The sequence below is a fragment of the Arcticibacterium sp. SM2516 genome (assembly GCF_057914865.1).
Genome location: NZ_CP195290.1, coordinates 4,324,379 through 4,555,064, shown reverse-complemented (window position 1 = coordinate 4,555,064; position 230,686 = coordinate 4,324,379). Strand labels below are relative to the sequence as shown.

At 38.2% G+C, this 230,686-nt stretch carries 208 protein-coding genes, 1 tRNA gene and 1 riboswitch (2 of these 210 cut by a window edge); of the genes, 122 read left to right on the top strand and 87 right to left on the bottom strand.

The window, feature by feature from the left end; genetic code table 11:
- Nucleotides 1-496 carry the start of a SusC/RagA family TonB-linked outer membrane protein gene (locus ACSBFT_RS18855; protein WP_489602013.1) on the bottom strand. 2,636 nt of this gene lie to the left of the window's left edge, so 496 of the gene's 3,132 nt are visible here — the first part of the coding sequence; the start codon lies at nt 494-496; its stop codon lies off the left edge, out of view.
- 392 nt (nt 497-888) lie between these two features.
- Here ACSBFT_RS18855 and ACSBFT_RS18850 point away from each other — a divergent pair, with 392 nt between their 5' ends.
- Both ACSBFT_RS18850 and ACSBFT_RS18845 read left to right on the top strand, forming a co-directional pair.
- Nucleotides 889-1,515 (top strand): hypothetical protein, encoded by a 627-nt coding sequence (locus tag ACSBFT_RS18850; RefSeq protein WP_489602012.1) that lies wholly within the window; start codon nt 889-891, stop codon nt 1,513-1,515.
- Between the two features lie 137 nt (nt 1,516-1,652).
- Entirely contained in the window at nt 1,653-3,272 is a 1,620-nt protein-coding gene (locus tag ACSBFT_RS18845; RefSeq protein WP_489602011.1) for an ABC-F family ATP-binding cassette domain-containing protein, read from the top strand.
- A 111-nt stretch (nt 3,273-3,383) separates the two neighbouring features.
- Here ACSBFT_RS18845 and ACSBFT_RS18840 read toward each other — a convergent pair whose 3' ends face one another.
- Entirely contained in the window at nt 3,384-4,355 is a 972-nt protein-coding gene (locus tag ACSBFT_RS18840; protein WP_463046411.1) for a polyprenyl synthetase family protein, read from the bottom strand.
- Nucleotides 4,356-5,693, bottom strand: a complete 1,338-nt coding sequence (locus tag ACSBFT_RS18835; protein WP_489602010.1) for an APC family permease — start codon at nt 5,691-5,693, stop codon at nt 4,356-4,358.
- Nucleotides 5,694-5,738: 45 nt separating this feature from the next.
- Here ACSBFT_RS18835 and crcB point away from each other — a divergent pair, with 45 nt between their 5' ends.
- Nucleotides 5,739-6,101 carry a fluoride efflux transporter CrcB gene (gene crcB / locus ACSBFT_RS18830; RefSeq protein WP_489602009.1) on the top strand — a complete coding sequence of 121 codons (363 nt, stop codon included), beginning with the start codon at nt 5,739-5,741 and terminating at the stop codon, nt 6,099-6,101.
- A 61-nt stretch (nt 6,102-6,162) separates the two neighbouring features.
- Here the strand turns inward: crcB and ACSBFT_RS18825 are convergent, their stop codons facing one another.
- A complete protein-coding gene (locus ACSBFT_RS18825; RefSeq protein WP_489602008.1) occupies nt 6,163-8,391 on the bottom strand; it encodes a TonB-dependent receptor in 2,229 nt (742 codons plus the stop codon).
- Between the two features lie 97 nt (nt 8,392-8,488).
- Nucleotides 8,489-8,588, bottom strand: a riboswitch (TPP riboswitch).
- A gap of 115 nt (nt 8,589-8,703) precedes the next feature.
- Between ACSBFT_RS18825 and ACSBFT_RS18820 the strand changes: the two genes are divergently transcribed.
- From ACSBFT_RS18820 to ACSBFT_RS18810, 3 genes are read left to right on the top strand one after another with little or no spacing between them, the layout of a single operon-like run.
- On the top strand, nt 8,704-9,000 hold the full coding sequence (locus tag ACSBFT_RS18820; RefSeq protein ID WP_463046404.1) for a hypothetical protein: 297 nt from the start codon (nt 8,704-8,706) through the stop codon (nt 8,998-9,000).
- 2 nt (nt 9,001-9,002) lie between these two features.
- Nucleotides 9,003-9,353, top strand: a complete 351-nt coding sequence (locus tag ACSBFT_RS18815) for a guanyl-specific ribonuclease (protein WP_489602007.1) — start codon at nt 9,003-9,005, stop codon at nt 9,351-9,353.
- 51 nt (nt 9,354-9,404) lie between these two features.
- Nucleotides 9,405-9,854, top strand: coding sequence for a barstar family protein (locus ACSBFT_RS18810; protein WP_463046402.1), 450 nt, complete (start codon nt 9,405-9,407; stop codon nt 9,852-9,854).
- A gap of 62 nt (nt 9,855-9,916) precedes the next feature.
- Here the strand turns inward: ACSBFT_RS18810 and ACSBFT_RS18805 are convergent, their stop codons facing one another.
- Nucleotides 9,917-10,441, bottom strand: coding sequence for a DUF2911 domain-containing protein (locus ACSBFT_RS18805; protein ID WP_463046401.1), 525 nt, complete (start codon nt 10,439-10,441; stop codon nt 9,917-9,919).
- Between the two features lie 131 nt (nt 10,442-10,572).
- Here ACSBFT_RS18805 and mutL point away from each other — a divergent pair, with 131 nt between their 5' ends.
- The 11 genes from mutL to ACSBFT_RS18750 all read left to right on the top strand — a co-directional run bounded on the left by mutL (nt 10,573) and on the right by ACSBFT_RS18750 (nt 26,104).
- Nucleotides 10,573-12,420, top strand: coding sequence for a DNA mismatch repair endonuclease MutL (gene mutL, locus ACSBFT_RS18800; RefSeq protein ID WP_489602006.1), 1,848 nt, complete (start codon nt 10,573-10,575; stop codon nt 12,418-12,420).
- Between the two features lie 14 nt (nt 12,421-12,434).
- Nucleotides 12,435-13,106: a rhomboid family intramembrane serine protease gene (locus ACSBFT_RS18795; RefSeq protein WP_463046400.1), complete on the top strand. Its 672-nt coding sequence runs from the start codon at nt 12,435-12,437 to the stop codon at nt 13,104-13,106.
- A gap of 21 nt (nt 13,107-13,127) precedes the next feature.
- Nucleotides 13,128-14,039, top strand: a complete 912-nt coding sequence (locus tag ACSBFT_RS18790) for a rhomboid family intramembrane serine protease (RefSeq protein WP_463046399.1) — start codon at nt 13,128-13,130, stop codon at nt 14,037-14,039.
- 99 nt (nt 14,040-14,138) lie between these two features.
- Nucleotides 14,139-16,070, top strand: coding sequence for a 1-deoxy-D-xylulose-5-phosphate synthase (gene dxs, locus ACSBFT_RS18785; RefSeq protein WP_463046398.1), 1,932 nt, complete (start codon nt 14,139-14,141; stop codon nt 16,068-16,070).
- A 6-nt stretch (nt 16,071-16,076) separates the two neighbouring features.
- Complete coding sequence (locus ACSBFT_RS18780) at nt 16,077-16,871, top strand: AAA family ATPase (protein ID WP_489602005.1); 795 nt, start codon at nt 16,077-16,079, stop codon at nt 16,869-16,871.
- 287 nt (nt 16,872-17,158) lie between these two features.
- Nucleotides 17,159-18,478 carry an aspartate aminotransferase family protein gene (locus tag ACSBFT_RS18775; RefSeq protein WP_489602004.1) on the top strand — a complete coding sequence of 440 codons (1,320 nt, stop codon included), beginning with the start codon at nt 17,159-17,161 and terminating at the stop codon, nt 18,476-18,478.
- A gap of 53 nt (nt 18,479-18,531) precedes the next feature.
- Nucleotides 18,532-19,404, top strand: coding sequence for a carbon-nitrogen hydrolase family protein (locus ACSBFT_RS18770; RefSeq protein ID WP_489602003.1), 873 nt, complete (start codon nt 18,532-18,534; stop codon nt 19,402-19,404).
- 71 nt (nt 19,405-19,475) lie between these two features.
- Complete coding sequence (locus ACSBFT_RS18765) at nt 19,476-22,196, top strand: aminotransferase class I/II-fold pyridoxal phosphate-dependent enzyme (protein WP_489602002.1); 2,721 nt, start codon at nt 19,476-19,478, stop codon at nt 22,194-22,196.
- A gap of 25 nt (nt 22,197-22,221) precedes the next feature.
- Nucleotides 22,222-23,715, top strand: coding sequence for a biotin carboxylase (locus tag ACSBFT_RS18760; RefSeq protein ID WP_489602001.1), 1,494 nt, complete (start codon nt 22,222-22,224; stop codon nt 23,713-23,715).
- Nucleotides 23,716-23,717: 2 nt separating this feature from the next.
- Nucleotides 23,718-24,695 (top strand): C45 family autoproteolytic acyltransferase/hydrolase, encoded by a 978-nt coding sequence (locus ACSBFT_RS18755; RefSeq protein ID WP_489602000.1) that lies wholly within the window; start codon nt 23,718-23,720, stop codon nt 24,693-24,695.
- A 53-nt stretch (nt 24,696-24,748) separates the two neighbouring features.
- The gene (locus tag ACSBFT_RS18750; protein WP_489601999.1) at nt 24,749-26,104 is read left to right on the top strand and encodes an NAD-dependent succinate-semialdehyde dehydrogenase; all 1,356 of its coding nucleotides are present in this window, start codon (nt 24,749-24,751) and stop codon (nt 26,102-26,104) included.
- 73 nt (nt 26,105-26,177) lie between these two features.
- On the opposite strand, the gene ACSBFT_RS18745 is transcribed toward ACSBFT_RS18750, so the two are convergent.
- Nucleotides 26,178-27,407 carry an MFS transporter gene (locus tag ACSBFT_RS18745; protein ID WP_489601998.1) on the bottom strand — a complete coding sequence of 410 codons (1,230 nt, stop codon included), beginning with the start codon at nt 27,405-27,407 and terminating at the stop codon, nt 26,178-26,180.
- Between the two features lie 345 nt (nt 27,408-27,752).
- Between ACSBFT_RS18745 and ACSBFT_RS18740 the strand changes: the two genes are divergently transcribed.
- Together ACSBFT_RS18740 and ACSBFT_RS18735 are read left to right on the top strand one after the other, a co-directional pair.
- Nucleotides 27,753-28,355, top strand: coding sequence for a porin family protein (locus tag ACSBFT_RS18740; protein WP_489601997.1), 603 nt, complete (start codon nt 27,753-27,755; stop codon nt 28,353-28,355).
- Between the two features lie 175 nt (nt 28,356-28,530).
- The gene (locus ACSBFT_RS18735) at nt 28,531-30,120 is read left to right on the top strand and encodes a purple acid phosphatase family protein (protein WP_489601996.1); all 1,590 of its coding nucleotides are present in this window, start codon (nt 28,531-28,533) and stop codon (nt 30,118-30,120) included.
- A gap of 69 nt (nt 30,121-30,189) precedes the next feature.
- On the opposite strand, the gene ACSBFT_RS18730 is transcribed toward ACSBFT_RS18735, so the two are convergent.
- From ACSBFT_RS18730 to ACSBFT_RS18715, 4 genes are all read right to left on the bottom strand, one after another.
- Nucleotides 30,190-30,528, bottom strand: coding sequence for a zinc ribbon domain-containing protein YjdM (locus ACSBFT_RS18730; protein ID WP_489601995.1), 339 nt, complete (start codon nt 30,526-30,528; stop codon nt 30,190-30,192).
- A 134-nt stretch (nt 30,529-30,662) separates the two neighbouring features.
- On the bottom strand, nt 30,663-33,629 hold the full coding sequence (gene secDF, locus ACSBFT_RS18725) for a protein translocase subunit SecDF (RefSeq protein WP_489601994.1): 2,967 nt from the start codon (nt 33,627-33,629) through the stop codon (nt 30,663-30,665).
- Nucleotides 33,630-33,773: 144 nt separating this feature from the next.
- Complete coding sequence (locus ACSBFT_RS18720) at nt 33,774-34,130, bottom strand: hypothetical protein (protein ID WP_463046384.1); 357 nt, start codon at nt 34,128-34,130, stop codon at nt 33,774-33,776.
- Between the two features lie 93 nt (nt 34,131-34,223).
- Nucleotides 34,224-34,727, bottom strand: coding sequence for a hypothetical protein (locus ACSBFT_RS18715; protein WP_489601993.1), 504 nt, complete (start codon nt 34,725-34,727; stop codon nt 34,224-34,226).
- On the opposite strand from ACSBFT_RS18715, the gene ACSBFT_RS18710 reads away from it, so the two are divergent.
- Nucleotides 34,726-35,856, top strand: a complete 1,131-nt coding sequence (locus ACSBFT_RS18710) for a serine hydrolase (RefSeq protein ID WP_489601992.1) — start codon at nt 34,726-34,728, stop codon at nt 35,854-35,856. The two genes, ACSBFT_RS18715 and ACSBFT_RS18710, sit on opposite strands and share 2 nt — an antisense overlap.
- On the opposite strand, the gene ACSBFT_RS18705 is transcribed toward ACSBFT_RS18710, so the two are convergent.
- Nucleotides 35,849-36,916, bottom strand: a complete 1,068-nt coding sequence (locus ACSBFT_RS18705) for a mannose-1-phosphate guanylyltransferase (RefSeq protein WP_463046381.1) — start codon at nt 36,914-36,916, stop codon at nt 35,849-35,851. The two genes, ACSBFT_RS18710 and ACSBFT_RS18705, sit on opposite strands and share 8 nt — an antisense overlap.
- Nucleotides 36,906-37,976, bottom strand: coding sequence for a DUF3089 domain-containing protein (locus ACSBFT_RS18700; RefSeq protein ID WP_489601991.1), 1,071 nt, complete (start codon nt 37,974-37,976; stop codon nt 36,906-36,908). Before ACSBFT_RS18700 ends, ACSBFT_RS18705 begins: the two co-directional genes overlap by 11 nt.
- 91 nt (nt 37,977-38,067) lie before the next feature.
- Between ACSBFT_RS18700 and ACSBFT_RS18695 the strand changes: the two genes are divergently transcribed.
- The 4 genes from ACSBFT_RS18695 (at nt 38,068) to ACSBFT_RS18680 (ending at nt 46,614) form a co-directional block, all read left to right on the top strand.
- Nucleotides 38,068-41,187, top strand: a complete 3,120-nt coding sequence (locus tag ACSBFT_RS18695) for a TonB-dependent receptor (protein WP_463046379.1) — start codon at nt 38,068-38,070, stop codon at nt 41,185-41,187.
- A 180-nt stretch (nt 41,188-41,367) separates the two neighbouring features.
- Nucleotides 41,368-43,584, top strand: coding sequence for an NADP-dependent isocitrate dehydrogenase (locus ACSBFT_RS18690; protein WP_489601990.1), 2,217 nt, complete (start codon nt 41,368-41,370; stop codon nt 43,582-43,584).
- Between the two features lie 99 nt (nt 43,585-43,683).
- Entirely contained in the window at nt 43,684-45,573 is a 1,890-nt protein-coding gene (locus tag ACSBFT_RS18685; protein ID WP_489601989.1) for a T9SS type A sorting domain-containing protein, read from the top strand.
- 48 nt (nt 45,574-45,621) lie between these two features.
- Nucleotides 45,622-46,614, top strand: coding sequence for a Gfo/Idh/MocA family protein (locus tag ACSBFT_RS18680; RefSeq protein ID WP_489601988.1), 993 nt, complete (start codon nt 45,622-45,624; stop codon nt 46,612-46,614).
- A gap of 6 nt (nt 46,615-46,620) precedes the next feature.
- Here the strand turns inward: ACSBFT_RS18680 and ACSBFT_RS18675 are convergent, their stop codons facing one another.
- On the bottom strand, nt 46,621-47,355 hold the full coding sequence (locus tag ACSBFT_RS18675; protein WP_463046375.1) for a polyprenol monophosphomannose synthase: 735 nt from the start codon (nt 47,353-47,355) through the stop codon (nt 46,621-46,623).
- Between the two features lie 8 nt (nt 47,356-47,363).
- On the bottom strand, nt 47,364-47,747 hold the full coding sequence (locus ACSBFT_RS18670; protein ID WP_489601987.1) for a DUF4296 domain-containing protein: 384 nt from the start codon (nt 47,745-47,747) through the stop codon (nt 47,364-47,366).
- A gap of 163 nt (nt 47,748-47,910) precedes the next feature.
- On the opposite strand from ACSBFT_RS18670, the gene ACSBFT_RS18665 reads away from it, so the two are divergent.
- From ACSBFT_RS18665 to ACSBFT_RS18645, 5 genes are all read left to right on the top strand, one after another.
- The gene (locus tag ACSBFT_RS18665; RefSeq protein ID WP_489601986.1) at nt 47,911-48,771 is read left to right on the top strand and encodes a DUF58 domain-containing protein; all 861 of its coding nucleotides are present in this window, start codon (nt 47,911-47,913) and stop codon (nt 48,769-48,771) included.
- A complete protein-coding gene (locus ACSBFT_RS18660) occupies nt 48,768-49,676 on the top strand; it encodes a hypothetical protein (RefSeq protein WP_463046372.1) in 909 nt (302 codons plus the stop codon). The genes ACSBFT_RS18665 and ACSBFT_RS18660 overlap by 4 nt, the downstream gene beginning before the upstream one ends.
- Nucleotides 49,677-49,687: 11 nt before the next feature.
- Entirely contained in the window at nt 49,688-50,323 is a 636-nt protein-coding gene (locus ACSBFT_RS18655; protein WP_489601985.1) for a NeuD/PglB/VioB family sugar acetyltransferase, read from the top strand.
- A 162-nt stretch (nt 50,324-50,485) separates the two neighbouring features.
- Nucleotides 50,486-53,938 carry a pyruvate carboxylase gene (locus ACSBFT_RS18650; RefSeq protein WP_463046370.1) on the top strand — a complete coding sequence of 1,151 codons (3,453 nt, stop codon included), beginning with the start codon at nt 50,486-50,488 and terminating at the stop codon, nt 53,936-53,938.
- Between the two features lie 130 nt (nt 53,939-54,068).
- Nucleotides 54,069-55,607 carry a SulP family inorganic anion transporter gene (locus tag ACSBFT_RS18645; RefSeq protein ID WP_463046369.1) on the top strand — a complete coding sequence of 513 codons (1,539 nt, stop codon included), beginning with the start codon at nt 54,069-54,071 and terminating at the stop codon, nt 55,605-55,607.
- A 270-nt stretch (nt 55,608-55,877) separates the two neighbouring features.
- On the opposite strand, the gene ACSBFT_RS18640 is transcribed toward ACSBFT_RS18645, so the two are convergent.
- Nucleotides 55,878-56,825 carry an N-acetylornithine carbamoyltransferase gene (locus tag ACSBFT_RS18640; protein WP_489601984.1) on the bottom strand — a complete coding sequence of 316 codons (948 nt, stop codon included), beginning with the start codon at nt 56,823-56,825 and terminating at the stop codon, nt 55,878-55,880.
- Between the two features lie 186 nt (nt 56,826-57,011).
- A complete protein-coding gene (locus ACSBFT_RS18635; RefSeq protein WP_489601983.1) occupies nt 57,012-57,773 on the bottom strand; it encodes a hypothetical protein in 762 nt (253 codons plus the stop codon).
- A gap of 110 nt (nt 57,774-57,883) precedes the next feature.
- Between ACSBFT_RS18635 and ACSBFT_RS18630 the strand changes: the two genes are divergently transcribed.
- Nucleotides 57,884-58,702, top strand: coding sequence for a ZIP family metal transporter (locus ACSBFT_RS18630; RefSeq protein ID WP_463046366.1), 819 nt, complete (start codon nt 57,884-57,886; stop codon nt 58,700-58,702).
- 1 nt (nt 58,703) lies between these two features.
- On the opposite strand, the gene rimK is transcribed toward ACSBFT_RS18630, so the two are convergent.
- Nucleotides 58,704-59,579, bottom strand: coding sequence for a 30S ribosomal protein S6--L-glutamate ligase (gene rimK / locus ACSBFT_RS18625; protein WP_463046365.1), 876 nt, complete (start codon nt 59,577-59,579; stop codon nt 58,704-58,706).
- Nucleotides 59,576-59,983 carry an ATP-dependent zinc protease family protein gene (locus tag ACSBFT_RS18620; RefSeq protein ID WP_489601982.1) on the bottom strand — a complete coding sequence of 136 codons (408 nt, stop codon included), beginning with the start codon at nt 59,981-59,983 and terminating at the stop codon, nt 59,576-59,578. Before ACSBFT_RS18620 ends, rimK begins: the two co-directional genes overlap by 4 nt.
- A gap of 164 nt (nt 59,984-60,147) precedes the next feature.
- On the opposite strand from ACSBFT_RS18620, the gene ACSBFT_RS18615 reads away from it, so the two are divergent.
- Nucleotides 60,148-61,239: a Gfo/Idh/MocA family protein gene (locus ACSBFT_RS18615; protein WP_489601981.1), complete on the top strand. Its 1,092-nt coding sequence runs from the start codon at nt 60,148-60,150 to the stop codon at nt 61,237-61,239.
- 71 nt (nt 61,240-61,310) lie between these two features.
- Nucleotides 61,311-61,505, top strand: a complete 195-nt coding sequence (locus ACSBFT_RS18610) for a YqaE/Pmp3 family membrane protein (RefSeq protein ID WP_463046362.1) — start codon at nt 61,311-61,313, stop codon at nt 61,503-61,505.
- Here ACSBFT_RS18610 and ACSBFT_RS18605 read toward each other — a convergent pair.
- From ACSBFT_RS18605 to ACSBFT_RS18595, 3 genes are all read right to left on the bottom strand, one after another.
- Nucleotides 61,502-62,329 carry a hypothetical protein gene (locus ACSBFT_RS18605; RefSeq protein WP_489601980.1) on the bottom strand — a complete coding sequence of 276 codons (828 nt, stop codon included), beginning with the start codon at nt 62,327-62,329 and terminating at the stop codon, nt 61,502-61,504. The genes ACSBFT_RS18610 and ACSBFT_RS18605 overlap by 4 nt on opposite strands.
- A 113-nt stretch (nt 62,330-62,442) precedes the next feature.
- The gene (mazG, locus tag ACSBFT_RS18600; protein WP_489601979.1) at nt 62,443-63,267 is read right to left on the bottom strand and encodes a nucleoside triphosphate pyrophosphohydrolase; all 825 of its coding nucleotides are present in this window, start codon (nt 63,265-63,267) and stop codon (nt 62,443-62,445) included.
- Nucleotides 63,268-63,350: 83 nt separating this feature from the next.
- Nucleotides 63,351-64,022, bottom strand: a complete 672-nt coding sequence (locus ACSBFT_RS18595; RefSeq protein WP_463046359.1) for a thioredoxin family protein — start codon at nt 64,020-64,022, stop codon at nt 63,351-63,353.
- Nucleotides 64,023-64,294: 272 nt separating this feature from the next.
- Here ACSBFT_RS18595 and ACSBFT_RS18590 point away from each other — a divergent pair, with 272 nt between their 5' ends.
- Nucleotides 64,295-65,791, top strand: a complete 1,497-nt coding sequence (locus ACSBFT_RS18590; RefSeq protein ID WP_489601978.1) for a zinc-binding dehydrogenase — start codon at nt 64,295-64,297, stop codon at nt 65,789-65,791.
- Nucleotides 65,792-65,814: 23 nt separating this feature from the next.
- A complete protein-coding gene (locus tag ACSBFT_RS18585) occupies nt 65,815-66,525 on the top strand; it encodes a 2-phosphosulfolactate phosphatase (RefSeq protein WP_489601977.1) in 711 nt (236 codons plus the stop codon).
- Here the strand turns inward: ACSBFT_RS18585 and ACSBFT_RS18580 are convergent.
- Nucleotides 66,522-67,367 (bottom strand): AraC family transcriptional regulator, encoded by an 846-nt coding sequence (locus tag ACSBFT_RS18580; protein ID WP_463046356.1) that lies wholly within the window; start codon nt 67,365-67,367, stop codon nt 66,522-66,524. The two genes, ACSBFT_RS18585 and ACSBFT_RS18580, sit on opposite strands and share 4 nt — an antisense overlap.
- A gap of 26 nt (nt 67,368-67,393) precedes the next feature.
- Nucleotides 67,394-68,338 carry a glycosyltransferase family 2 protein gene (locus ACSBFT_RS18575; protein WP_463046355.1) on the bottom strand — a complete coding sequence of 315 codons (945 nt, stop codon included), beginning with the start codon at nt 68,336-68,338 and terminating at the stop codon, nt 67,394-67,396.
- 192 nt (nt 68,339-68,530) lie between these two features.
- On the opposite strand from ACSBFT_RS18575, the gene ACSBFT_RS18570 reads away from it, so the two are divergent.
- A complete protein-coding gene (locus ACSBFT_RS18570) occupies nt 68,531-68,842 on the top strand; it encodes a DUF6787 family protein (RefSeq protein WP_463046354.1) in 312 nt (103 codons plus the stop codon).
- 87 nt (nt 68,843-68,929) lie between these two features.
- On the opposite strand, the gene ACSBFT_RS18565 is transcribed toward ACSBFT_RS18570, so the two are convergent.
- The 3 genes from ACSBFT_RS18565 to ACSBFT_RS18555 form a co-directional block, all read right to left on the bottom strand.
- Entirely contained in the window at nt 68,930-69,292 is a 363-nt protein-coding gene (locus ACSBFT_RS18565; protein WP_463046353.1) for a helix-turn-helix domain-containing protein, read from the bottom strand.
- A gap of 1 nt (nt 69,293) precedes the next feature.
- Nucleotides 69,294-69,596, bottom strand: coding sequence for a type II toxin-antitoxin system HigB family toxin (locus ACSBFT_RS18560; RefSeq protein ID WP_463046352.1), 303 nt, complete (start codon nt 69,594-69,596; stop codon nt 69,294-69,296).
- 119 nt (nt 69,597-69,715) lie between these two features.
- Nucleotides 69,716-71,833 carry an outer membrane protein assembly factor BamB family protein gene (locus ACSBFT_RS18555; RefSeq protein WP_489601976.1) on the bottom strand — a complete coding sequence of 706 codons (2,118 nt, stop codon included), beginning with the start codon at nt 71,831-71,833 and terminating at the stop codon, nt 69,716-69,718.
- Nucleotides 71,834-72,097: 264 nt separating this feature from the next.
- On the opposite strand from ACSBFT_RS18555, the gene ACSBFT_RS18550 reads away from it, so the two are divergent.
- The 5 genes from ACSBFT_RS18550 to ACSBFT_RS18530 are packed head-to-tail and all read left to right on the top strand — an operon-like array spanning nt 72,098 to nt 78,074.
- On the top strand, nt 72,098-74,470 hold the full coding sequence (locus ACSBFT_RS18550) for a hypothetical protein (RefSeq protein ID WP_489601975.1): 2,373 nt from the start codon (nt 72,098-72,100) through the stop codon (nt 74,468-74,470).
- A 42-nt stretch (nt 74,471-74,512) separates the two neighbouring features.
- Complete coding sequence (locus ACSBFT_RS18545; RefSeq protein WP_489601974.1) at nt 74,513-75,703, top strand: glycosyltransferase; 1,191 nt, start codon at nt 74,513-74,515, stop codon at nt 75,701-75,703.
- Nucleotides 75,693-76,481: an FkbM family methyltransferase gene (locus ACSBFT_RS18540; protein WP_463046348.1), complete on the top strand. Its 789-nt coding sequence runs from the start codon at nt 75,693-75,695 to the stop codon at nt 76,479-76,481. Before ACSBFT_RS18545 ends, ACSBFT_RS18540 begins: the two co-directional genes overlap by 11 nt.
- Nucleotides 76,471-77,289: an O-fucosyltransferase family protein gene (locus ACSBFT_RS18535; RefSeq protein WP_463046347.1), complete on the top strand. Its 819-nt coding sequence runs from the start codon at nt 76,471-76,473 to the stop codon at nt 77,287-77,289. The genes ACSBFT_RS18540 and ACSBFT_RS18535 overlap by 11 nt, the downstream gene beginning before the upstream one ends.
- Entirely contained in the window at nt 77,286-78,074 is a 789-nt protein-coding gene (locus ACSBFT_RS18530) for a DUF268 domain-containing protein (RefSeq protein WP_489601973.1), read from the top strand. Before ACSBFT_RS18535 ends, ACSBFT_RS18530 begins: the two co-directional genes overlap by 4 nt.
- Here ACSBFT_RS18530 and ACSBFT_RS18525 read toward each other — a convergent pair.
- Nucleotides 78,069-79,556, bottom strand: coding sequence for a lipopolysaccharide biosynthesis protein (locus ACSBFT_RS18525; RefSeq protein ID WP_489601972.1), 1,488 nt, complete (start codon nt 79,554-79,556; stop codon nt 78,069-78,071). The two genes, ACSBFT_RS18530 and ACSBFT_RS18525, sit on opposite strands and share 6 nt — an antisense overlap.
- Nucleotides 79,557-79,735: 179 nt before the next feature.
- On the opposite strand from ACSBFT_RS18525, the gene ACSBFT_RS18520 reads away from it, so the two are divergent.
- From ACSBFT_RS18520 to ACSBFT_RS18485, 8 genes are all read left to right on the top strand, one after another.
- The gene (locus tag ACSBFT_RS18520; protein WP_489601971.1) at nt 79,736-80,596 is read left to right on the top strand and encodes a nucleotide-diphospho-sugar transferase; all 861 of its coding nucleotides are present in this window, start codon (nt 79,736-79,738) and stop codon (nt 80,594-80,596) included.
- On the top strand, nt 80,593-81,630 hold the full coding sequence (locus ACSBFT_RS18515; RefSeq protein ID WP_489601970.1) for a polysaccharide pyruvyl transferase family protein: 1,038 nt from the start codon (nt 80,593-80,595) through the stop codon (nt 81,628-81,630). The genes ACSBFT_RS18520 and ACSBFT_RS18515 overlap by 4 nt, the downstream gene beginning before the upstream one ends.
- Nucleotides 81,614-82,615, top strand: a complete 1,002-nt coding sequence (locus ACSBFT_RS18510; protein ID WP_489601969.1) for a nitroreductase family protein — start codon at nt 81,614-81,616, stop codon at nt 82,613-82,615. The genes ACSBFT_RS18515 and ACSBFT_RS18510 overlap by 17 nt, the downstream gene beginning before the upstream one ends.
- Nucleotides 82,616-82,658: 43 nt before the next feature.
- Nucleotides 82,659-83,246, top strand: a complete 588-nt coding sequence (locus tag ACSBFT_RS18505; protein WP_489601968.1) for a hypothetical protein — start codon at nt 82,659-82,661, stop codon at nt 83,244-83,246.
- 96 nt (nt 83,247-83,342) lie between these two features.
- The gene (lpdA, locus tag ACSBFT_RS18500) at nt 83,343-84,734 is read left to right on the top strand and encodes a dihydrolipoyl dehydrogenase (protein ID WP_463046342.1); all 1,392 of its coding nucleotides are present in this window, start codon (nt 83,343-83,345) and stop codon (nt 84,732-84,734) included.
- Nucleotides 84,735-84,823: 89 nt separating this feature from the next.
- Complete coding sequence (locus ACSBFT_RS18495) at nt 84,824-86,767, top strand: hypothetical protein (protein WP_489601967.1); 1,944 nt, start codon at nt 84,824-84,826, stop codon at nt 86,765-86,767.
- Between the two features lies 1 nt (nt 86,768).
- On the top strand, nt 86,769-88,073 hold the full coding sequence (locus ACSBFT_RS18490) for a DEAD/DEAH box helicase (RefSeq protein ID WP_489601966.1): 1,305 nt from the start codon (nt 86,769-86,771) through the stop codon (nt 88,071-88,073).
- 109 nt (nt 88,074-88,182) lie between these two features.
- Entirely contained in the window at nt 88,183-89,007 is an 825-nt protein-coding gene (locus ACSBFT_RS18485; protein WP_463046339.1) for a tetratricopeptide repeat protein, read from the top strand.
- A 3-nt stretch (nt 89,008-89,010) separates the two neighbouring features.
- Here ACSBFT_RS18485 and nudK read toward each other — a convergent pair whose 3' ends face one another.
- Complete coding sequence (nudK, locus tag ACSBFT_RS18480; RefSeq protein ID WP_489601965.1) at nt 89,011-89,592, bottom strand: GDP-mannose pyrophosphatase NudK; 582 nt, start codon at nt 89,590-89,592, stop codon at nt 89,011-89,013.
- Nucleotides 89,593-89,645: 53 nt separating this feature from the next.
- Between nudK and ACSBFT_RS18475 the strand changes: the two genes are divergently transcribed.
- Nucleotides 89,646-90,332, top strand: a complete 687-nt coding sequence (locus tag ACSBFT_RS18475; protein WP_489601964.1) for a DeoR/GlpR family DNA-binding transcription regulator — start codon at nt 89,646-89,648, stop codon at nt 90,330-90,332.
- Nucleotides 90,333-90,485: 153 nt separating this feature from the next.
- Here the strand turns inward: ACSBFT_RS18475 and ACSBFT_RS18470 are convergent, their stop codons facing one another.
- The 5 genes from ACSBFT_RS18470 to ACSBFT_RS18450 form a co-directional block, all read right to left on the bottom strand.
- The gene (locus tag ACSBFT_RS18470; protein ID WP_489601963.1) at nt 90,486-90,863 is read right to left on the bottom strand and encodes a hypothetical protein; all 378 of its coding nucleotides are present in this window, start codon (nt 90,861-90,863) and stop codon (nt 90,486-90,488) included.
- Between the two features lie 136 nt (nt 90,864-90,999).
- A complete protein-coding gene (locus ACSBFT_RS18465; RefSeq protein WP_463046335.1) occupies nt 91,000-91,626 on the bottom strand; it encodes a response regulator in 627 nt (208 codons plus the stop codon).
- A 2-nt stretch (nt 91,627-91,628) separates the two neighbouring features.
- Nucleotides 91,629-93,305 (bottom strand): ATP-binding protein, encoded by a 1,677-nt coding sequence (locus tag ACSBFT_RS18460; protein WP_489601962.1) that lies wholly within the window; start codon nt 93,303-93,305, stop codon nt 91,629-91,631.
- 33 nt (nt 93,306-93,338) lie between these two features.
- Nucleotides 93,339-95,069 carry a M3 family oligoendopeptidase gene (locus ACSBFT_RS18455; RefSeq protein ID WP_489601961.1) on the bottom strand — a complete coding sequence of 577 codons (1,731 nt, stop codon included), beginning with the start codon at nt 95,067-95,069 and terminating at the stop codon, nt 93,339-93,341.
- Between the two features lie 352 nt (nt 95,070-95,421).
- The gene (locus ACSBFT_RS18450; protein ID WP_463046332.1) at nt 95,422-97,395 is read right to left on the bottom strand and encodes a YgiQ family radical SAM protein; all 1,974 of its coding nucleotides are present in this window, start codon (nt 97,393-97,395) and stop codon (nt 95,422-95,424) included.
- Nucleotides 97,396-97,738: 343 nt separating this feature from the next.
- Here ACSBFT_RS18450 and ACSBFT_RS18445 point away from each other — a divergent pair, with 343 nt between their 5' ends.
- From ACSBFT_RS18445 to ACSBFT_RS18430, 4 genes are all read left to right on the top strand, one after another.
- Nucleotides 97,739-98,899, top strand: a complete 1,161-nt coding sequence (locus ACSBFT_RS18445; protein WP_489601960.1) for a PQQ-dependent sugar dehydrogenase — start codon at nt 97,739-97,741, stop codon at nt 98,897-98,899.
- A gap of 70 nt (nt 98,900-98,969) precedes the next feature.
- The gene (locus ACSBFT_RS18440) at nt 98,970-101,402 is read left to right on the top strand and encodes a DUF5686 and carboxypeptidase regulatory-like domain-containing protein (protein ID WP_489601959.1); all 2,433 of its coding nucleotides are present in this window, start codon (nt 98,970-98,972) and stop codon (nt 101,400-101,402) included.
- 73 nt (nt 101,403-101,475) lie between these two features.
- Entirely contained in the window at nt 101,476-102,627 is a 1,152-nt protein-coding gene (locus ACSBFT_RS18435) for a 1-deoxy-D-xylulose-5-phosphate reductoisomerase (RefSeq protein WP_463046329.1), read from the top strand.
- Between the two features lie 39 nt (nt 102,628-102,666).
- Complete coding sequence (locus tag ACSBFT_RS18430) at nt 102,667-103,392, top strand: RluA family pseudouridine synthase (RefSeq protein WP_463046328.1); 726 nt, start codon at nt 102,667-102,669, stop codon at nt 103,390-103,392.
- A gap of 49 nt (nt 103,393-103,441) precedes the next feature.
- Here ACSBFT_RS18430 and ACSBFT_RS18425 read toward each other — a convergent pair whose 3' ends face one another.
- Both ACSBFT_RS18425 and nagB read right to left on the bottom strand, forming a co-directional pair.
- Nucleotides 103,442-103,609 carry a hypothetical protein gene (locus ACSBFT_RS18425; protein WP_463046327.1) on the bottom strand — a complete coding sequence of 56 codons (168 nt, stop codon included), beginning with the start codon at nt 103,607-103,609 and terminating at the stop codon, nt 103,442-103,444.
- Between the two features lie 153 nt (nt 103,610-103,762).
- Nucleotides 103,763-105,685, bottom strand: coding sequence for a glucosamine-6-phosphate deaminase (gene nagB / locus ACSBFT_RS18420; RefSeq protein ID WP_463046326.1), 1,923 nt, complete (start codon nt 105,683-105,685; stop codon nt 103,763-103,765).
- Nucleotides 105,686-105,906: 221 nt separating this feature from the next.
- Here nagB and ACSBFT_RS18415 point away from each other — a divergent pair, with 221 nt between their 5' ends.
- From ACSBFT_RS18415 to ACSBFT_RS18400, 4 genes are all read left to right on the top strand, one after another.
- Nucleotides 105,907-108,270 (top strand): TonB-dependent receptor, encoded by a 2,364-nt coding sequence (locus ACSBFT_RS18415; protein ID WP_489601958.1) that lies wholly within the window; start codon nt 105,907-105,909, stop codon nt 108,268-108,270.
- 4 nt (nt 108,271-108,274) lie between these two features.
- Complete coding sequence (locus tag ACSBFT_RS18410) at nt 108,275-109,180, top strand: DUF4249 domain-containing protein (RefSeq protein ID WP_489601957.1); 906 nt, start codon at nt 108,275-108,277, stop codon at nt 109,178-109,180.
- A gap of 35 nt (nt 109,181-109,215) precedes the next feature.
- Nucleotides 109,216-110,058, top strand: coding sequence for a 1,4-dihydroxy-2-naphthoyl-CoA synthase (locus ACSBFT_RS18405; protein WP_489601956.1), 843 nt, complete (start codon nt 109,216-109,218; stop codon nt 110,056-110,058).
- A gap of 157 nt (nt 110,059-110,215) precedes the next feature.
- The gene (locus tag ACSBFT_RS18400) at nt 110,216-110,668 is read left to right on the top strand and encodes a cold-shock protein (protein ID WP_463046322.1); all 453 of its coding nucleotides are present in this window, start codon (nt 110,216-110,218) and stop codon (nt 110,666-110,668) included.
- 497 nt (nt 110,669-111,165) lie between these two features.
- Here ACSBFT_RS18400 and dnaN read toward each other — a convergent pair whose 3' ends face one another.
- The gene (gene dnaN / locus ACSBFT_RS18395; protein ID WP_463046321.1) at nt 111,166-112,290 is read right to left on the bottom strand and encodes a DNA polymerase III subunit beta; all 1,125 of its coding nucleotides are present in this window, start codon (nt 112,288-112,290) and stop codon (nt 111,166-111,168) included.
- A 97-nt stretch (nt 112,291-112,387) separates the two neighbouring features.
- A complete protein-coding gene (gene gldG / locus ACSBFT_RS18390; protein ID WP_489601955.1) occupies nt 112,388-114,046 on the bottom strand; it encodes a gliding motility-associated ABC transporter substrate-binding protein GldG in 1,659 nt (552 codons plus the stop codon).
- Nucleotides 114,047-114,106: 60 nt separating this feature from the next.
- Here gldG and ACSBFT_RS18385 point away from each other — a divergent pair, with 60 nt between their 5' ends.
- Together ACSBFT_RS18385 and ACSBFT_RS18380 are read left to right on the top strand one after the other, a co-directional pair.
- Nucleotides 114,107-114,604 (top strand): cupin domain-containing protein, encoded by a 498-nt coding sequence (locus tag ACSBFT_RS18385; protein WP_489601954.1) that lies wholly within the window; start codon nt 114,107-114,109, stop codon nt 114,602-114,604.
- Between the two features lie 27 nt (nt 114,605-114,631).
- On the top strand, nt 114,632-115,099 hold the full coding sequence (locus ACSBFT_RS18380; RefSeq protein WP_489601953.1) for a DUF4293 domain-containing protein: 468 nt from the start codon (nt 114,632-114,634) through the stop codon (nt 115,097-115,099).
- Between the two features lie 31 nt (nt 115,100-115,130).
- On the opposite strand, the gene ACSBFT_RS18375 is transcribed toward ACSBFT_RS18380, so the two are convergent.
- From ACSBFT_RS18375 to ACSBFT_RS18365, 3 genes are read right to left on the bottom strand one after another with little or no spacing between them, the layout of a single operon-like run.
- Nucleotides 115,131-115,715 (bottom strand): non-canonical purine NTP diphosphatase, encoded by a 585-nt coding sequence (locus ACSBFT_RS18375; protein ID WP_489601952.1) that lies wholly within the window; start codon nt 115,713-115,715, stop codon nt 115,131-115,133.
- 11 nt (nt 115,716-115,726) lie between these two features.
- On the bottom strand, nt 115,727-116,800 hold the full coding sequence (prfA, locus tag ACSBFT_RS18370) for a peptide chain release factor 1 (protein ID WP_463046316.1): 1,074 nt from the start codon (nt 116,798-116,800) through the stop codon (nt 115,727-115,729).
- A 36-nt stretch (nt 116,801-116,836) separates the two neighbouring features.
- Nucleotides 116,837-117,502 (bottom strand): nitroreductase family protein, encoded by a 666-nt coding sequence (locus tag ACSBFT_RS18365; RefSeq protein ID WP_489601951.1) that lies wholly within the window; start codon nt 117,500-117,502, stop codon nt 116,837-116,839.
- 168 nt (nt 117,503-117,670) lie between these two features.
- Here ACSBFT_RS18365 and ACSBFT_RS18360 point away from each other — a divergent pair, with 168 nt between their 5' ends.
- The 3 genes from ACSBFT_RS18360 (at nt 117,671) to ACSBFT_RS18350 (ending at nt 119,859) form a co-directional block, all read left to right on the top strand.
- A complete protein-coding gene (locus tag ACSBFT_RS18360) occupies nt 117,671-118,147 on the top strand; it encodes a hypothetical protein (RefSeq protein WP_463046314.1) in 477 nt (158 codons plus the stop codon).
- 120 nt (nt 118,148-118,267) lie between these two features.
- Nucleotides 118,268-118,759 carry a cyclic pyranopterin monophosphate synthase MoaC gene (moaC, locus tag ACSBFT_RS18355; RefSeq protein WP_489601950.1) on the top strand — a complete coding sequence of 164 codons (492 nt, stop codon included), beginning with the start codon at nt 118,268-118,270 and terminating at the stop codon, nt 118,757-118,759.
- A 2-nt stretch (nt 118,760-118,761) separates the two neighbouring features.
- Complete coding sequence (locus ACSBFT_RS18350; RefSeq protein WP_489601949.1) at nt 118,762-119,859, top strand: NTP transferase domain-containing protein; 1,098 nt, start codon at nt 118,762-118,764, stop codon at nt 119,857-119,859.
- Nucleotides 119,860-120,027: 168 nt separating this feature from the next.
- Here ACSBFT_RS18350 and ACSBFT_RS18345 read toward each other — a convergent pair whose 3' ends face one another.
- Together ACSBFT_RS18345 and ACSBFT_RS18340 are read right to left on the bottom strand one after the other, a co-directional pair.
- Nucleotides 120,028-120,462 carry a molybdenum cofactor biosynthesis protein MoaE gene (locus ACSBFT_RS18345; RefSeq protein WP_489601948.1) on the bottom strand — a complete coding sequence of 145 codons (435 nt, stop codon included), beginning with the start codon at nt 120,460-120,462 and terminating at the stop codon, nt 120,028-120,030.
- Nucleotides 120,463-120,470: 8 nt separating this feature from the next.
- Entirely contained in the window at nt 120,471-120,713 is a 243-nt protein-coding gene (locus ACSBFT_RS18340; RefSeq protein ID WP_489601947.1) for a MoaD/ThiS family protein, read from the bottom strand.
- Between the two features lie 123 nt (nt 120,714-120,836).
- On the opposite strand from ACSBFT_RS18340, the gene ACSBFT_RS18335 reads away from it, so the two are divergent.
- Together ACSBFT_RS18335 and ACSBFT_RS18330 are read left to right on the top strand one after the other, a co-directional pair.
- Nucleotides 120,837-121,925 (top strand): XdhC family protein, encoded by a 1,089-nt coding sequence (locus ACSBFT_RS18335; RefSeq protein WP_489601946.1) that lies wholly within the window; start codon nt 120,837-120,839, stop codon nt 121,923-121,925.
- Nucleotides 121,925-123,115: a molybdopterin molybdotransferase MoeA gene (locus ACSBFT_RS18330; protein WP_489601945.1), complete on the top strand. Its 1,191-nt coding sequence runs from the start codon at nt 121,925-121,927 to the stop codon at nt 123,113-123,115. The genes ACSBFT_RS18335 and ACSBFT_RS18330 overlap by 1 nt, the downstream gene beginning before the upstream one ends.
- Here ACSBFT_RS18330 and ACSBFT_RS18325 read toward each other — a convergent pair.
- Both ACSBFT_RS18325 and recF read right to left on the bottom strand, forming a co-directional pair.
- On the bottom strand, nt 123,112-123,672 hold the full coding sequence (locus ACSBFT_RS18325; RefSeq protein ID WP_489601944.1) for a YqgE/AlgH family protein: 561 nt from the start codon (nt 123,670-123,672) through the stop codon (nt 123,112-123,114). The two genes, ACSBFT_RS18330 and ACSBFT_RS18325, sit on opposite strands and share 4 nt — an antisense overlap.
- A gap of 16 nt (nt 123,673-123,688) precedes the next feature.
- Complete coding sequence (gene recF / locus ACSBFT_RS18320; protein ID WP_489601943.1) at nt 123,689-124,765, bottom strand: DNA replication/repair protein RecF; 1,077 nt, start codon at nt 124,763-124,765, stop codon at nt 123,689-123,691.
- 254 nt (nt 124,766-125,019) lie between these two features.
- Here recF and pdhA point away from each other — a divergent pair, with 254 nt between their 5' ends.
- The 9 genes from pdhA to ACSBFT_RS18275 all read left to right on the top strand — a co-directional run bounded on the left by pdhA (nt 125,020) and on the right by ACSBFT_RS18275 (nt 133,954).
- Complete coding sequence (gene pdhA / locus ACSBFT_RS18315; protein ID WP_463046305.1) at nt 125,020-126,039, top strand: pyruvate dehydrogenase (acetyl-transferring) E1 component subunit alpha; 1,020 nt, start codon at nt 125,020-125,022, stop codon at nt 126,037-126,039.
- A gap of 158 nt (nt 126,040-126,197) precedes the next feature.
- Nucleotides 126,198-126,899 (top strand): tetratricopeptide repeat protein, encoded by a 702-nt coding sequence (locus ACSBFT_RS18310; RefSeq protein WP_463046304.1) that lies wholly within the window; start codon nt 126,198-126,200, stop codon nt 126,897-126,899.
- Between the two features lie 74 nt (nt 126,900-126,973).
- Entirely contained in the window at nt 126,974-127,453 is a 480-nt protein-coding gene (gene ribH, locus ACSBFT_RS18305; protein ID WP_489601942.1) for a 6,7-dimethyl-8-ribityllumazine synthase, read from the top strand.
- 40 nt (nt 127,454-127,493) lie between these two features.
- Nucleotides 127,494-127,763, top strand: a complete 270-nt coding sequence (locus ACSBFT_RS18300) for a four helix bundle protein (protein WP_489601941.1) — start codon at nt 127,494-127,496, stop codon at nt 127,761-127,763.
- Nucleotides 127,764-127,910: 147 nt separating this feature from the next.
- Nucleotides 127,911-129,242 carry an aspartate kinase gene (locus ACSBFT_RS18295; RefSeq protein ID WP_463046301.1) on the top strand — a complete coding sequence of 444 codons (1,332 nt, stop codon included), beginning with the start codon at nt 127,911-127,913 and terminating at the stop codon, nt 129,240-129,242.
- The gene (locus tag ACSBFT_RS18290; RefSeq protein ID WP_463046300.1) at nt 129,242-129,679 is read left to right on the top strand and encodes a DinB family protein; all 438 of its coding nucleotides are present in this window, start codon (nt 129,242-129,244) and stop codon (nt 129,677-129,679) included. The genes ACSBFT_RS18295 and ACSBFT_RS18290 overlap by 1 nt, the downstream gene beginning before the upstream one ends.
- Before the next feature lie 2 nt (nt 129,680-129,681).
- Entirely contained in the window at nt 129,682-130,953 is a 1,272-nt protein-coding gene (gene serS / locus ACSBFT_RS18285; protein WP_489601940.1) for a serine--tRNA ligase, read from the top strand.
- A 3-nt stretch (nt 130,954-130,956) separates the two neighbouring features.
- On the top strand, nt 130,957-131,538 hold the full coding sequence (locus ACSBFT_RS18280; protein ID WP_489601939.1) for a 5-formyltetrahydrofolate cyclo-ligase: 582 nt from the start codon (nt 130,957-130,959) through the stop codon (nt 131,536-131,538).
- Nucleotides 131,539-131,560: 22 nt separating this feature from the next.
- On the top strand, nt 131,561-133,954 hold the full coding sequence (locus ACSBFT_RS18275; RefSeq protein ID WP_489601938.1) for an RCC1 domain-containing protein: 2,394 nt from the start codon (nt 131,561-131,563) through the stop codon (nt 133,952-133,954).
- Nucleotides 133,955-134,293: 339 nt separating this feature from the next.
- On the opposite strand, the gene ACSBFT_RS18270 is transcribed toward ACSBFT_RS18275, so the two are convergent.
- Nucleotides 134,294-136,471 carry a M12 family metallo-peptidase gene (locus ACSBFT_RS18270; RefSeq protein WP_489601937.1) on the bottom strand — a complete coding sequence of 726 codons (2,178 nt, stop codon included), beginning with the start codon at nt 136,469-136,471 and terminating at the stop codon, nt 134,294-134,296.
- 345 nt (nt 136,472-136,816) lie between these two features.
- On the opposite strand from ACSBFT_RS18270, the gene ACSBFT_RS18265 reads away from it, so the two are divergent.
- The 3 genes from ACSBFT_RS18265 to ACSBFT_RS18255 all read left to right on the top strand — a co-directional run bounded on the left by ACSBFT_RS18265 (nt 136,817) and on the right by ACSBFT_RS18255 (nt 140,276).
- Nucleotides 136,817-137,809 carry an aspartate-semialdehyde dehydrogenase gene (locus ACSBFT_RS18265; RefSeq protein WP_463046293.1) on the top strand — a complete coding sequence of 331 codons (993 nt, stop codon included), beginning with the start codon at nt 136,817-136,819 and terminating at the stop codon, nt 137,807-137,809.
- Nucleotides 137,810-137,980: 171 nt separating this feature from the next.
- The gene (locus ACSBFT_RS18260; protein WP_489601935.1) at nt 137,981-138,865 is read left to right on the top strand and encodes a DMT family transporter; all 885 of its coding nucleotides are present in this window, start codon (nt 137,981-137,983) and stop codon (nt 138,863-138,865) included.
- A gap of 280 nt (nt 138,866-139,145) precedes the next feature.
- The gene (locus ACSBFT_RS18255) at nt 139,146-140,276 is read left to right on the top strand and encodes a hypothetical protein (RefSeq protein ID WP_489601934.1); all 1,131 of its coding nucleotides are present in this window, start codon (nt 139,146-139,148) and stop codon (nt 140,274-140,276) included.
- Nucleotides 140,277-140,369: 93 nt separating this feature from the next.
- On the opposite strand, the gene ACSBFT_RS18250 is transcribed toward ACSBFT_RS18255, so the two are convergent.
- The 4 genes from ACSBFT_RS18250 to ACSBFT_RS18235 form a co-directional block, all read right to left on the bottom strand.
- Entirely contained in the window at nt 140,370-141,137 is a 768-nt protein-coding gene (locus tag ACSBFT_RS18250) for a ThuA domain-containing protein (RefSeq protein ID WP_463046290.1), read from the bottom strand.
- 96 nt (nt 141,138-141,233) lie between these two features.
- Nucleotides 141,234-142,334: an ADP-ribosylglycohydrolase family protein gene (locus tag ACSBFT_RS18245; protein ID WP_463046289.1), complete on the bottom strand. Its 1,101-nt coding sequence runs from the start codon at nt 142,332-142,334 to the stop codon at nt 141,234-141,236.
- A gap of 13 nt (nt 142,335-142,347) precedes the next feature.
- On the bottom strand, nt 142,348-143,319 hold the full coding sequence (locus tag ACSBFT_RS18240) for a phosphotransferase (protein ID WP_489601933.1): 972 nt from the start codon (nt 143,317-143,319) through the stop codon (nt 142,348-142,350).
- Nucleotides 143,320-143,766, bottom strand: coding sequence for an NUDIX domain-containing protein (locus tag ACSBFT_RS18235; protein WP_463046287.1), 447 nt, complete (start codon nt 143,764-143,766; stop codon nt 143,320-143,322).
- 156 nt (nt 143,767-143,922) lie between these two features.
- Between ACSBFT_RS18235 and ACSBFT_RS18230 the strand changes: the two genes are divergently transcribed.
- The 4 genes from ACSBFT_RS18230 (at nt 143,923) to ACSBFT_RS18215 (ending at nt 148,749) form a co-directional block, all read left to right on the top strand.
- Entirely contained in the window at nt 143,923-145,161 is a 1,239-nt protein-coding gene (locus ACSBFT_RS18230; RefSeq protein WP_489601931.1) for a DUF6807 domain-containing protein, read from the top strand.
- Nucleotides 145,158-146,537, top strand: coding sequence for a Gfo/Idh/MocA family protein (locus ACSBFT_RS18225; RefSeq protein WP_489601929.1), 1,380 nt, complete (start codon nt 145,158-145,160; stop codon nt 146,535-146,537). The genes ACSBFT_RS18230 and ACSBFT_RS18225 overlap by 4 nt, the downstream gene beginning before the upstream one ends.
- Before the next feature lie 77 nt (nt 146,538-146,614).
- Nucleotides 146,615-147,979 carry a putative oxidoreductase C-terminal domain-containing protein gene (locus tag ACSBFT_RS18220; protein ID WP_489601927.1) on the top strand — a complete coding sequence of 455 codons (1,365 nt, stop codon included), beginning with the start codon at nt 146,615-146,617 and terminating at the stop codon, nt 147,977-147,979.
- Nucleotides 147,980-148,002: 23 nt separating this feature from the next.
- A complete protein-coding gene (locus ACSBFT_RS18215) occupies nt 148,003-148,749 on the top strand; it encodes a cupin domain-containing protein (protein WP_489601925.1) in 747 nt (248 codons plus the stop codon).
- A gap of 94 nt (nt 148,750-148,843) precedes the next feature.
- On the opposite strand, the gene ACSBFT_RS18210 is transcribed toward ACSBFT_RS18215, so the two are convergent.
- From ACSBFT_RS18210 to ACSBFT_RS18155, 12 genes are all read right to left on the bottom strand, one after another.
- The gene (locus ACSBFT_RS18210) at nt 148,844-150,466 is read right to left on the bottom strand and encodes a dipeptidyl-peptidase 3 family protein (RefSeq protein ID WP_489601923.1); all 1,623 of its coding nucleotides are present in this window, start codon (nt 150,464-150,466) and stop codon (nt 148,844-148,846) included.
- A 407-nt stretch (nt 150,467-150,873) separates the two neighbouring features.
- Nucleotides 150,874-151,041 carry a GIY-YIG nuclease family protein gene (locus ACSBFT_RS18205; protein ID WP_489601921.1) on the bottom strand — a complete coding sequence of 56 codons (168 nt, stop codon included), beginning with the start codon at nt 151,039-151,041 and terminating at the stop codon, nt 150,874-150,876.
- Nucleotides 151,042-151,138: 97 nt separating this feature from the next.
- Nucleotides 151,139-151,420, bottom strand: coding sequence for a GIY-YIG nuclease family protein (locus tag ACSBFT_RS18200; RefSeq protein WP_489601915.1), 282 nt, complete (start codon nt 151,418-151,420; stop codon nt 151,139-151,141).
- A 97-nt stretch (nt 151,421-151,517) separates the two neighbouring features.
- Complete coding sequence (locus tag ACSBFT_RS18195) at nt 151,518-151,799, bottom strand: GIY-YIG nuclease family protein (protein ID WP_489601915.1); 282 nt, start codon at nt 151,797-151,799, stop codon at nt 151,518-151,520.
- Nucleotides 151,800-152,010: 211 nt separating this feature from the next.
- Nucleotides 152,011-152,178, bottom strand: coding sequence for a GIY-YIG nuclease family protein (locus ACSBFT_RS18190; RefSeq protein WP_489601921.1), 168 nt, complete (start codon nt 152,176-152,178; stop codon nt 152,011-152,013).
- Nucleotides 152,179-152,389: 211 nt separating this feature from the next.
- Nucleotides 152,390-152,557, bottom strand: a complete 168-nt coding sequence (locus ACSBFT_RS18185) for a GIY-YIG nuclease family protein (RefSeq protein WP_489601921.1) — start codon at nt 152,555-152,557, stop codon at nt 152,390-152,392.
- Between the two features lie 97 nt (nt 152,558-152,654).
- Nucleotides 152,655-152,936 (bottom strand): GIY-YIG nuclease family protein, encoded by a 282-nt coding sequence (locus ACSBFT_RS18180; protein WP_489601919.1) that lies wholly within the window; start codon nt 152,934-152,936, stop codon nt 152,655-152,657.
- A 97-nt stretch (nt 152,937-153,033) separates the two neighbouring features.
- Nucleotides 153,034-153,315: a GIY-YIG nuclease family protein gene (locus ACSBFT_RS18175; protein ID WP_489601917.1), complete on the bottom strand. Its 282-nt coding sequence runs from the start codon at nt 153,313-153,315 to the stop codon at nt 153,034-153,036.
- Nucleotides 153,316-153,412: 97 nt separating this feature from the next.
- Nucleotides 153,413-153,694, bottom strand: coding sequence for a GIY-YIG nuclease family protein (locus ACSBFT_RS18170; RefSeq protein ID WP_489601915.1), 282 nt, complete (start codon nt 153,692-153,694; stop codon nt 153,413-153,415).
- A 97-nt stretch (nt 153,695-153,791) separates the two neighbouring features.
- Nucleotides 153,792-154,073: a GIY-YIG nuclease family protein gene (locus ACSBFT_RS18165; protein WP_489601913.1), complete on the bottom strand. Its 282-nt coding sequence runs from the start codon at nt 154,071-154,073 to the stop codon at nt 153,792-153,794.
- A gap of 97 nt (nt 154,074-154,170) precedes the next feature.
- Nucleotides 154,171-154,452 (bottom strand): GIY-YIG nuclease family protein, encoded by a 282-nt coding sequence (locus tag ACSBFT_RS18160; protein ID WP_489601911.1) that lies wholly within the window; start codon nt 154,450-154,452, stop codon nt 154,171-154,173.
- Between the two features lie 54 nt (nt 154,453-154,506).
- Nucleotides 154,507-154,579, bottom strand: a tRNA-Phe gene (locus ACSBFT_RS18155).
- 184 nt (nt 154,580-154,763) lie between these two features.
- Between ACSBFT_RS18155 and ACSBFT_RS18150 the strand changes: the two genes are divergently transcribed.
- From ACSBFT_RS18150 to ACSBFT_RS18135, 4 genes are all read left to right on the top strand, one after another.
- Nucleotides 154,764-156,095 carry a 4Fe-4S dicluster domain-containing protein gene (locus ACSBFT_RS18150; RefSeq protein WP_489601909.1) on the top strand — a complete coding sequence of 444 codons (1,332 nt, stop codon included), beginning with the start codon at nt 154,764-154,766 and terminating at the stop codon, nt 156,093-156,095.
- 69 nt (nt 156,096-156,164) lie between these two features.
- Nucleotides 156,165-157,346 carry an anhydro-N-acetylmuramic acid kinase gene (locus ACSBFT_RS18145; protein WP_489601907.1) on the top strand — a complete coding sequence of 394 codons (1,182 nt, stop codon included), beginning with the start codon at nt 156,165-156,167 and terminating at the stop codon, nt 157,344-157,346.
- 50 nt (nt 157,347-157,396) lie between these two features.
- Nucleotides 157,397-158,953: a DUF1800 family protein gene (locus ACSBFT_RS18140; RefSeq protein WP_489601905.1), complete on the top strand. Its 1,557-nt coding sequence runs from the start codon at nt 157,397-157,399 to the stop codon at nt 158,951-158,953.
- A gap of 1 nt (nt 158,954) precedes the next feature.
- Complete coding sequence (locus tag ACSBFT_RS18135; protein WP_463045115.1) at nt 158,955-160,592, top strand: DUF1501 domain-containing protein; 1,638 nt, start codon at nt 158,955-158,957, stop codon at nt 160,590-160,592.
- A 3-nt stretch (nt 160,593-160,595) separates the two neighbouring features.
- On the opposite strand, the gene msrA is transcribed toward ACSBFT_RS18135, so the two are convergent.
- On the bottom strand, nt 160,596-161,144 hold the full coding sequence (gene msrA / locus ACSBFT_RS18130) for a peptide-methionine (S)-S-oxide reductase MsrA (protein WP_489601903.1): 549 nt from the start codon (nt 161,142-161,144) through the stop codon (nt 160,596-160,598).
- Between the two features lie 247 nt (nt 161,145-161,391).
- Between msrA and ACSBFT_RS18125 the strand changes: the two genes are divergently transcribed.
- The 3 genes from ACSBFT_RS18125 to gldJ all read left to right on the top strand — a co-directional run bounded on the left by ACSBFT_RS18125 (nt 161,392) and on the right by gldJ (nt 167,042).
- Complete coding sequence (locus ACSBFT_RS18125) at nt 161,392-162,279, top strand: PPK2 family polyphosphate kinase (RefSeq protein WP_463045117.1); 888 nt, start codon at nt 161,392-161,394, stop codon at nt 162,277-162,279.
- Nucleotides 162,280-162,362: 83 nt separating this feature from the next.
- Nucleotides 162,363-165,725 (top strand): transcription-repair coupling factor, encoded by a 3,363-nt coding sequence (gene mfd / locus ACSBFT_RS18120; protein WP_489601900.1) that lies wholly within the window; start codon nt 162,363-162,365, stop codon nt 165,723-165,725.
- 60 nt (nt 165,726-165,785) lie between these two features.
- Nucleotides 165,786-167,042: a gliding motility lipoprotein GldJ gene (gene gldJ, locus ACSBFT_RS18115; RefSeq protein ID WP_463045119.1), complete on the top strand. Its 1,257-nt coding sequence runs from the start codon at nt 165,786-165,788 to the stop codon at nt 167,040-167,042.
- A 61-nt stretch (nt 167,043-167,103) separates the two neighbouring features.
- Here the strand turns inward: gldJ and ACSBFT_RS18110 are convergent, their stop codons facing one another.
- Nucleotides 167,104-167,790 (bottom strand): ComF family protein, encoded by a 687-nt coding sequence (locus tag ACSBFT_RS18110; protein WP_489601898.1) that lies wholly within the window; start codon nt 167,788-167,790, stop codon nt 167,104-167,106.
- A gap of 11 nt (nt 167,791-167,801) precedes the next feature.
- Here ACSBFT_RS18110 and ACSBFT_RS18105 point away from each other — a divergent pair, with 11 nt between their 5' ends.
- The 9 genes from ACSBFT_RS18105 (at nt 167,802) to ACSBFT_RS18065 (ending at nt 181,435) form a co-directional block, all read left to right on the top strand.
- Nucleotides 167,802-168,167, top strand: coding sequence for a hypothetical protein (locus ACSBFT_RS18105; RefSeq protein WP_463045121.1), 366 nt, complete (start codon nt 167,802-167,804; stop codon nt 168,165-168,167).
- 9 nt (nt 168,168-168,176) lie between these two features.
- Nucleotides 168,177-168,941: an exodeoxyribonuclease III gene (locus tag ACSBFT_RS18100; RefSeq protein WP_489601897.1), complete on the top strand. Its 765-nt coding sequence runs from the start codon at nt 168,177-168,179 to the stop codon at nt 168,939-168,941.
- A gap of 10 nt (nt 168,942-168,951) precedes the next feature.
- On the top strand, nt 168,952-172,251 hold the full coding sequence (locus ACSBFT_RS18095; protein WP_489601895.1) for a DUF4175 family protein: 3,300 nt from the start codon (nt 168,952-168,954) through the stop codon (nt 172,249-172,251).
- 125 nt (nt 172,252-172,376) lie between these two features.
- Entirely contained in the window at nt 172,377-174,239 is a 1,863-nt protein-coding gene (gene mnmG, locus ACSBFT_RS18090) for a tRNA uridine-5-carboxymethylaminomethyl(34) synthesis enzyme MnmG (RefSeq protein ID WP_489601893.1), read from the top strand.
- A 2-nt stretch (nt 174,240-174,241) separates the two neighbouring features.
- Nucleotides 174,242-175,831, top strand: a complete 1,590-nt coding sequence (locus ACSBFT_RS18085) for an Ig-like domain-containing domain (protein WP_489601891.1) — start codon at nt 174,242-174,244, stop codon at nt 175,829-175,831.
- A gap of 430 nt (nt 175,832-176,261) precedes the next feature.
- Nucleotides 176,262-178,028: a tetratricopeptide repeat protein gene (locus ACSBFT_RS18080; protein WP_489601890.1), complete on the top strand. Its 1,767-nt coding sequence runs from the start codon at nt 176,262-176,264 to the stop codon at nt 178,026-178,028.
- A 124-nt stretch (nt 178,029-178,152) separates the two neighbouring features.
- The gene (locus ACSBFT_RS18075; protein WP_489601888.1) at nt 178,153-179,271 is read left to right on the top strand and encodes an MORN repeat-containing protein; all 1,119 of its coding nucleotides are present in this window, start codon (nt 178,153-178,155) and stop codon (nt 179,269-179,271) included.
- 130 nt (nt 179,272-179,401) lie between these two features.
- The gene (gene accD / locus ACSBFT_RS18070; RefSeq protein ID WP_463045128.1) at nt 179,402-180,247 is read left to right on the top strand and encodes an acetyl-CoA carboxylase, carboxyltransferase subunit beta; all 846 of its coding nucleotides are present in this window, start codon (nt 179,402-179,404) and stop codon (nt 180,245-180,247) included.
- 405 nt (nt 180,248-180,652) lie between these two features.
- Complete coding sequence (locus ACSBFT_RS18065) at nt 180,653-181,435, top strand: PIG-L deacetylase family protein (protein ID WP_489601886.1); 783 nt, start codon at nt 180,653-180,655, stop codon at nt 181,433-181,435.
- A 38-nt stretch (nt 181,436-181,473) separates the two neighbouring features.
- Here ACSBFT_RS18065 and ACSBFT_RS18060 read toward each other — a convergent pair whose 3' ends face one another.
- From ACSBFT_RS18060 to leuC, 7 genes are all read right to left on the bottom strand, one after another.
- Entirely contained in the window at nt 181,474-182,055 is a 582-nt protein-coding gene (locus ACSBFT_RS18060; protein ID WP_489601884.1) for a hypothetical protein, read from the bottom strand.
- Nucleotides 182,056-182,190: 135 nt separating this feature from the next.
- Nucleotides 182,191-182,484, bottom strand: a complete 294-nt coding sequence (locus tag ACSBFT_RS18055; RefSeq protein WP_489601882.1) for a PKD domain-containing protein — start codon at nt 182,482-182,484, stop codon at nt 182,191-182,193.
- A gap of 306 nt (nt 182,485-182,790) precedes the next feature.
- Entirely contained in the window at nt 182,791-183,852 is a 1,062-nt protein-coding gene (gene leuB / locus ACSBFT_RS18050) for a 3-isopropylmalate dehydrogenase (protein ID WP_463045131.1), read from the bottom strand.
- A 115-nt stretch (nt 183,853-183,967) separates the two neighbouring features.
- Nucleotides 183,968-185,461 carry an alpha-isopropylmalate synthase regulatory domain-containing protein gene (locus tag ACSBFT_RS18045; protein WP_463045132.1) on the bottom strand — a complete coding sequence of 498 codons (1,494 nt, stop codon included), beginning with the start codon at nt 185,459-185,461 and terminating at the stop codon, nt 183,968-183,970.
- Between the two features lie 78 nt (nt 185,462-185,539).
- The gene (leuD, locus tag ACSBFT_RS18040) at nt 185,540-186,136 is read right to left on the bottom strand and encodes a 3-isopropylmalate dehydratase small subunit (protein ID WP_489601879.1); all 597 of its coding nucleotides are present in this window, start codon (nt 186,134-186,136) and stop codon (nt 185,540-185,542) included.
- 59 nt (nt 186,137-186,195) lie between these two features.
- Complete coding sequence (locus ACSBFT_RS18035; protein WP_489601877.1) at nt 186,196-186,519, bottom strand: four helix bundle protein; 324 nt, start codon at nt 186,517-186,519, stop codon at nt 186,196-186,198.
- Nucleotides 186,520-186,574: 55 nt separating this feature from the next.
- Entirely contained in the window at nt 186,575-187,972 is a 1,398-nt protein-coding gene (gene leuC / locus ACSBFT_RS18030; RefSeq protein WP_463045135.1) for a 3-isopropylmalate dehydratase large subunit, read from the bottom strand.
- 284 nt (nt 187,973-188,256) lie between these two features.
- Between leuC and ACSBFT_RS18025 the strand changes: the two genes are divergently transcribed.
- The 5 genes from ACSBFT_RS18025 to ACSBFT_RS18005 all read left to right on the top strand — a co-directional run bounded on the left by ACSBFT_RS18025 (nt 188,257) and on the right by ACSBFT_RS18005 (nt 191,621).
- Nucleotides 188,257-188,637, top strand: coding sequence for a DUF983 domain-containing protein (locus ACSBFT_RS18025; protein ID WP_463045136.1), 381 nt, complete (start codon nt 188,257-188,259; stop codon nt 188,635-188,637).
- Nucleotides 188,638-188,687: 50 nt separating this feature from the next.
- The gene (trxA, locus tag ACSBFT_RS18020; RefSeq protein ID WP_463045137.1) at nt 188,688-188,987 is read left to right on the top strand and encodes a thioredoxin; all 300 of its coding nucleotides are present in this window, start codon (nt 188,688-188,690) and stop codon (nt 188,985-188,987) included.
- Nucleotides 188,988-189,066: 79 nt separating this feature from the next.
- Nucleotides 189,067-190,038 (top strand): DUF6807 domain-containing protein, encoded by a 972-nt coding sequence (locus tag ACSBFT_RS18015; RefSeq protein ID WP_489601875.1) that lies wholly within the window; start codon nt 189,067-189,069, stop codon nt 190,036-190,038.
- Between the two features lie 47 nt (nt 190,039-190,085).
- Complete coding sequence (locus tag ACSBFT_RS18010; protein WP_489601873.1) at nt 190,086-190,856, top strand: TerC family protein; 771 nt, start codon at nt 190,086-190,088, stop codon at nt 190,854-190,856.
- A 9-nt stretch (nt 190,857-190,865) separates the two neighbouring features.
- Nucleotides 190,866-191,621, top strand: a complete 756-nt coding sequence (locus ACSBFT_RS18005) for a lysophospholipid acyltransferase family protein (protein WP_489601871.1) — start codon at nt 190,866-190,868, stop codon at nt 191,619-191,621.
- Between the two features lie 5 nt (nt 191,622-191,626).
- Here the strand turns inward: ACSBFT_RS18005 and ACSBFT_RS18000 are convergent, their stop codons facing one another.
- Nucleotides 191,627-192,130, bottom strand: coding sequence for a YdeI/OmpD-associated family protein (locus ACSBFT_RS18000; RefSeq protein ID WP_489601869.1), 504 nt, complete (start codon nt 192,128-192,130; stop codon nt 191,627-191,629).
- Nucleotides 192,131-192,222: 92 nt separating this feature from the next.
- On the opposite strand from ACSBFT_RS18000, the gene ACSBFT_RS17995 reads away from it, so the two are divergent.
- From ACSBFT_RS17995 to ACSBFT_RS17980, 4 genes are all read left to right on the top strand, one after another.
- Complete coding sequence (locus ACSBFT_RS17995; protein WP_489601867.1) at nt 192,223-193,347, top strand: glycoside hydrolase family 26 protein; 1,125 nt, start codon at nt 192,223-192,225, stop codon at nt 193,345-193,347.
- A 125-nt stretch (nt 193,348-193,472) separates the two neighbouring features.
- The gene (locus ACSBFT_RS17990; protein ID WP_489601865.1) at nt 193,473-193,997 is read left to right on the top strand and encodes a gluconate 2-dehydrogenase subunit 3 family protein; all 525 of its coding nucleotides are present in this window, start codon (nt 193,473-193,475) and stop codon (nt 193,995-193,997) included.
- A 42-nt stretch (nt 193,998-194,039) separates the two neighbouring features.
- The gene (locus ACSBFT_RS17985) at nt 194,040-195,743 is read left to right on the top strand and encodes a GMC oxidoreductase (protein ID WP_489601862.1); all 1,704 of its coding nucleotides are present in this window, start codon (nt 194,040-194,042) and stop codon (nt 195,741-195,743) included.
- Between the two features lie 36 nt (nt 195,744-195,779).
- On the top strand, nt 195,780-196,682 hold the full coding sequence (locus ACSBFT_RS17980; protein ID WP_489601861.1) for a sugar phosphate isomerase/epimerase family protein: 903 nt from the start codon (nt 195,780-195,782) through the stop codon (nt 196,680-196,682).
- A gap of 58 nt (nt 196,683-196,740) precedes the next feature.
- Here the strand turns inward: ACSBFT_RS17980 and ACSBFT_RS17975 are convergent, their stop codons facing one another.
- A complete protein-coding gene (locus tag ACSBFT_RS17975; RefSeq protein ID WP_489601859.1) occupies nt 196,741-197,166 on the bottom strand; it encodes a YybH family protein in 426 nt (141 codons plus the stop codon).
- Between the two features lie 134 nt (nt 197,167-197,300).
- Between ACSBFT_RS17975 and ACSBFT_RS17970 the strand changes: the two genes are divergently transcribed.
- Both ACSBFT_RS17970 and ACSBFT_RS17965 read left to right on the top strand, forming a co-directional pair.
- Nucleotides 197,301-198,221 (top strand): 2OG-Fe(II) oxygenase, encoded by a 921-nt coding sequence (locus ACSBFT_RS17970; protein ID WP_489601857.1) that lies wholly within the window; start codon nt 197,301-197,303, stop codon nt 198,219-198,221.
- Between the two features lie 5 nt (nt 198,222-198,226).
- On the top strand, nt 198,227-199,306 hold the full coding sequence (locus ACSBFT_RS17965) for a glycosyltransferase WbsX family protein (protein ID WP_489601855.1): 1,080 nt from the start codon (nt 198,227-198,229) through the stop codon (nt 199,304-199,306).
- On the opposite strand, the gene ACSBFT_RS17960 is transcribed toward ACSBFT_RS17965, so the two are convergent.
- The gene (locus ACSBFT_RS17960; protein ID WP_463045149.1) at nt 199,303-199,947 is read right to left on the bottom strand and encodes a TVP38/TMEM64 family protein; all 645 of its coding nucleotides are present in this window, start codon (nt 199,945-199,947) and stop codon (nt 199,303-199,305) included. The two genes, ACSBFT_RS17965 and ACSBFT_RS17960, sit on opposite strands and share 4 nt — an antisense overlap.
- 40 nt (nt 199,948-199,987) lie before the next feature.
- Nucleotides 199,988-200,926, bottom strand: a complete 939-nt coding sequence (gene fcl / locus ACSBFT_RS17955; RefSeq protein WP_463045150.1) for a GDP-L-fucose synthase — start codon at nt 200,924-200,926, stop codon at nt 199,988-199,990.
- Between the two features lie 98 nt (nt 200,927-201,024).
- On the opposite strand from fcl, the gene ACSBFT_RS17950 reads away from it, so the two are divergent.
- A complete protein-coding gene (locus ACSBFT_RS17950) occupies nt 201,025-202,014 on the top strand; it encodes a toxin-antitoxin system YwqK family antitoxin (RefSeq protein WP_463045151.1) in 990 nt (329 codons plus the stop codon).
- 124 nt (nt 202,015-202,138) lie between these two features.
- Here ACSBFT_RS17950 and ACSBFT_RS17945 read toward each other — a convergent pair whose 3' ends face one another.
- Nucleotides 202,139-202,270 carry a hypothetical protein gene (locus ACSBFT_RS17945; protein WP_489601853.1) on the bottom strand — a complete coding sequence of 44 codons (132 nt, stop codon included), beginning with the start codon at nt 202,268-202,270 and terminating at the stop codon, nt 202,139-202,141.
- Between the two features lie 39 nt (nt 202,271-202,309).
- A complete protein-coding gene (gene rnr / locus ACSBFT_RS17940) occupies nt 202,310-204,643 on the bottom strand; it encodes a ribonuclease R (RefSeq protein ID WP_489601851.1) in 2,334 nt (777 codons plus the stop codon).
- Nucleotides 204,644-204,807: 164 nt separating this feature from the next.
- Between rnr and ACSBFT_RS17935 the strand changes: the two genes are divergently transcribed.
- Nucleotides 204,808-205,863: a 2Fe-2S iron-sulfur cluster-binding protein gene (locus ACSBFT_RS17935; protein ID WP_489601849.1), complete on the top strand. Its 1,056-nt coding sequence runs from the start codon at nt 204,808-204,810 to the stop codon at nt 205,861-205,863.
- Between the two features lie 46 nt (nt 205,864-205,909).
- On the opposite strand, the gene ACSBFT_RS17930 is transcribed toward ACSBFT_RS17935, so the two are convergent.
- Complete coding sequence (locus ACSBFT_RS17930; RefSeq protein ID WP_489601848.1) at nt 205,910-206,641, bottom strand: outer membrane beta-barrel protein; 732 nt, start codon at nt 206,639-206,641, stop codon at nt 205,910-205,912.
- A gap of 208 nt (nt 206,642-206,849) precedes the next feature.
- Between ACSBFT_RS17930 and ACSBFT_RS17925 the strand changes: the two genes are divergently transcribed.
- Nucleotides 206,850-207,341 (top strand): DUF4136 domain-containing protein, encoded by a 492-nt coding sequence (locus ACSBFT_RS17925; protein WP_489601846.1) that lies wholly within the window; start codon nt 206,850-206,852, stop codon nt 207,339-207,341.
- A gap of 6 nt (nt 207,342-207,347) precedes the next feature.
- Here the strand turns inward: ACSBFT_RS17925 and ACSBFT_RS17920 are convergent, their stop codons facing one another.
- From ACSBFT_RS17920 to ACSBFT_RS17900, 5 genes are all read right to left on the bottom strand, one after another.
- Nucleotides 207,348-208,256, bottom strand: coding sequence for an ROK family protein (locus ACSBFT_RS17920; protein WP_489601844.1), 909 nt, complete (start codon nt 208,254-208,256; stop codon nt 207,348-207,350).
- A 124-nt stretch (nt 208,257-208,380) separates the two neighbouring features.
- Nucleotides 208,381-208,977 carry a ribosome biogenesis GTP-binding protein YihA/YsxC gene (gene yihA / locus ACSBFT_RS17915; RefSeq protein WP_463045158.1) on the bottom strand — a complete coding sequence of 199 codons (597 nt, stop codon included), beginning with the start codon at nt 208,975-208,977 and terminating at the stop codon, nt 208,381-208,383.
- The gene (locus ACSBFT_RS17910; RefSeq protein ID WP_463045159.1) at nt 208,977-209,390 is read right to left on the bottom strand and encodes a Fur family transcriptional regulator; all 414 of its coding nucleotides are present in this window, start codon (nt 209,388-209,390) and stop codon (nt 208,977-208,979) included. Before ACSBFT_RS17910 ends, yihA begins: the two co-directional genes overlap by 1 nt.
- A gap of 16 nt (nt 209,391-209,406) precedes the next feature.
- Nucleotides 209,407-211,218 (bottom strand): ABC transporter ATP-binding protein, encoded by a 1,812-nt coding sequence (locus tag ACSBFT_RS17905; RefSeq protein WP_463045160.1) that lies wholly within the window; start codon nt 211,216-211,218, stop codon nt 209,407-209,409.
- A gap of 3 nt (nt 211,219-211,221) precedes the next feature.
- Nucleotides 211,222-212,193 carry a gliding motility protein GldB-related protein gene (locus tag ACSBFT_RS17900; protein WP_463045161.1) on the bottom strand — a complete coding sequence of 324 codons (972 nt, stop codon included), beginning with the start codon at nt 212,191-212,193 and terminating at the stop codon, nt 211,222-211,224.
- Between the two features lie 157 nt (nt 212,194-212,350).
- Between ACSBFT_RS17900 and ACSBFT_RS17895 the strand changes: the two genes are divergently transcribed.
- The 6 genes from ACSBFT_RS17895 to ACSBFT_RS17870 are packed head-to-tail and all read left to right on the top strand — an operon-like array spanning nt 212,351 to nt 219,243.
- Complete coding sequence (locus ACSBFT_RS17895; protein ID WP_463045162.1) at nt 212,351-212,977, top strand: TetR/AcrR family transcriptional regulator; 627 nt, start codon at nt 212,351-212,353, stop codon at nt 212,975-212,977.
- Nucleotides 212,978-212,994: 17 nt separating this feature from the next.
- A complete protein-coding gene (locus tag ACSBFT_RS17890; RefSeq protein WP_489601841.1) occupies nt 212,995-213,345 on the top strand; it encodes a DUF4260 domain-containing protein in 351 nt (116 codons plus the stop codon).
- An 8-nt stretch (nt 213,346-213,353) separates the two neighbouring features.
- Nucleotides 213,354-213,788 carry a PaaI family thioesterase gene (locus ACSBFT_RS17885; protein ID WP_489601839.1) on the top strand — a complete coding sequence of 145 codons (435 nt, stop codon included), beginning with the start codon at nt 213,354-213,356 and terminating at the stop codon, nt 213,786-213,788.
- Nucleotides 213,785-215,128, top strand: coding sequence for a TolC family protein (locus ACSBFT_RS17880; protein ID WP_489601838.1), 1,344 nt, complete (start codon nt 213,785-213,787; stop codon nt 215,126-215,128). Before ACSBFT_RS17885 ends, ACSBFT_RS17880 begins: the two co-directional genes overlap by 4 nt.
- 26 nt (nt 215,129-215,154) lie before the next feature.
- A complete protein-coding gene (locus tag ACSBFT_RS17875; RefSeq protein ID WP_463045166.1) occupies nt 215,155-216,192 on the top strand; it encodes an efflux RND transporter periplasmic adaptor subunit in 1,038 nt (345 codons plus the stop codon).
- A 9-nt stretch (nt 216,193-216,201) separates the two neighbouring features.
- Nucleotides 216,202-219,243, top strand: a complete 3,042-nt coding sequence (locus ACSBFT_RS17870) for an efflux RND transporter permease subunit (protein ID WP_489601836.1) — start codon at nt 216,202-216,204, stop codon at nt 219,241-219,243.
- Nucleotides 219,244-219,257: 14 nt separating this feature from the next.
- Here the strand turns inward: ACSBFT_RS17870 and ACSBFT_RS17865 are convergent, their stop codons facing one another.
- The gene (locus tag ACSBFT_RS17865; protein ID WP_489601834.1) at nt 219,258-220,055 is read right to left on the bottom strand and encodes an alpha/beta hydrolase; all 798 of its coding nucleotides are present in this window, start codon (nt 220,053-220,055) and stop codon (nt 219,258-219,260) included.
- Nucleotides 220,056-220,068: 13 nt separating this feature from the next.
- The gene (locus ACSBFT_RS17860) at nt 220,069-220,923 is read right to left on the bottom strand and encodes an alpha/beta hydrolase (protein ID WP_463045169.1); all 855 of its coding nucleotides are present in this window, start codon (nt 220,921-220,923) and stop codon (nt 220,069-220,071) included.
- A gap of 147 nt (nt 220,924-221,070) precedes the next feature.
- Between ACSBFT_RS17860 and ACSBFT_RS17855 the strand changes: the two genes are divergently transcribed.
- From ACSBFT_RS17855 to ACSBFT_RS17835, 5 genes are all read left to right on the top strand, one after another.
- Complete coding sequence (locus tag ACSBFT_RS17855; RefSeq protein WP_489601832.1) at nt 221,071-222,528, top strand: ATP-binding cassette domain-containing protein; 1,458 nt, start codon at nt 221,071-221,073, stop codon at nt 222,526-222,528.
- A 49-nt stretch (nt 222,529-222,577) separates the two neighbouring features.
- Nucleotides 222,578-223,678 carry a glycine cleavage system aminomethyltransferase GcvT gene (gene gcvT, locus ACSBFT_RS17850; RefSeq protein WP_489601831.1) on the top strand — a complete coding sequence of 367 codons (1,101 nt, stop codon included), beginning with the start codon at nt 222,578-222,580 and terminating at the stop codon, nt 223,676-223,678.
- 4 nt (nt 223,679-223,682) lie between these two features.
- Nucleotides 223,683-224,417 (top strand): beta-ketoacyl-ACP reductase, encoded by a 735-nt coding sequence (locus ACSBFT_RS17845; protein ID WP_489604851.1) that lies wholly within the window; start codon nt 223,683-223,685, stop codon nt 224,415-224,417.
- A 106-nt stretch (nt 224,418-224,523) separates the two neighbouring features.
- Nucleotides 224,524-225,663 carry an acyl-CoA dehydrogenase gene (locus ACSBFT_RS17840; protein ID WP_489604850.1) on the top strand — a complete coding sequence of 380 codons (1,140 nt, stop codon included), beginning with the start codon at nt 224,524-224,526 and terminating at the stop codon, nt 225,661-225,663.
- A 298-nt stretch (nt 225,664-225,961) separates the two neighbouring features.
- Nucleotides 225,962-226,885 (top strand): helix-turn-helix domain-containing protein, encoded by a 924-nt coding sequence (locus tag ACSBFT_RS17835; protein WP_463045172.1) that lies wholly within the window; start codon nt 225,962-225,964, stop codon nt 226,883-226,885.
- An 81-nt stretch (nt 226,886-226,966) separates the two neighbouring features.
- Here the strand turns inward: ACSBFT_RS17835 and ACSBFT_RS17830 are convergent, their stop codons facing one another.
- Complete coding sequence (locus tag ACSBFT_RS17830; RefSeq protein WP_463045173.1) at nt 226,967-227,386, bottom strand: hypothetical protein; 420 nt, start codon at nt 227,384-227,386, stop codon at nt 226,967-226,969.
- Between the two features lie 81 nt (nt 227,387-227,467).
- Between ACSBFT_RS17830 and ACSBFT_RS17825 the strand changes: the two genes are divergently transcribed.
- Nucleotides 227,468-228,028, top strand: a complete 561-nt coding sequence (locus tag ACSBFT_RS17825; RefSeq protein WP_489601829.1) for a hypothetical protein — start codon at nt 227,468-227,470, stop codon at nt 228,026-228,028.
- A 21-nt stretch (nt 228,029-228,049) separates the two neighbouring features.
- On the opposite strand, the gene ACSBFT_RS17820 is transcribed toward ACSBFT_RS17825, so the two are convergent.
- Complete coding sequence (locus ACSBFT_RS17820) at nt 228,050-230,089, bottom strand: penicillin acylase family protein (protein ID WP_489601827.1); 2,040 nt, start codon at nt 230,087-230,089, stop codon at nt 228,050-228,052.
- Nucleotides 230,090-230,206: 117 nt separating this feature from the next.
- Nucleotides 230,207-230,686 carry the 3' portion of a purine-cytosine permease family protein gene (locus tag ACSBFT_RS17815; protein WP_463045176.1) on the bottom strand. It continues 912 nt past the right edge of the window, so 480 of the gene's 1,392 nt are visible here — the last part of the coding sequence; its start codon lies off the right edge, out of view; the stop codon is at nt 230,207-230,209.

Here is a 230,686-nt window from a genome sequence, read left to right as displayed (position 1 = left end):
TCACCTGCACTCCAGGAAGTCTACCATCCAACATTTCTACAACATTAGATTTTGGCAAAGACTTGATATCGTCGGGGTCAATAGAAGCTACGGCCGCCGTAATGTTTCTTCTACGCTCCGTTCCATAACCAATCACCACCATTTCTTCTAGGGCCGTAGTGTTAGGCACTAATTGTACTTTGATGTCCGATTGGTTCCCTACCAGTACCTCCTGGTTAAAATAACCTACAAAAGAGAAAACCAAAACGGCATTCTCGTTTTGAACATTTAAGGAAAATGCACCGTCTCCATCAGAAATAGTTCCGATAGCAGAACCCTTTATCACAATAGATACTCCTGGAAGAGGTGAACCCGTTTCGTCGTTTACTGTTCCCATAACTTGGCGAACATTCTCATTAATCGATGTGCTTGCAAATGAGTTTTGTTGAATAAACAAAGAACTCAAAAACAAAAAACCAACGATGTATTTCAATTTCAAATAATAGTTTTTTAGCATAAGTTTAAATGTAGTATAAGTGATCGGTTTGAAGCCGCAAAAGAACGAATCTCATGTTACGTCTTTGTTGACTCTAGGTTAAGCAATGGTTAAGTTTTGCCCGAAAACTGCTGCATTCTAAGAATGCTCCTATCCTATCATTTTATAGTAACAAATGCCCCTTTTTTGCCTCAAAAGTACTTTTGGTGATTTTGGCCGAGCTCTTTCTTACCCTGCCAAATTAGAAATATACGACATAAATGCACTTCGATATCATCACGTCCTCAATGGTTTAAAACAGAAAATACATGCTTCTTAAATCCATTTAACAGGGCTCAAAATATGCTTAAATAGTATCAGTTTTCTAAAAGCACAAAAAGTCCTAATTTTGATTTTCATATCCATATATACACATGTTAAGAGATTTCATCAAGGACTGTTTTCATTTACTTCCAGAGCATATTCAACATGCCTTCAGAAAAAGGCAGTTCGATAGTTGGGCCAGAAATAGTCAGCCAATACCGCCACCGCAAGTGGTAAAGCTTTTCAAAATTCATGAGCTCCAGAAAGCATACCATTGCGATACTTTCATAGAGACAGGGACTTATAAAGGAGATATGGTTTTTGCCCTAAAGAGTTATTTCAAAAACCTCATTAGCGTGGAGCTGTCTCCCCTATATTATAAAAAGGCGGTTAATAAATTTAAAAACGAAACAAACGTCCACTTGCATTTTGGTGATAGTGGAGAACTGATGCCAGAGATAATTGCCAAACTGAAAGGTGTAGCTCTTTTTTGGCTGGATGGACATTTTTCTTCTGGAGAAACTGCCCAAGGAGAAAAAGATTGTCCCATTTTTGGAGAACTTAGAGCCATTTTCCGCTCACCGTTTAATCATGTATTATTAATAGATGACGCAAGATATTTTAATGGCACAAACGACTACCCAACTGTTCCAGAATTAAGCGATTTCATTGAAAAACATAAGCCCGGAAGTTTCTTTGAAAACAAGCATGATTTAATTACGGTCATTATCAAATAGTTAAGTCACTTGGCTTATTTAAATTGTTCTATTTCAAGGCTAAATTGAATTAGATTCACAGGAAAAATATAAGGCTTCACTTTGCCATCAAAAAACCTTACCTTTGCAGCCGATTTCAGCAGAATAATAATACAGTTATGTTAACAGTTTCTAATATTTCTCTTCAGTTTGGTAAAAGGGTACTTTTTGACAATGTCAATCTTAAGTTTGTCCCTGGTAACGTATATGGCCTAATAGGTGCTAATGGAGCAGGTAAGTCTACTTTCGTAAAGATTCTTTCCGGCGAAATTGATGCTACCTCAGGTTCATTTAGCTTAGACCCGGGAGAAAGGATGTCGGTTTTGAGTCAGAATCAAAATGCTTTTGATGAGTATCCTGTTTTAGAAACTGTCATGCGTGGCAACGAACGTCTTATAGAGGTGATGCATGAGAAAGATGCCATCTATATGAAGGAAGATTTCACAGAAGATGACGGAAACCGTGCAGCCGACTTAGAGGCAGAATTCGCTGAAATGAATGGTTGGGAAGCCGAATCAGACGCCGCTTCTTTACTTTCAGGTCTTGGTGTAAAAGAGCAGTATCACCATACATTGATGGCCGATTTGAATTTATCTGAAAAGGTGAAAGTTCTTTTGGCTCAAGCACTTTTTGGTAATCCTGATGTTCTCTTATTAGATGAGCCTACCAACAACTTGGACATTGAGTCTATCTTATGGCTTGAGAACTTCTTGATGAACTTCAAGAACACCGTAATAGTGGTTTCTCACGATAGACACTTTTTAGATAACGTTTGTACTTACATCGCCGATTTAGATTTCAAGAAAATCAATCTTTACGGTGGTAACTATACCTTCTGGTATGAGTCTAGCCAATTAGCTGCACGTCAGCGTACCGACCAGAACAAAAAAGCAGAAGAGAAAAAGAAAGAGTTGGAAGACTTTATTCGTCGTTTCTCTGCCAACGTAGCCAAGTCAAAGCAGGCCACGGCTCGTCAGAAAATGATTGACAAACTAGACATCACGGCCATTCAGCCATCTTCTAGAAGATACCCTTATATTGGTTTTAAACCAGAAAGAGAAGTGGGAGATCAGATGCTAATGGTGGAAGACTTAAGCTTCAAAAACGACGAAGGCGAGTATCTTTTCAAAGACCTTTCTTTCCAAGTAATGAAAAAAGACAAGATTGCTTTCTTAAGCAAAGACGGTCTAGCTGTTTCTGCCTTTTTTGACATCTTGATGGGTAAGAAACAACCGACTTCTGGTTCATTCAAATGGGGTGTAACCATTACGAAAGACTACCTGCCTAACGACAATACCGAGTATTTCTCAGATCCAGACTTGAACTTGGTAGACTGGCTTCGTCAGTACTCTGAAGATAAAGACGAGACTTTTGTAAGAAGTTTCTTAGGAAGAATGCTTTTTGCAGGGGAAGAAGCCTTGAAAAAATGTACGGTTCTTTCTGGAGGAGAAAAGCAGCGTTGTATGTTCTCAAAAATGATGCTTTCTAACTCGAACGTTTTATTATTTGACGAACCTACCAACCACCTTGACTTGGAGTCTATTCAGGCTTTGAACAAAGGAATGGAAGAGTATGATAGCAATATCCTTTTCACTTGCCATGATCATCAATTAACACACTCGGTAGCCAATAGGGTTATAGAGTTGACGCCAAGTGGCTGTTTAGATAAATTAATGAGCTTTGACGAATATCTTACAGATGCCACAGTTAAGAAACAAAGAGCTGAGCTTTACGCTTAGAAATTACAACAATTCCAATATGAATCAAAAAGCCCTGCCTTCGGTGGGGCTTTTTATGTGGTTTGATAAATCTGTAAATGTTATTAGAACGCGTCCTGATTTAATAAATCCCTACCTATCCCTAGCCAATAAATACTCCCCAAACTCCCTAAGGGTAGTCTTTCTTTCTTCTGCTACAGGGAAACCATCTATGCCGTCAAAGCCCTTTTTGAAATAGGCATTCATTTCTGCTTCTGCCAATTCTTGTATGCCTAGCTTATCATATATGGCGGTAACGGCAGCTACCTTCTTCTCTGATTTAAAAACTTTCTTCGTCAGCCAATCCTTTAGTTCTGCTTCCTCTGGCTTGCCAATACTTTTTTCTATGGCCTTTAGCATGAGCCACGTTTTCTTATTCTCAATAATATCTCCTCCTACTTGCTTGCCAAACTTCTCGGGGTCGCCATACACGTCTAGCATATCGTCTTTGAGCTGAAAGCCTAATCCAAAATTCTCTCCAATTTCAAATAGTTGGTTGGTAATTACGACATCTTGATTTGCCGCCAAACCTCCCAACTCTAATGCAAAACCTAACAAAACTGAGGTTTTCAAACGAATCATCTCTATGTATTCTTCTTCGGTCACATCGTCACGAGTCGCAAAATTCATATCATACTGCTGACCTTCACAAACCTCGGCTGCAGTTCTATTAAACCTTTTTAAAACCGTTTTCAGTCGAGCATCTGGCACCTCTGATAATAGCTCATACGCTGCCACCAACATCACATCTCCCGAAAGAATAGCCACATCTCTATTCCATTTTTCATGAACCGTAGGCTGGCCTCTCCTAATAGGAGCCTCATCCATAATATCGTCATGCATGAGCGTGAAATTATGAAAAACCTCTACCGCCAGTGCTGGCTTAGTGGCTATTTGCCAGTCTTCCTTGAAAAGGTTATACGCCATCAGCGTTAAGGCCGGACGAAGTCTTTTTCCTCCCAAATTCATCAAGTAAGAAATGGGTTCGTAAAGCTCTTTAGGCTTTTCGCCGTAGGATAAAAGAGCAACTTCGGATTGAATATGAGCAAGGAATTTATTTAACATTTAAGACTTGTTCTTAACTTTTATAAAACGATAAACAGGGTAAGTTAACGCCAAAACAATGACCGCGTATAGGCTATTTTGACTGTCGCTATATACAGCTCCCACCAAAAAAGCGATAGATAAAATAAGCATTAACCAGGGCAAGAAAGGATATAACGGCACTTTATAAGGTCTAGGTAAATTGGGTTCTTTTTTGCGAAGCATCAATAAAGAGGCAAAACCCATAGCATAGGCAAAAACAAAATAAAATGTAGCTATATCTAATAATCTACTTGAGGTTTCTTTGCCAATAAAAATCAACATGACAGAAAGTGAGCAAGTCAATAACAGAGCAAATGCCGGAGAACCACCTTTATTTACGATTTGGGCACCTTTGAAAAAGAGTCCATCTCTAGACATGGAGTATAACGTTCTAGGCGTCATCATCACTTGAGTATTCATAATTCCCATGATAGACACCAAAAGGAAGATCGTAATAACCTTACCCGACTTTTCTCCAAAAATATGAGCCATGGCATCTGCTGCGGCTAATTTAGAAACCTGCAACTCCTCCATAGGTAAAACATACAAAATGGCCAGATTTACCAACAGATAAATCACAATAATACTTATCACTCCAGAAATCATGGCCTTGGGCAAATTCTTGGAAGCATCGGTATTTTCCTCGGTAAAATATGCAGCGGTGTGCCAGCCATCAAAAGTATAGAATATACCCTGCAATGCCGCAATAATCCCTATGAGTAGCGAACCTTCAGTCAACCTTCTGATTCCGCCTGAACTTAACTGCCCCGAATTTTCGCTTCCGTATGAAAAACAAACGAGCACAAAAGCAAGAAGACCTAGCCCCTTAATAACCGACATTATTTCTTGAGAACGACCACCAACGGCTGTACCAACCAAGTGAAAACCAGTAAGAATTACTAAAAAAACAATAGCGATGACAACAACATATGATTCAAGGAAAGGAAAAATAAGAGTCAGATATTCTGAGATAGTATAAGCACCAAATCCCAAAGAAGCAACCGTACCAAGCCAGCTGGTAATGCCCGTTAGAAAACCTAAATAATCTCCAAATGCACGCTGAGCGTACACATACCAAGAACCGGCTTTGGGAACAGAAACACCTAGCTCAATAGCACATAAGACGCCCAAGAAGGCATACAAGCTGACCGCTATCCATACCCCCATAATCAAAACAGGGTCTCCTAATTCGGCAGCTATCGTTCCTGGAGTTCGTAAAATACCTGTGCCGATGGTCCCACCTACGGTCACAGCAATACCAAAACCCACGCCGAGGATTTTTAGCAGTTCGTTTTGTTTAGAGCCTTTGTTTGTCAAAATTTGGAATGGTGTATCTTTGATGACAAATATCGTATAAAAACATTGGCGAAAACACTCCTTTATATCTTTTTGGGCGGAGGCTTTGGAAGCATCGCTCGATATCTCATTGGCAAATTCAGTATAAACACTTTCGGAACGAACTTTCCATACGGCACCATTTTAGCCAATATTTTAGCCAGTCTCATTTTAGGATACTTGGCCGCCAAGTCTTTTCAGTCGGAACACATCTGGAAACCCATGCTGGCCATAGGCTTTTGCGGCGGCTTTAGCACCTTTTCTACTTTTAGCTTTGAGACATTTAAAATGCTTCAAAACGCCGAATATGGCAGTGCCATGATGAATGTAGGGCTTAATATGGTGGTTTGTCTGGTAGCTATTTGGGCAGGAATGATGCTTTCAAACTAAAAAAAGGCATGTAGTTTAAATCTACACGCCTTCTTAAATGAAAATATGATATACCTTTCTCTTAGAACCTCACCTTCAAAGCCGCCAAGAAATTAGTTCCGGCCTGTGGATAAACAAAGTTTTCTGTTATTAAGCCATAATATAAATAGCTGTAAGTATAACCGTTAGATGAATACGCCGTATTGAACAAGTTATTGACCAGCAAACTCACTGTCAAATTCTTCAAACCCTTTGGCTTTAAGCTGTAATTAATTCTTAAATCATTAACGAAAAAGGCGTCCAAAGACCTTTCCTCGTTAGCGGTGTTATCCAAATATTGTTTCCCTACATATTTTGGCAATAATGCCAACTCTAATCCATCTAGAGGGGTAAAGCTCAAGCTACCTCCGGCAATCATATTTGGAGAAAAAGCAATGTCTGTGTCTTTAAACTCATTAAGAGCATCTGGCGTTTCGCCGTCGTAGCTAGGAATAAACTCTGTAAAAGACTTCACCTTATTACTACTTACTGTGGCATTGGCACTTAACAAAAACTTACTTCCCAATTGCTGTGCTACTTGTAGTTCCAAACCTGCTCTATAGCTATCTGGCACATTAATTCTTATGGCTTCACCTACATTATTGATAGCACCCGTTAGCACCAATTGGTCTTTATAAGACATGAAATAACCGTTGGCTTGAAACTGGGTATTTTTCGCCAAAAATCTATAGCCCAGCTCTATGTCTTGAAGGTTTTCAGCATTTGGCTTCGCTCTAGAAGAAAAGGTGGCATCCACGATATCTTGCCTGCTTGGCTCTTTATTACCCACCGCATAAGAAACGTACGCAGAGTTTGCTTTATCTATAGCTAGATTAAAACCCAATTTTGGATTAAAGAAACTATAATTATCGTCTGTTTTTAAACTTTGAAGAATTTCTGTGGTTCCGTCAATTTCAACACCGACATTTCTGTATTGTACATCTAAATAAGCATTAAAGCTTTCGGTGAACTGATAAAAACCCTTTCCATAAATATTGAAATCGGTCTTGATACCTGTGTTGTCATACCACCGTTGTCTGATATTTCCATTAGATGCGTATTGAGCCCAAACAACCTCCCCATAGTGGTCTCCGTCATATTTGTTCAGTCCACCGCCAAAAGAACCTGTCAATTTACCAGCACCTTCATAGTCTAAAGACCATACGCCTCCATAAAAATGATTGTTCAACCACTTCCTTTGAATCAAATCAGTTTCTTCTATCACTTCTGCTCCTACTGTTACGTTTTCTAGACCATAATCTGCAAAGGCCCTACCATCTTTATATTGCTCATAATAACCTCTTCCATACGTATAATGCAAGGTCGGGTTGAAACGCCAGTTATTGCCCAATTTAAATGATGTCACCAATTGATAATGGTCTTGCTGATAATTATCTACTTCGTTTTCGTACTGATACCAGTTGTATCTTCTACCTCCAGCCAATAGTTCGTTTTTAAAAGCGTCGTCGTAGTAATTTCTATCAATAAAGTCTTGAAACCCTTTCTCGTCACCCTCTGCTAAGCTTTGTGGAATACCATACCACGACTGGTAGGTCTTTTCCTTTCCAGAAAAAACATTGAATCTGATGAAATTCTGTTTGTCGTAAAATCCGCCAGAGACATAGAAAGACTTTAGGTCTGAAGAAGCCCTATCTACAAAGCCATCTGACGCTATTCTAGAAAGACGTGCATCCAACACAAAATGATTATTCATCATACCTGTGGATGCCATGACGTTCGTTTTTACGGTATTAAAAGAACCTAAAGAGGTGTTTATTTCAGCAAAAGGCTCCTGAGAATATTTTAAAGTACTCACATTAATACTAGCTCCAAAAGCTCCTGCACCGTTTGTGGAAGTACCCACGCCTCTTTGTAGCTGTATACTGCTTACAGATGAGCCGAAATCTGGCATATTTACCCAAAACACGCCTTGAGATTCAGAATCATTATAAGGAATGCCGTTTATGGTAACGTTCACTCTGGTGGCATCAGAGCCTCTTACTCTAATACCCGTATAACCTACCCCTGCCCCTGCGTCTGAAGTAACTACAACGGAAGGCATTTGATTGAGTAAAAAAGGAATATCCTGTCCTAGGTTTTGCTTCGCAATCGCAGCTTCACCAAGCGTGCTGTAAGCCATCCCTGTCTTTTGGCTGGCCCTTGTCGCCTTTACTACCACTTCACTTAAATCAAGCGTATCTGACTGAGCAAAAGCTAATTGTAAGGAGCAAAAAAGAAAAATTAATACGGAAGTTTGGACTACTTTTTTCAAGTTTCTACTTATTTGTACAGAGGCAAATAAGGGGTAAAAATCACCTATGATTGGTTCATTTAAATGTCCATAGACAGAGAACTTTCGGCTGAACAGCAGAAAGCTGGGCTCAAATCCCTTCGTCGGTACTAGCCGCATCAGGTTCTATGGGTATAATCTCAGCCTTTTCAAATAAAAAGGCACCCCTTTTGATAATTATCTCATAAAGGTAAACGGATTCCGAATCGTTTACGTTAATTTGTTAGTAAATTAATAGTAATTGGCACGCAAATTGTACAATTCTTTTAATTCGTTTAATTTAAACAAGAACCTATGGCTCAGTTCATGGTAGAGTTTGACCTTCCAATTCCGTTTCCACCTAGTTTCGTGGCTAAAATACCTATGCAAAAAATAATGGTAGACGAGCTCATGGAAGACGGCAGAATAGCTTCGTATGCTCTTTCTATAGACAGGGGAAGATTTTGGGCAATCATTAATGCAGAAAGTGACTTTGGTGTTTTAGATGTTATTAATGAATTTCCGTTGATTGAACAGATGCCTTACGTTATTACAGAACTTATGTTTAACCATGCTGGGGCTATCCACGTGCCCGGCTTCTCCTTAAATTAGGGATGCTTCGTTCATTTATTTTCATAACCCTATTTTCCTTTAGCTTTTTATCCTGTAGGTTTACAGACAATCAAAAAGAAACGGTTCCTAAGGCTGCTTATGAAACTTGGGATTATATCCAAAAAAACGATAAAGCTCCAAAGGGATATGTAGGCGGCAGACGTTTTGGCAATTATGAACAACTATTACCCAAAAAGACCGCAGACCAAAAAACATTAAGATACCGTGAGTGGGATATTTACCCTAAAAAGAAGGGGCAAAATAGAGGAGCCGAAAGACTAGTGACCAGTTCTGACGGAAATGCCTACTATACTGCGGATCACTATGTTAGTTTTACTAAATTAGAGCCTTAATTTTCTTATTTTTATAAACAATCTAAACATGAAATCTCTTTTGTTTCACTAATGAACAACCTTTTTATCACTGAAAGTCCCGAGGAATTGACTGACTATTCCTTAATAACTGTAGATGCTAAATTATGTAAGTCAATGGCTCAGTTTTATGAGACCCTAGGCGAAAAGCTACACTTCCCCGATTATTTTGAAGCCAACATGGACTCTCTAGATGAGGTCCTAAATGACCTCTCATGGATAGAAGATGAGCGTATTGTAATTTACTTCAAAAACTCCTCTGAGTTTTTAATCAATGAACGTAACGAAAAAAATGTCAAATCACTTTTAGACCTTTTTGATGTTACTTGTGAAGACTGGAAATATATGGACGTCGAAGCAGAAGAAGAAGGCTTGGTAGCTGACTCTGAAGAGGAAGAAGACTATTTTATTCCTAAAAAAGAACTTTTAATTGGATTTTCTAAGAGTGAGAGAATGGAGGATTATTTAGCAGAAATTAATTAATACCCATAAAAAAGACCTCATCTCTAAACTAGAAATGAGGTCTTTCTTTTTCCGTGAAACTTTTAGTCTATCGGTACTTCTATCAAAGTTTTATCCCAATTAATGCTCATCACAACGCCAGCAGAATCTACATCTGCAAAGCTAATCTTTAGTAATTCCGTAGTCTCTGTGGTTTGAATTGCGGGCACTTCTACTTTTAATACATCGCCTTCTTCATCATAACTCGTTCCCCACTGACCGGTCTGTGAGTTAAAAATCACACTCCAATCTCCCTCTCTAGGAATAGTCCACAATGAATATTCTCCTGCAGCCAAAGACTTTCCAGCTATTTTAACGTCTTTATTAAATTTAATTATGGTGGCTTCATTAGCTCCCGTTCTCCAAACCTTGTCAAATGGAACGAGCTCTCCAAAAATAACCCTCCCTTTTACAGCAGGCTGGCAATAGGTTACCGAAACCGTCAATTCTCCAGAAGTCATCTCGGCCGTATCTGTTGGGCTATGGCTCTTAGTCCAATTCTTAAACACAACATACAATACTGCCAAAACAACAAATACGAGTAGGGTAATTTTTATAAATTTCTTCATAAGCTAAAGTTTTAGGTATATTTTAGTGAACACCTTATCAACATCTTTATTGTTGAAAAAATTCAAACTCCATTCAATCGGATTTGCATAATGGAATAGTCACCTTTGTAGGGCACATTATTCTACTTTCTATGGACATTATACATCTTCTATCTGACGCCATCGCAAATCAAATTGCCGCTGGTGAAGTGGTACAAAGACCCGCTTCAGCAGTAAAGGAGCTCATGGAAAACGCCATAGATGCTAGAGCTACAGAGATTAAGCTTATTATCAAAGATTCTGGAAAGACATTAGTTCAAGTAGTTGATAATGGCAAAGGCATGTCTGTCACAGACTGTAGAATGAGCTTTGAACGGCACGCCACCTCTAAAATAAGCAAATCGGAAGACCTTTTTGCCATCAGAACAATGGGTTTTAGAGGAGAGGCACTGGCGTCGATAGCAGCAGTGGCCCAAGTAGAGGTAAAAACCAAACGAGAGGAAGACGAGCTGGGCACACACCTCATTATAGAAGGGTCGGAAGTAAAAAGCCAAGAACCTATTTCTACGCCAACTGGAACAAGTTTCATTGTTAAAAACCTTTTCTATAACATTCCTGCTAGACGCAAATTCTTAAAGTCTAACCCAGTGGAAATGAAACATATTCTGGATGAATTTCAAAGAATCTCTTTGGCAAACCCAGAGGTTGGATTTGAACTCTATCATAATGACATCGAAGTTTATAAACTACCTTCTGCCAAACTTTCTAAAAGAATTGTTGACCTTTTTGGGAAAAGCTATCGCGAACAGCTGGCTGCATGTGAAGAAAACACACCATATGTAAATATACAAGGCTATGTTGGTAAACCAGAATCGGCAAAAAAATCGAGGGGAGACCAATACTTCTTTATCAATAATAGATTTATCAAAAGCCCCTATTTACACCATGCCGTCACCATGGCCTTTGAGGGTACTATTCCAGAAAAGCATTATCCTTTCTATGTGCTTAACATCTCTATAGACCCATCTAACGTAGATATTAACATTCATCCTCAGAAAACTGAAATTAAATTTGACGATGAAAAAGCCGTCTATAGTATTCTGCGTTCGGCCGTAAGGCAAGCCATAGGTGTTTACAATTTAACGCCAACCATTGACTTTGAATCGGATATTAATTTTGGCAACCTTACCAATCATCAAATGCCAGAAAAGCCACCTTCCGCATTTGAAAGGGCCGGCTCTTCTATTTCGAACTTTGAACAATCCAGAAGGTCATTTGACGGCCAAAAACCTGAAAATAAAGATTGGCGTAAGCTATATGAGGGTTTAGAAAGTGCCGCCAATTTTTCTACCTCAGAAGAGGTGGTATCTATGGGCTCCAAAGTAAACGCTGGATTAGAAAGTAAATTAAAACCTGATTTAGATGAAGTAGACGCCATTCAAATTCACTTGAAGTACATCGCTTTACAAGTCAAAAGCGGTATGCTGCTCATCGACCAAAAAGCGGCGTGGGAGCGTATTTTGTTCGAGAAATTTGAGAAAAATTTGGCGAACAAATCTGGGGCTTCGCAGCAGCTGCTATTTCAAAAAACGCTGAACCTTAGACCAGAGGAATTTGAGCTGGCCCTCACGCTTAAAAGCGAAATACATGCCCTGGGTTTTGGCTTTGAGGTCTTTGGTACCAGCAGTCTTATTCTCAACGGAATTCCGATGGAAACGACCGACGATGAAGGCTCTGCTCTTTTACAAGATTTACTCAAGGAATCTATAGAACATGACACGGAACTTAAGCTTGATAAAACTAAAAATCTAGCCAAAACACTGGCCAAAAGAACCGCTGGCAGGAACCTAAAAAAAATGGACAAAAAAGAAATAAATGTGCTTATAAATCGTCTTTTTGAAACATCTATGCCATCTTACACCCCAGATGGGCAAAAAATAATGAATGTCATTACACTAGAGCGACTAAGCGAACTCATTTCTAGCTCTGATGGTTTTTAAAAAAAGAAAAATATATGTTTGATAGAATTACACCGATAGTAAAACAGCTACTCATAATTAACATAGTTGTATTTATTATATCAAATCTGGCGGAGCAGTTTTTTTACTCCAACTTCGCTTTTTTTAACCCCATACTTCCAAACAACGAACAGCTTTTCAATCCAAACTTCAAACCTTGGCAGGTATTGACCTATATGTTTATGCATGGTGGTCTTGGTCACCTGTTCAGTAACATGTTTGGTCTTTTTATTTTTGGGTCTACACTTGAAACATTCATGGGCTCCAAGAAATTTTTAATCTACTACCTCATTACAGGAATAGGAGCGGCGGTTTTAAATTCCATGCTAAACACATACGAAATGTCTCAATTATTGGCTAACTCAGAGCCCTACTGGAGACAAGCCGTAACACCGATGGTTGGGGCCTCTGGTGCCATATTCGGAATCCTTGTGGCCTTCGGCGTACTCTTCCCAAATGTGGAATTAATGCTTTTATTTTTCCCAGTGCCTATTAAAGCAAAATATTTTGTAATTTTATATGGTCTCTACGAACTATATGCCGGTACTGCCGGACTTCAGCAGGGAGTGGCTCACTTTGCCCATATCGGTGGATTGATTACAGGTTTAGTCCTGTTGAAACTTTTCGGATTCGATGAAAAGGAAGGGCAAAATTTTCGTAGGTGGTAATAAAGCGATTTATGACAAGAAATGGGAAGCATCAAGGATGATATAAGACAAGCTTTTGGCAAAGGAAACAGCTCCAGTGTACAGCTTATACTGATAAATCTGTTCGTGTTTGTGGCTTACTTCGCAGTAAAGCTTATCCTGTCTATGTCCGATGAAACCAGTGGTATTGTCGCTACTATTGACCAAAACATTTACTTAAATGCCAATCTCCCTGAGTTAGTTCTTCACCCTTGGAGTCTTTTTACATTTGGTTTTGTAAACGGTTCGTTTTTCAGTTTCTTATTTAATTGTATTGCACTTTATTGGTTTGGCTTTTTAATTCAAGACTTTCTGGGAAATAGAAAGCTTATCAATATCTATTTGTTAGGCTATATTTTTGCTGGAATTTCATACATAAGCATTTTTAACCTCGTAGGCATGACAAAGGCTTCCGTAAACATGGCTCCATTAGCCTCAGGTGCCACCGCCGCCGTTTACGCCGTAATGTTTGCCACCATCACACTCATCCCCGACTATGAACTGTTCTTGTTCCGAAGGCTCAGTATTAAAATAAAATATCTGGCGGTTATCTTCTTAATTTTCTCTTTTATAAACCCCGCCAATGGCTTCATGAATTTAGGAGGAGCTTTTTTGGGCTACCTTTATATTAAACTACTAAGAACAGGTATAGACTTAGGCTCTCCGTTTGAGGCGGTTCAAGACTGGTTTAATAGACTTTCAAAACCAAAACCACAAAAGCCATTTACGGCAAAAAAATTCAGCCATTCTACTGTAGGCACTTTTCTGTCTTACGAAAACGAAGAGAGAGATTTCAGCACAGAACAAGAAGAGGTAGACGCTCTACTAGATAAAATTGGCATCTCTGGCTACAAAAGCTTAACCTTAGAAGAGAAAGAAAGGCTTTACAAAGCGTCACAAAGCGACAAGCTTTAGCCTTTTTTATTCTATGACATCCAAATACTAGGGTTTCTTCGTACATTTGGCACAACTAAAATGTAGCCATAAAAACGGTTACAAGGTTTAAGACCCCTTATGTTTATTAAACCCGGCAAATTACTATCTACCGTAAATAGCCCTGAGGAACTCAGGAAGCTAAGCAAAGACCAGTTACCACAATTTTGTGATGAACTTCGTCAATACATTATTGATACGGTCTCTATAAACGGAGGACACTTTGGTGCGAGTCTGGGCGTGGTAGAACTTACCGCAGCCTTACACTATGTATTCAATACCCCTGACGACAAACTCGTTTGGGACGTTGGTCACCAGGCTTATGGCCACAAAATCATTACAGAAAGAAGAGATAAATTTTATTCCAACCGTGTGTATGGAGGCTTATCTGGTTTTCCTAAAATCTCAGAAAGTAGATACGACGCTTTCGGCGTAGGCCACTCTTCTACCTCTATTTCTGCTGCCTTAGGTATGGCTGTAGGATCTAATCTCAATGGCGATAAAAATGCTCAGCACATTGCGGTAATTGGAGATGGAGCCCTAACTGCGGGTTTGGCTTTTGAAGGCATGAACCATGCTGGCTCTTTAAAAGATGCCAACATACTCATTATCCTAAATGATAATTGCATGTCAATTGACCCCAACGTGGGTGCTCTTAGGGAGTATTTGACAGACATTACCACCTCTAAGTCTTATAACAAAGTCAAAGAAGAGGTCTGGAATCTATTAGGTAAAATGAGCCACTTTGGTAAGAGTGCCAGAGAAATCGTAAAGAAAATAGAAAATGCCATGAAAGGAGCTGTTCTAGGCAACAGCAACTTTTTTGAAGCATTAAATTTAAGATATTTTGGGCCAATAGATGGTCATGACATTGACCACATGGTGCATGTTCTGGAAGACCTAAAAAACATTCCAGGTCCTAAAATTTTACATTGTATCACCAAAAAAGGCAAAGGCTACGAGCCAGCGGAGAAAGACCAAACAAAATGGCACGCTCCAGGTCTTTTTGATAAGCTGACAGGTGAAATAAAACAAGTAAATTCACCTACACCTCAACCACCGAAATATCAAGTGGTTTTTGGTAAAACAATAGTGGAACTAGCCGAAAAGAACAGTAAAATTGTAGGTGTTACACCTGCTATGCCATCGGGTTCTTCCCTGAACATCATGATGGACGCCATGCCTGATAGGGCTTTTGATGTCGCCATAGCAGAACAGCACGCCGTTACTTTTTCTGCCGGAATGGCCACAAAAGGACTGACGGTCTTCTGCAATATATATTCTACATTCATGCAGCGTGCCTATGACCAAGTCATTCACGATGTATGCTTACAAGGCTTACCCGTTATTTTCTGTTTAGATAGAGCTGGATTTGCGGGTGCAGATGGCCCTACACACCATGGAGCTTATGATTTGGCTTTCATGCGTTGTATACCAAACATGATAGTATCTGCTCCTATGAACGAAGAAGAGCTGAGAAACCTAATGTTTACGGCTCAGTCTGACAAGATTCAGTCTGGTAAAGAGGCCTTCACCATCAGATATCCAAGAGGTAAAGGAGTGATGGTAGACTGGAAACTTCCAATGCAAGAAATAGCAGTGGGAAAAGGTAGAAAAGTAAAAGATGGTGAAGATATCGCTGTTTTAAGTATAGGTCATATTGGTAATGAAGCTTTAGCTGCTGCCAATGAATTGGAAAAAGAAGGACTGTCTGTCGCTCATTACGACTTACGTTTTGTTAAACCGCTTGACGAAGCCCTTTTACACGAAGTGTTCAGTAGGTTCTCAAAAGTGATCACTGTAGAAGATGGCTGCTTACAAGGAGGCATGGGCTCTGCGGTACTGGAGTTTATGATAGACCATGGTTATACTGCTCAGGTAAAAAGACTAGGTATTCCTGATAGACTGGTGGAGCATGGAGAGCAAGAAGAACTTCAAGCCGAATGTGGTTTTGACCAAGACGGGATCAAAAGAGCTTGCCTTGAAATGGAAACTGTAAAAACGGCAGTCTAGATTAAAATGCCACACTTACAGTCTGTAAGTTTAAGAAACCTCCCAGAAGAAGAAGAATTTCCTTTTACACTCCCACTTATCAAAGATTTGGAGCCTATAATATTCAACAAAAACATCACGTTTTTTGTCGGAGAAAATGGTGCTGGAAAATCTACCATACTAGAGGCCATAGCCTATAAACTTAATGTGCCCGTTGCAGGTACGGCGAGCGTGGAACTAGACCCCATGCTGGAAAATGCCAGAAAACTGGGTAAATACCTTAGCATAAGACAAACTACAAAATCATCCCGAGGATTCTTTCTTAGGGCCGAAGACTTCATAGGCTTTGTTAAAAATATACAGCGACAAATAGCCGAACTTACTTCCGAAATAACAGAAATAGAAGATACTTGGACCGTCGGGGACATCTACTTAGCAACCAAATACATCAAAGAAGAACGCCAAGAACTTATAGACCGCTACGGTGAAAACTTAGATGCCATGAGCCATGGCGAAGGTTTCCTTAAATTTTTCCTTTCTAGAATAACCGGAACCGGTGTTTATCTCATAGATGAACCAGAAGCAGCCCTCTCTCCTACGCGATTACTATCTTTAATTTCACTTATCCGTCAAAAAGTAAATGATGTGGATGCTCAATTTATAATAGCCACACATTCCCCCATTATCATGGCCATCCCAGAAGCCGAAATACTACATTTTAAAGATGGGAAAATAGCTCCTATTGCTTATGAGGAGACAGAGCATTATCAGTTAACTAAAAGTTTTTTGGATAATCCTGAGGTGTATTTGAGGGAGTTGTGAAGCCGCATTGATTTAATTTTTTAAGCCTTAATCATTCATATTCACTAGTTTAACATCAGAAATTAGGTTTACTGACATCTTTTCAGTATATTGATATAGTACAAAAGTTTTAGAATTTAATTCTAACGCTTCACTTTTGAGCCCCAAATATTAACCTGTAAATAAGGTATTCTTCTACGTTTGGGAATCTTCCAGTTTTACCCGATTCAGGGCTATTTGTATCTCAATTTAAGCGATGGCTTATGATAGGTCATTAGTGTCCTTATGTCTTATACTTATATTAATTTATGTCAAAAACAATTACTGATCAATTATTCGATCGTCGTGAAAAAGTCGTATCTAACGGTGTAGGAATTTTCGTCAAATCCTCCGTCAAATCAGCTCTAAACAGTACCATTCAAAACTATGATGGAGATTCATACATCGATTTTGGTGGAGGAATAGGCGTCTTAAATGCTGGACATTGCCCTCCTCCAGTAGTAGAGGCTATAAAAGCACAAGCTGAAAAACTCATTCATTCCTGTTTTCATATTTCAATTTATGAACCCTATATAGCCTTATGCGAAAAGCTAATTGACTTACTTCCTCATGGAAAGGAAACCAAAGCCATGCTTACCAATACAGGAGCAGAATCTGTAGAAAATGCCATCAAAATAGCTCGACAAGCCACAAAAAGAGAGGCCGTCATTTGTTTTACCGATGCTTTTCATGGACGCTCAATGATGGGTATGACACTTACCTCAAAGATCGATTATAAGATTGATTGTGGCCCCTTTGCTCCTGAAGTATATAGGCTACCCTTTCCCAACTTTTATAGATATGGTGATGGAATGACAGAAGATGAGTTTTCTGACCATGAGCTAAAAAGACTTCATGAGTCTACGAAAAACTTAGTTGACCCAAATAATGTAGCCGCCATAATTCTGGAGCTTGTTCAAGGAGAAGGCGGATTTAATCCAGCACCTAAAAAATACATCAAAGGACTCCGTAAATTCTGCGATGAGCATGGTATTGTATTAATTTTCGACGAAGTGCAATCTGGCTTTTGCCGCACAGGCAAATGGGCTTCTTACGAACATTATAATGTCTTGCCAGACCTCTCCACTTGGGCCAAGTCTATGGGCTCAGGAATGCCCATAGGAGCTGTTATTGGAAAAAAAGAGATTATGGATGCTGCAAAGCCCGGAACTATTGGCGGCACCTACTTAGGTAATCCGGTTTGTTGTGCGGCCTCTTTGGCTACCATAAAATATATGGAAGACATGAACCTTAACGCCAAAGCTGATAAAATAGCCCATATCGTTCACGAGCGATTTACTGCTCTGCAGAATAAGTGTCCTAGCATAGGTGATGTACGCGGACTTGGTGCCATGCAAGCCATAGAATTCGTTAAAGATAGGAATCCGCAAATTCCTGATAGTGAAATATGTAAAGATTTAATGGCGGCTTGTTTATTAAGAGGTTTAATAATTCTCAGTGCAGGTACGCATAAAAATGTAATCAGAGTTTTAAGTCCGCTTACGATAAGTGAAGAAACCCTCTATCAAGGACTGGATATCATTGAGGAAGAATTAGTGAAAATAACCAATCGAAAACCTTCCTTTTGAATATTCTACTTTCTTCATTATTAGCTCAATCCTAGATTAATATTTAAAAACATATGAGTAATACTTTTGCCATTGGTGGCATACAAATGCACGTTTCAGCAATTCATAGCAATGTGGCTGTAATGAAACAAAAAGTGGACATCATGATGTCCGTATATCCATGGGTTCAAATGATTGTTTTCAGTGAGCTTTGTGCCTTCGGACCACTTTCCCGAAATCAAATGCCTATTCCAAACATTATTGAGGAAGAATTTAAGCAATTAGCAAAAAAACATGGTATATGGTTGGTTCCAGGAACCTTGTTTACGAACAAACAAGATAAAATTTATAATACGGCCATTGTCATAAATCCTCATGGTAAACTGATTGGAAGATATGATAAAATGTTTCCATTTTACCCTTACGAAGAAGGCGTCACAGCAGGAAGCGAATTTATGATTTTTGATGTGCCAGAGGTTGGGAAGTTTGGCCTTTCCATTTGCTACGATATGTGGTTTCCTGAAACTTCTAGAACCTTAGCTGTTAAAGGCGTAGAAGTCATCATTCACCCCACTTTAACCGGTACTATTGATAGGGATATCGAGCTTGTGAACGTGCAAGCTACGGCAGCCATTCAACAATGCTTTGTAGTTGATATTAATGGATTAGGAGATGGCGGTAATGGACGCTCAATTATTTGTGGTCCCGATGGAAGAATAATTTATCAAGCAGGTACGTCTGAAGAAATGATTCCCATTGAAATTGATATTGAACGAGTAAGAAGAAGCCGAGAATTAGGAGTACTTAGGCTGGGACAACCTTTAAAAAGCTTTAGGGATAATAAAGTATTGTTTGAGATATACCAAAAAGACACAGCCCTGCCCTATTTAAACACACTGAGTGAACTAAAAAAACATTCGAAAAATGCACTTAAGCCTGACAAATGAGGCCAAAAGATCAAATCTATCTCTTAATAGAAAAGCCTATTCAAGCTTAGCTTAAAAATAACCCCAATATCATGTCTATTTCTATAACACATAATAAAGATTGTTTCAATATTTCCCAATTGCGACTTAACACTTGGAATCACCTCAAAAACAGTACTCAAAAATTGGTTAAATCCAAAGTTGAACGCTTAGCAATTAAAAACGATGTTATAGCTGATCTTAAAAACCTTGAACTCATAGAATCCTATTGGTCCTTTCCAGGCAAAGATAACATGCAGTTGCTTAAACAAATGCTTGAAAGAAAAGAATATACCGCCCTTACAAATAGTGTAAGCGATAACATAAGAATGCTGGTTAGTGAATCTTACAGAGACGGAGATTTAGATAAGAAATCAAAAAACACAAAAAAGAAAACTCAAGAGCCCGCAAATGAATTTAATGAAAATTACTTTGAGGTGTTAATGGTAGATAACCTCAACGAAAGGGATGAAGAAAGAATAAAAGATAAGTTCCATCAAATGAGGGGGAGTAATGACAAGTTGGTTTATGATTTACTTTCAGTTACAACTTTTCAGGATGCATTGATTGCTATTTTATTCAATTACAATATCCAATCCTGTATAATAAGATATGGCGTTCCTTTCAAGTCCAAAAACAAATTAGATTTCATAAATCCCTTTATTTCGAAATTATACGAACATAAATTCCAGACGGAGACTGAAACAAACTTGGGAATAATTCTGGCAAACCTCATCAAAGAGTTACGTCCTGAACTTGACATATATTACGTTACCGATACAGCCGTAAGTGAAATAGACGACACTTCGTTAAACAATTTTAGGAGAATCTTTTACCGGAAGGAAGATGTTCAAGAGCTTCATCTTAGTATAATAAGGGGTATAAAAGAAAGGTATAAAACACCATTTTACACCGCTTTAAGAGAGTACAGTCAGAAGCCAACTTCTGTCTTTCATGCCATGCCAATATCTAGAGGAAACTCTGTCTTTAGGTCGGGATGGATCAAAGACTTTGGAGAGTTCTATGGCAGAAACTTATTTTTGGCGGAAACTTCGGCTACCACGGGAGGGTTAGATTCGCTCTTACAGCCTACGGGTCCGCTGAAAGAGGCCCAAGAGTTAGCTTCTAAAGCCTTTGGCTCGGAACATACCTACTTCGTAACCAATGGCACCTCGGCATCCAACAAAATAGTAGTTCAAGCCCTCATTGAACCAGAAGACTTAGTTCTTGTTGATCGCGATTGCCATAAGTCGCACCATTACGGCATGGTGCTCGCGGGGGCGTATCCAGTCTATTTAGATTCCTATTCTTTGGAAGAATATTCCATGTATGGGGCTGTTTCTACCAAAACCATCATCGACAAACTTCAGCAATTGAAAGCCGCTGGCATGCTGCATAAAGTCAAAATGCTTTTACTTACCAATTGTACATTCGATGGCTTGGTATATAATGTAGAAAAAGTCATGGAGGCTGTATTGGCTATTAAACCTGATATTGTTTTTCTGTGGGATGAGGCTTGGTTTGGCTTTGCTGGCTTTACTTATAATTATAAGCAACGGACAGCAATGTATAATGCCCAAAAGCTTCGAAAAAAATATCATAGCGAAGCATACAAGTCTAAATATGCAGAATTAAAAGCAAAAAAAGACCCCGTTTTGGCCACAATGCCAGACCCTGATCAGGTTAAAGTCCGTGTATATTCTACCCAATCAACACATAAAACGCTTTCATCATTTAGGCAGGGCTCTATGATTCATATTCATGATGAAGAGTTTAAACGAAAAGCTGAAGATGCCTTTCATGAGGCTTATATGACACACATTTCTACCTCCCCCAATTATCAAATTTTGGCTTCGCTGGATGCTGGGCGTAGGCAGGTACAATTTGAAGGATTTGAACTTGTAGAAAAAAGCCTTGAAATGGCTATGATTCTAAGGGTTAAAATAAACGAACATCCAAGTCTCAAAAAGTACTTCGACATTCTTACCGTAAAAGATATAATTCCTGAGCAATACAGGACATCGGGCATAGACCATTATTTCGAGGCCGAAACAGGAAATAGTAATATGGAAAAAGCTTGGGCAAATGACGAGTTTGTTCTTGACCCCACCAAAATCAATTTATATATAGGTAAAACAGGTATGGACGGCGATACCTTTAAAAACCGCTACTTGATGGATCAGTTTGGTATTCAAATCAATAAAACATCAAGAAATACCGTTTTGTTTATGACAAATATTGGTACCACAAGGGGATCTATTACCTACTTAATTGGAGCACTACTCAAAATTGCAAAGCAGCTTGATGAAGATACCTTAGCCCTGAATAACCAAGAAGCTAAAATAGCCCAAGCACAAATCGTTTCCCTTACTAAGGACGTGCCACCACTTCCTCATTTTAGTAGTTTTCATTCTTCTTTTCAAGCCGTAACAGGGGTACCGGGCGGTGATATTAGAGCGGCATATTTTCTAGCCTATAAAGAAGACCAATATACTTATATCAAGCTATCGGACACTTTAGCGGCTTTAGACGCCGGTCAAGAACTTGTTTCTGCCTCTTTTGTGATTCCATACCCTCCAGGCTTTCCCATTTTAGTACCTGGGCAGGTGGTAAGTAAAGGAATATTAGAGTTCTTTATAAAGCTAGATGTAAGTGAAATTCATGGCTATAGGCCAGAGTTAGGGCTTAAAGTTTTCAACCAAAAGGCATTGGATAGAAATAATCCAAAGCCAACAAAAAACAATGCAAGAGCCACTACAAAAACTAATAAATAGATTTCGAAATTTCAATACAATAAGAATGTCAAAAAATAACGCCTCAACATCTGTGAAAACACTTAAAAATATATCTGATATACGTAGTTTTTTTCATAAAAATGAAACGCCAATCTATTTCATAAGTGCCACAAACTTTAATTTATTAGGAGCCGACGAATGGATTAAAGGCTTCAAGTTTATATGCTATATAGAGTGTTTTGACGGTAAACATCCCAACGTTTTCTCGCCTATAGAAGAAACTCCACATGACGAGTTTCAAAGCATAGAAGATATTAACAACTACATGCTAGAACATAAAGAGGTAGTAGATTATATCAACTCTAGAAAAGTAAATGGAAAAGTTGGAAAAGCTTTGTTTTTGATGTTCGATGAAAAAACCGAAAAACTAGCAGAAAAGCTTGGACTAGAGATTTGCTTTCCCTCAGCAAAGCTTCGAAGCTCCTTAGATAATAAAGTAAACACCAATAGGATTGCAGAAAAAGCAAATGTGGCTTGCGTGCCATATGTTCTTTCTAAAGTAGAAAACTATACCCAAATGAGGGAAGTGTCTAGGGAGCTTGGGGAAAAGTTAGTGATTCAGCTCCCTTTTGGAGATTCGGGTCACACCACGTACTTTATCAATAATGAGGAAGATTATAACAAGAATGCTAAAGAAATAGAAGGTGAAGACGAAGTGAAAATCATGAAGTGCATCCGTTGCAGAGGGGCCGCCATAGAGGCTTGTGTTACTCAGCATGGTACCATTGTGGCTCCACTTATGACAGAGCTTGTAGGTTTTAAAGAACTTACCCCATACAAAGGCGGCTGGTGTGGAAATGAAATATCAGGTAACATTTTCCCTGACAGTGTTCAAGAAAAGGCCAGAAAGTATACGAAACGTTTTGGTGACCAACTCATTAAGGAAGGATATAAAGGGTATTTTGAGCTTGACTTTTTAATAGATCAAGACAATCAAGAAATCTACTTAGGAGAGTTAAACCCGAGAGTTACAGGGGCCAGTTCTATTACCAACCATGCACTTTTTGCCTTGGCTGATGCCCCATTGTTTATGTTTCATACGCTCGAATACATGAATCAGCCCTATGAACTTGATGTAGATGAAATAAATACTAGATGGTCAGATAAAGATAATATAGATGACTGGAGTCAGTTGGTAATTAAGCATGTAGAAGACAATGTAGAATTAGTAACAAGTGCTCCTGAATCTGGAATATGGAAAATGACCGCAGATAAGAAAATTTCCTATGACAGAATGGATACTCACCGTAGGGCTGTAGAAAGCGAAGACGAAGCATTCTATCTGAGAATTAGCAAAAAAGGAGATTATCTATACGAAGGTGCTGATATGGGTATTTTAGTTATGAGAGGTAGATTTATGACCCAAGATTTTCAGTTAAATGAAAAAGCGAAAGCTTGGATAGCGGCCATTAAAGCAGCATATAAATCAGTTCCTACAATTGATACCCCAGAAATACACAATAAGGTGGCCGAAATTGCTGGCTTTAAGCTCATGTAAATATGCTGATCTCACTAAATTGTATTGATGAAGAAAAACCAGGGGCTAAATGGCAGCAAGTTTTTCACAAATCTTGGCCCTTTTATAGAGATTGGTTCCTGATGGAGGGAGCGTCTGCTCGGCCTGGATACTTGACCAGTTCTATAGAGTTAGAAAAATTTATGCCTGAGCTTATGCCCATTTACAGGCAACTGTGCCAATTAGCCGGAGGCGATGACCTGTCCGCTAGGTATTTAAGTATGTATTGTCCGCCTCCCTATTTGGCGGCATGTAGTCAAATGGTATGGGTAGAAAAAGAGCCCGTTTTGATACGAAACTATGACTACAATCCCGCTCTCTTTGAAGGTGCTATGCTCCGTACCAACTGGTTGCAGCCAATCGTTGGAATGTCGGACTGCAACTGGGGTCTTTTGGATGGAATTAATGCTAGTGGCTTGGCCATTTCGCTGGCTTTTGGTGGTAAAAAGGCAAGGGGAGTAGGGTTCGGTATTCCAATAGTTATTAGGTATTTGTTAGAAACGTGCCGTTCAGTAGAAGAGGCTCGCCAAAAACTATCTTATTTACCCGTACATATGGCCTATAACATTACCATGATAGACAAACACGCAGACTATAGTACTGTTTATGTAGGCCCTAATCAGATTCCATTAATTACAGGAGATAAGGCGGCTACCAACCATCAGCAAGTGGTAGAGTGGGAAAACTATGCATTGATGACCTCTTCTCAAGAAAGAATTGATACGCTTATAGCGAACATGAATGTGCCCAACCAAACGGAAACAAACTTATTGAATGCATTTGCCGTGCCCCCATTATTTGTTTATAAACCAGAAAACTCCTTTGTCACATTATATACCTCCGTTTATCGACCGTGGAGTTTATCCATGAAGCTTTTTTGGGAAGGACATATCTTAGATCAAAGCACGCATAGTTTTACAGAAAAAATTTATACCAAGAAATTCAACAAACCCAATTATTAAACGCCTTGGAATCCATAATTACAAGCAGTTTAACGAAAAATAATTTTAGAAACATGAAATTCCAGTCTGTCAATCCATACAATAATCAAGTTTTAGCTACCTACATCGAGCACTCAGAAGTAGAAGTAAAAAACATTATTAATAACAGTCAAACCAGCTTTGAAGATTGGCGTGACTGGACATTTACTCAACGAGCTGTTATTCTACAAAATGCAGCTCAAATTCTTAAGAAAAATTTAGAAATCTATGCCCAGACCATTAGTTTAGAAATGGGAAAGCCGATTTCTGAGTCGCGAAGCGAAGTAAACAAATGTGCTTGGGTCTGTGAATATTATGCAGTGCATAGTGAATCTTTTTTAGCCACAAAACATATTTCTACCGATGCCCAAGAAAGCTTCGTTTCACACGAGCCTATGGGTTGTATTCTGGCCATTATGCCATGGAATTTCCCTTTTTGGCAAGTGTTTCGTTTTGCCGCTCCTACACTTATGGCAGGTAATGTGGGCTTATTAAAACATGCAGCCAATGTCTTTGGCTCTGCCACACATATTGAAGAAATCTTTAAAGAGGCAGGCTTGCCTAAAGGTGTCTTTCAAAATCTAATTGTCCATCACGATAAGGTCACAGCTATATTAGCAAATCCTATAATCAAGGCCGTTACACTTACTGGAAGTGAACGGGCTGGAGCTGCAGTAGCCGCTGTTGCAGGTAAGAATATTAAAAAATCTTTACTGGAATTGGGCGGAAGTAATGCCTTTATCGTTTTGGCTGATGCAGATATTGATAAATCAACCGACATCGCTGTTAATGCACGTTTTATGAATGCAGGACAAAGCTGTATTGCGGCCAAAAGGTTTATTATACTAGAAGATGTTTATGACGAATTCGTAGAAAAATTTATTGCAAAAGTATCCCTATTAAAATCTGGTGATCCATTGGCAGAAGACACAAAGATTGGAACACTTTCAAGAGCCGATTTTGCGGATTCACTTAAAATTCAAATGGAATCTTCCTTAAAAATGGGAGCCAATTTAGCTTTAGGCGGCGAAATTAAGGGAGCTTATTTTCAACCGACAATTCTAACGGATGTAACTTGCAATATGCCTGTTTTTCAAGAAGAAACTTTTGGCCCAATCGCTCCTATTTGTAAAGTTAAAACCACGGAGGAAGCCTTTGAAATAGCTAAAAACACATCATTTGGACTAGGAGTCAGTGTATTCACCAGAGACTTAGTTAAAGTAAAAGAGTATATTAAATTGATTCCCGACGGAGCATTTTTTGTCAATGATATGGTGAAGTCAGACCCAAGGCTACCTTTTGGAGGTACAGGAAAATCTGGTTTTGGGCGTGAACTTTCTAAAGAAGGAATTTTGGAGTTTGTTAATATTAAGACCGTTTATATAAAGTGAGAGGAAAAAGAGCACTTTCAGTTAACTAAATCTTTTTTAGATAATCCCGAAGTGTTTTTAAGGGTGTTGTAACCTAAGACTGCTCCTTCGTTCGTTTTTCCGCTAGACGGTTAATACCAAACATTAAAGCTCCTGAGGCTATCATGGAAGCTATCACTACACCGCCCAATAAAGGATAATTTTCTACAAAACCATCAGTACGCTGAACCACTATCATACCTGCTATGGCGGAAGCTATTCCTCCAGAAATTTGAGAAACGGATGAGTTAATACTCATAAATGCTCCCCTATCTTTTAAATCAGGAATGGCGGTTATAAGTGAGGAAGAGGATATCATTCGGGCGTTTATGCCTAAAAACAAAATGATATTTAGCACCAAAATGACCCAGAAAGGTGTCACACCTAAGTTGGTGTAAATTCCCACCAAGATAATTCCTAAAACCGTCCCAAATATAAAGACTTTGAGTCTTCCGTACTTGTCTGACATTTTGCCTAGAATTGGGCCAAAAACTATGGTAAAAACGCCTGTTATTCCGTAAAGCAAAGGCAGCTCTTCCAAAGTGATTCCGAGATTATTAATTCCGTAAGTAGAGCCGAAAGGCATGAGCATAAAGCCACCTGTGGCTAGCAAAGTAGTAGCCAAAAAGACTTTGATATAATCTGGGTTTGAAATGGTACTGAATAAATGCTTAATTGGGTTTTGACCTTTATTGGCTTCTAAGTGTGTGTTTATTGGTCTAATTTTCCAAACCATGACTATGCCTACCAAAATTCCCACTATAACAATCATCCAAAAGCTAGAATGCCAGCCATAATTGTTTGCTAAATATAGCCCTATGGGTAAGCCTAGAATTTGCGAAGCTGCAAAAGCCATTTGGGTAAAACCCATTACTCTTCCACGTACTTTAAGCTCGAATATATCGGTGATAATAGCAAAACCTATAGAACCAATTACGCCTCCAAAAACACCCGTGAAAATTCGAGCGGCAAGAAGCATGAGATAGGTATTTGCAGAGGCACATAAAGCTGTTCCAATCAAAAAGCCGACATAAAAGAAAAGCAACAACCTTTTACGATCAAACTTATCCGCAAAACCTGCGGCCAAAATACCTGACACACCCGCACTAAAAGCATAACCAGATACCACCCAACCAAACTGAGCAGTAGTAATATTCATTTCTGGTATAAGAATGGCACCCAAAGGCGACAATACCATAAAATCTAAAATGACAGTAAATTGAATAAAGGCCAAAATAGCAATCATGAATACCTGATAGCGAGTGAAAACACTTTCTTTCTCCATTAGTAATTTTAAAAGCTTGACTTGGTATTAAGAACCCTTAATGACTGGATAATGCCGCTTCAAGAATACGGTGTAACAATTATTATAATTGAGGTAGATATTCATGTTGTATGCAAAAAAACACTTCTATATCTTCCTAAAAAGGCGAAGGTAAGTTTTAATTGTTTAGTCCGCTATGATGAAATTTATTTAGTGCTAGACCAAATACGTTTTAGTGCTCTAGGGTTTCTTAAAGCATAGGCATTTAAGAAAACGTGAAACTGTGTCATTCTTTCTACATATCCCTACTTTTTAAGGCGGGAACAAACATTTAGAGAGTCTTTTCAAACTAAAATAAAACAAATTATGAAAACGCTATTTTCAATGGCTGCCGTCCTGCTAACGCTAATTTCTTTACCAAAATACGCTGTTGCACAAGACACCTCTTGGGGGCCAATGATAGGTATTAATGGATCTAGTATTCCCAACTTTCCGCTTAGCTCATTCAAAACAGGAGCCAACCTAGGGGTGTTTTTGAATCATTCTAAACACGAGCACTTAGGACTTAAAGTGGAGGCATTTTATTCACAAATGGGATCAAACTTTGAAAACAAAGTAGATCAAATAGAGATGCATTACTTCCAAGTTCCTGTTTATGGTGTTTGGTATCTAAATGATAAAGGAAACGACTTCCGACCTAAAATTATGGTTGGGCCATATTTAGGCTTTCTAGCTGGAGCTTCTGGCTCAAACACCAGTGGAAACAACTTCTCTAAAGAAAACTTTAAGAGTGTAGATATTGGAGGTAAAGCCGCTGCAGGTTTTAACTGGAAGCTTAATCCTAAAATGTGGTTAAATACAGAATTCTATTTCGGCGGTAGTTTTGCAAACATCTACAAAACGGATATTATCAATATTAAAAACCAAAACCTTGGTTTGAACCTTGGGCTTAGTTTCCCAGTCAACTAATTTTAATATACTGATTCACAGGCACATGGTGCTTGTGGATCAGTTTTATTTAGTCAAGAAAACATAACCAGCGAGGTTTCTTTACCTAAACTTAATACCACTAGCACATTTCTACTTCGATTTTAAGGACAGAAAGCTGTAAATTGGGCTCATATATACAAGACCCAAAACCTTCATGAAGACAAAAAGCTTTTTAATACTCCTTCTACTTATTCCCTTTTTAGGGATATCCCAAACAAACAATCCTAGTTTTCTGGTAAAACCTTATTTACAGGATGCAGAGCCCATCTCCATAAAAATAATGTGGGAAACGTCTTCGGGCGAAGAAAGCATCGTAGAATATGGGATCACTCCTAAACTGGGCAGCAAAGCCACAGGAATAGCCTTCGATGTGAATTTTGGTGAATCCAGAATACATGAAGTCAAGTTAAAAGAACTCAAGCGTTTTACCACCTATTATTACCGAGTGAAAACGGGAAAACTGGTATCGGATATTTACCAGTTCAAAACACCCCCATTCCCCTCTGACAATGAGTCCTTCAATATCATTGCCATGAGCGATATGCAAAAAGACAACCAGAACCCAGACAAGTTTTTAGAAGTGGTTAACGATGGTATCCTTCAATATCTCAACAAAGAATTTGATGGCAGCCTTCCAAATAACTTGGCCATGGTTTTAATACCTGGAGATCTGGTGGATAGGGGAACAGTCTACGAGCAATGGAAAAATGATTTCTTTAACCCCGCGGAAAAGCTTTTTTCAGAAGTTCCGGTATATCCAGTCCTAGGAAATCATGAAAGAAACGCAACATTCTACTTCAAATATTTTAGTCTTCCGGAAAACGGCACCCCTGGATATTCAGAACACTGGTGGTTTAAAGATTATGGTAACACAAGAATAATAGGGTTAAACTCCAACGACGGCTACAGAGATAGTAAAGAGCAATATGAATGGCTGCAAAAACTATTAGAAGAAACCGCCAAAAACGAGGCTATTGACTTTGTTTTCGCCCAGCTGCACCATCCGTTCAAATCTGAACTTTGGATTCCTGGTGAAGAAGATTTTAGTGGCAAAGTGGTTAAAATGCTAGAAAACTTTTCAACCAAAACGGGTAAGCCAAGTATTCACTTTTTTGGGCATACGCATGGTTATTCTAGAGGGCAATCTAAAGATCACAAACACCTTTGGATAAACGTAGCATCCGCCGGCGGTGCCATTGACAATTGGGGTGAATTTGAAGGTAGAGATTATGATGAATTTACCGTCACTCAAGACGAATACGGCTTTGTAATGGTGGAAGTAGACGGAGATAAAGAAAATCCAAAATTCACCATTAAAAGAATTAGTAGAGGAAACGAAGATCTGCTAAGAGACAATGAGAAAACAGATCAAATAACGATCTACAAGAAAGAAAGAAAACCTTCAGCACCTATGGCCTTATCTCCAAATAATGAGACCGTAGCCATTACAGGAACATTGCTAAAAGCAGGCCCTTTTAAAAGTACTTTTGAAACCGCCACACATGCCGCTTCCAATTGGCAAATAGCCGACAACGAAAACTTCGAAAACCCAATTTTTGACAGCTGGAAACAATCTGAGAACTGGTATTATTTAGAGAATCGTCAGAAAAATGATGATTTAACAGATGAAAAAACCAAAAGACTTAGTCCTAATAAAAAGTATTTTTGGCGAGTAAGATACAGAGACCAAAGCCTTAACTGGAGCGACTGGTCTGAAACCAAATCGTTCCATACTGCCGAATAAGTCAGAACTCAACAAAACACAAAAGACTCCTTTCCGGCATGGAAGGGAGTCTTTTATTTATAGGCTTTTCTAAGCTTTCCTTACAAACTCTGATTTCAGTCCCATAGCACCAAAACCATCTATCTTACAAGCAATGTTATGGTCGCCATCTGTAAGACGAATATTTTTAACCTTAGTGCCCGCCTTTACAGGCTTTGGAGCACCTTTTACTGGCAAATCTTTGATTACCACCACGCTATCTCCATTTTGAAGGACATTCCCATTGGAATCAAGAATCTGACTCGCCAACTCTTCCTCCGACAGCTCTGAGGGATTCCACTCATGAAAACACTCTGGACAGACTAATAAACTGTCCATAGGATACGTATACTCGCATTTACATTTAGGACATGGTGGAAACTCGCTCATAGGGATTTTTTATTTTCGTTGAGCTACAAAGATACCTTTTTAGAAAGTGTGCTCATAAGGTTTTGCTCCAATAAAAAAGCGACCTGCATTGATAATATCAACACAGGCCGCCTAATATCAAATACGAATTCTTCTTATTTCTTACCAACTACAGCTACTTCCGCAGCTTTAAGTCCCGCATCTTTTTCTCTTAAAAGCTGTCTTTGCATCGCATCAACTACGATAGGAGCAGCAATATATAGTGAAGAATATGTTCCTACAATTACGCCTAAGAACATGGCGAAGATAAATCCACGGATAGTTTCTCCACCAAAAATCAAAAGAATAAGCAATACTAACAAAGTAGCAATACCCGTTACGGCCGTTCTACTCAAAGTGCTATTCAAGGCGTTATTGATAACTTTAACAATATCCTCTTTGGCTTTGCTCTTATCATTTAGGTACTCACGAACACGGTCAAAAACAACGACCGTATCATTCATTGAATAACCCATAAGTGTTAATACCGCACCCACAAAAGCCTGATCAACATCTAAAGAGAAAGGAAGGATACCATTGAAGATAGAGAAGATACCAAGTATTACCAAAACGTCATGGAATACCGCAACAACGGCTCCAAAACTAAAGGCCACACTTCGGAATCTTAAATAGATATATATAAAGGTCAATATCAATGAGTACAGAATGGCTTTTAAAGAGTTCCAGATGGTATCGTTAGCAATAGTAGGCCCAACTTTAGAAGAGCTTACTACTTCACCTTTATTACCGTCAATATCCGCAACTATTGAAGCTATTTGCTCCTGAATTTGAAGCTCCACATTTGGGTCTGTATTGTCAATCTCGTAAGCTGTAGTAACCTTAACTTGATCAAAGCCTCCAAAAGTTTTCACTTCTGCGTTAAAGCCTGCATTTTCCATCGCCTGTCTTACGTCTTCTGTTTTTACAGAATTTTCAAACTTGGCTACGTATGTTCTACCTCCTTTAAAATCTACTCCTAAACCAAAACCTCTAATTCCGATAGAGATAGCACCGGCTATAATAATACCACCAGAAATCATGTAGAAGATTTTACGCTTGTTCACGAAATCAATGTTAGTGTCTTTAAACATCTTTTCTGTCCAAGAAGTAAAGAAGCTAATGGTTTTACCTTTCTTGATATAATGCTCAAACACCAATCTAGAGATGAAAATGGCACAGAAAAGAGAAGTAAAAATACCTATCAACAAGGTTGTAGCGAAACCTAAAACCAAACCAGTACCGAAGATAAATAAGATAACACCGGTAATTAAAGTGGTAACGTTTGAGTCAATAATAGATGGCATCGCAAATTTGAAACCGTTTCTTACCGCAGTAGCAAATGGCTTTCCTTCGTCCAGTTCCTCTTTTATTCGCTCATATATAAGTACGTTGGCATCCACGGCCATACCCACAGAAAGTACGATACCGGCAATACCCGGTAAGGTTAACGTCGCACCAAAAGAGGCCATCACACCTAATAATAAAATAAGGTTAATGATCAATGCAAGGTTAGCAATCCAGCCAGCTTTGTTGTAATAAATCATTACAAAAACCAAAACTGCCAACAAACCTACCAAAGAAGAAATAACACCAGCATTTACGGCACTCTCTCCAACAGAAGCTCCTACAATAGCTTCTTCAATGATATGTGTAGGTGCAGGAAGCTTACCGGCTTTCAAAACGTTGGCCAAGTCACTTGCTTCTTCTAGCGTGAAGTTTCCAGAAATACTTGAGTTTCCACCCGTAATTTCCTGATTCACATTTGGTGCAGAATATACATAGTTATCTAAAATAATGGCTACTCGCTGACCCACATTTGCTGCGGTCAAATCTCTCCATTTTCTAGATCCCGTAGCGTTCATTTGCATGCTTACATCTGGCTGACCTGTAGTAGGATCATAATCCTGACGAGCATTTGAAATCACATCTCCTTCTAAAGGTGCATTACCTAAGTCTTTCACCATATAAAGGCTTACCAACTCCTCGTTAGTGCCCTCATTCATAAATGGCTTCACATCATATAAGAAACTTAAATCCGCAGGAAATAACTGACGAACCACCGGTCTGTGCAAAATCTCATTAACTCTTGTGGTATCTTTAGTTCTAATCATTAAGCCTCCTTGACCTCCAATAAACAAGTTACTGAATGTACTATTTGCCAATAAAGAGTCTGAAGGCAATCCTGTGCTATCTGCACTTCCCGATAACTGAGAAGCTAGATCATTTCCACTTGTAGTGTCTGTGCTAGCAGCCTTGGCAGATTTTTTATTTACGAACTCAGAAAGTTTGCTTGTTTGTGCTTCTAAGTCTAATTGAGATAAGTAAGAAGAGAATGCCTCAAAAGAAGATCCAATTTCTTGTGGCTCGTAAACTTCGCAAAACTCTAATTTAGCAGCACCAGATAATAATTTTCTTACACGTTGCGGATTATCAATACCAGGAAGCTCTACTTGAATTCTGTTTGTTCCTGGAAGTCTCTGAAGATTTGGGTTAGCTACACCAAACTTATCTACACGCGTTTGAATAATATTAAATGCTCTGTCAAAAGCACCGTCCACCTCATCTCTAATGTATCTGATAACTTCCCCGTCTGAAGAGTTAAGGCCAAGTTCGCCTCTATTAGAAGAATTTGAAAATACTCTCGCTAAAGAAACATTAGGTGCTAAAGCTTTAAACTCACTAGCAAAAATATTTACAAAGTGATCTGAACTTGTCACTGCCTTCACCGTGGCATTTTCAATAGCCTGAGCCACTCGCGGGTCTCTTGAACCACTAGCCAATGACTTCACGATATCATTAGGAGAAACTTCAAGAATAACGTGCATTCCACCTTGAAGGTCAAGACCTAAACCTAATTCCTGCTTTGTAAGATCCTCTAAAGTAGTTCCAAAAAATACTGGCTGCTTCCAAAGAGAATCCAAATATCTTTGTTTCTCTTGTCTGTTTACATTACCGTCCGCGTCCATTGCATACGCCTCTGCGTCGTTTCTTATGCTGTTGGCCTTGTAGGTCCTCACCAAATAATAGATACTAACCGCCATGAATATGGCCACCAGCGTCAATACTCCACCTTTATTTCTCATATTGTTAAATTGTCTCGCCCCATTTGAAAGACTTTTTTTTGTTTAGGAAACCACGGGGCATTCGGATTCCTGGAATGAATGTTTTTTAATAAAATCTGGATTGAAAACGAATTGTTAGAATAAACAATCGTTTAATAAGCACTATCAGGGTGCATTAATGGCTATGTGTAGTTCGAAAAGCTTATCGAAATAGGAATGCCTAAAAACAGGCTGAATGAAACTATTAGCCCATTCTGCCAAAGGCAAAATTTTAATTTCCGGGCTTACCAGAAATAGAATGTCATTTGTAAAACTAAAAGCATGCGAAGGAATAACTACTTGAGACGAAAACTCACTTAAGTAAGTTTGCTTATCTCCAGAATCATCATCTCCTTGCCCTGTTTGAACAGTAGATTCCGTCACAACCTGATGTTTTATCAGGTCTTTAGATAGCACGGCACTGAGCATAAAAATGCTCATGATAACGCCAAACGCTCTAATAATAAGACGGTTTTGTTTCATATATAAGCGGCAAATCTACAATCTTTTATCAAAAAAAATCAATAAATATGCCATATTTCGTTGTCGACAACTTTTAGATGACCAAAAATGAGTTTAAAAAGCTCTAATAATATCGCCTTTTTTGAAACTTACTTTACCTAAACTCCCATTCTCCTTTTCAGAAGAGAGTTGGCAATTAGCACTGTTTAAAGGAAAATAAAACGCATATAGTGTATCCGAGAGTTTTTGATAGGTGGAAGGAAAAGTACCCCCGTTCTCCATAGCATAATTGAGAGCCTCCAAAATTTCCTTTTCTTTTTCTATGTCAGAGCTATAGGTCATCATATCTAAAGACTCCAAGCTAAAGCTTGTTATGGCCTTTAAAGAATCCAATCCCTCGGTCATCCTCTTGCAATCTTTTATCGATAGCATCTTTTCTATTTCAGAACCTTTCTTATTAACCGACAAAGTAATATCCGACTCAGAAATTTTCTTTATTTTTCTGTTTTCCATTTCCTCTTTTAAGCTAGAGGTATCTAGACGCTCAATATTTCCATTGCAAGAAACCAGTGACCATGCAGAAAAAACCAGGAGGAATTTGACTAATTGATGTACCATGAATATTAAATCTGTAACGATTCTATTTCTTTTAATCTGCTCTTTTTCTTTAAAAGGTCAAAAGACCCACGCTTCCTTTAAGAGAGCCCTTTTTAAGAATGATAAACTAAGGCCTTTATTAAAGGATGCTCAAAATTACAGGATACAGATAATATACACTCCCATAAATGGAAATAAGATAGGTAAAACAAAATACTTCCATTATTCGCCCCATCATTACTTCTACCCTGCAAGTACCGTGAAACTGCCTGCCGTACTGCTAAGTCTCGAAAAATTAAATGAATTAAAAATTGACAGGAAAGCAACTTACACCAGTTTCTCAAACATTGAGAATTACCCTTCTGTAGAAACTTCAGCCAAGGAAAGTATATCTACTTACATCAAAAAAATACTCTTGGTAAGTGACAACGATGCCTTCAATAGACTTTATGATTTTTTAGGAACGAATGATTTCAATGACAAATTGGCTAAAAAGGGCTACTTAAATACCCGAATTAATCACAGACTTTCGGTCAGTCTAAGTCAAGAAGAAAACCAAGCTACCCCTAAAGTAGGCTTAGGTCAGCATTATTATCAAGAACCTAAAATATCCACTCATTCCTATCAGAGCTCCAAAAAAATACCTCTTGGAAAAATGTACATCAAAGGGGACGAAACCATTCATGAACCCATGGACTTTGCTGCTAAAAATCAGTTTGACTTACTGGACCAGCACCGAATGCTCCTCTCCATATTTTTCCCGGAATCTATTGAAGCAAAAGCCCACTTTGATCTCACAGAACCCCAACTTAGCTTCGTGAAAGACTATATGAGCAGAATGCCACGAAATGCTGGTTATAACGAAACCAACTTTCCAGATAACTTCGGTAAGTTTTTTGTTTTTGGAGACCAGAATGGAAGGATTCCAGATAATATTAAAATCTATAATAAAATAGGTGGGGCATATGGTTTTTTGATGGATAACGCACTTATAGAGGATAAAAATTCAGGCAAAGCCATGATACTATCTGCAGTGATATATGTCAATAAAAACGAAACCCTAAACGACGACACTTATGAGTACGACAGTTTAGGGCTTCCTTTCCTTGGAGAGCTGGGAAGATATTTATTAGAATATACTCCTAAATAAACTCCTCTCCCACGTTTTTAGCATCCGACACAAACTGCTTCACTTTTTGCTCGTCTTCCAATTTGCAAATCATCAAAACATTGTCAAACTCGGAAACGATAAACCCTTTCAGTCCATTTATCACCACTAATTTATTTTTTGGCGTTTTAACAACACACCCTTCCGTATCATATATAAGGACGTTTCCGTCAATAGAATTGGACTCTTCATCTAAGTTAGAGTTATCGTAAACCGAACGCCACGTCCCTAGATCTGACCAGCCAATGTCACTTTTAACCACGAAGACGTTGTCGGCTTTTTCCATAATGGCGTTATCTATGGAAATACTTCTACATCTAGAATAGGCTCCCTCTAAAGATGTTTTCTCCTTGGTGGTGTAAAAATCCTTTTGGGCCGCATTAAAGGCGTCCGCCATTTCTGGCAAATACTTAGCAAAAGCCAAGGTTATAGAGGCCGCAGACCATACAAAAATCCCTGCATTCCAAGTATAATCACCGCTTTCAATAAACATGGTTGCCAATTCTAAATTTGGCTTTTCCGTAAAGGCCTTGACTTTTTTTACCTCTTCCTCTGCATCATTAAATTGTATGTAACCGTAACCTGTATTCGGATGCGTCGGTTTTATGCCTAGCGTTACCAGAGCATCGTTATTTTTAGCGTAATCTATGGCTACGTTTATTTTCTTCTTAAACTCTTCTTCTTTTAGAATAATATGGTCGGCAGGTGCCACTACGATGTTGGCGTGAGGATTCATCTTTTGAATCTTATAACAGGCATATCCTATACATGGTGCTGTATTCCTTCTGCCAGGCTCGCATAATATTTGGTCTTCCGACAAAAATGGCAACTGCTCTAAAGTTAATTCTTTGTACTCATGCCCCGTAACGACGTATATGTGTTCTTTTGGACAAACGCCTTCAAATCTGTCCGCTGTCTGTTGTATAAGTGTGCGTCCTGTTCCGAGAACATCATGAAATTGTTTAGGGAAAGTCTGGCGGCTGAAAGGCCAAAATCTTGTTCCAACCCCGCCTGCCATTATAACCAAATAATTATCTTTCATTCGTTCTGTTTTTATGTATGTAACTAGCTATACGCAAATCTACATTTTCTCGGATATTCATCCAATATAAATTTATATCCGCCCTATGCCATATTTTGGACTTGATCAAGCCACTTCCTAAAATATTCGGCTTCCCGATCCAAAGCAGTCCGTCATTAACCTGAGCATCCACTGGGCTTTTTACAAATTTAAATTTCAAACCCACACCTCCACTATTCAATTTATAGTCGGCATAAGAGTCGTCTGTTTTCCATGTGAGCGGATTGGTACATATGGCTTTATTCAAACCATCCTCATAATAAGAAGGATAATAACCGGTAGAAAAAGTGTTCCATGTCACAAAACCTCCAAAAGACGCTGCACTAGAACTGGCTTCAATCCCCTCAAACACATCTGGCTTCAATGGCATACCTATTAAATAGGCCTCTACCAATTTTTCTTGAAGCGGTTTCCCATCAAAATAGTCTTTTAAAAGCCTAACGGCATGAATTGTACCCTGAGAATGAGATGCGATTACTATTGGTCTGTCTTTATTATAATGCTCTAAATAATATTCAAAGGCTCTTTTTACATCTTCATAAGCCAAATCAAGAGCCTTTTCCGTGGAAAATTCATCGGATGACGTAAAAGCCGAATAATGTGCTTGCCTATAACGAGGAACATAAATTTTACAAGAGCCATTGAATGCCGTACACTGATTCAAAACTGGCAATTGATCAATTTTTAAATTCAATTCTTCATCTTCTACAGAGGCATTCCATTTATATTCATTTGATGGCTCATAGGTATAAATGGTAGGATAAATAAAAAAAACATCCGCCTTGGCATCTGCTTGACCATCCTTTAAACCAGACCGTTTTGGAACCTTATCTGCCATGTCTTTTAAAGTCGGCAATGCGGACCAATGAGCATCTAAGGAATAGTCTGGTTCAGGTGGAATTGGTGACTGATCGAAGCCAATTTCAAGACTAAAAAATTTCTGGGCAGCGGTACTTTTTGTAAATAGAACTGAAAAAAGAAATAATAAGACAGAAAGTTGTCGCAAATGAATATTTATCATAATTTATAGTTTGAATTGAATAATAATAACATTTGATTTGCACATAATTATAACCGCAAGAAACTTTATCAATAATTAACAAACCAAAACGATGTATAAACTAAACATAAGAAAGTTTTTGCCAGTAACCCTTTTACTATTTCTGGCAGTCTTTATTTCTAATGCTCAAACGAAGATAACTGGAACCATTTCAGATTCTGACACAAAAGAACCTTTAATCGGTGTAAGTATCCAAGTAAAGGGCAAAATTATAGGAACAGTAACGGATGTCAAGGGGGAGTTCGAGCTGAACACCTCAACACCTACACCTTTTCAGATTTCCATAACTTATATTGGTTACCAAGGTCAAGAAATTGACATAACCAGCAACAACACAAACCTTCAAATTTCTTTAGACGAGCAGGCTATTTTAGGACAAGAAATTGTGGTGGCCGCCTCAAGGGTTGAAGAAAGTGTGATGAAATCTCCGGTAACGGTAGAAAAAATGGACATCAGAGCCATTCAACAAAACGCATCTGCTAGCTTTTACGAAGGCCTAGCCAACATGAAAGGAATTGATGTGACCACCCAAGGTCTTCTTTTCCGCTCCTTAAACATGAGAGGCTTTGGTGCTACTGGAAACCCAAGAACCGTTCAGATGATTGACGGAATGGACAACTCCGCTCCAGGTCTTAATTTCCCTATGGATAACATCGTGGGAATTCCAGAGCTAGACCTAGAAAGTGTTGAGGTGCTACCAGGAGCAGCTTCTGCTCTTTATGGCCCAAACGCCATAAACGGCCTTATTTTAATGAATTCAAAAAGTCCGTTTTTGTATCAAGGTCTTAGTGCCAATGTAAAAACAGGGGTTATGGTAGCAGATAATAGAGACAAGGTTACAACGCCTTTTTATGATGCTACCATTAGGTATGCAAAGGCATTTAATAACAAATTCGCCTTTAAAGTCAACTTATCTTACTTGGCGGCAGACGACTGGCAGGCCACGGATTACACCAACCTAAATGCAGCCTCTGGCAATCCATACGAAACAGATGGCACAAACATCTACGGAGACGAAGTACAGGCTAACTTAACCACAGTGGCCAATGGTCTTTTGGCTAGCCCTGCCGTTCCAGATGCTTTAAAAGGTCAGCTAAAAGGAGCGTTAGATGCTGGTTTAGTGCCAAATTCCAATGTTAGTAGAACAGGGTTTATTGAGAGAGACTTAGTGGACTATAACACAAAAAGTTTTAAAACCAACGTCGCTTTACACTACAGACTTAATGATAGAATGGAAGCTATTGGCCAGTTCAATTACGGATATGGTACAACTGTTTATACAGGAACTGGTAGATACTCTTTAAGAAACTTCAATTTGGCTCAGTATAAATTAGAACTAAGAGGAGACAATTTTAGCTTGAGAGGATATACTACGCAAGAGCGTTCTGGTCAATCTTATACTGCAGGTCTTGCCGCTGTAGCCATGCTTAATAGCGTAAGCCCACATGCCAACTGGTTTGGAGAATACCTTCAAGGGTTTTTAGGCGGTAAACTTGCTGGAGCACCTGATGCAACTGCACATGCAACCGCAAGATCTTATGCGGATAGAAATCTGCCTACACCTGGTACTGCAGAATTTTCAACATTACTTGATGCCAATAGAGATAAAGACATTGTTAACGGCGGTGGAGCCTTTTTAGAGAAAACCAACATGTACCATGGAGAAGGCGTTTTTAACTTCAAGAACCAGATTACATTTATGGATCTTTTAGTGGGTGCCAATGTTCGTCAATACCAACTTCGTTCAAACGGAACGCTGTTTGCAGATACTAAAGACGGCAGAACTGGTTCGATTCCGATTAACGAGTGGGGTGGTTTTGCTCAAGCGGCCAAAGAAGTATTTGATGGTCATTTAAAATTGACTGCTTCCATGCGTTATGACAAAAACGAGAATTTTGAAGGTCAATTTAGCCCGAGAGCTTCTGCTGTAACTTCATTTGGAAACTCAAACATTCGTCTTTCTGTACAGCAAGGATTTAGAATCCCAACTACACAGAATCAGTACATTGATTTAAGAACTCCAGCAGGAACACTTATTGGTGGTTTACCAGAATTTGAAGGTAGATACAATCTTACTAACGGAATTTCTTTAGTAACACTAAATGAATTTGCGTCTAAAGGACTTGCTTACTTCTCGCCAGCAGAACAAGGTTCTATTATTCAAAACGCTACTAATTATGCCATTGCTGCTCTTACTCCTATTATTACGCCATTAGTTATTCAAGGAGTTCAACAGCAAGTGACAGCAGGTGTTACCGCCCAAGTTCAGCAGGCCGTACAGGCTGGTCAGATAAAACCAGAAGATGCTCAAGCTGCCATAACCGCAGGAGTAACAGCCCAAATGTCAAGTCCGCAAATTCAAGCAACGATAGCAAGTCAAGTGGCCTCCGCAGTGGGAGAAAGAGCCCCAGCAGTGGTAGCACAAGTTGCTCCAGCCTATGCCACTGCAGCCCTTCCAAAATACCAGCCAAAAAAACTACAACCAGAAAAAATACTTTCATACGAAGTTGGATATAAAGGAGTTATTGGCAAAAAATTAATTCTAGACACTTACTACTACTTCAGTAAGTATACTAACTTCATTGGTGGTGTATCTGTAGTTGTTCCTACTGCTGCTGCAGGCCCAGGTCTTCCAATTGAATCTGGCGTTGCCAGTGCTAGTACAAGATTAGGGTATTCTAGACCCGCAAATACCAACCAAGACATCACGGTGCAAGGTTGGGCTGCTCAATTAGACTATTCGTTGCCAAACAGATTTACTGTTGGCGGTAATATTGCCTTTAACCAATTAAAAGGATTTACGCCGTCTCCTGAATTACAATACGCTGGTTTTAACACACCAGAATATCGTTATAATTTAAGCTTCGGAAGAAGAATTGCTCCAGGAAACGATTTTGGATTTAATGTGAATTTCAGACATCAAGACGCATTCTTGTGGCAATCTAGTTTTGTGGTTCCTACCAATGCCAACTTAAGTCCATACCAAAACACTACTGTTCCTAAGGTGAACAACATAGATGCACAAGTGAGCTACAAGCTTTCTTCTATTAAGTCTATTGTTAAACTAGGTGGTTCTAACATTGGTGGTAAGCCATACATCCAAGCCTTCGGAAGTCCATCAGTAGGTTCTATGTATTATGTGTCTATAACCTTTGATGAATTACTGAATTGATAAGATACTAATTGACAATTTTTTCAGATGGTAATAAATAAAGAGTTCTTGGTTTCCAAGAACTCTTTTTGGATCTAGATTGAACCAAAATTTCTTACCTTTGCAGCTCTTTGAAAAAAGAAATAGATTCTATTATTTTATATGGCCAGAACCCATAACAGATTTTAAAACTAACAATTCATGTCAAAAATAATTTATACCATTACGGACGAAGCTCCGGCATTAGCTACTTATTCTCTACTTCCTATCATCAAAGCTTTTACTTCAAAGGCTGGAGTGGATGTAGAAACCAGAGATATTTCTTTAGCAGCTAGAATTCTTTCTGTTTTTCCTGAATACCTATCTGATGACCAAAAGCAAAGTGATGATTTGGCTGAATTGGGCGAATTAGCAAAATCTCCAGAAGCCAATATTATAAAACTTCCAAACATCTCTGCTTCTGTACCTCAGTTAGAAGCAGCCATTAAAGAATTACAATCTCACGGATTTGCTATCCCTGATTATCCAGAAGATCCTCAGACAGATAAAGAAAAGGCAACACTAGCCAAATACAATAAGATTAAAGGCAGTGCAGTAAACCCTGTTTTACGTGAAGGAAACTCTGACCGTAGAGCACCTAAAGCTGTAAAAAACTACGCTAAAAATAATCCTCATAGCATGGGAGCATGGTCTAAAGACTCTGCTACGCACGTATCTACGATGAGTTCTGGCGATTTCTGTTCTAATGAAAAGTCAGTAACCGCTTCTGCCGCTACGGATATAAAAATAGAGCACGTAGCTACTGACGGAACCGTGACGGTCCTAAAAGACAAGTTTGCATTATTAGAAGGTGAGATTATTGATGGTACAGTCTTGAGCAAAAAAGCTCTTATCACTTTCTTAGAAGAGCAAATTGCCGATGCAAAAAGCAAAAACGTTCTTTTTTCCCTTCATATGAAAGCCACTATGATGAAGGTTTCTGACCCTATCATCTTTGGTTTTGCGGTTAAAGTATTCTTCAAACCAGTTTTTGAAAAGTATGCAAGCACCATTTCTAAATTAGGTATAGATGTTAATAATGGTTTCGGAGATCTTCTTAATAAAATAGAAACGCTACCAGAAAACGAAAAAGCAGCCATAAAAGCAGATATTCAAGCTTGCTACGAGAACGGGCCAGCCTTAGCCATGGTAAATTCTGACAAAGGAATTACTAACCTTAATGTGCCTAGTGATGTCATTATCGATGCCTCTATGCCTGCCATGATCAGAACTTCTGGCCAGATGTGGAATGCCGCTGGGCAGCAACAAGACACTAAAGCCGTAATTCCGGATAGCAGCTACGCCTCTGTTTACGAAGAAACCATCAACTTCTGTAAAGAGCACGGTGCTTTTGACCCAACCACAATGGGAAGTGTTTCTAACGTAGGTCTTATGGCTCAAAAAGCAGAAGAGTACGGCTCTCACGACAAAACTTTTCAAATAGCTAGCGACGGAATTGTTCGCGTGGTAGATGCTAACGGAACTGTTTTAATACAACATAATGTAGAAGCGGGAGATATTTGGAGAGCTTGTCAAGCAAAAGACGCTCCAATTCAAGACTGGGTTAAACTAGCCGTTAATAGAGCTAAGGCTACTGGAACTCCAACCGTTTTCTGGCTAGATAAAAATAGAGCACACGATGCTCAGATAATTGAAAAAGTAAACAAATACTTACTAGACTACGACACCAAAGGTTTAGAGATATCTATAATGTCTCCTAAAGATGCGACTCGTTTTTCTCTTGAAAGATTAAAAAAAGGGGAAGATACCATTTCTGTAACCGGTAATGTTTTAAGAGATTATTTAACCGATTTATTCCCAATTTTAGAAGTAGGTACTTCTGCCAAAATGCTTTCTATTGTTCCTTTAATGAACGGTGGCGGTCTTTTTGAAACTGGTGCTGGAGGTTCTGCCCCTAAGCATGTAGAACAATTTACAAGTGAAAATCACTTACGTTGGGACTCTCTTGGAGAGTTTTTAGCCATTGGTGTTTCTTTAGAACACCTAGGAGAAAAAGATCATAACGCAAAAGCTAGAATCTTAGGCGAAACCTTAGATGCGGCTACAGAGACGCTTCTTTTAAACAGAAAATCTCCTTCTAGAAAAGTGAATGAATTGGATAACAGAGGAAGCCACTTCTACGTAGCCATGTACTGGGCTCAAGAATTGGCAAAGCAAACGGAAGACAAAGATCTTCAAGCGTTGTTTACCGACATTTCTGCCAAGCTTACTAAGAATGAAGACCAGATAGTTAATGAACTTAATAAGGTACAAGGCAAGCCTGTAGATATGGGTGGATACTTCCAACCATCTGACGAAAAAACGTCTGCTGCTATGAGACCATCTGCGACCTTAAATGGTATTATAGCTGCTCTTTAAGCTATATTTTCAGCTTAAAACCAAGCCCTGATTGCTCGTCAATCAGGGCTTTTTTTGTAGGCATGGATTTTGTATACCTCAAGATATATGACCTTTCCTATGAATTTATATAAGCTTCTTTTCGCTTTATTGTCTATATCCATAAGCACTAAAGCACTTTCCCAAACCTATAGTATAGCGGGGCAATATTCCTTTGGTGGTGATGAAGATGATGGTGCATATGATCTCATCAAAACTGCCGACAATGGCATTATCATGGTGGGCTCAACCAACTCTAAAAACAGTTTCGATGTCGGGGAATCCCAGGCTTTCAGAGGAAATGGCGGTAGTGATTTTTGGGTTATAAAAATCAATAAAGATGGAAAAGTGATGTGGTCCAAAACCTTTGGAGGTTCTGAAAATGACGAGGCCACCAGTATCGCCAAAGCTTCAAACGGCGAATATATTATTGTGGGCTCCACAAACTCTACAGATGGAGATGCCAACTATAATGGCACAAACGGCGGTATCCTTATGATTAGAATCAAAGAGGATGGCACTGTGGTTTCTAAAAGAATTATCCCCGGTGGACGCAGATTTACTCAAGACACTTATCATTACGCCGACTCATTTTCTAAACCAACCGTAAAAGTATCTAACGACGGCTTTATTTTTATTGGAGGCACACATGAAATAGGTTCATCTCCTTATAAAGCAAAACAGTTTTATCTTACAAAATTGACACCCACAGGTGATACGCTTTGGCAGAAATATTTCGGTAGCGACTTCGATGAACAAATGTCGAATCTAGAAATTGCCTCAAATGGAGACATTATTATGGTTGGAAGTACCACTTCTTCCGCCGCACAAATTCCTGGAGCCGGAAACGGGAACTTAGATTTTTTAGCAATGAGGGTAGACAACAACGGAATCATGATATGGCAAAAAGCCTACGGCGGAAATAACATAGACGCCTTACATGGCATTATTGAAAATCATCAAAAAAATGGTTTCATTTTAGTAGGAGAAACGAGTTCAGCTCAAGGAAACATATCAACGACCGCAGGAGGTAAAGATGCTTATATCCTTGAAATTGATACCAGTGGCAACATAAAATGGAAAAAACCTTATGGTGGAGATAGTAACGACAACCTTTATAATATCGTTTATAACGGAAGTTCCAGGTATTTGGCATTTGGAACCAGTGACTCTAGACTCACTGGCGTAACTTCTAAGGGCCCCTTAACTGATGTTTTAACGCTAACCATCACCAGTACTGGTGTCATTGAAAATGCTGGCCAATACGGCGGAGAAGATTTAGATGTAGGTCGCGGAGGTATCATTTTAACAGATACGACCTGGGCCATTGCAGGGGTTAGCAGATCTTCCTCTACCGACTTAAATAAAAACAATGGTGAAAATGACTTTTGGCTTTTAAAGCTTGGCAACCCCACTCCTATTGACATAACCGACTTTAGAGGTTTTAAAAATAACGCAAACGAAGGAGATATAAGCTGGAAAACCAATTATGAAAACGGGGCTAAATCAATCATACTAGAAAAAAGTGCAGATAATGTAAATTTTGTAAGTCTTAAAACTTTTAGCATTTCAGGAAACAGTACTTCCAAAAAGTCTTATACCTACGTAGACCCTCAGCTACGCTATGGCACTAATTATTACAGACTAAAATATACTGGCACCGATGGAAAAGCCTATTCAGGGCCTAGTCTGCTCATTGACTTTTCTCCTCTGGCAGTCACTCCTGAGCTCAAAAGCTTAGAACTTTCTGTATATCCAAACCCAACGAACGATAGACTTTTTGTTTCGGTATTTGACCCACTCGCACAGGTTTCCCTATTTGACATAAGAGGGGTGAAAATTAATTTAGCACCTACTTATTCAGAAAACTCGGGGTGGGTTTTCAATATGAAACAGTTAAAATCAGGATCTTATATCCTGAAAATGGTTTCAAAAGAGCAAACTCAATCTAAACGCATTATTAAAAACTGATAATTAATTGACCCTTTTCTTATAAATTAGAAGCTCAAAGTAAAAATTATGAGCAAAACCATCCATTGGGGTATTATTGGAATAGGGCGAATAGCCGAAAAATTCGCAACAGATTTAGCCACTGTTAAAAACGCAAAACTGGTAGCCGTGGCTTCTCGGTCCGAAGAACGAGCAAAAGATTTTGCAGATAGATATGGGGCACCTCACGCCTTTAGTGCTTATGACGAAATCTTCAGTGTTTCGGATTTAGACGCCATATACATAGCCACTCCGCATACTAGCCATGCCGTATCTACTAAATTATGCTTAAACAAAGGCATAGCTGTTCTTTGTGAAAAGCCATTTGCGATGAATGAGTTAGAGGTGAAAGAAATGATAGATCTTGCGAGGTCTAAAGATACTTTTTTGATGGAGGCTCTTTGGACAAGATTCCTTCCTAGCATCAAAAAGGTTTTAGAAATAATAGCTTCTGGAGGCATAGGTGATATTAAAAGTTTACAAGCAGACTTTGGCTTTATCCCGCCATTTAAACCAGAAAGAAGGGTTTTAAATGCCGACTTCGGTGGTGGTGCATTCCTGGATATTGGGATATATCCCGCATTCCTCTCCTTACTTTTATTAGATTATCCCTCATCTATTCTAGCCGCCAGCACTATGGGACCTACGGGTGTTGATGAAACCACAGCGTTTATCTACCAATACGAAAATAAAGCTATGGCCAACCTGAGCTGCACTTTTGGAGCCCAAACCAATACCGAAGCCTTTATTTATGGCACCAAAGGAAAAATAGTCATAAAGAGCATGTTTCATCAAAGCAAAGAAATTGTCTTTACTCCAGAGGATGGAGAAGCACAAACATTTAAGTTTCCAAGAGAGACTTGGGGATATAATTACGAAATAGAGGAAGTGAACGAGTGCCTAAGGAATGGCAAAAAGGAGTCTGATTTATGGCCGCTATCGCAGAGCCTTAAACTGATACAACTCCTAGATGAAACCAGAATGAACGCTGGGATAAGATATAAAACAGATGGTTCTCTTTAAAGAGAACTATCTTTCAAACTTCTTAAACCAACTCCATATTTTCATAATCACGACACCAAATACCGCTTCTTTAAAGATGCCAGAAGACATCTTTGATACCCCTTTTGTGCGGTCTGTAAAAATAATTGGCACCTCTTCTACTTTGAACTTGTAGAGGTAGGCATTGAATTTCATTTCTATCTGAAAAGCATATCCTACAAAAGTGATCTTATCTAACGGAATGGTTTCTAAGACTTTTCTGGAGTAACAAACAAAGCCTCCTGTTGGATCCATAAAAGGCATACGAGTAAGCATTCTAACATAAACACCTGCAAAATAAGACATCAATACCCTACCAATGGGCCAGTTCACGACATTAACCCCTGAGATATATCTGGAACCTATCGACATGTCATTTCCTCCATTCTTGCAAGAATCATAGAGCCTTACCAAATCGTCTGGGTTATGAGAAAAATCTGCATCCATTTCAAAAACAAACTGATAAGCTCTTTTTAAAGCCCATCTAAAACCATGAATGTAGGCGGTTCCCAACCCCAGCTTTCCAAGTCTTTCTTCTATATGTAACCGTCCTTCAAATTCGCCCTGCAATGCTTTTACAATATGAGCCGTTCCATCTGGAGAGCCGTCATCTACTATAAGAACATGAAAAACAACAGGAAGACTCATCACCTTTCTAATGATAGCTTCAATATTCTCTTTCTCGTTATAGGTGGGTATAATTACCAGGTTCTCTTCCGCCATTTCCTTCTTTATTCTCTAGTTATTGGTTCTGCCATTTCTATTTCCTTTGCATCTGCTTCCTCCTTTTCCAACTTCGCCTCTACCTTGTCATATATTTCTGTAAACAACTTGGGGTATTTGGCATAATACTCGTAACTGTCATTATACTGTGTGCTGTCCACCCCATATTTTTCCCAAAGTTCTTTTTGGAGATACTCAAAAGCCACCGTTGCAGAATCATAACTGTTTAAGTTCAATCTGCCCACCCGAGACTCTATCAGATGACTTTCACTCACCAACTCCACCATCACATCTTCAGAGATAAGGTTATGAGGAGCATCACTATTACCACATGCACCTAAAAATGATGCCATAACAAAAACAGAAAATATTTTCAAAAACGTCGAAACCATAATATTTTAATAATCAGGTTCAAAAAAACTTTCGACTGATAAGCTGAACCTAAAATAGGCTCTGGAAATTATTATCAGAGAAACAAACTAACTTTGCCAAACAAAAGTAATCATTGCCCACGTTCTTCATTGTACCGCAGTTTATAAAAAAGCTTAACGCATTGTGAAAAAAATATTTTCCAGACTGGATAAATTTGAAATTAGAATTAGAAAAGCCGTCAACTCTCAGATGCACGGCAACTTCAGCTCTATATTCAAAGGTACTGGACTGGAATTTGCTGATTTAAGAACCTACCAATACGGGGATGATGTAAGGACCATAGATTGGATAACCACCGCAAAAGGTCACGGAGCCTATGTCAAAATCTTTAAAGAAGAAAAAGAGCAGACCGTTTTCTTTCTTTTAGATGTGAGTGCTTCGCAAAAGATAGGAGAAATGGGTCGAGCAAAAATAGACCGAGCAAAAGAAATTTGTGGCGTTTTGGCTCTTTCTGCCATTAAAGAATCCAGTCAAGTGGGCTTGTATGCCTTTTCTGATCAAAAGGAGCTTTACCTGAAGCCCAACACTGGAATGAAATATGCCTACAAGTTTATTTTAAAGCTATTTCAAAACATTCCTGTTTCAAACAAAACGAATATTGCCGAAGCAATAGGCTTCACCCTAAATATTCTTAGAAAGAAAAGTGTGATCATCATGATTTCTGATTTCCAAGATGAAAATTATCAGGATAATCTAAGGGCATTAGCCAAAAAGCACGATTTAGTAGTTCTTCATTTATTTGACCAAAGAGAAGTAAACCTTCCTCAGCTGGGACTAATTCCAATCAGAGACGCTGAAAATGATACCTTTCAATGGATAAATACCTCCTCTAAGAGCTTTAGAAAAGGGATGAAAGATACTTTTGAAGACAACAAAAAGAGTCTTGAAAAAGTCTGCAAACAGTACAAAGCCTTTTATCTTTCCATCTCCTCTACAGAAGACTTTGTACCACGTCTTATTGAGCTTTTCAGAATAAGAAAATGATAGTACTGACTCAAAAATATCGCCCCATATTAATCTTGGTTCTCCTTGGGTATTTATTTCCAATGGCCTCTTATGCACAAAACCCCCGCTTGAGCTTTCTTACTAAAAGAGCAACTGTGGGGCAAGACATTAAGATCTCTTTGGTATATGAACATGCCTCAAACAAAGATGTCTTCTTTCCAAATACCTCCAACTCCTTTAGGCCTTTTGAGTTAATAAAGTCCGATTTTTTTCCTACGTACACAAAAGACACCGTTAGCACAGATAGCCTCGTTTACACCTTAAGAACCTTTCAAGTAGAGAAAAACCAAACCCTTTCCTTACCCGTTTGGACCATTTCTGGCTCAGATAGTACGGTGTTCTGGTCAAATGTGGACACCCTATCATTTTCAGAACTTGTTCCAGATAGCCTTTTACAAAATATGGAAGTCGTTTCGGGTATTAAGTTTATAGAAAAAGAGAAAGATGTCAATGTCTCTGTGGCTAATACCATTATTCTAGCTTCGCTTTTAGCACTTGGACTCTTGACTTTAATTTTTCAAGATAAGATAAAAAAACAGGTGCTACTTTACAGATTTAAGGAAAAGCAGAAGCTCTTTAATAAAAAGTTTCTACACTTAATGAAATCTGAACAGAGCCCAGAAAACCTTCAAAAGGTGATGTCGCTGTGGAGAAATCAAATGACATGGGTGGAAGACAAACCCTTTGACACGCTTTCTTCGGTAGAAATAGAAAAGGCCTCTGGTGAAACCGTAGGTCAAGCCGTAAGAGAAATAGAAACCAGCCTGTTTGGCGGGCAAAACTCCGAAAGAATCCCAGTAGCTTTACAAATCCTTTTCTCACACAGCAAAGACCGCTACAGAGGAAGGGTACTTATTTATAAAAACCAGCTTAAAAAATCATAACAGTTAGCAATATGGAAAATCCAGTAATTATTTTCGGTGCAGGAACTTTAGGTAAAATAGCCTTAGATATTTTCAATGAAAATAATGTACTTATATATGGCATTTTGGACGACAAAGTCGAAATTCACAACACCGAAGTAGGAAATGTGATGGTGATGGGATCTACAGAAGACGAAAATATTATTAAAATAATTGGTAAAAAGACAGAGGCGTTTTTAGCGGTAAAAAACCAAAAGGACAGAAAGCGATTAACAGAAATGCTTGCCACAAAGAGCAAGACCATGCCTATAAATGCCATTCATAAAGGCAGTATTATCTCCGAGGAAGCGGTCATCGGACATGGAAACCTGATAGCTGCAAACGCTGTGGTGGGCCCCTTTGCTACCATAGGTAATTTAAACATTTTAGGGTCATCCGTTACCATTGATGCCGAAGCCATTGTTGAAAATTATGTGGAAATAGGAAGTGGATCTGTCATAAATAGCGAAGCTAAAATAGAAGAGGGTGCTTTTATTGGCTCAAATGTAACTGTGGTATCCGGTGTCATCGTAGGCAAAAACGCCAGGGTAGGTGCGGGCTCGGTGGTTATTGAAAATGTACCTGAAAACGCAACCGTTTTTGGCAACCCCGCTAAGGTTCTTGGATAGATTAAACTAATTTTCACCAAAATTGAATTATTTAAAGATTTCTTTTAGATTATAGACACAAAAATTGATAGAATTAGTAGCTACTGCTAACTTCGTTAGTTTTTATAATGTTAATTCCTATAATTAACGTCAATATATTTCGATTTTACCCCATCCTCTTAGATGAAAGATTACGTACAACCAATAAAGAGATTATTAATTGCTAACCGAGGAGAGATTGCCATTCGTATCATGCGGGCGGCCTCAGAGTTAGGTATAACCACTGTTGCACTATATACTTATGAAGATAGGTATTCTTTGCACCGTTATAAAGCGGATGAAGCGTATCAAATAGGTGCAAACGAAGAGGCTTTGCAACCTTATTTAGATATTGATGGTATTATTCAACTGGCCAAGTTGAAAAAAATCGATGCCATTCATCCAGGTTATGGCTTTTTGTCGGAAAACGTGGAATTGGTAAGAAAATGCCAAGCTGAGGGTATCATCTTTGTAGGCCCAGAACCAGAAGCTATGGATGCTTTAGGTGACAAGGTTGCTGCAAAAAACATGGCGGTAAAAGCAGGAGTTCCTTTGATTCCTGACTATAGAGGAGACATTCCTTCCCCAGAGTTTGCTTTAGAAAAAGCAAAAGAAATAGGCTTCCCTATGATGGTCAAAGCCGTGGCTGGTGGAGGAGGAAGAGGAATGCGTGTAGTACACAGCGAAGAAGAATTCCCAAAAGCCTACTCAGAAGCAAAAAACGAAGCCAAGACGGCTTTCGGAAACGACGTAGTATTCCTTGAGAAATTTGTCATAGACCCTAAACACCTTGAAGTACAGCTTTTAGGTGATAAACACGGGAACCTCATACACCTTTATGAAAGGGACTGCTCTGTTCAGCGTAGGTTCCAAAAGGTTATTGAAATAGCTCCCTCTATAGGGCTAAAGAAAGAAACGCGTGAAAAACTTTACGAATACGCCATTAAAATGGGTAAGGCCGTAAACTATTCTAATGCGGGTACAGTAGAATTTCTAGTAGATAAAGAGGAAAACGTATATTTCATTGAAGTTAATCCTCGTATTCAGGTAGAGCATACCATTACAGAAGAAATTACAGGCGTTGATATCGTAAGAACTCAGTTGTTGATAGCCATGGGCTACAAACTTTCTGATAACGGCATATACATACACAACCAGGATGAAGTTCCTCTTAAAGGGTACGCCATCCAGTGTAGAATTACCACAGAAGACCCTGCTAACGGGTTCAAACCAGACTTTGGTACTATCATAGCCTACAGAAATGCAGCTGGTTTTGGAATAAGACTGGACGAAGGAAGTGCCTACCCTGGCATGAAAATTTCTCCTTACTTTGACTCTATGATTGTGAAAGTGACCGCTAGAGGAAGAACCCTTAAAGGTGCGGCTCAAAGACTTTCAAGGGCTTTAGTTGAATTCAGAATCAGGGGTGTTAAAACCAATATTCCTTTCCTGAGCAATGTTATCAACGACTTAGAATTCCAAAAAGGAAATGCAAGGGTAACTTTTATAGCGAATCGCCCAGATTTATTAGAATTTCGTAAACCTAAAGATCGTTCAACAAGAGCTATGAGCCTATTGGCAGATGTGATTGTGAACGGAAATCCAACTTTAGGGAAAGTTGAAAAAAGAGACTTTGAACTTCCTAAGGTTCCTTTAATTGATCCTTTTGAGCCCTATCCAAACGGTAATAAGCAAAGGCTAGAAAGCATGGGTGCAGATAAATTTGCACAATGGGTAAAAGAGCAGAAGTCTATTTTATATACAGATACCACTTTTAGAGATGGGCATCAGTCCTTACTAGCTACAAGAGTTAGAACTACAGATATGATGGCCGTGGCAGAAGGTTTTGCAAAAAACTTCCCTCAGCTATTTTCTATGGAAGTTTGGGGTGGAGCCACTTTTGATGTCGCCATGCGTTTTCTTTACGAAAGTCCATGGAGACGTCTTCAGGAGTTTAGAGAGGCCATGCCAAACATGCTTCTTCAAATGCTTTTAAGAGGTTCTAATGCCGTAGGATATACCGCATATCCAGACAATTTGGTAGAAAGCTTTATTGAGAAATCTGCTGAAAACGGCATTGACGTTTTCAGAATTTTTGATTCGCTGAACTGGATTGAATCCATGAAGTTGAGTATCAGAACGGTAAGAGAAAGAACCAACTCTCTGGCAGAAGCAGCGATTTGCTACACGGGTGAAATGCTGGATCCAAACCAGAAAAAATATACCCTTCAATATTATCTAGACATGGCTCGCCAGCTAGAAGATGAAGGAGCTCATATTATTGCCATTAAAGATATGGCTGGGCTTTTAAAACCTTATACCGCAGAGGTTCTGGTTAGAGAAATGAAAAAGGCCGTGAATTTGCCAATACATTTGCATACGCACGATACCGCTTCTATTCAGCCTGCTACTTATTTAAAAGCTACCGAATCAGGCGTAGATATTATTGACTGTGCTCTTGGTGGTCTTTCTGGACTTACTTCTCAGCCAAACTTTAACTCTGTTGTGGCCATGTTAAAAGGCAGCGAGCGTGAGTGTGAGATAGATCTTGCAAAGCTAAATCAGTACTCTAATTACTGGGAAGATGTAAGAGAAATGTACTATCCGTTTGAATCTGGTTTAAAGTCTGGAAGTGCGGAGGTTTATACCCATCAAATGCCAGGAGGTCAGTATTCAAATTTAAAATCACAATCTATCTCATTGGGTTTAGGAGACAAGTTTGACTTATTGAAACAAAATTATAGCACTGTAAATGACCTTCTAGGAGATATCGTTAAAGTAACGCCTTCTTCTAAAGTTGTGGGTGATATGGCCTTGTTTATGACTTCTAATAGCATAGACGCAGACGACATCTTCAAAAAAGGTGATACCATGTCTTTCCCAGAATCTGTCAAAGGATTTTTCAAAGGAGATCTAGGTCAGCCCTATGGTGGCTTCCCAGAAAAACTACAAAAAATTATCCTTAAGGATGTAAAACCTTACACAGAGAGACCAAACGCTCATTTGGAGCCTTTAGACTTAGAAGGGGAGTTCAAACAATTTCAGATAGATTTCCCAAACAGTGACGGATACTTAGACTTCTTATCTTACAAACTTTATGATAAGGTATACGAAGACTTTCACGAAAACAGAGAGAAGTTTGGTGACGTTAGTCTAATTCCTTCTCATGCATTCTGGTATGGCTTGCATCAGAATCAGGAGATCATGGTGAAAATAGAGGAGGGTAAAACTATTCTAGTAAGATACCTTTATACCTCTGAACCAGATGAAGAAGGTAAAAGAAATGTAAGTTTTGACCTTAACGGACAAGCAAGAAAAATCCGAGTGAGAGACAGAGCTCTTAAAGTTACAAAACCTACCAATAAGAAAATCGGTAAAGAAGGTGATATTGGAGCTCCGCTTCAAGGTCGAATCTCTAGAATACTGGTTAAAAAAGGTGATGAGGTCGCTAAAAATACGCCGCTATTTGTTATCGAAGCCATGAAAATGGAGTCTATTGTAGCTTCTCCTTTTGAAGGAGTGATAGCTTCTGTACAGCTAGAACAAGGTTCTGTGGTGGAGCAAGACGACTGGGTAGTAGAGATAGAAAAAGCGTAATAGCAGGAAAAAAGTATAAGCTTGGCAGTTTTCATTTTGCAGCTTTTCGTCCGTCAGGGTGCGAAGTTGTGAAATGGAAACTGCCAATTTTAATTATAGATTCTTAATAGAAAATAACAAACCATAATAAATGAGTCAAGTATTTGCTCTTTTCGACCTGAAACAGAAGGTTGATTATAAAAACGAAATATTATCGGGACTAACGGTAGCCTTGGCCTTAATTCCCGAAGCTATTGCTTTTGCCTTAATTGCAGGGTTACATCCTCTTACAGGACTTTACGCCGCATTTACCATAGGAATAATAACCTCAGTATTTGGTGGAAGACCTGGAATGATTTCTGGGGCTACAGGGGCGATAGCGGTGGTCATTGTGGGCTTAGCCAAAATGCACGGCGTAGAATATATTTTTGCTACGGTAATCCTTGCGGGTATTATTCAAATGGCAGCCGGTCTCTTTAAGCTAGGAAAATTTATCCGATTAGTACCACATCCTGTGATGTTCGGTTTTGTAAACGGTCTGGCTATTGTCATTTTTATGGCTCAACTGAGCTCTTTTAAGGTTCCAGCATTAGATGGCACATTAGAATGGATGCAAGGGGTTCAGCTGTATCAAATGGTGGGTTTAGTACTCTTAACGATGTTGATTATTTGGGGACTTCCTAAACTAACTAAAGTAGTCCCTTCAGGCCTTACGGCTATTTTGGTCATAACAGCCATTGTGATTGGTTTTGGATTACAGACGAAAACCGTGGGAGACATCAGTTCTATAAGCGGAGGCTTCCCTCCTTTCCATATTCCAGAAGTACCTTATAACCTAGAAACGCTTAGCATCATATTCCCTTTCGCTCTGATAGTGGCAGGTGTTGGTCTTATTGAAAGTTTGTTGACGTTAAATCTAATTGATGAAATTACAGAGACAAGAGGACGAAGTAACAAAGAGGCTATTGCTCAGGGATTGGCAAATACGGTCACTGGCTTTTTCTCTGGAATGGGTGGCTGTGCTATGATTGGACAAAGTCTTATCAACATTTCTTCAGGAGCCAGGGCTAGGCTTTCCGGAATTGTGGCATCTGTAATGCTATTGGTGTTTGTAATGTTTGGAGCAGAATATATTGAGCAAATGCCTATGGCAGCTCTAGTTGGTCTTATGTTTATGGTGGCCATAGGTACATTTGAATGGGCCAGCTTTAAAGTGATAGGTAAAATGCCAAATCATGACATTCTGGTAGGAATGCTGGTAGCAGCGATTACCGTTCTTTTACACAATCTAGCCTTGGCAGTTCTTATAGGTGTGGTTATCTCTGCTTTGGTATTCTCTTGGGAAAATGCAAAAAGAATTAGAGCTAGAAAATATACCGATAATGATGGCGTAAAACATTACGAAATTTATGGCCCGCTTTTCTTTGCATCCACCCAGGCCTTCACCGATAAATTTGAGGTTCACTCCGACCCGGACCAAGTGATTATAGACTTTAAAGAAAGCCGTGTAAACGACATGTCTGGCATTGAAGCTTTAAATAAACTAACAGAACGCTATCAAAAAGCAGGAAAAGAAGTTCATTTAAAACATTTGAGCCCTGACTGTAGAAAGCTTTTAGCCAATGCTGAGGACATCATCGATGTAAACATTATTGAAGATCCTACTTATAAAGTGGCTGTGGAGCTTTAAACCCGAATTATGCTGGGTTATCGTTATGAGTTTTAAAGTACAATAAATCAGATAATTAAAGGAAATTAGCATAGCACCGCTATGGTGATTGAGTTTAAATAGGTTTACGTACTGATTTGAACCAATTTAGCTACGGTCCCGATAAAATCGGGAGATTGCCTAATGCATAAAGCGAGTTAAAGCGAACCAGTTTTCATAAAAGAATCCCCTTCCTAAATAAATTAGAAAGGGGATTCTTTAGTTTTATAGCTATAAAAAAAATCAAACGTTCTACAAATCCTCCAAAATCTTCTTCAAGGCAGCTTGAACAGACCAAACCCTGTTTCCAGCCTGCTGAATGACCACAGAGTTTACGGAATCAATAACGGCATCTTCCACTATCAGACCTCTACGCACTGGTAAACAATGCATAAATTTGGCATTATCTGTCAATGCCATCTTCTCCTCAGAGATAATCCAATCCTCATTTCCTGGCAGTACTTTACCATAGTCTGTAAATGAAGACCAGTTTTTTGCATAGATAAAATCTGCTCCTTCAAAAGCCTCTGCCTGATTATGGGTTACTCTGGCGTTTCCAACAAACTCGGGAGCCAGGTCATAACCCTCTGGATTAGCAATCACAAAATCGTATTCTGTCTGGTTAAGCCACTCGGCAAACGAGTTTCCTACCGCCTGTGGCAAAGGCTTAATATGTGGAGCCCACGTCAACACCACCTTAGGTCTTGTCTTACTTTTTAACTCTTCTATTGTAATTAAATCTGCCAATGACTGGCATGGGTGTCTGGTGGCAGATTCCAAGTTCACAATAGGCACTCCTGACAACGCTCGAAAGCTTTCCAAAACCAACTCTTTATAGTCCTCCTCGGCGTCTGTAAGACCCGCAAATGCCCTCACCCCTATAATGTCTGCATATTGACCAATAACCGCAGCAGCCTCTTTAATATGCTCTGCTTTGTTACCGTTCATTCTTACGCCATCTTCAAACTCTAATTGCCAACTGTCTGAACCCACGTTCATCACAATGACATTCATGCCCAAATTAATTCCAGCCTTTTGCGTACTGAGACGTGTTCTCAAACTCGAGTTAAAAAATAAAAGAACCAATGTCTTATCCTTACCCAAAGTTCGATTTGCTAAAGGATTTGCCTTCTGGGCTATTCCTTCATTTACTAAATCTTGGATACTTGGAACATCTGAAGGCTTTATAAAGTGTTTCATCTTATGCGTTTTTGAATAAAGAGAGACAAAGTTAGCAGAATGCCATTTACGGAACACTTTCTCCTTAAACAAATAAGACAAAGTGGTCAAATCTACCAATAAGCCGTTGGTAAGACCACTACAAAAACGCCGCAACTCTAAAGAGATGCGGCGAATAATTTTATTTAAGGAGAAAGTGTTTTTCTACTAACGACTCGTTTCAAAAATGAAATGAGCTAGCTTCTTATAGTCTTCGTCTTCTTTTAGCCTATTTTTCGAATTCTTGAAATAGTGTTTTCCATCAATCCCTAAAGAGCTCACTAAAGCCATTGCTTCCTTTTTAGAATCAATAGGCACTAACGTTTTAGACTTGCCATCCCAAAAGTGAAAATGTTCTTTTTGGGTAATAATAGGATCTTTGCTACCAATATCCAGAGCGGCGTTATAATCACCTCTTTGCACAGTGATTTCCTTAGACTTAAGAAACGCAATATCATCTTTTGCACCTAAAAGCTCGAAAAAGCCTTTCACATTCTTGCTCTCAAACTCTTTGGGATTAATAAATTGAGATACCTCATCATCGTCATTCAAGCTAAGTATATTAGAAACCTTGCTGGTTTCAATAATTTTAATTTCTTCACCGAACTTGAACTCCACATTGTTATTCCAGAGGTCAAACCTCATTTCCACTCCAAGCAAGCTATCAAGCTCAACCGTTTCTCCACCCGGAACGCTATATTGTTGCTGGTAAAAATAAACAGCACCCTTTTGGAATTCTTCTTCCCAAAAGTACTTAGAATTGACATCTGACCCACCACTGGTCAAACCATACATTGCCGTTCTTCCTCCTACACTAATGTCTACATCTGAATGTCTAGATTGCGTCAACCAATTCTGAGATAAGATGTTTTGTGCGGATAGATTAAGGCTTAAAAAAGAGATAAAAGAGAGTGTTATTATTGTTTTCATATATCATTAAATGTTGCTCAAATATCGTTATAATGCTGTTTTAATGAAAGTTCTCTAAATAGTTTGTATCTTCGGGTTTTCAAATAATATTTTTAGATTTATCTAAATTAATGGACAAGTTATCCTTCCTTCTAGATTATAACCCCGTTCTTCTGGCACTCATCGCCACACTTTTCACTTGGGCTCTTACTGCCCTTGGTGCGAGTCTCGTTTTTTTCTTTAAAAAAATTGATCAAAGAGCCTTAAATCTGATGCTTGGGTTTGCCGCAGGCGTCATGATAGCGGCCAGTTTCTGGTCATTATTGGCTCCAGCTATTGAAATGGCAGAAGAAAACGGAACCGATGGGTGGATACCTGCAGTGGTGGGATTCTTACTAGGAGGAGCATTTCTTTATGGCATAGACAAAACACTTCCTCACCTTCATCTTAACCGTTCCATGGATAAGGCAGAAGGCATAAAAACATCATGGCAAAGGAGTGTTCTATTGGTGTTAGCCATTACACTTCATAACATTCCCGAAGGCTTGGCGGTGGGCGTTGCTTTTGGTGCATTAGCCCTTAACCCAGACATGGGTCTTCTCACTGGTGCTATAGCCTTAACCATAGGCATTGGTATACAAAACTTCCCTGAGGGAGCTGCCGTTTCTGTTCCATTAAGAAGAGAAGGTTTTTCTAGACTAAAAGCATTCAACTATGGTCAGATGTCGGGCATGGTAGAACCCATTGCTGGCGTTTTAGGAGCTTTACTAGTGCTTCATGTTACACCAATACTTCCATATGCTCTAGCTTTTGCTGCCGGTGCCATGATATTCGTTGTGGTAGAAGAACTTGTTCCTACTTCCCAAACAGGAGATCAAACAGACCTTTCTACCATAGGAGCTATGATAGGTTTTGCCGTCATGATGTTTTTAGATGTAGCTCTTGGGTAATTTACTCAACGTTTCTTTCTATATAACGTATAATAGATTTTGCAATATCCTTACCTGTAGCTCTTTCAATGCCCTCTAAGCCCGGAGAAGAATTAACCTCCATAATCTTAGGACCACTGTTTGATCTTAACATATCTACTCCAGCGACTCCAAGCCCTAAAACCCTAGCGGCCTTTAAAGCTGTATTCTCTTCTTCATCGGTAAGTTCCACGACTTCTGCCGTACCTCCTCTGTGAAGGTTAGATCTAAACTCACCTTCTTTTCCTTGGCGTTTCATTGCTCCAACTATTACGCCATCAACCACAAAAGCCCTAATGTCTGAGCCATTGGCCTCCTTAATAAACTCTTGGACAATAACCCTGGCCTGTAAACCTTGAAAAGCGTCCAAAACAGAAGTAGCAGCACTTTTGGTTTCCGCCAAAACCACGCCTACACCCTGGGTACCTTCCAATAACTTAATAATACACGGAGCTCCTCCTACTTTATCAATAATCCGCTCAGTGTCTTTAGAGTAATTCGTAAAAACAGTTTTAGGCAAGCCCAATCCCGCTCTTGCCAATACTTGAAGGCTTCGTAGTTTATCTCTACTTCTTACCAAGGCCTGAGACTCAATGGTAGTAAAGACTTTCATCATTTCAAACTGCCTTACAACTGCTGTACCATAAAAAGTAACCGAAGCCCCAATTCTAGGAATAATAGCATCCACATCGCTTATAAAAGCCCCATTATAAAAAACTTGAGGTTTCTTTTTTTCTATAACTAGATCGCACTTTAGCGGACTAATAATCAAGACCTCATGACCCCGTTGTTCGCCCGCCTCTTTTAATCTCTTGGTAGAATATAAATTCGCATTTCTAGAAAGAATTACAATCTTCATTTATTTAAAATATTTTTATGAGATACGTCAACTATGTACTTTTTTCTCAAAAATTTCCTTCCGAGCAAAAGTGGCGATCTCATATCTTTTCTGTTTGTTAAAGTGAGTTTAATTTTTGAAGTTTCAGAGCCAATAGTTATTTCTGTCGAAACCAAATATCTTTCTTCCTCTATACCATTTGAACTTTTAACTCTTTTTTTACTAAACTCAGTAAAAATGATGTTTTGAATTCCATTTTCAGGATTATCTGGATTAAGAAATTGACAAGAAATACTGTTCTCCTTTTCTTCTATATTTTCGCAGTGCATGCTAGAGGTATATGCCCCTGTATCTATTTTAGCTTTTACATGAAATAGACCTAATTCTGGTAAGTCTATCCATTCATTTCTTCCTATGGTTTTCAATCCTTCTTTCGTTTCAGATCGAAAAGTAGTTCACTTTTATCAATTCGTCTGCCTCTGTCTCTTTTTTCTTATAAATATTTTTTCCTCTCCCGTTTCAATTTTGAAATTAGGCGTAATAGACAGTATCTTTAAATAAGTGTATCTCAATTGAAACAAAAAAAAACATGAATTCAAGTCGTCGCTCATTCGTAAGGAATACAATCATTGCAGCATCTGCCACCGCCTTTTCTCCCAATGTACTTCTAGCCGCCACCAGACCTAAAAAGGAAAAGCTCGGTGTAGCTTTAGTGGGTCTAGGATACTACAGTAAAGATCTGATCGCCCCTGGCTTGTTAAACACTAAACATTGTGAACTAAAGGGAATAGTAACAGGAACCCCCTCCAAGATACCCGAATGGCAACAAAAATATGGTATCGTTGATAAAAACATCTACAGTTACGACAACTATGACCAAATAGCCAACAACCCAGACATTGACATTATTTATGTGGTTCTTCCACCTTCCATGCATAGAGAATATACCGTAAGAGGTGCCGAAACAGGCAAACACATGTGGTGTGAAAAACCAATGGCTCCTTCTGAAAAAGATTGTCAAGCCATGATAGACGCATGTAACAAAAACAAGGTGGGTTTATCCATAGGTTATAGATGCCAGCACGATCCTAATATTCAGGCTTACCAAAAAGTAATGAGGGAAGGAAAGTTTGGTAAAGTAAGAATGATTAACTCGGCCGCTGGATATTTTGAGGGAAGAACAGACCATTGGAAACAGAAAAAAGCCATGGGTGGTGGTGTTATGGGTGACATGGGCGTTTATGCCATCCAAGGAGCCAGACTCGCTTCTGGTGAAGAGCCTATTTCTGTTAAGGCACATATCATGACCACCAGACCAGACATTTATCACGAAGTTGAAGAAACAGCCGTTTATGTATTAGAGTTTCCAAGCGGGGCTATGGCTACTTGTCATTCTAGCTTTGGTGTCAGCATGAATTACCTACAAGTTAATTACGAGAAAGGCTGGCTTAAAATGGAACCACAGTCTGGCTATGGCGGAAACAAAGGAAGCATGTCTGACGGTACTCAAATCTATACGCCTATAGATCGCCAGCAACCCTTGCAAATGGATGACGACGCTCTAGCCATCATAAATAAAACTGACTACTTATGCCCCGGAGAGGAAGGTTTGGCAGACATCAGGGTGGTGGAAGCCGTTTTGAAATCTGGAGCTAATGGCGGCTGTGAAGTAAAACTCTAATCAACCGTTCATCAAAATCTTGTCCATAATTTAAAGAACAGCTGTTAATATTGACTTATAATTATAAAGCTATGATATTAATTGCTGTTCTTTTGCCTTGGCTCTCCTTCTTCTTAAGAGGTAAAATTCTCAGAGGTATACTGTGTTTATTTCTTCAACTCACCCTAATAGGGTGGCTTCCAGCGGCACTTTGGGCCGTAGCTTCTAGGGTAGATGGTAAAAATGAAACAAGGTATAGGCGTATGAATCGAAGAATGAGGGCCTAAGGCTCTACAATTAAATAAGTAAAACTAGGATAATCCACAACGCCTCTGCTTAGCATCGGTATAACCTCGTTTTCGAAATACCCTAAAAACTGCTGTTTGTTCAATCCATCTTTCTTTTCACTAGAAACGCCTCTTTTAGTATAACTTAAAAGTTTATTCAAGGTCAATTCTGAAGTAATGCTATCTTTCTCTTGGATGGTAGCATTGAAAACAAGAACAAATTCACCATCATATCTTATCCTAAATTCATTATGGTCTAATGGATTAACATCGAGTGTATCGATGCCTTGATATCTCATTTCTTTTGTCAACAGTTCTTCTTTTGAAAAAGGTAGCGTATAGATCGTATTAAATTCCCAATTGGGTTCCACATATATTTGGGGTTGGGAAGTTGCGAAAAATGCAAAAACGGACAAGAAAGAAAAGGCATATTTCATGAAATTGCCTAAACCACCAACACTTTTTTGAGAAATGATATAACACTTATACGAAATAGGTAAAACCAACAAAGCAAACAAATCTGTCCAATCTAAAACCCTACCCAAACCTAGACCGAAGAGCTGATTAATAGCATAAATAAGGGCAGATGAGTGCTCCAACTTCCAAAAAACAAATAATAAGGCGGTGCCGATGTATATCCATTTTTCATACTTTCTAAAGAGCAAACTCCAAAACCAAGGAAATATTAGAAGTCCCACAAAGTCTGATAGCTTCCCGGTAAAAGTGTTATGGAAAATCGGCTTAAAATAAAAGTCGTTCAATAACAACAACAGGAGCGAAAGGGTAAATACACCAAATATAAAAGAAGGTTTAGTGTTGTTCATAGCTATGGATGGTCTTTTAAGATAAACGACACACTGTTAGCGGTATTGGTATATTAGGTACAATCCAATTCTACGAGAATCACCTATTTCCTGTAACAGGAAATAATTGGATTTTAACCTAAGGTCTTGGCTTCCTCCCAATAAACGTCCATTTCTGCTAAAGTCATATCAGATAATTCTTTGTTAGACCCCTTGGCTTTAGATTCTAAATATTGAAAACGCTTTATAAACTTCTTATTGGTTCTTTCTAAAGCCGTTTCAGGGTTTATTTCTATAAATCGAGCATAATTTACCAATGAAAAAAGCACATCTCCAAATTCGGCTTCCGCCTCCTCTACATTTATTTTCTCTGACTTTTCGGTGTCAAACTGCTCTTTAAACTCTTGAAGCTCTTCTTCTACCTTAGCCCAAACTTGAGCTTTTTCTTCCCAGTCGAAACCTATACCTCTAGCCTTTTCTTGAATTCTCATGGCCTTGACTAAGGCAGGCAAAGAAGTAGGAACCCCACCTAAAACAGACTTATTGCCCTTTTCTTTTAGTTTCAGTTTCTCCCAATTTTGTTTTACCTCCTCCTCATTTGCTACTTTTACATCACCATAAATATGGGGATGCCTTGAAACAAGTTTTTCGCAAATTCCGTGAAGCACATCTGAAATATCAAACGCATTTTTCTCAGAGCCAATTTTGGCATAAAACACCATATGGAGCATAATGTCTCCCAATTCCTTTTTCACTTCTTCCAAATCACCCTCCAAAATAGCATCGGAAAGCTCATAGGTTTCTTCAATGGTTAAGTGGCGAAGACTCTCCAACGTTTGTTTCTTATCCCAAGGACACTGCTCCCTTAGCTCGTCCATGATAGTTAACAGCCTATCAAAAGCCACTAGCTGGTTCATTCTTTCTGGCGAAAATAACTTTGGAGAAGACGGAATTGACATATTACTCTTTTTTTGATTCAAATCTAATAAAAAAGGGTCGCCCGTATGGACAACCCTCTTTCAAATCACATATTTTACTAAGATTACAAATTATTTCTCCAGCTCATGGCACAGCCAATAGGACGGGTATTTTGTGTAACCACAGGCTTGTTAACAAGTATGTTATCCACGGCTTGCTCCACATATTTATTCCCTACCAAACCTTCATTTTTCGGACTGTCGTCAATAGCTCCAATGTATCTCACAATATACTTTCCAGCACTTTTCTGTAAAACATACGCATGTGGATTTCTCTGAACGCCATATTTTTGACCCACACCCTTGTCATCTACCAGATAAGGAAAGGCATATCCCCTTTCAGTAGCTCTCTTTTTCATGTTTTCATAATTGTCTTCTTCATAAGCCTCTGGGTCGTTAGGATTGATGGCAATAAGCTGAAAACCCAAGGGTGTATACTTTGAGTTTAAAGCCACCAACCTTTCCTCATAAGCCTTTGAAAAAGGACAATGATTACACGTAAAAACAAGAATAAAGCCTTTTGCAGAGCTAAAATCACTTAAAGACACCATTCTACCATCCACATTTTTCAATTTAAAATCGATGGCTTCATCTCCAACAGCATAGCCAGACTGCTGCGGACCTAGCAAACCTAAAGCCTCAAGTTTTACTTCTTTGGCCTTAGCCTGTTTAAAAAAGTAGGTCCCGAAAGCACCTATCAACAGTGCAAAACATGCTATAAATATATTCTTCTTCATTTTCTATTCCATTGGTTTAACAAGCGGAAAGCTATATTAAAAGTAACATCTAACTTTCAATTAAAAATTCAATACCTCAAAATTGTGTTTAAACAATTAGGGTTCTCTGCTATATGTACTGCCAAAAAGCCCAAAATATATAACATCCCGAAATTATAAACGATTCTTAACATTTTATTATTTACAAAAACCTCTCCTTTTTTGAATTCTTTGAAGATTTTGTTCAATTTTTCGTATCTAGAACTCACTTTTATCAAAAACCCCTGAATAATATGAAAGCCATTTTATGCGAGAAACATGGTAAGCCTGACTCCTTAACCTTTACAGAGACTGAAGCACCCACGGCTAAAGCCAACGAAATACTTGTTACCGTTAAGGCCTGTAGTGCCAATTTCCCAGACACGCTTATTATTCAAAACCTTTATCAGTTTAAGCCAGAATTACCATTTTCTCCAGGAGCAGAGGTTTCTGGAATTGTAAAAGAAGTAGGCCATGATGTAAAAGGTTTCAAAAAGGGAGATAAAGTACTTTCCCTATGTGGCTGGGGTGGTTTTGCAGAAGAAGTGGCAGTAGATTTTAAAAGAGTCTTTCCAATGCCTAAAGGTATGGACTACGTAACGGCGTCTTCTCTCATGTATAATTATGGTACTTCTTACCATGCCCTAAAAGACAGAGCCAAACTCCAAGAGGGAGAAACGCTTTTGGTTTTGGGAGCCGCTGGTGGCGTGGGACTGGCAGCGGTGGAGTTAGGAAAAGTAATGGGGGCAAGAGTAATAGCCGCGGCTTCCACTGCAGAAAAACTTCAAGTATGTAAAGAAAAAGGAGCCGACGAACTTATAAATTACACAGAAGAAGACCTAAAAGATCGTGTAAAGGAGCTAACCAACGGAAAAGGGGCGGATGTTGTTTACGACCCTGTTGGTGATAAATGGACCGAAACCGCAGTAAGATCCACCTCTTGGAACGGTCGTTACCTTGTCGTTGGATTTGCCGGAGGCGATATCCCTAAAATTCCGCTAAACCTTCCTCTACTTAAAGGATGCTCTATTATGGGGGTTTTCTGGGGCAGATTCACCTCAGAGCAACCCGCTCTTTCTATAAAAAACATTCAGGAGTTGGGCGTATTCTACATGAAAGGAAAAATCAAACCGCATATCTACAAACTTTACCCTCTTGAAAACGGAATAGACGCCCTTAATGACCTAATGAACCGAAAGGTGACGGGCAAGGCGGTAGTAATTACCTGCTCGCCAAAAGAAGCTACCGAAAGCGAAAGCATTATACCTCAGCAGTCTAAATCACAAGAAAAAACTGAAATACTAGCATTCCAAAGTCCGCAATCGGTTCTGGCTTGGGTAGGCAATCCACTTGGGAAAAGCCCATGGTTAAAAGTGACTCAAAGCATGATAAATGAATTTGCGGAAGCCACATTAGATAAACAATGGATTCACATCGATGAAGACAGAGCTCAATCTTCTGTTTTTGGCAGCACGATTGCCCATGGCTACTTAACGCTATCCCTTATTCCTAAATTAATGGCCGGAATATACAGTGCTCCATTTTCCAAGATGGGTATAAATTATGGCACAGAAAAGGTGAGATTCCTTCATCCTGTTCCCGCCAATAGTTACATAAGGCTTTCTGGACAGCTAAAATATGCCTCCATTTCTAAAAACGGCGGTTTAAAAATGATAGTAGAAGCCACCATAGAAATTCAAGGAATTGAAAAACCCGCGTGTTATGCAGAGGTAATTAGCGTTTTAAATTAAAGTGCTTTTGTATTTTTGCGGCTATGAAAAGAACCATTGATGTTTGCCTTACGCCTGAGTTAATTAACCAACACGACTTAACGGGAAAAATAGCCGTTGTGGTGGATGTATTTCGAGCCACATCTTGTATGGTGGCAGGACTCGCCAATGGTGTAGCGTGCATTAGACCAGTTCTAGAAGTAGCGGAATGTCTGGAATATCAAAAAAATGGCTACTTGGCAGGTGGTGAAAGACATGCTCAAAAGATAGCAGGATTTGACCTTGACAACTCTCCTTTTAGCTATATGACCGAAGATGCTAAAGGTAAAAAAATAGCGATGACCACTACCAATGGGACATTAGCCATTAACAGGGCAAAACCCACTGCCGCCGAGGTTTTAGTCGCTTCGTTTTCTAATTTAAGCCCCACCTCTGATTATCTAAAAAGTCAGGATAAAGATGTTTTAGTTATATGTGCAGGCTGGAAAGGAAGACCTGGTTTAGAGGATATTCTTTTTGCGGGAGCACTAGTGAAATCTTTGGCAGACAGTCACCAAAACGAAGAGGACTCTACCTATTTGGCTTTAGATTCTTATAAAGCAGCAGAAAACGATTTGTTAGAATACCTCCAAAGAGCCAGCCATTTGAAAAGACTGAAGAGCCTAGGCGGAGAAGATATTCCTTTTTGCTTGGAAAAAGACCAATTTAAGGTGGTGGTTCATTTGGTTGGAGACGAACTTTATCTGAAAAGTTAATATTTGGAGGGCGTTTTTCCGTACGTCTCTTTAAAGACTTTTATAAAATGAGAGATGCTCTCAAAACCCACCTCCTCGGCTATTTCAGAAACATTTTTGTCGCTATTTTTTAGTAAAAACGCGGCTCTGCTTAATCTTTTATTTCGAATCCAAGAAGCTGGAGACATATGAAATTGCTCTTGAAAATCTCTTTTAAACCCTGAAAGACTTCTGCCAGATAGTTTTGACAACTCGCCTATGGTAAAAGGTTTCAAATAGTAATTCTGCATTAAATACCCCAAATCCTCTTTTTCTCCTCTATAAATAAGCTTCAACAAACCTCTTAGTCTATTGCTGTTATCAAACTCCAAAAGGTGAAGCAAAAGCTCATGTAGCTTAAGCTTCAGAAACTGATTCAGGTATTTCGTTTTCGATTTAAAATAAGGTAAAACAGACTCCGCAAACTTCCCGAATTTTTCGTCTGAATGAAGTACTAATAAGGCGGAATTGTCAAAATGAGTTTTGCCATCTTCTGGAAAAAGCTCAATGTTTTGATCCACAAAGTCTTTGATAAGCTTATCTTCAATAAAGAAAACTAAGCTTTTGTACGACTCATCTATAGATTCTGACATGAGGTAATAACCTCTCCTAATAAAAAATACATCACCTTTTCTTACGGTGACGTCCGATTCGGAATTGGCAAACTTCTTTACGCCTTCCAATACATATATTACCGCGTTTTCCTCAAAAAAAACTTCATTTTTAGAAGGGTATACGTCACTTCTATAAGCCACAAAAGTCAACTCCTGAATTTTCAGGGACTCAAACTGGTTTGCCGCTATTTCTGACGGTACTCTTAGCATTTACAACATTTTATTAAAAAACGATGTTACTTTTTCTCAAGGATTTCATCAATCACAAAAAATGGCCTTCTTTTTACTTCAATGTAAATTCTGCCAATATACTCTCCAAGGATTCCAAGAATAATCAAAGTAACCCCTCCTAAAAAGTACATTCCTACGGTCAAAGTAGTGGTTCCTGGAATTTCTGCAGGCGTATGTCCCAATACTTTAAAGCCTATCATTCTGTGAAGCACAAAGAAAAAACCTACTATAAACGATGGTATGGCGATTATGAAACCAAAGTATGTCGCCAGTCTTAGCGGCACATTTGAGAAACCAAAAAGACCATCCAAGGCTAATTCTAGTAGCTTTTTGAAAGTATATTTCACTTCTCCTGCAGCTCTTTCGGCTCTTTCGTATTTAACGCCAATCTGTTTAAAACCTGCGTAGGCACGCAAACCTCTAACAAAACGGATTTGCTCCGGCATTTCTTTGACAATCGCATTGACGACTTTTCTATCCATCACACAGAAATCACCTGAATCAAGTGGAATGTCAATGTCTGAAATAGCAGCCAACATTCTATAAAAAGCCGCGTAAGCCAGTCTTTTGAAAAAGCCCTCTTTCCTTTTGGTTCTTATGGCATAAACCACGTGATAGCCTTCACGCCATTTATTCAAAAACCTATAAAGCTCTTCTGGCGGGTCTTGTAAATCGCCATCCATAATAACCACGGCGTCGCCTTTGGCCTCCTGAATACCTGCCGAAATAGCCGGCTGATGTCCAAAATTTCTAGACAGCTTGATTAAACGCACACGGGCATCTTTCTCTATCAGGTCAATTATGATTTCTAGCGAACCATCAGATGAACCATCATCCACCAACACAATCTCATAATCTTCCTTCCAGGAAGGTGCTGCGGCGGTTAGTCGTGCATAGAGGTTAGGGATGTTTTCCTCCTCATTAAAAATCGGAATTACGATAGAAATCATTATATGCTATTAAAGATGCTTTGCAAAAATAGAGAAATTAAGAATGTGGTTTAATTTTTAACAGAATGCTTTAACCCAGTTTATGTATTCTGTTCATCATATTCTGAATGCAATTAATGATGTTCTAACAAAACCAAAGTAAATAAGCCTAGTTTTCTTTTGAAATTGTACTTTTGCCCCACAATTATGATCATGGAGAAACTTAAGGAACGTTGGGGCTTAACATCAAACTGGCAGGTATTGGCCATTATAGTCGTATTTTCTATTAACGGCTCTTTTGCCACTTGGGTAGCCAAACCTGTTACCGCATTTTTTGGCCTAAGTCCAGAAACTACGGAGCCATACATTCTTTATTTGTTCTTTAGAATCCTCTTAATCTTCCCAATTTATCAACTAACCTTACCGCTTGTAGGATGGGTATTTGGTCAATTTAAATTCTTTTGGGCTTTTGAAAAGAAGATGCTTCGCAGAATTGGCTTTAAGAAGTTTTTTCCGGAGGACTGATTAGGCGTCGCAAACGCCACATATGAATCTCCCGACTTGTCGCTCTTTCCTCCTCAGCAGATTCAAAAAAACTACTCTTTATTTTAATCAAGAAGCCAATAAGGTTTCTGCAGGAATACCGAAGTTTTTATAAAGTGATTTTATCATTTTTAGCGTCAATGGTTTCTTCCTATTTAAAACCTCTGAAACCCTTGATTTTGTACCGAAATATTTCACTAAATCTTTCTGGGTCAAGTTGTTTTCTTCCATCTTGTACTTGATCGCCTCTATTGGATCCAGCTGTGGCATTGGATAGTGTTCCGCTTCATATTTTTCAATCACTAATACAAGTAACTCAAAAACATCACCCTCTTTGGTATTAGGTTTTGCGTCCCAAACTTTTTCAAGTGCCTTTAAAGTTGCTTTATACTCAACTTCGTTTTTTATTGGCTTTATTTTAAAGTCTTCCATATTAGTAACGTTCTATCGTTTTTGCATCTATTTTGTCGTACTCCTTATGTGTGCCTACGAACTTTACCCAACACGCTCTAAACTCATAATTGAAGGCAACAATTAGCCTAAATTTGTTCTTGGCGATGTTAAAAACTATTCTTTCATTTCCTACATAATCAGCACCTTTAAAATCAGCAATCACCTCCTGTGGCGTATTGTAGTTAAAAGAACTCATTTTTTCGTACCAAGAAAGTAAACCAGTTTTTGAATCAGGATGCGTTTCCCAACAGTTCTTTAAAGTACTCTTTGCGATTATTCTCATAAACATACAAAGCTAACAAAAGTTCCAATATTTGGAACAGGCTTTAGGGGTTTTTGTTAGTTTTAGAATACTATCAATATTTGTTTATCCAAAACAAAACTTTAAGACTGAAAGGACAATCAATCCGGCAAAGCAAACGCCACATAAGAATCTCCACTTTTATCTCCTTTTCCTCCTCCACAGGCAATCACCACGTATTGCTTGCCTTTCCATTCGTAAACAGCTGGCGTGGCATGACCGCCCGCAGGTAATTTTGTTTCCCAAAGCACCTTTCCTGTTTTTTTGTCAAAGGCCCTAAACATTTCGTCTTCTGTAGCTCCTATAAAAATTAAACCTCCTTTAGTGACCACTGGCCCACCATAGTTTTCTCTTCCTGTAATAGGAATTCCTTTGGCGGTTAGCTCTGGAAATTCGCCTAAAGGCGTTTTCCAGAGAATCTTACCTGAGTTTAAATCAATGGCGTTTAAAGTACCCCATGGCGGGTTTATTCCTGGGTAACCGTCTTTGGTCAAAAACCTCTTATAGCCGTTCATCAGATAAGGCGTTATCAACTTTTCTTTCCCTCCACTCATTTCCTTTTTGACGCCTTTCTCCTCTTTGTCCAATAAAAAATTCACAATGGCGTCTCTTTCTTGCTGCGGCAAATGTCTAAACGCTGGCATGCCACCCTTTCCACTTTTTAAGATCTTATGAATTCCCTCTTCCGAATATTTCCCCGAAATACCAATAAGCTTAGGAAAAGCGGGAACATTTCCGCTTCTATCGGCTCCATGACAGTTTGCACAGTTGTTTGCATAAATGCTACTTCCGTTAATCTCCCCTTTTTTAAGTTTTGCCGCCTCATTAGGAATAATTTCTATGAGCCATGGCATTTCATTGGCATTGACATACATAATGCCACTTTCTGGGTCAACGGCAGCCCCCCCCCATTCTCCGCCGCCATCAAAACCCGGGAAAAGCAAAAAGGGCCTTTGCTGGCTTGGTGCCAACCACATATTGCCATACTCAACTCCCTTAATCATTTCTTTGGTTTCGGCAGCTAGCTCTGGCGTAAGACTAAGCAAATCGGATTTCTCTAAACGTTGACGCATAAAAGCCATTGGCAACGTAGGAATAGGTTGCGTTTGCGAAGGGAACTCTCCATCCATTGTATTTGCTACTATTTTCTTTTCTTGAATCGGAAAAACAGGCTCTCCAGTTGCTCTATCAAAAACGAAAACAAAACCGTGTTTTGTGATTTGTGCTATGGCATCAATCTTTTTACCATCCTTATTTATGGTAACCAAATTAGGGTTTGAAGGAATATCTCTGTCCCAAACATCATGATGAACAATTTGATAATGCCAAACTCGCTCTCCCGTAGTAGCATTTAAAGCTATTAAACTATTGGCAAAAAGGTTATCTCCTTTTCTGAATCCACCCCAAAAATCATAGGTGGCCGAACCCGTGGGCACATACACAATGCCTCGCTCCTCATCCAGTGTCAAACCCGCCCAGTTGTTTGCTCCACCTATTTTATCCACAAACTTCTCGTCCCAAGTGTCAAAACCTAGCTCTCCTTTCCGAGGAATGGTATGAAAAATCCATTCTTGCTTACCCGTTTTTACATTATATGCTCTAATGTGCCCAGGTGCTGCATCCAGACCTTCAGAAAGACGCATTCCCATAATGATCTTATCTCCATAAATAATTCCTGGTGTGTTAGAGACCACCAAAAATTGCTCTTCTGGGTCATCAGATAAACCTATTTGCAAGTCTACTTTTCCTTTGTCTCCAAAACTCAAATCAGGCTTACCCGTTAAAGCATCTACGGACATCAAAAAACTTCCTGCACTAAAAAGAATTCGTTGTGTAACGCCTTCCTTAAAATAAGTGACACCTCGGTTGGTGCCTGCCCAAGAGTTTTCTCCGCCCAAAACCTCAAAAGGGTCAAAACGCCAAATCTCTTTTCCTGTTGATACATGAAGAGCTACTAAGCTTAGTTTTGGTGTGGTGGCATATAAAATGCTATCGACAATGATGGGTTGACATTGAATCTGCGACTTTTCTGTGGCATCGCCTGTGTGATATTCCCATGCTACATCTAAATTTTTAACATTTTCTATATTAATCTCTTCCAATGAAGAATATCGGGATGCATCCTTGGTCCCTCCATAATTTTCCCACTTAGCGTAATCTGTATTTTCACAAGAACCGAAAAGTAAAAGAGCTGAAGTAAAAAGAAGAAACTGTTTCATTAGGGTTGTTTTTGAATAATATTGGCTCGATAGCACTGCTCTGAATTGATAAATAAAATCAATTTCATAGCTTTGGATAAATATAACTGATTTCTCAACAAGTGATGTTGGTTTTATTTAACGAAAGAATGGCACGATATGAGCTATAAACATGAAATGGCTTAATACAGCCCGACAACAATAATTTTCCTAATGAAAAAAAAGTTTGATTTTCGCTCCTCTCTCCCGTACGCTTTAGCTATCCTTTTTTTCCTAATCCTAACAATGAGCTACTTTAGCCCATTGCTAAACGGGAAAACACTTTCTATGCACGACACCAATATGGCCGGCGGAGCAGCAAAGGAACTGAACGATTATCATGAACTAACAGGCGAATGGGCATGGTGGACCAACTCCATGTTTGGTGGTATGCCAGGTTTTATGATAGCAGGTGCCTACCCTAACAGCCTATCTTCAAAAATTGGTAGTTTCTTTTATCAATTATTGCCTTTACCTGCCAGTCCTATTTTCTTGATGATGGTGGGCTTTTTCATTTTTATGATAAGTCTTAAAAGAAACATCTGGGTATCGGTGATTGCTTCTGTAGCTTATGCCTTTGGCACATACAATATGCTTTTTTTGGAAGCAGGACATGTTTCTAAAATTTTAGCATTGGCTTATGGCCCAGCACTGATGGCTGGTTTTATCTATGTTTTCAGAGGAAAATACATATTAGGAACATTTTTAACGGCTTTGTTTCTGAGTTTAGAACTATACGCCAATCACCTTCAGATTACTTATTACTTCATGCTCATCTTGGTAGCTTATGCTATCTATGAAGTTATAAAGCTTATTCAAGAAAAGAAGATTAATGTTCTCCCAAAAATTATCCTGAGCTTCGCTGTTGCCTTATTTGTGGGTGTGGGTATGAACTCCATGAGGCTTTGGAATAACCTTACGTATTCGGCGGAAACCACCAGAGGTAAAACAGAACTTCAGACTTCAACCGCCGGAAACGATGGTCTGGATAGAAGCTACGCATTTGGCTGGAGTTACGGTATTGATGAAACATTTAACTTAATTGTACCCAACTTAATGGGTGGTGGCTCAGCAGGGGCTCTTACAGAAAGCTCTGAAGTTTTCAAAACCTTAAATTCTGGAGGTGTAGATGTGAATGCCGCCAAGCAATTTATACAGCAATTACCGCTATACCATGGCGACCAATCTGTTACCAGCGGCCCTTCGTATTCTGGTATTATCGTCTTTTTCCTATTCTTATTAGGACTTTTCATCTCAAAAGGAAAACAGAAATGGCTTATCGCTGGCTTAACTGGCCTGTTTATTATTTTATCTTGGGGTAGTAATTTCCCCGTTTTTAATAATCTATTTTTTGACACCTTCCCAGGTTATAATAAATTTAGGGCGGTGACCATGATTCTTACCCTTGTTCACTTTCTTTTAGTTTGGGGAGCGGCTAACACCCTGTCTGATTTACTAAAAATAGAATTCACTTGGGAAAATCTAAAAAAGCCTATTTACACCACATTTGGGGTAATTGTGGGCTTGATGTTTTTGGGTTATTTCATGGTTGATTTCAATTCTCCAAGAGACCAAAACTTTGTTGCCGGGCTGTCGCAATCTCTAGGAAATGATTTTGCTCAAAGGCTATTAAATGCTTTAAGGGAAGACCGTAGTTCGATGGCCTTAAATGACATTTACAGAGGCATCATTCTTTTAATTTTAACTATTGGAGCCGTATTTTTACGGAAGAAAAACAAAATCAATGGTTTGATTTTTGGAATTATTGCCGTGGTACTTGTGATGTTTGATTTCATTTCTGTCGACAAACGCTATTTCAATAATGCTGATTTTGAGACGAAAAGGTTTAACACACAAATATTTCAACCTACACCCGCTGATCAACAAATTTTAGCCGACAAAGACCCGAATTTCCGTGTTATAAACTTAACTACAGGCTTCTGGTCTGACGCTCGCGACTCTTATTTTCATAAGTCAATTGGTGGATATCATGGAGCAAAACTTAAGAAAATACAAGAGCTCTATGAGTATCAAATGATTAAGGATGGTAGATTAAACATGCCTGTCTTAAACATGCTGAACACAAAATATTTCATTAATAATGGACCAGAAAATTCGCCAATAGCTCAGCAAAACCCTGACGCTTTAGGTAATGCTTGGCTTGTAGATACCTTAAAAGTAGTTCCAAATGCAGACGAAGAGCTTGCCGCTTTAGGAGAAGGCTTTAAGCCTGGCCAAGAAGCCGTAACACAAGAGCATTACATGCCAGAAACTAAGACTTATCAAAGAGATTCTAGCAGCTCTATAACATTGACTTCCTATGCTCCAAATAAATTGGTTTACGCTTCCAATTCTAGTAGTGAGGCTTTTGCTGTGTTTTCTGAAATCTTCTACCGAGGCAATAAAGACTGGTTTTCTTATATAGATGGTAAGCCCGTAGAACATTTAAAAGTAGATTATGTTTTAAGAGGTTTGGAAATTCCTGCAGGAAAACATGAAATCACTTTTGAGTTCAAGCCTAAGTCTGTGGAATCTGGAAAGATGATTGACCTTGTGGCCTCTGTCGGTTTGGTCTTATTGTTTGGAGCGTGTCTATTTGCCACTTTCAAAAAAGAATAATTTATCTGCTGGGTTTAATTTATGAAACCTCTGAAAGTTTTAATGATAAACACAAGCGACTCCCAAGGAGGTGCTGCCATAGCTTGTCGTAGGTTAATTGAAGCTTTTGAAGAATACCAAAATGAAGTAGAAATTAACCTTCTGGTACTTCATAAAATGAAGGAAAATAAACCCAACGTTTTTAAAACAGGTCGTTATTTGAACTTCCTACTAGAAAAAGCACATTTCTTGTTTTATGAGAAATCGAAAAAAGAGCGATTTGCTTTTTCCACCGCTAAATTTGGAACGGACATTTCAAATCACCCGCTTGTTTTAGAGGCTGATATCATTCACTTGCACTGGATAAATCAAGGGTTTCTCTCTTTAAGAAGCATCGAGAATTTACTCTCACAGGGGAAAAGGGTTTTCTGGACTTTTCATGACATGTGGCCCATGACTGGCGGCTGCCATCATTCTTATGAATGCCAAAACTATATGAACTCTTGCGGAAACTGTGACACTTTCTTAAGAAAACCTGCTGCAAATGACTTGTCAAATGCTATACTTACCAAGAAACTAAACTGGCAAAACAGAGACAAAATCAACGTTATTTCTCCCAGTTTCTGGATGGAACAAAGAATTAAAAAGAGCTCTCTTTTCAAAGAAAACCCTTATTTCCAAATACCAAATACCGTAAATGATCAAGTTTTCAAACCTGAAAAGATTGAAAAAGAATCGGGTACATTAAGAATACTCTTTGCTGCCGTGAGCATTGAGAACTATTTCAAGGGGTTTCCTCTTTTTATGGAGGTCGTATCTCAGCTAAAGCATCCGAACAAAGAAATTATAGTTATGATAGCAGGAAAAGTTTCGGAAGAAAACCTAAGGTCCCTTCCTTTTAAATATGAGCTACTGGGCGTCATAAATTCCGAAATTGAAATGGCCGCAGCATATAATAAAGCCGACGTGTTTGTTTCGGCCTCCAAAAGCGAGTCTTTCTCCTACACCTGTCTTGAAGCGGCCTTTTGTGGCACACCAGTGATTGCTTATAAAACTGGTGAAATCCCTGTTTTCATAAAGCATAAGCTTAATGGGTTTCTAGTAAACCATTATTCCATAAATGGATTTCAGGAGGCTTTTCAGTGGTTTTTTGAGAACGAAGAATCTCTTGAAACCGATAAGGTTAATCTCGACAATTACAATTACAATTCGGTTTCTACAGAAACTTTAAAAGCTTATAAAAATGCTGTCTGAAACTATAATGAAACTTCTCTCCTTTAGCTTTGGCAAAAAAAAATACCAAGGTTTATATAAAAAACTTTATAGTCTAAGTTTACGTGGTTTAAACTATGGTATTGTTGACAGTGGAGAAGAGAATGTTTTGCGAAAACTATCCCTGGAAATGTCCAATTCAAGAGAGCCCTTAGTTCTTTTTGACATAGGTGCCAATGTAGGAAAATATGCCTTAACGCTCTTGAAAAAATTTCCTGAAAATGCCAGAATATTCAGTTTTGAACCCTCGCCAAAAACCTTCCTAGCACTCAAAAAGAACGTTAATTCCAAAAGAGTGAGCCTATTTAACGTTGGATTAGGAGACAAAAACGAAAAGATTAACTTGTATTCTGTTGGTGACAATACAACATTAGCGTCCGCTTATCAAAGAGAAACTGATCAAAACAAAACCGTTAATATTGAAAAAATAGAAATCATTACACTAGACGACTTTTGTAAAGACAACAGCATAGGTAAAATAGACTTTATGAAAGTGGATGTAGAGGGCTATGAAATGAATGTTTTTAAAGGTGCCTCTGAAACTATTAAAAACAGAAAAATTAAAACAATACAATTTGAATTCGGCGGAACACAAATCCAGCCTAGAATTTTTATAAAAGATTTTCATGCTTTACTCTCTCCTAATTATAATTTGTTCCGAATTTTAAAAGACGGCCTAGAGCCAATTGGAGAATATAATGAGCGTTTAGAGAATTTCAACTACTCCAACTACCTCGCCATTTTAAAAAATGAAATCTAAAAAAATTGATGTTGTGCCTTTTGGTGGCTTGGGCAATAGAATGCGAGTCTTAAATTCTGTAGGAAGTCTACAGAAGAAAACAGCATGTCAGATTGAACTCATCTGGCTGGTTAAAGCAGAGCTTAACGCACCGTTTTTTAGTTTGTTTAAGAGTGCCGGCTTTCCATTTACTCTTGCCAGTGGTATCAAGTATCAACTCTTTTTAAAATTTGTAAAGCATATTTTTATAGAAAGATATACGCCCCTTTACAGGTCTATCCTTGGTCTGTTTTACGACTTGGTTTTATTTGATGAAGACCTTTTAAACATTTCCGAGACAGAGTTACTAAGCCTAGTGGAAAATAAGAGACGAATTCTGATTGGCACTTGCTTTCCGTTTTTCACTTTTCCTTCTTTCGATAATTTTGTTCCTTCAGAAAATGTCCTTCAGAAACTCAATTCATTAAGTCTGCCCAAAAATCTTATTGGAATTCATATAAGAAGAACAGACCACGTAGAAATCATTAAGAGCTCTTCCCTGGATGCCTATGCTAAAGCAATAGAAATGGAGACTTTAAAAAATAACGATAGCTTCTTTTACTTGGCAACAGACGACTACGAAGTAAAAGGTTATTTTAAAAATAAACTCAAAAATAAGCTCATCACGCAAGACTTTGAACTATCCAGAAGTTCGGAAACTGGAATAGAAAATGCCTTAATAGATATTTTGGCATTGTCGAAATGCACCACACTAATCTGCAATTCAAAAAGTAGTTTTGTGGTGACCGCACAGCGAATTGGCGACACCAAAGAAATAATAGAAGTATGAAAAGAATAATAAAACTTACCAAATTCGCTTTAGCCTACTTAGGATTCTATCCCGATCAACTCTTCGAAAATATAAAACAATTTCCCTCTTTTATAAAAGACTTAGGCGATTTTAAAAAAAGTTTCAAAGGCAAATACACCGATTGGAAATTTAGCTACTACCCTATTCTTATAGACAAAAAAGACCAAAGCGGTAAAGCCAGAGGCCAGTACTTCTACCAAGATTTATTTGTAGCAAGCTTAATTTATAAGGCTGAGCCCAAAAGACACATTGATATTGGTTCTAGAATAGATGGTTTCATTGCACATCTTGCATGTTTTAGACACGTAGACGTCATGGATATAAGGCCGCTGAACTCCAATATTCAAAATGTTGATTTTATACAGGCCGACTTAATGAAACCTGCTGCCGACTTAAAAGACAGCACAGATTCTCTTTCTTGTTTACATACCATAGAACATTTTGGGCTTGGAAGGTATGGAGACGACATTGACCCTGATGGTCATTTGAAAGGACTTGAAAGTATGTATCAAATCTTACAAAAGGGTGGTACGTTTTACTTTTCTACTCAAATTGGCCCGTCTATGGTGGCCTTTAATGCTCATCGCGTTTTCAGCGTATCATATCTCTTATCTCTATTTGAGACAAAATATGAGCTTCTCAGCTTTTCATACATTGATGATAATGACGTCTTGCATCAGAAAGTAGAATTGACTGAACAAGGTTTGGCCAATAGTTTCAACTGTAAATTAGGCTGTGGTATTTTTGAGCTTAAAAAGTTATGATACTTTCTTTAGTAACTTATCCACTATACTGTTTAGATCTGGTGAAAAGTTCATCTTATAGATCAGTAAGATATAGGCTCCACCCAATATCACAGAGCTATAAACTAGGGTTAAAAACTTTTCAAAGACATTGCCAGTAAAAACTGGCAAAAAGTAACCTATAAGCGTCAAACAAGTACCAATTAACACGATATAAAGCAATCGTAAATTATAAGGGTGAACCTTGAAAAAACGCCAAATAAGGTAGTTCCTGGCCGAGTTATAGTAAACGATGGACAAAAAAGCAGCAACTGCAGCTCCATTAAGTCCATATTTAGGTATCAAGACGTGGTTAAGTAGGAATAGCAATCCTACAAAAGTTAAAACCAACAAAGAATCCAATTTGTAATGCTTGGAATATGCCAGTATTAAAGAATTTATTCCAGAAGCTAAATCGTAAAGTTTAGCGAGTCCAATAATTAATAGTACATATTTTCCTGCCGCATACTCTGGCTTGATAAAAGAGAATAAGAGATCCACATTTACCCAAACCAGCATCAAAAGCCCGGTTCCAAAAATAAGCTGGGTCATACTACTTTTTGTAAATATCTGTTGGATTTTATTGAAATCGTTTGCTTTCATGGCATCCAAAACAATGGCGGTAGATGCTTTCATGCTCACGTTATAAGAAATGGTCATCACGCTTCCGAAAAGCAAACAGGTGTTATAGATTCCTGTTTGACCTAGACCCAAATAATCATAAACCATCAGAGTGTCTAACTTTGTAATGACGATAGAAGACAAACCCGTAACCACACTAAAGCCTGCGAAACGAAAAAACTCCGCTTTAAAATCAGACTTTAAGAAATGCTTATCAGGCTTCAAAGAGAAGCCATCCAAATTGGTTATGTGAACAAACATCAGCACTGTAGGCAATGAAATACCAATAACCCATAAAAGAACAAAACGATCGAAGTCAACCCATTCAAAAATAAATATGATAACGGCCAACAGAATTAGAAATCGCTGCAGAAACTGGCTTAGAACATTCCCCCGAACAGTATCATAAAGGCCCTTGGCGTAATTGTCAAAAAGATTAAACAAAGCCACAAAAGCGGTAATAGGAATAATATAATAGAAGTACTTCTTAAAAAGGGTGTTATCTCCTACAGAAGACTTTACGATTTGCTCTTTAAAAAGATACAAAATCAAAGAACACAGTAGCATTCCTATAAAAAAAACGACCAATCCATTGAACAAATACCCATGATGTTTTCTTTCAGCATTTCTGAAAAACCCAAAATATTTGATACCAGAACTATTGTAACCCAAACTGGCGACAAACACTAGAATGAACATCCAGCTCATTAACATGGCCAAAAGGCCATTTTGCTCAACGGTTAAAAAGTTAGGAATTAGAAAGGCTTGAGTTAGTGTACCAACCAACACCCCAACATAGGAATAAATGGTGCCTAGAATAGTTTGTCTTTTAATAATTGTCATTCGAATTGAACCAAATAAATAACATTTGCAGCTGAACTGTAAAGAGATAACAGAAAAGATCCCTAAATAAACCTTAAAATCCTTTTCTTTGTCATTTCATAAAGGACGTAAACATTTTCTAATTTCTAAATCACTTGAATACTTTTCATACTCCCATTTTGATTATTACTTTCAATCGTATGGACTGTGTTGTTGAATTGATTCAACGTTTAAAGTCCCTCCGACCGCCCAAAGTTTATGTATTTTCTGATGGAGCCCGTATTAAAAACGAGAATGAAAAGAAGTTAATCCATGAAATAAGAGAATTTATCACCTCTTCAATTGATTGGGATTGCGAAGTTGTTACAAAGTTCAATAAAGTAAACGAAGGTTGTAAATATGGTGTCAGTAACGCCATCAGTTGGTTTTTTTCTCATGAAGAATCGGGGATAATTCTTGAAGACGATTGTATTCCTAATCATAGTTTCTTTCATTTCTGCGAAGACCTTCTTTCAAAATATAAATCTGATGAGACAATTATGCACATAGGGGGCACAAACCCACTTAAGCAAATCGAAATTGACACGGATTATTACTTTTCTTATTTCAACAGAATTTGGGGATGGGCCTCTTGGAGTAGGGCCTGGTCTCACTTTGACCCAGAGATTAAAGATTGGCCGATGTTAAAACAAGAAGGAGTCCTTCTAGATTTTTTTGACAAAAAGACTGCAAATCATTATACTGAAATTCTTGATGATGTTTACGAAAACAAAATAGATACTTGGGATTATCAATGGTTCCTATGTAGACTAATAAAGGGCTTAGCCATCATTCCCAAAAACAACTTAGTTTCCAATATTGGTTTTAATAAAAATGCCACCCATACTAAAGACTCTAATTCCATATATGCTTCATTGAATACGATAGAAATAAACTTCCCATTAATTCATCCGCCTACCTCAAAGAGGCATGAAGAATTGGATAAGGAGTGGGAGAAGGAGCTTACAAAATCAAGCTTAATAAAAGAAATTAAAAAAATCATTAAAAAGGTGCTAAAATGAAAATTGGTATTTTAACATTCCATGAGGGGCTTAATCATGGAGGCTTCTTTCAGGTTTATTCTACGTATACTTTTTTAAAAGAAAAGGGACATGATGTGGAGGTCATTAATTACAAGAATAGGACTCATTTAATAAGAGAATTTATCACTCAATTTGCCAGAAAAAATCCAAGAATCCTATGGTCAAATATCGGTAAATTCCGAAGTTTCAGATCTGACCTAAAGACGATAAAGCTGTCTCCCTTTTCTACTAATATAAATAAAATCAATACTGGCGAATACGATGTCATTGTTGTAGGAAGTGATATAGTGTGGAATTATCAGTGGAGTTTTCTCGGCAAAGATCCAGTCTATTTTGCAAACGGTTTTCCATATAAAAAAATCATTTCATTCGCTCCAAGTTGTGGTGGTGTGGACTTAAGTCTTCCAGTCCCTGAATTTGTGGATGGCCTTAAGAATTTTGACAAAATTTCAGTAAGGGATAACAAAACAGCAAAGCTAGTTGCTCAAACAACTGGCACAGAACCCTTAATTGTTCTTGACCCCACATTTATCATTGATTTTGAAGGTCATGAAAAGAAAATCGACATAAAAGGCGATTATATTCTTGTTTATGCTTTCCGTTTAAACACGGGAGAAAAAGAGGAGATTATTAAATTTTCAAAATCCCGGAACTTAAAGTTAATTGCTGTAGGCTATTACCAAAGCTGGTGTGACATAAACCTTACTTCTATTGGGCCTTTTGAATGGTTATCCTATTTTAAACATGCCACATTTATTATTTCAGGAACTTTCCATGGTAGCCTTTTTTCCATAAAGTACAATAAGAACTTCGCTATCAGTAATAACCCAGGAATAGAAAGCAAACTTGAAACAATCTTAAAAAAAATAGATCTTACTGATAGAGTTATTTCCTCGACTAGACCTTTAAACACAATTCTGGAAAAGGAAATAAACTATATTTCAGTAAACGAAAAGCTAAATCCACTAATAGCTGAAACCTGTAAATATTTAGAGAATGGCATCGAAGATTAAGAAATACCTCCCTAAAGGAGCCTATACATTACTCCGAAAGATTTTTCTTATCAAAACGCTTTCTGGGGAATACTTTAAGGACTTCAAAAGATATTTACGCCACTCCAGTATACTATCTGTAAACACTAATGATAAGTTTCTTGGACGTGTATTGGCAACCTATCATGTCGTTGAAAAGGGCTTATCAATGCCAGAAAAAAGAATGGGATTTGGTCGTGAAAATATCATTTCTCTTTGTGAATTAATTAAAGAAGGTCAAGAAAATAATTTAGGCCATACTCTTGAGATTAAAGCAGCTGTGGCCAGTATCAAACAGTATTATGATGAACATGAAAAAGACCACTTTGGGTTAGAAGAATCCGTTCAAACTGCTCTTAATTCTATCAAAAGGTATTTCTCCGAGGACTCTGCTGACTATGGGGGAAGTAAATCTATTACTTCTAAAGAGCTTCTTAAAAGCTGGCAAATCGATTTCCCAAATTTTATCAAAACCAGACATTCCATTAGAAACTACGCCAATAAAGAAGTGGACATAGCCCTTATTAAAGAAGCAATTGAATTAGCAAACTATTCCCCCTCTGTTTGTAACAGACAATCGTCAAGGGTAATAGTTATTAGGGATAAGGAAAAGATAGAGCAAGCACTTCGGTTTCAAAATGGGAATAGAGGTTTTGGACACCTTTGTCAGGTTTTATTAGTTGTCACCTCCGACCTCTCCTCCTTTCATGAGTATCAAGAGAGAAATCAATGCTTTATTGATTCCGGCCTATTTTCAATGTCATTGTTATACAGCCTCCAATCCTTTGGCCTTGGTGCTTGTCCTTTAAATTGGTGTTGTACAACTACCAACGATATGGATTTTAAAAAAGCTTTTAGTATTCCTTCTAGATATGTTGTTTCCATGATGATAAGCGTAGGTCACCTTCCAGAACAAATTGAAGTGGCTGCTTCAAAAAGAAAAAGATCAGAATCCATTATTCTTTAACTTTTCCCAAAAACCTTTATTTTAGCACTATTAAAAAAACAACATGAAAACCACACTCCATTTCTTCATTTTCCTTACTCTCTCTATATTTTGTAAAGCACAAACATCCCAATTATTAACTCCAGGAAATACCCTTTATAGCTTTAATAACGACAGTATATATATACAAAACGGCTATGTAGGTATTGGAGCGTATCAACCAATAAGAGGTAAACTTGTGGTAAGAAACGTGCCCTTGAGTACCTATGGACTTAGTCTTGCTGGTAGTGCTGGAGGGGATGCATCTAGTAGAGTAATGGAGCTTGTTACTCCTGACTTTAATTATTTAGGCAAAACTGGCTCTGCTCTTAACTTTTTCTTTGATGACAACGCAGGAAATACTACTATGAGAATTGAGGCTTGGTCAAATGGAAAACACACTCCAGCTAACTTATCTATACAAAGCACTCCAGGTTTTTTAGGTGTTGGAACCGTATATCCAAAAGCCAAGTTACACGTCAATCAAGGGGACATCTATATAGAGAACGTTAACAGCGGATTAATTATGAAATCCCCAAATGGAAATTGTTGGAGAGTGAAGGTTGACAATAATGGAGGCTTCTCTAGCTCTTACATTTCCTGCCCTAACTAAAAACAATTCTTATTTAGCTATTCGTCAAGATTAATCACACGTCTTTTTTACTTACTTTTGCGGAACATTTCGAACGATTAAAAAGCATAAAATTCTATGGCACAATATGACGTGGTGATTTTGGGTTCTGGCCCTGGTGGATATGTAACAGCTATTAGAGCGTCTCAATTAGGGATGAAAGTGGCTGTAATTGAAAAAGAAAACCTTGGCGGAATTTGCTTAAACTGGGGATGTATCCCTACTAAAGCCCTTTTGAAGTCTGCTCAAGTTTTTAACTATATACAACATGCAGAAGACTACGGTATTAAAGTTACTAAGGCCGAGGCCGACTTTAATGCGGTTATTGACAGGTCTAGAGGTGTAGCAGACGGCATGAGCAAGGGCGTTCAGTTCTTGATGAAAAAGAATAAAATTGATGTTATTGATGGCTACGGGAAAGTTCAAACTGGTAAAAAAGTTGAAGTTACTGCTGCCGATGGCACGGTTTCTACTGTTGAAGGAAAAAGCATTATCATAGCTACAGGTGCTAGAGCACGTGAGCTTCCTAATGTACCTATCGATGGCGAGAAAGTTATAGAATATAGAAAGGCGATGAGTCTTAAAAAGCAACCTAAATCAATGCTTGTGATTGGTTCTGGTGCTATTGGTGTTGAGTTTGCATACGTTTACGCAAGCATGGGCACTAAAGTGACTATCGTAGAATTTATGCCAAGAATTGTTCCTGTAGAAGATGCTGATATTTCTAAGGAATTGGCGAAACAATACAAGAAAATGGGTATCGATATCTTAACCAACTCTTCTGTAGAGAAGGTAGATATTTCTGGAAAAGGTTGTAAGTCTACCATCAAAACCAAAGATGGTGAAGTGGTGATAGAATCTGATGTGGTTCTTTCTGCTGCCGGTATCGCTGCCAATATTGAGAATATCGGTCTTGAAGAAGTAGGCATTGCTACGGATAAAGGCAAGATTTTAGTAAACGAGTTTTACGAAACTAACATGCCTGGGTATTTCGCCATTGGTGATGTTACTCCTGGTCAAGCATTGGCTCACGTGGCTTCTGCAGAAGGTATCATTTGCGTTGAGCAATTGGCAGGTCACCATCCGCAGCCTTTAGATTACGGTAATATTCCTGGATGTACGTATTGCTCTCCAGAAATTGCTTCTGTAGGTTATACCGAAGAGCAAGCCAAAGAAGCTGGATACGAAATCAAAGTTGGTAAATTCCCTTTCTCTGCTTCTGGAAAAGCAAAAGCAGGTGGCGTGCCTGAAGGTTTTGTAAAAGTTATTTTCGATGCAAAATACGGCGAGTGGTTAGGTTGTCATATGATTGGCTCTAACGTTACCGAAATGATTGCCGAGGCAGTTGTAGCTAGAAAACTTGAAACTACAGGAATGGAGATTGTGAAGTCTGTTCATCCTCACCCTACTATGTCTGAGGCCATTATGGAAGCTGCAGCGATGGCTTATGGCGAGGTCATCCATTTATAAATTACTTTGAGCTAAGGCTCTTTTATCATATTAAACCCTGACAATGCCTATTTTTGTCAGGGTTTATTTCTTTTACAAAGACGGTATCCATGAGTACAAAGGCTAAACAAAATCTATTCTATCTTATTTTCGGCTTACTATTTTTTTCCACGACGGAGCCTTTTGTATACGCCAGCATTGATATTGACCCCTCTTGGACGGAGTCTTTGGTAATGGCCATTAATCAGAACTTTACTTTCGGTAAAGACTTTATATTCAATTATGGGCCTTTAGGCTTTTTGAATACCGCCCTTTTACCAGAAAAAGTAAGCCCTTGGTTGCTCTTTCTTTTTCACGCCTTTTTACTGCTTAACTATTTCATGATAATTAAGCTTTCGTTTCTTAAAATGGCAGAAAAATGGTGGCACGCGGCAGTCGTGGCCGTGCTCATTCTATTACCTTGGGGGTTTTTCGCAGACGTTACCTTTACCCTGTTCTATCTAATGCTCTTTTGGCTGCTGTATGTTCAGCAAACAAGAAGCACTTTAGGATTAATATTGGCCGTAGTACTCGCCATTTTGATTTTCTATATTAAGGTAAATCTGAGTCTAATTGCCTATTCGGTGCTCTTACTATCCGTCCTATATTTCTGGCTCTCAAAAATAATTTCATGGCAGGTCGCTTTATTGACTCTTGTTTCTTTGATACTACTAACGGCTAGCTTTTCATTACTGCTTAATGTCTCCATTCCTGATTATTTAGCGGCCAGCCTAAAAATTATAGATGCCTACCAAGACGGACAAGCCGTTAATATTTTAAAAATTAAAGAACTGGGCTTACTTCTCATTCTAGAATTTATCATTCTGGGTGTGGTCTTCGTTTACATCTTTAAAAACCTCGCCCATTTTGTTGACAATTTATACCTCTACATTCTAAGTGCCTTAGCCTGGTTTCTATGTTTCAAACAAGCCCATACCGCCACTGGGCACTATAATGTTTTTGGTTTTTTCCTATTCTTGCCTGTTCTTGCTGTTTTGATTTTCCTTTTTGCGAAGCACTTCAAAAACGGAGCAAGAATGGTATTTGTGGTACTCCTGCTTCAAATAGTTTCTACCCAGTTTATTCGATTGGCCATAGGGCAATACAACCTAAAAGAATACGCCCTTTTTTACTTTCCAAACCGTGTCGTTTCTGAAGTTAAGCAAGGTCAAAATGTATTTGCCTTGGCCAATACCCTAAAGTATAAAAGCCCTTACAATTACTTTTCAAAGTTTCTAAACTACGATTATCAAAAGAACTTTCAACAGGAAGAACTGAACAAAATAAGAATACTACCACAAGACATTCTTGATAAAATGGGTGGTGCTTCTGTAGATATTATGCCTTGGGAAATCTCTTATATTTTCTTTAATCAATTGAATTATAACCCAAGACCAATTATTCAAACTTACCAAGCAAACAGCGATTGGCTTGCCTATAATAACGAAGAAAAATACAACGGTAAATCGGCTCCAGATTTTGTGCTCGCCAACCTACACGACTATAGAGAACAACATCCTTTATGGATGGACAAAGGAGCTTATCTTGCTCTTAAAAGGAACTATTCTCTTCAAGATACCATTAACATGCCACAGGAGAATTTATTTCTTTTTAAACGTGATTCGGATATCTCATTGCCAGAGTATCAGGAAATTAAAAAAGAAGAGAGCCACCTATCCACTGAAATAAAGATTCCAAGTACCCGTGAAGGAGCCCTTTATCTTAATGCGGACGTACATTACAGTATTTTAGGGAAAATTGCTCGCTTATTCTTCCAACCTCCTTATTTAAGATGCACAGTCGTATATGAAGATAATACAGAAGATAATTTTAGAATTCCTCCTCCTATTTTAAAGGGTGGGATTCTGGTCAGTCAAAAGGTGACTACCGAAGAGGACTTCCTGAGGTTTGTAACCAATGGAAGCAATAAAAAAATTAAAAGCCTTACTTTTTGGAGTAAGTATACTTGGGGTTTTAAGTCAACTTTTGACTACTCCTTAGAACAAATAAAATAAAATGTCTACCTCATTCTCAGATTTCGCACTCAATAAACAGTTGCTAACGGCAATTGAAGAACTGGGATATAAAGAGCCCACTCCTATTCAAGAACAGGCCATACCGACCCTTTTATATGGTCATGACGTGTTGGGTATCGCTCAAACGGGTACAGGGAAAACGGCTGCGTACTTACTTCCCATATTAATGAAGATTAAGTATGCTCAAGGAAACCATATTAGATGCGTCATTTTAGCTCCCACTAGAGAGCTGGCCATACAAATAAATGATGCCATAGCGGATTTTGGAAAGTATACCGACATTAGACATGCTGCTGTTTACGGTGGCCTTGGTCCTAAGACTCAGATTGAAACAATACAGGCTGGTCTGGATATCATAGTTGCCACGCCCGGAAGGTTCATGGATTTATATCTTAGAGGCGTTATTGTCACCAAAGAAATTAAGTACATGGTGTTAGACGAGGCAGACAAAATGATGGACATGGGTTTTATGCCTCAAATCAGAAAAATCCTCGAAATCATTCCTCGTAAAAGGAAGAACTTACTTTTCTCGGCTACATTTCCAGAGAAAGTTGAAAAGTTTTCTCAGGAATTTTTAGAAGCTCCAGTGCGTATAGAAGTAACACCTCAAGCCACTGCAGCCAAAACCATAGATCAGCGGGTGTATGCTGCTCCTAACTTTCAAACCAAGTTAAACCTGCTGGGCTATCTTTTCAGAGACCATGAAGATATAAAAAGAGCCTTGGTTTTTTGCAGAACAAAAACGGTCGCCGACTTAGTTTTCAAGTTTCTGGATAGGAGAATTATTGGTAAAGAAAACGTAAAAGTTATCCATGCCAATAAAGGTCAAAATACAAGGATTAACTCTATCAATGCTTTCAAAGGCGGTGAACTAAGAGTGCTGGTAGCTACGGACGTTGCAGCCAGAGGGATTGACGTACAGGCGGTTAGTCATGTCATAAACTTTGACGTGCCGGTTATTTATGAAGATTACGTACATAGAATAGGCCGTACCGGTAGAGCCAACCTTGAAGGTGTGGCTATTACGTTTATGACGCCTAATGAGGAATATCACTTAGAAAAGATAGAGGAAATCATCAGAGCAAAAATACCGGTTTTAAGTATTCCGAAGGAAGTAGAATTGGTAGAAACGCCTTTTGAGGAGCAGCAAGTCATACTAAAAGAGATTGACGACCAAAAGAAAAAAGAAGACCCAACCTTCCAAGGAGCATTCCACGAAAAGAAGAAAAAAAACCTTCCTAGAGAGAAAAAACCAAAAAGATCCTTTAAAAGAAGGAAGCGTTAACAACTTTATTAACGTATCAAATAATATGACGTATAACCCGTTATATTAGGGCAATATTTGAGGTGCTTACGCTATGATATTAAGAAGTCTAATAATAGGAGTTTTAGTAATGAATTACTGTCCAACCACTGGCCAGCATGTAATTCTTAAATCCGAATCTACGAATTCAAGCTCTATAGGACTAACAGGTTCTACGCTTAATGAAGAGAACAAAGAAAAACCTAAAAGGTCTTTTGAACCCACCATGTTTAAGAGTTTAGACAATAGCATCATTCAGATGGATCACGAAGTAGTGATAGTCGGAAAAATGGCTCCTGCCGATCTAAACATTTATGAGATTGCTCTTTTTGGTGGATACCAAAAAAACCTTCAACAAATAGAAGAGGACAAATCCTTTTTAGAAAACTGCGACAAAAACTTTGAAAGCAGAGAAGCCGCGAGTCGTTTCTTTTCTGATATGGGCTGGCAATATCTCTCTGAAGGAAGCAAAGAAATGGCTACCTACAGATATAATTTGGCCTACCTGCTTGACCCACAAAACATTGATGTTTTCTGGGGACTTGGTGTAATAGAATACCAAAAAGGCGAACATAAGGAGGCTATTAAGCTCATGTCCATGGGTTTAGAATCAGATGATAATAACGCCCCTCTTTTAACCGACCTAGCTACAGTTTATATTCACTGCTACGACACAAATCGTCATAAAGTTGATTTGCCAAAGGCCTACCAACTTTTAGATAAAGCCCTTCAAATAGAGCCTACTTATGTAAATGCCTACATGCAGTTAGCCCATGCCAATCTTGTAGACGGAAAAATAGATGATGCTTGGATCAACTTCCATAAGGGTTATGAACTAAACCATACCGGTATTAATTTCGATTTACTCTCTGAGCTTCTTCTGAAAAAGCCAGACCCTATGGGACTTTTTAAGTAAATTTTAGACCTTCATTAATCCCATCAAGGCCAAATGCTGCAAAAGCATGATGGTTTTGCCATCTTTTATTTCACCTGTCTTGATCATTTCCATGGCTTTAGTAAAGGGTATCTCTAATACTTCTATATTCTCATGCTCGGCTTCATGACCTCCGCCATCGCTTACTTTCATCTTAGGCTCATATTCCGCTATGAAGAAATATAATATCTCGGTGACAGAACCAGGCGACATATAAGATTCAAATATTTTCTCCACCTTATTTATCCTAAAACCCGTCTCTTCTTCCGTTTCTCTTTTGATACACTCTTCTGGGCTTTGATTGTCTAATAGTCCCGCACAGGCTTCTATAAGCATGCCATCTTGGTTTCCATTGAGATAAGTAGGCATTCTGAATTGACGTGTAAGTATTACTGTTTCCTTTTCCAAGTTATAGAGCAAAATCACTGCTCCGTTTCCTCTATCATAACACTCTCTGGATTGTCGCTGAACTTCCCCTTTATCTGTTGTATAATCAAAGGTTAGCTTTCTAAGCGTGTACCAATTATCTGATAGAAGTTTATTTTCAATAATATTAATTGCAGCCATTTTGAACGTATTTGATTGTTTTTGTTTATTTTTGACCAAATGTAATTCAAAGAATGGGATTTGAAAAAAGAAAGAAAGAAATTTTAAGTCTGTTGGCTGAAAAAGAATTTATCACGGCCGCCAATCTTGTGGAACTTCTTGCCGTGTCTGATATCACTATACGTAGGGACCTGGCACAGTTAGAAACACAACATCTACTCAAGCGAACACATGGCGGAGCTACCAGAATAGACGAAAGCCCGATGATCAGTTTTGACATCAAATCCCCTCAAAATGAGAAGGAGAAACGGAAGATTGGCGAAACCGCAGCCCAACACATTCAAGACGGTGATGTGATTTTCATAGATTGCGGTAGCACTACTTTGCATATTTGTTCACACATTAAAAACTTGAATATTAAAGTTATTACCAATTCACTTCCCGTAGTGAGTGCTTTACAAAATACGCATGTCAAAGTCAACCTCATAGGCGGAGAACTAGACACTAAACGCCAAGCTGTGCATGGAAAGATGGCGGTAAACCATATCCAGCAATATCATGCAGATAAAGCCTTCATAGGTGCGGATGCCATAGACCTTGAAGACAATTTATGGGCAAACTCTGAAACCGAAGCCGAAATAAGCAGAGCGATGATAAATGCCTCTGACAAGGTTTACGTTTGTGCAGACTCCTCTAAAAGAGGCAGGAAAGGATATTTGAAGTTTGCGGAAAATAGCGACACCTTATCCATCATCTCATAAAAAACCCACCTCACTTTCGTAAAATGGGTAAAGGGGGTCCATAACCCCTATCTATCTGTTGATGTTTTCTCTTCTGGTTAATTAAAATTCTAAAAAATAAAGAACTCGTCGTGGACCATAAAGCTAGCCCACCACGAGAACCTCTTGCTTCTATTATTTTCGTTGCAAAAATTCAGAATTAGCATTTTCTTTATGCTCTTCCATTTGGTTACTTCTTATTTCATCTCCACCCTGATTTTCTGACCTAACGTACCGGTTTTTAGCGTTAGCACCTGTACCTCTCTTTATTCCGGTTTGTACATAACCGGTAATTTTCTCGTCGTTCTCTGAGCTTAACGTTCTATTTTTGGCATTAGCACCTGCTTCATATTTATCTGAAGGTTGTGCATACAGACTTACTTGACTTGGTTCTAGTTTCTCACTTTTCACCACCATATAATTCTTTGCTTTCGGCCCTTTTTTATACAAAGGATGTTGTGCAAAAGCCACACTAGATGAAAGTATTAGGATCAATATTGAAATGCTTTTCATAGTTGCTCTATTTTGTTGTTGAAAACTTATCTTCATTACAAAAATCAGCAATCTACTATGTATTAACAATCTAAGAATACATGTGATTTTTTAGAGTTTTTATCGCTATGATTACCATCCGTATAAATACGGATGGTCAGATCATTTTCAGCTCAGATGCTCTTTTAATAAGCTCCGCAGAATTTTTAACATTCAGTTTTTTAAGCATATTCACACGGTGCGTTTCCACCGTTCTAGTGCTTATAAAAAGCTTTTCTGCTATTTCCTTCGTCGTCAAACCTTCGGCTATATATTCCAAAATTTCGTTTTCTCGCGGTGATAGTTTCTTAACCACATCCCCTTCAATAGACATATTGTTTAGTAATAGCTCGGTGGTTTCCTGATTGAAATATTTCTTACCTAAATACACGGTTTCAATGGCCAATGACAATTCTTCTTCATCCGTGTTTTTAAGCAAATAGCCCATGGCTCCATTCCTAACACTCTGTACAATATAGTTGCCATCGTTATGCATAGAAAGCATAATTGATTTCACTTTAGGCTTTATCTTTCTAAGAATCTCAAGCACCTCTAAGCCTCCTATTTTAGGCATGGTAATATCTAGCAAAACCACATCTAGTTCGCCGCCATTTTTAAGAAACGCTATAAATTCCTCACCATCACCAAAAATACCAATCACATCCATGTTCTCCTTCTTAGAAAACATGGCTGAGAGTCCATTGCTAAACAAATGATGATCATCTACAATCGCTATTTTTATCATACTTAAAACGGTAAAGTTACTTCAATGGTAGTGCCCTCATCGGCACTGCTTATTACAAAACTACCCCCTAAAACATCTACTCTAGCTTTCATATTACTTAATCCAGAGCCACCAGAAACGGTATTAGGGTCAAAACCTTTGCCATCGTCAGAATAGTAAAGATTGACACGGTCTCCTTCATCTGTTAATACCAGAACAATATTATCTGCCTGCGAATGCTTAATGCCATTGTTAAGACATTCTTGGCTTATCCTAAACAAACAAATGTTTATCTCATCTCCAAAATTGCCGTCCTTTTCTCCACGGTGATAAATAAATTCAATTCCTGAAGACGTCAACGGCTTTAGCATCATCACCAAATTTTGCACAGATTTAGCCACTCCAAAATCCATTAACGACTGCGGCATGAGGTTAAACGTCATCCTTCTTACTTCGCTCACAGTATCGTCAATAATCTCTTTAAATTCTATCTTTTTCTCCGCTGCCAAATCTTGACTTTGAATCAGAAGTCTTAAATGAGTAAGCATGGGACCTAGACCATCATGCAATTCTTTAGAAAGCCTTAGCCTCTCCTTTTCCTGACCAGAAATGATCGCCATTCTAAGCTCTCTTTGTCTTATCGCTTCCGATTCATTAATTTTTCTTAGCTGCTCCCGCATTGAAAGCAAAGACTTTCCCAGTGTATCATTTTCACCAATTAGCCGATAATCAGCTTCTAGGTTCATTCCTCCTATTTCTTTTGAAAAATCTATGGTAGACTTAAACTTAACCACCATCTCTGCCAAAGACTCATACATTAATCTCATTTCATGACCAATGGGTCTGCCATTGACATCAAAATCATAGTCGCCCTGAGACATCCTGTCCAAATAATACTTCATTCTCAGGAGAGGACGCGTCAATGCCCCAGCTAAAAACAGGGACAAAATAAATGTAATTAAGATGGAGAGTAAAATAATAAAAATGAGGTTTCGCTTCAGTAAAATGAGCGGCTCCAATGCCTCATCGGTATCTATTTCGGACAAAATAGACCATTTAAGATTTTTAAAATGCAGATATTGAAATGCTCCATAAACCTCCACTCCTCTGTAATCCTTATAAATTCCCTTACCCTGCTTACCTTCAAAAGACTCTAAAACACCCAGTGTTCTACACTCAAAATCATACGGTGGCTTGTCTGGAAAAAAACGTGACCTGGAACGTAACCTAAAGTCTTCGCCCACTAAATAGGATTCCCCACTCTTGCCCATACCCGTTCTTTCCAGCAATATTTTCTTTATTTCTTCTCCGTCTTCAAACCGAACGCTATAGTTTCCATCTTCTACTTGCTTCACAAAAATTAAACTCAACTGACCTTGGCTCGCCACACCTGTCAGATCATAAACACCATTTAGCTTTTGATTTTTAAAAGATTCGCCAAAAATCTCCCTCAACTGCCTATTAGAAAGTATTTCGGTTTGGGCCTCAGTGTCATTAAAAGCCTTCCACTCTCTTTTTAAAAAGTCTTCAATCTGAACCCTCTTTAAACCTTTTATAGAAGTTAGCTGTAACAAAACACGCTCGTCAATAGAAGCCTTGAACTGTTGGTAAAAGAAAAGCGATACCACCAAAATAGTAGGTATAAATAGAAGATTGACTAAAAAGACAATCCAGAATTTTATGCTTACGAATTTGCTCAAAGCTTTTAAATGATTTTAGCTGAATTATTAGAACTAGTTCAAACCTTTTAAATTGCTCAATTCTGCTCTAACAAAATCCATCAACTCAGATATAGTGGATTTTGAAAAGTCAAACTTAATATCCATGGCTTCATAAATTTCGCCAATGGTACCCGTATAACCCATTTTCAACCCTCTCAAATAAGCTTCCAAGCCCTTCTTGGGATCATTTTTATAATTTCTCCAAACAGAAATAGCTCCTAGCTGTGCCATTCCATATTCAATATAATAAAATGGCAGTTCAAAAATATGTAGTTGCCCGTGCCAGCTCGCTTCCTTAAATTTCTCAAGTCCAGACCAGTCCGTTTGCGTATCAGAAAACTCCTCAAAAACCCTTATCCACTCCGCTTGTCTTTCTTCTACAGTATGATCTGGATTCTCATAAATCCAATGTTGGAATTTATCTACTGTGGCTATCCAAGGTAATACGGTTAAGATATCTTCCAAATGCTCAATCTTAGCCCTATTTAGCTCTTCTGGAGTTTCAAAAAATGTATCCCAATGTTCCATTGAAATTAACTCCATAGCCATAGAAGCTACTTCTGCCACTTCTGAAGTTGTGTTCTTAAACATACTTAAAGGCAAGTCTCTCACCTCAAAAGAATGAATGGCGTGCCCACCCTCATGCACCATGGTCACGACATCTCTAAGTGTACTTGTGGCATTCATAAAAATAAAAGGAACACCAATTTCCATCAAAGGATAATTATACCCTCCTGGGGCCTTTCCTACCCGAGACTCTACGTCAAAATGCCCCATTTTACGCATAATGCGAATGTAATCACCTAGCGTTTTATCAATTTTATCAAAGCAAGCCTCCGTTTTGTCCAACAAATCCTCTCCATTTGTAAATGGTTTCAAACCCTCTTTACCTTCTACATCTACCTTTTTATCCCATGGTCTGTAAGCCTCCAATTCTAATTTAGCCTTCCTTTCTTTCTCTGCCAGATTTAGCAATGGCACCACCGTTTCCGCTACCGATTCATGAAAATCAAAACAGTCTTGAGGGGTATAGTCAAACCTTCCTAAGGAAGCGAAGGCATAATCTCTGTAGTTTTTGAAGTCGGCATTCTCAGCCACTTTTTGTCTTAAGCCTTTTAAATCATCAAAAAGCTTATCCAGTTTAGTTCGGTCCTTTTCTCTTCTTTCGCTTATTTTTAACCACGCTTCTTCTCTTTTGGCTCGGTCTGTTCCCATCATTAATGAACCCGCTTTTTGAAGCGTCATTTCCTCATCGTCAATAATAACGGTCATCGCACCTGTGGTGGCCTGATATTCCGTAGACTTCGTCTGAATTTCTGTTACTAAAGGGATATTTGATTCTCTAAATATCTCCACGGACTTTTTCATTCCTCTCAGAGCTATGGAATAACCACTGCCTTTTAAATCCTTTAAGAAAGGACTTTCTAAGGCCTTTTTATTCAGCTTGTCGTCATAAACAGCCAGGTGGGGCTGAACTTCTGTAACAAAATATTGGTATTTTTTTTGAGCTTCTTCGTTCTTGGTGTCGCAAGTCATCTTGATATAACGCCATGCCATGTCCTCCGACAAGTATGACTCCAATTCGTCTCTATCTTTAAACCATTGTTCTAGCTCGTTTCCAGAATTTATTTCTCTACTCACTAGGTCTTCATAAAAGCCTTTTAGACTCTCCCAGCCGTTTAGCTCAAAGTCTTCTCCTAAAAATATTCTTGGCTTACGTGTTGGTATAGCTATTTGTTTCAATGTATTATGTTTTGGTCAAAAATAGTAAACGTTGTACATAGCTGGAAAGTTTGGGTCAGCTTGGGAATTGAGCCCATCCATTGCATTTTGTTAAATTTTCGGGATTAAATCGAATTTCTGACAATTTTTGCCAAGATTACGGTATCAATTTGGCGATTTGAGCAGATTAAAGACAATCAACCAGAGAGCTTGAATAGTAACGAAGAGCTTGTTAATACAAGCATAAAGGTCGTCAATTCAAACAAGAGCATATCATTCGAGTGAAAGCGAGAACAGTCCTACATTTTCAAAAGAAACCCTTTGTAAATAACGAACCTTGTTTCGCTCGGACTAAAAGTAAACGGTGCTATATTTAAGCCCAGCCTTTCTTCTTCTTTTTAAAAGTCCTTTTTTTCTTTGGTGTAGATGCCTCCGGAGTCACAACCTTCTCTTTTTTGAGCTTAGAAGATTTCGTTTTTGAAAACTCTTTATGCTCTGCTTTAACAGGTTGCTCTATCAATTGTTTGGCTAAGTCTGGCCTACCCAACTTGGTCAACCTACTCTTTATCCAACCTTTCATATCGTTTTTCCACCAGAAGAAATACTTGTTTTGAGTAAGCTTTTCTTCTCTTGTTTTTACCGTATTTATAGGCTGCAAGGTATATGGATGTACCCCAGAATAGTAAATAACCGTAGCCACAGTCATAGGCGTAGGTGTAAAGTCTTGTACTTGTTCTAGCTTAAAACCCATGTCTTTGGTTTCTGCGGCTAGGTTTGCCATGTCCGTTTCTTCACAGCCAGGATGAGAGCTAATGAAATATGGAATAAGCGGCTGTTTCAAGCCATGTTTTTCCTGAATGGCATCATACTTCTCTTTAAACATTCTGAAGTATTTAAAAGAAGGCTTACGCATTACCTTCAGGGTATTGTCTGCGGTATGCTCAGGAGCCACCTTTAATCTGCCAGACACATGGCGTGTCACCAGCTGCTCCATGTATTCATCATGGTTGCCGTCTTGGTTGTTTTTATTAAAATTATCTACCAACAAATCGTAACGAATACCAGAACCCACAAAGGCCTTTTTCACATCTGGGTGTTCGTCTACTTTTCTATAGATTTCAGTTAATGGATTATGCGAAGTGTCAAGGTTAGAGCAAATCACGGGGTGAATACAACTAGGGGCTTGACATCTTCCACAAATGGCTTCATCCTTACCTTTCATTCGGTACATATTAGCCGAAGGCCCTCCTAAATCAGAAATGTATCCCTTAAAGTCTGGGTGTTTCACCAGTTCGTCAACCTCCTTCATAATAGACTCCTGAGAACGGGACGCAATAAACTTACCTTGATGTGCAGAAATAGTACAAAAACTACAACCACCAAAACAACCTCGGTGCATATTAATCGAAAACTTGATCATTTCATATGCCGGAATTGGTCCTCTTTTGTTGTATTTCGGATGAGGTAATCGAGTATATGGCAAATCAAAAGACTGGTCCATTTCCTGCTCATTCATGGTTACAAACGGTGGGTTGATAACCAAGGTTTTTTCACCAATTTTTTGGGTTAATCTATTCGCCTGCCATTTGTTAGATTCCACCTCCACTAATTTGAAATTAGAGGCATACTTGATTTTATCCTTTAAGCAGTCTTCGTGGCTTGAAAGCTCAACAGTGTTCCAACCCTTATAAGATTTAACCTCCTCGGCTGTATTTTCCAAATAGGATATTTGATTGACATCCTTAATGCTTCCAAGAGGCACTCCCTTCTGCACCAACTTTAATATTTCTCTTAAGGGCTGCTCTCCCATGCCGTAAACTAACATGTCGGCACCAGAGTCCTCCAGAATACTTGGAAAAAGTCTATCGGCCCAATAGTCATAATGGGTAACCCTACGCAGTGAAGCCTCTATCCCACCTATTAAAACAGGAACGTCTGGATAGAGCTCTTTCAATATTTTCGTATAAACCGTAGTGGCATAATCTGGTCTGAAACCAGCTTCTCCACCTGGCGTATAACTGTCATCAGAACGTCTACGCTTATTGGCCGTATAGTGATTCACCATGGAATCCATACAGCCTGCGGTTACACCAAAAAAGTATTTTGGCTTACCAAATTTCTTAAAATCACGAAGGTCGTCTCGCCAGTTAGGTTGAGGTATAACAGCCACCCTAAAACCTTCACTTTCTATAATACGACCAATAACAGCTGTACCAAAAGATGGATGATCCACATAGGCATCACCAGACACCAGCACCACATCCACTTCATCCCATCCACGCATCTCCACTTCTTTCATGGTGATAGGTAGCCAATGTGTCACAGGTCTTTCTCTTACAGTTATCATAATCCTCGAATTTTTTACAAAGTACTTGAATAATTGGCACAAATCTCTGAATTGGTGCAGTTTGTTCAATAAGTCCTATTTATACTTAACAATAGTAAAAGGCTTATAAACTGCATTCTATCTTCCAATTCCGCAATATAATAACCACAACAACTTCTGAACTTATAGGTTCATCTAGCTAAAAATAACTTATTTAATAAAAAGCCAAAAGCGGTTTACTTTCGTTTATATTAAGCAGAATGAAGAAAAGACTAACACAGTCAAAGTAAATAAGGAACAGATTTTCAAATAGATACCGTAAATTTTCAGTTAAATCATTAAATACAATTAGATAAGCCATACTATGAAAACAATATTCGTTTTAATCTCTTGCTTTCTATATTTTGCTCCTTCATGTTCAGATTCCAAACCAAAAACCATTGATGCGGAATCGAATGACGAGCTTAAAATGGTCGTAGCCTTTAGCAATCTTGAATTTCAAAGACCCGTTGACTTTCAATCACCTAAAGATGGTACCAATCGGATATTTGTAGTGGAACAAGAAGGCCTCATTTCTGTATTTGATAATAACGCCAAGGTTCGTGAAAAATCTATTTTCCTTGATATCAAATCAAAAGTTGACGACAATGACAACGAAGAAGGCTTATTAGGATTAGCCTTTCATCCAAATTATAAAAGTAATGGCTTCTTCTATGTCAATTACACCGTAGGAACCAGCGAGACCTATATCTCTAGATTCTCTGTAGACCCATCTAATCCTAACAAGGCCAAGCCTGAAAGCGAATTAGTCATTCTTAAATATGACCAACCTTATGGAAACCATAATGGCGGACAAGTCGCTTTTGGACCTGATGGATTCTTATATATTTCAGTAGGTGATGGTGGTTCTGGTGGCGACCCAAAAGGGAATGGACAAAATGCCGGAACACTACTTGGTTCTATTTTGAGAATTGATGTTGATAAAACCGAAAACGGAAAAAGCTATGGCATTCCCTTAGACAACCCATTTGTAAATAGTGCCACCAAAAGAAAAGAGATTTTTGCTTACGGCTTAAGAAATCCATGGCGTATGAGTTTTGATGCTAAAAATGGACGACTATGGTGTGCTGATGTAGGACAAAACGCCTACGAAGAGGTAGACATTATTACAAAAGGCGGAAACTATGGCTGGAATGAAATGGAAGGCTTGCACACGTACAAATCGGGCAGCAACTCTTCTGATTATATCGCTCCAGTATTAGAAATAGCACAAAGCACGGGTGACAAATCTATCACTGGAGGCTTTGTTTACAGAGGCACACTCCTTCCAACTTTAGTGGGTAAATACATTTTTGCTGATTATGTTTCTGGCAGAATTTACGCATTATCAGAAAATGCCGATGGTTCTTTCAGCAATGAAATTTTGATTGACCAGTATCAAAATATTTCCGCTTTTGGCGTTGATAAGGATAACGAACTTTTCATCTGTGCCTTCGATGGCAAGATTTATAAACTTCAAGAATGAGCCTTTAAATCTTTTTAAGAACTTGTTACGATAAAATGCCCTTATTTTGTGGTTCAATAAACTCATTTAAATGAGGGCATTTTTATTCTTTCTATTATTCCTTACTGTATTTGGCCTGCGGGCTCAAACCTTTTTTAAGCTTAGAGGTTACATTTATTCCGAAGAGAACCTGCCCTTACCAGGAGCCAATATCCGTGTTTATAATTCTCAAACCGGAACACAAACAAACGACGAAGGTCAATTTGAAGTTAATCTAGAGCAAGGCTTAAACCGACTTGGTATCACCTATATTGGTTACACCAGCCAATTCTTGGAATTGGTCGTTGATGGTGATCTAGTTAAAAACATCTTTTTACAGCCAGATACCGCCATGCTTTCTGAGGTGGTAGTGAACGTAAAAAAGAAGGACTTTAGTTATGAGGTTATCAGAAAAGTTATTGAACATAAAGATAGCTTTCTAAATCAATACCAAAACTACAGGTGTAAGACCTACATTAAAGCTCTAGAAAATATAGAATACCTAAATCCTCAAAAGCAAAGAAAAGATACAGACGACCCTTTCTCTAGCCTAGATAGCCTCCCAAAACAAAGTTATTTTGAAGCGAATGTTGAAAAGTTTGTGGCTTTACCCAATAAACTCAAAGAAGAAAGAACTGCCGTTAAAAAAATAGGCGAACAGGAAACCATATTTTTCACTTCTACGTCGGATGGCGAGTTTGACCTCTATCAAAATCTACAACAAATAAAGAAACTAAGTGAAAACGCCTTTGTATCGCCTATTAGCCCCTTGGGTTTTGCGAGTTACAAATATCGGATGGTAGATTCGTATTATGAAAATGGTCAACTGGTTTATAAAATCTCCATTAAACCCAAACAAACTGGTAATGCTCTTTATGAAGGGGAAATAGAAGTTTACGACCGTTTATGGTGCCTTAAAAGTGTCGACTTAAAACTTTCCAAAAAATCGCTCATTATCTATGACGACTTTTCTTTTAAACAGACCTATGAAAAAGTTCAAGATAAATGGATAATAAGTAACCAAAGTTTTACGTGGAACCTTAAAGAAGCAGGGAAAATCAAGACCGGAAACACCTTGGTGAGTCAGTCAGACTTTGTTTTTGACAGTACCTATTCCAAAAACTTTTTTGGCCCCGAAATAGCCAAAACTACCGAACTGGCTTATAAAAGAGATTCTACATTCTGGGACAGTATAAGGCCTGAGCCCCTCTCCAAAAAGGAACATGAAATAGTTAGAAAGCAGGAGGCTCTCGAAATAAAACTTAACTCTAAAGAATATCTCGATTCAATTGACGCCGTATATAATAAAATTACCTTTCTAAAGATTGCTTGGAATGGTTTTGGACACATTAATAGAGCCAAAAAAACCAATTGGGAATACGGTTCCATTCCTTCATTAATAAATCCCTTAGCCATAGGCGGCTGGAGGATACAGTATAACCTAAACTATTATAAGAAGTTTGAAAATAGACAAAGGCTAACCATAACACCTTACCTTAATTATGGTTTTCTGAACCAAGATCTTAGAGGTCAGATTTCTGTGGACTACTTATATAATCCCGTTAAACAATCCAGCATTTTTATAAGTGTAGGTCAAGGCTTTGATGTTATAAACGGAAACGCCACAATTTCTGACATCATCAAAAGAAACAATTTTTACATCAAAACGGGTCTCAACCTGCGGCACCGAACCGAATTATTTAATGGGTTTTATCTCCAAACAAATTTAGAATTTAATAAAAGGGAGGACTTCGGTGATTTTATGTTTTCCAAGCTCGGTGATGAGCTCTTTAATAATAACACTCCTGCGGTGTTCCCTAATAGTAAAATACTTAAAACGAATATTAGAATAGACTACACCCCAAAACAGCTCTACATCTCTGAACCTAACGAAAAAATAGTTCTTGGCTCCAAGTTTCCAACCTTTAGCTTTAGATATAATAGGGCTTTTCAGCTCGACAACCAGCTAAAGCAAGCCTTTACCAATATAGAATTTAATATTTCTCAATATTTCAATGTTGGCATTTTAGGCACGTCAGAATACCGAATAGGCATTGGTAGGTTTTTAGACACCACCAAAGTGGCTCCCATGGACTATCAATACCAAAGAGGTGGAGATCCTATCTGGTTTTCACCGAGTATGTATAGCTATCAGTTAATTCCGAATACCTTCTCCACATTTAAATGGTTCTTTGAATCTCATTATGAACACCAATTCAATGGCTTTCTGATGAGCAAAATCCCTTTACTAAATAAATCGGGAATAAATACGCTGGCGGGTGCAGGACTCCTATATGTGCCAGACCAAAACTACCAATATAGCGAATTCTATGCTGGCCTAAACAGGGTTTTTAAATTAGGCCGATCCAGATTTAGACTCGGTGCTTATTATGTTACCTCACAATCAAATCAGTTTGGCTTTAGAAGTGGGTTCAAATTCTCCTTAGAGCCCTATAACAGAGAAAAGAACACTTGGAGTTTCTGATAAAAACACTCAAAAAGCAAGTCTTACGTTTAATCCCTATTTTTTTTAGACCTTTGCGGTCAAATCCTTTTGCATGCAAAAAAGAAATATTGCTATTCTTGGTTCTACGGGTTCTATCGGCACTCAGGCTCTTGAGGTTATAGAAGCTCATTCCGATCTATTTCAGGTTGAAGTACTCACCGCCCAAAATAACGCCGAATTACTCATTCAGCAAGCTGTCAAATTCAAACCCAATGTGGTAGTTATCGGCAATGAAATGCTCTATGATAAAGTATCTGCTGCCCTAGACCCATTAGATATTAAAGTATATGCGGGCGACAACGCCTTAGGAGCTGTCGTGGAGTCTGACGAAGTACATATGGTACTTACTGCCTTAGTGGGTTATGCTGGACTTCTTCCAACGATAAGGGCCATAAAAGCTAAAAAGCATATTGCTCTTGCAAATAAAGAAACCCTTGTGGTGGCTGGGGAGCTGATCACCAAATTAGCTATTGAAAATCGTGTAGAGATATTGCCCGTAGACTCTGAGCATTCTGCCATTTTTCAATGCCTTGTTGGAGAAAACTTAAACCCCATTGAAAAAATAGTACTAACTGCTTCTGGTGGACCTTTTAGAGGAAAAGACCGAGCTTTTTTAGAAACTGTTACAAAAGAGCAAGCCCTCAAACACCCCAACTGGGAAATGGGAGCCAAAATCACGATTGACTCGGCTTCCTTAATGAATAAGGGTTTAGAAGTTATTGAAGCCAAATGGCTTTTTGATTTAAAACCTGAACAGATAGAAGTCATAGTACATCCGCAAAGTATTATTCACTCCTTGGTGCAGTTTGAAGACGGAAGTATGAAAGCTCAATTGGGCCTACCAGACATGAAACTCCCTATTCAATATGCCATTGGTTTTCCACAGCGATTAAAATCTGATTTTCCAAGGTTTAATTTTATAGACTATCCCAACCTTACCTTTGAAAAACCTGACTTAGAAACATTTAGGAATCTTGGATTTGCGTTTTCGGCATTAAATAAAGGCGGCAATATGGCGTGTATAGTGAACGCAGCCAACGAAATTGCTGTTGATGCTTTTCTAAAAGATAAGATTGGTTTTCTCCAAATGTCTGATTTGATTGAAAACTGTATGCAAAATGTTGATTTTGTGAAGCTTCCAACTTTGGAAGACTATATTGAAACAGATAAGCAGACCAGAATTAAGGCTTTGGAACTATTGTAAATACAAAATACACCTTCGTTAAACCGACGGTGCACAGATATGAAAAAACCATTTAGAGTAATATACGAAGACAATCACCTGATAATAGTCAATAAAAGAGCTGGCGTGATTGTCCATGGGGATAAAACTGGTGACAAGACGCTTGAAGAGTACGTCAAAGAATATATCAAAGAGACATATAATAAGCCTGGTGCCGTTTATTTAGGCACGGTGCACAGGTTAGATAGACCCGTGAGTGGTTTAATTATTTTCGCAAGAACCTCTAAGGCACTGGAAAGGATGAACGAACTTTTCCGTAAAAGACATATTCAGAAAACATACTGGGCCATTACTAGAAATAAACCACGCATTCCAAAAGGCAAACTGATTCACTGGCTGGTAAAAGATCAAGACAGAAACATCGTTACAGCCCATGATGAGGAGGTGCCCAATAGTAAAAAAGCCGAACTAAACTACAGGTATGTAGGTACGCTTAATAAACATCATTTGATTGAGGTAGAGCCTATCACTGGTAGGTCACATCAGATTCGTGTACAGCTAGCCAGCATGGGCTGTCCAATACGCGGCGACTTGAAATACGGTTATCCAAAACCAAACCTAGACGCTTCAATTAACCTTCACTCCAGAAGGGTTTATTTCATTCATCCAACGAAAAAAGAGCCTGTTCTTTGTAAAGCTCCGCTTCCAGAAAACGCTTTTTGGGAAGAGTTTCTTGAATTAGAAACTGAGGAAATAAAAGACGAAACAATGAAATTCCTTCATTAAGGAAGAACTACCTGAACTTCATAAATACTTCTTGACGATTAAGAGGTATTTATACTTCAGTAAGGTTAGCCTGCTTTTCAAAAATATCGGCATTGGCTTGATTAAAGGTTTTTTTCATGCCTTCATAAGCTCCGGCTAAAATGCCCATCGGTAAGAGTAATGGCATAAAAATTAGCCATTGCACAACCATAAACAGATTGATGTTTCTTTTTTTCATATCGGTTATTGCACGTTAGTACTTTAGGTGGTCGGGTTAGACATATACTTAACGCAAAAATTCTTAGGTTTATTATAAAAAAATGCCTTTAAGTACAATTTTTTACTAACCTAAGAATTTTATTTTACGGCAACAATTAAATGCTCAAATTATTTAGAAATGATACCGCACAAAAGCTTCCATGGCTTCATACTCTGCTAAGCCAAGAGCATTATAAAGTTTTGCTGTACCTTGGTTTCTCTCCTCTGCTCTTTGCCAAAATTCTCTAGAATCTGAACCTTGAAAAACCACACCATCCTTTTGAGACTGGTGCTTAAAAATACCCATACGTTTCTGCATAACCTGATGCGGGCTCATTGGAACGGCCATTTCAATTTCATGAATATCCCACTCAGCCCAAGCTCCTCTATATAGCCAAACCCAGCAGTCTTTCATGTAATTTTTATGCCTCAGCTCTTTTAAAGACTCAAAAATGGCGTCTAGGCACACCTTATGAGTACCATGCGGATCTGCCAAGTCTCCTGCGGCATAAATCTGATGCGGTTTAATTTCTTCAATGACCGTTGAAACGACTTTAATATCTGCCTTGCCCAATGGATTTTTCTGAACTCTTCCTGTTTCGTAAAATGGCATATCCAAGAAATGTATATTCTCGGGAGGGATTCCTACAAACCTACAAGTAGCCTTAGCTTCTCCTTTTCTAATTATACCTTTTACTAATCTTACAGTATCACTATCAAGCTCACTGTCCTTTTTGTTGTTAAGGAAGTCTAGGGCTTCTTTGTACACGTTTAAAGTTTGTTCATTTTCTACTTTAAAGTTTTCGTTATAGTCCACCACAAACTCGATAAAGCGAAGTGCCTCTTCATCGGAAACAGCAATATTCCCAGAGGTTTGATAAGCCACATGTACATCATGCCCTTGGTCTACCAACCTGTGAAAGGTTCCTCCCATAGATATGATATCATCATCTGGGTGCGGACTAAAGATCAAACATCTTTTTCTCTCTGGCTGAGCCCTTTCTGGTCTATGCGTATCATCTGCTTTCGGTTTTCCACCTGGCCAACCCGTAATGGTTCTTTGCAGCTGATTAAAAATATCTATGTTTATGTCGTAGGCATTACCTGCTGATGCCAATAAGTCACTTAAGCCATTATCGTTATAATCCTCATTGGTCAGCTTAAGAACAGACTTGTTTAAGCTTATAGAAAGACTTGTTACAGCTTTTTTAGTCATGCTGTTGGTCCATTCTACATCTTCTACCATCCAAGGTGTTTTCATTCTCTTAAGACCAGATGCCGCCGCTTCGTCTATCACAAAAAGGGCGTTCGGGTGCTTTTGAAGATAAGAGGAAGGATTTTGGGCAGAAACGGTACCCTCAACAGCGTTACAGATCATAGGGGCTTTTCTTTCTCCCCAGGCTAGTAAAACGATTCTTTTGGCTTGAAGTATTTTGGCCACACCTAGCGTTATGGCTTTCTTAGGCACCTTTGTTAGTTCTCCACCAAAATCTGATTTTGCAGCCGCTCTGGTCGACTGGTCTAACATCATTAACCTGGTTTTGGTATTCTCTAAAGAGCCTGGCTCATTAAAACCAATGTGTCCATTTCCCCCAATTCCCAAAAGTTGAAAATCTAGACCACCGGCCTCTTTAATTTTCTTTTCGTATTCCTGACAATGAGCTGCCAAAAGGCTTGGTGGTACTGTTCCATCCGGAATGTGAAAGTTACCTTCCTGAATATCCACATGGTCAAACAACTGCTCTTTCATAAACCTCCAATAGCTCTGAACAGCATCAGGATGCATTGGATAGTATTCGTCAAGGTTAAAACTGATGACATTTTTGAAGCTAAGCCCTTCCTCTTTATGCATTCTAATTAATTCTGCATAAACAGTTTTAGGAGAAGATCCTGTAGCCAAACCTAAAACAGCCATGTTACCAGCCTTGGTTTTAGATTTAATTATGTCGGCTATTTCATTTGCAACAGCTTTTGAGGCCTCCTCAGAACTTTGGAAAATCCTAGTTGGCACCTTCTCGTAGGCTATTGGCTCACGTATAATTTGGGTTTCTTGCATTTTTTTATTGGGTGTAAACTAGACAAATATAATATTAAATAAATTGCCTATTAAAATATTATATATTAAATTATTTTAATTAATGGGATTCCTCAACCGTTTATAATACAAAATAGCCTTATTAAAAACTCTTTATGCCAATAAGCACTAAAACCATAACAAACCATCCTATAGACCCTTATCTTTGCGTGACATTGAAAAAAATACGGCATCAACATAAAATGAAGATAAACAATTACTCGATTCTTATCCTTTTATTGTTTCCCTTTTTCTCTTTTTCTCAAGAGAGCAGTAGCCTTAGCGGATATATAAGAGATGGCGAAAACGGCGAAGGAATGATAGGCCTTTCGGTATACGCTAACGAATTAAAAACAGGCACTCAAACAAATGCATATGGTTTTTACTCCCTAACACTTCCTAAAGGAAACTACACCTTAACATTGACCTATATAGGTTATGAAACCTTAGTTAAAAGAATCAACCTCTCCGAAAACCAGAAACTTAATCTAGAAATAAACCCTACAAGTTCTTCCTTAGAAGAAGTGGTGGTTAAAGGTCAAAGAGAAGACGAAAACGTCACCAGCATTGAAATGTCTGTCAATAAGGTGGAAATGAAAACCATTAAAAAGATGCCGGCTTTTCTAGGCGAAGTAGACATTATAAGAAGCATTCAGTTTCTACCTGGCGTAAGTACTGTAGGCGAAGGTGCTTCTGGTTTTAATGTAAGAGGTGGCGGGATTGACCAAAACTTGGTGCTACTAGACGAAGCCCCAGTTTATAACTCTTCTCACCTATTTGGATTTTTCTCTGTTTTCAATCCCGACGCTGTAAAAGATGTGAAACTGATAAAGGGCGGAATTCCTGCCAATTATGGAGGACGAATATCATCTATTCTCGACGTAAGAATGAAGGAGGGAAATTCTAAAAAACCGGAATTTAACGGCGGCATTGGCACTATCTTTTCAAGATTTGCCTATGAAAGTCCTTTTCTCAAAGAAAAGGGTTCCTTTATCGTGGCTTTGAGAAGATCCTATATTGACGTTCTGGCAAAACCCTTTCTTAATAAGGACCTCAGAGACTCCAAGTTCTATTTCTATGACTTCACCGCTAAAGGTAATTATAAAATTAACGACAAAAACACGGTCTTCCTAAGTGGATATTTAGGACGAGATGTGTTCGGAGCCGACTTTGGTTTTAACTGGGGAAACACCACCACCTCATTGCGATGGAATCATATATTTAACGAAAAACTATTTCTAAACACGACCGTTTTCTATAGCAATTACAACTACTTGCTGGATACCGACTTGAGCAACAAAGACGACCAAGATTCTTTCAGATGGGACTCTAACGTAGAAAATTATAGTATTAAACCCGACTTTCAATATTTCTTAAACCCTAATAATACCCTTTCTTTTGGAGGACAAAGCATCTACTACAGATTTAACCCTGGTCAGGCCGAGGCGGTTTCTGGTGGAGAAAGCATCAGCATCGGTTTACCAGATAAGTACGCCGTAGAGTCTGCCCTATATCTGGCGAATGAGCAAAGGATTACCAATCGATTATCTGTACAATACGGTATTAGATATTCTGATTATCGCTATATAGGTAAAGGCAATAAGGTCATTCTAAATGACGTAGGTGTAGCACCTGGTGAGCGTAAAAACGTAGAGGCTATTGTCACTGTGCCAAAAGGTGAGGTCATTCAGCAGTACGGCAATTGGGAGCCAAGAATCTCTGCTAACATCGGCTTAGGCTCCAAAAACTCTATTAAAGTAAGCTATAATCACATGGCTCAATATGTTCACCTCTTGTCCAACACCACGGCTTCTTCTCCTTTAGATGTTTGGACGCCGAGTAGCAATAACATAAAGCCGCAAATTGCCGACCAAGTAGCCTTGGGATATTTCCAAAACTTTAATAATAATATCTTTGAAGCGTCTGTTGAGGTATACTATAAAAAACTTCAGAATCAGGTTGATTACGTTAGAAATGCCGATTTGTTCTTAAACCCTGCCGTTGAAGCCGACCTTCTTAACGGAAAAGGGAGAGCTTACGGTGCCGAATTTTTCCTTAAGAAGAATAAAGGGATTTTTAATGGCTGGATCAGTTATACCTTGGCAAGGACAGAAAGACTTGTAGAAGGTCTAAATAACGACAATTGGTTTCCTGCAAGAATAGACAAAACGCATAACCTTTCTCTTGTTGGAATCTACGACAAAGGCAATAAATGGACCTTCTCTACAACTTTCAATTTTTCTTCAGGCACACCCGCATCTTTCCCTACCAATAAATACGTTTGGCAAGGAATAGCTCTACCACATAACCCTTACGACACCAGAAACTCTTACCGCATACCCGCTTCTCACAGGTTAGATCTTGCTGCTACAAAAAAGAACAAACATGCTTTCTTTAAAAAGGGAGAAAGCGAATGGGTATTCTCCATATATAACGTTTATAACCGCAGAAATCCTTTTTCTGTATATGTGAGACAAAACGAAGATAACCTTCAAATGACAGAGGCTGTCAAATATTCCGTTTTTGCCTCTATCCTACCTGCGGTAACCTACAACTTCAAATTTTAGTCCTATGAAAAAGATAACAATATTTGGCTTTCTACTCACCATTTCTTCTGTTGCCATATTCTCTTGCGAAGACGTGGTAAACATAGACATTCAGGAAGGCGTAGACCAACTGGTAGTGGATGGTTGGTTAACTAATAAAGATGAAGACCAACGCATCAAACTAAGCCTCTCTCAAGGTTATTTTGACAACGCTCCTGTGAGGGGCGTAACGGGTGCTGAAGTCATTATTTGGGAAGAAGACAGCACCGCACACCCTTTTACAGAATTAGAAAATGGAGAGTACATTCTCCTGAAAGAAAATGCCAAGTTTCTGAAAGAAGATGGCCAGTATGCTTTATACATAAAATATGAGAACGAAGAATATGCTGCACTTTCTAAACTAAAACGTGTGCCCGCTATAGACTCTATCGCCTATGAATCTTTCTCCTTCCCTATTGAACCTACGGATGGCTCTAAAAAAGACGGTTATCTTGCTCAATTTTATGCCAAAGACCTTATTGGGCCAGATGACACCTATTGGATAAGAACAATCAAAAACGATGTGTTATTAAACAAACCCTCTCAAATATCATTGGCTTATGACGCTGGTTTTTCTCCCGGCTCTAAATCTGACGGTATTCTTTTTATTTTGCCTTTGAGATCTTCTATAAACGATGGTCTTTATCAACATAACGACAAAATAAAAGTGGAACTTTGGAGTATAACCCCTGACGCCTACTTATACCTTCAGCAGGTAAGGCAAGAGTCTGGCAACGGTGGTATTTTTGCTACACCTCCAGCAAATATCCCAACTAACGTTTTTAATCTAAATGCCAATTCCAATAAAAAGGCTCTCGGCTTCTTTGGTATATCCGCTGTGAGCGAACTTTCTACCATTTTGGATAGCACTTTAGCTCGTCCAGCACAATAATAATATTAAATTTAAGCTCAAAAAACAGGAACATTATGCCAAGCCCACAGTGGACTATCGCCAAAGAATATGAAGACATCACCTATAAAAAGGCTAATGGAGTAGCACGAATAGCCTTCAATAGACCAGAGGTGCGTAACGCATTTAGACCTAAAACCGTTTTTGAACTTATAGATGCCTTTGAAGACGCCAGAAACGATGGAAATATTGGTGTGGTTTTGCTATCTGGCGAAGGTCCATCATCCAAAGACGGAGGCTGGGCATTCTGTAGTGGTGGGGACCAAAACGCAAGAGGAAAAGACGGTTATAAAGATGAGGTAGGCGTAGGAAGGTTAAACATATTAGATGTTCAGAGACAAATACGTTTCATGAGCAAACCTGTTATCTGTGTGGTTCCTGGTTGGGCTGTTGGTGGAGGGCATAGCCTTCACGTAGTTTGTGATCTTTCTCTCGCCAGTAAGGAGCATGCCATTTTCAAACAAACAGACGCCAATGTTGCTTCCTATGACGCCGGCTTTGGTTCTGCTTATTTAGCCAGACAGGTAGGACAAAAAAGAGCACGAGAGATATTCTTTTTAGGGAGAAACTACGCTGCCCAAGAAGCTTTTGATATGGGTATGGTTAATGCTGTAATTCCTCATGAAGAGCTGGAGGATACGGCCTTTCAGTGGGCACAAGAAATTTTAGAGAAGAGTCCAATGGCCATCAGAATGCTTAAGTACTCTTTTAATATGATTGACGATGGACTGATAGGTCAGCAAATTTTTGCTGGAGAAGCCACCCGTCTAGGATATATGACAGATGAAGCCAGAGAAGGCAGAGATGCGTTTTTAGAAAAAAGGAAACCCGATTTTGACCAATTTCCAAAGTACTCTTAATTGTATATATTAAATTCGGCTTCCAATACGTTAATATTAACTTACTATCTCATTGAGTAAAGGTTTTTTTAGAATACCTTTGTGCATTCCGCTTCTTTTTTGTATAATATTGGTGTGCAGCTAGAGGTTGTATTTATTGTTTAATTTAAATTAGAATATGGGTAGGTCGCAAGAAACATTCAGTAAAAAAGAAGTACGAAACAAAAAAGAGAAAAGAAAGAAAGACAAGGCGGAAAAACGACTTGCTAGGAAGGATATTGACAAATCTGGAAAGTTAGAAGACATGATTGCCTATGTGGATGAGTTTGGAAACATTACCAACACTCCGCCAGATCCTACTAGAGTAAAAGAGGAAATAGACGCAGACGATATAGAAATTGGAATACCAAAGAGAGAGGATGGACCACCTGAAGATATAGAGAGAAAAGGTACAGTAAGCTTCTATAACGACTCTAAAGGTTACGGTTTTATTAAAGATGTGGTAAGCCAAGACAGTATTTTCGTTCACGTGAATAATACACTTGATGAAATTAGCGAAGGAGACAAAGTTATCTTTGAAATAGAAATGGGCCCCAAAGGACCTACAGCCGTAAGGGTGAAAGTTGTTTAATAAGGATTTACCTCCCGTTTTAATAAGAAAGCTTTGTCAAATTGACGAAGCTTTTTTTATGCTTTAGGGTATACATACTCCCCGAAAAAATATCCCTGACATCTAACGCTCTTGTATTACTTATTCTAAATTCTACCTGGCATAATACTATAAACGCCATAGAAATTTGTGTACTTGCCTTCCCTGAATTCAACCCGTTTTATGCTTTGGAGAATCGTAATAAGTTTTAAAGTGGAATAAATCAGACATTTAAACGAGATTAGCATAGCAGTTTACCCTGAGCGTTTTGTCGAAGGGTTCTGGTGATCGAGTTTAAATGGGTTTGCGAACTGATTTGGGTTACCCTGAGCTTGCCGATGGGAAGCAATTTAGCTTCAGTCCCGATAAAATCGGGAGATTTCCTAATGAATAAAGCGGTCTCAATTAATATCTTCTAAAAACGCAAAAAGCCCGACTTTCGCCAGGCTCTTTTTTCATAGAAAACGGGTAAGTATCTATTATGAGTACGAATTAAGCATTACTGGCATTACCAATAATAGCATATCTTCATTCTCTTCTTTATCTTCAGGAACTATCAGCCCAGCTCTGTTTGGCTGAGACATTTCTAGCGTTAAATTATCTGTATTTAAATTGCTTAACATTTCTACCAGAAATTTTGCGTTAAAGCCAATTTCCATATCTTCTCCAGTATACTCACAAACGAGCTTCTCGGTGGCCTCGTTAGAATAATCTAAGTCCTCGGCAGAAATCTCAAGCTCGTTTCCTGTCACTTTAAGCCTTATCTGGTGCGTTGTTTTATTAGAATAGATAGATATCCTCTTCAAAGTACTTAGCAACTCCGCTCTGCCAATCTTCATGTGATTAGGATTGTTTTGCGGAATTACATTCTCATAGTCTGGATAACGCTCGTCTATTAAACGACAAATCATTTTTATGTTTCCAAAGCTAAAAAATGCATTAGAGTTACTAAACTCTGCCTTCACAGGAACAACGCCACTTGGTAAACTTGACTTTAAAAGTGTTAAAGCCTTACGCGGCAAAATCATGGAAGTCGTATTTTCAGACTTCACATCTTCTCTTCTATATCTTATAAGTCTATGACCATCTGTAGCTACAAATGTAGTATGTTCTGAACCCACCTGAATAAAAACACCCGTCATGGCAGGTCTTAAATCATCCGTGCTTGTCGCAAAAATAGTATTTGAAATAGCAGCACCCAAAACATTAGAATCTAACTCTATGCTGAAATTTCTGTTTACTTCTGGAGCACGAGGAAAATCCATTGGATTCTCTCCAGCCAGTTTAAACCTACCATTTGAGGTAACTAGCTCTATACCAAAACTATCTTGATCCACATTTACAGTAACTGGCTGCTCAGGCAAACTACGCAGTGTTTCCATCAACAACTTTGCTGGAACTGCAATAGAACCTTTATCAGAAGATTCTACCTGTGCTTCAGTCATCATAACTGTTTGCATATCAGAAGCTGTAATGGTAAGGTTACCTTCATCTAGCTCTAATAGGAAATTTTCTAAAATCGGAACTATTGGGTTACTGGCAATAACACCACTTATAGTCGCCAAGTGCTTCAATAATTCAGAAGAAGAAACAACAAACTTCATATTTGAATCTCTGTTTTATATGGGTTTTAAAATTAGGCAAAGTTACTCAAATTGAAAGAAACTTGGCCTTTCTTATTACTTTTTAATGACTTAGAAATTAACGTGCATATTTCCACTTCCAGAAGAGCCCTCTTAGTAAGCCGAAGATAATTATCAAAACCGAAGGTATAAGAAGATTAACTAACTGTATTTCTGATCTATTATCCCTGGTTTTAATAGCATCCAGTGGCCTTAATTTTACCTCCTTGCCCCGAGCATTTATTACACCATTTTCGTCTACCAAATAATCAATAGCGTTCATTAGAAAATCCTTATTACCAAAAGTATGTTTACTAAGCTTATCATAACCTAAAGGAAATGGTTCACCAGAACGTCTTTCAATTTCATTTACAACTAGATCTCCATCCGAACAAACAATCATCTTGGTGGGCTCACTGACGCTTTTAAAGCTTTCACTCCTTTCGTCGGACTCCAAAATCCTGTTTTCATAAAGAGATGTAAAGGTGCCTTCTAATAAATAGGCAATAGATTTCTCTCCACTATTATACTCTTGTTGATCTGTATCTGTTCGAGCGTCATTATAAGTAATAAGGGCTGGAGCGTTTAAAATTTTGGTATATGCCGATGTTTTTAACAATGATGTTTTGACTATTCCTGAACTACGAACCGTGTCAATAGAAGATGCAAATTTGGTCACCACTAAATCTAGATTTTTGGTAATAAGACTTTTCCCAAAGTTATTGATCAATGGAAAAAAACGATATGGAATAGGCTGGATGTTAGGTTTGTTGCCCATATTTCCTACTACCAATGGAACCATAGCGGCACTGCCTCCATCTTTTATCATGTCATAGTTTAACCTAAGGCCATATTTGAAAAACAAATCCTGAAGGTTACTTTCAAAAGGTTGAGCAAAACTCCCTTCCAAACCCACCGAATCTACTTTCAAACCATCCACAAAGAAAAGTGTCTTTCCACCATACATCACATATTGATCAATCTTGTATTTTGTAGAATCATTTATAGGTCTGTCTGGTTTTGGTAAAATCAAGGCATCCAAACCTAAGAAAGACTCCGAAGTGGCTGCATCCACAAAATACAAATCGTAATACTCTTGAAGACTACTTATTAAACCGGCAAAATTCATAGGAGCCAAACTCGTAAACTCAGTTAACAAACCTATCTTCTTTTTTTCTTTCAATGTTAGTTTCCTAAAAGCCGATGCAAAGGAGTATTCTAGGTTTTCATAAGACTGGTTTAGCTTTTGTTCTGCTGATAAGGCCTGATTTCCCTGTAAAAGAAGAACTGCCTGCTGATTTCCCTGGTAAGAAACAAGAGCATAAGGAAAGACCATGGTCTCTGTTTTTCTACCTCCCTTAGTATCAAAAACATTGGTAGGTTGAACTCCTTTGCTATAAAGCGAGTCAATCAAAGCATTTTTCTGAGCAGGATCTGCAATAGAATTGGGGTCAAAAAAACTAAAAGAAACATTTGCTCCGCCATAGTTTTTAAACTCATCAAGCGTTTCCTCTACGGCTTGTTTTAATCTTTCAAAACCACCGGGTAAGTCACTCCCTTCCAAAAGTACCTGTATCTCAATAGGCTCATCAAGGTTGCGGACTATATTCTTACTGGCCTCAGAAATACTGTACCTTTTCTCCTCCGTTAAATCCTTTCTAAAAAAGAAAAAGACAGAAATGAGATTGACCAAAACTAGAAGAACAGGAAAAATAAAAGACCTAAAGGTTTTATTCATGAAAGCAATTGCGAGAAATTTGACACAAAAATTACATTATTTTTGAACAAAAACGAATAAATGTTAAACGCAGCATACTGGATTAGAAAATTAGATCTCATTTCTCACCCAGAAGGTGGTTTTTACAAGGAAACTTACAGATCTGATGAAGATGCTGTTTTTGAAATGGCGGGCACTAAAAAGAAAAGAAACTATTCCACTGCCATATATTTTTTAATGGAAAAGGGAAACTTCTCTGCCTTTCATAAAATCCAATCTGATGAACTCTGGCATTTTTATGCTGGCGACCCTTTAGAAATTTTTTATATAGATTTTGACGGAAACCTCATTAAAACAGTTTTAGGGTCTAATCCTGAAAAAGGAGAAGTGTTCCAAGCATGCATCCCTGCTCATGTCTGGTTTGTCTCCAGAACACAGCATGGTTCAGAATATGCATTGGTGGGCTGTACAGTCTCACCCGGATTTGATTTTAATGACTTCCAAATGGCCATAAGAGCCGAATTAGCACAAGAATTTCCATATCATAAACAAATTATTGAAGAGCTTACAAGAGAATAAATATCTTTGCAAAAAATTTTGACTTTTATGCTTCAAAGAATTCAATCTGTTTTACTTCTCCTTTCTGCCGCAGGCCTTGGCATCTTTTTGTCTAACAACATTTGGTCAAGCCAAACAGCTTCTGGAGAAATTATAGTAAACGCTTATCATATTTTAGCCACTAAGGGGAGCTTGGCTTCTTACACTAAGGATATTTTCTATGTAGCCGTAATGGCTGGAATCGCCATAGTTTTGGCCATTTTCACCATATTCCAGTTTAGAAACAGAGTGAGGCAGATGCTTTTTGTAGCGTTAAACTCGCTTCTAATTGGGGCTGCAGTAGCTGTTAGTATTTACCACGTAAAAAATGACGCCATGACCTTAGAAGGTGCTGGCGAAGGTACTTTTGAGATTGGTCTTTATGCTGGTTTTGCTTCTTTAGCCTTAAACTGGCTGGCGAATAGATTCATCAAAAAAGATGATAAGCTCGTAAAAAGTGCGGATAGAATGAGGTAGTCTATTTCAGATATTTCTGAAGAATAAGCTACTACCCTTTCATTTTTATGAATCCAATAAGTTTCTGAATGGCTCTGCCTCTATGACTTATTGGATTTTTTTGTTCCATTGTCATTTCTGCAAAAGTGGTTTCATAGCCATTTGGAATAAAAATTGGGTCATAGCCAAAGCCCTGAGATCCTCTTTTTTGTGCTATAATTTGACCTTCCACCGTACCGTCAAACATTTCCACCACTCCATCTAAAATAAGCGTGATAACCGTTCTAAACCTCGCCGTTCTATCGCTTTTTCCTCTTAGGTTTTCCAGCAATTTGTCCATGTTTTTCTCATGGTTACCATGCTCTCCGGCATATCTTGCAGAATAAACACCTGGCTCTCCGTTAAGGGCATCTACCTCCAGGCCGGAGTCGTCTGCCACACAGTTTAAACCATAGGTATTAAAAACGTACTGTGCTTTTATCAAGGAATTTCCAGCCATAGAATTGGCGGTCTCTTCTATTTCCTCAAAACACCCTATTTCTTTAAGTGTTTTAACTTCAAAAGTATCTCCTAAAAGGCTCTTTAGCTCGTCTATTTTGTGTGCGTTATTGCTCGCTAAGCAAATTACTGTTTTCATAATTTTTATCCTTACTGAACCCCTTCTTGCATTCTTTCGGCGTTCTCTGCTATTCTAAGCTGCTCCATAAACTCTCCTACTTCTCCATCCATTACAGCAGGTAAATTATACACTGTAAAACCTATTCTGTGATCTGTGACACGGCTTTGAGGATAATTATATGTCCTAATCTTATCCGATCTGTCTCCACTACCCACCAACGACTTTCTCTCAGAACTAACGGCATCATTGTGCTTTTTTAGCTCAGCCTCATAAAGCCTAGACCTAAGAACCGTAAGGGCTTTTGCATAGTTAGCATGCTGCGACCTACCATCTTGACATTCCACCACCGTATTGGTCGGTAAATGCGTAAGCCTTACAGCAGATTCCGTTTTATTCACGTGCTGCCCTCCTGCTCCAGATGCTCGATAAGTATCTTTTTTGATGTCTGTCTTATTTAAAACAAAATCAACTTCATCTGCCTCTGGCAAAACGGCTACCGAAGCTGCAGAAGTGTGAACACGCCCTTGAGATTCTGTAGCTGGTACCCGCTGTACCCTGTGAACACCAGATTCAAACTTCATCCTACCATAAACATCCTCTCCCTCTATCTCGGAAATGATTTCCTTAAAACCACCAGACGTTCCATGGTTCACATCCATGATAGTCATTTTCCAGCCACTTTGGTTTTCCACAAAACGCTCATACATTCTGAAAAGATCTCCCGCAAAAATAGAGGCTTCGTCACCTCCTGCTCCTGCCCTAATTTCCAAAATCACATTTTTAGCATCATTAGGGTCTCTTGGAATAAGCATTTCTTTCAAAATAACCTCCATTTCCTCCTTACTTGGCTCTAACTCGTCAAGCTCCTCCTTCGCCATTTCTCTTAGCTCCTCATCCTTCTCGTTATTCAGGATTTCTTTAGCTCCTGAGATATTTGCCAAAACCTCTTTATAGGCATTAAACTGATTAACAATTTTTTCAAGATCCTTATATTCCTTACTAATCTTCTTAAACTTGGCCATATCGGATACCACCTCAGGCATCCCTATTTGCTGAGAAACTTCATGAAAACGTTCCTTTATAGCCTCTAACTGTTCTAACATATTTTTCTATTCAGATCGCAAATTTACGACGATTTTTCAGTACCAAGCTATTACCTCCGCTTCTTGCTTTTTAAGAATATCTGGCACTTTGGCTCCTTTCTTCGGAAAACCCACCGGTAAAAGCAAAAAAGGACGTTCATTTTCTGGCCTTTTAAGAATGTTTGATAAAAAACTCATTGGGCTGGGGGTATGGCTCAAAGTAACCAAACCCGCTTGATGAATGGCAGAAATCAAAAAACCACATGCTATTCCCACGCTTTCATTGACGTAGTAATGCTGAATTTTGTGGCCAGAGTCACCTAAACCATAAGATTGCTTAAATACCACAATGAGCCAAGGTGCGTCTTCTAGAAATGGCTTCTGCCAATCTGTGCCCAAAGGCCTTAAATCTTCAAGCCATGTTTCACTCATTCTACCATGATAACTTTCATACTCTTCTTTTTCTGCGGCCTTTCTTATTTCAGCTTTTATACTTGGACTCTGAATGGCACAAAAAGTCCATGGTTGTTTATTTGCTCCACTAGGTGCGGAAGCGGCTGCCATAATAATATTTTCAATGACCTCCTTTGAAACCGGCTCGCCAGAAAAGTCTCTAATAGACCTCCGCTTGATAATTTCTGACCTATTTCCATGACTTTTCTTAAGAACTTCTTCTTCTGGAATTGCCCTAAACTCGAATAACATGTGCTTTTCAGTATTCATTTTATCTTTTTCTTCCGTAAAATAAAATTCTAGTATAAATTTGAATATTAGATGGGATACAAATTACCATTTTTACGGTACTTTGTAATAAGTTTTCGAAACGCAACTAACGTTTTTGAAGTGATACAGTCGCTAAATAAATTGTAATAATTTAAAACATTTCCATTAATGAAAAAATCAGTAGTTTTAACTCTAGCAGTCATTCTAATTGCCTCCTTTTCTAGTTTCTCACAGGGCTTTGATAAGGGTGTAAGTAATGTAAACCTAGGTCTTAACCTTGGCTGGGGAATTGGTGTTCAAGGTAGTTATGATGTTGGAATTACAGAACGCATTAGCATTGGAGCTGGTGCATCTTTTAATACAGGTTATTGGGGATACAATTCCTTTGCTATTGGCGGAAGAGGAGCTTATCACTTTGGTGCTCACTTCAACGATTGGTTTAACTTTGACGATTCTAAATCTGACCCATATGTTGGTGCTACTTTAGGTTTCAGAGGAATTAATGGCAACGGAACTCGTGTCTTAAGCAATGGTGCATTTTTCGGAGGAATGGTAGGTTATAGATATGGCCTGTCTGACAAATTCGGCGTTTATGCAGAAGCAGGTTCTCCTTACTCTTCTGTAGGTATTACTTTTAAACTTTAAGTTTTCGGGCTAAAGCCCACATATTTTTACAAATGGCTTTCTCAATATTTTTGAGATAGCCATTTTTGTTTAATAGCCCTCCAGAACAATATTTCAAATAGCTGTCTCTATCTTTGAAGCATGAGCACTGAAAATTTCACGCATATAGATCCCCATGGCAACCCTTCTATGGTGGATGTAGGGGATAAGCCCGTTACCAAAAGAATTGCCAAAGCCAGAAGCATTGTGGTTTTGGATAAGGAAATAATGGACAAACTCAATAATGAGGAAATTCATACCAAGAAAGGTCCCGTTTTTCAAACGGCTATCATTGCCGGCGTAATGGCGGCAAAAAAAACGGGTGAGCTTATACCGCTTTGTCATCCGCTTGGTTTGGAAAACTGTCAGGTAGAAATTAGCGTTAACACAAATAACGAAGTAGAGATTATTTGCACCGCTTCGTTAACAGGGAAAACGGGCATAGAGATGGAAGCTTTGACAGGTGCCAGCGTAGCCGCCCTCACTATATATGATATGTGTAAGGCCTTTTCTCATCATATTATCATCAAAGAAACTCGCCTTATTGCTAAAAGTGGTGGGAAAAGAGATTTTGATTTGACCACCGCTAAATAGATATGAAAAAACATCAAAAACATGCCAAGCTGATTAAACCAGAAATAGGAAATTTCGGGAGAAATGAATTTGCTCTCGTAGGTGCTCCATGTGGATTAATTCAAGAAACGGCTCAGAAAATATTAGCAAACTTTCCAGAAAATAATTGTACCTATTTAGATGCCGATCATGCTTTTGGCGATAGTGAAATTCCTAACTTAAAGTCGAATGAGCTTATAGACAAAATCAAATTCTTTAGACTAGACAAAGTCTCAATGAATGATTTTGACAAAAAAGTAGCCCTAAACAACCAAGACTTAATTTTAGTCAACGGAAATCATTTTGAAGCCCAAAAGCAAATCATTTTCATTCACTCAAAAAAGGAAGAATCGCTTAAAAAACGCCTCCCACAACTTTCAAACGTAGTTGCCTACGTCCTTTGCGGAGATATATCAAAACCCTTTAATTGGCTTTTAGAAGCCTTGGGTGAGAAACCGACATTTTCTGTTGAAAACATAGTCGAAATATCACAAAAAATAAAAGCATCTATCTCATCCCCTCTCGTAAAGGGACTGATCCTAGCTGGTGGAAAAAGCCTGAGAATGGGAAGTGATAAAGGACAAATAAACTATCACGGTGTGAGCCAGATTGATTTCCTTATAGCCGAATTCAAAAGTTTAAATGTAAATCCCTTTGTTTCTTGCAGACCTGATCAATACGAAGAGCATCACAGAATTACCGATAAATTTGATGGACTAGGACCTTATGGAGCTATACTCTCCGCTTTTCAGACCGATCCAAATGCGGCTTGGTTGGTTTCTGCCTGTGATTTGCCTTTGGTAAACGCTGCGGTTTTTGAAACACTCCTAAAAGAACGAGACCCTTCCAAGTTGGCTACCTGTTTTTACAATCCAGAAACTGGCTTCCCAGATCCACTCATTACACTTTGGGAGCCCAAAGCCTATATGAGGATGTTAGAATTTCTAGCTCTTGGCTACTCTTGCCCAAGAAAAGTTTTGATAAATAGTGATGTGAAAGTGATTCAAGCAGAACATCCTGAAATTCTTAAAAACGTAAATACGCCGGAAGAAAGAGCTGAATACCTTTCAGGAAAAAGGTAGATGTTTAATGGCATTTTAATCTGCTTTATGCATTAGTCAATTTTTTACGTAGCTAAATTGCTTCCCATCGGCAAGCTCAGGGTAAACGCTATACTAATTTCCATTAATTGTCTGATTTATTGCACTTTAAAACTCATAGCGATTCCCCAACGCAAAATCCGAGTTAAATCAGGGTGTAGCACTTACCCAAACTTCACCATCTTCAAAATATTCCTTTTTCCAAATTGGAACCGTTTCTTTGAGGGTGTCTATTGCAAATTGACAAGCTTCAAAAGCCGCTTTTCTATGAGCAGAAGATACTGAAATAATAACGGGTATCTCCCCTATTTTCAAGATGCCAATCCTATGATGAATAGCAATCTTTTCTAATCCAAATTTCTCCAACGCGATCTCCGCTATTTTTCGCATTTCAGAAATAGCCATAGGCCCGTAGGCTTCAAAATCCAGACGATGTACCGTCTTTCCTTTCGTATGATTTCTTACTGTACCAACAAAGTGGGCTATTCCCCCAACCTTAGCTTCAGACACAAAAGTTTGACAAGCGTCTAGCGAAAGCAGCTCATCTGTTAAAGCAATATCAATATTTGACGTATTATCATTCATTTCTTAAATCAACCTCCACTCACTGGTGGAATTAAAACCACTTCGTCTTTTTCTGTAAGTACTAAATTGCCATCACCATACTCTTCGTTCACCGCTATTCTTAAGGAAATCAGTTTTGAAAAACTTGGATAATCTTTTATCAATTTTGCTTTAAGTATATCCACGGTGCTTCCATCGGCTAGTTCCACTTCTTTTTCAAAGTCCCCTAGAATTTCCTTGGTGATTCCAAAACACAATATCTTTATTTTCATACCTAAGCTTTCGTATAAAACCATTGAACCACTACAAAAGTGCAACATATATTCAAAATAGCATTACTCTTTTGAGTTATCGAAGCCTACATTTGTTAAAATTCATTGCCTATTTTTGATTTGATGAAAGAGATAAGAAGCATTCTAAAAACCTATGCCGAAAAAGAACCTGAGGAGAAGGTGGCACTCGCCACAGTGGTGCGGGTAGAAGGATCATCTTACAGAAGAATGGGAGCCAGAATGTTGGTTTCAGAAAATGGAACTTGGATAGGAGGAATTAGTGGTGGCTGCTTAGAAGGTGATGCCCTAAAGCGAGCGAGAATGGCCATTTTAAAAGATCGTGCCTCCGTAATTACTTATGACACCTCCACCGACGACCACCACCAAATAGGCGTTGGCCTAGGCTGCAATGGCATCATTGATGTACTCTTTACCCCGATTGACGAGCAAGACCCTTCGAACGCTATTTCGGTACTCCAAGCCACAAACCAGACACCCAGAAAAATCCGTAAATTAATTTCTGTCACCTCCACCGAAGACAAAAAGCTCCTTGGAAAACTCTTGGAGTTTACGGGACTGGAGCGTTTGACAAGTTTGGAGGATTACGCCAATATTGAGAAACTGGATAGCCTTATAGAAAACCTAGATAAGTCAAAAAATATAGTGCTCAATGAGCAACTTACACTGTTTGTTGAGGTGGTTCCACCCGCTTTACAAATTCTACTTTTCGGACATCAGTATGATTTATATCCCCTTATCAAACAGATAAAAGAACTAGGCTGGGATTATACGGTCATTGCACCACCTGCTAAGGTCAGAGATGAAAACGTATTGGCTCCTGAAAATATGAATGAACTGGTTTTTGATGAATTCACCGCAGCCATTTTAATGTCACACTCCTTAAGTACCGACAAAGAAAACCTCCTTAAGTTATCAAAGCGAAAACTTAAATATATAGGGATGCTAGGCCCAAAAGTACGTTCTGAACGAATTTTAAAAGAATTGGCAGAGGAAGGAAATCAAGTATCTGAAGAACTTTTGAAACAAATTTACGCCCCGACAGGTCTAGACATCGGAGCTACCAATCCTGAGGAAATAGCCCTTTCTATATTAGCAGAAATAAAAACGGTCTTTTCTGAAAGAACGGGACTACATTTAAGAGAAAGACAAAGTCCTATTCACATGCGTGATCAACCTATGAATTTCAACTAATGGATTTTATTACCGTAGAAAAAGCCAGTCAAATTGTTTTAGAACATACTTCCAATTTTGGAGTTGAAAGTATCCATTTTACGGCCTCAAAAGGAAGAATATTGGCAGAAGAAATAACAGCAGATAGAGACTTCCCTCCTTTTGACAGGGTAACCATGGATGGTATTGCTATTCAAGGAAAATCCTACGAAAATGGCCAAAGGGCATTTAATATAGAAGGCATTCAATATGCCGGAGAGGCACAGAAGACATTGGAGAACTCAAATTCTTGTTTAGAAATAATGACTGGGGCTTCCTTGCCAAAAAACACAGACTCTGTCATCAGGTATGAAGATGTGAACATAAAAAATGGGATAGCCACCTTAATTGATGACCTAGCCGTGTTTAAAAACGTGCATAAAAAAGGGCATGACAGAAAAAGAGACGAAGTTTTACTACCTAAAGGACATCATCTAAAGATTGCCGATCTGGCTGTTTTAGCCACTACAGGAAAGCAGCATGTCAAAGTAAACAGGCTACCGAAGATTGCCATCATTACCTCAGGGGATGAGCTCGTGGAAGTCAATGAAGTTCCCGAAAGCCATCAAATTAGAAAATCAAATACCTACGCTATTTCCTCTTTAATAGGGCCTTTTACTTCGGAAATTAACCAGTTTCACCTCAAAGATGAACTTCAGGAAAGCATTGATATGCTACTTGAAATCTGTGATAAGTATGACGCCATCATATTGTCTGGAGGAGTTTCCGCGGGAAAAAAAGACTTTTTCCCGCAAGCCTTGGAAGCTATAGGGGCAGAAAAACTATTTCATAAAATTCAACAAAGACCGGGTAAGCCCATGTGGTTCGGCAAAAAGGGAAAAACTATAGTTTTTGCACTTCCTGGAAATCCTGTTTCTTCGTTTATGTGTGCCGTAAGATATGTTTTGCCTTGGCTTCAGAAATCAATCGGTATCAAAATAGAAAACGAAATGGCCTTTTTGGCTCAAAAAGTAAACTTCAAACCAAGCTTAGGCTATTTTTTACAAGTAAAACTTAAAAACGAAAAAGGAATACTGAAAGCCATTCCAATAGAAGGTGGCGGCTCCGGAGACTTGGCTAATTTAAGTTTAAGCGATGCTTTTTTAGAAATCCCAAACCAAGAAACCACGTCTTTTGATAAGGCAAGCATCTTCACTGTTTGGCGGTTTTAATTTAACCTTGGGTCTGTAGGATAGTTACTCATAACCTTATAAGAACCACCCATATTTCTAAGCACTTTTCTCCAAAATTCATCTGGCGATGCATCAAAAAGAAGGTTCGTGTCTGTTTCAGAGATTATCCATGAATTCTTTTTCATTTCTGCCTCCAACTGACCATCGCCCCAACCTGAATAGCCTATAAAAAATCGAATATCTTTCTCTTGAACTTTACCAAGATTTAGCAAGCCCTTTAAGATTTCAAAGTCTCCAGACCAAAACAAGCCATTACCTAAGGGAACACTTTCTGGCACCAATTCTCCAAGCCTATGAATATAATGAAGCGTGCTATGTTCTACAGGTCCTCCCACATATAAAGGAAGATCAGAATAGCAATCTTCCACGGCTTCGTGTAAGGTAATATTAGAACGCTGGTTCAAGACCAAGCCAAAGGACCCATGAACGTTATGCTCGCATAAAAGAATAACGCTACGCTCAAAGTTAGGATCCCCTAGAAAAGGTTCTGCAACAAGTAAACAACCGGAAGTGGGCTCTAATAAGGATTCTGACATATAGCAAACATAAGCTTTAGAGCTTAATATACTTCACCTCTGCCCTAACATTTTCTAAAATCCTTTTTGTTCTTTCTGGTCTGGCATCGGTGATAAAAACCTGACCAAAAGTATCATTGTCAATCTTTTCAATCAGTTTTTGAATTCTGCGGTCATCCAATTTATCGAAGATATCGTCTAACAAAAGAAGCGGTTTTACCTTTTTTTGTATTTCCAATAAATCAAACTGAGCTAGCCTTACCGAAAGTATAAAAGACTTTTTTTGACCTTGAGAACCAAATTTTTTGGCCGGCAAGCCATCCAGTTGAAAAAGATATTCATCTTTATGGACACCCATGGTGGTTCTTTGAGCCAACCTATCTCTCTGTTCGTTTTTTTTGAATTTTGCGGTGAAGCCTTCTAAAACCTCTGTTTGGTAAGAAATACTGATTCTTTCTTTACCTCCACTAATTTCTTGATAGTGTTTGATTATTTCTGGCTCAAATGTTTCTAAAAATTGGGCTCTTTTTTGGGCAATCTCAACAGCCAAAGACACCAATGGCTGTGAATAACTATCCAACATTTGCTGATCAAAATATTCCCTTTCACCAAATTGCTTCAATAAACTGTTTCGCTGATCCATCAGTCTATTGTATTTCTGGTAGGACTTTAGATATTCCACATCAAACTGTGATATAATTCCGTCAAACAGCTTCCGACGAGTATCACTGGCGTCACGAATCATGTCTGTATCATCTGGAGCAATAAGCACCACAGGATATTTGCCAATATGCTCCGTGAGTCTATCATAAGGTACTTTATCTGCCAGAAGCGATTTCTTTTGACCTTTCTGAACAGACAAAGTTATATTTTCTGTGCCTTTCTCCGTTACAAAATTACCATCAATAACCATCATAAGCTCATCATGTGTTACGCTTAGTTGGTCTTGTTTTTGGATGGAGCTTTTGGTCAAAGCCAAAAAGTAAACGGCATCAATAAGATTCGTTTTACCTTCCCCATTTTCTCCCACAATACAATTTACCCTTTCCGAAAATTGGAATTGAGCGTCGGTATGGTTTCTAAAATTGAAGAGTCTTATTGACTTTAAATACATTTTCTTTGTGCTAATAGGGGCAAATTTGACCAAACAAATGACAATAGCCAAACCATATTTGACTTTGAAAGTCCTATAGAATCAATTTGCTAAGTACAAATTCTCCATTTTCTTAATTCTCTTGGAGAGATTTAAAGGATATTTTTCTTCTATAAACCTTTAATAACTATTTTTGCTCTCCTTTAAAAAAGGATATCTATTTCGATAGGGATATTTGATTTTGATTTTTTAGAGCTAAGAAAAGTAATAAATATATGGCAGCTACAAAGAAAAAAGAAGCAGCGAAAACTAAATACTCCAAAGAGCAATACCTGTATTGGTATGAATCAATGATGCTTCAGCGTAAGTTTGAAGAAAAAGCAGGTCAATTGTACGGTCAGCAAAAAATTCGTGGATTCTGTCACCTTTATATAGGTCAAGAAGCTTGTTCTTCTGGTGCAGTTTCTGCTCTTGAAAAAGGCGATAAATACATCACTTCTTATAGAGATCATGGACAGCCACTGGCATTGGGTACAAGCCCTAATGCTATCATGGCAGAGCTTTTTGGTAAAGTTACAGGTACCACGAAAGGTAAAGGAGGCTCAATGCACATTTTTGATAAAGAAGTGGGTTTTGTGGGTGGTCACGGTATTGTGGGTGCTCAGATTCCTGTAGGTGCTGGAATTGGTTTTGCAGAAAAATATAAAGGAACTAAAAACCTTTGTATCTGCTATATGGGTGATGGTGCTGTACGTCAAGGAGCTTTTCACGAAGCCTTTAACCTAGCCATGACTTGGAAAATCCCTGTGATTTTTGTAGTGGAAAACAACGGATACGCTATGGGTACTTCTGTAGAAAGAAGCTCAAACGTAAAAGACCTTTACACTTTGGCAGAAGCCTATGACATGCCTGCAGAGCCTGTAGACGCCATGGATGTGGAAGCCGTTCACGAATCAGTAAGCAGAGCAGCAGAAAGAGCAAGAAAAGGAGATGGCCCAACTTACTTAGAGTTTAAAACTTATCGTTTCAGAGGTCACTCTATGTCTGACCCTCAGAAATACAGAACGAAGGAAGAAGTAGCAGAATGGAAGTCTCGTGACCCAATCGAGATGACTAAAGAGCGTATTCTTTCTGGTAAAATTGCTACCGAAGAAGAATTAGCCGCTATCGATAGTAAAATAAAAGGTCAGGTGGCGGAATCTGTGAAATTTGCAGAAGAATCTCCTTACCCAGATGCTTCAGATGCCTTTAAAGACATATATGTACAAGAAGATTATCCATTTTTAATGGAATAATTTATTCTAAAATCTATTGGAAAAGGCACTTAGGTGCCTTTTCTTTTGATATTCAGCGTAGTTATAAAAAGCATTTAATACATTTTGAGCAAAGGAATGATTGAAATAGAAATCATTTAACTAAATTTGCACCTCGAAAATTTAAGCGAAAGCATCAGATGGCAAAAAAGAAAGACGACAAGTCAGGTATTGAGATTCTAGAAAGTGCAGAGGCCCTTCAGAAAGAATTTAGCAAAGCTGAAAGCTTCTTTGAAAAAAATAAGAACCTGTTCGGAATTATTGGTGGAGTAGTGATAGTTATTGCTCTAGCGATAGTTGGCTATAACTATTGGATGAAACAACAGACTGCGGAAACACAGACTGCTATGTTTGATTCTGTTTATTATTTTGAAGCAGATTCTTTAGATCTTGCTCTTCAAGGAACAGGAGGTAACGCGGGTCTTTTAGAAATAACAGAAAAGTATGGCTCTACTCCAGCAGGCAACTTGGCTAAATATTATGTAGGCGTGACTTACATGAAACAAGGTAAATTTGATGATGCTATATCTTATCTAAAAGATTTTAGTGCTAGTGATTTAGTGATTCAAGGAAAAACATACGCCTTGATTGGTGATGCATACCTTGAAAAAGGAGATACTGATGAAGCCATTTCTTACTATCAAAAAGCGGCTGACTATAAAGTTAATAAAGAGATTACCCCAGGATACCTTATGAAGTTGGCTACAGCCTACGAGGTGGCTGGTGATAAAAAGGGTGCAATGAAGGCTTACTCGGAGATTATGGAAAAATATCCAATGTCTACTAACGTTTTAGCTGCTACCAAGTATAAGACGAAATTAGAAACTGAGGCTGGTAACTAACCCAAGCATAATAATATTTATAAGGGGTAAGCCAGCAGGTTTATCCCTTTTTTTATAAATCAATTTTTAGAAAAATGAGCTCAGCACATAAAAACCTTTCTGTTTATAACACCGATGGTATTATAGATATTTCTAATAAGAAGTTTGCGGTAGTCGTGGCAGAATGGAATGAAGAAATTACTGGTGCTTTATACCAAGGCGTTTTTGACACCCTACTTAAACATGGTGCCCAGAAGAAGAATATCATTAAAGTGGATGTTCCTGGTAGTTATGAACTAAGCTATGGTGCTCAGGTTTTTGCCGCGAAAGAAAACATTGACGCCGTAATAGCCATAGGATGTGTTATTCAGGGAGAAACAAAACATAACGATTATATCAATAACGCCGTAGCTCAAGGGCTTACCACCGTTAGTTTGAAATATAACAAGCCTGTGATTTTTGGGGTTTTAACACCAAACACGCATCAGCAAGCGGTAGATAGGGCAGGAGGAATTCATGGCAACAAAGGAGACGAAGCCGCGATTACGGCAGTGAAGATGTTGAGTTTGAAATGAGATAAAAGTGATTTTGGATTGCGGATTTAAATAATTATTTATGAATCAAAATGTTCTAAAAGACCGGTTTAAAAAATGGGCTATTAGCACGATTCATTTTCTTAGAAAACTACCAAGTAATCCTGAATTCAAAGTGGTACGATATCAATTAATAAAAAGTTCTAGTTCTTCTGCGGCTAATTATCGAGCAGCTTGTAGAGGAAAATCAACGGCTGATTTTTTCAACAAATTAAAGATCGTTGAAGAGGAGTTAGATGAAAGTTTATTTTGGTTTGAATTTATTGAAGGTATTTCTAATGATTTAATTTAGAAATTCAGCCACTGTATAAAGAAGGTGATGAGCTTCTTTCTATAATTGTGGCTTCAATAAAAACTATCAATTCAAAAAATCAGAAATCTTAAATCCCAAATCAGAAATTATTCAATACAGTTATCATAAAAGGAAAATTATTATAAAATGCAAGTTTGGAAATTTGGAGGCACTTCCGTTGGAAAGCCAGAACGTATGAAATCAATTAGGGACTTAGTTACGGCTAACGATACCCGAAAAATTGTGGTTTTATCTGCCTTATCTGGCTCTACAAATGCCCTTTTGAGCATTGGAGAAGCTTTATCTGGAGGTGATAGAAAATCTGCTTTTAGTAAAATTGATGAGCTATTTGCTCACTATGAAACATTTATAGAGGAGCTATTTGTTACCGAAGAAGGCCTTGTAGAAGGGAAAAAAATTATTGAAAAAGAGTTTAGCTTTATCAGCTCTCTGGCCAATGTCAACATATACACCCCAAAGCAAGACAAAAAGATGGTGGCCGAAGGTGAAATTTTGAGCACACAGCTATTTGCGGCATATATGAAGGAGCAAGGAGAATCTGTGGTGCTACTTCCTGCCCTAGAATTTATGAGTATTGATACGGATGGCGAACCTGAGTTCAAGAAAATAGGAGAAAAGCTAGGAGTCATACTTCAAAACCAAGCCGAACAAATATTGGTAACGCAAGGATTTATCTGTAGAAACCCAAGAGGCGAAGTTGATAACCTTAAAAGAGGGGGTTCTGACTATACGGCTTCTCTTATTGGTGGAGCCATAAAAGCAGAAGAAATTCAAATCTGGACCGATATTGACGGCATGCATAATAACGACCCGAGGATAGTTAAAAGAACTTTCCCTGTGCGTGAATTGCTTTTTGAAGAAGCGGCCGAATTAGCCTACTTTGGAGCTAAAATATTGCATCCAAGCACCATTACGCCTGCAAAAATGGGAGGCGTACCGGTAAGGTTAAAAAACACCATGGCTCCAGAAGCAGCCGGCACTTTGATTACTTCTAAGATTAGTGATGGAGCAGAAATAAAGGCCATTGCCGCAAAAGACAATATCACGGCCATTTATGTGCACTCTACCAGAATGCTGAATGCCTATGGTTTCTTGAGAAAGGTTTTTGATGTTTTTGAAAAATACAAAACACCTGTAGACATGATTACCACCTCAGAAGTTTCTGTGGCAGTGACCATTGACAACTCTGAAAGATTGGAGGAAATTAGTGCCGAACTAAGACTCTTTGCCGACCTAGAAGAAAACGACAGAAATCAGAGTATTATCTGTGTTGTTGGAAATTTCTTGGCCGACAAATCTGGTATTGCCATCAAAATTTTGGAAGCCGTGAAACACATTCCAATCAGAATGATTTCTTACGGTGCTTCTGAACATAACATCTCTCTTTTAGTAGATTCTGTTCACAAAAATGACGCATTGGAGGCTTTAAACGAGGGTCTCTTTAAATTTGAAAACTAATGGAAGCCTTAATCTCTGTTTTTACCAAAGATCTTAAAAAGCTCAAAGAAGAAGTTTTGAGCTATGACTCAGAAGACGATTTGTTTTCTGTTGCTCCAGGAATCACTAATTCTGGTGGAAATTTAGCCATGCATTTAAATGGGAATTTGAAACATTTCATTGGTGACATCTTGGGCAAATCTGGTTATGTCAGAAACAGAGACGAGGAATTTTCAGGAAGGTTTTCTATTGAGAAAATTGTGGCAGATATAGAAGAGACTATCACCGTGGTGTCTGAAACCATCGGTGCTTTGAGTGCTTCGGACTTATCACGGCCTTACCCTGAAAACATATTTGGTGGCGAAATGAAAACAGACTTTTTCCTTTACCACCTTTTAGGTCATTTGAATTATCACTTAGGCCAAATAAACTACCATAGACGACTAATAAATAAGTAATTATGCTTCAAATAGCCTATATTAAAGATAATAAAGAGACGGTTTTAGCTGGACTGCAAAAGAGAAATTTTAAAGATGCCGAAAGCATTATTGACAATGCTTTGGAGCTGGATCTAAAAAGAAGAAACACGCAGCAAGAACTGGACGAAGTTTTATCAAAGTCAAATAGCATTGCCAAAGAGATTGGTATGCTGATGAAGTCTGGTAAAAAAGAAGAAGCGGAAGCTGCCAAAGCAGAAACTGGTGATTTAAAAGCGAAATCAAAGGAACTGGATGAACAATTAAAAGAACTTGCTGCCGAGCTGCAAGATCTCATGTACACCATTCCCAATCTTCCGCATGCGTCTGTTCCTGCTGGAAGAACTCCAGAAGATAACGAAGAAATTTACAAGCACGGTGGTGTTCCTGTTTTGCATGAGGGAGCCAAGCCTCACTGGGAGCTAATTTCGGATTATGATATCATAGACTTCGAATTAGGAAATAAAGTAACTGGTGCGGGTTTTCCTTTTTACAAAGGCAAAGGGGCCAAAATTCAGCGTGCACTTATCAATTTCTTCTTAAATGAAGCGGAAGCAGCGGGTTATGAGGAAATTCAGCCGCCTATCATGATTAACGAAGCCTCTGGCTACGGAACAGGACAGCTGCCAGACAAAGAAGGCCAAATGTACGAAGCCACAGCAGACAAACTGTTTTTGATACCTACGGCAGAAGTACCTCTAACTAATATGTACAGAGACGAGATTATCAAAGAAGAAGCTCTTCCTATAAAACATGCTGGTTACACCCCGTGTTTTAGAAGAGAAGCCGGAAGCTGGGGTGCTCACGTAAGAGGATTGAATAGGTTACACCAGTTTGATAAAATTGAAATCATTCAAATAAGAAAGCCTGAAGAGTCTTATGCTGCATTAGAAGAAATGGTGGAGCACATAAAAGGCTTACTAGAAAAACTAGAACTGCCTTACAGAATTCTAAGGCTATGCGGCGGAGATATGGGTTTTACATCTGCCCTTACCTACGATTTTGAGGTGTATTCTGCAGCACAAGAGAGGTGGTTGGAAGTGAGCTCGGTGTCAAACTTTGAAAACTATCAGTCTAACAGACTCAAATTACGCTATAAAGTAGACGGCAAAACGCAGCTGCTGCATACCTTAAATGGTTCTGCACTGGCTTTGCCTCGAATTTTGGCTTCTATTCTGGAAAACAATCAAACTCCAGATGGTATTATTATCCCTAAGTTTTTACAGCCGCTTTGTGGTTTTGATAAAATAAATTAGGTCATGAAAAAGTCGGTCTTGCGTAAAGCATACCTTGAAAAGCGATTCCAGCTAAGCCCTGTAGATGTTTCTAAAAAGAGCTTAGCCATAAAGGAATTGCTTTTCAGCAGACTTATGATGCACCGCTACGACAAGGTGCATTGTTTTTTGCCTGTAAAAGACCGAAACGAGGTAGATACCACCATTATCATCAATACACTTCACAAAGACTTCCCCACAAGTGTATATGTGCCTAAAATAAGAGAAAACGGTGTGCTAACGCACCATCTCTTTGAATCTAGCACAGAGACCGCCGAAAACAAATGGGGCGTACCTGAACCCACTACAGAAGGAATATCTTCTGAGGAGTTTTTTGATACCGATGACGACATACTGATTCTAGTTCCGCTACTAGCCTTCGACAAAAAAGGCCAACGGGTAGGCTACGGAAAAGGTTTTTACGACCGTTTTCTAGAACTAGCCACCGAAAACACAACCATAGTAGGCTTATCGTTTTTTGAAGCCGAAGACGAAATAGAAGATGTGGAGGAGACGGATGTGCCGCTGCACCATGTGATTACTGGGGTAAGAGTTTATAGTTTTTAGGGAAATTTCATAAATAATTGAAATGAAACAAGTAAGTATAGTATTGTTTTTAAGTATTCTTTCAGTGTTAAACGTAAGAGCTCAATGTCTCCATAAAATATCTTTGGGGCCAAATTATAACATTTCCATAAGAACCGATGGTACATTATGGGCTTGGGGTAAAAACAATTATGGTCAGTTGGGTGATGGCACTAAGATAAATAGAATAGACCAAACTCAAATTGGGACTGATTCTGATTGGGAAATAGTTTCAGTTGGGATAAATAATGCTTTCGCCATAAAAAATGATGGTACATTATGGGCATGGGGATATAACTATCCTGGAAAATTAGGTGATAGCACTTTTATTGAACATTTAACACCAAAAAAAATCGGTGTAGATAATAATTGGATTTCAATAAGTGCCGGTTATGATCATTCTGTTGGAATAAAAAACGATGGTACATTATGGGCATGGGGAGGGCACTCATATGGGCAACTTGGGATTGGAAATATCGAAAGTGGTGATAAATACATTAAATACCCTGTTCAAGTAGCTTCCGAAAGCAGATGGGTAAAGGCAATAGCTGGTGCTCTTCATACCATCGCCATAAAAGAAGATGGGTCATTATGGGCGTGGGGTAATAACCAACTTGGTCAGCTTGGAGATGGAACAAATGTGCATAAAAACACTCCTCAATTAATAAGCGAAGATAACAACTGGTCTAAGATTAGTACTAAAGGAAGCTTAAATTTAGCGATAAAAAAGGATGGCTCATTGTGGTCGTGGGGGGATAATAGAAAAGGTCAGTTAGGAGATGGCTCTATAAATTCCTCAAACTTTCCAAAACAAATTGGCGTAGAACAGAATTGGTGGCACATTTCAGCCGAAGCAGACTATTCATTAGCTATCAAAAAAGATCGCACATTGTGGGGTTGGGGAAGTAATAGTTTTGGACAACAGGGAAGCTCTAACAACAATAGCAGCAATATCCCTATCCAAATTGGCAATGATAATAATTGGGCTATTCCAATTACAGGATATTACCACAGTGTCGTTATTGATAGGATGAATGAAGCTTGGAGCTCAGGAAACAATTACTACGGAGAATTGGGAAATAAACGAAGTCCCCTATACCCAACTAAAATTGTAGAAAATGGTTTTTGGAAAGATATAAGCGGTGGAAGCATTCATGGACTTGCTATAAAAAGTGACGGGACTTTACATGTCTGGGGTAAAGGAACAGGACTAATTGGTGACGGTTCAGGAGTTGAAATTAGTACAATTGTACAATCAGGCACCGACAATGACTGGAAAACAGTCTCTGCCGCCCACCTGTATTCCGTGGCAATAAAAAACGACGGCTCTATGTGGGCTTGGGGTAATGCTAGCCAAAGTATATTAGGCACAAATTCACAATCAAATAATAAAATCATTAGCCAGGTTGGGGCTGACCTAGATTGGGATGCCGTCTCTGTGGGTAAAATACATAATGTTGCGATTAAGACAAATAAAACTATCTGGTCTTGGGGTGCAAACTACGATGGTCAATTAGGCCATGGTAATAATATTCAATCAAATGTGCCAAAACAAATTGGAACTGATGCAAATTGGAAGTCAATTGGAGTCGGGTACAAGCATAATGTAAGTATCAAAACCGATGGAACATTATGGGCATGGGGTGATAATTCTTATGGGCAACTTGGAGATGGCACTTATGTTAATAAAACCGCCCCTATTCAAATCGGAACAGGTTCTGATTGGGACTACGCTGTTTCTGGAGATTATTTTAATATCGCCAAGAAAAAGAATGGAACTATTTGGGCATGGGGTTATAATGGTTATGGGCAATTGGGTGACGGCTCCTCTTACAAAAAAAATGTACCTACGCAGATAGGTCTAGAGTCTGACTGGTTAAAAATAAGTGCTGGGCAATCCCATTCGATAGCCCTTAAATCTGATGGGAGCCTATGGGTTTGGGGAGACAATTACGATCATTTATTGGATACTCGGACAAGATCCAGTTATATTAGAGAACCAACGAGAATAGGAACCAATTATGACTGGGAGTCCATTAGTGGTGGAGGCCAATTCACATTATTATTAAATAAAGATGGTAGCCTTTGGGCTTGGGGAGCGAACTCTTTTCTGCAATTAGGCTATAAGACTTCTTTGAATACTCCAATCCCAATAAACTGCGACTTCTGGATCGAACCTGATTGTCCCAATTATCTCTCAATATTTAACCCCAATCAAAATATGTTAGAAGGAACATACCAAAAACTGGCAAAGAGAAATCATGGTGAAATAAAAGCTGACAACTTAATTGGTAACAGTGCCAGAGTTGACTACAAAGCCGGAAACATTGTCTTAAACCCTGGTTTTAGTGTAAGCTCAGGGGCATATTTTAAAGCAGAGACGGGAGGATGTGATTGAGTTAAACCATGTGCCCTATTTACTCATAGGATACAGTTTGAAGAGTAGAACTTGGTTCAAGTAATTTAGAAAAAGCAATGTTTATAATTAATTGTCTCTTTTACTTACTTTTGCAGCCCAAACAGTTTAACCAGCTTAATTGTTGGTCATTATAAAAGGAAACAAAGAAAACAGACCTATCCCTTTATTACATATAAAATGCTCATTACTTCTAATATCAAAATGAGCCTTATAAGTAAACCCCTTTTACCCAGACACCTAAAGTCAAGTTTATACTAAAAAAAGAAGCCGCCTCAAATGATTTGATACAGCCCCCTTTTGACTCACACTTCAACCTATTTACTTCACAAATTCGAACGAATACCCTCCTGTTTTTTCTTTCCCTTCTGAGTGTGTTATATTAAGAATGCATTCATCTGTTTCACGCAAGTTTTTAATGTATAATCTCATGCTTCCTAACACCTCCTTTTCTGTTGGACTTAACGTCAAACCTGCCTCAATGGAGCTTACCGCAAAGGTTGTCTCATTTACTTTCTTAATACCATCCTTTTCTTGAACAAGCTTTGCTGAAGCTTTATCAAATTCAACGTAAAGCAGGTTTTTCTTAAAAAAGTCGTATGCCTCAGTTCTTCCACGATTTGTTGAAGAAAAAGACAACACAGAAGTAGCTTTTGTGTTTAAAAACTTCACTTCACCCAATATCCAGCCCAAAGTAGGGTCATGAGGCGGAAGCTGAACAAGATTGACAATCGTCAAATTCTTCCAAGTAATATTGTTATTATAAATTGTATTTAAATGAATATTAAATCCTTCTCCTGATTGCATTGGGTCGGCAGCACTTACCCACCTAACATATAAACATTGATGCGGTGAAACTCCCGGAATATTAGAATTTGGGATGAGGTTTTGTGGCCAAACAATTTCAGCTACTTCTGTATCATGGGCTGGTATACTTATAGTGGATGTCCCTATCAAAGAAAAAAACGGCCCGCCTCCAGGATACCATGATAAATTTGTATTGGCATCTGCAACATATACCTCCACAGTACCTGTTATAGGCACATTACCATTTCTTACCTTCACATATATATAATTATCCTGACCGTATTCTGGGTCTTGATGTATGTGCTCGTTTGCACTTCCATCTTGACTATTTCTTATCCATACGTCCACAGAATTATATATCACATCTGAGGGAGCCAAAAGAGTTGGAGTGGAGCCATCATCTAGCCAAGAGTCCTTAATTATGGCATCTGGGAAGCTATTATTTTCGCAGGCATAATTAGCTATTCTATTTAAAAAACCATTCAGAGCTTGTGCTGCATCTGCTTCACACAATGTTCCACCGCTGGTTCCAACCGCCGTCCCTCCATAAGAAATTTGAGGGTTAGAAAAATATGGAATCCTTGTTGTTGCACAGTTTGAACTTCCCATAACTGTTCTAAAACTAGAAGAGCAGTACCCATGAGAATAGTTTTGGATGGTATTCATGCTTGTGTTTCCGCAATCATGGTCTAAAGAGAAAATATGACCTAATTCATGTTGAAACGTAAAATTGGCGGTTGCATGAATTCTACTAGACACTCCCACTGATGCGTATGAATTAAAATATGAATCTAAATTAGCTGCACTGCTTTCAGCACTCCGGCCCCATGCCATTCCCACTACGTCACCAATTTCTCTACTTATCAAAAGCATTCCAACATCAAAGTGGTACGTTAATTTATCAGCTGCAACTACCGAATTTACAGATTCTGATGAACTGAGCGTATTGGGCTTATTAGTAGCTTCTAAAACAGAGAGCATATCGGCAGCAGTGTCTATCACTCCTAGTTCTTTTATCAATACGAGATTCAGAAAAGCATTAATACTGGAGTTAACAAACACGACATTAGTGGTAGAAACGGCATGGTAAGCTTCCGCTTCAATATAAGGCGTACCCCCCGCTGCTATTTTGGCTTCGTTGGTGTAGTAAACCGCAATGTCAATGTCATTATCGCTTTTGTCGCAACTACTCTTCGCACTACCTCCTTTCATTTCTTTCACAACAGCATTCCCGTCTTCTTTTAGCGTCGCTAGAAAAATTTCATCCAGTTTTCTAAGTTCAAAAGCTTCATTCCCCAAGTCCTTAATCTGAAACCTACCTTTCGAATAGGCAAAATCCACATTGACTTTTCCGTTGTATTTAGTTAAAATAAAATAGCTTTCCCCTTCACCATCTATTTTACCTGTCCAGACCATCCCATTGTTTTCTTCCTTTTGCTCTATTACTTCAAAAGTGGCCTGATGGTCAAAAATCTTCGCTTCTAACTTCACGCCAGCCAGCAACATTTCCGACTTTAGAAATACCGTCTCTTTTCTCTCAACTTCCTTCCCATGCTGATTAACGATCTCTCCTTTTTGAGTGCTTTCGCCAATAAATATATATTTGACCACCCCAACCTCTTGTGGTTCGCAAGAGAAAACAATGATAAGAAAGGATAAAATAGCTGCGGTAAAATTCAAATAGCTTTTCATGTTACGATGTTTAATTATTAATGTATTTACTCTGTTAATTCAAACGGAATAAGCATTTGTAACATCTTTATGCCCTTTTCTCTTAAACGGTAAGGTTTATAAAATCAGTCTTTATAAAAATTCAAGGTGATTAATTGTTCTTATTTTGTATAAACAAATGAATTCTCTTGTTAGAAGTTCATGATTGATATTTGTTAGATATTTCACTTTTAGCACTACTTTTGCACCCCATAACAGTTTAAAATGACCTTTTTAAGGTTCACTTAAAATTAACAAAGAGAACAGACCTATCTCTTTATTAAAAACAAAATGCTCTGCCATGGGTCGGGGGGCATGATAATTAACATGAAAGTAGCAGTAGTAGGTGCCACTGGTCTTGTAGGTGGCGAAATCTTAAAAGTATTAGCGGAGAGAAACTTTCCGGTAACAGAAATCATCCCTGTAGCCTCTGAGAGGTCTATCGGAAACAAGGTTTCTTATAAGGGTACAGAATACACGGTCGTGGGTTTTGAAGACGCCATAAAGATGAAACCAAACGTTGCCATTTTTTCTGCAGGTGGCGACACCTCTTTAAATGTAGCTCCCAAGTTTGCAGAAGCAGGCATTACGGTGATTGACAACTCGTCTGCTTGGAGAATGGATCCAACAAAGAAATTGGTTGTACCTGAGGTTAACGCTAGTTCTTTAACCGCAGAAGACAAAATCATTGCCAATCCAAACTGCTCTACCATTCAAATGGTCGTAGTTTTGAAGCCGCTTCATGATAAGTATAAAGTTAAGAGGGTGGTGGTTAGCACCTACCAATCTGTGACGGGTTCTGGTAAAAAAGCCGTAGATCAGTTATTTGACGAACGTGCAGGAAAGGCGGTAACCAATCCTGCTTACCCTCATAAAATAGATTTAAACGTCATTCCTCATATTGATGTATTCCAAGAAAACGGATATACCAAAGAGGAAATGAAAATGATAAAAGAGACCAACAAAATCATGGAAGACGATAGTATCCGCGTTACGGCTACTACGGTTCGTATTCCTACGGTTGGTGGGCACTCTGAATCTCTTAACATTGAGTTTGAGAATGATTTCGACTTAGACGAAGTGAAATCACTTTTGGCAAACATGGAAGGCGTGGTTGTTCAAGATGACCCTGCCAATAATGTTTATCCTATGCCGCTTAATGCTCACGGAAAAAACGAGACTTTTGTTGGAAGAATTAGAAGAGACGAGTCTCAAGCAAATACACTAAACCTATGGTGTGTTGCGGATAATCTTCGTAAGGGAGCTGCTACCAATGCAGTTCAAATTGCGGAATATTTGAATGGAAAGGGAATGATTTAATTCCTTAATTAAATGAATTAAAATCCTGCCCTCGGGCGGGATTTTTTGGTTAAAACCTATCTCAAATGCTTATCTATTTTGCCGATTAAAGTCCTATAAACATCCATATTCGTTCAAAGAGGCCATAGAACCAGAAAAAGCATGCACTTTTGATTGATATTCCAGTAAAACATGACGCAAACTCAAAAAGGAATTTTGTTCGTAGCTCTAGGAGCCATCTGCTTTTCGGCTAAGGCCATTTTTATTAAACTGGCTTATCAAACCTACGATGTTGACGATATCACCCTTCTTACACTCCGTTTTGGTTATGCCTTGCCTGTGTTCCTAATCATTGCTTTATGGCGATTTAAACAAGGACAATTACAAAGCGTAAGTAAAAGAGATTGGGGCTTTATAGCGATTCTGGCCATGCTCGGCTATTATTGGGCCAGCTGGTTTGATTTTAAAGGTCTGGTTTACATTTCCGCTGGTTTAGAAAGAATTATCCTTTTTATATACCCTACGCTGGTGGTTCTTTTCTCTCGAATATTTTTAAATAAACGTATCAGCAGAAATGCCATCATCGCTTTAATCATTACTTATATCGGTGTTTTAATTATTGCGGCGGAGCCTCGCATTTTTGAATCACAAAACTTCTTGAAAGGTGGCACTTTTATTATAATCAGTGCCATTACTTATTCTTTATATCTGGTTTTTGGTGGGGAGTTGATAAACAAATACGGCTCTATCAATTTCAACAGTATCTCTATGGTACTTTCTTCTTTATATGTTTTGTTACACTTCAATCTATTCTCCGATATTAAATTTGAGAGCATTGAAATGGGCGTTCATATTTACGGTATTCTACTGGCCATAGTCAGCACTATTATCCCAACATTCTTAGTGATGGAGGGCATAAAACTTTTAGGAGCAAACAAAGCATCCATTGTGGCCAGCATTGGGCCTGTTTCTACCATATTACTGGCCTATATTTTCTTAAATGAAGTTTTGAGCATTCAGGAAATCATGGGTTCTTCTTTGGTTTTGGCGGGTGTGCTAATGATTGGGAAAAGCTAAAAGGAAACTTACCCGTAAATCCTATTGTTTACTTAGTAGGCTTAAAACCCTGTTTCGCATTAGAAACAGATAGTTTCATATATGCGAAATGCATTTTATTGCGTTTTAAGAAAAGCGAAAGGATCTAAGAAATTGTAACCACTTTATTTAAAGAAGGTTGTGATTTGCTTCAATAGAATAGTCTAAAAGTATCTTTAATTATTTCATTTATTAACAACTCATTTACAACCTCCACCCTTTTTCCTGCATCTAAGAAGTATACATCCTAAATATTAAGACAATGAAAAAGCTAATAACAATAATTTTCCTGGGCCTTTTCGGACTAACCGCCGCCGCTCAGACCACCTATGAAAGGTACGACGACAGATACTACTACGACGAGGAGTTTGACTGGCACTGGGACGTGCGTGTGCGTATTTCAGATGGTATTAAAACCGGACAAATAACAAATTGGGAGTCTAAAAGACTTTATAATAAGTTAGAAAAAATAGAAGAGAAAGAGTACGACTACATGGCAGATGGCAACTACGACGAGTGGGAGCAAGATGATGTGTGGCAAGACGTAACTTGGTTAAACAGGAAAGTAGGTCTAGAATTGAACGACTACGACAGAAGCTACTATGGTTTCAACAGAATCTATATCGGTTTTAACACTTATCCATTCTGGTATAATAGATACTACGGGAATGGCTGGAATTTCTACAGATTTGACAACCTAGGTTGGGGAAGTTATAGATATGGCTATGCTCCCAGATATTACTATCCAAGAACTAACGTATACGTTTATAATAACGAACGTTATATCTACAAAAACGGTAGAAGATACGAGAACCACAATGTGTATTCGAAAGGAAATAGTAGAAACTCTGCCATAGATAATAGAGCAAACTCAAATGCGGTTAGAAGAGATAGAACAAGTCCTAGCAACAGAGTTGGTACTTCTAGCAGAACCTCTAACGCTGCATCTGGAAGAACCTACGGAAACGCTGGAAGAACTTCAAGCGGCACCAGACCTAGCAGCTCTGCAAGTGGCAGAACTTACAGCCCTAGTTCTTCATCTAGCAGAAGTAACGGAAACAGCTCTGTAAGACCTTCGAGCTCTAGCAGAAGTAGTAGCGACAGCTCTGTCAGACCTTCGAGCTCTAGCAGAAGTAGCAGCAACAGCTCTGTCAGACCTTCGAGCTCTAGCAGAAGTAGCAGCAATAGTTCTGTAAGACCTTCGAGCTCTAGCAGAAGTAGCAGCAATAGCTCTGTGAGACCTTCGAGCTCTAGCAGAAGTAGCAGCTCTGTGAGAACTTCGAGCTCTAGTAGACCAAGTTCAACAGCAAAATCTAGCAGAAGCTCCTCATCTAGAAGTTCAGGAACAAGTTCTTCTTCGAGAGGCTCATCCTCAAGAAGTTCTAGAGACTAGAAAAAACTATTTTAGGATGGAAAAAAAAGAAACCCAAATGGCAAATGCCATTTGGGTTTCTTTTTTGTCTTGAAACTTGAATAAGGATGAACCTTACTTCTCAATTCCTTTACCCGTGGCTGCCCAGTAAATGCCGCCATAAAGGTGATCAAGGAAAGTTTGATCTGAATATATGGCTCCTATATGACCTAAGCCCGTATAGAAAGCTCTTCCACCATCATAGTTATGATACCAAGCGATTGGGTGAAAGTCGCCCATTCCTTTTCCTTCGTTATCTCCCCATTTGGCGTAAGGCTTGTAAGTCTTTTCGTCTACAGAAACTAAATACTTAAGGTCTTTTGATAAAGCTGGCTTTTGGTACTCATACCACTCATCTGTCCATAATAATTTTTTAGGAAAACGCTCCATTCCTGGAAAATTACTATCTTCTACTTTCAAGTAAGCCGTTTGCTGAGCTGGGTGAATTTTAAACATCATACCCACCATTTTTGTGTACCACTCCCAGTCATACTCTGTATCTGCGGCTGCATGTACCCCTACAAAACCTCCACCATTTTTTATGTACTTTTCAAAAGCTGCTTGCTGCTCCGCATTTAAAATATCTCCTGTGGTGCTTAGAAAAATTACCACATCATACTTCTTAAGGTTATCGTCATTAAAGACACTAGCAGACTCCTGCCAATCTACTTGAAAAGAATGTCTAGCCGCCAAACTTCTTACACCTGCCACACCCTCATGAATAGATTCATGGTGAAAACCTGCTGTTTTTGTAAACAAAAGAGCTTTTAAGCCTCCGTTTTGAGCATTGGCTGTAAATGCTATCGTAAGTAAACACAGCAATGCTACTATCTTATTTCTCATACTTCAATTAGGTTTATGATTTAAAAAACTTGAAGTACTCTAATAAAAGTGTTATTGCCAAATCAAAGTAGATAAACAGCTCCAGTCCGCCCCTCATTAACGCATACTTGGGTTGACTTTTAATACCGCTTCAGTCAACCCACTTGCTAGCTTTTCTAAATCAATATTCAGTTCCTCTTTAGATACTTTCATGACCATTTGCGTCAGAGAAGAAGTCAAGGCATCAAAGCCATGAAACGTCCCTAAAATCCCACCAGCTAAGGCCGCCGTGGTATCATTATCTCTACCGTAGTTGACCAAAAACTGCAATGTTTCTTCAAACTTATACTCACTGTAAAGCATGGCTACCAGCACCTGAAGATATATTTCTCCTGCATGAAAAGCCATGTCTTGTTGGTGAGCATCCAGTAATTCAAAGACTGTTTCTAAGGATTTACCTTTAGACTGCTCCGCTATTTCTAGAGCATTCTCCAGTATTTTTATTGATGTACGACCCACCAGTCTACTCTCCGAATATTGATAGGGATCAATCTCTTTCAATAGATTAATAACGCTTTCCTTTGAAGGGTTTTCGGCCATGGCCGCCGCAGTGATGACGGCAGATAAACTGCTCAAATCCCTTGCATAACCAATATCAAAAATGCTCAACTTGTACATTTCATTGTACGCTTTGAGCGGTTCTTCTGGGAAAAAAGCACCAATGGCCGTAGCATACAATAAACCGGCACAAACCATTTCGCCACCATAAAAAGAGCTCAAGCCATCTGCAAAACCTACTAAGTCATTCTCTTTATAGGGACGAGCCACTTTCACCCATTCCTTTAGCCAATCTGTCTTTAAAACTTTTACTTCTGGGCTATCATTTCCTGCTGATGCATCTTCATAAAAAGTTAAGATTTCAGTCGCAAAATCCTTGGGGTCTAAATCTGTAGATTTTTGTTTCGCCAGATACTTAAATACCAGCTCCTTCCATCTGGTGTCATCTGTGGTGCCACCAGATGGAAGATTATGTTTCCAAGGCCCTTCTGCTGAAGCCTCCCTATTTAGAGGATAGAGTTTGTCCACAAAACCATAAGTGGTTTTGATTTCATATCTATTCCACATTTCGATAGGAGCACCCATGGCATCCCCAACGGCAGAGCCTACAATATTTCCCAAAATTTTATTGTAAAGACGCTCTTGTTTTGTGTTTGCCATAGCTTGTATTATTTTATGATAGCATTTCGGTGGCTTCGTCCATCAAACTTTTTTTCTGTTCCAAAGACAATTTTAATGGTAACTGAGCCAAACCAATAAGTCTTCTTAAAATTTCAGCAGCCACATATTTATGCAGTAATTTCTCGTCGATGCTTCTTTCTTTTTCGTACTGGCTTTTGGTAAATGCTATGAAGTCTTCCGACAATCCCGCAAGTTTAAAATGTGCCAGCATCACGCCCAAATCAAACTCCGGGTCTCCTATAAAAGCAAACTCAGGATCAATCACCTTGAGACTGTCTCCGACCTTTAGCCAACTTCCTGGATAGAAATCTCCATGGAGTAATGTCTTTCCTTCAGCTAAATATCGGTCTCCAACACGCTTAATTTCATGCTTTAATCCTTCATTTTCTTTTAATGGTTTTGCCATGTTTTGGAGTCCCTCTTGCACAGCATTTAGATTAAAACCATTATCGTCCAAATAAGGATAGTTGAAAATATGCTCATGGTTAAGAGCTTTCATTTCAGAATTGTCTGGAAAAATATTGGGTTTCAAACCATGTAAGGTGGTCATGTATTTTATCAATACAACAATCTCCTGTTTCGTGATTTCAATGTTTCCAGCATAAAGTCCAAGAAAGTCTGTTCCCTCTCCCAAGTCTTCCATGACCAAGACATGATTTTCTTCGTCAAAGTCCAAAATCTCTGGCGAAAACGAACTAATAAATTCCGACGGTGAAGTCGCTTCATAAAAGGCATGCTCTACCGTTATTCGTTCAATTGGAGCTGGAACTTGCTTATATTTTTCTACATATGCTCTAGATTGTTTAACAATAAAGCTAAATTTTTTGGTTTTTACACGAGCCACAAAATTCATATTTCCTTCGCCTGCTTTAGTGTATTCCAGTAGTTCGTCCTCCGCTTTCAACCAACCCTTTCTCCTAAAATAGGCTTCCGTTTCCTTACTTAGCTTTTCCGTTAAAATCATTTAAAACCATTTTTGTTCAATAACACCTACGTATTTGTTCGCTAAAATGCCTTCTCCAAGATAAATATTGATGTTTGGGTATAAATTATAGTTCTGAATATGCTCCACATCTAGCCAGCATACCTCTAAAGCTGAGGTTTCCTCAGGGTTTAATATGGGTTGACCACTAGAAATACGACACTCAAATATCTGATGCAGTGTTCGCTGCTTTTCTCTTACCACCTCGGCAGTAAGAAACGCTTCCCCCACTTTAATGTCAATTTGTATTTCTTCAAAAAACTCTCTTTTAAGAGCTTCTTTCATGTCTTCTCCAAATTCCAGATTACCACCAGGAAGAGCAAAAACGTCTACTCCTCCGTAATTATAACGCATGGTTAAAACCTTATTTCCTTCTTTTATAATTCCTGCTACTCTTACTTTCAAATTTCCTTCATTTAGTGTTGCCAATTTGGCCTCTTTTTAGAAGAAATCAATAGAAATTTTAAAAGAAATAAATGACCACATACCAACGCTCCCGTTTTGTTAATAAAATTTCAACCGATTGCATAAAATTTTTCTTTATTTGCTTATCTTTAAATTTCTTCTTGAAATAATTCAACTCCTATGAACAAAAACATATTGCTAATAGCAATATCCTTTTTAGCCTTTAAGGCAAAATCACAAAGCATTGCAAGCTTTAAGGTAAGCCCTAAAGCCTACAATGCCCATAACCTGTCGTTTAATGCCCAAGTAGTACTTGACAATCTTACCTTTTTAAATGAAAATCAGCTTTCTCTCATAGAAGTAAGAGAAGGCGTAAAACACGAGGTGCCTTTTCAAATAGAGCAAGGGAAAAGTAGAATTTTGCATTGGAAAATAAACGAAGAAAGCACTTCTGGTACTCTTAGATACGAGCTCATAAAAAGGAAGCCCAATGTTCTGACTTCTAAATTAGAACTTAAAAGAGAAAATGGTTTATTGAAGATAAACCATCAAAACTCAACCTTACTGGGATATCAATATGAATTTATGCCAGCACCTGCGGGCAAAGACCCTGCTTACGGCCGTAGCGGATTTATTCACCCACTAAACACGCCTAAAGGAGATACGCTAACTTGGATTCAGCCAGCAGATCATTACCATCACTATGGCCTATGGAATCCATGGACGCATGTTCTTTTTGAAGGGGATACCTTAGATTTTTGGAACTTGAACAAGAAACAAGGTACCGTACGCTTCGCTCAGTTTCTGAGCCAAGAAGAAGGTTCCATCTTCGCATCCTATGCTACCCTTCATGAGCATGTAGTTTTCAAAAATGGTAAAGAGACTGTTGCACTTAATGAAGTGCAAAATGTACGCGTTTATCAGCCAGAAAAGGACGTTTACGTTTTAGATTTTTCTATTGATATGAGCCCCGCAGGAGATGCTCCTTTTCATATACTAGAATACAGGTATGGCGGTTTTGGCTGGAGAGCCACGGAGCAATGGAATGATAAAAATAGTATCGTAATCACTTCTGAAGGAAAATCTAGAAAAGATTCTGACGGCAGTACGGCAAGGTGGTGCATTGTAAAAGGCGAGTTAGGCAAAAACTATGGCGGTGCGGTTTTGATGTCTCATCCGACCAACTTCAACCATCCAGAACCTTTAAGAATTTGGCCTGAAGGCTCCAATGGCGACGGCGACCTATTTGTGAACTTTGCACCTACCAAAAACATGGATTGGATTTTGGAACCCAACAAAACCTATAATCTGAAATACAGGATTTTAGTATTTAATGGCGATATGACTACAGAAAAGGCCGAGGCAGCATGGCAGTCATATGTCAACCCTATAAAAATTGAAACAACCATTTTAAAATGAATAAAATAAAAGTAAGCTCCCTGAACAGAAGAAGCTTTATCAAAAAAACCGCTGTGGCAGTGGCTTTACCGTACATTGTACCATCCACGGTTTTTGGTAAAAGTGCTCCTAGTAACAAAATAAATATTGGTCAGATTGGCTGTGGAAGAATAGCCCGTGGTCATGACCTTCCAGGTACATGGCAGCATGATATCGCAAGAATTATGGCCGTTTGCGACTTGGACAGAAACAGAACCGAAGATGGCAAAAGACTGGTTGAAGGTTATTATGCCAAAAAGGGCCAAACCGTAGATGTAAAAATGTACGACGACTACCGAGAAATGCTTTTAAACAAGGATATTGACGCGGTTATCGTTAGTACACCAGATCATTGGCATTCGCAACCGGCTATTGAGGCAGCCTTGGCAAAAAAACATGTTTACCTTCAAAAACCAACCTCTCTAACGATTGCCGAAGGCCGTCAACTAAGTGATATTGTTCACCGTCAAGGCATTACTTTACAGGTAGGAACACAGCAGCGTTCTTCTCCCCAATTTAGATATGCCGCAGAACTGGTAAGAAACGGACGCATAGGTAAAATACATACTGTGAAAGTAGGGCTTCCTGGCGATCCTGCTGGACCATTGGCACAAAATGGTCCAATCCCAAAAGGTTTCAATTATGACATGTGGCTAGGCTCTACGCCTGAAATGCCGTATTCTGAGATGCTGGTTCACCCACAAAAGGGATACGACAGACCGGGTTGGTTACGCATGGATCAGTTTGGTGCAGGTATGATAACGGGATGGGGACAGCACCACTATGATTCCGCCGCTTGGGGAATGAATACCGAATATACAGGTCCAATTTCGGTAGAAGCGGTGGCTGAATTTCCAAAATTTGGAAGCTGGAATGTTCATGGCGACTTTATGGTCAAAGCCGAATACGAAAACGGAATAACCGTACTTACCAGTGGTGGTTTTCCAAACGGTATAAGATATGAAGGAACAGATGGGTGGATTTTTGTAACGCGAGGTGCATACAGAGCTACGGCCTCCGATCCGATTCCTGAAAATAATGGTGTTAAATCTCTTGACGCCAGCGACCCAAAAATCCTTACCTCGGTTATTGGTAAAGATGAAGTGCATCTATACAAAAGTGACGAACAGCATGGAAACTGGTTAGACTGTATAAAATCTGGAAAAGAGCCAATTTCTCCCGTTGAGATTGGCCATAGAGCATGTTCGGTTTGCTTGGTGAGTCATATTGCTATGAAACTGCCTCGCAAACTAGAATGGAATCCTACGACAGAGCGTTTTGTCAACGACGACGTGGCCAATTCCATGCTGAGCAGACCACAGCGATATCCTTACGGAACTAACTATATTAAAATGTAATTTTGTTAGGGTCAAGTGTTCGCTTGACCCAACATTTTCTTAAAACTCTTTGTTTAAATAAATCTATTTGATTGACCATGTTAAAACCTAAACATATTCTGGGCCTTTTGGCTCCATTTGTCATCATGTCTTGTGCCACCACTGAAACCACCGAATCTGCTTCAAAAATCAGACTAATTACTTTAGACCCCGGTCATTTTCATTCGGCTTTGGTTCAAAAATCTATGTATGATTCTGTAGACAGTACGGTTCATATTTATGCTCCAGACAGCCCGGATGTAGGTTTACATTTAGACAAGATCAACAGCTATAACAATAGGGCAGAAGAGCCCACTTCTTGGAATTCGGTTGTGTACAAAGGCACCGACTTTTTTGAAAAAATGCTTTCAGAAAAAGCTGGAAACGTAGTGATGCTGGCAGGAAACAATAAGAAGAAAACCGAGTACATTAATTCTTCCATTGAAAATGGTTTTAATGTCTTTGCCGACAAACCAATGGTTATCAACTCTGTAGGCTTTGCTTTATTAAAGAAGGCATTTAAAACAGCAGAAGAAAAGGATTTATTGCTTTACGATATTATGACGGAGCGTTTTGAGATTTCAACCATGCTTCAAAAGGAGCTTTCTCAAATTCCATCACTTTTTGGTGAATTAGAAAAAGGAACCAAAGAAAACCCAGCGGTGACTAAAGAATCTGTGCATCACTTTTTTAAGTTTGTTTCTGGTTCTGCTTTAACAAGACCATCTTGGTTTTTTGATGTGAAACAAGAGGGAGAGGGCATTGTAGATGTTACCACGCATTTAGTGGATTTAGTGCAGTGGGAGTGTTTTCCAGAACAAGTCATTGACACCAATAATGTTAGTATTTTGGAAGCCAAAAGATGGCCTACGGTATTGACGAAAGATGATTTTGAGAAAGTAACCAAAAACCCTCAGTTCCCTAATTACCTTTCGCCATACATTAAAGATGATAAGCTAGAGGTATATTCTAATGGTGAAATCAACTATACCATCAACGATGTTCATGCCAAGGTTTCTGTTATCTGGAATTATCAAGCACCAGAAGGAGCAGGAGACACCCATTATTCTATCATGAGAGGAACTAAGGCAAACCTTATCATTCGCCAAGGAGAGGCCCAAAACTTTAAGCCTACGCTATATATAGAGCCATTAGCTGCGGATAATGAAAGTTCCATTCAGGCCGCTATGGACGGTTTAAGCAAGGCATATCCTGGTGTGGGTTTTGAAAAAGAGGGCAAAGAATATGTGGTGACTATTCCAGAGCATTATAAAGAAGGGCATGAGGCTCATTTTGCAAGAGTTACCCAGAAGTATTTGGAATATCTACAAAACAAGAACATGCCTAAATGGGAGGTTCCAAATATGATTACCAAATATTATACAACGACAAAGGCTCTTGAAATGGCTCTAAAGGCAAATTAAAATTTATTTTAATCCTTACCCTTATGTGTAAAAAATTGGCTTTGTCGTTTTTATTGATAGCAAGCATTGCTTTCCAATCCATTGCCCAAGTAGCGTCAAAGGTGTATTCTTTTGAAAATACTCCCGCAGTAGCTTCTGGCAATCTTTTAGTAAAGACTTTTTTTGATGGCTCTACTTTAGATTTTTCTCAGATGAGCATGAAGGCCATAATTGCTCCTAAAAAACTTAATTACACTATTTCTAGCGAAGCTTTAGAGACGCTTGTAATCGTTAAAACAGGAGAAATAGCCTTTAGTTTAAATGGAGAAACAAAGACCATGGGAGCAGGAAGCGTGGCTTTGCTTTTGCCAAAAGAGAAATTGTTATTACAGGCCAAAAAAGAGGCGTCTTTCTATGTAATGGCTTACAAAGCTAAGAAAGAGCATAACGAAAATAGTGGCGGCAATCTATTAGAAGACTGGGAGGCGGTGGCTTACAACACCCATGACAAAGGTGGAATTAGAAAGTTTTATGACAGACCTACGGCACACTGTAAACGCATGGAAATGCACGTCACCAATTTAAACCCAGGTATTAAAAGCCATGAGCCACATACACATAGAGCGGCAGAAATTATACTGCTGACTACTGGTCAATCAGAAATGGAACTAGGCAACGACATTGTGAAAGCACAAACCGGAGATTTCTATTTTATAGAATCTGAGGTGCCACACGGAATTAAGAATATTGATTCAAAACAAATTCAATATTTCGCATATCAGTTTGAATAAAACCTTTTGGATCTAGAGAATTTAAATAACCCAAAAAGTAAAAGGCTTGGCAGTTAATTCTGCCAAGCCTTTTAATATGTATCACACTGTGTGCTTACAAACCCAAGACCACAACGCCTTGTTTAAAAACAATATCTCTAGGAATTCCGGCATTACCAACCCGATCTAAATCCTTTTGAAGTTCTGCTCCTACTATGCCCATCTCGTCAAACAACTTGCCTACACCCTCATAATCTCCATTTCCCTGAAGCATTAGTATTTTCTCGGATAAAGTATTCATTGCCATTTTAAACTCCTTAAAATTGACTTTATAGGTTCCTTTTTCTGGGTTATAGGTAAATGCATTTTGTTCCTTAAAATAATTGAACCTAATCATGTTTGCTTTCCCATGAGCACTAGATGCTCCAAACCTCACAGAACGAAAAATTCCAGCTAAGAAGGTGGTATAATAATCCATCAGCTCACCGTCTATTTCGCCCTTTTTATGAAGCTGCGTAACCATGTATAGTCCTAAAATATCTGCCTTACCTTCTTCTAATGCAGAGCTATGCTCTTTTAAAGCCTCTCTTACTGTTCCTTTGCCGTTAATGGTATTCTTAACACCCAAACCATGAGCTACTTCATGAAACATGGTATTGGCAAAAAATGCATCAAAAGTGACATTCTTCTGTTGTTCCTTGTCAATCAAAAGTTGGTTTATAGGAATCAAAATCTTATCAAATTTGGCCCTCATGGCATTCTTAAGCTGAATTCTCCGTGTCCCTTTTGCTAACTGCACTCGCTCATCATTTGGTAAATTAATCGCTATGGTTTTCCCTCCTGAATTACAGTCACCCGCATAATAGATAACATCGTAAGCATTCAAGTCTGAATCGGTACCTGGTTTCTCTTTTTTATAAGCTTCTTCTACTGGCAAATTAGCTTGCAGCTCAGGTAGAAAAGACGCAAACTTCGCCAATCGCTCACTCCATTTCATGTCTTTTATTAAAACATAAGCCTCGTGAGCTGCCTTATAATTAAATAGTTGGTCCTCATAGTTTTCAATAGGTCCCACCACAAAATCAATCATATTTGATTTCATATTCATCCATGCCATGTCACTGGTGAAATAGTCGTCTGTAAGTAATGCCTCGGCCCTTAATTGAAGATAGTTTTTAAACCCTGGATCATCTGCCAATGCAGCAGCCTCTTTCAGTAAGTCTGCGGCCTTTCTAGTTTCTTTCTCAAAGGCCTCATGATAGGGTACGGCATATAATTCCCCTTTATCGTTTCGCTTTATCATGGTATAAAGGCTGGTTTTATCTTTATGGTCAAAAGCCTCAAACTCTTCCTTTGACATATCAGAAGGGTAATATTGTGCACCTGCTGGCTTAACGCCTGCTCCTTCTAAAAATGGTTCGTTTCCTCCAAGCCTATCCCAAGGACCGTAATTATAGCGTACAAAAGTTTTTGTTGCTTCGTCATTTATGCTATTTAGCAATGCCTCTTTATCTCCATAGGCTTCTTTCCAAAAAATGTCGTCCATGATTTTTGCGACTTCTATCAAAATTGGAATCATTTTTTTCTGATTCTCAGATAAGTGGCTTAGGTCAGCATTAAGTGTAAACTCCGCATATTCATTTACTTTTTGCTGCATTTCCGATATTCCTTTTTCTCCATTTGGAGTACAAGCAAAAAGTATACTCGCTAAAAGAATGGAGGCTATTGATTTTTTCATAGGTTATTGATTTTGAGTGGATACAAAAAACGTGAAAGAACGGCCTTTGTCAAAATAGAAATTAGAATATTGATTACGCGGCTATAGAAATAAATGCCGTTTTCTTCCGAAGCAATGGAATTGTTGATTTAAGAGTTCTGGAAGAGCTGAACGATGTTCTAAATATAAGCTTTCATGAAAACGAATCGGAACATAATAATCAAAAGCTCTATAAACAAAAAAAGCTACTTCTTTCGAGATGGTCTTTCTGTGGTGATGGACGGTCCCGATAGCTATCGGGAGAACCGCCTACTTTAAATAGTTAACAACTTCTCTATCAGCTCTGGATATAACTTTAGGTTTTTAATATACTTCGTTGATTTCATAGACTTTGTCTTCCTTTCAACTCTTAACGCCTGTTCGCGTCCTTAACATTCTATAGTTAAAAATATCTCCCAATCAGAGCTCTGTTTTGTAAAAGAATCGACATACTTCCCTTCGTTATGCTCTTCTAATCGCTCATTGGGATAAGCCGTCTCTCCTACATAAAACTTATTCAGTTTTAATGAAAATATAATGTAAACGTAGTGTGGCATAATCAAAAGCTCTATAAACAAAAAAAGACCACCTCTTTCGAGATGGTCTTTCTGTGGTGATGGACGGTCCCGATAGCTATCGGGAGAACCGCCTACTTTAAATAGTTAACAACTTCTCTATCAGCTCTGGATATAACTTTTGGTTTTTAATATACTTCGTTGATTTCATAGACTTTATCTTCCGCTCTACTTTCAACGAGTTCTCACGTCCTTCACATTCTATTGTTAAAAATATCTCCCAATCAGAGCTCTGTTTTGTAAAAGAACCGACATACTTCCCTTTATTATGCTCTTCTAATCGCTCATTAGGATAAGCCGTCTCTCCTACATAAAACTTATTCAGTTTTAATGAAAATATAATGTAAACGTAGTGTGGCATAATCAAAAGCTCTATAAACAAAAAAAGACCACCTCTTTCGAGATGGTCTTTCTGTGGTGATGGACGGTCCCGATAGCTATCGGGAGAACCGCCTACTTTAAATAGTTAACAACTTCTCTATCAGCTCTGGATATAACTTTTGGTTTTTAATATACTTCGTTGATTTCATAGACTTTATCTTCCGCTCTACTTTCAACGAGTTCTCACGTCCTTCACATTCTATTGTTAAAAATATCTCCCAATCAGAGCTCTGTTTTGTAAAAGAACCGACATACTTCCCTTTATTATGCTCTTCTAATCGCTCATTAGGATAAGCCGTCTCTCCTACATAAAACTTATTCAGTTTTAATGAAAATATAATGTAAACGTAGTGTGGCATAATCAAAAGCTCTATAAACAAAAAAAGACCACCTCTTTCGAGATGGTCTTTCTGTGGTGATGGACGGTCCCGATAGCTATCGGGAGAACCGCCTACTTTAAATAGTTAACAACTTCTCTATCAGCTCTGGATATAACTTTAGGTTTTTAATATACTTCGTTGATTTCATAGACTTTGTCTTCCTTTCAACTCTTAACGCCTGTTCGCGTCCTTAACATTCTATAGTTAAAAATATCTCCCAATCAGAGCTCTGTTTTGTAAAAGAATCGACATACTTCCCTTCGTTATGCTCTTCTAATCGCTCATTGGGATAAGCCGTCTCTCCTACATAAAACTTATTCAGTTTTAATGAAAATATAATGTAAACGTAGTGTGGCATAATCAAAAGCTCTATAAACAAAAAAAGACCACCTCTTTCGAGATGGTCTTTCTGTGGTGATGGACGGTCCCGATAGCTATCGGGAGAACCGCCTACTTTAAATAGTTAACAACTTCTCTATCAGCTCTGGATATAACTTTAGGTTTTTAATATACTTCGTTGATTTCATAGACTTTGTCTTCCTTTCAACTCTTAACGCCTGTTCGCGTCCTTAACATTCTATAGTTAAAAATATCTCCCAATCAGAGCTCTGTTTTGTAAAAGAATCGACATACTTCCCTTCGTTATGCTCTTCTAATCGCTCATTGGGATAAGCCGTCTCTCCTACATAAAACTTATTCAGTTTTAATGAAAATATAATGTAAACGTAGTGTGGCATAATCAAAAGCTCTATAAACAAAAAAAGACCACCTCTTTCGAGATGGTCTTTCTGTGGTGATGGACGGTCCCGATAGCTATCGGGAGAACCGCCTACTTTAAATAGTTAACAACTTCTCTATCAGCTCTGGATATAACTTTTGGTTTTTAATATACTTCGTTGATTTCATAGACTTTATCTTCCTTTCAACTCTTAACGCCTGTTCGCGTCCTTCACATTCTATTGTTAAAAATATCTCCCAATCAGAGCTCTGTTTTGTAAAAGAACCGACATACTTCCCTTCGTTATGCTCTTCTAATCGCTCATTAGGATAAGCCGTCTCTCCTACATAAAACTTATTCAGTTTTAATGAAAATATAATGTAAACGTAGTGTGGCATAATCAAAAGCTCTATAAACAAAAAAAGACCACCTCTTTCGAGATGGTCTTTCTGTGGTGATGGACGGTCCCGATAGCTATCGGGAGAACCGCCTACTTTAAATAGTTAACAACTTCTCTATCAGCTCTGGATATAACTTTAGGTTTTTAATATACTTCGTTGATTTCATAGACTTTATCTTCCTTTCAACTCTTAACGCCTGTTCGCGTCCTTCACATTCTATTGTTAAAAATATCTCCCAATCAGAGCTCTGTTTTGTAAAAGAACCGACATACTTCCCTTCGTTATGCTCTTCTAATCGCTCATTGGGATAAGCCGTCTCTCCTACATAAAACTTATTCAGTTTTAATGAAAATATAATGTAAACGTAGTGTGGCATAATCAAAAGCTCTATAAACAAAAAAAGACCACCTCTTTCGAGATGGTCTTTCTGTGGTGATGGACGGTCCCGATAGCTATCGGGAGAACCGCCTACTTTAAATAGTTAACAACTTCTCTATCAGCTCTGGATATAACTTTTGGTTTTTAATATACTTCGTTGATTTCATAGACTTTATCTTCCGCTCTACTTTCAACGAGTTCTCACGTCCTTCACATTCTATTGTTAAAAATATCTCCCAATCAGAGCTCTGTTTTGTAAAAGAACCGACATACTTCCCTTTATTATGCTCTTCTAATCGCTCATTAGGATAAGCCGTCTCTCCTACATAAAACTTATTCAGTTTTAATGAAAATATAATGTAAACGTAGTGTGGCATAATCAAAAGCTCTATAAACAAAAAAAGACCACCTCTTTCGAGATGGTCTTTCTGTGGTGATGGACGGTCCCGATAGCTATCGGGAGAACCGCCTACTTTAAATAGTTAACAACTTCTCTATCAGCTCTGGATATAACTTTAGGTTTTTAATATACTTCGTTGATTTCATAGACTTTATCTTCCGCTCTACTTTCAACGAGTTCTCACGTCCTTCACATTCTATTGTTAAAAATATCTCCCAATCAGAGCTCTGTTTTGTAAAAGAACCGACATACTTCCCTTTATTATGCTCTTCTAATCGCTCATTAGGATAAGCCGTCTCTCCTACATAAAACTTATTCAGTTTTAATGAAAATATAATGTAAACGTAGTGTGGCATAATCAAAAGCTCTATAAACAAAAAAAGACCACCTCTTTCGAGATGGTCTTTCTGTGGTGATGGACGGTCCCGATAGCTATCGGGAGAACCGCCTACTTTAAATAGTTAACAACTTCTCTATCAGCTCTGGATATAACTTTAGGTTTTTAATATACTTCGTTGATTTCATAGACTTTATCTTCCGCTCTACTTTCAACGCGTGATCACGTCCTTCACATTCTATTGTTAGAAACATCTCCCAATCAGAGCTCTGTTTTGTAAAAGAACCCACATACTTCCCTTCGTTATGCTCTTCTAATCGCTCATTAGGATAAGCAGTCTCTCCTACATAAAACTTATTCAGTTTTAACGAAAATATAATGTAAACGTAGTGTGGCATAATCAAAAGCTCTATAAACAAAAAAAGACCACCTCTTTCGAGATGGTCTTTCTGTGGTGATGGACGGAATCGAACCGCCGACACAAGGATTTTCAGTCCTTTGCTCTACCGACTGAGCTACATCACCGACCTGCCCTTGTTTCTAAGGGAATGCAAAAGTAAATAAAAAGTTATATCGAACAAACATTTTCTCAAATTCTGATAAAAATTTTCTTCTTTTTTATTTCATGCATTTTTTAGACCTTTGTTTAGTATGCAAGCATACTATTTTTTACGTTTACATTCATCACCTATTAGTACCTTAAAATACCATGGCCTATATCTCTCAAATACTGTTTGTAATTGCTTTAGGCATTGCAGCCTATTTTATTCTAAGAAGAGTCATACTTATAAAGAAGTCTATTCAGCTTGGAAAGGCGGAAGATCGTTACGACCAACCCGCTAGAAGACTGAAAAACATGATGCTCATAGCTTTCGGACAGAAAAAAATGTTTGAAAGACCCATAGTGGGCCTGCTTCACTTTTTAGTATATGCCGGCTTTATCTTAATAAATATAGAGGTTCTTGAGATTGTCATTGACGGGATATTTGGTACACATCGTGTTTTTGCAGAGCCTTTAGGCAGCTTTTATCCGGTAATTATAAACTTCTTTGAAGTCTTAGCACTAGGGGTTATTGTGGCCTGTGTGGTGTTTCTAGTAAGAAGAAATATTCTAAAAGTAAACAGGCTACATCCAAGCACTTCGAAAGAAATGAATGGCTGGCCAGCCATGGACGCTAACATTATATTGGTTTTTGAAATTGTACTTATGGCTGCGTTTCTAAAAATGAATGCAGCAGATGCTGTTTTACAAAGCCGGGGAGTAGGGCAATTTGCCGAAGTCAACACCGGTAGTTTTCTCATTAGCCAGTCGCTTATTCCTATCTTTCAAAACTTCTCTAGCGATTTTCTGATTTTTACAGAAAGAGCCGCTTGGTGGTTTCATATTTTAGGAATAATGACTTTTGCATTATTTGTCACTTATTCCAAGCATTTGCATATCGCATTAGCTTTCCCAAACACCTATTTTGCGAACCTGGCTTCTAAGGGAGAAATGAAGAATATGCCTGCAGTGACCAAAGAGGTCAAGATAATGATGGAGTTAGAGCAGCCCGGCGACGAAACCGAAGTGGTGGCTCGTTTTGGTGCCAAAGACGTGGAAGATTTAAGTTGGAAAAGCCTGATGGACGCTTATAGCTGCACAGAATGCGGAAGATGTACTTCACAATGCCCTGCAAATCTAACGGGTAAAGCTTTGTCTCCTCGAAAAATCATGATGGACACGCGTGACCGTTTGGAAGACATCCAGAAAGGTTGGCTTAAAAATGGTTATGATTTTAAGGATGAAAAATCACTCAACGGTGATTACATAAAAGAAGAAGAGCTACTGGCCTGCACCACCTGTAACGCTTGTGTAGAAGCCTGCCCTATTCAAATCAGCCCATTAGACATCATCATTGAGCTTCGGAGATATAATGTGATGGAAGAGTCACAGGCACCTCAATCTTGGAATATGATGTTTCAAAACTTAGAAACCAGCATGTCGCCGTGGAAGTTTTCTCCAGACGATCGTTTCAAATGGGCCGAAGATATGAAATCCTAATCCCTAAATTTCTGACATTTTTTAACTCCTGAAAAGCATATAGTCTAAACGGTTAAGTAAGTTTACAATATGAATTCAGAAATTGAAAAGTTATATCAGATAAGTAAAAAACCGGAACGGTTGATCATTGGTCTCATGTCTGGCACATCCATGGATGGTCTAGATGTGGCATTATGTAGGTTTCATGGCTCAGGAGAGCATACTATGGTTGAAGTATTGGAATTCGAAACCGTTCCTTTTGAAGAGTCCGTAAAAACGGAGATCCGTAAAGTTTTTGCGAAAGAAACCATTGACTTCCAATTGCTTTGTATGCTTAATCCTTGGATTGGAAACCTACATGGAGAACTGGTCAATCAATGTCTGGCGAAATGGTCCATTTCTAAGGATGACATAGACCTCATTGCCAGCCATGGTCAAACCGTCATGCACCAACCCAAAAGGCTTCATAAAAACGAGAAATATCCAAATAGCACGCTTCAGATAGGAGATGGAGACCATTTAGCTGTAAAAACGGGTATTTTAACCATTTCAGATTTCCGACAAAAACATTGTGCTGTGGGCGGAGAGGGTGCTCCTTTAGCACTCTACGGCGACTATCTTTTATTCAGCTCTTTAGTTGAAAACCGCATACTGATAAACATCGGAGGCATAGCTAATTTTACCTTTCTTCCTTCAGATGGAAATTTTGAAAAAGTCTTTGCCACAGATTCCGGACCAGGAAATACCATTATTGATGCTTATGTTCAGAAATACTTTAATATTCCTTTTGACGCAAACGCAGAACTGGCCCTACAGGGAACTGTTAATTTAGAGCTATTAGAAAAACTAAAAAGCCATATTTATTTTAAAGAAAGTATTCCTAAAACCACTGGTCCAGAGCTATTCAATCTATCATATCTGTCGGCATTGGAAAGTAAGGCGAGTCATTTAGACATACTCACAACGCTCTGTCATTTTACGGCAGAAACCCTCTGCGAATGCATTATTAATAATACAGATATCAGCGAAAAAACTGGCATTTATCTAAGCGGTGGTGGTATGCATAACCCGCTAATTGTAGACCTCATAAAACAACGCCTTCCTTCGCTCGTTATTAAAAACATGGATGAATTAGGAATGTCAGGGGACGCCAAAGAAGCTGTTCTTTTTGCTGCATTGGCCAATGAAACCATTGCGAGTAGGTCTGGCTTTAAAAAACCAAATAAAAGTCCAGACTCCTTTTTTATGGGCAAAATCTCACTTTCAAAATAAAATCCTCCATGCAAATATGTACCTTAGTACTTTAATTTCAGTAAAAATTAATGGCAAGCGTAAGTAGTAGACGAGCTTTTTTTGAAAACCTTCTCAATGGTTCTAACGCCCTCGCCGTTACGAGTCTTGACGAACATACTCAGCCTTTGGATATTGCAGATGTGTATCATTTGCTAAGACGTTGTTGTTTTTCTGTGGACGAAACTTTCGCCAATTCCCTTGTTGGGAAAAAAGCATCTGAGGCCGTGCAGCTATTGTTAAATAATGCTCCTGGTTTACAAAAGACCACACCCGCATTTGATATAAAGCAAGGATTCAAAAATCCTAACCTACTCGGGGTAGGAAGCACGGCATATCAAAACCAAAGAAATGACAACCTGAATGCTCATTTTGCCCAGAACGCTATTTTGAAAGATTGGTGGGTGGACTTAATGAAAAAAGACACCAAAAGTCTTTCTGAAAAAATGACTTTCTTTTGGCATAGCCATTTTACGACGGAATTTGTAGGAAATGAGCCTATTGCTGCTCAATGGATCTACATACAAAATGAACTTTTCAGAACATTATTCTTACCAAAGTTTAAGGAATTTCTTGAAAAAATAACGGTAGATGGAGCCATGTTACTTTACCTTAATGGTAATGAAAATGTAAGAGAAGCACCCAACGAAAACTACGCAAGAGAACTTTTTGAATTGTTCTCAATAGGCATAGACGATGGAAATTATTCCGAAGATGACATCAGACAAGCCGCCAAAGTATTAACCGGATGGAAGGCAAGCCACTTTATAGAAGATCAGAACTTATATAAGCCTTATTTCAATATTGGAAATTACAGCATCGAAGAAAAAGAAGTTTTTGGCGTGAAATTCACTGTAAATTATGAAGTCACAAAAGATAATGCCTACGTTCACTCCATCCAGAAATTAGCATCTACTATTCTTGAACAAAAGGGAAAGGCTGTATCTACTTTTATGGCCATTAAGTTTTATAGATATTTTGTTTATAGTAAGCCTATTAATAAATCAAACGCCCTTATAGATGAACTAGCCCTAACTTTTAAAAACTCGGGTTATGATTTTAAAGTTATGCTTGTCAAGCTTTTGACGAGTAAGCATTTCTTTGACAAAAATAATAGGGGAGTGCAGATTAAATCCCATTTAGAAAACCTGATTTCTTTCTCTCGTCATTTTGAAATCCCTACGCCTTTAATGAACACTTGGTTGAAAGAATTTGGGCTAGAGCCACTTAACCCTCCCAATGTAAGCGGATGGAAAGGATATAGAAACTGGATTACCACAAAAACACTTCCAGCCTATATTTATGAATATGGGAAAATTGTAACGAACCTTTCCAACCTGGAAGTGGGCAATTGGGCTGCTAAAAATGGTGGTTTTGCCGATTCTCGTAAATTAGTAGAAGAAATTGCATTCAAACTACTTGCGAAACTACCTAATCCAGATAGAATAGAGAAATTAGAAAAAACACTTTTAGGAGGTGCTCCCTACTATGAATGGCCGCAAATAGCTCAAAATAAAGAGAATGCGGGCTTAAGAGTTAAGGCTCTATTAAAAGATATTTTTAAAATGCCAGACTTTTATTTGACTTAATATGGACAGAAGAAAATTCATAAAAAACACTTCTGCTGGTCTGGGAGCAGTGGGCAGCCTGAAAGTAGGTGAAATAAACCTGTCTGCTTTCAATTCATTGTACCAAGTAGGCGAGGAAAACGACAATATTTTAGTCGTTGTGCAGCTTTTTGGTGGCAATGACGCTATAAACACCATCGTCCCTTTTGAATGGCCGGATTATTACAACAGGTTTAGACCTAGAATAAGTATTCCTAACAAAGTATGTATACCTTTTGCCGACCCTAAAGATGGTTCTGCCATGCACCCAGCTTTAGCAAGTGGAGTGAAAGGAGGAATGCACGGACTCTTTAAGGCCGGAAAACTATCCGTCATTCAAGGCGTAGGATATAGCAAACCCAATCTTTCGCATTTCAGATCGACAGATATATGGTTTTCTGGAATAGTGCCTCAATCTGAAGGTCAAGTGCTTTCTACTGGATGGCTAGGAAGATATTTTGACCAATATAAAAATAAAGAACTTCCGGAAAGCCCATACTGCATTCACGTGGGAGACAGCCCACTTTTAATGTTTCAAGGCTCCGAAGAAGAAAATGCCATTCTTTTAGAAGACCCTGAGGAGCTCTTTGAAAGAGGAAAGTCTGTAGAAACAGATATTATAGACGTCAAGGAACAAAACATTTTCTCTGAAGAATTTGACTATATCAATGACGTCGGCGTAAAAATTAATCATTTCTCAAAATCGGTTAAAGCGGCTTTTGACAAAGGAAAAAACACTGAAACTTATCAAAGCGATGAGCTTTCCAACCAAATGAAATTGGTGGCGAGACTGATAGATGGTGGTTTAAAAACTAAAGTTTATTCAGTAAGCTTAAATGGTTTTGACACACACTCTGGACAAGGGGGCTTAGAAGGTGTTCATAGCAGTTTGCTAAACAAAATGAGTGTCGCTATATCTTCTTTTCAGTCTGATCTAGAGTCTTTAGGACATTCTGGAAAAGTAGTGGGTCTAACGGTATCAGAATTTGGAAGAAGACCCTATGAAAATGGTAGCCAAGGAACAGACCACGGTACTTCTAGTGTCATGTTTGCCTTTGGAGATGGCGTGAAAGGGCAAACTTTTGGTGGAAATGTGGCATTTTTACCTTTTTACGACCACGAAAACCTCGCTTACCGTTACGATTTTCAAAGTATTTACCAAGAAGTGCTTAGAACCTGGTTTGGTGCCTCTTCCTTTTTTACAGAGGAAGTTATGGGTGGTAAATTTGCCTTAATTGATAAAATCGGCTTTTTAAAGGATACGAAACTGGATGCAAGTTTACCATCTCAGCCCGTTATACCAGAAATAAATGTGGATCCGCGTTCGCCACAAAACCCTTATAGTCCTTATAATGTCACAGAACAAGACGTTTTCAAGGTTTTTCCTAATCCTACCCCAGATGGAAAAATTGCTTTAAGCATGGTGCTATATGTGGGTTCTAAAATTGAAATTTCTCAATTTGATCTCAACGGAAGACCTTTTGGTATTCTCTTAAAAAGTAAAGAGTATAGACAGGGGAACTACATCGTTAATCTAGAGCTAAAAGGAGGGCATGGCTTTTATTTATTGCACATTAGTGCCAATAATAGAAACCATTACCTCAAAGTAATTAGGTTGTAAGTCCTATTTTAGACTGTTTGCAAACGCTTTTTTAAATTTTTCTACCTTTGGTTTCACCACCATGGCACAGTAAGGGTTGTGCCCATTTTCATTGAAATAATTCTGGTGATAATCCTCCGCTGGATAGAATACAGTTACCGCTTCAAGTGTCGTTTCAATCGGAGCATCGAAAGCTCCTTCGGCCTTAAGCTTTGAAATAACACTTTCAGCAATCAATTTTTGCTCCATGTCATGGAAAAAAACCGCCGAGCGATATTGCGTTCCCACATCATTTCCTTGTCTGTTAAGCGTGGTTGGATTATGAGTTTTAAAAAAAACTTCTAACAGACCCTCAAAGGATATAATAGACTTATCATAAGTTATTTGAAGCACTTCTGCATGACCAGTTTCTCCTGTACACACCTGTTTATAAGTAGGATTATCCACATGTCCGCCCATATAACCAGAGACCGCCGTCTCTACCCCGTTTAATTCTTGAAAGACCGCTTCAACGCACCAGAAACACCCTGCTGCCAAAGTAGCCAGCCCTATATTTTTATTCTTAGATTCCATATCGATTTTGTAGATTGCTTATGTAATGAAAACATAAGATTAGGTAAATTTAGTTCTAGAAAACACATCTAGGGTTTCTATTATACCCGGTTTATGCATTGGAGAATTGTAATGAGTAGCTAAAGTATAATAAATCAGACATTTAAGAACTGATTTGAAGCAATTTAGTTACGGTCCCTATAGCTATCGGGAGATTTTCTAATGCATAAAGCGGGTTAAAAAGATTAAAACTTCAATTAAAGCATATATGTCAAAAATAAAGGGAGAGCATTACGCCATTAATGGCCATAAGTCATTCAAAATAAAAGAAGTAAAAACCAAAGAAAAGGACTTTTACGATGACAAATCTGACTACAACAAACAACTTGAGGAATTGCAATGTGAGATTGACGCTCTTCAAAACGTGATGTATGCCCATGACAAATACGGTATGTTGGTCATTTTTCAGGCTATGGACGCTGCAGGCAAAGACGGCACCATAAAAAGTGTTTTTGCCAATGTCCATCCTATGGGTACAGGCTTTTACTCTTTTAAAAGGCCTAGTTCAAAAGAATTAGATCATGATTTTATGTGGCGATGTTTCAAAGAACTACCGGAGAGAGGAAAAATCAAGGTGTTTAATCGCTCTTATTATGAAGAGGTTTTAGTGGTGAAAGTGCATCCCGAAATACTGACAGACTACCAGAAAATACCTGGGGAGATTTCCAGTAAAAAAGATGTCTGGGAAAAACGATATAAAGACATCAAAAACTTTGAAGAATACTTGACCAATAATGGTATAGTAGTGGTAAAGTTCTTCCTTAATGTTTCGAAAAAAGAACAAGGTGAAAGATTAATTGCGAGGATAAATGAGCAGGACAAAAACTGGAAGTTTGAAGAAGGAGATATCAAAGAACGTGGCTATTGGAATGACTACCAACAAGCCTTCGAAGATCTAATAAACAAAACAGCTACAGAAAATAGCCCTTGGCACGTGGTTCCTGCTGACGATAAAAAGAATATGAGGCTCATCGTGGCTACGGTCATACAAGAAAAACTTAAAACTTTGGATATGAAATACCCTGAATCTAGTGAGGAGAGACAAACCGAACTATTATCGTTTATAGATGTTATCAATAAGCAAAATGAGGAGTAAAGGATTTTGTGCTTAAATTTGTGTCGAAAAAGTGAGGCCGTGGCTTCGGATCTTACTTTTCAAATTGATTATAAAAGACTTACGTGGTAACAGCAGAATTCCTAAAAATATTTCAAGAAGACGGTTTTGTTCAAAATATTCATGAACAACTCAAAGGAAGCAAAAGAAGCCAAATTGAGGGACTACACGGTAGTCTGGATGCTGTTTTAGCCTCCAGTTTTTATAATATAAAACCCTATTCTGGACTTTTTATTCTTCCTGAAAAGGAGGAAGCTGCCTATTTTTATAATGACCTCAGAAATCTTCTTGAAGAAGATAATGTATTCTATTTTCCTGCTTCATACAAACGCCTTTTTGAATATCAGGAAGTAGAAAATGCCAATGTACTTCTAAGGGCCGAGCTTATTACCAAGTTAAATCAAGGTATTGAGAATCCTTTAATAGTGACCTATTCCGAGGCCCTGACAGAAAAGGTTATCAACAAAAAAAGCTTAGTTGCCAACACCTTAAAACTTAGATCTGGCGAAACGCTAGACCTGACTTTTATAACGGAACTTTTGGTTTCATATGACTTTGAAAAGACGGATTTCGTCTATGAGCCCGGTCAGTTTTCTATTAGAGGAGGAATTGTTGATATCTTTTCATTTGCTTCGGATAAACCCGTAAGGTTAGAATTATGGGGTGATGAAATAGACACAATGAGATTTTTTGACCCCGAAACGCAGCTTTCCATTAAGGTGTTGGAAGAGGTCACTATCATTCCTGATGTGGAACATAAGTTGAAAACTGAAGATAGAGAATCCTTTTTTGAGTTTCTTTCCGACGATACCCAAATCTGGATTAGAGATATAAACTTCAGTCTAGAAAGAGCCAAGGAAAACTTTGAAAGAGCAGTCCAATCTGTTGATTCTATTGTGGCTAAAAGTGGTGACATTCAAGTTGTTTTTAACCCAGAAGTGTCTCTTTTAGATGACAAATCTCTCATAAACGAGATTGAAAAATTCACCATTATTGAGATTGGTAGACAATACTTCTATAATAAATCATTACGATTAAACTATCCTTCTAAATCTCAACCCTCTTTTAACAAAGAGTTCAATCTACTTATTCAGGATTTATCTGAAAGGCAGCTATCAGGATTTACCACACTGATCTGCTCCGACCAGAGTAAACAGCTAGAAAGGTTAAGAAGGATTTTTGAAGAGTTAGACCCCGAGAATAAATTTCTGCCTGGAAACTTTTCGCTTAGAGAGGGTTTTGTAGACCAGCAAACTAAAATGGTTTGTTACACAGACCATCAAATCTTTGAAAGATACCATAGGTTCAATATCAAAGAGAAATTCTCCAAATCTAAAGCCCTTACCATTAAAGAGCTGAAATCACTAAAACCTGGAGATTTTGTCACTCATATCGATTACGGCATTGGTAGGTTTGCGGGTATGGAGTTTATCGATGTGAAGGGTAGGAGGCAGGAAGCCATCAGGTTAATATACAAAGATAATGATTTGCTTTTTGTCAATATTCACTCTCTTCATAAAATAGCCAAATATTCAGGAAAGGAAGGCATTCCTCCTCCTATGAGTAAACTAGGGACTGGCGATTGGGAAACGAAAAAATCTAAAGTTAAAAAGCAGGTTAAGGATATTGCCAAAGAGCTCATTGCCCTATATGCCAAACGAAGATCGGCACCAGGTTTTGCTTTCAGTGCAGATACGTATATGCAGATAGAACTGGAGTCTTCCTTTTTATATGACGATACACCAGATCAAGCTAAAGCCACTGCGGATGTAAAGGAAGACATGGAAAAACCGAACCCCATGGACAGGCTAGTCTGTGGCGATGTAGGTTTTGGTAAAACTGAAGTCGCGATTAGAGCAGCATTTAAGGCCGTTACAGATGGGAAACAAGCCGCTATTTTAGTTCCTACCACGATATTGGCCATGCAGCACGCCAAAACTTTCAGAGAAAGGCTAGAAAAAATGCCCGTAACCGTAGATTTTATCAACCGTTTTAAATCGGCTACGGCTTCCACTAAAACGTTGAAAGAACTTAAAGAGGGTAAGATTGATATTATTATTGGGACACATAGACTGCTGAATAAGAAAATTGAATTCAAGGATTTAGGGCTTTTGGTGATTGATGAAGAGCAGAAGTTTGGCGTGAAAGCAAAAGACAGAATTAAAGAAATAAAGCATAATGTAGATGTACTCACACTTACGGCTACTCCTATTCCTCGAACGCTTCATTTCTCATTAATGGGGGCTAGAGACTTATCGATTATTGCTACGCCACCACCTAATAGACAGCCTGTTACCACAGAAGTAAAAGTTTTTCAAGAAGAGGTTTTAAGAGATGCTCTTTCTCACGAGCTAAGAAGAGGTGGTCAAGCGTTTTTTGTTCATAATCGTATTAAAGATATTGATTCCATTGCTAATATCATCATGAGACTTGTTCCTGATGCCAAAATAGGCGTGGCTCATGGGCAAATGGAAGGTGACAAGTTGGAAAAAATAATGATGTCCTTTATTGAGGGAGACATTGATATTTTAATTTCTACAAATATCATAGAATCCGGATTGGATATTCCCAATGCCAACACCATCATTATTAATCATGCCCACATGTTTGGAATGTCTGATTTACATCAAATGAGAGGTAGGGTAGGGCGTTCTAATAAAAAAGCATTCTGTTATCTGTTAACACCACCGCTTTCAGGTCTTACCAGAGAATCCAGAAAAAGGCTTCAGACACTGGAAGAATTCTCCGATTTAGGAGATGGATTCAAAGTGGCTATGAGAGATTTGGATATTAGAGGTGCCGGAAACCTGTTGGGTGCCGAGCAAAGTGGTTTTGTAAATGACCTGGGTTATGAGCTTTACCATAAAATTTTGGATGATGCAGTTTCAGAATTAAAAGAGAATGAATTCAAGTCTCTTTTTGAAAAAGAATTGTCAGAAAAAGTGTTCAAAGTTGAAGACTGTCAGATTGAAACTGACCAACAAATCTTAATTCCAGATAGTTACATTACTAATATTTCGGAGAGATTATCCGTTTATAATTCAATAGATGGACTTAAAACGCAGGAAGAATTAGATAATTTCAGAGATTCAGTGATTGACCGATTTGGAAAACTTCCTACAGAGGTTGAAGATTTGTTTGAAATTGTAAAGATTCGCTGGAAAGCGGAAGAGCTCGGTTTTGAAAAACTAACATGGAAAAATAATATCCTGAAAGGCTATTTCGTTTCCTCAAAGCATGTTGAATATTATCAAGCAGATAAATTTGGCAGAATTCTTGATTATGTTAAAGTGCATCCTAAACGATGTACTTTAAAACAGATTAAAGAAAAATTGGTTTTAAGCGTTCAAAATGCTGATTCCATACTTAAAATCGAAAACTTCTTGGATTCCGTTTTAGAACATATTAATAATAGAAAATTACCTTAGGGTCAAACTTTAATTACATTTGCGATTGCTTTCGCACGAAATAAATAAATAATAAAACTCATGAAGAGACTATTTTTAGGTGCTTCACTCTTAGCTACTTCGCTTTTTCTTTTCACTGGCTGCAAAGATAACAAAAGGAGCAGTTTAAACCCTGGTAAAACCAATGGTGCCACTGGGATAGCCTATGGGGATAAAAAAACTGATGGTTATAAGGCTGCCAGTTTTCAAGGACAACCTGCTGGTCCTAATTTGGTTTTCATTGAAGGAGGTAGATTCACAATGGGTACCGTAGAAGAGGATATTACTTTTACAAGAGATAACTTGGAGAGAACAGTAACGGTAGCATCATTTTACATGGATGAAACCGAAGTCTCAAATATTGACTGGTTATTCTACCTATACAGCATTCAACAAGATTCTACGCAAGAGTTTGTGCAATCTGCATTGCCAGATACTACCGTTTGGGCTAATTCAATGTCTTTCAACGATCAATACGTAGACCATTATTTAAGATATCCTGGATTTAGAATGTACCCCGTAGTTGGTGTTTCTTGGATTCAGGCTACTGATTTTGCTGCATGGAGATCTAGAGCAGTAAATTCGGCTCTGGAAGGAGATGCTTCTGGCTCTAAAAAGAAACTTTTTTCTTTCGGAAAAAAGAAAAAAGGTGCAGAAGGCTTAGCGGAATCTGCTCCTGTAGCATCTGAAAGCGGTAGAGTGGCTATTGAAACCGGTAGAGTATTACCAAATTATAGGCTCCCTACGGAAGCCGAGTGGGAATATGCTGCAAAAGCGATGATTGGAACACAGTATAACGACGAGAATCAATCGAATCAAAGAATTTATCCTTGGGATGGTTCTTCTTTAAGAGAAGACAGCGGAAGACATAAAGGAAGCATGATGGCTAACTTTAAGCGTGGTCGTGGTGACTATGCAGGTATAGCAGGTCGTCAGAATGACGAAAACATTATTACTGCAGAGGTTTATTCATTTGCTCCTAATGATTTCGGTCTTTATAACATGGCTGGAAACGTAAACGAATGGGTTTATGACCTTTATCGTCCTGGGTCTTACCAAGACTTTAACGATTTAAATCCTATTAGAAGAAACGATTTTCAAGATGAAGCCAAAATGTATGACAGTAAGAACTATAACTCACTGATTGACAACAATCAAAGGGTTTACAAAGGTGGTTCTTGGGCAGATGTAGCATACTGGTTATCTCCTGGAACTAGAAGATATATTGATCAAGATTCTTCTACAGCCACTATTGGTTTCAGATGTGCGATGATTTCTGTAGGAGCTCCTGCGAGATAGAAAATGTAATTTGTCCTATAAATTTTTAGTAAAAAACCCTGGTAGAAATACTAGGGTTTTTTTATAGGGCTGCAGCAATGGTCAGAATAGATAATTCTTTGCAGCCAGAATTTAATACCTCTTTTCCTGCTATTTCTAAGGTCGCACCAGTGGTTAAAACATCATCTACCAAAGCCACTCTCTTTCCTGCAATATTTTCTGGCTTTAAGACCTTGAAAACACCTACTATATTTTCAAACCTCTTATATCTTGATTTATTGGTTTGCGTTTCCGTGTATTTAATACGGGTTATCGTTTCCGAATCAAAAGGCACGTTTAAAATTTCTGCTATTCCTTTTCCTATGTAATCTGCCTGGTTATAACCTCTTCTTTTAAGCTTTATAGGATGCAGCGGAACGGCCAAAATCAGGTCTATTTGTTTGTCGAATCCTATGGAAAGCAACTGGTTACCATACCATTTACCCATAAAATGGGCTAATTCAGGTTTGTTCTTATACTTTAAGTTATGTAGAACATTTTGAACAAGACCGTTTTTGGTAAATTGTAAAAATGAATAAGTATTTTTGATGTTAAGCTTACCCCAGAACTTCTTATCTAGCTTTTTTTGTTCAGACTCTTGAAGGCTGATTTTAGGAAGATCTAAGTGGCATTTGATACATATATGCGTTTCGTAAGCCTCTAAGGTTTTTAGACATGCCGAACAAAGTCTAGGAAAAATAAGATCTTTTGCAAATTGTAAGGGATTCATTGATTGAAATTATGATAAAAAATACTGATAACCAAAGTATTGAGGAGCAGTGGAAGCAAATTTTAGCTTTTTTTAAACAGAGTATTGGGAAAAAACCGTCCGATTTAAAAGGTGTTCTTTTCCTAATTGGCATACAAGAATTGGGGAAAGGACCTGAACACTTTACGAAAGAACAAAAACAAGATCTTATTCATATTGCCACTTGCAAAGTTTTAAGCAAAGGCGGCTTTTATTCCCTCATAGGCGTAGATGAAGAGGGATGGCCCCATTGGGAGCTGGTTAAGAAACTGCCTCCTTTTGACTTGTTTTCGCAAGAAAACCTTCTTAAGCATTATGTTATCGAATATTTCAAGGACGAGATTGGTCTTCACATATAAACAAGCTTCATGAAAATTTTCACTTTTAATGTAAACGGAATTCGAGCGGCCATTAAAAAAGGTCTATTGGAATGGTTGGAAACGGTTCAACCTGACATTCTTTGTTTACAAGAAATTAAGCTCTCCGAAACGGAGTTAGTTGAAGCATCTTTTATTGAATTAGGTTTTAACTGCTACTGGTATCCTGCCCAAAAAAGAGGTTACAGTGGTGTAGCCATTTTAACCAAAATAGTGCCCGAAAGTGTCACGTACGGTATAGGCGTGGAACAGTTTGACAGTGAGGGACGAGTTTTAACTGCCCGTTTTAAGGATTTTAGCCTAGTATGTGCCTATTTCCCTTCTGGCACTACTGGGGGCTTAAGACAAGACCTTAAAATGATATTCCTTAACGACATTCATGTCTATTTAAATGAACTAAGGAGTAAAACAGAAAAGATTGTTCTCTGTGGAGATGTAAATATCTGTCATAATGAGATTGACATTCATAATCCGAAAGGAAATAAAAATAGCTCTGGGTTTCTTCCAGAAGAAAGGGCATGGGTAGGGGAGTTCTTAGAAGCTGGATATATTGACACATTCAGGCTTTTCAACAAGGATCCACATCATTACACTTGGTGGAGTTATAGAGCAGGGTCACGTGGTAAAAATTTAGGTTGGCGAATTGATTATCTTTTCGTAACTGCCGAAATGCAACCATTTCTATTGAATGCTCAAATTCATCCGGAGATCAATATGTCGGACCACTGTCCTGTTTCGTTAGATTTACAGTTATAAACACTTAGTCATGAGCAATTCTTTAGCAACACTGAACCAAAAAATAGAGGAATATAAAGATAAGTTCTACAAAAATCAATTACTCCGTGGAGCATTGATTTGCATAGGACTACTGGTATCTCTGTATATTTTTGTCAATTTCATTGAATATTTCGGCAGGTTTGGAAGTGTTTTTAGAGGCATTTTACTTTTTACCTTTGTTACAGTGGCTTTATACACCATTGTTTTCTTATTGGTAATACCGCTTCTTCATTTTCTTAAAATAAGAAAACGCGTTAGTCATAATGATGCCGCATCCGAAATTGGCAAATTCTTTCCTGAAATAGGGGATAAGCTTCTCAATACTTTACAACTCTCAAATGGAAATGCCTCCAGTGATGCCCTTCTTCTAGCCAGTATAGAACAGAAAAGTAAGTCCTTGAAAGTTTTTCAATTTAGTGATGCCATAAACCTTAAAGAGAATAAAAAGTACCTAAAATACAGTCTTCCACCTCTTGTTATATTACTTTTCATTTCTGCTATTTCTCCTAAATTCTTCAGTAGTAGTGAGCGAATCATCAAGTTTAGAAAGGAATTCGTAGAAGAAGCCCCATTTCAGTTTGAACTCATCAATAAAGACCTTAACGCCTTTAGAAATGAAGATTTTGAACTGCAGCTTCAATTACAAGGAGACGCTATTCCGGAAGAAGTTTTTTTAGTTTATAATGATAGGAGATTCAAAATGACTCCAGCATCAGATAATTCTTTCACCTATACCTTCAATAAATTACAACAAGATGTAAATTTTAATTTTCTAGCCTCTGGATTTCAATCTGAGCATCATGAAATAAGTCTTTTAAATAGGCCAGAACTACTTTCTTTTGACATAGTGGCCGAATACCCGAGTTATACAGGGAAAAGGCCTGAGCGACTAGAAAACGTAGGAAATTTGATTGTTCCTGAGGGAACTAACATACGATGGTTATTCAATACACAATACGCAGATTCTCTTTCCGTCGTGTTCAGTCCTAATCAAAATTCTCAAGTTGAAATAATTGTTCCAACAACTAAAAATCATACTAATGAGTTTACGCTAACAAAAAGAATGCGTGAATCCACAGATTACCGCTTGGTGATTAAAAACAACCAAGCCTTGGATAATGAACATATCGTTTATTATTTAAACGTCATACCAGATTTATTTCCAAAAATTAAACTAGAGCAAATTCAAGATACCACGCTTTATAACTACATCGCTCTTGGAGGTCAGATTGCTGATGATTATGGACTATCAAAATTTAAACTGAAATATAAGAGAAAGGGGGAGGAGCCTTTCAAAGAAAAAGATATAGCCTTTAATAAAGACCAATTATCTCAATCCTTCTTTTACCAATTTAATTTATCATCCCTTGGATTAAATAAAGATGACGAGATAGATTACTATCTAGAGGTATGGGATAATGACGGCGTGAATGGTGCAAAAAGCACAAAGACAAGTCTTATGACATTTAGCTTACCATCTTCAAAAGAGTACGACCAAGAAGTCGAGAAACAAATAGAAGAGACCGAAAACAAAATGGATGATCTCTTAAAGAAATCGAATGAGCTTAAAAAGAGCCTTGAGAAAATTGACCAAGATCTAAAAAGCAAAAAGAAACTTGATTTCAACGATAAAAAACGATTAGAAGAACTGGTGAAGAAAAGGGAAGAAATGCTCAAAGATTTAAAGGATCTTCAAAAGCAATTTGACCAGATGCAGGATAAACAAAACCGTTTTGAAAAACAGAATCCTCAGACCCAGGAAAAAATGGAGCAACTTCAAAAGCTCCTCAACGAACTCATGCAAGATGAGCAAAATAAACTCTTTAATGATTTAGAAGAGATGCTCAAAAAGAATGAAGATGATAAAATTCAAGATCAGATTCAAAAAATGAAAGAGCAAGACCGCAATCTTAACAAAGATATAGATAGGGCATTGAAACTATTTAAGAATATGCAGCTCAAACAGAAGGTGGAGCAGGTAACTAAGGAGCTTGAAAAACTGGCCGAAAAGCAAGAGAAACTGGCTGAGAAAACAGAAGAAAGTAAATCTCCTGCGGACAACAAAGAACTAAAAAAAGAGCAGGAAGAAATTACAAAGGAATTTGAAAATAAGAAAGAGAAACTGGATGATATTAAAAAGCTGAGCAAAGAGCTTCGCAAAGACATGGATACTCAAAAAGATAAACAGGAAGAAGTATCCAAAGAACAAGAAAAGGCCGAAGATCAACTCGATAAGCAAGATAAATCAAATGCTAGTAAGTCTCAGAAAAAGGCTGCTAAAGGAATGAAATCAATGGCGGCAAAAATGGCCTCTGAAATGCAATCGGCTGAAATGAAACAACTGGACATTGATCTGGAAGCCCTTCGTGCTATTCTTGAAAACTTGGTCAAACTTTCTTTTGATCAAGAACAGGTGATGAAAGATTTAAAAGGTTTATCTAAGTCAGACCCAAGGTTTATAGATTTATCTCAAGTCCAACTTAAATTAACCGACGACGCTAAAGTGATAGAAGATAGCCTATATGCCTTAGCCCAACGGGTCATGCAAATTGAAGCTTTGGTTACAAAAGAGGTTACGGCTATGAAAAACTACATGGACCAATCTATCCAACTTTTAAAAGATAGAGATTTACCAAAGGCGGCCGCTAAACAACAATTTTCCATGACCTCTATAAACAACTTAGCTCTTATGCTGAGTGATACTTTTAATCAGTTACAAGAGATGATGGCGATGTCTATGCCAGGTGGGGGCAAAGGTGGCAAAAAGGGGACAATGCCTATGCCAGGAATAGGTGAGCAGCAACAAAAACTCAATGAAAAAATGCAGGGCTTAGGACAAAGCGGAATGAGCGGTTCTCAGATGTCTAAGGAATTAGCGAAATTAGCCAATGAACAAGCCAAAATACGGAAACAGTTAGAGAAAATGCAGGAATCTTTAAATGGCACAGAGACCGGTAAAAAAATAGGTAACGAATTAAAAGAGCTTCAAAAACAAATGGATGATTCCGAAAATGAAATTATCAATAAAAGGATTAATCCAGAATTAATCAAGCGTCAGTTAAAAATGGAAACCAGATTGTTGGAAGTAGAAAAAGCAGTCAAAGAACAAGAAATGGATACCAAGAGAAAATCAAAATCTGCCATTGAAATAAATAGAGACTCTCCACCATCTCTGGAGAACTTTATGAAAGAGAAAGAAAAACAAGTGGAACTCATAAGAACCACACCCCCTAGTTTTACGCCGTTTTATAAACGTGAAACCGATAGTTATTTCAGGCGAATTAACTAATACGATGAAATCTTTAGGGTCAATAATTAGTTAGTAGTAGTAAATAATATTTATCAAAACCTTAATGTTTCACGTGGAACCATAACTCAGCAAATAGCGAATGTTTCACGTGGAACGCTTTTAATATGTTTCCAGAATACGATGTAATAGTAGTAGGGGCAGGACACGCAGGCTGTGAAGCCGCTCATGCCGCAGCTACCATGGGTTCTAAAGTTCTTTTAGTAACCATGAATCTTCAAACCATAGCCCAAATGTCTTGTAATCCTGCTATGGGAGGTGTAGCAAAAGGGCAAATTGTAAGAGAAATAGATGCTCTTGGTGGGATGTCAGGTATCATATCCGATGAAACCATGATACAATTCCGCATGTTAAATCGTTCTAAAGGACCTGCCATGTGGAGTCCGCGATGCCAAAGTGACCGACAAAAATTTGCTGAACTTTGGAGATACAAACTTGAACAAAATCACAATGTAGATTTCTGGCAAGAAATGGTTACTGGTTTACTAACTTCCGGAAATCAAGTTACTGGAATTAAAACTTCATTGGGTCTAGAAATAAAAGCAAAGGCCGTAGTACTCACTAACGGTACTTTCCTAAACGGTTTAATTCATATTGGAGAGAAACAATTTGGTGGCGGTAGGGCAGGAGAAAGAGCGTCAGTCGGTATCACCGAAGATCTTATTAAACTTGGTTTTGACTACGGAAGAATGAAAACCGGCACACCCCCAAGAGTAGACCAACGTTCTATAAACTTCCAGAAAATGGAAGAACAATTAGGTGATGAGATTCCAGATAAATTTTCCTTCTCCGACACTAAAATTATTACCGATCAGAAAAGCTGTTGGATTACTTGGACAAACCAAGAAGTACATGATGAACTAAAAAAAGGCTTTGATAAATCACCCATGTTTAATGGTAGAATTCAGGGCTTAGGCCCTAGATACTGTCCGTCTGTGGAAGATAAAATAAACAGGTTCGCAGATAAAGACAGTCATCAGATCTTCCTAGAACCAGAAGGAAGAGATACCGTAGAGATGTATGTTAATGGTTTCTCCACTTCCCTGCCAGAAGATATTCAATACTCCGCCTTAAAAAAGATCCCTGGCTTCGAAAATGTTAAAATGTTTAGACCTGGTTATGCCATAGAATACGATTATTTCCCACCAACACAACTTAATTCAACCCTAGAAACTCAATTAATACATAACCTATATTTCGCCGGGCAAATCAATGGAACCACCGGTTATGAAGAAGCAGCATCCCAAGGATTGATGGCTGGTATCAACGCACACCTTAAAGTTAAAGAACAGTCCCCTTTTGTACTAAAAAGAAATGAAGCCTACATCGGTGTATTAATTGACGACCTTATCAATAAAGGCACAGATGAACCCTATAGAATGTTTACATCTAGGGCAGAATTCAGAACATTACTCAGACAAGATAATGCCGATATAAGACTTACAAAAAAATCTCATGACATAGGATTAGCTTCAGATTTAAGATTAGATAATGTAAACATCAAGATAGATTCCTCCAATAATCTAATAAAACAACTAGGTCAAATAAAAATTGAACCCAAGAATGTTAACAAATATTTATCCTCCGTTAACTCCTCTCCATTAAGAGAGAAAACCGTTTTAACGAATCTTCTTAAAAGACCCGAACTAAACCTAGAAGATTTAAAAGTAATGTCTCCAGAATTAGAACTACTTATGGAAGAACTTACACCTGAAATTTCTCAACAAGCCGAAATAAATATAAAGTATGAGCGATATATAGAAAAGGAAGTATCAATGGCGGAAAAGATGAATAAACTTGAAAATCTCTCCATAAATCCAGACTTTGATTACGACTCTTTAACTTCTCTTTCATATGAAGCCAGGCATAAACTAAAGCAAGTTAAACCAGAAACCTTAGGACAAGCTTCTCGTATAAGTGGCGTTTCTCCTGCTGATATTTCTGTCCTTATGATATTCCTTGGAAGATAAAAATGAAAATATATCCAGTTATAATTTCTGCTCTACTAAGCAGCTGTGCCCAGTTTGTTCCACCCACCGGTGGACCCAAAGACGAAACACCGCCCTCATTAATCCAATCTTATCCTGAGAACAAAACCTTATCTTATAAAGGAAATACCATTGTTCTCGAATTTGATGAACTAATAGATGCCACAAGCATAAGACAAGAACTAGTGATTACGCCGACACCTAAAGGAATATACTCACTAAAAAAGAAACCGTATGGTATTGAGATTAAATTTGACGAGAGTTTTAAAGATAGTACCACTTATACTTTTAACTTCAGAAATGGTATAAAAGACTTGAATGAAAAAAATCCTGCAATTAATCTTAAACTTGTTTTCAGTACTGGCACAGAAATCGATTCTCTTGGCCTCAATGGTAAAGTAACAGATCTTTGGACTCATCTACCAGCAAAAGAAGTTCTCGTAGGTTTATATGCTTTAAATAGCAGCGACACTATTCCATTGATAAATCGAAAACCAGATTACTTTACCCAGACCGATACTTCGGGAAACTATCTCTTCGAGAATCTAAGATCATCCAATTACAGACTACTATCATTCACGGATAAAAATCTTAATCTGACCTATGACAGCAAAGCAGAAATGTTCGGCTTTCTTCCCGACACCATTAAATTGGATAGTATTATTAAAAATATAGATCTAAGCATTTATCCAAATAATAATAATCCTCCAAAAGTTAAAAGAAGCTTGTCAAGACAATTAAACTATTCCGTTACTTTTGACAAGCCCATTAAAGATATAAATGTTACATTTCCTAATAAAGACTCATTAACTTATCAAATTAGGGACGCCGAACTACTTTTTTTTAACCATCCATTTACTAGTGATACAACTTTAACTAAAATAATAGTTTCAGATTCCTCAGAAAACATTCTTGAAAAAGATATCAAAGTAGTATTTAATACTAATATCAAAACGGAACCGAAACCCGAACTTCTAAGTATTTCTTCCAAAATAATAAAGGCCAATGCTACAGTTAAAAAACCTGAAGAATATATTTTAAATTTTGAATATCCAATTATTGAACTTGATACAACCAAAATATCAATAACATCAGATACCACTAGTTTAGAAAAGTTCACAACATTATGGTTGGATAAATCACAGACTGAATTAGCAATACGCTTTCAAGCTTCTGCAAAAAGAGAATTAAAACTGTTAATACTTTCTGGTGCCCTAACAAACTATAAGCTAGACACCAACACCACTTATCAACTTATCAACAAACTTTATCAACAGGATTCCTATGGAAGTATGAAAGGTTCTTACCCTAATTTCACTGGGCAAAAGATTATTGAAATAATTCATCCAACAAGTTTCCAAAAAATTGAGAGTCAAATATTTAGGGATACATACCACTTTCCAGAGGTACTTCCAGGTACTTACAAAATCCGTATCATAGAAGATAGTAATAACAACGGACAATGGGATACAGGCTCCTTTGAAGAGAATAAATTACCTGAAAGAATAGTTATTTCTAAAGGGATAATAAAATTGAAAGCCAATTTTGAATTAAACGATATACAAATAGATTGATGTTGGTAAGTGTGTAGACAACCCAATTTAAACAGTTAATAACATGCTTAAACATTGGGGAAAAGTTTGAGCTAAATCAAAGAGCTTAAAAATTTAGTTGACTACTCACAGAAAAACAACTTTATACCCAAGTTCTAAAAGATATATTCACCGATACTTTACTATGAATTTGATATAAAGTAAAGCAAAATTGAATTATCATAACTTAAGTGGGTAACATTATAAACAGCTCTAAACGTGAAGAATAATTGTGGACTAACTTTTGTTTTGTTAACAACTATAGAATCCTTAAAAACAATTATAAAAAACAATAGATCAGCCATAAAAAGATAAACACATATCCACAGCCCTAATAGTTAATAATAATAAATAAATACATATTCTTATTTTAATATATATGAACAAGGTTAAAGCACTAATAATAATTTTAATGATTGGGCTGAACGCTGCGGGCCAGTCTGTGGAATTAGCCAATGAATATTATACTAAAGGGGAATATGAAAAGGCCGTGGAAATTTTTGATAAACTCAGTAAGAGAAAAGAAAACGCCAGAAACATCCATGATAACTATCTGAATTCCTTGATGAGGTTAAAGGATTATGATAAGGCTAAAGATTTTCTCAAAGGTCAGATTAAGGATTATCCTGATATGGTTTTATATGAGGCCGACTTGGCGTATCTTCTGGAGGTTTCAAATGATTTGCCTGCGGCAAACAAGGCTTATGCGGATTTGATTGAGAAGGCTTCCCAAAAGGATGCTTACGTGTATCAATTGCAGAATTTCTTTTATAGAACCAATAAGATTGATTTACTGATAGACATGTTAATGAAATCTAGAGAAAGGTCAAAAAGTGTCGACAAGCATAATATTCATTTGGCTAGAGCCTTTTTGTTTGCGGGTAAAAAAGAAGAAATGCTTAAAGAAGTTTTCTCTTATGGAATTGAGCATAAAAACTCCGATTACGTAGAAAGAACTATTCAAGATAATATCAAAGAGGAAGATGAAGTGGCAATGATGGTTAGGCTCTTGTATACTCGGATTCAGGAAAAACCAGACGAAGTCTATTATAATGAATTGCTAATTTGGCACTTTGTTCAGGAAAAGGAGTTTGCAAAAGCATTCACACAAGCTAGAGCTCTAGATAGGAGGTTGAATCTTGGAGGAAGGAAGATATTTGAGTTGGCAGGATTAGCTTATCAGAATAGGGAATTCAAGGATGCTTCAAGAATGTACCAGTACATCATGAATGAATATCCAACCGGAGATTTCTACCCGTATGCCAGAAGATGGAATATCCAATGTAGGGAGCAAGTAGTTAAGAATACTTTTCCTATTGATGAAACAGAAATTAAAGAACTGATTGGTCAATACGAGATTTTGATTAAGGATATAGGTTTAAGCCCCCAAACAATAGACGCACTGCGTAATATGGCCTTGTTGTACGCCTTCTATCTTAATGACCAAGAACGTGCGGTACAAGTCCTAGAAATGGCTATTGCCCAATCGGGGTCAAATCAGAAGTTTAAAGATCAATGCAAGTTAGATTTAGGAGACATTTATATTCTGAAAGAAGAGCCATGGGAATCCACATTGCTGTATATGCAGGTGGAAAAGTCTCAAAAGGAGGATTTCCTAGGAGAAAACGCCAAGTTGAAGAATGCCAGACTTCATTATTACATTGGGGAGTTTGAATTGGCCAAAGACATTTTAGATATACTTAAGAAAGCTACAACCAGAGAGATAGCAAATGATGCTATGAAATTGAGTTTATTGATACAAGATAATCTTGGCTTAGACACCACTGATGCTGCTTTGAAAGCTTATTCTGCCGTGGATTTATTGTTATTTCAGAATAGAAATACCTTAGCTATTGCTAATTTAGACTCCTTATTCGAAGTATATAAAACGCATAGTTTAGCGGATGAAATTTTATGGCTGAGGGCCAATACCAATTATAAATTGGACCATGTAGAAGCCACCATCAAGGATTTAAATAATCTTTATGAAAACCATAAATATGATATTTTAGCGGACGACGCCTTGTACATGTTGGCTAAAATTTATGAAGAAAAATTGGACGACAAACCGAAAGCTATGGTTCTTTATAAACAGCTTTTAACCGAATTTCCAGGAAGTATTTTTGGTGCTGACGCACGAAAAAAGTTTAGAGAGCTTAGAGGAGATTTTGTTTATTAGGCTAGCATTAACGACAGGTTTTATATCGCAAAAAGAAACTTTGTTTAATTTTTCGAGATAAAAAAAACAAAATAAAAAAAGACGTAGGGGCGTTGGTATAATGCAATAACTAAAATTTCTCAAGATGTCTAATCCGAAATTTACTTTTATCTTCTGCTATTTTCTGCTATTTCAAATTCCTCTTTTTGCTCAGGAGGATTCTGGCGAAACCACAACATTCGTTTGTAGTTATACAGTGAGTGCCGGTATAATAAACGAAAAATCTATTTGTGGAATGTTGGGTTTTAAAACCAGACCGGAGGCTCAAAAGGCTGTGGAGAGAATTGTGAGTAGGTCAGGTTTAAAGCAAAATTTTTATGTGATGGAATGCCCTAATATTGACAATTGCTTTGCTGCAACAAAAAATGGGGAGCGATTGATAGTTTACGATGCGAGCTTTATGAGAAGGGTAAACAGCATTACGCAAACAGACTGGGGTGCTATGAGTATTTTGGCTCATGAAATAGGACATCATCTACAAGGGCATACGCTGAAAGAAGGGGGCTCAGATCCAAATAGAGAATTGGAGGCAGATGAATTTTCTGGTTTTGTAATGTATCAAATGGGGGCGAGTTTAAAGGACGCCCAATCTGCCATCTGGAAATTCACGACAGACTATGACACGGGAAGCCACCCGCCAAGGAGAAGGAGAATGGCTTCTATAAAAAAAGGCTATAATGCAGCGGAAGAAATGTACCCACAACTTAGCATAAATATGAATACTTCCGACGATACGGAAGAAGAGCCCGAGGTTGAAATAGTAAGAACTACAAACAGACTACCAGAAATAAAAAGAGAAATACCAGAAACCATTAAAACGGGATGTTTAGAAGGTGACTGTAGGGAAGGATTCGGAGTTGCGGTGAATAGAAGAACTTATGAAAAGTATGCGGGTAATTGGAAAAGTGGTGACAGAGCTGGATATGGTATAGAGTATTATGCAGATGGTAGAAAAAAGTTTGAAGGCGACTTTTCAGGAGGTAGATTTCACGGATATGGCACATTCTACTTTAAAGACGGAACCAAGTATGTTGGTAAATTTAGACAGGGTGTCATGAATGACGACAAAGGAACCTTCTATTATCAAAATGGAGACCGTCTATTTGTTCGCTATGTGAATGGAAAAAGGGAAGGAAAAGCAAAAGTAATTTACTACGGCGGCGTAGAAGGAACTGTTTATTTTGAAAACGACATTGAAATTTAAGTTGGTTAATTCCGACTTACGTGCTGTTTGATATTCAATGCCGTAAAGGGTATTTCTAAGAATCTCGTCTATAGATACAGTTTCTTAGCAGTACCCTTTATATATTTGCCTTTCAATTAACATTTGAATTATGTCTTGGTTTCAACGTACGGGTAAAGGAATAAATACACCAACGGAGTTAAAGAGAGAAGCTCCGGATGGTCTTTGGTATCAATGTCCTGAATGTAAACAGGCTACGCATACAAGAGAGCATAAGAATAATGCGTTTACCTGTATTCACTGCAATTATCACGAAAAAATTGGCTCAGAGGCCTATTTCAATCTTTTATTTGATGAGGGTAAATATGTGGAATTGGATGCTAATATGCGATCTGGCGACCCGCTAGAATTTGTAGACACAAAGGCCTATCCAGATAGATTATTACAAACGGAAAAGAAATCTGGTTTGGTGGATGCTTGTAGAACAGCGGAAGGTAAAATACATGGAAAGGGTATTACTATCTCCTGTATGGATTTTGGTTTTATTGGTGGTTCTATGGGTTCGGTAGTAGGGGAGAAGATAGCCAGAGGAATAGATAATTCTATAAAGAAGAAAATTCCTTTTTTGATGATCTCAAAGTCTGGCGGAGCCAGGATGATGGAAGCTGGTTTCTCTTTAATGCAGATGGCCAAAACATCGGGGAAATTGGCACTTTTAGATAGAGCAGGCATTCCCTACATATCTTTACTGACTGACCCAACTACAGGTGGTGTTACAGCGTCATTTGCTATGCTAGGAGATTTTAACATTGCTGAGCCAGGTTCACTTATTGGCTTTGCGGGTCCAAGAATTATTAGAGAGACCATAGGTAAGGATTTGCCAAAAGGTTTTCAAACTGCTGAATTTTTACTAGAACACGGTTTCTTAGACTTTATAGTAGATAGAAAAGACCTAAAAGATAAAATGGCTAGCCTGTTGGGCATGATTTATAAGTAAGAATCTTAATTCTCCATAAAATTGAAAAGCCGAAATCATTAAGATTTCGGCTTTTTTATGTTTTTAATCCTGAAAGAAATATGCGTGTAAAAGAAGCTCCATCGGAGTGATACATAGGTAAAAAAACTAAACTCAGAGATTTAATTCATTTGGCGAGATTTTGAACCAAAATCATGACAAACGTATTTTTTAATAATAATCACGGTAAAGATTACATGTCTAAGTTTATTTTGGTAATGGTTTTTGCTTCGGTCCGACGTTTCGGTTTTTTGCCGAAAAAAGTAATGCTGTCTGCAAGACAACGGGAGTAAAGGTGAACGTAAATTAACTTATTGCTACTGTTATAAAGTTAATGCGTTCAACTCAAAAAAATAAGTTTTATTAGAAGAAAGCGACCCTATAATAATGACCAATAAACTATTCCAAATTCTATCAATTTTAATATTGGCTACCGCTTGTCAAACTAAGAAATCAAGCCCAAGAACAATCTTAGCGGTAGTTGCTCACCCTGACGATGAAACAACAATAAGTCCTGTTCTGGCTAAATATGCCGTTACAGATTCTGTTTACCTAATCATTGCGACAGATGGTCAATTTGGAGTAACTGATCACGCAGGAATACCTGCAGGTGACTCATTAGTGGCTATTAGAAACGAAGAAGCGAAATGTTCCTGTGCAAAAATGGGAATTCACGAACCAATACGACTAGGTATTCAAGACGGAATGGGACTAAATGGACATGGTGATTTCTATGAACAAGAACCTATGCTAAAAGAAAGGCTGCTGAAAGAGATATTAAGAATCAATCCTGATGTAATAATCACATTTGGACCTGATGGCGATACTGGACATCCTGACCACCGTATGGTTGGTTTGGTGTCTACCGAACTCTTACTTAGAGAGAATTTGACTGATAAAATGGACCTTTATTACTTAGGCTGGACAGAAGAACAAACAGAGAAATACAAAGCCTGGAACCTGAATTATTCAGCCGAAGAAAGCTTTAATACGGTAATATCATTTTCGGATGAAGATGAAGCAAAGTCTAATGAAGCAATACGCTGTCATCAAAGTCAATTCACAAAAGAGGAAATGGATAAGTGGATTGCGACCGAGTTAGCAGACGAATCAAACGTATTATACTTCCGAAAGTTTGCGATGGATAAGGAGATTAGAAATGACTTTTGAGTCTTTATTTCCGGATCACTTATAAAAAAAATAACAATCTATTCGATCACCATCGGAAATGGATTCATTTTGAGTGCTTCAAAATAGGCCAGTCTGTTAGGAATGGCAGCCAAAACCTTGTTTTTATTTTCATCGGATATTCTACTAGGTGCAACTTTAGCCCCTAAATAGAGTAAGAATGTTTCGGCGACATCTTCTCTTATAGGATTATCTCTAGCATAAGTGGAGATAAAAACGGGGTCGTTTTTTTGTGCTTCTAGCCAGCCATCACTGTCGCTGTGTATTCCATCTAAAGAAGTATGGGATGCTTCATGCACTAATGTTTCTTCTAAAATTCCATCTCTTTCATATTCCAAAGCTTGACCCACGTGAATTAAAATAATATCGCCACCACCTGCAAATGGATTAACTCCGTCATGAATCCAAATGAATCTTACGTTATCAAGTAAGAATAAGGGTATTCTGCCTGCTTCTTCGGCGTACTTGGTGGCGTGAGCCAAAGCTTCTTCTTCGCTAAATTCAGGGTTTACTTGTACTTCAATTAGCTTGTCTTCCCCATAGCTCACATCAAACAAATAGGAATTTACTTCTGGTGAGTCATTGGTACGCCTATCAAACATAGCCCTTATGCCCCTGCCACGTGGTATTATGCCAGTATAGGTAGTAGGGTCATTTTGTGTTATGATGTTTGGCTCAATAAATATAGTTCCTGAATAAGGAGGTTCTGTTAAGCGAGCTACGGTAATATACTCCTCTTATAAAGATTCGTTAGAATTTATGGAATTCGAGGTCTTTAGTTCTACTTTGTATTTGCCAGGTTTTAGGTAGGCAATATTTGGGTTTCTTTCATTCGATACAGCAGGACTTCCAGACTCAAATTTCCATTCCCATTTTATAGGATTTCCAATAGATTGGTCAGAAAAGCTAATTGTTTTTCCTGCTATTGGAAAGACATTGCTCGCAGAAAAGTCAGTGATGAATTCTTCAGGAATGTTTGGAATGTTAGGAATGCTTTTTTTTTCTTTACAACTGAATGTGATTGCTAACAATACAATTAGAGTAAAGCCTTTAGTTTTTTATTTCATGCTAATCGAAAAAAAAGTTTTAGAGGCCAGAAGATGCTTTTTATTTTATTCAAAATACCAGTCCCTATGGATGTAGTAGTATTACGTTTTTTTCAAGATAGTAAAAACCTTTTACTAAAAAGCAAAAACCCCAATCTCTCGATTAGGGCTTTTCTAGTTTATAGGTTAGGATAATGTTTTTAAAGTACCAGTTCTAATAAATTTAGTTGTGTAGTGGTTTCGAGTCCTTCAGCCACCAACACCTATTCTGTAGACTGAGGCACTCGAAGTCTACTTAATTTGAGCAGCTAACCAGTCACCTACTTCAGATGTACCGTAGGCCTTATCTTTTCCAGCGATATCTTCGGTTACTATTCCTTCTGCCAAAGACTTATTCACCACATCTTTAATTTCCTGGGCTTCGTCCATAAGTTTGAAAGCGTATTCAAACATCATAGCAGCCGATAAAACGGTTCCAATTGGGTTTGCTATGTTTAGACCCGTCGCTTGTGGATAAGACCCGTGTATCGGCTCAAAAACGGACGTATGAAGGCCAATTGATGCTGATGGCATTAATCCCATAGAACCAGAGATTACAGACGCCTCATCGGTCAATATATCACCAAACATATTTTCAGTCACCATCACGTCAAAACCTTCTGGCCATTGGATAATACGCATAGCGGCGGCATCTACTAAAAGATACTCCGTTTTAACCTCTGGATACTCTTTTTCTAAAGATTGACCCACTTCTCTCCAAAGCCTAGATGTTTCTAAGACGTTAGCTTTATCCACAATCGTCAACTTCTTCTTTCTGGCCATGGCATAGGTATAAGCCAAACGAATAATTCTTTCTACCTCAGGTTTTGTGTATTCACAAACATCCCAAGCTCTATCTCTAGCTTCGTTTCTTCCTTTGTCACCAAAGTAAATTCCACCCGTTAACTCACGAATGCATACGAAATCGGCGTTTTCTATCAATTCAGGTCTCAATGGAGACTTATGAAGAAGCGATGGAAAAACCAAAGTAGGACGAATATTAGCGTAAAGACCTAATTTCTTACGCATGGCCAAAAGACCCTGCTCTGGCCTAACTGGATTAGAAGGGTCATTATCAAACCTTGGAAGACCAATGGCACCAAATAAAACAGCATCAGAATTCATGCAAATCTCATGTGTGGAGTCTGGATATGGCTCGCCTACGGCGTCAATGGCCGCAGCACCTGTTATGGCTGGCGTCCAATTGATGGTATGACCATATTTTTTTGCTATCGCATCAGACACTTTCTGTGCTTGTGCTACCACCTCTGGTCCAATGCCGTCACCGGCTAATACTGCTATGTTTAAGTTCATTTGTTTTGAGCTGTTAGCTATTGGCTTTGGGCCTATAGCGTTTTTTTGAAATTGTAAGTTTTTGTTGCGGAATATTTTTGAGCTAATAGCTAACCGCAAATGGCTAAAAGCTAATTTATATCAAATTCAACATCTTAACGGTTGCCTCAATCGCTGATACGGTTTGGTCAGAATCAAGACCCCTTGTTTTCATTTCTTTATTTCCAACCTTCCAAGTAATAATGGTTTCGCAAAGTGCGTCCGTATTTCCTCCCGGCGGAATTCGCACGGCGTAATCTGCTAAAATTGGAAAGTCCATTTCCTTTTGTTTGAATATCTTTTTCAATGCATTCATAAAGGCATCGTACTGTCCATCGCCTTGAGCGTTTTCCTCATAAACCTCACATTCAATTTTGATTTGAAGTGTGGCAGAAGGTCTAAGGTTTCTAGAGTGAGTGAGCACATAGTTAATTAACTCTACCTTTTTTTCTTCAGGCTCACGGTCTAAAACATCAGCAATAATGAATGGAAGATCTTCACGGGTTACGGATTGCTTTTTGTCGCCCAGTTCAATGATTCTCTTGGTGACTTTCTTTAAATCTTCATCAGGTAAGGAGATACCTAACATTTGAAGGTTTTTCTCAATGTTTGCCTTCCCAGAAGACTTTCCTAAAGCGTAAAGTGTTCTTCTTCCAAACCTTCCAGGCTCTAAATCGCTAACGTAAAGGTTGTTTTTCTTATCACCATCGGCATGAATACCGGCCGTTTGCGTGAAAACGCTGTCACCCACAATCGGTTGGTTAGCCGGAATTCTCATTCCAGAGAAGCCTTCCACCAAACCACTAATTCTATAGAGCGATTTGTCGTCTACATTGATGCTTACTTCTGGAACAAAATCTCTTAAAACAGCTACTGTACTGGCTAAAGGGGCATTTCCGGCTCTTTCTCCAAGGCCATTTACGGTCACATGTAAGCCGTGAGCACCACCTCTTAAGCCTTCCATCACATTGGCCACGCTAAGATCGTAGTCGTTATGAGCATGAAAATCGAAATGTTGACCAGGATATCTGTCTACCAGAGCTTTTACAAAAACATAAGACTCGTTTGGTGTTAAAATACCTAGGGTATCCGGCAGCAAAATTCGTTTAATTGGGAGCTTGATAAGGTTTTCTACATGTTGGAAAACATATTCTTTCGAATGACGCATTCCGTTGCTCCAATCTTCCAAATAAACGTTGACACTGATGCCATTGGCGACAGCTTTGTTTACAAGAATTTCAATTTCACGGAAGTGCTGTTCAGGCGTTTTTTTAAGCTGATGCGTAAGATGATTTAAAGAACCTTTGGTAAGAAGGTTCATAACCTTGGCTCCAGCCTGTTGCATCCAATCTAAAGAAGCATCACCATCCACAAAGGTTAGTACCTCAATCTTATCCAGAAAACCTTTTTCGGCAGCCCAGGTTGTAATTTTTTTTACTGCTGTAAGCTCACCTTCCGAAACACGTGCTGAAGCCACTTCAATTCTATCCACTTTTACTTCTTCAAGTAAAAGTTGTGCCATTGTTAGTTTTTCAGATGCCGAAAAAGATACTCCGCTGGTTTGTTCACCATCCCGAAGGGTGGTATCCATTATTTCAATATGGCGTTTCATACATATTCCTCCTCCAAAAAATGTATTTAAGGAGGAGGATTTAGGGGTTTATTTTAATTAGAAAGGGCGAGCGATTTCAAAATCAGCAATTTCTGATTTCATAGACTGAAGATAGTCAATGTCATCAAATCCGTTGACCATATTATTTTTCTTATAGCCATTGATTTCGAAACGCTCACTTTCGCCTGTAGAAACTATCGTTACCGTTTGGCTAGGAAGGTTAACTTCAACTTTGGCATTTGGATCTTTCTCAATGCCTTTGAATATTTTATCCAAAAATTCTGGACTAACGGTCACGGGAAGAATACCAATGTTCAATGAGTTTCCTTTGAAAATATCAGCAAAGAAACTAGAGATAACACATCTGAAACCATAATCATAAATGGCCCAAGCCGCGTGCTCTCTACTAGAACCAGAACCAAAGTTTCTACCCGCAACCAGTATTTTTCCGTCGTAAGTAGGATTGTTTAATACGAAATCTGCCTTAGGCGTATCGTCATTATTATATCTCCAATCTCTAAAAAGATTGTCTCCAAAAGCCTCTCTTTTAGTTGCTTTTAAGAAACGGGCTGGAATAATTTGGTCGGTATCCACATTCTCTAATGGAAGCGGTACACAAGTGCTATTTAATACTGTAAATTTATCGTATGCCATAATTGACTTTAGCCTTTAGCCCTTTGCTATCAGCTTATTTGTTTAAAGTTTTTATTAAATTATAAGAGCTGCCTTTTAACAGGAATAAGTTTTTTAGAAACTATTTGAATCTCGTCCAAATATCCCAAATCTTTGGATAAAGAAAGGAACACTTCTAATTCTGATGAAGAACCAAAAGCTATTTGACGAAATTGACCGAAGTCCTTTTCTCTTAATTTAGAAGCACCTTCCGCAATATTTGCAGGTATTGAAGAAGCCGCTCGTCTCATTTGTGAGACAATCTCGTACAATTCTTCCTTCGGAAAGTTTTTTGTAAGCTCATAAACTTTCAAAGTTAGTTTGTAGGAGTTTTCCCAGAAATCAAGTTTTTTATAGTCTCTCATTATTTCAAGCTTACAGCCAATTGCTAAAAGCAAAAGACCAAAAGCAATAAAAATCTTAATCCATAAACCCACGAGGGTCACTCACTTTACCAGTAACCGCTGCTGCTGCTGCCACTAATGGAGAAGCTAATAGTGTTCTAGAGTTTGGTCCTTGACGGCCTTCGAAGTTTCTGTTTGATGTAGAAACCGCAAGTTTACCTGCAGGAACTTTATCGTCATTCATTGCTAAACAAGCAGAACATCCAGGCTGACGTAATACAAAACCCGCCTCAGTGAAAATGTCTAAAAGACCTTCTTCTTTAATTTGAGCCTCTACGATATGAGAACCAGGAACTAGCCATGCTGTTACATTATCAGCTTTCTTTCTTCCTTTAACGATAGAAGCAAAAGCTCTAAAGTCTTCAATTCGGCCATTGGTACAGCTGCCAATAAATACGTAATCTACCTCTTTGCCTATCATGCTTTCGCCTTCAGCAAATCCCATATAGTTCAACGACTTTTTATAACTCGCTTCGCCGTCAATGACTTCGCTAGATTTAGGAATAGTACTAGAAATTCCAGTTCCTAAACCAGGGTTAGTACCGTAAGTAATTTGTGGCTCAATTTCTTCTGCTGTATAAGTTAACTCTTTATCAAAAACGGCGTCATCATCCGTTTTCAACGTAGCCCAATACTTCAATAGTTTTTCCCAATCTTCTCCTTTAGGAGACATTTCTCTGCCTTTCAAATAAGCAAAAGTAGTTTCGTCTGGAGCTATCATTCCTCCACGGGCACCCATTTCAATGGTCATGTTACAAACCGTCATACGACCTTCCATGCTCATGTTTTCAAATACATCACCCGCATATTCTACAAAATATCCTGTTGCACCTGCAGCTGAGATTTGAGCGATAATATAAAGGACAACATCTTTAGGTGTTACAGCTTTACCTAATTTACCGTTAACGGTAATTTTCATTTTCTTAGGTTTAGGCTGCATGATACATTGAGAGGAAAGTACCATTTCTACTTCTGAAGTTCCAATACCAAAAGCGATGGCACCGAAAGCACCATGTGTAGAAGTATGAGAATCTCCACAAACGATGGTCATCCCTGGTAGCGTGATGCCGTTTTCTGGACCTACTACGTGAACAATACCATTTTTTTGATGACCAAGACCCCAGTGAGAAATACCATATTTGGCAGAGTTTCCTTCTAATGCTCTTAACTGATTAGCAGAGAGCGGATCTTCAACAGGCAGATGCTGATTAATTGTAGGTGTGTTATGATCTGCCGTAGCAAATGTTCTTTCAGGGAAAATTACGCCAACTCCTCTGCTTTCTAATCCTAGAAAGGCAACAGGACTGGTAACTTCATGGATAAAATGACGATCAATGAAAAATACATCTGGGCCATCTTCAATGCTTCTTACTACGTGAGCATCCCACACCTTGTCAAATAATGTTTTAGACATCTTAAATTATTTTTATTATGGTTTTGTTGTCAATTCCTAAACAGTGCTTATCGATCATTCTGATCTAAATCACCAACCAACATCACAAAGGTGGCAGTTTTTAAAGGCACTTTACTAACGTATGGCGTTCAAAGCATGTCGTTTTTGGTTCACGAGACCCTTTTGAGCCATTTGGGCTTTTATATGGTTTTTAAGTTAATTTCAAGTTTCACAAGTGCCTTTTGTTACCAATTAGCAGAATTATATTCGGTATCTTTGTGCTCAATTTAAATACTAAAATAGCCATGGGAAATTTGAAAGGGGCAGTTTTTCTAAAATGTCCTAGATGTGAGAAAGGAAATTTATATGAAGCTCAGAATCCCTATGAAAAAGGGAAAATGATGGTGATGCACAAAAACTGTTCTAATTGTGGGCTGCGTTATGAGAAGGAAGCTGGCTTCTTTTATGGAGCCATGTATGTGAGTTATATGCTAAATATTGGCTTTTTTATTATTGCTACTGTTTTGTGGTATACCGTTTTTGAAGATAAATTGGACTGGAGAATTTATATCGGTAGTTATGTTTTGATAACGGTAATGTTGGTTCCTATTTTATTCAGATATTCTAGATCTATCTGGTTAATGATGATGATAAAATTTGAACCAGAAAAAAGAGGAGAACGTTAATATATCAAAGAGTTTATAGTCACAATCATCAACATAAAAGAACGCGTATTATGACAGGTACATTTGAAGAATTAATAAAAAGTGAAACACCAGTATTGATAGATTTCTTCGCTACATGGTGTGGTCCATGTAAAGCCATGTCTCCGGCTCTACAGCAGTTGGCAGATGAGATGGGAGATAAAGTAAGAATTGTTAAAATTGATATCGATAAAAATACGGCACTCCAGAGAAAGTATAAGATAACAGGGGTTCCTACGATTATGGTTTTTAAAAATAGTAAACAGCTTTTTAGAAAGTCGGGAGCTATGATGCTGCCAGAACTAAAAAAAGCTGTTAATCCACATTTATAGGGTGTAACAACAAAATTTTAAATCCCTTTTTGCTTAACGGTGAAAAGGGATTTTTTATTTTTGGTAAAACCTTATTGATATGAAAACATTATTCATCATTCTGCTTTTACCTTTTGGGGTATTTAGCCAGTCTTGGCCTGTATCTTTTAAGGAACTACCTGAGCAGCATAAGGTAGAAGTATATGTAGGTGAAAGTCTTTTTACCGCATATTTCTATCCCGACCAAAGTCAATTAAAAAAGCCGGTTTTGTATCCGGTTTTTTCTCCAGAAGGAAATGCCATTACAAGAGGCTGGCCATTTGATCCAAGTGAAGGAGAAAGGCAAGACCATCCTCATCACGTAGGCATTTGGCTGAATAACGGAGATGTAAACGGAAATGATTTTTGGAATAATTCCAATGAAAGAATAGGGAGTAAAAATAAATACGGAACGATAGTTCATAAGGAAATTGAAAAACTCAAGAACGGGAAAAAGACGGGAGAGCTAATTATATCAGCCGATTGGAATGACTTTGAAGGAAAGCACCTTTTAGAAGAGACTAGTAAATTTGTTTTTTCTGGAAATAACGAGCTTAGAATTATGGACAGAACCATAACCCTAAAAGCGGTAGTTCCGGTAACAATTGCAGATAATAAGGAAGGAATGTTTGCCATAAGAATGGCAAAGGAATTAGAAGAGCCAGATCCTAAAATGTCTTACGTGGCTACAGGAGAGTATCATAATGACATGGGCTTAAAAGGTGAGAAAAATGTTTGGGGAAAACGTTCGGCATGGATGAACCTTACAGGCGAAATCAATAAGGAGGAAATCTCCGTCGCCATTTTTGATCATCCTAAAAATTCTAATTTTCCGGCTCACTGGCATTCAAGAGCTTATGGTTTGTTTGCAGTGAATAATATTGGGTCAAAGGTTTTCACAAAAGGACGTGATAACTCGGACATAATATTGGAAGTTGGCCAAAAAATTACTTTCAAATACAGAGTAGTCATTGCGTCAAAGCACTTGACGGAAGAAGAAATGAAATATTTGGCTCAGGAATTTTCTAAATAGTATTATCTTACATCGCAAAAAAAAAGAAAGACATATAATTTAAATTAATGGAACAACTACTGACCACCGCTGCTCTTACTAGCGTTCTTACACTAACACTTTTAGAAATGGTTTTAGGAGTAGATAATATAATTTTCATCTCCATAATTTCTGGAAAACTGCCACAGAAAGATCAGAAAAAGGCAAGAAACATAGGTCTGGTTTCTGCGATGGTTATCAGAGTAGGTTTACTTTTTGTTCTTGGATGGATTTTAGGGTTAGAAAAAGACCTTTTTAACCTCGAAGATTTGGGATTACCTTTTGATATTGGCATGAGCGGTAAAGGGTTGATTTTGTTAGGTGGCGGCTTATTCTTGCTTTATAAAGCCACCTCCGAAATACACCATAAATTGGAAGGAGAGGAAGATGATTTTGGTAAAAAGGCCATCGCTTCGTCATTGACTAGAGCTATTTTAGATATAACTGTTGTCAATATTATTTTCTCTGTAGATTCTATTATTACTGCGGTCGGAATGACGGATATCATACCAGTAATGGCTGTGGCAATCATTCTTTCTACGATTGGTATGTTACTATTCGCTAAACCTGTTGGTGATTTTGTAGAGGCTCACCCTAGCATCAAGATGCTAGCTTTGTCTTTCTTGGTCATGATTGGTACCTTGTTAATTGCAGAGGCATTCCATTTTACGGTTCCTAAAGGCTATGTTTATTTTGCTATGGCGTTCTCATTTTTGGTAGAAATGTTAAATATCAAAATGAGAAAATCAGCTGTAAAACCTGTAGAACTGATTAAGCACATAACAGAGAACAAAGCTTAATTCATGTAAATGAAAAAGCTTTTTAGTGTTTTATATACTTTCTGGTGTGTATTGGTATTTGTTATACCATTCATCTTACTGTATCCATTTATTTTTATATGTATTCAGCGTAATAAATGGCATAGGTTTGGTCATAGAATGATTCGATTTTGGTCACAGATTTTCTTTTTTCTTACTGGTTTGTGGATTAAAAAAGAATGGAAATTTAGGCCAGACAAGAAGAAGGCATATGTCTTTGTGGCTAACCATTTTGCCTACCTAGATGTGGCGGCAGGAATGAATATTGTATATAATTATTTCGCATATGTAGGTAAGAGCTCGGTCGCTAAAGTTCCCCTGTTCGGCTATATGTTCGATAAACTTCACATTGCGGTAAATAGAAGCGACAAAAACAGTAGAACTAAAACAATGCGTAGGGGTATTAATGCACTTAAAAATGGAAGAAGTGTCTTTATTATGCCGGAGGGAGGAATATTGTCTAGCGAAATTCCAAAAATGAAACAACCATTTAAGGATGGACCTTTTATTATGGCCATAGAAAACCAAGTTCCGATAGTGCCCATTACCTATCTAAATAATTATGAGATAAATTCAGCAAACCTTTTTAAATGGGGTTTGCCTAAAGTAATTATTAACGAACCCATATACACAATTAGCCTCACGGCAAAAGATAGAGAAGGCCTAAAAAAAAGGGTTTATGATGTAATTCAAGGTGACTTGGATAATTATTATGGATTGGAAAAAACAGAATATATAGCGGGTTAAAAGTACTATTTGCCCTTAAAATGCCTTATCATTTCTGGATATCCCATACGATTTGAAAGACCAAAAATACAGTTAGAGATCCTTTTACTTTTTGTTTCAATGGTTTTTGCCGACTCTATCCATTTAGAAAAATAACGTTGATGACCAGGGGTCAATGTCTTAAAATGTTCCATGGCATTAGGTGCATCTTCTAAACAAGCCAAAAAGTCGGCGGAAAACTCAAACTCACTTGTGTCTTCCTCTAAGCTCATTAGAACGGTACGACCTAGTTTTTTTTTCAACCCTTTTTTGAGTACAGCATTAATGGGTAAAATAAAGTTGCCATCACCAATCGGAATTAATGCGAGCTGTTTGATGGGCATTTTATCAAGCAGGCCTTTAATTCTGAAAGATTTCTTAGTATTAGGTTTTATTATATGTGCCATAGACGCAGGTACTGTCAAAAAAGTCCAACCAGTTTTTTCTCCATTTACATCATATTTATCCAAAACTTGTTCTAGTACTACCATCCGTTATAATTCTTTACATCTGAGTTTTAAAGATAGATCTTTAAGTTTTAACTTGAAAATATTACACTTTCAACCCCTTCTACCTAAAAAAAATGAGACAAAATCAAACCTTGTTGTTGGCATTACTTATAGCAATTAATGCGAGTGCATTTGGCCAATTAATGGATAAAAATGCTACAAGAGAAACGATTAATCTCTTTAAGGCAATGAAGAAAATTCAGAAAAAGCATACGATTTTCGGGCATCAGCACGCGACTGAATATGGAAGAGGGTGGCGGAATGAAGAAAACCGTTCCGATGTTAAATCTGTTGTTGGTACTCATCCTGGTATGATTGGCGTAGACTTTAGTGGCTTTACTGGACCAAATTCAGAGGAGTATAAAGCACAACTTAAAAAAGTAGTGGAAGATGCCTATAACCGTGGCGGTGTCATTACCGTAGCCTGGCATTTTTATAATCCAATGGGAAAAGGAGGGTTTTACTGGGCAGGTTCAGATTCTATTGAAGTGGTGCCAAGGATTATCCCTGGTGGAGATGGTCATGAAAAATACAAAGAGATTTTAAATGACGTGGCTGAATGGGCTAATGCGTGCAGAGGAGCTAATGGCGAATTGGTTCCTATGATTTTTCGACCTTATCATGAGTTTGATGGTGGCTGGTTTTGGTGGGGAGCACCATACTGTACCTTAGAGGAATACATGACACTTTGGAAGTTTACGGCTTCATACTTGAGAGATGAAAAAGATGTCCATAATTTTATTTGGGCCTTTTCTCCTGACAATAATTTTAATACAGAAGCAGAGTTTCTTGAAAGGTATCCAGGAGACGAATGGGTGGATTTGGTAGGAATGGACAATTATGCCGACGTGGGAAGAAACCGTTATGATTTGGAGGCCGCAACCCACAAACTAAGAATTGTTTCTGATTATGCCAGAAAACACAAGAAGTTATCTGCTTTTACAGAGACTGGTTTGGAGTCTATTCCTAATAAAACATGGTGGACAGAGACATTGTTGAAAGTGATGAAATCAAAAAAAATGCGTCTGTCTTATGTTCTAGTTTGGCGTAATGATACGAGAAGTGAAACGCATTATTATGCCCCAGTGCCAGGACATGTAAGTGCACCAGATTTTATAAAATTTTATAACGATAAGTACACTTTGTTTGAGTGTGATTTGGCAAAGAGGAACGTTTATAAGAAAAAGGGTAAATATTGAGCCAAAGTGTCTTTCTTGTATGTTTTGGTCTCTATACCCTGACTTTTTATCTAGTATAAAGTTGGGATATAATATTATGGAATATTAAGTATTAAATTGATTTTTTAAATTAGATATTAAATATTATGCAAAGACGTGAACTATTAAAAAAAATGGCTTTAGGTGCCGGTGCGGCTGTTGCTTTACCATATTGGGCGAATGCTTGGAATAGTTCCACTATTTCTGCCACATTTTTTTTTACAAAAGCCCAATCTTCCATGCTTTCTAGTATAGCGGCCACGTTTATACCTGAGGGAAAATCTGAACCGGGAGCATTAGGCTTAGGCGTAGATAAATTTTTAGAGAAACTATTAGCAGATTGCTATGATGAAGACCAGCAAGCCAAAGTAAAAGCAGGTTTGGGCTTACTGTCGTCAACAGCAAAAAGTATTTATAAAAAGGACTTTTCAGAGTGTACTCAAGAACAGAGAGAAAGCCTTCTGATTGGGTTTTCTGCACCTAGCGATGAAGAGAAAGAATGGTTTTATGATACTTTGAAAAGTGAAACAATTAGAGGATATACCACCTCGGAATATGTGATGGTAAATCATTATGGCTATGAAATGGCTCCAGGGCATTTTGATGGATGTGTGGATGTTTCGGAATCTTAATCATTTCAATAAAGAAAAATATTCTTACAAGGAAATACGTATATGGCAAACTTAAATTTAGAAGTAAAGAAAAAACATAAGTATGACGCTATCGTGATTGGCTCGGGAGCTAGTGGTGGCTGGGCGGTGAAAGAGCTGTGTGATAGAGGATTGAAAACTTTAGTTTTGGAAAGAGGAAGAGGTGTAAAACATATTGAAGATTATCCTACTGCTTCTAAAGCTCCCTGGGATTTTGAATATAGAGGTAGTGTTACTCAGGAAGAAAAAAAAGGTTTTGAAATGGCTAAATACATGCGTGCTGAAACATTGCATTGGGCATTGCCAGACAACGAACAGCCTATTGTTCAAGAAAAACCGTTCCGTTGGTTTAGGGGATATCATGAAGGGGGTAAGTCTTTACTATGGGCTCGCCAAACCCAAAGATGGTCTGACTTTGACTTTGAAGGCCCTGCTAGGGACGATTTTGCGGTAGATTGGCCCATTAGATATAAAGACTTATTGCCATGGTATGAGCATGTGGAGAAGTTTGCCGGAATAGCAGGTTTTAATGATAACATAGATGCTTTACCAAATAGCATTGTGCAGCCGGGTTGGGACCTAAACTGTGTGGAGCAGCACTTCAAGGAAACCATAGAAAAAGTTTATAATGACAGATTCTTAGTTTTTGGAAGATGTGCACATTTGACAGACCCACAGCAGATTCATTACGACCAAGGCCGTGGAAAATGCATGAGTCAGAGAATGTGTAACAGAGGATGTAACTATGGTGGATATTTTAGTAGCAATTCCAGTACACTTCCATGGGCGGCAAAAACGGGTAAAATGACACTGAGACCTCATTCTGTAGTGCATTCTATTATCTATGACGATAAAAAAGAGAAAGCCACTGGCGTAAGAGTGATAGACGCTACCAGCAATGAAATGGTAGAATTTTACGCTAACGTTATTTTTGTCAATGGCTCCGCCATTAACACCAATGCTATATTATTAAATTCTACTTCAAATCGTTTCGAAAATGGTTTAGGAAACGACAGTGGAGTGCTTGGAAAATACATTGCATGGCATAATTACCGAGGAAACATCTCTGCTAAATATGCTGGATTTAAAGACAAAAAAACGAGTGGAGCACATCCTAGCCATTCTTATATTCCTAGGTTCAGAAATCTTCGTAAACACGAAGAAAATTTCCTGAGAGGCTATGCAACGGGTATTGGTGGAGGAAGAGGTTCTTATACTTCTAAAGACGGAATTGGTGATGAGTTAAGAGATAACCTGCTGAGCCAAGAGCTTGGTGGCTGGGGTTTATCTGGTTGGATGATGGGTGAAACAGTTCCAGTAGAAGAAAACCATATTAGACTGCATGAAACTTTAAAAGATAAATATGGTATTCCGCAAATTGTTTTCTCTTGTGAATGGCAAGAAAATGACGATAAAATGGTAGCAGACTTTCAAACCACCATGGCTGAAATGTTTGAAAAGGCAGGTTTTGAAGATATTCAAGTTAAAGATACGTACGCAGCTCCAGGTTCGGATATACACGAAATGGGTGGCGTAAGAATGGGGAAAGATGCCAAAACGTCTATGCTAAATAAGAATCATCAATTGCATGGCTGTAAGAATGTTTTTGTGACGGATGGTGCTTGTATGACATCCACCAGTACACAAAATCCTACTTTAACATATATGACCTTTGCAGCAAGAGCCGCCAATTTTGCTGCGGATGAATTGACCAAGAAAAATTTGTAAAAACAATATCAAGTATTAAATCAAAAACCCTGTTACATGAAAAAATCTGTTTTGTATTTATGTATGATTGGCCTGTCGGCCGTAATTTTTGCCTGCTCTTCTGGGAATAGTACCACAGAAACAGAAGAAGGAGTCCCTCTTTTTAAGGGCGAGTTTGGTGTTCAAGGGTATACTTTTAGAAATCAATTTAAGGACACTACAAGAACATTGGAGCAAAACCTTGATTTGATAGCGGAATTAGGATTTACAGAACTAGAAGGCGGTGCTCCTAACGGTGTTTCTCCAGAAGACTTTAAGGCTATGTGCGAAGAAAGAGGGATTTCTATCCCGTCCGCTGGTTCAGGTTTTGAAGAGTTACAAGAAAACCCTCAAGCAGTTGCAGACAGAGCAAAAGCACTGGGAGCTAAATTTGTAATGTGTGCTTGGATTCCTCATGATGGGAGTAATTTTTCTTTCGAAGACGCTAAAAAAGCGGTGGAGGTTTTTAATACTGCAGGAAAAGTTTTAAGTGAGAATGGATTGACGTTCTGTTACCATGACCACGGTTACGAGTTTAAACCAAACCCTGAAGGTGAAGGAACAATGATGGATTATATCATTCAAAACACGAATCCAGATTACGTTTCTTTTGAAATGGATGTGCTTTGGACAATACATGGAGGGGGCTCTGAGGCTCCTCAGCAGCTACTAGAAAAATACGGAAACCGCTGGAAGCTAATGCATGTTAAAGACTTGAAGAAAGGGATAGTAGGAGATGGTTCTGGAGGAACGCCTGCAGAGAACGATGTAGTCCTTGGAACTGGTCAGGCAGACTGGCCAGCAATATTAAAGTTGGCAAACGAGGTAGGCATAAAGCATTATTTTATTGAAGACGAAAGCGAGAAAGAAATAGAAAATATTCCTTTAAGTATATCTTATTTGAAAAGCTTGAAGGAATAGTAAGAACATGTTTTTCTATTAAAAGCCCGCAATCAAATCGATTTCGGGCTTTTGTTTTTTATGAACTGTGGTCACTAATAATGAGCCATTCTCCTTTTATCTTCTCCATTATTACGGAAAAGTAGCCCTGACGGAGTTTTTGCTCTCCTTCATATTCAAGGTTATACCGTCCCACCACGTAATAGTATTTCGAGCTCAACTTTTTCATGCTTAAGTCATCAAAATACAGTCGCCCCATGGTTTCGTCCGTATAACTATTTTCATAATTCTTAAGGATGTTATCTGCACCTATCGTTCTTCCTCGGTTAGATATCATTTCTGCAGTATTCTCATATGCTTTAACAAATGCTGCTAAATCATGGCCTGACCAGTTACGTTCTTGTTCTGAAAAGTTGGCTTTTATCTCCCGTTCGGCTTTAGGTATTTTCTGAGCAAGTAATGGACTGTAAGTGATTAAAAGACAGACAATGAGGATGTTTTTCATATGATTTCAATTAATGGATAGCATAAAACTAAAGACTTTGAGTGAAAATATTGAAAGGTAAATTCTACTTATTTTATTTAGAAAGACGGATTGATTTTGAGATAGTAATCCTATTATGAAATAATAAGGGCGGAATGCCTGCAATTCCTCATCAAGATTATTTAAATATTAATTACCTTTGGCAAAACGTTGAATTAACAATTTCTAAAGAAGAAATGAAGCTTTACTTTGATAACAATAAGTTAGCGGCTCTTGCCGAAAAGTATACAGAGCAGTATAAGCTGAACAGCCCATTCCCTCATGTGGTGATTGATAATTTTATGGATCCAGAGGCTCTGGATAAAATTTTGGAAGAGTTTCCTAAAGCAGAACAGAAAGTATGGCATGATTACAAAAGTGATTATGAGAAAAAACAAGAACTTAACGGAGAAGGTCGTTTAGGTGACTTTACCCAGCATATTCTATATCAATTTAACTCAGCTCCTTTTTTGGTTTTTCTAGAGAAATTAACAGGAATTGACAATTTAATACCTGACCCTTATTTCTATGGTGGTGGGCTTCATCAACTCAACGGTAAGGGTAAATTAGGTATCCATGCAGACTATAGTAAGCACATACGTTGGCCTTTAGACAGAAGAGTAAATGCCATTTTGTACCTCAATAAAGACTGGAAAGAAGCGTATAACGGAGGCTTAGAGCTTTGGGATACGGCAATGACAAAATGTGAACAAAGAGTAGCTCCTTTGTTTAATAGATTAGTGGTATTTAATGTTACTGATTTTAATATGCACGGTGTGCCAGATGAGGTGAAGTGTCCTGAGGGCATGAGCCGAAAGTCTTTGGCCTTCTTTTATTTTACAAATGGTCGTCCGTTAGAGGAGGTAGACCCAAATAAAAAGCTTCACGTGAAGTTTACTCAAAGGCCAGGTGATCAGGAAATCGCATTCCAGGAAAAGAAAAATATAATTGGTTACGAAGCCAATCCAATAAAAAGATTCATTAAACAGGTTACCCCACCGTTTATCTATGACGCTTTTAAAAAATTAATGAATTAAACTTTATGGATCATAAAAAACTGCGTGCTTTAGCAGTCATCTTACCTCAATTTCATCCTTTTCCAGAAAATGATAATTGGTGGGGCAAGGGTTTTACAGAATGGACAAATACGACCAAAGCAACGCCAAGATTTAAAGGGCACTATCAGCCTCATTTACCTACGGATTTAGGCTTTTATGATCTAAGGTTAGAGCAAAGCAGAGAAGAGCAGGCGAAAATTGCCATGGAACATGATATTTTTGGGTTTTGCATCCATCATTATTGGTTTAATGGACATCAGCTTATGGAAAGTCCAGTTAATGAAATGCTAAGACTGGGCAAGCCAGACTTTCCTTTTATGCTTTGCTGGGCAAATGAGAACTGGACAAGACGTTGGGATGGTTTGGATCAAGAAGTTTTAATCAGACAAGACTATTCTCCTGAAGACCACAGAGCTCATGCAAAACACTTGTGTGAAACAGCATTTAAAGATGAGCGATATATCACGGTAGACGGGAAACCATTCTTTTTGTTTTTTAATACACCTATTATTCCTGACTTGAAGGAGAGTATAGCTATTTGGAGAGATGAGGTTAAAAAACACGGTTTTCCTGATATCTATTTAGGAGGTGTTAAGACATTTGAAGGGGCTATTGCGAACCCAGAAGAGCTAGGCTTTGATGTAGTGATAGAGTGGCAGCCAGATTGGAACAATTTGGATACGCAGCCAAATTTAATCCAGAGAGTCAAAAAGAAACTAGGTTTTGAAAACTCATATTTTAAGGACGACTACGCAGCAATAATTAAAAGGATGCTGGCAAAGAAATTGCCTGACACAAAGCATTATCAATGCATTTTTCCAAGTTGGGATAATTGTGCACGTAAAAGAGTAAACGCCGTGGTGGTTGATAATGCTTCGCCAGACCTCTATGAATATTGGTTAGAAGAGATATGTCAGCGTTTTGAGCCTCCTACACCTGAGGAAAACTTTGTCTTTATTAACGCCATGAATGAGTGGGCAGAAGGAAACCATTTGGAACCAGACAGAAAATGGGGTAGGGCTTATTTAGAGGCAACTAAAAATGTTCTCTCAAAATACCTTTAAACCCTTTTTACAGCCCTATTAATTACCCAAACAAGCCCAACAAGCGAAACTAAGATCAAGCCTATTAGTAGTATTTGTTGGAAATTACCATTATTGGGCTCCTTTAGTAATCTTTGAATTTCCTTGGCCTGTGTACCAGTCCATAAGGAAACGAGTGTTCTAGGAATCATTCCTAGGAAGCCGCCCAATAATATATTTTTGAGCTTGGCACCGGATAAGGTGAAAACGACATTGGTGAATGTAAATGGAAGAACAGGCGAAAGCTTGGTCAACGTGATAATCTTCAGTTCATCCGTTCTAATGCTTTCCATCAATTTTTTTGCCTTTGGACTAGCTTCAATAAAACTTGAAAATCGGTGCTTATCTAACTTCCTGACGATTTGATTGATTAGAAAAATTGAAAGTAGGTTGATGAAAAACAATATTGGAAGTGTTTTCCAACCCCAAAAGTATCCAAGTACAAGTGCACAAAAAGTAGGAGGTGTAATGGCAATAGCCTGACTAAAAACACCCAAAAGAGCAAAAGCAATCCATTGGGCAGTACTCATGCTGGAGAAGTATTGCTCATTTTTAATAAAATATAAACTTAGGAATGAAGTAGCAACCAGTGGTACTATGATAAGTACCACTGATGTGAGCATAGGAATGCTTAGATATTTTTTAAATGCTTTCTTCAATGAGTTACATTTTTCTTACAAAATTATTTTTAAAGTCTTCGTAAACCATTTCAATACCATCCTTTAGTTCGATATTGTGTTTCCACCCAATATTATGAAGTTTAGATACGTCCATCAATTTTCTAGGCGTGCCATCTGGTTTATCAGTATTCCAATTTACTTTTCCCTCAAAGCCAACGGTCTTTTGAATGGTTTCAGCCAATTCTTTAATAGTCACATCTACGCCTGTACCAATATTAACCAAAGTTTCCCCATCATAATTCTCCATAAGAAAAACGCAAGCCTCTGCGAGGTCATTGGCATGAAGAAATTCTCTCATTGGATTTCCCGTACCCCATAGCTCTACGCTTTCTGCTCCGTTTACTTTGGCCTCATGAAACTTACGAATCATGGCAGGTAAAACATGCGAATTTTGAAGATCGTAGTTGTCGTTTGGACCATACAGGTTGGTCGGCATAACAGAGATAAAGTTACAGCCATATTGTGCTCTGTAAGCTTCACACATCTTGATTCCAGCAATTTTAGCTATAGCGTAAGGCTCGTTGGTCGGTTCTAGAACGCCAGTTAAAAGATAATCTTCTTTTAACGGCTGAGGAGCCAATTTAGGATATATACATGAAGAACCTAAAAACATCAATTTCTTAACGCCTATTTGGTAGGCACCGTGAATGAGGTTGTTTTGGATTTGTAGGTTTTCGTATAGGAAATCTGCTCTGTAGGTATTGTTTGCAACAATTCCACCTACTTTAGCGGCTGCTAGGAAGATGTAATCAGGTTTTTCGCTTTCTAAAAAAGCAATGGTTTCTACTTGATTTCTTAAATCTAGTTCTTTCGATGTCCTGACTAAAATATTGTCAAATCCATCTTCTTTTAGTTTTCTTACTATAGCAGACCCGACCATACCACGATGTCCGGCTACATAGATTTTGGCTGATTTTTCCAATTTTTCTTTACTTTTGACGTTTCTGGAATACTAATTGAACATTAGCTTGGCACGAAAGTACGATGCTTGATTCATAAATGAAATTGGCTCAAAAAAATATGCAACTAATAAGCCCTAAAACCTTATTTCTTAATATTCTTTTAATATCTGGCTCTAGTGTTATAGCCCAAGATATTATCCCAAAGGCTAAAACCAAGGCGGAAAGAAAGGCAGAGAGAAAAGGCATGACCTTAGAGGAAAGGATAGAAGACGCTTTGCCCGTGGATGTTACCTTACCCTCGGCTTCTGCCACTTTACCGGGAGGAAATAAAATAAGTACCGTAGAAGAGGCAAAGAAATATGTAACAGAAACGGTTCCTGGTTATGCTAAAGGAGCAAGAGAAAAAGCAAAAAAAACCAAAAAAGCCATAGCTGCGGCCAAAGAGAAGGTTTTTGATGGCAAGCAGTATGAGGGGATTGCGGTAGATAAACAAATTTATAGAAGAGGTTCGGGTAGTAGAATGAAATATATTGAGTTTTACACCCTCAAAGAATTTCAACAGCCAGACGTTTATGCTAAATCAGTCTTTTGGTATGACGAGAGAACAAAGAGGGTGGTAGAAGCCATATCTCGTGACAGAAAAACCAACCATTTAATGCACGGTCCTTACAGAGAATATGTAGGAGAAAACCTCATTAAAGAAGGGTTTTATTATTTGGGAACACTGGATGGAAGATGGGAGACTTACGATAAGGACTATATACTTCTAGATAAAGTTTATTATTATAGAGGATTTTATAAAGACTCTGAGATAACCTATTTTGACGATGCTCAGAAAAAGATAAAAGAAGTTAGCCCTTTACTTTACGGAAAGAAAACTGGGCAATATTACCGTTTTCACGAAAATGGAACTATCGCGGAAGAAGGTGAATTTGATGATGGCGTTAAAGTAGGAAGATGGGTGGAATACTATGAATCGGGCAATCGCCGAAAAATGGAAACGCAATACCCAAAAGACTGCTATGATAAAACAGAGGCTATAGTGATTCGTGAATATTCAGAAACAGGAAAAATGACTTTTGAGCACGATAGCGTGAAGAGGCTTTAGTTATTTTAAAACGCGACATATTCTATCGTTCGGCCTGTGAATTAGTACAACAGCCAACCCTAGCAGATAGTATTTGCAATCTTTGTTCCCGTAAGATAAAGGGAACATTTTTCGTTCCAATCAATTAACGAATTGATTGGTGACCTTTCGTTTCTATAATCAAACTGTCAAAAATAGACTTTACGACTATTTTTGACAGAAAGTGAAAAATATTAAAAATGGCAACTGCTATGGCGGGTACTATTTTATCTTTCATTGACAGGTTAGACTTTTTGATGCCGAAAAAGAAGCAGAATTAGCGTTTCTTTCTTCTGTTTTTTTTATTCGGTGGTACCACTTTTCTGCTTTTAGGACCCTTTCCACTTCTTGATGACCTTCCTTTTGAGAAGCTTCTTTCTCCTCCTGTATTAAGAAATGATTTTCCTCCCGCTTCAATGAGGTCGAGATCCATACTTCTTTTTTCTAGGTCAGTGGCCTTGATGCCAACTTTTACAGCGTCGCCAAAACCAATTATTCTTCCATTTCTTTGTCCCGTTATTCTGTAGTTATCGGGGTCAAAGTCGTAATAGTCGTCGTTTAAATCGGCAAGTCTTACCATGCCTTCGCAACCCGTTTCTGCCACTTCCACAAAAATGCCAAAGTCAGTAACCCCAGTCACCACGCCGTCATATACCACGCTTCGGTCTTGAAGGCTCATATATTCTACTTGCTTATATTTAATAGAGGCTCTTTCCGCCTCAGCAGCTAGTTTTTCTTGATTGGAGGAGTGTTTACATTTTTCTTCAAAATCTTCTTTGCTCAGGCTCTCTCCCTTGTCTAGATAATGCTGGAGCATTCTGTGTGCCATGACGTCTGGATACCTTCTAATAGGAGAGGTGAAATGACTGTAATGCTCAAAGGCCAATCCAAAGTGCCCCTGAGGAGAAGTGGAGTATTTGGCTTTAGACATAGTTCTTACCGCCAGAGATTCCAACACATTTTGCATGGGCGTTCCCTCTATCTCTGCCATCAAGTTATTCAAAGAGTTGGAAAGAGCATCTTGAGAAGAGGCATTTACCTTAAAACCAAATTTACCGACAAACGCAGCAAAGGTGTTTACCTTGTCTGGGTTTGGTGGTTCATGCACACGATAAACCATGGTAGGTGTTTTCTCCTCGTTTTTCTTAACAAGAGCTCTGACTTTCTCGGAAAACTTGCCCCAATAAACAAACTCCGCTACACGCTTATTGGCCAAAAGCATAAACTCTTCAATAAGCTTATGAGCATCTTTTCTTACTTTATGGTATACGCCAAGCGGCTTGCCATCTTCGTCTAATTGGAATTTTACTTCGTTAGTTTCAAAATTGAAAGCCCCTTTCTTAAAACGTTCTTTCCTGAGATTTTTAGCGGTTTTATTTAAGAGAATAAGGCATTCCTTAAGCTCTTGCGTATTTCCCTCTGGAAGAATTCCATCCTCTGCCTCTAAGACATCCTGTGCCTGTTCGTAGGCATAGCGTTTGTCGGAATGAATAATACATCTACCAAACCATTCCTTTTGGACATTTCCGTTTAAGTCCATTTCGAAAACAGCTGAAAAGACCAATTTGTCCTCATGGGGTCTTAAAGAGCAAAGGTTATTTGAAAGCTTTTCTGGAAGCATGGGAATAGTCCTGTCTACCAGATAAACAGAAGTAGCTCTTTTAAAGGCTTCTTCTTCTAGTACACTTCCGGGCCTTACATAATGAGAAACGTCTGCAATGTGTATACCGACTTCAAATGTGGTTTCACTGAGTTTTTTATAGCTTATTGCATCGTCAAAATCTTTGGCATCATGAGGATCTATGGTAAAAGTAAGGGTGTCTCTCATATCCCTTCTTTTTTTAATTTCTTCTTCCTCTATCTCTATTGGAATAGCTGCTGCTAAAGTTTCAACTTCTTCTGGAAATTGAATTGGCAAACCAAATTCAGCCATGATGGCGTGCATTTCTGCATCATTATCTCCCGATTGGCCTAAAACTTCAAGTACTTGTCCAGTAGCTTGTTGAGAACTTGAGGGGTATTCTATGATTTTTACAATCACCAGATCGTTCGTGGTGGCATGAAAAATATTGGTTTTAGCTATAAAGATATCTTCATGGAAGTTTTTATTGTCGGGTTTTACAATAGCGTAGTTAGCATAAACCTTTATTTTACCTACTAAATTAATTTTCCCTCTTTTAATTACCTGAAGTACTTTTCCTTCAGGGTTTCCTCCTCTTCTGCTGCCTTTACCCGTTAAAGTGACTGAAACGGTATCGCCATGTATGGCACCATTAAGGTAATCAGCATCTATATAAATGTCTTTTTCACCATCGTCATATCTCACGAAACCAAATTTCGGATTGACATGGTCTAGCACGCCTATGATTTCTTCTTCATGTTTTGGTTTACCGCTGGATATAACAAATTTTCCTCTTCCTATCTGGCTAATTTTTCCTTCGTCCATGAGTTCTTCAACGAACAATTTTAAAAAGGTTCTGTCTTGATCGTCATAGACGTCAAAATGATTAAATATATCTGTATATGTGGCAGGTCTATCTCCTAGCTGATGCATTAATCCTAAAATGGCATCTTTTTGCTTTGTAATTTCTGACTTTTTCTTTCTTGCCATTTGGCTTAGTGTTTATGGAAAAGCGTAAGTTAATTCAATTGTTTCAATACATGGAAGAATTGTTAAATTCTTAATTATTGATGGTTTACCAAATCATTACCTTCTCTCTCTTGTTTTGAAAATGAGAATCGTATTTTTGCCAAATTCTCTGATTAAAATTGAAAATGAAAACATACTTTCTACAGGTTAAGAACATCGTAAAGGAGACATTTGATTCCATCACCATTGAATTTTGGCATCCTCTTGCGGAGCAAGTGAAATATAAGGCGGGGCAATTTATAACGGTTATTGTTCCAGCAGATGATGGAAAAAAAGTAAGGAGGAGTTATTCTATGTCTTCTTCTCCTCATGCAGATACGGCCGTGGCCGTTACCGTTAAAAGGGTCGAAGGCGGTTTGGTTTCCAACTATTTATGCAATAATGTTAAGGTTGGAGACTTTATTGAGGTCATGGAGCCTATGGGTCACTTTGTGGTTGAGCCTTCGGCGGAGAATGAAAGACATATTGTTTTAATTGGTTCTGGAAGCGGTATAACACCGCTTATATCTATTGCCAAATCTGTGTTGATGATAGAACCAAAGTCAAGGGTTTCTCTTGTTTATGGAAGTAGATCGTCGGACAATATCATTTTTAGAAAGGTCATTATGGATCTTGAAATAAAATATCAAGATCGGTTTCAAACCACATTGATACTAAGCCAAGCGGACGATACTTGGGTAGGTCAGCGGGGTAGAATCTCTAGACCTAATATTGTGATGATGTTAAAAGCTATGGATATTCATTTTAAAGAAGAATCCTTCTTTTTATGTGGTCCATTAGAGATGATGGACGAGGTCATCAGCTCACTGAAGATGTTTGATGTGCCAGATGAGCGAATTTATAAAGAAAACTTTCATGCTCCAATGCTAGAAGAATCTACGGAAGTAGCGAGCAAAGATGAGTTAATGAAAAGAGAGATAACGGTAAAATATGATGGCGTGGAGCATACTTTTATAGTAGAGCCTCATCAGTCAATATTAGAGGCAGCGTTAGAATTGGACATTGATTTGCCTTATTCATGTCAAGCTGGAATGTGTACGGCCTGTCTAGGGAAGTGTACTTCTGGAAAAGTGAAAATGGATGAGGATGACGGCTTAACAGATTCAGAAATTAAGGAGGGATTTGTATTGACCTGCGTCTCACATCCTATGTCCGATGGGGTGGTTGTTGAAATCGAATAGCATTTTAATCCCCAATTGATTTTGTCAATTGGGGATTAATTCAAACTTAGAGTCTTATTCCCACACTCATCACATTGGCATTGATCGGATTATTGTCGTTAAACAATGGGAGCATGTCGTATTTAGCGAAAACCCTGAAATCTCCTCTGCCAGCCTCTGCCATTAATCCATAGTTAAATTTCCTTAAGTTGTATTCACCTTTTTCACGGTATTTGGTGTCATCAAACTCCTTGAACTTTTGGTAGCTATTAATTCGTACACCGCCGTACGCACCTATACCAAAACGAAAGTTACTTTCCTTAAACCCGAACTGTAGCATTACGGGAATATTTAGATTGTTAACCACAAGTTTCGATTTTTCAACAGAATAGTCCAATAGTTCAAAATCGGAAATTTCTCCATTTTCGTAGTACTGTTCGTCGTTTTGCATCATGAAATTATTCCAAGCTATCTCTATGCCTGTTCCTAGTGCCACGTCTACTTGTCTTCCAGTAATTAGCTTTGTGTTTCTTCTCCACTGAAGAGCGATGTATCTAGATTGCCATGTGTTTAAATCGGGCATATCCTTGGCTGCATCAAAACTGTTTATGGCTAGTATCACCCCGAAATCTTTCTTATTAAAAATATTGGGAGATCGGTTTTTTTTGTCGGAATCATAATGATGCTTACCATAATGATCTCTTTGAGAATTTCTGCTGTCATAATGCTCATAATTATCCTGCGACAAGGCAGGAAAAGAGAGCGAAATAAATGTTAAAATTTTAAATAGCTTTTTCATATCTGTATAAATAGTGTTTGGTGGCTAGATGTGAGATATGAATTTAGAGTTGCACCTAAGTATGAAATATTTGATTTATTCCCTCTTGCAGTATAAAATTTGTGGATAGGGGATAAAAGCCAATAATCTTCCTATTGTTAAAATAAATATTTGAAAAGTTAAATAAAGGGTGTGATAATTGCGAAATTTGTAGTTCAACGCCTTAGAAATGAATACAATAAAAATACTCGCTTTCCTGACAGTAATCGTCATATTTTCTTCTTGTTCCAAACGAGATTATACGCTTTTTGGGAATAAAAGTGTACCTAAATCCGAGAGCTTAAAGAGTTTCGCATTTGTATCAGATGGACTTACTAATCTCGAAAGTTCGGAGTGGTCTGCTACGGAGGATGCCATTTATAAAGAGATGAGAAGGAGGAACTATTTCTACGATAATGAAAAGCCAGAAATTTTAGTTTTTGTATCAGACTTTCCTGAGGGCGTAAAGTTTTTGACTGGAAATATGTATACCAATGCTTTAGGAGAGAAATATTTGGAGACAGGAAAAGTGAAAACGAAAGACAAAACGCTTTTCATCCAGATGATTGAAACACAAAAGTATCAGACGTTTTGGAGAGGTTTTTCCTACGCGAATGCGGGAAAAGTGCTTCCCCTAACTACAGGGAAGCCTTTATTATCTAGAGCTCTTTTAAATCAATAATTCTTATTAAAAACAAAGACTAGCAGCACCTAAAAGGCCAGCATCATTGGCAAGCGTCGCTCGCTTAATGGTTAAGCCTTTCTTATAATATGGTGACAGCCAAAAGTCAATTTGTTTATTGACCGCAGGTAAAATATAATCGAAAGAAGCAGATAAGCCACCGCCTATTAGAATGGTGTTGATGTCTAAAATCCTGACCATAGACACGAGACCATCTCCTAAAAGAGTGCCAACTTCTTCAAAGATTTTAAGAGCTAGTTTATCTCCGTCATTGGCGGCCGATACCAAGCCAGTAGTAGATATAGTGCCATCATCAACCAAAGAGGTCTTATCCGTCCAGTCGGCTCTCATTTTCGTGGCTAAGTTTAATAACTCTACCTTGCCAATGTTTCTTTCTAGAACTTTATTTCCTTTTGAAGGCATATGTCCGGGTTCCATGGCGTTTCCCCCCCCACCTTTAAACACTTGCTTATCAATGATAGCGGCTCCGCCAACACCCGTACCAAGAGTGACGAAGATATAGTCTTCTGGAAGCTTTTCTTCTCCGAAGTAATATTCTCCTAAGGCTGCTGCATTCGCATCATTTTCTAGAAAGAAGTCTTTACCAGGAAACCTTTCTTTAAGGTCAGGGATAACAGAAATCCCATCTATTTCTGGAATAGCAGTTATTTCAATAAGACTTTGACGATCTCTGGTGATTAGGCCAGGAACACCAATGCCACATTTGTTAACTTCAGGGTTTTCTTTTAATTGTACCGAAATGGCATCACCTAGACTTTTGACGAAATGCCCAGATTTTCTCCAGCTCCCCGTGTCGTGACTATAAAAGTTAGTTATGCTACCAGTTTTGGCTTCTACTATGCCCATTTTGACGTTAGTTCCGCCGATATCAATTCCAAGATACTCTGTTGCCATTAATTTCTTAAGTTATAATTTGAAGAGGATGTCAAATATAAACCAAAATTACTTTTGGTCAGCTCAAAGATAATACCTAGTCAATAGATTTTAATATAAGAGCCCACCTTTTTAAGAAATTTTACTAATTAGATGCGTTTATTTCATCAATTAACTGAAGAATTTCTAATCGACCTAAACTTTTTTCAGAAGATGTGATATAGTGTTCTGGTAGAATAGACCATCTTTCCGCTAAGGCCATTTTAAAATCACTGACATTTTTTTGACCTTTTAAAGGTTTTACTTTATCCCATTTAGTGAAAATAAGCTTTAATGGAATGCCCTTTTCCCCTAATCTATGAACGAATTCCAAATCGATTTTCTGAGGAGGAATTCTGGAATCAATGAGTACAAAAACATAAAGTAGGTTTTCTCTTTGTTCAAGATAATCCCAAGTCATTTTTTCCCATTTCGCTTTTTCTTTAATAGGCACTTTAGCAAAACCATATCCAGGAAGATCCACCAAATACCATCTGTCTTCAATTAGAAAGTGATTAATAAGTTGAGTTTTGCCGGGTGTTGAAGACGTTTTAGCCAGTTTCTTTTGACCTGTCAACATATTTATCAACGAAGACTTTCCGACATTGGATCGTCCTATGAAAGCGTACTCCGGGAAGTTTGGACTTGGACAGCCCGTTACCACAGGTGTACTTTTAACAAATTCTGCTTTTATCGGGTGCATTAGTTTTTACAGTTTGGACAGCTCCCTTCTATCAGGAGGTTTATTTCTTCTCTTTTATAGCCTATTGGCAGCGTAATACTTGGAATATTTGTACTTTCTAGACAAGTAGTATCGCCACATTTCCGGCATTTGAAATGCACGTGATCATGCTGATGCGTCTCAGAGGTACAGTCGGTTTTACAAAGTGCATATTTAGTGCCGCCTTCCGCATCTAGGATTTTATGAATGATACCTTTTTCTAAAAATGTTTTTAATGTTCTGTATATGGTTACACGATCATATTTGTCTTCTACTGCCATTTCTAAGTCGCTATGTGATAAGGCCGCAAAGCTTTCAGCAAAAGTTCTAAGAACCTCTTCTCTGCACTCTGTGTGTCTTAAATTAAACGACTTTAATGATATAGTGTCTGCCATAGAAAAGATTGATGTTTTAAACTTCTAATGCGTTATTCTCCATTTGAAGCTTAACCAAATTTGAGTAAATTCCATCAGGATTCAAAATGAGCTCTTCGTGCTTGCCTTGTTCTGCAACAGCACCCTGATGAATGACGTAAATCTGATCCACGTTTTTGATGGTACCTAACCTATGAGCAATAATGATGGTGGTTCTGTTTTGCATAAGGGTAGCCAATGCATCCTGAACCAAACTTTCCGACTCGGAGTCCAATGCACTTGTGGCTTCGTCCAGCAAGAGTATTGCAGGATCTTTTAAAATAGCTCTTGCTATGGCTATTCGCTGACGCTGACCACCAGAAAGTTTTATGCCTCTCTCTCCAACAATGGTTTTTAAACCTTCAGGAAATCGATCTATAAATTCCATGGCATTGGCCTTTTGAGCGGCAGCCAGTAGTTCATCGTCGCTGGCATCTAGTTTTCCGTATCGGATGTTTTCCTCAATTGTTCCTCCAAACAAGATAACTTCTTGTGGAACAATGGCCATGTTTTGTCTTAGTTGAGTGACATCAATATTAGAAATATTTGTACCGTCAATGGTGATTTGACCGTTTTCTAAATCATAAAACCTTAGAAGCAGCTGGACAATCGTGGATTTTCCAGCACCACTTTGACCTACCAAAGCTATTTTTTCTCCTGGATTAATATGGAGTGAGAAATTTTCTAAAACAGGGAGGTCTTTACGAGTAGGGTAGGAGAAGTCGATATTCTGATAAGAAATTTGACCTTTGACTTTGTCAGTTTTTTTGATCTGATTTAAATCTACCTCCGAGTCTTCTTCTAAAATTTCTAGAATCCTTTCTGATGCCCCCACACTTCTTTGAATTTGGGCATATATATCACCAAGGCCATTCATGGAAGCCCCAATAAATGCGGTATAGAAAAGGAAAGACATTAAATCTGCCAATTGTATTTCTCCTTTTTGTACCAGACCCCCGCCATACCAAACGACCAACATAATACCTCCAAATAATCCAACGATGAAGAATGTTATAAAGCCACCCCTGAGCGTGGCTGCTTTTAAAGCCAAATTGACCACATCCGTCATAGCATTGCTATATCTAGATGATTCTAACTTTTCGTTGGTAAATCCTTTTACTACCGTTATGGATTGTAACGTCTCCTCTACCACCGTATTGGCTTCCGCCAATTTCTCTTGAACTTGCTTGGATAAAACCCTAATGTATTTTCCAAAAAAGAAAGCTGCAATAACCACGATAGGAAAAGTAAGGAGCATAAATAGTGTTAACTCCCAAGAAATGTAAAGGATAATACCAATACCAACAATGAGTGTTACCACTTGTCTGAAAAACTCTGCAAGTGTAAGTGATAGCACATTTTGAAAAGCGGAGACATCTGAAGTTAGTCTACTCACTAAATCTCCAACGCGGTTTTTTTCAAAGAAGTTGATCGGGAGTGTAATAAACTTATTGAAAACTGTCGTTCTCACATCAGCGGAAACTTTTTCACTAACAATGGCGAAGAAATAAACGCGAAAAAAGGAAAATACACCTTGGAGAATAAGTATAACTCCGAAGAACAAAACAATTTGGTTTAAAGTATAGTCGGAGTTTCCTTCTATAACCCTTGTCACCTCACCTATTAGACTGGGAAATGTTAAGGTAGTGGATGTGGACAGGACTAGGAATATTAAACCAAGGGCAAAAGTCCACTTATAGGGTAATATAAACCGAAATAGTTTTATAGCTTTTTTGAAAGCATCCTTACTTATTTTTTTCTTCTTTTCTGAAGGCTCCGTAGCGTCTACCTCTTCTATTTTCTTTGCCATTTTTTACTCTTCTACCGCTCCTCGATACTTAGATTTTCGAAGTATATCCTGAACATCAGTATTGTTCATTAATTCTGTAAACGAAACATTTGGGTTTTCCGTTCTAAACTTGTCAATGATTCTCCAACCAAGCCATTGGGCTATTCTGCCTGGGCAGCTAGAACCTATTTCTGGAACTATTGGTCTCTCGCTCAAATACTTTTGTTTTACCTTTTGGTTTTGCTCATGAAGCAGCCCTTTGTCTATAAAGTGGGCCCAAATGATATCCTGAGCATACCAGTTGCCGGCTAAAGAGCTGTCTGGCATACCTATAATTAGGGAATCCGGCAGTACTGGTAACATGGTTTTGGTGAATTCAAAAGATTTCCCAAAAAAGATCATGTCATTAAGCATATCTCCTTCTGACGTAGATTTAATAAAAGATTGAGACAATAAACGAACTATGGAAGGGGCGATATAAGGTTTTTGAAATCTGTTAAGAATATAAGCCGGCTGGTCTGGTCTATACATCGCTTTAGGCCCAACGAACGCTTCAAGGGATATTATTACGATAGAATCTGAAACAAAAATGTCATTTTCTAAACCTGTAAAAGTCGCATATACTTTGGGTGCGACAAACGATGGATAGCTTGCTTTTATATTGTTGAAAGCAACAGATAACTCTCCTTTAAGATCCGTTAATTCACCGAAAGTGCTGTCTACTTCATTAAAAAATTGACGCGTTCCTGGATGCGAAATGATGTAATATAAATGACTGACAAAAGCGGTATCATCTGGAAAAACGCGATAAAGGTTTTTAGAATACCAAGGGTTTTTATTGAGAAAGTCTTGAAGCTCTTCTTTAGAATCCATAGACATAAGTTCTCTATCAAATCGCTCAATTTCTAACGAGCTCAAGTCTTTTTCTTCTGTAGACTGACAAGAACTCAATAAGGAAATAACACAAATCAAATATATCCAAACTGCTGTTTTCATAAATTTTATCTCTTATAAAAGGCAAAGCTAGGAAATTAATGACGCCCGCTTAAGTCTCCTTGTTAAAAAGACGCTTTCGTAATAAAAATAGAATTCTCTTTGAAATATTGAACAGTGTTCATTTTATTTGTAGTGTTAATAATAAGTACATTGTTTAATGAGTATTTCAGATAGAAAGGAAAGGGATAAGGAGGAAATGAAGCTTAAGATTCTAGAAGCGGCTAAAAAGCTTTTTCTAGAGAAGGGCTTTGAGAAGACAAGCATTCGGAATATTGCAGATTTAATAGAATACAGCCCAGGAACTATCTACTTATATTTTAAAGACAAAAATGACCTTCTTTTTAACCTGCACCAAATGGCTTTCAAAGGTTTAATGGAAGCCCTTATGGATCCTAATCCAAAGGAGGATGCTATGGAAAGACTTTATGATATGGGTAAGCGATATATAAAGTTTGCTTATGAAAACCCCGAAATGTATGATCTTATGTTTGTGATGGATGCTCCAATGGAGAGCTTGGAATGTAGTGACGACGTTTGGGATGATGGAATGAAAGCTTTTGAGCTCTTAAAGTATTTGGTTTCTGATTGTCAATCCGGAGGTTATTTAAACCAATACGATCTAGAAGATGCATCCCTTATGATTTGGAGTTTTGTACATGGTTTAGTGACGCTTAAGGGTAGAAAGAGGTTACAAATGTTTGGAGATAATGAAGAGGCATCATTGCAGAGGATGATGAGATCTTTGGAAGTATTTTTAGAAACATTAAAGTTGTCAAAAAAGTAAGTCGCAGATAGTAGGATATGAAAGAGCTTTTGAGGTTAGAAGAAATGGGTCAGTTGGCTTTGGGTATTTTCTTGTTTAACAAGCTGGATTATGCCTGGTGGTATTTTTTGGTCTTCATACTGGTGCCCGATTTAAGCATGATTGGTTATGTGGTAAATCATAAAATAGGGGCATGGACTTATAACTTTTTTCACCATAAAGCCCTAGGCGTTTTGGTGCTTATCATAGGCTTTCTCTTCCATATTAACTGGATTTGTTTGGCAGGTGTTATTCTTTTTTCACACGCTGTCATGGACAGGATTTTTGGTTATGGATTAAAATACGAATCGGGTTTCAAATACACTCATCTAGGAGTCATCGGTAAATAAGGTTTATAATGAAAAATGTAAATGTTTTTGAAGGATTAATTGGCCAAGAGGCCAAAGACACAAGTCCATCTCCCTACGGAAGATGGTTAAATGGAAAATTATTGGAAGGAAAGGAGGGCTTTCTAAAAGCTTCCTTTAAAGTGAGAGAGGAGTTTACAAATCCCGCAGGTATAATGCATGGCGGGGTATTGGCCGGAATTATGGATGAGCTTATGGGAATGGCAACTCATTCGCTTGGTCAGGATGGTTTTTACGTTGCAGCAAACCTTAATGTTGATTTTTTAAGACCGGCTAATGTTGACGAAGTTTTAATCGCCACGGCTGAAGTGATAAGATCTGGTAGAACAATGGCTCACTTGGAATGTAGAATCACATCAGAAAGTACCGGGAAGCTGATTGCAAAATCTACTTCTAATTTGATCAAAACCGTCTTAAAGCAATGAAGATAAGGCTTATTACCCTATTGACCATTATATCTTTCAAGCTACAAGCTCAAAGCCCCATTTTGAAAGCTTACGTAGAGGAGGGTTTGGAATCAAACTTTGCCTTAAAGCAGCAAAACCTTGAAATTGAAAAATCGATCAAGGCTATTGACATTGCCAGATCAAATATTTTCCCTAAGATTACTTTTAATCCAACCTATACGGTAGCCACGGGAGGTAGAAGTATTGAGTTTCCTATTGGTGATTTACTAAATCCCGTTTATGGCACTTTAAATCAACTAACGCAAGGAGAAAATTTTCCAACCTTAGAAAATCAGACGATTCTTTTCGCTCCAAATAATTTTCATGAGACAAAGTTTACGTTTGAATTACCGCTGTTCAATACCGACATAAAATACAATATCCTCTTGCAAAAGGACTTGGTTCAAACGCAAGAAGCTAAGAAAAGGGCTTTGAGTTATGAATTGAAATATAATATTGAGGCGGCGTATTTTCAATACCTGCAAAGTTTAGAAGCATTGAAGGTTTATAGGCAATCAGGACAGTTTTTGAATGAATTCCTTGAATTTAATGAGCGTCTAGTTGCTAATGGCTTAGCCCTTAAAGATGTTTTGTTTTCGGCAAAGTATGAAATTAGCAAGTTAAATGGACAAAAGGCAGAGGCAGAAAAGAACGTTAAAAAGGCGAAAGCCTATTTTAATTTTCTGCTGAATAAAGGTCATAATGAGCTGGTGGAGAAAGACACCGCCAACTTTTCTTCGGAACCCATAGTGCAAGAATTATCTCAGCTAGTGGCTTCAGCCATAAACAGCAGACCAGAATTTGATCAGTTGAGAACAGGTCTAAATGCAAATAACACGCTGCTTCTACTACAAGAAAAGAATGCTCTATTGCCAAGCGTCTATTTTGGCGGTAGCACGGGTTTTCAGGGTTATGGTTATTCATTTAACAAGCAGGCATTTGCCATTGGACAGCTCGGATTAAAATGGGACTTATACCATGGTAAGGAGAAAAAATATAAGATTCAGCAAACAGAAATTCAGAGCAAGATTTTAGATTCAAAAATAGAAGAAGCGAAGCAACAGATTGAAATGCAGGTGGTCCAAGCCTACTTTGATTATGAAGCATCCTTAAAGATCTTAGAATCTTCAAGGCTTGGTGAGCAAAACACAAGCTTACTTTTAGACATGGTGCAGAAAAGGTATAAAAACAATGACGCCCTGTATATAGAGGTTATAAAGGCTCAAAACGACAAAATGATGGCGGAACTTCAAGGCTCTTTGGCACAATTTAATATTTGGCTTCAAAAATCGCACTTAGACAAAGTGAGTGCACAATAGTTTGATAAAGATTTATAGATATAAAAATGAATAAAATTGTCTACTTATTAAGCCTAGGAGCCATTTTATGGTCTTGCGGTGGCAAAGAAGATTCTTCTAAAACGGTTGTAAAAGAAGAATTAGAATCTGTCAGCACCGTACTTCCTTTTCAAAAGACATTTCAACAGGAGATTTTGGCTAGTGGTGTTTTATCCTCAAAAGCAGAATTGAAGTTAGCTTTTAAGACAGGGGGTATGATAAAGAAAATGTATGTCAAAGAAGGGCAATACGTTAAAGCAGGGCAATTGCTGGCGGAGTTAGATATGTCGGAAATAGACGCCTCTGTTAACCAAGCCAAACTTGGACTTCAAAAAGCGGAAAGGGATGTGTCAAGGGTGAAGAAAATGCTAGAGGATGAGGTAGCCACGACGAATAACTTAGAAGATGCCACCACAGCTTATAAATTGGCACAGGAAACAATGCAGTCTGCCAATTTCAATCAAAAGTTATCGAAAATTTATGCACCCCAAGCAGGGAATATCTTAATGAAAATTGCTGATCAAGGGGAGTTGATTACACCTTTTGCTCCTGCTTTGATTTTAGGAACGGGAGGTTCTTCATTTAACGTAAAAGTAGGTTTATCGGACAGGGATATCGTGAAAGTTAGAATAGGAGATGCCGCGGAGGTTAGGTTGGATGCTTATGTTGGAGAAGTTTTTAAAGCTAAAGTTTCAGAGATTGCCCAAATTGTAAACCCTGCAACTGGAACCTACGAAGTGGAGTTGTCTCTTAATTCTAACGGTAAAAAATTGATTTCTGGATTCGTGGCAAAAGCGAGTGTTTTTCCTAGAGGAGAAAAAAGTGCCCTTTTAATTCCAGCTATATGTCTTTTGGAAGCCGAGGGAGAAAACGCTTCTGTTTTTATATATAATGGAGCGGGAGTAGAAAAACGTAAAATAAAGATAGGCTCCATATTTCCAGACGCAGTGGAGGTTTTAAGTGGCCTCACTGTTACAGACGAAGTGGTCAGTCTTGGTGCCAATTTCTTAAGCCCTGGTCAAAAAGTTAATGTCAAAAACCTTTAAGCCAGATAAATGAAAATAGCAGAATTTTCGGTTAAAAACTATCAGTTTACTATCATCATTTTTGTGATGATAGTGGCTTTAGGTATTAGTTCTTTATTGACCATGCCCAAAGCCGAGGACCCCGTTCTTAAGGCTACATTTAACACAGTGGTGGTCATTTACCCCGGAACGAGTCCTAAAGACATGGAAAAACTGATAGTGGATCCAATAGAAGAACGTCTTAACGGATTAGATGATATTAAGAACATATTTTCAGTGGCTGGAGATGGTGTGGCAAATATCACGGTAGAGTTTATGCATCATGTAGATGGTGACGAAAAGTACGGGGAAACACTTAGAGAACTCAATGCCATAAGAAGTAAGCTCCCAGAAGATATCTATAGTCTTGATGTGTTTAAGTATACGCCAGAATCGGTGAATATTATTCAATGTGCCGTCATGTCTGAAACGGCTCCGTTCTCAGATATGAAAGGGAAGGCGGAAGAACTTAAGGAGGCTTTAGAAAAGATTAAAGATATTAAAGGGGCGGAAGTGCATGGATTCCCAAATAGGGAGGTAAATGTTTCCCTTAATACGGACAGAATGGCTCAATACCAAATACCCATAAATAGGGTTATGGGATTAATTCAGGCGGAAAATAAAGATATACCAGCAGGATCTATTGAGATTGGGAACAGAAGGTTAAATGTGAAAACCTCTGGTTCTTACCAGTCTCTTGCAGAAATTGAAAATACAGTGGTAAGTACCTCTGGAACGCAAGTAACCTATTTAAAGAACATTGCAGAAGTATCATTTGGGTATGAAGAGCAAACCTATAACACCAGATTAAATGGGAAAAGGGCGGTTTTTGTAACCGCAACTCAAAAGAGCAACACTAATATTTTTGATGTCAAGAAAGAAATGACACCGATTATTAAACAGTTTGAGGCGAGCCTTCCTTCCAATTATACTTTTGAAAAAAGCTTCGACCAAGCAGATTCTGTTTCAAAACGCTTATTGGGTTTGGCTCGTGATTTTGGAATCGCTATTTTATTGGTTTTAATCACGCTAATTCCATTAGGTTTTAGGGCGGCATTAATCGTAATGGTTTCCATTCCTTTATCCTTAGCCATTGGTTTGGCTGGATTAGATGTGATGGGTTACGGAATAAACCAATTATCCGTCGTAGGCCTAGTGATCGCTTTGGGTTTAGTGGTAGACGATTCCATAGTGGTTGTTGAAAACATTGCACGTTTTTTAAGGGAAGGTCATAGTAGGCGTGACGCCGCCATTTTAGCGACTAAGCAGATTGGTCTGGCCGTGGTCGGTTGCACGGCCACTCTTCTGTTTGCCTTTTTACCGCTGGTGTTTTTGCCAGAATCTTCGGGTGAGTTTATAAGAAGTTTACCCATGGCTGTTATTGCCACTGTATTGGCATCGCTTTTTGTTTCTATCACGATAGTGCCGTTTTTAGCGAGTATGCTGATGCCCAAAAATAGCAGTGAAGAAGGAAACATTGTGTTGCAGTATATGAAGAAGGGTATTGAAGGTTCTTACCGAAAAATTTTGCATTGGTCACTCGGAAATCCGCTTATCACCCTTTTAATAGCAGTTTTAATTTTTGCCGGAAGCCTAGCTCTTATACCCGTTATAGGTATCAGTGTTTTTCCAAAATCTGAAAAGCCCCAATTGTTGATTGATATCAACACACCTTCCGGTACTAACCTTGCCACCACAGACGAGGTCGTAAGATTTGTAGAAAAAACGCTAGCAGAAGAACCATTAGTGAGAAACTATGCAGCTAACATTGGAAAAGACAATCCAAGAATTTATTATAATCTGCTTCCTAGAGGTGGTGCAAGCTCTGAATTTGCCCAGCTTTTCGTTCAACTTCAAGAAGAAACAGAAGTGCCAGAACGTACGGTTTTGGTGAATGAATTAAGGGGAAAGTTCATCGATTATCCAGGAGCTAAAATTGTTGTGAAGGAATTCGAGCAAGGTCCGCCAATTGCTGCTCCTTTGGCTATTAGAATTTTTGGCGAAAACATAGATTCCTTGAGGAACATCTCTTTAAAAGTAGAGAAGGCTTATCAAGAAACTCAGGGTACTATTTATATCAACAATCCGTCTACTGTGGTCAATACGGATTTAAGGGTTAAGATTAATAAGGACAAAGCGGGGATGTTAGGTATTCCTACTTCAGAGATAGATAAATCAATCAGAATGGCCATAGCAGGTTTGAATATCGGACAATATAGAGATGAAGCAGGGGAGGAATATGCTATTACTGTTGGTTTGGAAAATAAAGAGAAACCAGGCTTAGAGGTTTTTGATAAAATATATGTCGCTGCCGCAAATGGAGCACAAGTTCCACTTAAAGCCTTGGCAACGCTACAGTTTGAAAGCTCTCCTAATAATATCAATCACTACGACAAAGAGCGTTATGTTTTAGTTTCTTCTTTTGTGGCAGACGGTTATTTGACACCATCTGTAAATGAGGCCTTTTTGGAGCGATTAGAAAAGATTAAAATGCCAGAGGGCTATCATTATAAAATCTCAGGAGAGGTCGAACGTCAAAATGAAACTTTTGGCGGTCTTGGCAACATAATTATCATTACGATTTTTGGAATATTGGCTATTCTGATTTTGGAGTTCAAAACATTTAAAAGCTCTTTTATTGTACTTTCCGTAATTCCGTTGGGTATCATCGGAGCGGTAGGTATTCTGTTTATAACCGGCAATTCGCTTTCATTTACCGCCACTATTGGTATCATTGCTTTGGCAGGAATTGAGATAAAAAACTCCATTTTATTGGTAGACTATACCAATTATCTACGTTCTGACGAGGGCTTGAGTATAGACGAGGCGATTGAAAAAGCCGGAGAAACAAGATTTATTCCTATTGTTTTGACTACTTTAACAGCCATTGGAGGGCTTACTCCTCTAGTTTTGGAGCATTCTCCCCTGTATTCGCCACTGGCCTTGGTGATTATTGGTGGTCTTATTTCCTCGCTTATTTTAACAAGGATTGTGACGCCAGTGATGTACAAATTACTTCCGCCAAGGGTTTAGCCTTGGTGAAGGTTTCATAATTCTGGTGCCAGCCACTCTTTAAGCTTTTCATGGTAAAGCTCAAAACGGTATAAGCCTTTATGACCTCCCGGAAGTGATAGTAATATGGAATCTGAGGAAATGCCTATTTTCTCTGCCAATTTTAGACTCGATTTATATGGAATGAGTTGGTCTTCTGTGCCGTGAATAAGAAACGTCGGGCACTTTACTTTGGCTATTCTCAGGTCTGTTCTAAAAGGGTGTTTGATTAACAGATCGTAAGGGAAAAATGGAAAATGAAGTTTGCCAACATCCGCCATATTGTAATAGGGACTTTCTAGAATGAGCATTTTGGGCGAATGCTCGGCGGCTAGTTTTGTGGCCACACCCGTTCCTAACGATCTGCCATATATGACAATGCTATCTTCGCTGTATTTTAATAACATTTGTTCGTAAAGAAATTCCGAATCGTCAAATAGATTTTGTTCCGTTGGTGTACCTTTAGTTTTACCAAAACCTCTGTAGTCATATAAAAATACATCGTAACCAAGACTGGTGAACTGCTTCGCAGACCAACCCCATCTTGATAAATTTCTCTGGTTTCCGTGGTTATTGAAGACTAAACCTTTACTCGTTCCTTCCGCTGGAAAGAATAAAGTATTGATTTTGATACCATCAGGACTGGTATAAAATTTTTCAGTGAAGGGTTCATCAAATTGAAATTTGTAATCCGCTGGTAAGGAGTTTGCTCTAAATATGACCCAGTCTTGAACGAGATAAAGTATGATTAGTAGGATAGCATAAGTTAAAGCGAACCATTTGAAAAACTTCATGAATGCATAGGTTTTAAGTGTTAAATCCAATATCTCCTAAAATTTGTTTGTCAAACTCATCAAATTGTTCCAATAGTATATCTCTAAGAACACGATGATATTCTGGAAATGAAGGGAGGTTATTATGTCTGCCACCATAAATGGGAGCCAGATGAGTATTAAGAGGTACTACTTTAGAGAGTCTAACACTACTACTAAAAGGAATTAGTAGGTCTTTGGTGCCATGAATAATATAAATAGGACATCTGCAGTATTTGAGCCATTCGTCTGTTCTTATTTTGAAGCGGAGGATGATACTTAGTGGCAGAAATGGAAGAAAACGATTGGTTAGATTTGAAAAGCTATAATAAGGTGCGTCAAGAATCAACATTTTGGGCTTATTGCTCGAGGCTAGTTTAGCTGCGAATCCTGATCCTAAAGAGCGTCCATAAATGACTATATCACTTTCTGGAACATCATAGTCGTATTTCAAACGGTTGTAAACATGTTGGGCATCTTCTTTCATGGCTTTTTCCGATCTTTTTCCTCGGCTTTTCCCAAACCCACGGTAGTCTATCATCAAAACATCGTAGCCATGCACTGTAAAGTCTCTGGAATATTTGGCCCAACCCTTTATACTCCTAGAATTGCCATGGAAGTATAGAACAATACCTTTTCTGTCTTTTTCTTCTGTAAAAAAACGGAGACCATTGATTTTTACTTTGTCTGAAACCGTAAAATTTAATTCTTCAAAAGGATAATCATATTTGAATTCGAAGTCGTCGGAAAGCGTTTCCGGTTTGAAAATAAAGAAATCTTGAATAAAGTAGGCCAAGACACTAAGTGTGATATAGGAGCCTAGAAGCCAATAAAAAATATTCCAAGACATAAATGAGCTGTTCTTTTCTGAAATCTAATAAAAAGACGTCAGACTAAAAATAAAGCTTAATCTGGTTTATGTTACTTTTTAGTTTTAGTCAGGAATATCTAGGGCTTAAAATAGGATTGTTCTAGTTCTGAATTCTATTTTTGTCGAATGATAAGATTTGAAAACGTTTTTATAAAGAAAGGAGAGAATGTTGTATTAAACGAGGTCTCTGTTGAATTACAGGAAGGCGTTAATTACGGCATTGTAGGAGCAAATGGGAGTGGTAAAAGCACGTTTTTGGATGCTATTTCTGGAAAAACATTTCCATGGAAGGGAAAGTTAGTTAAGCCACACTTTTCTGAGATTGAGCTTGTCCCTCGCGATTATGGATTTCATCGTTTGGTAGGTGCTGCTTATCAATATTATCAGCAAAGATACCATGCTCACGATTCCGAAATAGGGCCTTCAGTTTGGGAAGTTATACAAAATCAAATCTTACCGGTGGGAACGGTAGACAGTAATTCGGTCGATTTGCCGGATTTAAGATATTCAGAAGAGAAGGTTAAGGATGTAGCTATCAAAATGAATATTTTTCACCTTTTGGAAAGAAAAGTTACCTCCCTTTCTAATGGCGAAACTCGTCGTACACTTATTGCTTTGTCTTTGCTTAATAGTCCTAAAGTACTTTTGCTAGACAATCCATTTGTTGGACTGGATGTCAAAAGCAAAGAAAGTCTTAAAGAGCTTTTGAATGTACTGGATGTTCAATTGATTATGGTCGCAGGTATAAAGGATATGCCCGCTTGTATAACAAAAGTCATAGATTTCAATTCAGGTTGTATTTCAGGACAATTTAATAGGCCATTTCCTGAGATGAAAAGGGAAGTTGCAAAAATTGAATTTAAAGAAGAATTGTTGACCTATTTCAAAACCAATAATGACGCTAGTAAAGGTTCCGTAATTAAGTTGGTCAACGGGAGGGTTGTTTATAGCGGGACGGCGGTTTTAGAGGGCATAGATTGGGAAGTAAAAACTGGAGAAAGATGGGCTCTTTCAGGCCCAAATGGCTCAGGTAAGAGTACGCTTTTAAGTCTTTTGATAGGAGATAATCCACAGGCCTATCAAAATGAGCTTTACCTTTTTGGTAAAAGAAGAGGAACAGGGGAGAGTATCTGGGATATAAAAAAGAGAATAGGCTACTTGTCTCCTGAAATGCACATTTTCTTCCCTAAGAATATGGAAGTGTGGAAAGTAATTGCTTCTGGACTTTTTGATACGATTGGCTTGTTTAAAAAGCTCCATGATATAGAAAAGAAGGACTTGAAGAAAATTATTGAACTTTTAGACCTAAATACTATTGAAAACAGGTTGTTAAGCGAGCTTTCGACCGGTGAACAAAGGATTGTGCTTTTGGCAAGGGCGTTAATCAAGAATCCAGAACTTTTACTGCTAGATGAGGCCTGTCAAAATTTGGATTATAACCATATGGTTTATATTAGAGACTTGATAAACGAACTGGTACAAAAGTTAAATAAAACCTTGGTTTATGTCACACATAATATGGAGGAGATTCCTGCCATAGTGGATAAAAAAATTCTTTTAGAAAACGGGAAGAGGCTTAAATAAAGACCCGAATCAAATTCTGTAACTTTACATCAAACTTAAAACAAACGATATGTCGGAAATCAAGGATATTCCATTGCATGCTTTACATGTGGAGCTGGGAGGTAAAATAGTGCCATTTGCTGGATTTAATATGCCCGTTCGCTATTCATCAGATATAGAAGAGCACATGGCGGTTAGAGAGGCAGTAGGTGTATTTGATGTAAGCCATATGGGGGAGTTTTATTTAAAGGGAGCTGGAGCTTTGGAGTTAATTCAAAAGGTTTCTGCCAATGACGCTTCTTTACTTTTTAATGGAAAAGCCCAATACAGTTATTTGCCGAATGAAACGGGAGGGGTGGTAGATGATCTATTGGTTTATAGAATTGATGAAGATGAATACATGTTGGTGGTCAACGCTTCAAACATAGAAAAAGATTGGAACCACATTCAGAAGTTTAAGAATGATAATGTAGAGATGGTCAACTGGTCAGAGGACCTATGTCTTTTTGCGGTTCAAGGACCAAAAGCGATAGATACTTTACAGAAGTTAACACATATTCCTTTGAAAGACATTGAGTATTATAGTTTTACTAGAGGCACTTTTGGAGATGTAAAGGATGTCATTCTTTCGGCTACGGGTTATACTGGGGCAGGAGGGTTTGAACTTTATGTGCCTAAAGAAAACGCCTTGGAACTATGGAACAAGATTTTTGTGGCCGGAAAGGAATTTGATATTAAGCCTATAGGTTTGGGTGCAAGAGATACCTTGAGGTTAGAAATGGGTTATTGCCTTTACGGAAATGATTTATCGGATGACATTTCACCATTGGAAGGTGGATTGGGTTGGGTAACTAAGTTTTCAAAGGATTTTGTGAATTCTGAAAACCTATTGAAGGAGAAGGAAGCAGGTTTGAAGCGGAAGTTAGTAGGAATTGAGTTGACGGAGAAAGGTATTCCAAGAGCTCATTATGAAATCTGTAACGCAGAGAATGAGGTTGTAGGAGAAATCACTTCAGGGACCTTGTCGCCTTTGCTTAAAAAGGGTATTGCACTGGGTTATGTTGATAAAGCCTATGCTAAAAAAGATACGGAGCTTTTTATTAAAGTAAGAAACAAAATGCTCCATGCCAAAGTGGTTAGACCACCATTTGTTAAACCAGGGGTAAATTGATATGATGAGATTAGAAGACAAAGTGGCTATTATTACTGGCGGAGCCAGAGGAATAGGGAAGGCTACCGTAGAACTTTTTATTAAGGAAGGAGCTAAGGTAGTTATTTGGGATATTTTGGAGGAAGGGAAGCAAACAGCCGATTTGATGGATACATCAGGGGATATATGTTTCTTTCAAAAAGTAAATGTAAAAAACATAGAGGAGTGTCATTTGGCAGCTAAAAGTGTCTTTGAAAAATATGGTCGAATTGATATCCTTGTTAATAATGCGGGCATTCTAAGAGACAAAAGTTTCTTAAAGATGAGTACGGAGGAATGGCAATCTGTCATTGACATTAACCTTACCGGGGTTTTTAACTGTACCAAGGCCGTAATTCCTTTGATGATTGAAAACCGATATGGAAGGGTTATTTGTACGTCTTCTGTGGTAGGAATAACAGGTGGTTTTGGTCAAACTAACTATGTGGCCTCTAAAGCCGCGATTATTGGTATGGTAAAAACATGGGCCAAGGAGTTTGGTAAGTATAACATTACTGCAAATGCGGTGGCTCCAGGGTTTATAAAAACGGAAATGACCGATAGCATCCCCGAGGAAATCAGAAATGGTTTTATTGCTGATATTCCTGTAAAAAGGCTTGGGGAGCCAGAAGATATAGCCAATGCTTATTTGTTTTTGGCCACGGAAGAAGCTTCTTATATAAATGGACATACACTTTCTGTAAACGGAGGAGTAGCGTAATAGACTGCGAGTTATTTATTGGTTTGAAAATAATAGTATGCTTGCATACCATTATTTAAGATCTTAAATTTGGTTCTAACTTCAAACACAGAAACCAATGCAAGGAATAAATTTCGATTTATCAGAAGAACAATTAGCGGTTAAAGAGGCTGCACGTGATTTTGCTGAGAAAGAATTACTTCATGATGCCATAGAAAGAGATACCCACTCAAAATTTCCTGTGAAGCAGGTCAAAATGATGGGAGAACTGGGTTTTCTGGGTATGATGGTAGATCCAGAGTATGGTGGAGGTGGAATGGACAGCATTAGCTATGTCTTGGCAATGGAAGAAATCGCTAAAGTGGATGCTTCTGCTGCCGTAGTTATGTCGGTAAACAATTCTTTGGTTTGCTGGGGTTTAGAAAAATACGGTACCAAAGAACAAAAGGAGAAATATTTGACGGCATTGGCCACAGGAGAGAAGCTAGGTTGTTTTTGCCTTTCGGAGCCGGAAGCTGGTTCTGATGCCACATCTCAAAGAACCACGGCCGTAGATGCTGGTGATCATTATGTGGTCAACGGAACGAAAAATTGGATAACCAATGGAGGTACATCTGATATTGCCCTTGTGATTGCTCAAACCGATGTTGAAAAAGGTCATAGAGGTATAAACGCTTTAATTATAGAGAAAGGTACAGAGGGTTTTGTGGTTGGTAAAAAAGAAGATAAAATGGGCATTCGTTCTTCAGATACACACTCACTCATGTTTTCTGATGTCAAGGTGCCTAAAGAAAATCGAATAGGAGAGGATGGGCACGGGTTCAAGTTCGCAATGGGAACACTGGATGGTGGAAGAATTGGAATTGCAGCACAAGCTTTAGGAATTGCTGGAGGTGCTTATGAAAGGGCTTTGAAATATTCACAAGAAAGAAAGGCTTTTGGTAAGGAGATTTCTAAACACCAAGCCATTCAATTTAAGCTGGCAGATATGCACACCAGAATAGAAGCAGCAAGGCTTTTAATTTATAAAGCTGCTTGGGAGAAGGACCATGGGAGAAATTATTCGGAGTCTGCGGCAATGGCAAAAGTATATGCCTCTGAGGTAGCTATGTGGGTTACTACTCAAGCGGTTCAGGTTCATGGTGGATATGGTTATGTAAAGGAGTATCATGTGGAAAGAATGATGCGAGATGCCAAGATTACAGAAATTTACGAGGGTACTTCTGAGATTCAAAGACTGGTAATTGCGAGATCGATATTGCAGTAAATTAACATACTATTGTACTTTAAAGGGCTTCTTTGAAGCTCTTTTTTTATGCTCTTTTGAAAAACTTCTATGTTTTTTACCAATTTTTATTAAACGAAAAAACGGCTTCAGATGCTATAAAATTATACTTTTTCGTGAAATGACTCGGTTTTCTGTGCCATTTGTATAAATAATTAAACATTAGAATTTTACAAGACTTTTGACTCTTAAGAATAAATTATTAGTTTTGTACAACATTATTATTCCTGAAGAGGAACGAATACACTGGTAATTTGTTAAGAAAGAAGAAATACTAATTATGGAAGATTATAATAAAATCATTGAATCACTCGGCGTAAAATTTGCCAAAGCCAGGCATATTAATGTGCTGCAGCCAATAGTTATTAAGAATTTTTATGATGTGGAAAACACATTATTAATTCTTTACGATGGCAATGTTAAATTAGAAGGTATTGAAGAGAAGATAGAGCCAGGGGATATGCTTTTTATCCCTGGAGGCAAGTCTTCAAACATTAACTTCGGTACTGGAGAGCCAAAAAATATCAGTTATGAAGAGTTCATGACTAGAAGAGAGCACTACTGGGATGCCATGACTATTCCTCATGAAATAGGTAAGGTGCGTAACTCTTTTGGCTTAATTGCTTTTGAAGCTAAAGTTTTTGACTCTGTTAACTTTTTCACCTCTTTAGATATTCCTCCCTTCTTCATCAAGAATGATAGCAAGTTGGCAGGATTGATAAAGGATATTTTGGTAGAAGACTTTACAGACGAAGCGGGGAGAGGTCGTGTGATAATGAATAAAACCGAGGAGGTTGTTATTGAAATCATTCGCTTTATCCTAAGAAATAAAATGTTTGTGGAACAGCTAGCCACAAACAGTACGTATTTCAAAGATCCTCGTTTGATTGACATTTTTGCTTATATCAAGGAAAACTTGGAAGGCGATTTGTCAAACAAGCAGTTAGCCAATGTTGCTAACGTTTCAGAAGATTATGTAGGTCAATACTTCAAAATGTTGACAGGTATTAATCCTCAAGATTACATAGAATATCAAAGAATGGAGGCTGCGGTAACCCTTCTAAGAACTTCTAAGAAAAGTATTCGTGCCATTGGTGCTGAGGTTGGTTATAAAGATACAGCATATTTTTGCCGTAGATTTAAAATGATGTTCGGAATACCAGCGGGTAAAATGAGACGTAGAGAGAGTTTAATGATAGGTTAATACGCTGTCACTATATATTATTTTGAAGGGCAAGCAGTTTTCTGTTTGCCCTTTTTATTTGGCAATAACTTTTTCTTTTCATCAAGATTGTTTTGGTGATAACTTAGTGGTAGGCTTAATTTCATTTAAAAGTTGAATAAATAGCGGCCTATCTTTTTTATGAATATCTTTTGAATCAATTTTGGTACTACCTTTTTTAGTAATTATTTGAACGTCAGAATTACTCCATTTAATTTCTATGATTTGAGAGTTCAATATCTTCTTTTTGTAAAAGATATTTTTTCTAAATTCAATACATTCGTTTCGAAAAAGCACTCTCGGTTTAATTATCTTAAAAGCAATATCAAGGAAGAAATATAAAATGGTTAAGAGGTATAAAAAGACAAATAGATGATCTCTATCTTCCGTGACTCTTTTATATATTGGGAAAATAAATAATAGTATCCCTATAATAGAGCCGAGTAAGCTGGCAAAACTGTTTCTAAATTTATGTTCTTTCACTAGTAATATGTTTTGTAGAGCTATTCCCTTTATCTACACGGGCTTAAGTTTAGCGATTAAAGTGTTAAACAACATTAATAAATGAAAAAAACACTAGTTATTATTGTTATTGGTGTATCCTTTCTCATTTACGGCTATCAAAGGATTAAGAAAGATGTCTATGCTCATGCTAATGAAGTATCGAAGGAAGAAAAAGCATTAATTGGCTGCTTAAAAGCAAACGTTAAATTAATAGAACGTAGACTTCAAAGCGAGAATGATAGTATTTTGCCATATAAAATGTCTAGTAATATTGAATTTATAAAAAACTATCAGGACAATATCAAAGACTTCGCACTTTGTGATAAAGTTTTTGAAATCGATTCAATGCTTACTACGGCTAAAGAATTTGATTCCAAAACAAAGAATCTCTTGATTGTTAATCATTGTAAAAAGGAGATTTCCACGTATAATAATTCCTTAAAAAGTTTTTTCAACTCAAGCATATGGATTCGAAATAGATTAATACGAAAAGGAGAGATTGAAGATAGAGAATACTTTGAATATTTAGAATTTAAATTGGATGCTGACAAACCGAGTAAAAAAAGAGAGAAATTAAATGCGGAATTAGACTCCTTACTGCTTGAGGGTTTAAAGAAGTAAAAAATGATTCCGTTTACCTTTTCATTCAGGCGAATAAACCCGATCAGCACTTTTCAATACCTCAGCCTTATCCAAAGTCATCTTCTTGGTCTTTTGATTTACGAACATTTCCATTTGGTCGGCATAGTGTGGATTTTTTGGATGGCTAGAAGCACCATAATTAATGACAGATTCTATTTTCGGCAATTCACCTTTTTTGAATCGAACAAGCTGTATATAAGATTCTCCTGCCACTCCCTTTCTCATTCCATTTTTATGTGGAGCCGTGTACATGGCCGCCAAAACATCTGGGAGGCCTGGTAGATTTATTTCGTTGGGCCCACGTACAAGCTTTTGAACTTGGCCTAAAGGTACATCCGTCTTTCCAAAGCCTTGAATCAATTCATTCTTGGTCTCTTCTATAAGGAGAACAGCTTCCTTTTCCGTAAGAATAGCGTCCGTTTTATACTTGGTATAATAATCATTTATCTTATATATCAGTATAGCAAAAAATCCGGCTCCTGTATTTTCAATATTTGATTTCCTATTCCATTGTTGTAGCAGCTCTATTTCTTTCGCAATTTGTGTGTAATTAGATGATTTAAGATTCCTGATGATATTGATGTCAATGGGGAAATGAAAAGTAGTAGGGTACTGACCATCATATTTAATGGTTTTGAAATCTTCATAACTCGCTTTGGGATACTGCCCTATTAATTCTTCAAACCTTTTGCTCCTATTATTGTCTTTGAGTGGATATCCCATGGTCTGGTCAAGATCATCAGCATTTATATTGTCTTCCTTGCCAGTTGCATGAATTACGGTATTGTTGGTATTGTACAAATAGCCAGACTTCGGATTGAGATACTGTGGTAAAGACTCGAAGGGATGAAAATCTGTCCATAGTGTTTCTGAAGTATTTCCTGGAAGTACGCCAGACCAATTATACTTAGGGTTCCTTATCGGAATTTTACCATTTGACACATAAAAAATTTGGTCTTCTGAATCTGCATATACGGTATTGAAGCCTGGTATGGCTACCATTTCCATGGCTTTATAAAAGTCTTCGAAGTTTTTGGCCTTGTTCATTTTATACCATTGCTCTACGCCTCTGATGTCTTGGTTGGCACCCAAACGGATGGAATAAGAGCCTTCTTTAGTTTTGACAGTGGCACCATATACGCTCCAATATGCTTTTTTGCCAATAGGTATCGTAATGAAGCCTAGTTTAACTTTTAACCTGACTTTCTGTTTTTCCAATTTGAGCCATTGACCATCAAAGAGATATTTATTAGACCTTTTGCCCTTCATTTGAAGGCGATAAACATCTATTTTGTCTTGATGATTTACCGTATGAGCCCAACCAAGATTTTCATTGGTGCCTAGAAATACCACACAGCCGGCTGGAAATAAACCACCAAGGATATTCCAACCGTCTTCGCTCTGAAGATGGGCTTCGTACCATGCTACTGGACCTTCAAGAGGTTGATGAGAATTTATATTTAGGAAGGTTTCGCCAGTAGTAGTTTTAGAAGAAGCAAAAGCAAAGGCATTGGAGCCCTTTATTGCTATGCTTTTGTTGATCTTTCCACTATAAATATCCTTTAAGACTGCATCGACACCAGACAGGACCGATAAAGAAAGTATTTGGGAGGAGACATAGTCTGTCATACTAAGAGGAAACAATTTTTTCACGAGAATCTCTTCCGGATGTAGCAGGGCATAGTGATTAATTCCAGCCAAATACCCCTTTGCCAAATCTGTAAATTCTGGTGAAAGTGTATGCATGTTTTCTTCCGCAATTTGCTTGGTTCTTAATAAACCTACCACGTAATCAACAGCCGCACCTTCTTTTCCATTGAGCTTTCCAAGCATACCTTTTCCAGCCAATAGCGTCAACTGTATCGTTTTAAAGTCATCTTCGCTATGTGCCCATGCTAAGCCATAGGCTACTTCAGGGTCGGTGGGGGCAAAAATATGTGGAACGCCCCATTGGTCACGGGCAATTTTAATATTTTCAGTGTTGATTTGAGCATTGGCAGAGGTCACAGCCAAAATAAATAGTAGTAGTATTTGTTTCATAAAGGGATGAAGAGTTATACCAATATACGCCAAAAATCAAACTTCTATATAAAAAGAGAAGTGAAGTACCTTCGACAGAACTCCACTTCTAATTTACAGGCAGTATTTGATTTTTTCTTAAGCGTTCTTTTTTTGAAAGTATTTGCTAAATAGTAAGAAAAGCACACCACAGGAAATCCAAGCAGGAAGTGTAAGGAAAGAAAGGAAAATTCCATTTGTCTTAGCGTAGAAATAGAATCCACAAACACTTACAGCCCATGCCAAAAGCACCGCCCAGTTTAGGTTTAACTTTTTCTTTTCAGCGTAGTCCGATGTAATGTCTAATTTAGAAGAGAAGAATTGGTCAAAGACAATAATAGCTCCTACCGGAGCTAAAATAAACCCGTAAACCGCTACGAAATCTAATAATTGCATAGCGAATGCAGGAAATATGCCTGCAGCAGTAGCCAAAGTACCCGCTATGATGGTGGCACCACTGGATTTCATTTTAGGGAATAGCGTTTGAAAGGCTAAACCTGCCCTGTAAATGGTTGGGTTTGCGGTGGTCCAACCGGCAAGAATAACCACCAAAACACCAAATGCACCAATGGCATTATA

What these genes read in the sequence shown, in the direction of transcription:
- ACSBFT_RS18850 (WP_489602012.1), top strand. Translation starts at nt 889, where the DNA reads ATGTTAAGAGATTTCATCAAGGACTGTTTTCATTTACTTCCAGAGCAT.
- ACSBFT_RS18845 (WP_489602011.1), top strand. Translation starts at nt 1,653, where the DNA reads ATGTTAACAGTTTCTAATATTTCTCTTCAGTTTGGTAAAAGGGTACTT.
- ACSBFT_RS18840 (WP_463046411.1), bottom strand. Translation starts at nt 4,355, where the DNA reads ATGTTAAATAAATTCCTTGCTCATATTCAATCCGAAGTTGCTCTTTTA.
- ACSBFT_RS18820 (WP_463046404.1), top strand. Translation starts at nt 8,704, where the DNA reads ATGGCTCAGTTCATGGTAGAGTTTGACCTTCCAATTCCGTTTCCACCT.
- ACSBFT_RS18815 (WP_489602007.1), top strand. Translation starts at nt 9,003, where the DNA reads ATGCTTCGTTCATTTATTTTCATAACCCTATTTTCCTTTAGCTTTTTA.
- ACSBFT_RS18810 (WP_463046402.1), top strand. Translation starts at nt 9,405, where the DNA reads ATGAACAACCTTTTTATCACTGAAAGTCCCGAGGAATTGACTGACTAT.
- ACSBFT_RS18805 (WP_463046401.1), bottom strand. Translation starts at nt 10,441, where the DNA reads ATGAAGAAATTTATAAAAATTACCCTACTCGTATTTGTTGTTTTGGCA.
- mutL (WP_489602006.1), top strand. Translation starts at nt 10,573, where the DNA reads ATGGACATTATACATCTTCTATCTGACGCCATCGCAAATCAAATTGCC.
- ACSBFT_RS18795 (WP_463046400.1), top strand. Translation starts at nt 12,435, where the DNA reads ATGTTTGATAGAATTACACCGATAGTAAAACAGCTACTCATAATTAAC.
- ACSBFT_RS18790 (WP_463046399.1), top strand. Translation starts at nt 13,128, where the DNA reads ATGGGAAGCATCAAGGATGATATAAGACAAGCTTTTGGCAAAGGAAAC.
- dxs (WP_463046398.1), top strand. Translation starts at nt 14,139, where the DNA reads ATGTTTATTAAACCCGGCAAATTACTATCTACCGTAAATAGCCCTGAG.
- ACSBFT_RS18780 (WP_489602005.1), top strand. Translation starts at nt 16,077, where the DNA reads ATGCCACACTTACAGTCTGTAAGTTTAAGAAACCTCCCAGAAGAAGAA.
- ACSBFT_RS18775 (WP_489602004.1), top strand. Translation starts at nt 17,159, where the DNA reads ATGTCAAAAACAATTACTGATCAATTATTCGATCGTCGTGAAAAAGTC.
- ACSBFT_RS18770 (WP_489602003.1), top strand. Translation starts at nt 18,532, where the DNA reads ATGAGTAATACTTTTGCCATTGGTGGCATACAAATGCACGTTTCAGCA.
- ACSBFT_RS18765 (WP_489602002.1), top strand. Translation starts at nt 19,476, where the DNA reads ATGTCTATTTCTATAACACATAATAAAGATTGTTTCAATATTTCCCAA.
- ACSBFT_RS18760 (WP_489602001.1), top strand. Translation starts at nt 22,222, where the DNA reads ATGTCAAAAAATAACGCCTCAACATCTGTGAAAACACTTAAAAATATA.
- ACSBFT_RS18755 (WP_489602000.1), top strand. Translation starts at nt 23,718, where the DNA reads ATGCTGATCTCACTAAATTGTATTGATGAAGAAAAACCAGGGGCTAAA.
- ACSBFT_RS18750 (WP_489601999.1), top strand. Translation starts at nt 24,749, where the DNA reads ATGAAATTCCAGTCTGTCAATCCATACAATAATCAAGTTTTAGCTACC.
- ACSBFT_RS18745 (WP_489601998.1), bottom strand. Translation starts at nt 27,407, where the DNA reads ATGGAGAAAGAAAGTGTTTTCACTCGCTATCAGGTATTCATGATTGCT.
- ACSBFT_RS18740 (WP_489601997.1), top strand. Translation starts at nt 27,753, where the DNA reads ATGAAAACGCTATTTTCAATGGCTGCCGTCCTGCTAACGCTAATTTCT.
- ACSBFT_RS18735 (WP_489601996.1), top strand. Translation starts at nt 28,531, where the DNA reads ATGAAGACAAAAAGCTTTTTAATACTCCTTCTACTTATTCCCTTTTTA.
- ACSBFT_RS18730 (WP_489601995.1), bottom strand. Translation starts at nt 30,528, where the DNA reads ATGAGCGAGTTTCCACCATGTCCTAAATGTAAATGCGAGTATACGTAT.
- secDF (WP_489601994.1), bottom strand. Translation starts at nt 33,629, where the DNA reads ATGAGAAATAAAGGTGGAGTATTGACGCTGGTGGCCATATTCATGGCG.
- ACSBFT_RS18720 (WP_463046384.1), bottom strand. Translation starts at nt 34,130, where the DNA reads ATGAAACAAAACCGTCTTATTATTAGAGCGTTTGGCGTTATCATGAGC.
- ACSBFT_RS18710 (WP_489601992.1), top strand. Translation starts at nt 34,726, where the DNA reads ATGAATATTAAATCTGTAACGATTCTATTTCTTTTAATCTGCTCTTTT.
- ACSBFT_RS18715 (WP_489601993.1), bottom strand. Translation starts at nt 34,727, where the DNA reads ATGGTACATCAATTAGTCAAATTCCTCCTGGTTTTTTCTGCATGGTCA.
- ACSBFT_RS18705 (WP_463046381.1), bottom strand. Translation starts at nt 36,916, where the DNA reads ATGAAAGATAATTATTTGGTTATAATGGCAGGCGGGGTTGGAACAAGA.
- ACSBFT_RS18700 (WP_489601991.1), bottom strand. Translation starts at nt 37,976, where the DNA reads ATGATAAATATTCATTTGCGACAACTTTCTGTCTTATTATTTCTTTTT.
- ACSBFT_RS18695 (WP_463046379.1), top strand. Translation starts at nt 38,068, where the DNA reads ATGTATAAACTAAACATAAGAAAGTTTTTGCCAGTAACCCTTTTACTA.
- ACSBFT_RS18690 (WP_489601990.1), top strand. Translation starts at nt 41,368, where the DNA reads ATGTCAAAAATAATTTATACCATTACGGACGAAGCTCCGGCATTAGCT.
- ACSBFT_RS18685 (WP_489601989.1), top strand. Translation starts at nt 43,684, where the DNA reads ATGAATTTATATAAGCTTCTTTTCGCTTTATTGTCTATATCCATAAGC.
- ACSBFT_RS18680 (WP_489601988.1), top strand. Translation starts at nt 45,622, where the DNA reads ATGAGCAAAACCATCCATTGGGGTATTATTGGAATAGGGCGAATAGCC.
- ACSBFT_RS18675 (WP_463046375.1), bottom strand. Translation starts at nt 47,355, where the DNA reads ATGGCGGAAGAGAACCTGGTAATTATACCCACCTATAACGAGAAAGAG.
- ACSBFT_RS18670 (WP_489601987.1), bottom strand. Translation starts at nt 47,747, where the DNA reads ATGGTTTCGACGTTTTTGAAAATATTTTCTGTTTTTGTTATGGCATCA.
- ACSBFT_RS18660 (WP_463046372.1), top strand. Translation starts at nt 48,768, where the DNA reads ATGATAGTACTGACTCAAAAATATCGCCCCATATTAATCTTGGTTCTC.
- ACSBFT_RS18655 (WP_489601985.1), top strand. Translation starts at nt 49,688, where the DNA reads ATGGAAAATCCAGTAATTATTTTCGGTGCAGGAACTTTAGGTAAAATA.
- ACSBFT_RS18650 (WP_463046370.1), top strand. Translation starts at nt 50,486, where the DNA reads ATGAAAGATTACGTACAACCAATAAAGAGATTATTAATTGCTAACCGA.
- ACSBFT_RS18645 (WP_463046369.1), top strand. Translation starts at nt 54,069, where the DNA reads ATGAGTCAAGTATTTGCTCTTTTCGACCTGAAACAGAAGGTTGATTAT.
- ACSBFT_RS18640 (WP_489601984.1), bottom strand. Translation starts at nt 56,825, where the DNA reads ATGAAACACTTTATAAAGCCTTCAGATGTTCCAAGTATCCAAGATTTA.
- ACSBFT_RS18635 (WP_489601983.1), bottom strand. Translation starts at nt 57,773, where the DNA reads ATGAAAACAATAATAACACTCTCTTTTATCTCTTTTTTAAGCCTTAAT.
- ACSBFT_RS18630 (WP_463046366.1), top strand. Translation starts at nt 57,884, where the DNA reads ATGGACAAGTTATCCTTCCTTCTAGATTATAACCCCGTTCTTCTGGCA.
- rimK (WP_463046365.1), bottom strand. Translation starts at nt 59,579, where the DNA reads ATGAAGATTGTAATTCTTTCTAGAAATGCGAATTTATATTCTACCAAG.
- ACSBFT_RS18615 (WP_489601981.1), top strand. Translation starts at nt 60,148, where the DNA reads ATGAATTCAAGTCGTCGCTCATTCGTAAGGAATACAATCATTGCAGCA.
- ACSBFT_RS18610 (WP_463046362.1), top strand. Translation starts at nt 61,311, where the DNA reads ATGATATTAATTGCTGTTCTTTTGCCTTGGCTCTCCTTCTTCTTAAGA.
- ACSBFT_RS18605 (WP_489601980.1), bottom strand. Translation starts at nt 62,329, where the DNA reads ATGAACAACACTAAACCTTCTTTTATATTTGGTGTATTTACCCTTTCG.
- mazG (WP_489601979.1), bottom strand. Translation starts at nt 63,267, where the DNA reads ATGTCAATTCCGTCTTCTCCAAAGTTATTTTCGCCAGAAAGAATGAAC.
- ACSBFT_RS18595 (WP_463046359.1), bottom strand. Translation starts at nt 64,022, where the DNA reads ATGAAGAAGAATATATTTATAGCATGTTTTGCACTGTTGATAGGTGCT.
- ACSBFT_RS18590 (WP_489601978.1), top strand. Translation starts at nt 64,295, where the DNA reads ATGAAAGCCATTTTATGCGAGAAACATGGTAAGCCTGACTCCTTAACC.
- ACSBFT_RS18585 (WP_489601977.1), top strand. Translation starts at nt 65,815, where the DNA reads ATGAAAAGAACCATTGATGTTTGCCTTACGCCTGAGTTAATTAACCAA.
- ACSBFT_RS18580 (WP_463046356.1), bottom strand. Translation starts at nt 67,367, where the DNA reads ATGCTAAGAGTACCGTCAGAAATAGCGGCAAACCAGTTTGAGTCCCTG.
- ACSBFT_RS18575 (WP_463046355.1), bottom strand. Translation starts at nt 68,338, where the DNA reads ATGATTTCTATCGTAATTCCGATTTTTAATGAGGAGGAAAACATCCCT.
- ACSBFT_RS18570 (WP_463046354.1), top strand. Translation starts at nt 68,531, where the DNA reads ATGGAGAAACTTAAGGAACGTTGGGGCTTAACATCAAACTGGCAGGTA.
- ACSBFT_RS18565 (WP_463046353.1), bottom strand. Translation starts at nt 69,292, where the DNA reads ATGGAAGACTTTAAAATAAAGCCAATAAAAAACGAAGTTGAGTATAAA.
- ACSBFT_RS18560 (WP_463046352.1), bottom strand. Translation starts at nt 69,596, where the DNA reads ATGAGAATAATCGCAAAGAGTACTTTAAAGAACTGTTGGGAAACGCAT.
- ACSBFT_RS18555 (WP_489601976.1), bottom strand. Translation starts at nt 71,833, where the DNA reads ATGAAACAGTTTCTTCTTTTTACTTCAGCTCTTTTACTTTTCGGTTCT.
- ACSBFT_RS18550 (WP_489601975.1), top strand. Translation starts at nt 72,098, where the DNA reads ATGAGCTACTTTAGCCCATTGCTAAACGGGAAAACACTTTCTATGCAC.
- ACSBFT_RS18545 (WP_489601974.1), top strand. Translation starts at nt 74,513, where the DNA reads ATGATAAACACAAGCGACTCCCAAGGAGGTGCTGCCATAGCTTGTCGT.
- ACSBFT_RS18540 (WP_463046348.1), top strand. Translation starts at nt 75,693, where the DNA reads ATGCTGTCTGAAACTATAATGAAACTTCTCTCCTTTAGCTTTGGCAAA.
- ACSBFT_RS18535 (WP_463046347.1), top strand. Translation starts at nt 76,471, where the DNA reads ATGAAATCTAAAAAAATTGATGTTGTGCCTTTTGGTGGCTTGGGCAAT.
- ACSBFT_RS18530 (WP_489601973.1), top strand. Translation starts at nt 77,286, where the DNA reads ATGAAAAGAATAATAAAACTTACCAAATTCGCTTTAGCCTACTTAGGA.
- ACSBFT_RS18525 (WP_489601972.1), bottom strand. Translation starts at nt 79,556, where the DNA reads ATGACAATTATTAAAAGACAAACTATTCTAGGCACCATTTATTCCTAT.
- ACSBFT_RS18520 (WP_489601971.1), top strand. Translation starts at nt 79,736, where the DNA reads ATGGACTGTGTTGTTGAATTGATTCAACGTTTAAAGTCCCTCCGACCG.
- ACSBFT_RS18515 (WP_489601970.1), top strand. Translation starts at nt 80,593, where the DNA reads ATGAAAATTGGTATTTTAACATTCCATGAGGGGCTTAATCATGGAGGC.
- ACSBFT_RS18510 (WP_489601969.1), top strand. Translation starts at nt 81,614, where the DNA reads ATGGCATCGAAGATTAAGAAATACCTCCCTAAAGGAGCCTATACATTA.
- ACSBFT_RS18505 (WP_489601968.1), top strand. Translation starts at nt 82,659, where the DNA reads ATGAAAACCACACTCCATTTCTTCATTTTCCTTACTCTCTCTATATTT.
- lpdA (WP_463046342.1), top strand. Translation starts at nt 83,343, where the DNA reads ATGGCACAATATGACGTGGTGATTTTGGGTTCTGGCCCTGGTGGATAT.
- ACSBFT_RS18495 (WP_489601967.1), top strand. Translation starts at nt 84,824, where the DNA reads ATGAGTACAAAGGCTAAACAAAATCTATTCTATCTTATTTTCGGCTTA.
- ACSBFT_RS18490 (WP_489601966.1), top strand. Translation starts at nt 86,769, where the DNA reads ATGTCTACCTCATTCTCAGATTTCGCACTCAATAAACAGTTGCTAACG.
- ACSBFT_RS18485 (WP_463046339.1), top strand. Translation starts at nt 88,183, where the DNA reads ATGAATTACTGTCCAACCACTGGCCAGCATGTAATTCTTAAATCCGAA.
- nudK (WP_489601965.1), bottom strand. Translation starts at nt 89,592, where the DNA reads ATGGCTGCAATTAATATTATTGAAAATAAACTTCTATCAGATAATTGG.
- ACSBFT_RS18475 (WP_489601964.1), top strand. Translation starts at nt 89,646, where the DNA reads ATGGGATTTGAAAAAAGAAAGAAAGAAATTTTAAGTCTGTTGGCTGAA.
- ACSBFT_RS18470 (WP_489601963.1), bottom strand. Translation starts at nt 90,863, where the DNA reads ATGAAAAGCATTTCAATATTGATCCTAATACTTTCATCTAGTGTGGCT.
- ACSBFT_RS18465 (WP_463046335.1), bottom strand. Translation starts at nt 91,626, where the DNA reads ATGATAAAAATAGCGATTGTAGATGATCATCATTTGTTTAGCAATGGA.
- ACSBFT_RS18450 (WP_463046332.1), bottom strand. Translation starts at nt 97,395, where the DNA reads ATGATAACTGTAAGAGAAAGACCTGTGACACATTGGCTACCTATCACC.
- ACSBFT_RS18445 (WP_489601960.1), top strand. Translation starts at nt 97,739, where the DNA reads ATGAAAACAATATTCGTTTTAATCTCTTGCTTTCTATATTTTGCTCCT.
- ACSBFT_RS18440 (WP_489601959.1), top strand. Translation starts at nt 98,970, where the DNA reads ATGAGGGCATTTTTATTCTTTCTATTATTCCTTACTGTATTTGGCCTG.
- ACSBFT_RS18435 (WP_463046329.1), top strand. Translation starts at nt 101,476, where the DNA reads ATGCAAAAAAGAAATATTGCTATTCTTGGTTCTACGGGTTCTATCGGC.
- ACSBFT_RS18430 (WP_463046328.1), top strand. Translation starts at nt 102,667, where the DNA reads ATGAAAAAACCATTTAGAGTAATATACGAAGACAATCACCTGATAATA.
- ACSBFT_RS18425 (WP_463046327.1), bottom strand. Translation starts at nt 103,609, where the DNA reads ATGAAAAAAAGAAACATCAATCTGTTTATGGTTGTGCAATGGCTAATT.
- nagB (WP_463046326.1), bottom strand. Translation starts at nt 105,685, where the DNA reads ATGCAAGAAACCCAAATTATACGTGAGCCAATAGCCTACGAGAAGGTG.
- ACSBFT_RS18415 (WP_489601958.1), top strand. Translation starts at nt 105,907, where the DNA reads ATGAAGATAAACAATTACTCGATTCTTATCCTTTTATTGTTTCCCTTT.
- ACSBFT_RS18410 (WP_489601957.1), top strand. Translation starts at nt 108,275, where the DNA reads ATGAAAAAGATAACAATATTTGGCTTTCTACTCACCATTTCTTCTGTT.
- ACSBFT_RS18405 (WP_489601956.1), top strand. Translation starts at nt 109,216, where the DNA reads ATGCCAAGCCCACAGTGGACTATCGCCAAAGAATATGAAGACATCACC.
- ACSBFT_RS18400 (WP_463046322.1), top strand. Translation starts at nt 110,216, where the DNA reads ATGGGTAGGTCGCAAGAAACATTCAGTAAAAAAGAAGTACGAAACAAA.
- dnaN (WP_463046321.1), bottom strand. Translation starts at nt 112,290, where the DNA reads ATGAAGTTTGTTGTTTCTTCTTCTGAATTATTGAAGCACTTGGCGACT.
- gldG (WP_489601955.1), bottom strand. Translation starts at nt 114,046, where the DNA reads ATGAATAAAACCTTTAGGTCTTTTATTTTTCCTGTTCTTCTAGTTTTG.
- ACSBFT_RS18385 (WP_489601954.1), top strand. Translation starts at nt 114,107, where the DNA reads ATGTTAAACGCAGCATACTGGATTAGAAAATTAGATCTCATTTCTCAC.
- ACSBFT_RS18380 (WP_489601953.1), top strand. Translation starts at nt 114,632, where the DNA reads ATGCTTCAAAGAATTCAATCTGTTTTACTTCTCCTTTCTGCCGCAGGC.
- ACSBFT_RS18375 (WP_489601952.1), bottom strand. Translation starts at nt 115,715, where the DNA reads ATGAAAACAGTAATTTGCTTAGCGAGCAATAACGCACACAAAATAGAC.
- prfA (WP_463046316.1), bottom strand. Translation starts at nt 116,800, where the DNA reads ATGTTAGAACAGTTAGAGGCTATAAAGGAACGTTTTCATGAAGTTTCT.
- ACSBFT_RS18365 (WP_489601951.1), bottom strand. Translation starts at nt 117,502, where the DNA reads ATGAATACTGAAAAGCACATGTTATTCGAGTTTAGGGCAATTCCAGAA.
- ACSBFT_RS18360 (WP_463046314.1), top strand. Translation starts at nt 117,671, where the DNA reads ATGAAAAAATCAGTAGTTTTAACTCTAGCAGTCATTCTAATTGCCTCC.
- moaC (WP_489601950.1), top strand. Translation starts at nt 118,268, where the DNA reads ATGAGCACTGAAAATTTCACGCATATAGATCCCCATGGCAACCCTTCT.
- ACSBFT_RS18350 (WP_489601949.1), top strand. Translation starts at nt 118,762, where the DNA reads ATGAAAAAACATCAAAAACATGCCAAGCTGATTAAACCAGAAATAGGA.
- ACSBFT_RS18345 (WP_489601948.1), bottom strand. Translation starts at nt 120,462, where the DNA reads ATGAATGATAATACGTCAAATATTGATATTGCTTTAACAGATGAGCTG.
- ACSBFT_RS18340 (WP_489601947.1), bottom strand. Translation starts at nt 120,713, where the DNA reads ATGAAAATAAAGATATTGTGTTTTGGAATCACCAAGGAAATTCTAGGG.
- ACSBFT_RS18335 (WP_489601946.1), top strand. Translation starts at nt 120,837, where the DNA reads ATGAAAGAGATAAGAAGCATTCTAAAAACCTATGCCGAAAAAGAACCT.
- ACSBFT_RS18330 (WP_489601945.1), top strand. Translation starts at nt 121,925, where the DNA reads ATGGATTTTATTACCGTAGAAAAAGCCAGTCAAATTGTTTTAGAACAT.
- ACSBFT_RS18325 (WP_489601944.1), bottom strand. Translation starts at nt 123,672, where the DNA reads ATGTCAGAATCCTTATTAGAGCCCACTTCCGGTTGTTTACTTGTTGCA.
- recF (WP_489601943.1), bottom strand. Translation starts at nt 124,765, where the DNA reads ATGTATTTAAAGTCAATAAGACTCTTCAATTTTAGAAACCATACCGAC.
- pdhA (WP_463046305.1), top strand. Translation starts at nt 125,020, where the DNA reads ATGGCAGCTACAAAGAAAAAAGAAGCAGCGAAAACTAAATACTCCAAA.
- ACSBFT_RS18310 (WP_463046304.1), top strand. Translation starts at nt 126,198, where the DNA reads ATGGCAAAAAAGAAAGACGACAAGTCAGGTATTGAGATTCTAGAAAGT.
- ribH (WP_489601942.1), top strand. Translation starts at nt 126,974, where the DNA reads ATGAGCTCAGCACATAAAAACCTTTCTGTTTATAACACCGATGGTATT.
- ACSBFT_RS18300 (WP_489601941.1), top strand. Translation starts at nt 127,494, where the DNA reads ATGAATCAAAATGTTCTAAAAGACCGGTTTAAAAAATGGGCTATTAGC.
- ACSBFT_RS18295 (WP_463046301.1), top strand. Translation starts at nt 127,911, where the DNA reads ATGCAAGTTTGGAAATTTGGAGGCACTTCCGTTGGAAAGCCAGAACGT.
- ACSBFT_RS18290 (WP_463046300.1), top strand. Translation starts at nt 129,242, where the DNA reads ATGGAAGCCTTAATCTCTGTTTTTACCAAAGATCTTAAAAAGCTCAAA.
- serS (WP_489601940.1), top strand. Translation starts at nt 129,682, where the DNA reads ATGCTTCAAATAGCCTATATTAAAGATAATAAAGAGACGGTTTTAGCT.
- ACSBFT_RS18280 (WP_489601939.1), top strand. Translation starts at nt 130,957, where the DNA reads ATGAAAAAGTCGGTCTTGCGTAAAGCATACCTTGAAAAGCGATTCCAG.
- ACSBFT_RS18275 (WP_489601938.1), top strand. Translation starts at nt 131,561, where the DNA reads ATGAAACAAGTAAGTATAGTATTGTTTTTAAGTATTCTTTCAGTGTTA.
- ACSBFT_RS18270 (WP_489601937.1), bottom strand. Translation starts at nt 136,471, where the DNA reads ATGAAAAGCTATTTGAATTTTACCGCAGCTATTTTATCCTTTCTTATC.
- ACSBFT_RS18265 (WP_463046293.1), top strand. Translation starts at nt 136,817, where the DNA reads ATGAAAGTAGCAGTAGTAGGTGCCACTGGTCTTGTAGGTGGCGAAATC.
- ACSBFT_RS18260 (WP_489601935.1), top strand. Translation starts at nt 137,981, where the DNA reads ATGACGCAAACTCAAAAAGGAATTTTGTTCGTAGCTCTAGGAGCCATC.
- ACSBFT_RS18255 (WP_489601934.1), top strand. Translation starts at nt 139,146, where the DNA reads ATGAAAAAGCTAATAACAATAATTTTCCTGGGCCTTTTCGGACTAACC.
- ACSBFT_RS18250 (WP_463046290.1), bottom strand. Translation starts at nt 141,137, where the DNA reads ATGAGAAATAAGATAGTAGCATTGCTGTGTTTACTTACGATAGCATTT.
- ACSBFT_RS18245 (WP_463046289.1), bottom strand. Translation starts at nt 142,334, where the DNA reads ATGGCAAACACAAAACAAGAGCGTCTTTACAATAAAATTTTGGGAAAT.
- ACSBFT_RS18240 (WP_489601933.1), bottom strand. Translation starts at nt 143,319, where the DNA reads ATGATTTTAACGGAAAAGCTAAGTAAGGAAACGGAAGCCTATTTTAGG.
- ACSBFT_RS18230 (WP_489601931.1), top strand. Translation starts at nt 143,923, where the DNA reads ATGAACAAAAACATATTGCTAATAGCAATATCCTTTTTAGCCTTTAAG.
- ACSBFT_RS18225 (WP_489601929.1), top strand. Translation starts at nt 145,158, where the DNA reads ATGAATAAAATAAAAGTAAGCTCCCTGAACAGAAGAAGCTTTATCAAA.
- ACSBFT_RS18220 (WP_489601927.1), top strand. Translation starts at nt 146,615, where the DNA reads ATGTTAAAACCTAAACATATTCTGGGCCTTTTGGCTCCATTTGTCATC.
- ACSBFT_RS18215 (WP_489601925.1), top strand. Translation starts at nt 148,003, where the DNA reads ATGTGTAAAAAATTGGCTTTGTCGTTTTTATTGATAGCAAGCATTGCT.
- ACSBFT_RS18210 (WP_489601923.1), bottom strand. Translation starts at nt 150,466, where the DNA reads ATGAAAAAATCAATAGCCTCCATTCTTTTAGCGAGTATACTTTTTGCT.
- ACSBFT_RS18205 (WP_489601921.1), bottom strand. Translation starts at nt 151,041, where the DNA reads ATGCCACACTACGTTTACATTATATTTTCATTAAAACTGAATAAGTTT.
- ACSBFT_RS18200 (WP_489601915.1), bottom strand. Translation starts at nt 151,420, where the DNA reads ATGCCACACTACGTTTACATTATATTTTCATTAAAACTGAATAAGTTT.
- ACSBFT_RS18195 (WP_489601915.1), bottom strand. Translation starts at nt 151,799, where the DNA reads ATGCCACACTACGTTTACATTATATTTTCATTAAAACTGAATAAGTTT.
- ACSBFT_RS18190 (WP_489601921.1), bottom strand. Translation starts at nt 152,178, where the DNA reads ATGCCACACTACGTTTACATTATATTTTCATTAAAACTGAATAAGTTT.
- ACSBFT_RS18185 (WP_489601921.1), bottom strand. Translation starts at nt 152,557, where the DNA reads ATGCCACACTACGTTTACATTATATTTTCATTAAAACTGAATAAGTTT.
- ACSBFT_RS18180 (WP_489601919.1), bottom strand. Translation starts at nt 152,936, where the DNA reads ATGCCACACTACGTTTACATTATATTTTCATTAAAACTGAATAAGTTT.
- ACSBFT_RS18175 (WP_489601917.1), bottom strand. Translation starts at nt 153,315, where the DNA reads ATGCCACACTACGTTTACATTATATTTTCATTAAAACTGAATAAGTTT.
- ACSBFT_RS18170 (WP_489601915.1), bottom strand. Translation starts at nt 153,694, where the DNA reads ATGCCACACTACGTTTACATTATATTTTCATTAAAACTGAATAAGTTT.
- ACSBFT_RS18165 (WP_489601913.1), bottom strand. Translation starts at nt 154,073, where the DNA reads ATGCCACACTACGTTTACATTATATTTTCATTAAAACTGAATAAGTTT.
- ACSBFT_RS18160 (WP_489601911.1), bottom strand. Translation starts at nt 154,452, where the DNA reads ATGCCACACTACGTTTACATTATATTTTCGTTAAAACTGAATAAGTTT.
- ACSBFT_RS18150 (WP_489601909.1), top strand. Translation starts at nt 154,764, where the DNA reads ATGGCCTATATCTCTCAAATACTGTTTGTAATTGCTTTAGGCATTGCA.
- ACSBFT_RS18145 (WP_489601907.1), top strand. Translation starts at nt 156,165, where the DNA reads ATGAATTCAGAAATTGAAAAGTTATATCAGATAAGTAAAAAACCGGAA.
- ACSBFT_RS18140 (WP_489601905.1), top strand. Translation starts at nt 157,397, where the DNA reads ATGGCAAGCGTAAGTAGTAGACGAGCTTTTTTTGAAAACCTTCTCAAT.
- ACSBFT_RS18135 (WP_463045115.1), top strand. Translation starts at nt 158,955, where the DNA reads ATGGACAGAAGAAAATTCATAAAAAACACTTCTGCTGGTCTGGGAGCA.
- msrA (WP_489601903.1), bottom strand. Translation starts at nt 161,144, where the DNA reads ATGGAATCTAAGAATAAAAATATAGGGCTGGCTACTTTGGCAGCAGGG.
- ACSBFT_RS18125 (WP_463045117.1), top strand. Translation starts at nt 161,392, where the DNA reads ATGTCAAAAATAAAGGGAGAGCATTACGCCATTAATGGCCATAAGTCA.
- gldJ (WP_463045119.1), top strand. Translation starts at nt 165,786, where the DNA reads ATGAAGAGACTATTTTTAGGTGCTTCACTCTTAGCTACTTCGCTTTTT.
- ACSBFT_RS18110 (WP_489601898.1), bottom strand. Translation starts at nt 167,790, where the DNA reads ATGAATCCCTTACAATTTGCAAAAGATCTTATTTTTCCTAGACTTTGT.
- ACSBFT_RS18105 (WP_463045121.1), top strand. Translation starts at nt 167,802, where the DNA reads ATGATAAAAAATACTGATAACCAAAGTATTGAGGAGCAGTGGAAGCAA.
- ACSBFT_RS18100 (WP_489601897.1), top strand. Translation starts at nt 168,177, where the DNA reads ATGAAAATTTTCACTTTTAATGTAAACGGAATTCGAGCGGCCATTAAA.
- ACSBFT_RS18095 (WP_489601895.1), top strand. Translation starts at nt 168,952, where the DNA reads ATGAGCAATTCTTTAGCAACACTGAACCAAAAAATAGAGGAATATAAA.
- mnmG (WP_489601893.1), top strand. Translation starts at nt 172,377, where the DNA reads ATGTTTCCAGAATACGATGTAATAGTAGTAGGGGCAGGACACGCAGGC.
- ACSBFT_RS18085 (WP_489601891.1), top strand. Translation starts at nt 174,242, where the DNA reads ATGAAAATATATCCAGTTATAATTTCTGCTCTACTAAGCAGCTGTGCC.
- ACSBFT_RS18080 (WP_489601890.1), top strand. Translation starts at nt 176,262, where the DNA reads ATGATTGGGCTGAACGCTGCGGGCCAGTCTGTGGAATTAGCCAATGAA.
- ACSBFT_RS18075 (WP_489601888.1), top strand. Translation starts at nt 178,153, where the DNA reads ATGTCTAATCCGAAATTTACTTTTATCTTCTGCTATTTTCTGCTATTT.
- accD (WP_463045128.1), top strand. Translation starts at nt 179,402, where the DNA reads ATGTCTTGGTTTCAACGTACGGGTAAAGGAATAAATACACCAACGGAG.
- ACSBFT_RS18065 (WP_489601886.1), top strand. Translation starts at nt 180,653, where the DNA reads ATGACCAATAAACTATTCCAAATTCTATCAATTTTAATATTGGCTACC.
- ACSBFT_RS18060 (WP_489601884.1), bottom strand. Translation starts at nt 182,055, where the DNA reads ATGTTTGATAGGCGTACCAATGACTCACCAGAAGTAAATTCCTATTTG.
- leuB (WP_463045131.1), bottom strand. Translation starts at nt 183,852, where the DNA reads ATGAACTTAAACATAGCAGTATTAGCCGGTGACGGCATTGGACCAGAG.
- ACSBFT_RS18045 (WP_463045132.1), bottom strand. Translation starts at nt 185,461, where the DNA reads ATGGATACCACCCTTCGGGATGGTGAACAAACCAGCGGAGTATCTTTT.
- leuD (WP_489601879.1), bottom strand. Translation starts at nt 186,136, where the DNA reads ATGGCATACGATAAATTTACAGTATTAAATAGCACTTGTGTACCGCTT.
- ACSBFT_RS18035 (WP_489601877.1), bottom strand. Translation starts at nt 186,519, where the DNA reads ATGAGAGACTATAAAAAACTTGATTTCTGGGAAAACTCCTACAAACTA.
- leuC (WP_463045135.1), bottom strand. Translation starts at nt 187,972, where the DNA reads ATGTCTAAAACATTATTTGACAAGGTGTGGGATGCTCACGTAGTAAGA.
- ACSBFT_RS18025 (WP_463045136.1), top strand. Translation starts at nt 188,257, where the DNA reads ATGGGAAATTTGAAAGGGGCAGTTTTTCTAAAATGTCCTAGATGTGAG.
- trxA (WP_463045137.1), top strand. Translation starts at nt 188,688, where the DNA reads ATGACAGGTACATTTGAAGAATTAATAAAAAGTGAAACACCAGTATTG.
- ACSBFT_RS18015 (WP_489601875.1), top strand. Translation starts at nt 189,067, where the DNA reads ATGAAAACATTATTCATCATTCTGCTTTTACCTTTTGGGGTATTTAGC.
- ACSBFT_RS18010 (WP_489601873.1), top strand. Translation starts at nt 190,086, where the DNA reads ATGGAACAACTACTGACCACCGCTGCTCTTACTAGCGTTCTTACACTA.
- ACSBFT_RS18005 (WP_489601871.1), top strand. Translation starts at nt 190,866, where the DNA reads ATGAAAAAGCTTTTTAGTGTTTTATATACTTTCTGGTGTGTATTGGTA.
- ACSBFT_RS18000 (WP_489601869.1), bottom strand. Translation starts at nt 192,130, where the DNA reads ATGGTAGTACTAGAACAAGTTTTGGATAAATATGATGTAAATGGAGAA.
- ACSBFT_RS17995 (WP_489601867.1), top strand. Translation starts at nt 192,223, where the DNA reads ATGAGACAAAATCAAACCTTGTTGTTGGCATTACTTATAGCAATTAAT.
- ACSBFT_RS17990 (WP_489601865.1), top strand. Translation starts at nt 193,473, where the DNA reads ATGCAAAGACGTGAACTATTAAAAAAAATGGCTTTAGGTGCCGGTGCG.
- ACSBFT_RS17985 (WP_489601862.1), top strand. Translation starts at nt 194,040, where the DNA reads ATGGCAAACTTAAATTTAGAAGTAAAGAAAAAACATAAGTATGACGCT.
- ACSBFT_RS17980 (WP_489601861.1), top strand. Translation starts at nt 195,780, where the DNA reads ATGAAAAAATCTGTTTTGTATTTATGTATGATTGGCCTGTCGGCCGTA.
- ACSBFT_RS17975 (WP_489601859.1), bottom strand. Translation starts at nt 197,166, where the DNA reads ATGAAAAACATCCTCATTGTCTGTCTTTTAATCACTTACAGTCCATTA.
- ACSBFT_RS17970 (WP_489601857.1), top strand. Translation starts at nt 197,301, where the DNA reads ATGCCTGCAATTCCTCATCAAGATTATTTAAATATTAATTACCTTTGG.
- ACSBFT_RS17965 (WP_489601855.1), top strand. Translation starts at nt 198,227, where the DNA reads ATGGATCATAAAAAACTGCGTGCTTTAGCAGTCATCTTACCTCAATTT.
- ACSBFT_RS17960 (WP_463045149.1), bottom strand. Translation starts at nt 199,947, where the DNA reads ATGCTCACATCAGTGGTACTTATCATAGTACCACTGGTTGCTACTTCA.
- ACSBFT_RS17950 (WP_463045151.1), top strand. Translation starts at nt 201,025, where the DNA reads ATGCAACTAATAAGCCCTAAAACCTTATTTCTTAATATTCTTTTAATA.
- ACSBFT_RS17945 (WP_489601853.1), bottom strand. Translation starts at nt 202,270, where the DNA reads ATGAAAGATAAAATAGTACCCGCCATAGCAGTTGCCATTTTTAATATT.
- rnr (WP_489601851.1), bottom strand. Translation starts at nt 204,643, where the DNA reads ATGGCAAGAAAGAAAAAGTCAGAAATTACAAAGCAAAAAGATGCCATT.
- ACSBFT_RS17935 (WP_489601849.1), top strand. Translation starts at nt 204,808, where the DNA reads ATGAAAACATACTTTCTACAGGTTAAGAACATCGTAAAGGAGACATTT.
- ACSBFT_RS17930 (WP_489601848.1), bottom strand. Translation starts at nt 206,641, where the DNA reads ATGAAAAAGCTATTTAAAATTTTAACATTTATTTCGCTCTCTTTTCCT.
- ACSBFT_RS17925 (WP_489601846.1), top strand. Translation starts at nt 206,850, where the DNA reads ATGAATACAATAAAAATACTCGCTTTCCTGACAGTAATCGTCATATTT.
- ACSBFT_RS17920 (WP_489601844.1), bottom strand. Translation starts at nt 208,256, where the DNA reads ATGGCAACAGAGTATCTTGGAATTGATATCGGCGGAACTAACGTCAAA.
- yihA (WP_463045158.1), bottom strand. Translation starts at nt 208,977, where the DNA reads ATGCACCCGATAAAAGCAGAATTTGTTAAAAGTACACCTGTGGTAACG.
- ACSBFT_RS17910 (WP_463045159.1), bottom strand. Translation starts at nt 209,390, where the DNA reads ATGGCAGACACTATATCATTAAAGTCGTTTAATTTAAGACACACAGAG.
- ACSBFT_RS17905 (WP_463045160.1), bottom strand. Translation starts at nt 211,218, where the DNA reads ATGGCAAAGAAAATAGAAGAGGTAGACGCTACGGAGCCTTCAGAAAAG.
- ACSBFT_RS17900 (WP_463045161.1), bottom strand. Translation starts at nt 212,193, where the DNA reads ATGAAAACAGCAGTTTGGATATATTTGATTTGTGTTATTTCCTTATTG.
- ACSBFT_RS17895 (WP_463045162.1), top strand. Translation starts at nt 212,351, where the DNA reads ATGAGTATTTCAGATAGAAAGGAAAGGGATAAGGAGGAAATGAAGCTT.
- ACSBFT_RS17890 (WP_489601841.1), top strand. Translation starts at nt 212,995, where the DNA reads ATGAAAGAGCTTTTGAGGTTAGAAGAAATGGGTCAGTTGGCTTTGGGT.
- ACSBFT_RS17885 (WP_489601839.1), top strand. Translation starts at nt 213,354, where the DNA reads ATGAAAAATGTAAATGTTTTTGAAGGATTAATTGGCCAAGAGGCCAAA.
- ACSBFT_RS17880 (WP_489601838.1), top strand. Translation starts at nt 213,785, where the DNA reads ATGAAGATAAGGCTTATTACCCTATTGACCATTATATCTTTCAAGCTA.
- ACSBFT_RS17875 (WP_463045166.1), top strand. Translation starts at nt 215,155, where the DNA reads ATGAATAAAATTGTCTACTTATTAAGCCTAGGAGCCATTTTATGGTCT.
- ACSBFT_RS17870 (WP_489601836.1), top strand. Translation starts at nt 216,202, where the DNA reads ATGAAAATAGCAGAATTTTCGGTTAAAAACTATCAGTTTACTATCATC.
- ACSBFT_RS17865 (WP_489601834.1), bottom strand. Translation starts at nt 220,055, where the DNA reads ATGAAGTTTTTCAAATGGTTCGCTTTAACTTATGCTATCCTACTAATC.
- ACSBFT_RS17860 (WP_463045169.1), bottom strand. Translation starts at nt 220,923, where the DNA reads ATGTCTTGGAATATTTTTTATTGGCTTCTAGGCTCCTATATCACACTT.
- ACSBFT_RS17855 (WP_489601832.1), top strand. Translation starts at nt 221,071, where the DNA reads ATGATAAGATTTGAAAACGTTTTTATAAAGAAAGGAGAGAATGTTGTA.
- gcvT (WP_489601831.1), top strand. Translation starts at nt 222,578, where the DNA reads ATGTCGGAAATCAAGGATATTCCATTGCATGCTTTACATGTGGAGCTG.
- ACSBFT_RS17845 (WP_489604851.1), top strand. Translation starts at nt 223,683, where the DNA reads ATGAGATTAGAAGACAAAGTGGCTATTATTACTGGCGGAGCCAGAGGA.
- ACSBFT_RS17835 (WP_463045172.1), top strand. Translation starts at nt 225,962, where the DNA reads ATGGAAGATTATAATAAAATCATTGAATCACTCGGCGTAAAATTTGCC.
- ACSBFT_RS17825 (WP_489601829.1), top strand. Translation starts at nt 227,468, where the DNA reads ATGAAAAAAACACTAGTTATTATTGTTATTGGTGTATCCTTTCTCATT.
- ACSBFT_RS17820 (WP_489601827.1), bottom strand. Translation starts at nt 230,089, where the DNA reads ATGAAACAAATACTACTACTATTTATTTTGGCTGTGACCTCTGCCAAT.